Annotated in this window: 232 protein-coding genes, 1 tRNA gene, 1 pseudogene and 2 other annotated features (1 of these 236 cut by a window edge); of the genes and pseudogenes, 218 read left to right on the forward strand and 16 right to left on the reverse strand. The window is 36.1% G+C overall.

All coding sequences use genetic code 11. The features are described from left to right. The first annotated feature begins 235 nt into the window (after nucleotides 1-235). The 7 genes from ABDZ63_RS07395 (at nucleotide 236) to ABDZ63_RS07425 (ending at nucleotide 7539) form a co-directional block, all read left to right on the forward strand. Complete coding sequence (locus tag ABDZ63_RS07395; RefSeq protein WP_343782784.1) at nucleotides 236-1255, forward strand: ABC transporter ATP-binding protein; 1020 nt, start codon at nucleotides 236-238, stop codon at nucleotides 1253-1255. Further along, nucleotides 1230-2198: an ABC transporter ATP-binding protein gene (locus ABDZ63_RS07400; RefSeq protein WP_343782786.1), complete on the forward strand. Its 969-nt coding sequence runs from the start codon at nucleotides 1230-1232 to the stop codon at nucleotides 2196-2198. Before ABDZ63_RS07395 ends, ABDZ63_RS07400 begins: the two co-directional genes overlap by 26 nt. A 55-nt stretch (nucleotides 2199-2253) precedes the next feature. Further along, nucleotides 2254-3933, forward strand: coding sequence for an ABC transporter substrate-binding protein (locus tag ABDZ63_RS07405; protein ID WP_343782787.1), 1680 nt, complete (start codon nucleotides 2254-2256; stop codon nucleotides 3931-3933). A gap of 108 nt (nucleotides 3934-4041) precedes the next feature. Further along, complete coding sequence (locus ABDZ63_RS07410; protein WP_343782788.1) at nucleotides 4042-5043, forward strand: ABC transporter permease; 1002 nt, start codon at nucleotides 4042-4044, stop codon at nucleotides 5041-5043. Between the two features lie 12 nt (nucleotides 5044-5055). Next, on the forward strand, nucleotides 5056-5994 hold the full coding sequence (nikC, locus tag ABDZ63_RS07415; protein ID WP_343782789.1) for a nickel transporter permease: 939 nt from the start codon (nucleotides 5056-5058) through the stop codon (nucleotides 5992-5994). Nucleotides 5995-6158: 164 nt separating this feature from the next. Beyond that, nucleotides 6159-7076 (forward strand): cytochrome c oxidase assembly factor CtaG, encoded by a 918-nt coding sequence (gene ctaG, locus ABDZ63_RS07420; RefSeq protein WP_343782790.1) that lies wholly within the window; start codon nucleotides 6159-6161, stop codon nucleotides 7074-7076. Nucleotides 7077-7083: 7 nt separating this feature from the next. Continuing rightward, nucleotides 7084-7539, forward strand: coding sequence for a DUF420 domain-containing protein (locus ABDZ63_RS07425; protein ID WP_343782792.1), 456 nt, complete (start codon nucleotides 7084-7086; stop codon nucleotides 7537-7539). Nucleotides 7540-7631: 92 nt separating this feature from the next. On the opposite strand, the gene ytvI is transcribed toward ABDZ63_RS07425, so the two are convergent. Beyond that, on the reverse strand, nucleotides 7632-8690 hold the full coding sequence (gene ytvI, locus ABDZ63_RS07430; protein ID WP_343782793.1) for a sporulation integral membrane protein YtvI: 1059 nt from the start codon (nucleotides 8688-8690) through the stop codon (nucleotides 7632-7634). A gap of 205 nt (nucleotides 8691-8895) precedes the next feature. Next, complete coding sequence (locus ABDZ63_RS07435) at nucleotides 8896-9267, reverse strand: YugN family protein (RefSeq protein WP_343782794.1); 372 nt, start codon at nucleotides 9265-9267, stop codon at nucleotides 8896-8898. Between the two features lie 217 nt (nucleotides 9268-9484). Here ABDZ63_RS07435 and ylbD point away from each other — a divergent pair, with 217 nt between their 5' ends. The 3 genes from ylbD to ABDZ63_RS07450 are packed head-to-tail and all read left to right on the forward strand — an operon-like array spanning nucleotide 9485 to nucleotide 10677. After that, nucleotides 9485-9862, forward strand: coding sequence for a spore coat protein YlbD (ylbD, locus tag ABDZ63_RS07440; RefSeq protein ID WP_343782795.1), 378 nt, complete (start codon nucleotides 9485-9487; stop codon nucleotides 9860-9862). Nucleotides 9863-9920: 58 nt separating this feature from the next. Then, nucleotides 9921-10367, forward strand: a complete 447-nt coding sequence (locus tag ABDZ63_RS07445) for a YlbF/YmcA family competence regulator (protein ID WP_343782796.1) — start codon at nucleotides 9921-9923, stop codon at nucleotides 10365-10367. 22 nt (nucleotides 10368-10389) lie between these two features. Then, on the forward strand, nucleotides 10390-10677 hold the full coding sequence (locus ABDZ63_RS07450; RefSeq protein WP_343782797.1) for a YlbG family protein: 288 nt from the start codon (nucleotides 10390-10392) through the stop codon (nucleotides 10675-10677). Between the two features lie 23 nt (nucleotides 10678-10700). Here the strand turns inward: ABDZ63_RS07450 and ABDZ63_RS07455 are convergent, their stop codons facing one another. Next, the gene (locus ABDZ63_RS07455; protein ID WP_343782799.1) at nucleotides 10701-11087 is read right to left on the reverse strand and encodes a DUF7147 family protein; all 387 of its coding nucleotides are present in this window, start codon (nucleotides 11085-11087) and stop codon (nucleotides 10701-10703) included. Between the two features lie 154 nt (nucleotides 11088-11241). Between ABDZ63_RS07455 and ABDZ63_RS07460 the strand changes: the two genes are divergently transcribed. From ABDZ63_RS07460 to coaD, 3 genes are all read left to right on the forward strand, one after another. After that, nucleotides 11242-12615, forward strand: a complete 1374-nt coding sequence (locus tag ABDZ63_RS07460; protein ID WP_343782800.1) for a hypothetical protein — start codon at nucleotides 11242-11244, stop codon at nucleotides 12613-12615. Between the two features lie 284 nt (nucleotides 12616-12899). Further along, nucleotides 12900-13457, forward strand: coding sequence for a 16S rRNA (guanine(966)-N(2))-methyltransferase RsmD (gene rsmD, locus ABDZ63_RS07465; protein ID WP_343782802.1), 558 nt, complete (start codon nucleotides 12900-12902; stop codon nucleotides 13455-13457). A gap of 13 nt (nucleotides 13458-13470) precedes the next feature. Further along, the gene (gene coaD / locus ABDZ63_RS07470; RefSeq protein ID WP_343782804.1) at nucleotides 13471-13962 is read left to right on the forward strand and encodes a pantetheine-phosphate adenylyltransferase; all 492 of its coding nucleotides are present in this window, start codon (nucleotides 13471-13473) and stop codon (nucleotides 13960-13962) included. A gap of 129 nt (nucleotides 13963-14091) precedes the next feature. On the opposite strand, the gene ylbJ is transcribed toward coaD, so the two are convergent. Beyond that, a complete protein-coding gene (gene ylbJ / locus ABDZ63_RS07475) occupies nucleotides 14092-15312 on the reverse strand; it encodes a sporulation integral membrane protein YlbJ (RefSeq protein WP_343782805.1) in 1221 nt (406 codons plus the stop codon). Nucleotides 15313-15451: 139 nt separating this feature from the next. On the opposite strand from ylbJ, the gene ABDZ63_RS07480 reads away from it, so the two are divergent. Together ABDZ63_RS07480 and ABDZ63_RS07485 are read left to right on the forward strand one after the other, a co-directional pair. Next, complete coding sequence (locus ABDZ63_RS07480) at nucleotides 15452-16231, forward strand: patatin-like phospholipase family protein (RefSeq protein ID WP_343782807.1); 780 nt, start codon at nucleotides 15452-15454, stop codon at nucleotides 16229-16231. Nucleotides 16232-16234: 3 nt separating this feature from the next. Beyond that, on the forward strand, nucleotides 16235-17251 hold the full coding sequence (locus ABDZ63_RS07485) for a SepM family pheromone-processing serine protease (protein WP_343782808.1): 1017 nt from the start codon (nucleotides 16235-16237) through the stop codon (nucleotides 17249-17251). Nucleotides 17252-17308: 57 nt separating this feature from the next. On the opposite strand, the gene ABDZ63_RS07490 is transcribed toward ABDZ63_RS07485, so the two are convergent. Then, the gene (locus ABDZ63_RS07490; protein WP_343782809.1) at nucleotides 17309-18529 is read right to left on the reverse strand and encodes a nucleotidyltransferase; all 1221 of its coding nucleotides are present in this window, start codon (nucleotides 18527-18529) and stop codon (nucleotides 17309-17311) included. A gap of 193 nt (nucleotides 18530-18722) precedes the next feature. Between ABDZ63_RS07490 and ABDZ63_RS07495 the strand changes: the two genes are divergently transcribed. The 4 genes from ABDZ63_RS07495 (at nucleotide 18723) to ABDZ63_RS07510 (ending at nucleotide 21206) form a co-directional block, all read left to right on the forward strand. Further along, on the forward strand, nucleotides 18723-19262 hold the full coding sequence (locus ABDZ63_RS07495; protein ID WP_343782811.1) for a YceD family protein: 540 nt from the start codon (nucleotides 18723-18725) through the stop codon (nucleotides 19260-19262). 53 nt (nucleotides 19263-19315) lie between these two features. After that, nucleotides 19316-19489, forward strand: coding sequence for a 50S ribosomal protein L32 (rpmF, locus tag ABDZ63_RS07500; protein ID WP_343782812.1), 174 nt, complete (start codon nucleotides 19316-19318; stop codon nucleotides 19487-19489). Nucleotides 19490-19901: 412 nt separating this feature from the next. Continuing rightward, on the forward strand, nucleotides 19902-20672 hold the full coding sequence (locus tag ABDZ63_RS07505) for an enoyl-CoA hydratase/isomerase family protein (RefSeq protein ID WP_343782813.1): 771 nt from the start codon (nucleotides 19902-19904) through the stop codon (nucleotides 20670-20672). 120 nt (nucleotides 20673-20792) lie between these two features. Continuing rightward, nucleotides 20793-21206, forward strand: a complete 414-nt coding sequence (locus tag ABDZ63_RS07510) for an RsfA family transcriptional regulator (protein WP_425541966.1) — start codon at nucleotides 20793-20795, stop codon at nucleotides 21204-21206. A gap of 49 nt (nucleotides 21207-21255) precedes the next feature. On the opposite strand, the gene ABDZ63_RS07515 is transcribed toward ABDZ63_RS07510, so the two are convergent. Continuing rightward, nucleotides 21256-21732, reverse strand: coding sequence for an N-acetyltransferase (locus ABDZ63_RS07515; protein WP_343782815.1), 477 nt, complete (start codon nucleotides 21730-21732; stop codon nucleotides 21256-21258). A 172-nt stretch (nucleotides 21733-21904) separates the two neighbouring features. On the opposite strand from ABDZ63_RS07515, the gene ABDZ63_RS07520 reads away from it, so the two are divergent. The 39 genes from ABDZ63_RS07520 to pyrE all read left to right on the forward strand — a co-directional run bounded on the left by ABDZ63_RS07520 (nucleotide 21905) and on the right by pyrE (nucleotide 65104). After that, a complete protein-coding gene (locus ABDZ63_RS07520; protein WP_343782816.1) occupies nucleotides 21905-22792 on the forward strand; it encodes a 2-dehydropantoate 2-reductase in 888 nt (295 codons plus the stop codon). After that, entirely contained in the window at nucleotides 22780-23151 is a 372-nt protein-coding gene (locus ABDZ63_RS07525) for a DUF3397 domain-containing protein (protein ID WP_343782818.1), read from the forward strand. Before ABDZ63_RS07520 ends, ABDZ63_RS07525 begins: the two co-directional genes overlap by 13 nt. A gap of 92 nt (nucleotides 23152-23243) precedes the next feature. Further along, a complete protein-coding gene (bshC, locus tag ABDZ63_RS07530) occupies nucleotides 23244-24875 on the forward strand; it encodes a bacillithiol biosynthesis cysteine-adding enzyme BshC (RefSeq protein WP_343782819.1) in 1632 nt (543 codons plus the stop codon). A gap of 173 nt (nucleotides 24876-25048) precedes the next feature. Continuing rightward, complete coding sequence (gene mraZ, locus ABDZ63_RS07535) at nucleotides 25049-25480, forward strand: division/cell wall cluster transcriptional repressor MraZ (RefSeq protein WP_343782820.1); 432 nt, start codon at nucleotides 25049-25051, stop codon at nucleotides 25478-25480. Between the two features lie 21 nt (nucleotides 25481-25501). After that, nucleotides 25502-26470: a 16S rRNA (cytosine(1402)-N(4))-methyltransferase RsmH gene (gene rsmH / locus ABDZ63_RS07540; RefSeq protein WP_343782822.1), complete on the forward strand. Its 969-nt coding sequence runs from the start codon at nucleotides 25502-25504 to the stop codon at nucleotides 26468-26470. A 6-nt stretch (nucleotides 26471-26476) separates the two neighbouring features. After that, the gene (ftsL, locus tag ABDZ63_RS07545) at nucleotides 26477-26857 is read left to right on the forward strand and encodes a cell division protein FtsL (RefSeq protein WP_343782823.1); all 381 of its coding nucleotides are present in this window, start codon (nucleotides 26477-26479) and stop codon (nucleotides 26855-26857) included. Between the two features lie 13 nt (nucleotides 26858-26870). After that, nucleotides 26871-29123 carry a penicillin-binding protein gene (locus tag ABDZ63_RS07550; RefSeq protein ID WP_343782824.1) on the forward strand — a complete coding sequence of 751 codons (2253 nt, stop codon included), beginning with the start codon at nucleotides 26871-26873 and terminating at the stop codon, nucleotides 29121-29123. Between the two features lie 77 nt (nucleotides 29124-29200). After that, complete coding sequence (locus ABDZ63_RS07555; RefSeq protein ID WP_343782825.1) at nucleotides 29201-31135, forward strand: stage V sporulation protein D; 1935 nt, start codon at nucleotides 29201-29203, stop codon at nucleotides 31133-31135. 151 nt (nucleotides 31136-31286) lie between these two features. Next, a complete protein-coding gene (locus tag ABDZ63_RS07560; RefSeq protein ID WP_343783190.1) occupies nucleotides 31287-32759 on the forward strand; it encodes a UDP-N-acetylmuramoyl-L-alanyl-D-glutamate--2,6-diaminopimelate ligase in 1473 nt (490 codons plus the stop codon). A gap of 23 nt (nucleotides 32760-32782) precedes the next feature. Next, a complete protein-coding gene (locus tag ABDZ63_RS07565) occupies nucleotides 32783-34135 on the forward strand; it encodes a UDP-N-acetylmuramoyl-tripeptide--D-alanyl-D-alanine ligase (RefSeq protein ID WP_343782826.1) in 1353 nt (450 codons plus the stop codon). A gap of 27 nt (nucleotides 34136-34162) precedes the next feature. Further along, nucleotides 34163-35146: a phospho-N-acetylmuramoyl-pentapeptide-transferase gene (gene mraY / locus ABDZ63_RS07570; RefSeq protein ID WP_343782828.1), complete on the forward strand. Its 984-nt coding sequence runs from the start codon at nucleotides 34163-34165 to the stop codon at nucleotides 35144-35146. Beyond that, nucleotides 35146-36492, forward strand: coding sequence for a UDP-N-acetylmuramoyl-L-alanine--D-glutamate ligase (murD, locus tag ABDZ63_RS07575; protein ID WP_343782829.1), 1347 nt, complete (start codon nucleotides 35146-35148; stop codon nucleotides 36490-36492). Before mraY ends, murD begins: the two co-directional genes overlap by 1 nt. A gap of 55 nt (nucleotides 36493-36547) precedes the next feature. Then, on the forward strand, nucleotides 36548-37651 hold the full coding sequence (gene spoVE, locus ABDZ63_RS07580) for a stage V sporulation protein E (protein WP_343782830.1): 1104 nt from the start codon (nucleotides 36548-36550) through the stop codon (nucleotides 37649-37651). Between the two features lie 216 nt (nucleotides 37652-37867). Then, on the forward strand, nucleotides 37868-38668 hold the full coding sequence (locus tag ABDZ63_RS07585; RefSeq protein ID WP_343782831.1) for a cell division protein FtsQ/DivIB: 801 nt from the start codon (nucleotides 37868-37870) through the stop codon (nucleotides 38666-38668). 136 nt (nucleotides 38669-38804) lie between these two features. Beyond that, nucleotides 38805-40100: a cell division protein FtsA gene (gene ftsA / locus ABDZ63_RS07590; RefSeq protein ID WP_343782832.1), complete on the forward strand. Its 1296-nt coding sequence runs from the start codon at nucleotides 38805-38807 to the stop codon at nucleotides 40098-40100. Nucleotides 40101-40162: 62 nt separating this feature from the next. Further along, the gene (gene ftsZ, locus ABDZ63_RS07595) at nucleotides 40163-41287 is read left to right on the forward strand and encodes a cell division protein FtsZ (RefSeq protein WP_343782833.1); all 1125 of its coding nucleotides are present in this window, start codon (nucleotides 40163-40165) and stop codon (nucleotides 41285-41287) included. Nucleotides 41288-41823: 536 nt separating this feature from the next. Next, nucleotides 41824-42735: a sigma-E processing peptidase SpoIIGA gene (gene spoIIGA / locus ABDZ63_RS07600; protein WP_343782834.1), complete on the forward strand. Its 912-nt coding sequence runs from the start codon at nucleotides 41824-41826 to the stop codon at nucleotides 42733-42735. Nucleotide 42736: 1 nt separating this feature from the next. Then, nucleotides 42737-43456: an RNA polymerase sporulation sigma factor SigE gene (gene sigE, locus ABDZ63_RS07605; protein ID WP_343782836.1), complete on the forward strand. Its 720-nt coding sequence runs from the start codon at nucleotides 42737-42739 to the stop codon at nucleotides 43454-43456. Between the two features lie 130 nt (nucleotides 43457-43586). Next, entirely contained in the window at nucleotides 43587-44369 is a 783-nt protein-coding gene (gene sigG, locus ABDZ63_RS07610) for an RNA polymerase sporulation sigma factor SigG (RefSeq protein ID WP_343782837.1), read from the forward strand. Nucleotides 44370-44485: 116 nt separating this feature from the next. Then, complete coding sequence (locus ABDZ63_RS07615) at nucleotides 44486-44728, forward strand: YlmC/YmxH family sporulation protein (protein WP_343782839.1); 243 nt, start codon at nucleotides 44486-44488, stop codon at nucleotides 44726-44728. A gap of 66 nt (nucleotides 44729-44794) precedes the next feature. Further along, nucleotides 44795-45595: a peptidoglycan editing factor PgeF gene (pgeF, locus tag ABDZ63_RS07620; protein ID WP_343782841.1), complete on the forward strand. Its 801-nt coding sequence runs from the start codon at nucleotides 44795-44797 to the stop codon at nucleotides 45593-45595. A 17-nt stretch (nucleotides 45596-45612) separates the two neighbouring features. Then, complete coding sequence (locus ABDZ63_RS07625; protein ID WP_343782842.1) at nucleotides 45613-46290, forward strand: YggS family pyridoxal phosphate-dependent enzyme; 678 nt, start codon at nucleotides 45613-45615, stop codon at nucleotides 46288-46290. Between the two features lie 11 nt (nucleotides 46291-46301). Then, on the forward strand, nucleotides 46302-46751 hold the full coding sequence (locus ABDZ63_RS07630; RefSeq protein WP_343782844.1) for a cell division protein SepF: 450 nt from the start codon (nucleotides 46302-46304) through the stop codon (nucleotides 46749-46751). A 17-nt stretch (nucleotides 46752-46768) separates the two neighbouring features. Continuing rightward, nucleotides 46769-47032, forward strand: a complete 264-nt coding sequence (locus ABDZ63_RS07635) for a YggT family protein (RefSeq protein ID WP_343782845.1) — start codon at nucleotides 46769-46771, stop codon at nucleotides 47030-47032. Between the two features lie 25 nt (nucleotides 47033-47057). Continuing rightward, a complete protein-coding gene (locus tag ABDZ63_RS07640) occupies nucleotides 47058-47831 on the forward strand; it encodes a YlmH family RNA-binding protein (protein ID WP_343782846.1) in 774 nt (257 codons plus the stop codon). Nucleotides 47832-47918: 87 nt separating this feature from the next. Beyond that, the gene (locus tag ABDZ63_RS07645; RefSeq protein ID WP_343782847.1) at nucleotides 47919-48449 is read left to right on the forward strand and encodes a DivIVA domain-containing protein; all 531 of its coding nucleotides are present in this window, start codon (nucleotides 47919-47921) and stop codon (nucleotides 48447-48449) included. Between the two features lie 128 nt (nucleotides 48450-48577). Next, nucleotides 48578-48805: a binding site (T-box leader), on the forward strand. An 87-nt stretch (nucleotides 48806-48892) separates the two neighbouring features. Beyond that, a complete protein-coding gene (gene ileS, locus ABDZ63_RS07650; RefSeq protein ID WP_343782848.1) occupies nucleotides 48893-51640 on the forward strand; it encodes an isoleucine--tRNA ligase in 2748 nt (915 codons plus the stop codon). A gap of 397 nt (nucleotides 51641-52037) precedes the next feature. Further along, the gene (gene lspA / locus ABDZ63_RS07655; protein ID WP_343782850.1) at nucleotides 52038-52514 is read left to right on the forward strand and encodes a signal peptidase II; all 477 of its coding nucleotides are present in this window, start codon (nucleotides 52038-52040) and stop codon (nucleotides 52512-52514) included. Next, nucleotides 52504-53418: an RluA family pseudouridine synthase gene (locus tag ABDZ63_RS07660; RefSeq protein ID WP_343782851.1), complete on the forward strand. Its 915-nt coding sequence runs from the start codon at nucleotides 52504-52506 to the stop codon at nucleotides 53416-53418. The genes lspA and ABDZ63_RS07660 overlap by 11 nt, the downstream gene beginning before the upstream one ends. Before the next feature lie 185 nt (nucleotides 53419-53603). Next, a complete protein-coding gene (gene pyrR / locus ABDZ63_RS07665; RefSeq protein WP_343782852.1) occupies nucleotides 53604-54143 on the forward strand; it encodes a bifunctional pyr operon transcriptional regulator/uracil phosphoribosyltransferase PyrR in 540 nt (179 codons plus the stop codon). 198 nt (nucleotides 54144-54341) lie between these two features. Continuing rightward, on the forward strand, nucleotides 54342-55682 hold the full coding sequence (locus ABDZ63_RS07670) for a uracil-xanthine permease family protein (protein WP_343782854.1): 1341 nt from the start codon (nucleotides 54342-54344) through the stop codon (nucleotides 55680-55682). A gap of 23 nt (nucleotides 55683-55705) precedes the next feature. Beyond that, nucleotides 55706-56620: an aspartate carbamoyltransferase catalytic subunit gene (locus tag ABDZ63_RS07675; RefSeq protein ID WP_343782855.1), complete on the forward strand. Its 915-nt coding sequence runs from the start codon at nucleotides 55706-55708 to the stop codon at nucleotides 56618-56620. Continuing rightward, nucleotides 56589-57860 carry a dihydroorotase gene (locus ABDZ63_RS07680; protein WP_343782857.1) on the forward strand — a complete coding sequence of 424 codons (1272 nt, stop codon included), beginning with the start codon at nucleotides 56589-56591 and terminating at the stop codon, nucleotides 57858-57860. Before ABDZ63_RS07675 ends, ABDZ63_RS07680 begins: the two co-directional genes overlap by 32 nt. Next, nucleotides 57853-58977 carry a carbamoyl phosphate synthase small subunit gene (locus tag ABDZ63_RS07685; protein ID WP_343782858.1) on the forward strand — a complete coding sequence of 375 codons (1125 nt, stop codon included), beginning with the start codon at nucleotides 57853-57855 and terminating at the stop codon, nucleotides 58975-58977. Before ABDZ63_RS07680 ends, ABDZ63_RS07685 begins: the two co-directional genes overlap by 8 nt. Continuing rightward, nucleotides 58944-62144: a carbamoyl-phosphate synthase large subunit gene (gene carB, locus ABDZ63_RS07690; protein WP_343782859.1), complete on the forward strand. Its 3201-nt coding sequence runs from the start codon at nucleotides 58944-58946 to the stop codon at nucleotides 62142-62144. Before ABDZ63_RS07685 ends, carB begins: the two co-directional genes overlap by 34 nt. Further along, nucleotides 62141-62902 (forward strand): dihydroorotate dehydrogenase electron transfer subunit, encoded by a 762-nt coding sequence (locus ABDZ63_RS07695; RefSeq protein WP_343782861.1) that lies wholly within the window; start codon nucleotides 62141-62143, stop codon nucleotides 62900-62902. The genes carB and ABDZ63_RS07695 overlap by 4 nt, the downstream gene beginning before the upstream one ends. Beyond that, nucleotides 62899-63825 (forward strand): dihydroorotate dehydrogenase, encoded by a 927-nt coding sequence (locus ABDZ63_RS07700; RefSeq protein WP_343782862.1) that lies wholly within the window; start codon nucleotides 62899-62901, stop codon nucleotides 63823-63825. Before ABDZ63_RS07695 ends, ABDZ63_RS07700 begins: the two co-directional genes overlap by 4 nt. Continuing rightward, a complete protein-coding gene (pyrF, locus tag ABDZ63_RS07705) occupies nucleotides 63798-64508 on the forward strand; it encodes an orotidine-5'-phosphate decarboxylase (RefSeq protein ID WP_343782865.1) in 711 nt (236 codons plus the stop codon). Before ABDZ63_RS07700 ends, pyrF begins: the two co-directional genes overlap by 28 nt. Continuing rightward, entirely contained in the window at nucleotides 64481-65104 is a 624-nt protein-coding gene (gene pyrE / locus ABDZ63_RS07710) for an orotate phosphoribosyltransferase (protein ID WP_343782866.1), read from the forward strand. The genes pyrF and pyrE overlap by 28 nt, the downstream gene beginning before the upstream one ends. 92 nt (nucleotides 65105-65196) lie before the next feature. On the opposite strand, the gene ABDZ63_RS07715 is transcribed toward pyrE, so the two are convergent. Beyond that, entirely contained in the window at nucleotides 65197-66897 is a 1701-nt protein-coding gene (locus tag ABDZ63_RS07715) for an Rqc2 family fibronectin-binding protein (RefSeq protein WP_343782867.1), read from the reverse strand. 266 nt (nucleotides 66898-67163) lie between these two features. Between ABDZ63_RS07715 and ABDZ63_RS07720 the strand changes: the two genes are divergently transcribed. The 14 genes from ABDZ63_RS07720 (at nucleotide 67164) to spoVM (ending at nucleotide 80412) form a co-directional block, all read left to right on the forward strand. Next, nucleotides 67164-68039, forward strand: a complete 876-nt coding sequence (locus ABDZ63_RS07720) for a YicC/YloC family endoribonuclease (RefSeq protein ID WP_343782868.1) — start codon at nucleotides 67164-67166, stop codon at nucleotides 68037-68039. A 73-nt stretch (nucleotides 68040-68112) separates the two neighbouring features. After that, entirely contained in the window at nucleotides 68113-68373 is a 261-nt protein-coding gene (remA, locus tag ABDZ63_RS07725; RefSeq protein ID WP_017186428.1) for an extracellular matrix/biofilm regulator RemA, read from the forward strand. An 11-nt stretch (nucleotides 68374-68384) separates the two neighbouring features. Next, nucleotides 68385-69005: a guanylate kinase gene (gene gmk / locus ABDZ63_RS07730; protein WP_343782871.1), complete on the forward strand. Its 621-nt coding sequence runs from the start codon at nucleotides 68385-68387 to the stop codon at nucleotides 69003-69005. Next, nucleotides 69005-69202: a DNA-directed RNA polymerase subunit omega gene (rpoZ, locus tag ABDZ63_RS07735; RefSeq protein ID WP_343783191.1), complete on the forward strand. Its 198-nt coding sequence runs from the start codon at nucleotides 69005-69007 to the stop codon at nucleotides 69200-69202. Before gmk ends, rpoZ begins: the two co-directional genes overlap by 1 nt. Nucleotides 69203-69355: 153 nt before the next feature. Then, a complete protein-coding gene (gene coaBC / locus ABDZ63_RS07740; protein WP_343782873.1) occupies nucleotides 69356-70561 on the forward strand; it encodes a bifunctional phosphopantothenoylcysteine decarboxylase/phosphopantothenate--cysteine ligase CoaBC in 1206 nt (401 codons plus the stop codon). Beyond that, nucleotides 70558-72966, forward strand: a complete 2409-nt coding sequence (priA, locus tag ABDZ63_RS07745) for a primosomal protein N' (protein WP_343782874.1) — start codon at nucleotides 70558-70560, stop codon at nucleotides 72964-72966. The genes coaBC and priA overlap by 4 nt, the downstream gene beginning before the upstream one ends. 85 nt (nucleotides 72967-73051) lie before the next feature. Then, complete coding sequence (fmt, locus tag ABDZ63_RS07750; RefSeq protein WP_343782875.1) at nucleotides 73052-73993, forward strand: methionyl-tRNA formyltransferase; 942 nt, start codon at nucleotides 73052-73054, stop codon at nucleotides 73991-73993. A 4-nt stretch (nucleotides 73994-73997) separates the two neighbouring features. After that, nucleotides 73998-75341 (forward strand): 16S rRNA (cytosine(967)-C(5))-methyltransferase RsmB, encoded by a 1344-nt coding sequence (gene rsmB / locus ABDZ63_RS07755; protein ID WP_343782876.1) that lies wholly within the window; start codon nucleotides 73998-74000, stop codon nucleotides 75339-75341. A gap of 28 nt (nucleotides 75342-75369) precedes the next feature. Then, complete coding sequence (locus tag ABDZ63_RS07760; RefSeq protein ID WP_343782877.1) at nucleotides 75370-76128, forward strand: Stp1/IreP family PP2C-type Ser/Thr phosphatase; 759 nt, start codon at nucleotides 75370-75372, stop codon at nucleotides 76126-76128. After that, on the forward strand, nucleotides 76122-78089 hold the full coding sequence (gene pknB, locus ABDZ63_RS07765) for a Stk1 family PASTA domain-containing Ser/Thr kinase (protein WP_343782878.1): 1968 nt from the start codon (nucleotides 76122-76124) through the stop codon (nucleotides 78087-78089). The genes ABDZ63_RS07760 and pknB overlap by 7 nt, the downstream gene beginning before the upstream one ends. Nucleotides 78090-78092: 3 nt before the next feature. Continuing rightward, on the forward strand, nucleotides 78093-78974 hold the full coding sequence (gene rsgA / locus ABDZ63_RS07770; protein ID WP_343782879.1) for a ribosome small subunit-dependent GTPase A: 882 nt from the start codon (nucleotides 78093-78095) through the stop codon (nucleotides 78972-78974). Nucleotides 78975-78976: 2 nt separating this feature from the next. Beyond that, nucleotides 78977-79636, forward strand: a complete 660-nt coding sequence (gene rpe / locus ABDZ63_RS07775; protein ID WP_343782880.1) for a ribulose-phosphate 3-epimerase — start codon at nucleotides 78977-78979, stop codon at nucleotides 79634-79636. A 4-nt stretch (nucleotides 79637-79640) separates the two neighbouring features. Further along, nucleotides 79641-80288, forward strand: coding sequence for a thiamine diphosphokinase (locus ABDZ63_RS07780; protein ID WP_343782881.1), 648 nt, complete (start codon nucleotides 79641-79643; stop codon nucleotides 80286-80288). A 43-nt stretch (nucleotides 80289-80331) separates the two neighbouring features. Beyond that, entirely contained in the window at nucleotides 80332-80412 is an 81-nt protein-coding gene (gene spoVM, locus ABDZ63_RS15835; protein WP_425541967.1) for a stage V sporulation protein SpoVM, read from the forward strand. A gap of 75 nt (nucleotides 80413-80487) precedes the next feature. On the opposite strand, the gene rpmB is transcribed toward spoVM, so the two are convergent. Beyond that, a complete protein-coding gene (gene rpmB / locus ABDZ63_RS07785; protein WP_017186334.1) occupies nucleotides 80488-80676 on the reverse strand; it encodes a 50S ribosomal protein L28 in 189 nt (62 codons plus the stop codon). 303 nt (nucleotides 80677-80979) lie between these two features. On the opposite strand from rpmB, the gene ABDZ63_RS07790 reads away from it, so the two are divergent. From ABDZ63_RS07790 to ABDZ63_RS07800, 3 genes are all read left to right on the forward strand, one after another. Beyond that, nucleotides 80980-81339: an Asp23/Gls24 family envelope stress response protein gene (locus ABDZ63_RS07790; protein WP_343782882.1), complete on the forward strand. Its 360-nt coding sequence runs from the start codon at nucleotides 80980-80982 to the stop codon at nucleotides 81337-81339. A 31-nt stretch (nucleotides 81340-81370) separates the two neighbouring features. Further along, complete coding sequence (locus ABDZ63_RS07795) at nucleotides 81371-83035, forward strand: DAK2 domain-containing protein (RefSeq protein ID WP_343782883.1); 1665 nt, start codon at nucleotides 81371-81373, stop codon at nucleotides 83033-83035. Nucleotides 83036-83185: 150 nt separating this feature from the next. Next, nucleotides 83186-83439: a binding site (T-box leader), on the forward strand. 66 nt (nucleotides 83440-83505) lie between these two features. Further along, nucleotides 83506-84741, forward strand: coding sequence for an MFS transporter (locus ABDZ63_RS07800; RefSeq protein ID WP_343782884.1), 1236 nt, complete (start codon nucleotides 83506-83508; stop codon nucleotides 84739-84741). A gap of 103 nt (nucleotides 84742-84844) precedes the next feature. Here ABDZ63_RS07800 and ABDZ63_RS07805 read toward each other — a convergent pair whose 3' ends face one another. After that, complete coding sequence (locus ABDZ63_RS07805; RefSeq protein WP_343782886.1) at nucleotides 84845-86107, reverse strand: NCS2 family permease; 1263 nt, start codon at nucleotides 86105-86107, stop codon at nucleotides 84845-84847. Between the two features lie 186 nt (nucleotides 86108-86293). Here ABDZ63_RS07805 and sdaAB point away from each other — a divergent pair, with 186 nt between their 5' ends. From sdaAB to rnc, 9 genes are all read left to right on the forward strand, one after another. After that, nucleotides 86294-86956 (forward strand): L-serine ammonia-lyase, iron-sulfur-dependent subunit beta, encoded by a 663-nt coding sequence (sdaAB, locus tag ABDZ63_RS07810; RefSeq protein ID WP_343782887.1) that lies wholly within the window; start codon nucleotides 86294-86296, stop codon nucleotides 86954-86956. Nucleotides 86957-86977: 21 nt separating this feature from the next. Continuing rightward, entirely contained in the window at nucleotides 86978-87862 is an 885-nt protein-coding gene (sdaAA, locus tag ABDZ63_RS07815; protein WP_343783192.1) for an L-serine ammonia-lyase, iron-sulfur-dependent, subunit alpha, read from the forward strand. A 6-nt stretch (nucleotides 87863-87868) separates the two neighbouring features. Beyond that, complete coding sequence (gene recG, locus ABDZ63_RS07820; RefSeq protein WP_343782888.1) at nucleotides 87869-89905, forward strand: ATP-dependent DNA helicase RecG; 2037 nt, start codon at nucleotides 87869-87871, stop codon at nucleotides 89903-89905. 70 nt (nucleotides 89906-89975) lie between these two features. Continuing rightward, complete coding sequence (gene fapR, locus ABDZ63_RS07825) at nucleotides 89976-90539, forward strand: transcription factor FapR (RefSeq protein WP_343782889.1); 564 nt, start codon at nucleotides 89976-89978, stop codon at nucleotides 90537-90539. Between the two features lie 15 nt (nucleotides 90540-90554). Then, entirely contained in the window at nucleotides 90555-91568 is a 1014-nt protein-coding gene (gene plsX, locus ABDZ63_RS07830; protein WP_343782890.1) for a phosphate acyltransferase PlsX, read from the forward strand. Continuing rightward, nucleotides 91561-92505, forward strand: coding sequence for an ACP S-malonyltransferase (gene fabD / locus ABDZ63_RS07835; RefSeq protein ID WP_343782891.1), 945 nt, complete (start codon nucleotides 91561-91563; stop codon nucleotides 92503-92505). The genes plsX and fabD overlap by 8 nt, the downstream gene beginning before the upstream one ends. Further along, nucleotides 92505-93245 (forward strand): 3-oxoacyl-[acyl-carrier-protein] reductase, encoded by a 741-nt coding sequence (gene fabG, locus ABDZ63_RS07840; RefSeq protein ID WP_343782892.1) that lies wholly within the window; start codon nucleotides 92505-92507, stop codon nucleotides 93243-93245. The genes fabD and fabG overlap by 1 nt, the downstream gene beginning before the upstream one ends. A gap of 35 nt (nucleotides 93246-93280) precedes the next feature. Further along, nucleotides 93281-93514 carry an acyl carrier protein gene (locus tag ABDZ63_RS07845; RefSeq protein WP_343782893.1) on the forward strand — a complete coding sequence of 78 codons (234 nt, stop codon included), beginning with the start codon at nucleotides 93281-93283 and terminating at the stop codon, nucleotides 93512-93514. 178 nt (nucleotides 93515-93692) lie between these two features. Beyond that, a complete protein-coding gene (gene rnc, locus ABDZ63_RS07850; protein WP_343782894.1) occupies nucleotides 93693-94376 on the forward strand; it encodes a ribonuclease III in 684 nt (227 codons plus the stop codon). Between the two features lie 53 nt (nucleotides 94377-94429). On the opposite strand, the gene ABDZ63_RS07855 is transcribed toward rnc, so the two are convergent. Further along, nucleotides 94430-94654: a DUF1128 domain-containing protein gene (locus tag ABDZ63_RS07855; RefSeq protein WP_343782895.1), complete on the reverse strand. Its 225-nt coding sequence runs from the start codon at nucleotides 94652-94654 to the stop codon at nucleotides 94430-94432. Nucleotides 94655-94827: 173 nt separating this feature from the next. On the opposite strand from ABDZ63_RS07855, the gene smc reads away from it, so the two are divergent. The 116 genes from smc to glnA all read left to right on the forward strand — a co-directional run bounded on the left by smc (nucleotide 94828) and on the right by glnA (nucleotide 212378). Further along, nucleotides 94828-98397, forward strand: a complete 3570-nt coding sequence (smc, locus tag ABDZ63_RS07860) for a chromosome segregation protein SMC (protein ID WP_343782896.1) — start codon at nucleotides 94828-94830, stop codon at nucleotides 98395-98397. A gap of 33 nt (nucleotides 98398-98430) precedes the next feature. Then, nucleotides 98431-99426 (forward strand): signal recognition particle-docking protein FtsY, encoded by a 996-nt coding sequence (ftsY, locus tag ABDZ63_RS07865; RefSeq protein ID WP_343782897.1) that lies wholly within the window; start codon nucleotides 98431-98433, stop codon nucleotides 99424-99426. 47 nt (nucleotides 99427-99473) lie between these two features. Then, nucleotides 99474-99800, forward strand: a complete 327-nt coding sequence (locus ABDZ63_RS07870) for a putative DNA-binding protein (protein WP_343782898.1) — start codon at nucleotides 99474-99476, stop codon at nucleotides 99798-99800. Between the two features lie 14 nt (nucleotides 99801-99814). Next, the gene (gene ffh / locus ABDZ63_RS07875; RefSeq protein ID WP_343782899.1) at nucleotides 99815-101155 is read left to right on the forward strand and encodes a signal recognition particle protein; all 1341 of its coding nucleotides are present in this window, start codon (nucleotides 99815-99817) and stop codon (nucleotides 101153-101155) included. A gap of 730 nt (nucleotides 101156-101885) precedes the next feature. Next, a complete protein-coding gene (locus ABDZ63_RS07880) occupies nucleotides 101886-104423 on the forward strand; it encodes an FtsX-like permease family protein (RefSeq protein ID WP_343782900.1) in 2538 nt (845 codons plus the stop codon). Nucleotides 104424-104448: 25 nt separating this feature from the next. Beyond that, complete coding sequence (locus tag ABDZ63_RS07885; protein WP_343782901.1) at nucleotides 104449-105129, forward strand: ABC transporter ATP-binding protein; 681 nt, start codon at nucleotides 104449-104451, stop codon at nucleotides 105127-105129. Between the two features lie 107 nt (nucleotides 105130-105236). Then, nucleotides 105237-105506, forward strand: a complete 270-nt coding sequence (gene rpsP / locus ABDZ63_RS07890; RefSeq protein ID WP_146814380.1) for a 30S ribosomal protein S16 — start codon at nucleotides 105237-105239, stop codon at nucleotides 105504-105506. Nucleotides 105507-105523: 17 nt separating this feature from the next. Then, nucleotides 105524-105751, forward strand: coding sequence for a KH domain-containing protein (locus ABDZ63_RS07895; protein WP_343782902.1), 228 nt, complete (start codon nucleotides 105524-105526; stop codon nucleotides 105749-105751). A gap of 36 nt (nucleotides 105752-105787) precedes the next feature. Further along, complete coding sequence (locus ABDZ63_RS07900; protein WP_343782903.1) at nucleotides 105788-106231, forward strand: YlqD family protein; 444 nt, start codon at nucleotides 105788-105790, stop codon at nucleotides 106229-106231. Continuing rightward, entirely contained in the window at nucleotides 106228-106749 is a 522-nt protein-coding gene (gene rimM, locus ABDZ63_RS07905; protein ID WP_343782904.1) for a ribosome maturation factor RimM, read from the forward strand. Before ABDZ63_RS07900 ends, rimM begins: the two co-directional genes overlap by 4 nt. Next, complete coding sequence (trmD, locus tag ABDZ63_RS07910) at nucleotides 106749-107495, forward strand: tRNA (guanosine(37)-N1)-methyltransferase TrmD (protein WP_343782906.1); 747 nt, start codon at nucleotides 106749-106751, stop codon at nucleotides 107493-107495. The genes rimM and trmD overlap by 1 nt, the downstream gene beginning before the upstream one ends. A 105-nt stretch (nucleotides 107496-107600) precedes the next feature. Further along, nucleotides 107601-107945 carry a 50S ribosomal protein L19 gene (gene rplS, locus ABDZ63_RS07915; RefSeq protein WP_343782907.1) on the forward strand — a complete coding sequence of 115 codons (345 nt, stop codon included), beginning with the start codon at nucleotides 107601-107603 and terminating at the stop codon, nucleotides 107943-107945. A gap of 125 nt (nucleotides 107946-108070) precedes the next feature. Then, the gene (gene ylqF / locus ABDZ63_RS07920) at nucleotides 108071-108922 is read left to right on the forward strand and encodes a ribosome biogenesis GTPase YlqF (protein ID WP_343782908.1); all 852 of its coding nucleotides are present in this window, start codon (nucleotides 108071-108073) and stop codon (nucleotides 108920-108922) included. A gap of 48 nt (nucleotides 108923-108970) precedes the next feature. Then, nucleotides 108971-109750: a ribonuclease HII gene (locus ABDZ63_RS07925; RefSeq protein ID WP_343782909.1), complete on the forward strand. Its 780-nt coding sequence runs from the start codon at nucleotides 108971-108973 to the stop codon at nucleotides 109748-109750. A gap of 20 nt (nucleotides 109751-109770) precedes the next feature. Further along, nucleotides 109771-111624, forward strand: a complete 1854-nt coding sequence (locus ABDZ63_RS07930; protein WP_343782910.1) for a hypothetical protein — start codon at nucleotides 109771-109773, stop codon at nucleotides 111622-111624. Beyond that, a complete protein-coding gene (locus tag ABDZ63_RS07935) occupies nucleotides 111621-111890 on the forward strand; it encodes an EscU/YscU/HrcU family type III secretion system export apparatus switch protein (RefSeq protein WP_343782912.1) in 270 nt (89 codons plus the stop codon). The genes ABDZ63_RS07930 and ABDZ63_RS07935 overlap by 4 nt, the downstream gene beginning before the upstream one ends. Before the next feature lie 118 nt (nucleotides 111891-112008). Continuing rightward, complete coding sequence (sucC, locus tag ABDZ63_RS07940; protein ID WP_343782914.1) at nucleotides 112009-113169, forward strand: ADP-forming succinate--CoA ligase subunit beta; 1161 nt, start codon at nucleotides 112009-112011, stop codon at nucleotides 113167-113169. A gap of 16 nt (nucleotides 113170-113185) precedes the next feature. Further along, nucleotides 113186-114088 carry a succinate--CoA ligase subunit alpha gene (gene sucD, locus ABDZ63_RS07945; protein WP_343782916.1) on the forward strand — a complete coding sequence of 301 codons (903 nt, stop codon included), beginning with the start codon at nucleotides 113186-113188 and terminating at the stop codon, nucleotides 114086-114088. Nucleotides 114089-114162: 74 nt separating this feature from the next. After that, nucleotides 114163-115050, forward strand: coding sequence for a DNA-processing protein DprA (gene dprA / locus ABDZ63_RS07950; protein ID WP_343782918.1), 888 nt, complete (start codon nucleotides 114163-114165; stop codon nucleotides 115048-115050). A gap of 217 nt (nucleotides 115051-115267) precedes the next feature. Continuing rightward, the gene (gene topA, locus ABDZ63_RS07955) at nucleotides 115268-117343 is read left to right on the forward strand and encodes a type I DNA topoisomerase (RefSeq protein WP_343782920.1); all 2076 of its coding nucleotides are present in this window, start codon (nucleotides 115268-115270) and stop codon (nucleotides 117341-117343) included. A gap of 294 nt (nucleotides 117344-117637) precedes the next feature. Continuing rightward, nucleotides 117638-118540: a tyrosine recombinase XerC gene (xerC, locus tag ABDZ63_RS07960; RefSeq protein ID WP_343782922.1), complete on the forward strand. Its 903-nt coding sequence runs from the start codon at nucleotides 117638-117640 to the stop codon at nucleotides 118538-118540. A gap of 17 nt (nucleotides 118541-118557) precedes the next feature. Further along, nucleotides 118558-119124 (forward strand): ATP-dependent protease subunit HslV, encoded by a 567-nt coding sequence (hslV, locus tag ABDZ63_RS07965; protein WP_343782923.1) that lies wholly within the window; start codon nucleotides 118558-118560, stop codon nucleotides 119122-119124. Then, nucleotides 119121-120509: an ATP-dependent protease ATPase subunit HslU gene (gene hslU / locus ABDZ63_RS07970; protein ID WP_343782924.1), complete on the forward strand. Its 1389-nt coding sequence runs from the start codon at nucleotides 119121-119123 to the stop codon at nucleotides 120507-120509. Before hslV ends, hslU begins: the two co-directional genes overlap by 4 nt. Nucleotides 120510-120529: 20 nt before the next feature. Beyond that, the gene (codY, locus tag ABDZ63_RS07975; RefSeq protein WP_343782925.1) at nucleotides 120530-121309 is read left to right on the forward strand and encodes a GTP-sensing pleiotropic transcriptional regulator CodY; all 780 of its coding nucleotides are present in this window, start codon (nucleotides 120530-120532) and stop codon (nucleotides 121307-121309) included. A gap of 408 nt (nucleotides 121310-121717) precedes the next feature. Continuing rightward, nucleotides 121718-122383, forward strand: coding sequence for an ISL3 family transposase (locus tag ABDZ63_RS07980; protein WP_343783193.1), 666 nt, complete (start codon nucleotides 121718-121720; stop codon nucleotides 122381-122383). Nucleotides 122384-122733: 350 nt separating this feature from the next. After that, nucleotides 122734-123114, forward strand: a complete 381-nt coding sequence (gene flgB, locus ABDZ63_RS07985) for a flagellar basal body rod protein FlgB (protein WP_343782926.1) — start codon at nucleotides 122734-122736, stop codon at nucleotides 123112-123114. A 2-nt stretch (nucleotides 123115-123116) separates the two neighbouring features. After that, a complete protein-coding gene (gene flgC / locus ABDZ63_RS07990) occupies nucleotides 123117-123572 on the forward strand; it encodes a flagellar basal body rod protein FlgC (RefSeq protein ID WP_343782928.1) in 456 nt (151 codons plus the stop codon). Between the two features lie 11 nt (nucleotides 123573-123583). Continuing rightward, nucleotides 123584-123898 carry a flagellar hook-basal body complex protein FliE gene (gene fliE, locus ABDZ63_RS07995; RefSeq protein ID WP_343782930.1) on the forward strand — a complete coding sequence of 105 codons (315 nt, stop codon included), beginning with the start codon at nucleotides 123584-123586 and terminating at the stop codon, nucleotides 123896-123898. A 34-nt stretch (nucleotides 123899-123932) separates the two neighbouring features. After that, on the forward strand, nucleotides 123933-125513 hold the full coding sequence (fliF, locus tag ABDZ63_RS08000) for a flagellar basal-body MS-ring/collar protein FliF (RefSeq protein ID WP_343782931.1): 1581 nt from the start codon (nucleotides 123933-123935) through the stop codon (nucleotides 125511-125513). Between the two features lie 14 nt (nucleotides 125514-125527). Then, entirely contained in the window at nucleotides 125528-126541 is a 1014-nt protein-coding gene (gene fliG, locus ABDZ63_RS08005; RefSeq protein ID WP_343782932.1) for a flagellar motor switch protein FliG, read from the forward strand. Then, the gene (gene fliH / locus ABDZ63_RS08010; protein ID WP_343782935.1) at nucleotides 126534-127283 is read left to right on the forward strand and encodes a flagellar assembly protein FliH; all 750 of its coding nucleotides are present in this window, start codon (nucleotides 126534-126536) and stop codon (nucleotides 127281-127283) included. Before fliG ends, fliH begins: the two co-directional genes overlap by 8 nt. Then, nucleotides 127270-128613: a flagellar protein export ATPase FliI gene (gene fliI / locus ABDZ63_RS08015; protein WP_343782937.1), complete on the forward strand. Its 1344-nt coding sequence runs from the start codon at nucleotides 127270-127272 to the stop codon at nucleotides 128611-128613. The genes fliH and fliI overlap by 14 nt, the downstream gene beginning before the upstream one ends. Then, a complete protein-coding gene (gene fliJ, locus ABDZ63_RS08020) occupies nucleotides 128610-129050 on the forward strand; it encodes a flagellar export protein FliJ (protein ID WP_343782940.1) in 441 nt (146 codons plus the stop codon). The genes fliI and fliJ overlap by 4 nt, the downstream gene beginning before the upstream one ends. Beyond that, entirely contained in the window at nucleotides 129013-129642 is a 630-nt protein-coding gene (locus ABDZ63_RS08025; protein ID WP_343782942.1) for a MotE family protein, read from the forward strand. Before fliJ ends, ABDZ63_RS08025 begins: the two co-directional genes overlap by 38 nt. 34 nt (nucleotides 129643-129676) lie before the next feature. Further along, nucleotides 129677-130960 carry a flagellar hook-length control protein FliK gene (locus ABDZ63_RS08030; protein ID WP_343782944.1) on the forward strand — a complete coding sequence of 428 codons (1284 nt, stop codon included), beginning with the start codon at nucleotides 129677-129679 and terminating at the stop codon, nucleotides 130958-130960. A 3-nt stretch (nucleotides 130961-130963) separates the two neighbouring features. Further along, nucleotides 130964-131431 carry a flagellar hook assembly protein FlgD gene (flgD, locus tag ABDZ63_RS08035; RefSeq protein ID WP_343782946.1) on the forward strand — a complete coding sequence of 156 codons (468 nt, stop codon included), beginning with the start codon at nucleotides 130964-130966 and terminating at the stop codon, nucleotides 131429-131431. Next, on the forward strand, nucleotides 131424-131801 hold the full coding sequence (locus ABDZ63_RS08040; RefSeq protein ID WP_343782947.1) for a TIGR02530 family flagellar biosynthesis protein: 378 nt from the start codon (nucleotides 131424-131426) through the stop codon (nucleotides 131799-131801). The genes flgD and ABDZ63_RS08040 overlap by 8 nt, the downstream gene beginning before the upstream one ends. A gap of 81 nt (nucleotides 131802-131882) precedes the next feature. Beyond that, nucleotides 131883-132773: a flagellar basal body rod protein FlgG gene (gene flgG / locus ABDZ63_RS08045; RefSeq protein WP_343782948.1), complete on the forward strand. Its 891-nt coding sequence runs from the start codon at nucleotides 131883-131885 to the stop codon at nucleotides 132771-132773. Nucleotides 132774-132829: 56 nt separating this feature from the next. Then, complete coding sequence (locus ABDZ63_RS08050) at nucleotides 132830-133048, forward strand: flagellar FlbD family protein (protein WP_343782949.1); 219 nt, start codon at nucleotides 132830-132832, stop codon at nucleotides 133046-133048. Continuing rightward, a complete protein-coding gene (locus tag ABDZ63_RS08055) occupies nucleotides 133041-133463 on the forward strand; it encodes a flagellar basal body-associated FliL family protein (protein WP_343782950.1) in 423 nt (140 codons plus the stop codon). The genes ABDZ63_RS08050 and ABDZ63_RS08055 overlap by 8 nt, the downstream gene beginning before the upstream one ends. Before the next feature lie 33 nt (nucleotides 133464-133496). Then, on the forward strand, nucleotides 133497-134489 hold the full coding sequence (fliM, locus tag ABDZ63_RS08060; RefSeq protein WP_343782951.1) for a flagellar motor switch protein FliM: 993 nt from the start codon (nucleotides 133497-133499) through the stop codon (nucleotides 134487-134489). Next, the gene (gene fliY / locus ABDZ63_RS08065) at nucleotides 134486-135646 is read left to right on the forward strand and encodes a flagellar motor switch phosphatase FliY (protein ID WP_343782952.1); all 1161 of its coding nucleotides are present in this window, start codon (nucleotides 134486-134488) and stop codon (nucleotides 135644-135646) included. Before fliM ends, fliY begins: the two co-directional genes overlap by 4 nt. Nucleotides 135647-135663: 17 nt before the next feature. Next, complete coding sequence (locus tag ABDZ63_RS08070; RefSeq protein ID WP_343782953.1) at nucleotides 135664-136026, forward strand: response regulator; 363 nt, start codon at nucleotides 135664-135666, stop codon at nucleotides 136024-136026. 20 nt (nucleotides 136027-136046) lie between these two features. Then, on the forward strand, nucleotides 136047-136739 hold the full coding sequence (locus tag ABDZ63_RS08075; RefSeq protein ID WP_343782954.1) for a flagellar biosynthetic protein FliO: 693 nt from the start codon (nucleotides 136047-136049) through the stop codon (nucleotides 136737-136739). Next, complete coding sequence (fliP, locus tag ABDZ63_RS08080; RefSeq protein WP_343782955.1) at nucleotides 136732-137400, forward strand: flagellar type III secretion system pore protein FliP; 669 nt, start codon at nucleotides 136732-136734, stop codon at nucleotides 137398-137400. Before ABDZ63_RS08075 ends, fliP begins: the two co-directional genes overlap by 8 nt. Before the next feature lie 21 nt (nucleotides 137401-137421). Continuing rightward, on the forward strand, nucleotides 137422-137691 hold the full coding sequence (gene fliQ / locus ABDZ63_RS08085) for a flagellar biosynthesis protein FliQ (protein WP_343782956.1): 270 nt from the start codon (nucleotides 137422-137424) through the stop codon (nucleotides 137689-137691). A gap of 1 nt (nucleotide 137692) precedes the next feature. Then, complete coding sequence (gene fliR / locus ABDZ63_RS08090) at nucleotides 137693-138472, forward strand: flagellar biosynthetic protein FliR (RefSeq protein ID WP_343782957.1); 780 nt, start codon at nucleotides 137693-137695, stop codon at nucleotides 138470-138472. A gap of 1 nt (nucleotide 138473) precedes the next feature. Further along, a complete protein-coding gene (flhB, locus tag ABDZ63_RS08095; RefSeq protein WP_343782958.1) occupies nucleotides 138474-139559 on the forward strand; it encodes a flagellar biosynthesis protein FlhB in 1086 nt (361 codons plus the stop codon). Between the two features lie 22 nt (nucleotides 139560-139581). After that, nucleotides 139582-141618, forward strand: a complete 2037-nt coding sequence (gene flhA, locus ABDZ63_RS08100) for a flagellar biosynthesis protein FlhA (RefSeq protein WP_343782959.1) — start codon at nucleotides 139582-139584, stop codon at nucleotides 141616-141618. Continuing rightward, complete coding sequence (gene flhF / locus ABDZ63_RS08105; RefSeq protein ID WP_343782960.1) at nucleotides 141615-142748, forward strand: flagellar biosynthesis GTPase FlhF; 1134 nt, start codon at nucleotides 141615-141617, stop codon at nucleotides 142746-142748. Before flhA ends, flhF begins: the two co-directional genes overlap by 4 nt. Continuing rightward, nucleotides 142745-143611, forward strand: a complete 867-nt coding sequence (locus ABDZ63_RS08110) for a MinD/ParA family protein (RefSeq protein ID WP_343782961.1) — start codon at nucleotides 142745-142747, stop codon at nucleotides 143609-143611. Before flhF ends, ABDZ63_RS08110 begins: the two co-directional genes overlap by 4 nt. Nucleotides 143612-143615: 4 nt before the next feature. Beyond that, entirely contained in the window at nucleotides 143616-144671 is a 1056-nt protein-coding gene (locus ABDZ63_RS08115; RefSeq protein ID WP_343782962.1) for a protein-glutamate methylesterase/protein-glutamine glutaminase, read from the forward strand. 217 nt (nucleotides 144672-144888) lie between these two features. After that, complete coding sequence (locus ABDZ63_RS08120) at nucleotides 144889-146898, forward strand: chemotaxis protein CheW (protein WP_343782963.1); 2010 nt, start codon at nucleotides 144889-144891, stop codon at nucleotides 146896-146898. A 12-nt stretch (nucleotides 146899-146910) separates the two neighbouring features. Continuing rightward, on the forward strand, nucleotides 146911-147375 hold the full coding sequence (locus tag ABDZ63_RS08125; protein ID WP_343782964.1) for a chemotaxis protein CheW: 465 nt from the start codon (nucleotides 146911-146913) through the stop codon (nucleotides 147373-147375). Between the two features lie 25 nt (nucleotides 147376-147400). After that, nucleotides 147401-148027 (forward strand): chemotaxis protein CheC, encoded by a 627-nt coding sequence (locus ABDZ63_RS08130; protein WP_343782965.1) that lies wholly within the window; start codon nucleotides 147401-147403, stop codon nucleotides 148025-148027. Beyond that, entirely contained in the window at nucleotides 148027-148524 is a 498-nt protein-coding gene (locus tag ABDZ63_RS08135; protein ID WP_343782966.1) for a chemotaxis protein CheD, read from the forward strand. The genes ABDZ63_RS08130 and ABDZ63_RS08135 overlap by 1 nt, the downstream gene beginning before the upstream one ends. After that, nucleotides 148521-148841, forward strand: coding sequence for a hypothetical protein (locus tag ABDZ63_RS08140; RefSeq protein ID WP_343782967.1), 321 nt, complete (start codon nucleotides 148521-148523; stop codon nucleotides 148839-148841). Before ABDZ63_RS08135 ends, ABDZ63_RS08140 begins: the two co-directional genes overlap by 4 nt. 19 nt (nucleotides 148842-148860) lie before the next feature. After that, complete coding sequence (locus ABDZ63_RS08145) at nucleotides 148861-149622, forward strand: FliA/WhiG family RNA polymerase sigma factor (protein ID WP_343782968.1); 762 nt, start codon at nucleotides 148861-148863, stop codon at nucleotides 149620-149622. 23 nt (nucleotides 149623-149645) lie between these two features. Continuing rightward, complete coding sequence (locus ABDZ63_RS08150; protein ID WP_343782970.1) at nucleotides 149646-151073, forward strand: flagellar assembly protein A; 1428 nt, start codon at nucleotides 149646-149648, stop codon at nucleotides 151071-151073. A gap of 21 nt (nucleotides 151074-151094) precedes the next feature. Continuing rightward, nucleotides 151095-151412 carry a hypothetical protein gene (locus ABDZ63_RS08155; protein ID WP_343782972.1) on the forward strand — a complete coding sequence of 106 codons (318 nt, stop codon included), beginning with the start codon at nucleotides 151095-151097 and terminating at the stop codon, nucleotides 151410-151412. 18 nt (nucleotides 151413-151430) lie between these two features. Further along, on the forward strand, nucleotides 151431-151985 hold the full coding sequence (locus tag ABDZ63_RS08160) for a DUF6115 domain-containing protein (RefSeq protein WP_343782974.1): 555 nt from the start codon (nucleotides 151431-151433) through the stop codon (nucleotides 151983-151985). A 145-nt stretch (nucleotides 151986-152130) separates the two neighbouring features. Further along, nucleotides 152131-152883 carry a 30S ribosomal protein S2 gene (rpsB, locus tag ABDZ63_RS08165; RefSeq protein WP_343782976.1) on the forward strand — a complete coding sequence of 251 codons (753 nt, stop codon included), beginning with the start codon at nucleotides 152131-152133 and terminating at the stop codon, nucleotides 152881-152883. A gap of 171 nt (nucleotides 152884-153054) precedes the next feature. Continuing rightward, on the forward strand, nucleotides 153055-153939 hold the full coding sequence (gene tsf / locus ABDZ63_RS08170) for a translation elongation factor Ts (RefSeq protein ID WP_343782978.1): 885 nt from the start codon (nucleotides 153055-153057) through the stop codon (nucleotides 153937-153939). A 262-nt stretch (nucleotides 153940-154201) separates the two neighbouring features. Next, nucleotides 154202-154930: a UMP kinase gene (gene pyrH, locus ABDZ63_RS08175; RefSeq protein WP_343782980.1), complete on the forward strand. Its 729-nt coding sequence runs from the start codon at nucleotides 154202-154204 to the stop codon at nucleotides 154928-154930. Next, nucleotides 154927-155484, forward strand: coding sequence for a ribosome recycling factor (frr, locus tag ABDZ63_RS08180; RefSeq protein WP_343782981.1), 558 nt, complete (start codon nucleotides 154927-154929; stop codon nucleotides 155482-155484). Before pyrH ends, frr begins: the two co-directional genes overlap by 4 nt. Before the next feature lie 81 nt (nucleotides 155485-155565). Continuing rightward, entirely contained in the window at nucleotides 155566-156312 is a 747-nt protein-coding gene (gene uppS, locus ABDZ63_RS08185) for an undecaprenyl pyrophosphate synthase (RefSeq protein WP_343782983.1), read from the forward strand. A gap of 12 nt (nucleotides 156313-156324) precedes the next feature. Continuing rightward, nucleotides 156325-157113, forward strand: coding sequence for a phosphatidate cytidylyltransferase (locus tag ABDZ63_RS08190; RefSeq protein WP_343782985.1), 789 nt, complete (start codon nucleotides 156325-156327; stop codon nucleotides 157111-157113). A 24-nt stretch (nucleotides 157114-157137) separates the two neighbouring features. Then, on the forward strand, nucleotides 157138-158286 hold the full coding sequence (gene dxr / locus ABDZ63_RS08195; protein ID WP_343782987.1) for a 1-deoxy-D-xylulose-5-phosphate reductoisomerase: 1149 nt from the start codon (nucleotides 157138-157140) through the stop codon (nucleotides 158284-158286). A gap of 15 nt (nucleotides 158287-158301) precedes the next feature. Continuing rightward, entirely contained in the window at nucleotides 158302-159558 is a 1257-nt protein-coding gene (rseP, locus tag ABDZ63_RS08200) for an RIP metalloprotease RseP (RefSeq protein ID WP_343782989.1), read from the forward strand. A gap of 26 nt (nucleotides 159559-159584) precedes the next feature. Beyond that, the gene (locus ABDZ63_RS08205) at nucleotides 159585-161285 is read left to right on the forward strand and encodes a proline--tRNA ligase (protein ID WP_343782991.1); all 1701 of its coding nucleotides are present in this window, start codon (nucleotides 159585-159587) and stop codon (nucleotides 161283-161285) included. Nucleotides 161286-161363: 78 nt separating this feature from the next. Further along, on the forward strand, nucleotides 161364-165662 hold the full coding sequence (locus tag ABDZ63_RS08210; RefSeq protein ID WP_343782993.1) for a PolC-type DNA polymerase III: 4299 nt from the start codon (nucleotides 161364-161366) through the stop codon (nucleotides 165660-165662). Nucleotides 165663-165921: 259 nt separating this feature from the next. Further along, nucleotides 165922-166392 carry a ribosome maturation factor RimP gene (gene rimP, locus ABDZ63_RS08215; RefSeq protein WP_343782995.1) on the forward strand — a complete coding sequence of 157 codons (471 nt, stop codon included), beginning with the start codon at nucleotides 165922-165924 and terminating at the stop codon, nucleotides 166390-166392. Nucleotides 166393-166410: 18 nt separating this feature from the next. After that, entirely contained in the window at nucleotides 166411-167514 is a 1104-nt protein-coding gene (nusA, locus tag ABDZ63_RS08220; protein ID WP_343782997.1) for a transcription termination factor NusA, read from the forward strand. 14 nt (nucleotides 167515-167528) lie between these two features. Then, nucleotides 167529-167795, forward strand: coding sequence for an RNase P modulator RnpM (gene rnpM / locus ABDZ63_RS08225; RefSeq protein ID WP_343782999.1), 267 nt, complete (start codon nucleotides 167529-167531; stop codon nucleotides 167793-167795). Between the two features lie 2 nt (nucleotides 167796-167797). Beyond that, complete coding sequence (locus ABDZ63_RS08230; protein ID WP_343783001.1) at nucleotides 167798-168103, forward strand: YlxQ family RNA-binding protein; 306 nt, start codon at nucleotides 167798-167800, stop codon at nucleotides 168101-168103. Nucleotides 168104-168120: 17 nt separating this feature from the next. Beyond that, on the forward strand, nucleotides 168121-170283 hold the full coding sequence (infB, locus tag ABDZ63_RS08235; protein ID WP_343783003.1) for a translation initiation factor IF-2: 2163 nt from the start codon (nucleotides 168121-168123) through the stop codon (nucleotides 170281-170283). After that, on the forward strand, nucleotides 170280-170558 hold the full coding sequence (locus ABDZ63_RS08240) for a DUF503 domain-containing protein (protein ID WP_343783005.1): 279 nt from the start codon (nucleotides 170280-170282) through the stop codon (nucleotides 170556-170558). The genes infB and ABDZ63_RS08240 overlap by 4 nt, the downstream gene beginning before the upstream one ends. A gap of 14 nt (nucleotides 170559-170572) precedes the next feature. Further along, a complete protein-coding gene (gene rbfA, locus ABDZ63_RS08245) occupies nucleotides 170573-170917 on the forward strand; it encodes a 30S ribosome-binding factor RbfA (RefSeq protein ID WP_343783007.1) in 345 nt (114 codons plus the stop codon). A 146-nt stretch (nucleotides 170918-171063) separates the two neighbouring features. Beyond that, nucleotides 171064-171975 (forward strand): tRNA pseudouridine(55) synthase TruB, encoded by a 912-nt coding sequence (truB, locus tag ABDZ63_RS08250; protein ID WP_343783009.1) that lies wholly within the window; start codon nucleotides 171064-171066, stop codon nucleotides 171973-171975. 15 nt (nucleotides 171976-171990) lie between these two features. After that, nucleotides 171991-172926, forward strand: a complete 936-nt coding sequence (locus ABDZ63_RS08255; protein ID WP_343783011.1) for a bifunctional riboflavin kinase/FAD synthetase — start codon at nucleotides 171991-171993, stop codon at nucleotides 172924-172926. A gap of 132 nt (nucleotides 172927-173058) precedes the next feature. After that, entirely contained in the window at nucleotides 173059-173328 is a 270-nt protein-coding gene (rpsO, locus tag ABDZ63_RS08260) for a 30S ribosomal protein S15 (RefSeq protein WP_343783013.1), read from the forward strand. A gap of 177 nt (nucleotides 173329-173505) precedes the next feature. Next, nucleotides 173506-175620 (forward strand): polyribonucleotide nucleotidyltransferase, encoded by a 2115-nt coding sequence (pnp, locus tag ABDZ63_RS08265; protein WP_343783015.1) that lies wholly within the window; start codon nucleotides 173506-173508, stop codon nucleotides 175618-175620. 164 nt (nucleotides 175621-175784) lie between these two features. Continuing rightward, nucleotides 175785-177014, forward strand: a complete 1230-nt coding sequence (locus ABDZ63_RS08270; protein ID WP_343783017.1) for a M16 family metallopeptidase — start codon at nucleotides 175785-175787, stop codon at nucleotides 177012-177014. A 27-nt stretch (nucleotides 177015-177041) separates the two neighbouring features. Beyond that, a complete protein-coding gene (locus tag ABDZ63_RS08275) occupies nucleotides 177042-177278 on the forward strand; it encodes a YlmC/YmxH family sporulation protein (RefSeq protein WP_343783019.1) in 237 nt (78 codons plus the stop codon). A 100-nt stretch (nucleotides 177279-177378) separates the two neighbouring features. Next, nucleotides 177379-178254, forward strand: coding sequence for a dipicolinic acid synthetase subunit A (gene dpaA, locus ABDZ63_RS08280; protein WP_343783021.1), 876 nt, complete (start codon nucleotides 177379-177381; stop codon nucleotides 178252-178254). Nucleotides 178255-178273: 19 nt separating this feature from the next. Continuing rightward, on the forward strand, nucleotides 178274-178858 hold the full coding sequence (locus ABDZ63_RS08285) for a dipicolinate synthase subunit B (RefSeq protein WP_343783023.1): 585 nt from the start codon (nucleotides 178274-178276) through the stop codon (nucleotides 178856-178858). A 75-nt stretch (nucleotides 178859-178933) separates the two neighbouring features. Continuing rightward, nucleotides 178934-179983, forward strand: coding sequence for an aspartate-semialdehyde dehydrogenase (locus ABDZ63_RS08290; RefSeq protein ID WP_343783025.1), 1050 nt, complete (start codon nucleotides 178934-178936; stop codon nucleotides 179981-179983). A gap of 14 nt (nucleotides 179984-179997) precedes the next feature. Continuing rightward, a complete protein-coding gene (gene dapG / locus ABDZ63_RS08295) occupies nucleotides 179998-181212 on the forward strand; it encodes an aspartate kinase (protein WP_343783027.1) in 1215 nt (404 codons plus the stop codon). 21 nt (nucleotides 181213-181233) lie between these two features. Beyond that, nucleotides 181234-182100, forward strand: a complete 867-nt coding sequence (gene dapA, locus ABDZ63_RS08300; RefSeq protein WP_343783029.1) for a 4-hydroxy-tetrahydrodipicolinate synthase — start codon at nucleotides 181234-181236, stop codon at nucleotides 182098-182100. A gap of 293 nt (nucleotides 182101-182393) precedes the next feature. Beyond that, the gene (locus tag ABDZ63_RS08305; protein WP_343783031.1) at nucleotides 182394-183134 is read left to right on the forward strand and encodes a ClpP family protease; all 741 of its coding nucleotides are present in this window, start codon (nucleotides 182394-182396) and stop codon (nucleotides 183132-183134) included. Then, nucleotides 183131-183340: a YlzJ-like family protein gene (locus tag ABDZ63_RS08310; protein WP_343783033.1), complete on the forward strand. Its 210-nt coding sequence runs from the start codon at nucleotides 183131-183133 to the stop codon at nucleotides 183338-183340. Before ABDZ63_RS08305 ends, ABDZ63_RS08310 begins: the two co-directional genes overlap by 4 nt. Nucleotides 183341-183427: 87 nt before the next feature. Beyond that, nucleotides 183428-185713 (forward strand): DNA translocase FtsK, encoded by a 2286-nt coding sequence (locus tag ABDZ63_RS08315; protein ID WP_343783035.1) that lies wholly within the window; start codon nucleotides 183428-183430, stop codon nucleotides 185711-185713. 127 nt (nucleotides 185714-185840) lie between these two features. Then, a complete protein-coding gene (gene yfmF, locus ABDZ63_RS08320) occupies nucleotides 185841-187130 on the forward strand; it encodes an EF-P 5-aminopentanol modification-associated protein YfmF (RefSeq protein ID WP_343783037.1) in 1290 nt (429 codons plus the stop codon). Further along, nucleotides 187123-188412, forward strand: a complete 1290-nt coding sequence (yfmH, locus tag ABDZ63_RS08325) for an EF-P 5-aminopentanol modification-associated protein YfmH (RefSeq protein ID WP_343783039.1) — start codon at nucleotides 187123-187125, stop codon at nucleotides 188410-188412. The genes yfmF and yfmH overlap by 8 nt, the downstream gene beginning before the upstream one ends. A 4-nt stretch (nucleotides 188413-188416) precedes the next feature. Continuing rightward, the gene (gene ymfI, locus ABDZ63_RS08330) at nucleotides 188417-189145 is read left to right on the forward strand and encodes an elongation factor P 5-aminopentanone reductase (protein WP_343783041.1); all 729 of its coding nucleotides are present in this window, start codon (nucleotides 188417-188419) and stop codon (nucleotides 189143-189145) included. Nucleotides 189146-189209: 64 nt separating this feature from the next. Continuing rightward, on the forward strand, nucleotides 189210-189470 hold the full coding sequence (locus ABDZ63_RS08335) for a DUF3243 domain-containing protein (protein WP_343783043.1): 261 nt from the start codon (nucleotides 189210-189212) through the stop codon (nucleotides 189468-189470). 245 nt (nucleotides 189471-189715) lie between these two features. After that, complete coding sequence (locus ABDZ63_RS08340) at nucleotides 189716-190510, forward strand: YmfK family protein (RefSeq protein WP_343783045.1); 795 nt, start codon at nucleotides 189716-189718, stop codon at nucleotides 190508-190510. 17 nt (nucleotides 190511-190527) lie between these two features. Next, a complete protein-coding gene (locus tag ABDZ63_RS08345) occupies nucleotides 190528-191439 on the forward strand; it encodes a helix-turn-helix domain-containing protein (RefSeq protein WP_343783047.1) in 912 nt (303 codons plus the stop codon). Nucleotides 191440-191526: 87 nt separating this feature from the next. Further along, nucleotides 191527-192105 carry a CDP-diacylglycerol--glycerol-3-phosphate 3-phosphatidyltransferase gene (gene pgsA / locus ABDZ63_RS08350; RefSeq protein ID WP_343783049.1) on the forward strand — a complete coding sequence of 193 codons (579 nt, stop codon included), beginning with the start codon at nucleotides 191527-191529 and terminating at the stop codon, nucleotides 192103-192105. Further along, nucleotides 192105-193358, forward strand: a complete 1254-nt coding sequence (locus ABDZ63_RS08355) for a competence/damage-inducible protein A (RefSeq protein WP_343783051.1) — start codon at nucleotides 192105-192107, stop codon at nucleotides 193356-193358. Before pgsA ends, ABDZ63_RS08355 begins: the two co-directional genes overlap by 1 nt. An 88-nt stretch (nucleotides 193359-193446) precedes the next feature. Further along, nucleotides 193447-194481, forward strand: coding sequence for a recombinase RecA (gene recA / locus ABDZ63_RS08360; protein ID WP_343783053.1), 1035 nt, complete (start codon nucleotides 193447-193449; stop codon nucleotides 194479-194481). Nucleotides 194482-195022: 541 nt separating this feature from the next. Next, nucleotides 195023-196588, forward strand: coding sequence for a ribonuclease Y (rny, locus tag ABDZ63_RS08365; protein ID WP_343783055.1), 1566 nt, complete (start codon nucleotides 195023-195025; stop codon nucleotides 196586-196588). A gap of 103 nt (nucleotides 196589-196691) precedes the next feature. Further along, complete coding sequence (locus ABDZ63_RS08370) at nucleotides 196692-197489, forward strand: TIGR00282 family metallophosphoesterase (RefSeq protein ID WP_343783057.1); 798 nt, start codon at nucleotides 196692-196694, stop codon at nucleotides 197487-197489. Nucleotides 197490-197601: 112 nt separating this feature from the next. Further along, nucleotides 197602-197862, forward strand: a complete 261-nt coding sequence (locus ABDZ63_RS08375; RefSeq protein WP_343783059.1) for a stage V sporulation protein S — start codon at nucleotides 197602-197604, stop codon at nucleotides 197860-197862. Nucleotides 197863-198146: 284 nt separating this feature from the next. Beyond that, a complete protein-coding gene (locus tag ABDZ63_RS08380) occupies nucleotides 198147-199061 on the forward strand; it encodes a dipeptidase (protein WP_343783061.1) in 915 nt (304 codons plus the stop codon). A 156-nt stretch (nucleotides 199062-199217) separates the two neighbouring features. After that, nucleotides 199218-200792, forward strand: a complete 1575-nt coding sequence (gene miaB, locus ABDZ63_RS08385) for a tRNA (N6-isopentenyl adenosine(37)-C2)-methylthiotransferase MiaB (RefSeq protein WP_343783063.1) — start codon at nucleotides 199218-199220, stop codon at nucleotides 200790-200792. A gap of 1 nt (nucleotide 200793) precedes the next feature. After that, complete coding sequence (locus tag ABDZ63_RS08390) at nucleotides 200794-201204, forward strand: YlbF/YmcA family competence regulator (protein WP_343783065.1); 411 nt, start codon at nucleotides 200794-200796, stop codon at nucleotides 201202-201204. 176 nt (nucleotides 201205-201380) lie between these two features. Then, on the forward strand, nucleotides 201381-201911 hold the full coding sequence (gene cotE, locus ABDZ63_RS08395) for an outer spore coat protein CotE (protein WP_343783067.1): 531 nt from the start codon (nucleotides 201381-201383) through the stop codon (nucleotides 201909-201911). 110 nt (nucleotides 201912-202021) lie between these two features. After that, on the forward strand, nucleotides 202022-204565 hold the full coding sequence (gene mutS, locus ABDZ63_RS08400; RefSeq protein ID WP_343783069.1) for a DNA mismatch repair protein MutS: 2544 nt from the start codon (nucleotides 202022-202024) through the stop codon (nucleotides 204563-204565). Nucleotides 204566-204577: 12 nt separating this feature from the next. Then, nucleotides 204578-206422 carry a DNA mismatch repair endonuclease MutL gene (gene mutL, locus ABDZ63_RS08405; protein ID WP_343783071.1) on the forward strand — a complete coding sequence of 615 codons (1845 nt, stop codon included), beginning with the start codon at nucleotides 204578-204580 and terminating at the stop codon, nucleotides 206420-206422. 15 nt (nucleotides 206423-206437) lie between these two features. Continuing rightward, nucleotides 206438-207382, forward strand: a complete 945-nt coding sequence (gene miaA / locus ABDZ63_RS08410) for a tRNA (adenosine(37)-N6)-dimethylallyltransferase MiaA (protein WP_343783073.1) — start codon at nucleotides 206438-206440, stop codon at nucleotides 207380-207382. A 32-nt stretch (nucleotides 207383-207414) separates the two neighbouring features. Further along, nucleotides 207415-207636 carry an RNA chaperone Hfq gene (hfq, locus tag ABDZ63_RS08415; RefSeq protein WP_343783075.1) on the forward strand — a complete coding sequence of 74 codons (222 nt, stop codon included), beginning with the start codon at nucleotides 207415-207417 and terminating at the stop codon, nucleotides 207634-207636. Nucleotides 207637-207786: 150 nt separating this feature from the next. After that, the gene (gene hflX / locus ABDZ63_RS08420; RefSeq protein WP_343783077.1) at nucleotides 207787-209022 is read left to right on the forward strand and encodes a GTPase HflX; all 1236 of its coding nucleotides are present in this window, start codon (nucleotides 207787-207789) and stop codon (nucleotides 209020-209022) included. A gap of 9 nt (nucleotides 209023-209031) precedes the next feature. Beyond that, nucleotides 209032-210276 carry a methionine gamma-lyase family protein gene (locus ABDZ63_RS08425; protein WP_343783079.1) on the forward strand — a complete coding sequence of 415 codons (1245 nt, stop codon included), beginning with the start codon at nucleotides 209032-209034 and terminating at the stop codon, nucleotides 210274-210276. 334 nt (nucleotides 210277-210610) lie between these two features. Then, the gene (locus ABDZ63_RS08430; protein ID WP_343783081.1) at nucleotides 210611-211015 is read left to right on the forward strand and encodes a MerR family transcriptional regulator; all 405 of its coding nucleotides are present in this window, start codon (nucleotides 210611-210613) and stop codon (nucleotides 211013-211015) included. A 28-nt stretch (nucleotides 211016-211043) separates the two neighbouring features. Beyond that, nucleotides 211044-212378 (forward strand): type I glutamate--ammonia ligase, encoded by a 1335-nt coding sequence (glnA, locus tag ABDZ63_RS08435; protein ID WP_425541962.1) that lies wholly within the window; start codon nucleotides 211044-211046, stop codon nucleotides 212376-212378. Between the two features lie 196 nt (nucleotides 212379-212574). On the opposite strand, the gene ABDZ63_RS08440 is transcribed toward glnA, so the two are convergent. Next, on the reverse strand, nucleotides 212575-213324 hold the full coding sequence (locus tag ABDZ63_RS08440) for a 3'-5' exonuclease (protein WP_343783083.1): 750 nt from the start codon (nucleotides 213322-213324) through the stop codon (nucleotides 212575-212577). 142 nt (nucleotides 213325-213466) lie between these two features. Then, a complete protein-coding gene (locus ABDZ63_RS08445) occupies nucleotides 213467-213787 on the reverse strand; it encodes a hypothetical protein (protein ID WP_343783197.1) in 321 nt (106 codons plus the stop codon). Between the two features lie 175 nt (nucleotides 213788-213962). On the opposite strand from ABDZ63_RS08445, the gene ABDZ63_RS08450 reads away from it, so the two are divergent. The 7 genes from ABDZ63_RS08450 to ABDZ63_RS08480 all read left to right on the forward strand — a co-directional run bounded on the left by ABDZ63_RS08450 (nucleotide 213963) and on the right by ABDZ63_RS08480 (nucleotide 217794). Further along, nucleotides 213963-214340 carry a BRO-N domain-containing protein gene (locus ABDZ63_RS08450; protein ID WP_343783085.1) on the forward strand — a complete coding sequence of 126 codons (378 nt, stop codon included), beginning with the start codon at nucleotides 213963-213965 and terminating at the stop codon, nucleotides 214338-214340. Nucleotides 214341-214383: 43 nt separating this feature from the next. Then, nucleotides 214384-214545, forward strand: coding sequence for a hypothetical protein (locus tag ABDZ63_RS08455; protein WP_343783087.1), 162 nt, complete (start codon nucleotides 214384-214386; stop codon nucleotides 214543-214545). 8 nt (nucleotides 214546-214553) lie between these two features. Beyond that, entirely contained in the window at nucleotides 214554-214703 is a 150-nt protein-coding gene (locus ABDZ63_RS08460) for a hypothetical protein (RefSeq protein ID WP_343783089.1), read from the forward strand. 273 nt (nucleotides 214704-214976) lie between these two features. Continuing rightward, nucleotides 214977-215768, forward strand: a complete 792-nt coding sequence (locus ABDZ63_RS08465; RefSeq protein ID WP_343783091.1) for an N-acetylmuramoyl-L-alanine amidase — start codon at nucleotides 214977-214979, stop codon at nucleotides 215766-215768. 179 nt (nucleotides 215769-215947) lie between these two features. Further along, nucleotides 215948-216190 carry a hypothetical protein gene (locus ABDZ63_RS08470; protein ID WP_343783093.1) on the forward strand — a complete coding sequence of 81 codons (243 nt, stop codon included), beginning with the start codon at nucleotides 215948-215950 and terminating at the stop codon, nucleotides 216188-216190. 3 nt (nucleotides 216191-216193) lie between these two features. After that, nucleotides 216194-216523, forward strand: coding sequence for a YolD-like family protein (locus tag ABDZ63_RS08475; protein ID WP_343783095.1), 330 nt, complete (start codon nucleotides 216194-216196; stop codon nucleotides 216521-216523). A 14-nt stretch (nucleotides 216524-216537) separates the two neighbouring features. Next, nucleotides 216538-217794 (forward strand): DNA polymerase IV, encoded by a 1257-nt coding sequence (locus ABDZ63_RS08480; RefSeq protein WP_343783097.1) that lies wholly within the window; start codon nucleotides 216538-216540, stop codon nucleotides 217792-217794. A gap of 40 nt (nucleotides 217795-217834) precedes the next feature. Here the strand turns inward: ABDZ63_RS08480 and lexA are convergent, their stop codons facing one another. Further along, nucleotides 217835-218455 (reverse strand): transcriptional repressor LexA, encoded by a 621-nt coding sequence (gene lexA, locus ABDZ63_RS08485; protein WP_343783099.1) that lies wholly within the window; start codon nucleotides 218453-218455, stop codon nucleotides 217835-217837. A gap of 334 nt (nucleotides 218456-218789) precedes the next feature. Here lexA and ABDZ63_RS08490 point away from each other — a divergent pair, with 334 nt between their 5' ends. From ABDZ63_RS08490 to ABDZ63_RS08520, 7 genes are all read left to right on the forward strand, one after another. Next, nucleotides 218790-219023, forward strand: coding sequence for a DUF896 domain-containing protein (locus ABDZ63_RS08490; RefSeq protein WP_343783101.1), 234 nt, complete (start codon nucleotides 218790-218792; stop codon nucleotides 219021-219023). Between the two features lie 105 nt (nucleotides 219024-219128). After that, the gene (gene tkt, locus ABDZ63_RS08495) at nucleotides 219129-221138 is read left to right on the forward strand and encodes a transketolase (protein WP_343783103.1); all 2010 of its coding nucleotides are present in this window, start codon (nucleotides 219129-219131) and stop codon (nucleotides 221136-221138) included. 115 nt (nucleotides 221139-221253) lie between these two features. Next, a complete protein-coding gene (sirA, locus tag ABDZ63_RS08500; RefSeq protein WP_343783105.1) occupies nucleotides 221254-221694 on the forward strand; it encodes a sporulation inhibitor of replication protein SirA in 441 nt (146 codons plus the stop codon). A 69-nt stretch (nucleotides 221695-221763) separates the two neighbouring features. After that, on the forward strand, nucleotides 221764-222000 hold the full coding sequence (locus ABDZ63_RS08505; RefSeq protein ID WP_343783107.1) for a YneF family protein: 237 nt from the start codon (nucleotides 221764-221766) through the stop codon (nucleotides 221998-222000). Nucleotides 222001-222137: 137 nt separating this feature from the next. Further along, entirely contained in the window at nucleotides 222138-222842 is a 705-nt protein-coding gene (locus ABDZ63_RS08510; protein WP_343783109.1) for a cytochrome c biogenesis CcdA family protein, read from the forward strand. Nucleotides 222843-222912: 70 nt separating this feature from the next. Then, a complete protein-coding gene (locus ABDZ63_RS08515) occupies nucleotides 222913-223371 on the forward strand; it encodes a Na(+)/H(+) antiporter subunit B (RefSeq protein WP_343783111.1) in 459 nt (152 codons plus the stop codon). Continuing rightward, nucleotides 223371-223856 (forward strand): CcdC family protein, encoded by a 486-nt coding sequence (locus ABDZ63_RS08520; RefSeq protein ID WP_343783113.1) that lies wholly within the window; start codon nucleotides 223371-223373, stop codon nucleotides 223854-223856. Before ABDZ63_RS08515 ends, ABDZ63_RS08520 begins: the two co-directional genes overlap by 1 nt. A 24-nt stretch (nucleotides 223857-223880) precedes the next feature. Here the strand turns inward: ABDZ63_RS08520 and ABDZ63_RS08525 are convergent, their stop codons facing one another. Then, on the reverse strand, nucleotides 223881-224300 hold the full coding sequence (locus ABDZ63_RS08525; RefSeq protein ID WP_343783195.1) for a DUF2621 family protein: 420 nt from the start codon (nucleotides 224298-224300) through the stop codon (nucleotides 223881-223883). A 55-nt stretch (nucleotides 224301-224355) separates the two neighbouring features. Further along, nucleotides 224356-224452: transfer RNA gene (locus ABDZ63_RS08530), tRNA-Sec, on the reverse strand. A gap of 248 nt (nucleotides 224453-224700) precedes the next feature. On the opposite strand from ABDZ63_RS08530, the gene ABDZ63_RS08535 reads away from it, so the two are divergent. Both ABDZ63_RS08535 and selB read left to right on the forward strand, forming a co-directional pair. Next, entirely contained in the window at nucleotides 224701-225783 is a 1083-nt protein-coding gene (locus tag ABDZ63_RS08535; RefSeq protein ID WP_343783115.1) for an ATP-binding protein, read from the forward strand. A 17-nt stretch (nucleotides 225784-225800) separates the two neighbouring features. After that, a complete protein-coding gene (selB, locus tag ABDZ63_RS08540) occupies nucleotides 225801-227678 on the forward strand; it encodes a selenocysteine-specific translation elongation factor (RefSeq protein WP_343783117.1) in 1878 nt (625 codons plus the stop codon). Nucleotides 227679-227775: 97 nt separating this feature from the next. On the opposite strand, the gene selD is transcribed toward selB, so the two are convergent. Then, nucleotides 227776-228840, reverse strand: a complete 1065-nt coding sequence (selD, locus tag ABDZ63_RS08545; RefSeq protein ID WP_425541963.1) for a selenide, water dikinase SelD — start codon at nucleotides 228838-228840, stop codon at nucleotides 227776-227778. Nucleotides 228841-229014: 174 nt separating this feature from the next. On the opposite strand from selD, the pseudogene ABDZ63_RS08550 reads away from it, so the two are divergent. Both ABDZ63_RS08550 and selA read left to right on the forward strand, forming a co-directional pair. Beyond that, nucleotides 229015-229197: pseudogene (locus ABDZ63_RS08550) on the forward strand (Rdx family protein); the annotation flags it as partial. A gap of 101 nt (nucleotides 229198-229298) precedes the next feature. Continuing rightward, on the forward strand, nucleotides 229299-230686 hold the 5' portion of the coding sequence (gene selA / locus ABDZ63_RS08555) for an L-seryl-tRNA(Sec) selenium transferase (RefSeq protein WP_343783121.1). It continues 13 nt past the right edge of the window; the window shows 1388 of its 1401 coding nt (coding positions 1-1388); it begins with the start codon at nucleotides 229299-229301; its stop codon lies beyond the right edge, outside the window.

Genomic DNA, 230686 nt, shown 5'->3' on the forward strand with positions numbered 1-230686 from the left:
ACAAGGCCAAATGGCATAAATAAGGAGTGCTCTTAAGAGAGCACCCCAACATTTGACTTAGAACCAAAAAATTATTACTACACTAGAGAACTGATTGAATTTTCAATTTATACTTGATTATTTTGAATTCTTTAAGTATATTTATAAACATAAGAATTAAGAAAATTAGTAATAATTATCTAAATCAGAATTTTCGACATTTTCAGCTTTGTATTTGCTAAAGGGGGAAGTTTACATGTCAGAAGTGATACTAGAATTGGAAGATCTACATACACACTTCTTTACTGATTCGGGTGAGGTACCGGCAGTAGATGGAGTTAGTTTGCAATTACATAAAGGAGAAGTAGTGGGGGTTGTAGGGGAATCAGGATGTGGAAAGAGTGTTACATCACTTTCTATAATGCAGCTCGTACCTAAGCCACCAGGGGAAATCGTTAGCGGAAATATTAATTTTAAGGGTGAAAATTTAGCTCAAGCTACAGAAAAACGAATGAGGCAAATTCGTGGTAATGAAATTGCAATGATTTTTCAAGAACCTATGACATCGCTAGATCCTCTTTATACTATTGGAGATCAATTGATCGAAGCGATTCGAATGCACCGAAAGATGTCAAAGAAAGAAGCGAAAACAAAGGCTATTGACATGTTAAATATTGTAGGCATACCACGAGCATCTGAGGTTGTCGATGAATACCCGCACCAATTATCAGGTGGTATGAGACAGAGAGTCATGATTGCTATGGCCATGTCATGTGACCCAGAGGTTTTAATAGCAGATGAACCTACAACGGCATTAGACGTTACGATTCAAGCTCAAATATTAGACTTAATGCGTGACTTAAATAAAGAGCATAATACTGGGATTTTACTTATTACACATGACTTAGGTGTTGTAGCGGAGATGTGTGATCGTGTTGTAGTAATGTATGCTGGTCAAGTTGTTGAAGAAGGTACAGTGAGAGAAATATTAAAAGATCCGAAACACCCTTATACTAAAGGGTTGATTAAATCATTACCAAAAATTCATGAAAAAGAGCAAAAGCTTTACTCCATACCGGGTACAGTCCCTAAAGTATCGATGGAACAGGTAGGGTGTCGCTTTGCCCCTCGTTGTGAATATGCTTTTGATCGTTGCTATAATGAGAACCCTTCTTTATATGTAACAGATAAAGCTCGCCAAAATCGATGTTTCTTATACGATAACAACGATGAAGAGGGGGTAAATGATCATGTCGAGTCCAATATTAGAAGTTAACAATTTAAAAAAGTACTTTGATGTACGAGGCGGTGTGTTCGGACGAAAAGTTGGAGAGGTAAAAGCAGTTGATGATGTCACATTTACAGTTAATGAGGGAGAAATCTTAGGTATTGTTGGTGAGTCTGGGTGCGGAAAGTCAACAACTGGCAAAGCTTTATTAAGGTTAATTGAGCCAACTGATGGAGAAGTGAAGTTTGAAAATCAAGATATAACACAATTAAGCGCTGAACAGATGCGACAATTGCGTAAAGATATGCAAATTATTTTTCAAGACCCATATGCTTCCTTAAACCCAAGACATACTGTTGAGAAAATTGTGAGTGAACCGTTATTAGTTCACGGAATGAATTCAAATGAAGAACGAAAAAAGCGTGTTCAGGAGTTATTAGAAGTAGTTGGGTTAAGGTCATTTCATGCCTCACGCTATCCCCACCAATTTAGTGGTGGTCAGAGGCAAAGGATTGGTATTGCTCGCGCTTTAGCCAATAACCCTAAATTAATTATTTGTGATGAACCTGTCTCGGCACTAGATGTTTCTGTTCAATCTCAAATTTTAAATTTGATGTCAGATTTAAGGAATGAATTTAATCTAACCTATATCTTTATTGCACATGACTTAAGTGTTGTTAAACATATTAGTGACCGAGTTGGTGTTATGTATTTAGGGAAGATGGTTGAACTAGCTTATAAAGATGAACTTTATGAAAATCCAAAACACCCATATACTCAAGCTTTGTTATCAGCTGTTCCAGTTGCAGACCCTGATGAAATAGGGGAGAGGGTTATTTTAGAAGGTGATGTTCCAAGCCCTTCGAACCCACCATCAGGCTGTCCATTTCACACGAGGTGTCCAAAAGCAATGGATATATGTAGTGAAGTGAAACCTGAATTTAAAGAAGATGGTGATCAACATTATGTTGCATGTCACTTATATGATTAATGAGTGATGTGTTTGTAATGTTATCTATATAAAATATTTTAGGGGGTAAATGACTATGAAGCTTAAGTACTCATTTTTACTTGCCATGTTAATCGCATTGGTCATGTTGTTAGCAGCATGTGGCGATGATGGCGATGACACATCAGATTCTGATCCAGATACTGATGAAGAGTCTAGTGAGGAAGAAGAGGATGATTCTGATCCTGAAGCTGATGTTGAAGGTGATGAAGTTCTCGTTTACGCGCGTGGTGGTGACTCAGAAAGTTTAGACTACTCTAGTACAACTGATGGTGAATCATCCCGTGTAACTAAACAAATTTATGAAAGTTTACTCGATTTTGAAGAAGATTCTTTTGAAATAAAACCAGGATTAGCACATGATTGGGATGTAAGTGATGATGGATTAAGTTATACGTTCTACCTAGAAGAAGGAGTTACATTCCATGATGGTACAGATTTCAATGCTGAGGCTGTAAAGGTAAACTTTGATCGTTGGTCAGGTGCAGATGACACTTACAGCTTTGCAGATGATGGATATGTGTATTCTATGTATTCAACAATGTTTGGTGGATTCGATGGTGATGATGGTCATGTAATTGATGAGATCAACGTTGTGAATGACCACGAAGTTGAGTTTGTTTTAAACGAACCTTTAGGTTATTTCTTACAAAATATGGCGATGAGTTATTTTGCGATTACATCTCCTCAAGCTTTTGAAGACCATGGTGCAGAAATTAATGAAAATCCAGTCGGTACAGGTCCATTTAAATTTGAAAGTTGGAGCCGTGACGATCAAATTGTTTTAGAAGCCTTTGAAGATTATCGTGTAGATGGACTACCAAAATTAGATGGTGTGGTCTTTGAAGTTATTCCAGATAACTCATCACGCCTAATTTCATTAAACTCTGGTGAGATTCACATTATGGATGGTCTAAATCCAGATGATGCAGCTGGTGTAGATACGGATGAAGAAACAACTCTTTATACTCGTGCTGCTAATAACTTTGGTTATCTAGGTTTTCAGCATGAGAAAGAGCCACTTGATGATGTCTTAGTACGTCAAGCGATTAATCATGCGATTGACCGCGAAGCAATTGCGGATGCATTATATGCTGGGTATGCAATTCCAGCAGCAAACCCAGTACCACCTGGTTACTTAGGTTATAACGATGAAATAGAACCATATGAATTTGATTTAGATCGTGCTGCTGAATTGTTAGAAGAAGCTGGTTATGGTGAAGGTTTTGAGATTGAATTATGGACTATGCCTGTTGCACGTCCATATATGCCTGCTCCAGAAACAGTTTCAGAAATTGTTCAAAACGACTTAGCTCAAATCGGTGTTGAAGCAAATATTCACCGTGAAGAGTGGGCGCCATACCTAGAATTAACAGATGCAGGTGAACACGAATTGTTCATGCTTGGTTGGTCTGGTACGAATGGTGACCCTGACTACTTCTTAGGAAGCTTATTACACAGCAGTAACATTGGCTCTAGTAATGCTTCTTATTATAGTAATGAAGAAGTTGACTCTTTAATTGAGCAAGCGCAAACGGCTGTTGACCAAGATGAACGTGCTGAACTTTACGAAGAAGCACAACAAATTATCTATGATGAAGCAGCGATGGTACCACTTGTACACTCTGAGCCTGTATTAGCTTCATTAAGCTCTGTACAAAATTATGTACCGCACCCATCAACAAGTGAATCGTTAGCAGAGGTTGAATTAGATTAATAATTGAATGGAGGGTAGTAGAGCAGCCTCTACTACCCTTCACTATTAATTAGGACCATATTCTAGTTTATTCAACCGAGTTACATACTAAAGAACTGAGGTGAATACATGTTAGCCTACACAATACGTCGTTTACTCATTATAGTACCTGTTCTTCTAGGGATGACATTAATTGTATTTTCAATCGTGCATTTAATTCCAGGTAACCCGGCGCAAGTTATCTTAGGTGAAACAGCAACTGAACAGCAAATTGCGGCATTAGAAGAATCAATGGGAATTAATGATCCATTCTTTGTTCAATATGGTTTGTATTTGGCCGATTTAGCTCAAGGTGATTTGGGAACTTCATTAAGGACAAATAGTAACATTTCATCTGAAATAGTACCAAGGATCGCAGCAACATTTGAATTAACCGTTTTTGCAATGATTTTTGCTATTTTTGTTGGTGTTAATGCCGGTATTATTAGTGCTTGGAAGCAAAATTCTTGGTTTGACTTTTTAGCTATGGTTTTTGCATTAGTCGGTGTATCTATGCCTGTATTCTGGTTAGCCTTAATGGAGCAATGGATTTTTGCACAAGAACTCGGTTGGCTACCGTCTTCAGGACGACAACCGAGTACTGATACAATCGAACCGATCACTCATTTATTTGTCTTAGATTCCATATTGCACATGGATTTTGAAAGAACATTTACGATATTAAAACATTTAGTATTACCGAGTATAGCTTTAGGAACGATCCCAATGGCTATTATTGCGAGAATGACTCGTTCGAGTATGCTTGAAGTGATGAAGTCAGACTATATTCGTACCATTCGCGCAAAAGGTTCTGGTCAATTTTTAGTTATTTATAAACATGCTTTAAGAAATGCGACTATTCCCGTATTAACGGTAATTGGTTTACAGACTGGTGTGTTGTTAGGTGGGGCAATATTAACTGAAACAATCTTTAGTTGGCCTGGAATTGGTCGATATGTTTATGAAGGGATCAACTATCGAGATTACCCAGTTATACAATCTGGTATTTTAGTCATTGCATTCATATTCGTAATGATTAATCTAATTGTAGATTTACTCTACGCATTTATTGACCCAAGGATTAAATATTAGGGGGTTCGAATAATGAATACTAAAAATGAAAAACAACAATTAGAGTCAGTTAAAGTAAACCCTAACAATAACAATCCAGAACCGATATCTGAACCTGAAGAGATAGAAGCGATTTCTCCTTGGAAAGATGCATTTCGTCAATTCCGAAAAAGTAGATTAGCCATTGTCGGAATAATTATGATTAGCTTTTTTGTTGTACTAGCTATTGTTGCACCTTGGCTATCGCCTTATGGTTTTGATGAACAAAATTTAGCAGACAGGTTAGCGCCACCGTCATCAGATTATTGGTTAGGAGCTGATCATTTAGGAAGAGATATATTAACTAGAATCGCTTATGGTGCCAGAATTTCACTTATGGTTGGACTTGTTGCTGTATCAGGTGCATTATTCTTTGGAACCATATTAGGTGTAGTTTCAGGTTACTTTGGTCGATGGGTTGATATGCTAATCTCTAGAATATTTGATATCTTACTTGCTTTTCCGAGTATATTGTTAGCTATAGCAATCGTTGCTATTTTAGGACCATCTTTAACCAATGCTTTAATCGCTATTGCGATCATAAATATTCCGATCTTTGGTAGACTTGTCCGTTCTAAAGTTATTAGCTTAAGAGAAGAAGAATATATTATGGCAGCTAAGGCACAAGGAATGAAAAATGGTAGAATCTTAATTCATCACATTTTACCAAATAGTCTTGCACCAATTATTGTTCAAGCAACACTAGGTTTTGGTACAGCCATACTAGAAGCTGCTGCATTAGGGTTTTTAGGGTTAGGTGCACAACCACCTACACCAGAATGGGGGAAGATGCTATCTGATTCACGTGATTTTATTCAATTAGCACCTTGGACGTTAATATTCCCTGGTGTTTCCATCATGTTGGTAGTATTAGGTTTTAACTTAATTGGTGATGGACTAAGAGATGCGTTAGATCCTAAAATGAAGAATTAAATTAACCCTATAAGTCTAGAGTTTGAAGTTTATTTCAAATTCTAGGCTTTTTTTATTTCAAATTCAACAATTTTTTTAACGTTCTTGTAAATAGTCGAGGATTTGTACATAATCATGTATACTTATGTTTGTAGGAAAAGTTGTGACTTTAGAGGTGAAAGATTATGTGGGATAAAATACAAATTTTTGGATTTCGTGCTTTGTGGAGTCCTGAAATCATCTTAATTACAGCACTATTAATTTTATTGTATTACTTATTTACTGGTCCTTTAAAACATAAGGCTGGTTTAACAGAAGAGCCGAGTAGAAGTCAGAAGATCTCGATGTACTCTGCGTTAATTATTTTTTATATTATCAAAGGCTCTCCAGTTTATTTATTATCACATATTGTGATTATGGCACATATGGCACAAATGGCAGTATTTTACTTACTTGTACCCATATTAGTGATTAAAGGGATCCCTGTTGAATGGTGGAAAAAAGTGTTTAACGCCCCTATACTCAAAAACTTTTTGAAACTATTTACTAAACCGTTATTAGCTGTTTTATTATTCAATGTACTATTCTCATTATATCACGTACCATTTGTACTTGATTTTACTAAAACCAGTAATTTAGTCCACTGGCCAGTTACATTAATCTTATTTATGTTTGCGTTCTTTATGTGGTGGCCGCTATTTACACCCATTAAAGAACAACAAATTATGAAACCCTTGTTTAAGATATTATATATCTTCGGCGCGGGTATGTTATTAACACCTGCATGTGCGTTAATTATTTTTGCTGATACACCATTATATGCTACGTATTCTGAACCAGATGCATTCATGACGGCTATGGCTCTATGTGTACCAACAAGTGTATTAGATGGCATGAGCTTTGGTGGGCCACAAGTATTTTTAAATATGCCGTTAGTGTATGATCAGCAAGCAGGAGGAATTATTATGAAAGTATCTCAAGAGTTACTTTATGGTGGTTTTTTAGCTCGTATTTTCTATAATTGGTTTAAGAGTGAAGACCGTGGAGTGGACCCATTACCACAAGAGATGCAAACTGCAACGGCTAACGTAGAGAGAGGATGACAATTAAATGCCATTTTTACCAACAATAAGTACTTTATTTATTATTATTAGCGCTATACTAGTCGCAATTGGTTGGTATTTCGTAGCAAAGGGGAAGTATGCTGCACATAAGAGGACGATGATAGCTGCAGCGATTTCAGCTTTAACGTTTTTTATTCTATATGTATCTAGAACGATTTTCATCGGAAATACAAGCTTTGGTGGACCAGAAGAAATGCAGTTGTATTATACAATTTTTATGGTTTTCCATATTACTTTAGCTACAACTGGTGGATTATTCGGATTGATTTCGCTATATTTAGCGTTTAAACGTAATATTGATAAGCATAGAAAGATTGGACCTTATACGAGTATTATATGGTTTTTCACTGCAATTACAGGAGTAGTCGTTTACTTACTTCTTTATGTAATCTATGAAGGTGGTCATAGCACGAGTGTGTTTAGAGCAATATTTGGTGGATAATGTTCAATGATTCCCTTTTGAAATAAAACCTCAGTTAGTGGACATACTTTAATGTCCCTAACTGAGGTTTTTGTTTTGTTACATTTTCGTTATTAAAATTTTATCCGCCATTTAATGATCCCAGCTTCTTTAGCAGAGTTGAAAATAATAACGACAATAGGTCCTAAAAAGAAACCTAAGATTCCAATTAATTGTAAACCAATATACATGGCAATCAGCGTAGGAAGAGGCTTTAGCCCAATGTGGTGTCCCATTACTTTGGGTTCGATTGTACGACGTATTGTCAATAAAACAATCGCTAATACACCTAGTTGAACTCCCATTAACATGTCTCCAACTAAAAACATGTAAATTGACCAAGGCGCTAGAACAATAATTGAACCGATAATGGGTATTAAGTCAACAGCCCATATGATGATTGACATTATTAAGGCAACTTCCGGTGTAATGAACAGTAATGATACTAAGGTAACAGTAAAGATGATCAGACTGACCAAAAACTGTGCCTTTAAAAAGCCTAATAACACATAAGCAAGTCTTGCATTCATGAATTTGAATTTCTCTTGTGTTTGATCGGTCATCATGTTGTACATCTTATTACGTAAGTTAGGTAAATCGAGCATAAACAAAAAGAGAGCGATCATATAGACGATGAAGCTAATTAGAAACTCGGGTATTTTTAAAATAAATTGAGCTATATTATCAATTTGGATGTAATCCATTATTTGAGCTTCTAAAGATTCTAGATTCTCTGTTGCTGTCTCTTCAACTTCACGCACAAAATGGGGTGGCCAATCTTCAGTAAATGCATTTATATCATCTTGTAGTTCAACTAAAACAGTCTCTACATTTTTTATATAATCAGGTGCATTTTCGGTGATTTTAACCACTTGACCGATCGCTTTAGTTGTCGTATATGTACCAATTGTTGCGATGATTGAAAGAAATATAAGAAAAACAATTGTTACAGCAATTGTCCGGTTCATCCTAAATCGTCGCATAAACCAACGAATAGCAGGGTTTAAAAACAATGCTGTGAAAAATGCAAGTATTAATGGAACTGATATTGGTAGGATAAAATACCCGACAACGATCAGAATTATAATAGTAAATATGATTGTCCATTGTTTTTTAGTTATATTTTTTAGCAATGCAATTTAATTCCCCTTTCATATTACATACTATAACTATAGCACGGACCATGTAGCTTTGAATAGTTCAGGATCTAAAGCTTTAAGTAACGATTTAAAATTAACTACATTGCTACTATTGTATTAGATTAAGCCCATTAACATGTAGGTGATCTAAAAGGTGACCCCAGTAAAAAACACTGAGGTCACCTTAATTGATTAATTATTATGCATGGTCTTCTTGATACTGTTTTAAATCTTCTTCTACTTTTGCTAACACACGATCAACGCGGTCAAGAACATTGTTAGGGATGTCTTCCTCACCATACTCAACACCATGTGGATAGTAGTGTTTACCTAATAATGGAGTTAACAATTTAATTAATGCTGAACCTCTGTCAACACTTCCTTCAACTGCAATACCACGTAACCTTAAGTAATAAGTAATGTTTTGTTCTGGGGAATTAATTTTTAAATCATATGTGACACGTTCATAGTCCCACTTTTCAGCTAAAACAAAACCATTTTGCTCTAAAGCGTGTGTTAAAGGTTGTTGTTTTACTTGTGTTCCGTCAATTGAGAACTTTGTTATTTCCATCTTGTTCACCTCTTCTAAATTCTTCTTATCAAATTCATCATATTATGAAATCGGTAATTTATCAATTATTTCTCCGCAAATATATAAGATGTGTAACAATTTATTCAAATATTACTTTTAAAGCCGGGATTTCCTAATAATTTTAAATGTCAATGAACTCATTAATAGGTGTGAGCGTATTTTATGATAGAGCATTTATAAAGGGAGGGAACTATCAATGAGTCATATTCGTTTACCAAAAGAAGTGGAAGACTTTAAGCAATTTGTACAAAATCGTCCAGAATTAGTCGAGCAAGTTAAAAACAAACAATATACTTGGCAACAGTTATATGATATTTGGAGTGAAGAGGGACAACAATCAGATTTTTGGGGTCAGTTTGAAAAAAGTCTGGATGAAAAAGCTGGATCTTCTCTTCCGATTAATTCAGATCAAGTACAGGGGATTGTTAAAAAACTTGCGGATTTAGATGTTGATCAAGTCGAAAAAAACATTAGTCAGCTATCAAAAGCACTTGATCAGATTCAACATTTAAGCAATCAATTTCAACAACAGAAAAGAAGACCGCCGCGTGGTGGTAATCGTTTTCCATTTTAAAACAATCATTGGAAATAGACGTAGTAATTTGATATGATACAAGTATGGAGGTGTATTAATGCTAGCTAATATAGAAGTGATTGAAGTATTAGAACAAGCAGAAAAGCTTGGTGAAATGATCAAACAGTCTGAGGACTATGAGGTATATACACAATATAAGGGTAGGTTATATGATGACCCAGAAGCCAATAAGTTAATAACGGACTTTCAAAAAATGAAAGATGATTATGAAGATGTCCAACGCTTTGGGCGTTATCACCCTGATTACAGTAAGATTATGAAGGAGATTCGACAGCATAAACGTGAAGTAGACCTTCATGATACGGTTGCTGACTTTAAACAAACTGAAACACAGCTACAAAAACTTTTGGATGACGTATCAGAAATTGTAGCTAAATCCATTAGTCCTAATATTAAAGCACCTAGAGATGGCATAGCATTAAAAGATACAGGCGACGGATGTGGTTGCGGTAGTGGTGGTCAGTGTGGTTGCCAAGCGTCTTAGTTCTTGAATGGAGGAGTAATCGATGTTTACGAAGCGGCAAGGGATTATTGTGTGGTTTAAACACATTAAACAATTGAAAAAACTACGTCGTTATGGCCATGTTTTATACGCATCAAAACGTCAAAAGTATGCTGTTATCTACGTTAACCAAGATGAAGTTTCTGAACTTGTTAAAGAAATACAGCGTTTACACTTTGTGAAAGGCGTAGACGTTTCTTATAAACCGTTTATCGATACAGCGTACCAAGGCGGAGCTAGTAAGTCTCACGATTTAGATGCAGAAATGGAAAGTTATTATAAAAGTGGATGATGTAAAGACATCATCCACTTTTATTATATTGGTGGTAGTAAGTGATTTAACCGTAAGACAGCGGTTAACTGTTGGAAGAATAGTACTTCTTCGTGATAAGTAGTTGAAGGTTGGACATGGATTTCAATAAGCTCAGTTCCTATTCGTTCACTAAGTTCTTTAAATGCATCATATCTTACATTACTCCTACCTTCCTTCGGTGCTGGAATTCCTTCTAAGCATATATAGATTGGTAGGAAGTGACCCGTTGAAGTTGGGTTAAATATGGCTGCAATTGAAGTAACATCTTGTCCATCTTTACATGTATGAAAAGCTAACAAATGGCGAACGCGGTTTGGCATTGATTCAATTAATGTCAATAATTCATATACATCGCCATATCCTTCACCTAATTTAATAAATCGCTGCATAAGCGGGCCTCCTTTTTCTCGCATCCATTCATACTTTAGCATGTAAACGAAAATTTGTTAATTAAACATAGTAACTTGTTGTCGGATTTGATAAAATAATAACGAAATAATTGAGAAGTTTATAATAAACCAACCTTTAAAGGAGAACTAGTACATGAGGGCTCTGACTAGCATCTTAGTATTCCTTTTTGCAACGAGTACCTTGTTTGGACTTTATCATTGGTGGTTATATCAGAATACTACTGTAGATTCTAATGAAGCGTCAATTGAAGAAACTGTCGTTATAACAGAGGGTGATCAAAGCTTACAAGTAAAGCATGAGATGATGGATGTTAAGCCAGGGGTTTATGACATCATTATTCCTGATTCATTTGATCAGTTTACCTGTGAATCTAATAGAGGGTCATGTGAGATAGAAGGTGAGCAATTAACAATCCATGATACCAATGATCTAAACATTACATATGAACTCTTAGTTGATGAGCTAATTGATGGTGTTGTCTATTTAGAGGAATGGATTGTTGAGTTAAATAAACCAGATACTTCCTTAAAAAGGAACATTCAATTAGCTTTATCGGGGCAAAAAAATGGTAAATGGTTAACATCAATCGAACCTATAATAGCAACAGAGCGTGAGGCAATTGATTATTATGAGTGGCATTTTAATAACGAAGAGGTTGCAGCTTTAGTCAAATTTAAAGAGAGCTTTGATTATACTTCCGAATTTGGTCAAATTAGAGTACTATCTGATTATGAATTAAATGAACAAGAACTAGAACATTCATTAGAGCTTGTCAGTGATTTAAAGAGGCAAATTTTAGTCAAAACGGATCAATTAGATGAATTAGTGACTAATCATTTAGTTATTAATGATGATTTAGAAAATGCAGCTCATGATCTGTTTCAAAACTATTTTAAAACATTGGTGTCAGAAGAGCCTGAAAGTTGGGTTTTAGAGACACTCACAAGTTATTTTTTAAATTCTGAAGCTGATAATAAGTTAGTTCAAGAGCTTGAAAATGATTTAACTGAAGAGCAGAAAGAGTTGTTTTATGAGAAAATAACAACAAAAGGAATAGATGACATCGCTTTTATTCAATTTTTAGACGAAACTCTTTCTGGTTTAGTTGGATATGATACAAGCTTCTTTTCAGACAATAAAGAAGGCCAGTTCATTCCTTTACATGGTAATGATTCAAGAAGTGTATTAGTCGGTGAGAGTGAAGAGGATATTTCTCATAAATTAAAACATGATGAGATATATTTTTCTCTAACTGATTTTATGGACGCATTTGAGTTAAGCGGTTTTAAAATTGAAGGTAGAGATGAATGGTTTATAGATCATCAAGGAGACCATTACCGTTTTTATTTAAACCGTCATGTATATTCTATTAATGATCAACGTTACTCTGTTAATGAAGAATCTTGGTTTTCGTATAGAGAAGATGTATACTTTAAAAGCCATTTGCTCGGAAATTTATTTGAGTTAGAAATCAGTATTAGAGATGACAGGATTGTGATTGAATAAAATGGCCCTTTTTCAACGAACTGAAAAAGAGCCAAAGTCTCTTTGCTCTTGCAAAGAGTACAAAAAGGGAGAGGAGAAACCGGAAGAAGGTCTTATGGGGAATGATAAGACTTCTCCGAATAGAACGGATTTCCTCAATGCCGTTCCTAATAGTCATTGTTGCCAAGTGAATATATTTTATACATTTTAATATTATTTTTTATCCGTTTTTAAGTTAACTTTTTCTTTATAATTGACCAATCTGGAAATAGTATGGATTAGAAGATAAGTGAGTTGGTGATTGGATGAGAGTAATTTCAGGTCGTTTAAAAGGAAGACCATTGAAAGCGGTCCCTAACATGAAGACAAGACCGACAACTGATAAAGTAAAAGAGTCTTTATTTCATCAAATCGGCCCGTATTTTGATGGAGGGCAAGCTTTAGATTTGTTTGCTGGAAGTGGGAATTTAGGAATTGAAGCAATTAGCCGAGGTGTGGATTCAGTTGTTTTTGTTGACTTTCAATATCCAGCAATTCAAACGATCAAAGCCAACGTTCAAAGCTTAAACATTGAACATCAAAGTGAAATATACCGAAATGATGCTTTAAGGGCTGTTAAAGCAGCAGGTAAACATGGAAAACAGTTTGATTATGTTTTCCTAGATCCTCCATACCGAAAAATATCATTTGATAAGATTGTTAACCAATTAATTAATGCAGAAGTACTAAAAGACAATGCTTTAATAATTTGTGAACATGACCCCAAAGACACTTTACCGCATGAAATAAAATCGTTCGAAATCATTAAAGAAGAAACGTATAGTAGTACGATTGCTGTAACGATTTATCGTTTCAATAAATAGGGGGTATTCAATTATGAATAAAGTTGCAATTTGTCCAGGAAGTTTTGATCCGATTACAAATGGACATCTAGATATTGTAAGGCGAGGGGCTGAGGTCTTTGATCACGTCATTGTCGCTGTTTTCAATAATCAGTCAAAATCACCACTCTTTAATGTAGATGAGCGTTTAGAGTTAATTAATGAGGCAACAAAAGATTTACCCAATGTATCTGTTGATGTTAGTCATGGATTGTTAGTTGACTATGCCAAAAAGAAAAATGCTGCTGCTATTTTAAGAGGCTTACGAGCTGTAAGTGACTTTGAATACGAAATGCAAATTACTTCTATGAATCGTCATTTAAATGACGAAATTGAAACGTTATTTATGATGACTAATAATAAGTATTCGTTCTTAAGTTCAAGTATGGTTAAAGAAGCGGCACGTTACCATTCTGATGTTTCTGATTTAGTTCCACAAGCTGTAGAAGAAGCACTTAAACAAAAATATTTACAAAAAAACAAGTAACAGTTTTATTGGTATTAATACACGACCTAGGACTATAAGGTTTGACTCGTTTCGGCTAAGTATCGGATAAGAACTCCCGTTACTTAGCCGAAGTTTTTTATATAGGATGCCCTGTCATAAATTCCTTCTTTAATGAGATTTTTGTTTTAATAAAATCACACACGCGATTAGTATAGTACCCATTGTAATCAATGGTCCAAACTGGTGTAACCACTCTAAAGTAATGGTTGAGAAGTTTTCAGGTTCAGTTTTTGTACTAACTGGAATATCAGATGGTGAAAGAATGGTTCTTTCAACATACAATGGTTTGAATAAAATGCTTACTAATATGACAGCAAAAAATATGTGAAGTAGTCGACCGATGAAGTATGGTGCAAATCGTATGTCAGTACGAGCTAATATGCTTGCTACTTGAGAATGAATGGATAATCCATTAAACGCTAAGATTCCACTAACTAAGATCACTTGAGCTAATAATGTAGCATGGTCTACTTGAGCAATCATTTGTGCACCTAATGTAATCTCAAATACACCACTGAGTAAGGGTAATGCTAATTCTGTAGGTTGAGATAAGGCTTTTAAGATCTTTTCAATAGACGTTGCAAAAAAGGAAGAAACACCAGTTAAAAATAACAATTTATTTAAAACGGAAAATAAAATGATAAATCCACCAATCATAACAAGTGTTTGAATCGATGACATGACAGCATCACCTAATATTTTGCCTAAAGGTTCAGAATTAGATTTACGGTGGTTGTGTAAGGCAGATAATGCTCGTCCGACTGTAGAGCCGCGAAATCCACGTTCTTGTTTTGTTGTAGTTTCTTCTTTCTTTTCTGAATGCTTATAAAATCGCATACATAACCCAACTAAAATACATGCTGAGTAGTGACAGACTGCAATCAGTAATCCTATTTTAGGATCGTGAAAAAAACCAATTGCTATAGCACCAAATATGAACAGTGGATTAGATGCGTTTGTAAATGCAACGAGGCGTTCTGCTTCTGTTTTTGTAATTACATTCTCTTGTCTTAATCGGGCTGATATTTTAGCACCCGAAGGATAACCACTAACTAATCCCATCCCCATGACGACTCCACCAGCTCCTGGTACATTAAAGAGTGGTCGCATTAACGGATCTAATAATACCCCAATGAACTTAACAACTCCAAATGCTAATAATAATTCAGCAACAATAAAAAATGGTAGAAGGGAAGGGAAAACAATTTCTAACCATAAGTTTAAACCTCTAATTGAAGCTTCAAATGATTGATCAGGAAAGATAATAATAGCTAAAGCAAGAAAACTAGCAACAGTTGCATATATAATAGAAGTGATTATTGATAACACAACTTGTCCCCCTAATAACAACAAACTGTACGAATACAATCAAGAGTAGTAAAATAATTATAAATAGATACAAGGAAGTGACTTCCATACTTATATATGAATATGCAAATGCTTCATGGATTAGAAGGGAGTGTTTTAGTTGTCACGACCTAAAATTGGTCTTGCATTAGGTTCTGGTGGAGCGAGAGGTTTTTCCCATTTAGGCATTATTAAAGTCTTAGAAGAACATGATATTCCTATTGATTATATTGCTGGAAGTAGTATGGGAGCTTTAGTTGGAGCATTCTATGGAGCAGGTCAAAGAGTAGAGGACTTATATAATCTTGCGTTATCGTTTAGACGAAAGTTCTTTATGGATATTACAGTTCCAAAGATGGGATTAATTCAAGGGGAGCGGATTAAATCTTATATCCGAATGTTTACATATAATAAAAACCTGGAACAATTTAATATACCCATATCAGTAGTTGCTACAGATATACATAATGGAGAGAGAGTCGTATTTAAAGAAGGCGATGCAGCTGCAGCAGTTCGAGCAAGCATATCAATCCCAGGTATCTTTGTGCCAGAACGGGTTAATGGTCGTTTGTTAGTTGATGGTGGGGTTATAGATCGTGTTCCGATTTCAGTTGTCCGTGAAATGGGAGCAGATCTAATTATTGCGGTTGATTGTTCAAAGTTTGAAGAGAACACAGATATTCTATCGATTTATGATATCATTATGCAAAGCATTGATATTATGCAAGATGATATTACGACCCATCAAATTATGGATGCCGATTTTGTTCTAAGGCCAGAAGTGTATGAATATAGTTCAAGAAACTATTCGAATATTAAAGAGATTATTGAAAAAGGTGAATCTGAAGCTAAAAAGCACGTTGATATCATTAAACAAACGATGGAAGATTGGAAGGAGTAGCATATGTTTTCGAATAAAAAACAAATTATTTTCTTTATTGTAACGATTGGCCTTGCATTGTTTTTATCCTATTATCAATTAGATTATTATATATATCAGCCTGGTGAAACAACATCCTTAACATCAGTAGTTGAAATGGAAGATGGGTTTGAAGGTGAAGGGGAACTGCATTTAGTAACGGTAAGAGGTGGTCAGGCAACACCTTTATACTATTTATGGGCGCAAATAAGACCGCATTACGATATTGTGGATTTAGAACAAGTTAGACCCCATGGCATAAGTCAAGAAGAGTACATGGAGGCGCAACTACAATTTATGGAGAGTTCACAAGAAGCGGCAACCGTTGTAGCTTTTGAAGCTGCTGGAGGCGATATGACGATTAATTATAAGGGAGCCTACATTGCAATGGTCGTTGAAGATATGCCAGCAGATGGTCACTTAGAAATAGGTGATGAAATTATTGCGGTTAATGGTGATCTAGTGGCATCTTCAGAAGAAATTATTAATGTAACAGAAGCAATGGAAGTAGGAGATTCAATTGATATTACGTTTATTCGTGATCATGAAGAAATGACCACGACTTTTGAGCTCGGTCCATTTCCAGATGACCCGGACCGACCAGGAATGGGAGTTTCTCTTGTAACAGACCGTGAAGTTGAGGTAACGCCTGAAGTTAGATATGATAGTGGTCAAATTGGTGGCCCTAGTGCTGGTTTAATGTTTGCTTTGGAGGTCTATAACCGTTTGACGATGGATGATATTACTAAGGGAAGGTCGATTGTAGGTAGTGGTGAAATAGATTATGATGGTAATATCTACCGAATTGGTGGAGTCGATAAGAAAGTCGTATCAGCAGATAGAGAAGGTGCAGATCTATTCTTTGCAGCTAATGAAAATGGTCGTGAAGGTTCGAATTATGAAGAAGCTTTAGCGAAAGCAGAAGAAATCGATACTGATGTAGACGTCATACCGGTCGATACGTTTCAAGACGCAATAGATTATTTGAATGAGCTTGATTAATTGAAATGGATTTTGTGATGCCCCAGTTAAAATTATCCATAACTGGGGCTATTTATTTTATAAAATAATCGGACCTGTTAATTCTTGTTTACGTAGCTCAATCTTTTTTTCAGCAGACAATGGTGCATAATAAGCATCCATCGCACGCTCTTCAATTTTTAAAAGTTGATTAGGGCTTTGTTGGATATTAGAAATAATCGGCACGTCAATTTGATTTTTCTTTTTGTTTAAAAATAAGCGGCCTCGCTCATTCATACCCAATAATCTAATGTATGGTGGTGTTGATAAGTTACTAAAGGTGTTTACCTCGTCTTTAGTTGTATTAGTTAATACATGCACGAACATTCTTTGTAGTCTTGTCCATGTATAACGTTTTGTTTTAAGTGCATTCATCCATTCTTGGAAACTTGTTACTTTGTTAACCGTTTGTTTTAATTTGTATTCTAAACCTTCAACCATTCCGTGTATCGCTCTTAGTTCATCCTTGGACTTAGTTTGAACAAGTAATTGTAAGTAAGGAAAGTACAGTTCCCAATCATGCCATACCTCACTTGTTTTTTGATAAGCTAGTAGCTGTTGAACTGTTTCTTTAGGGAGTGCTTGTATCGCTTGATCTGTCAATTCACCAAATTCATTAAGTTCTTTGCGGATGCTAGTAGCACTTGCTATATTGTGTTCAATTGTAGAATCGTGATAGCCACTTTTGGTTCTTTGGATCGTTTCAGGTTGGATGTGGCTATGTAGGGATCGAATCGCTTTTACATAACTAAAGCCTAAGATATTGTTAGGTTGTCCTAAATCTAACCCTTTAGACCTCAACCCTATTGCTTCATAAGCGTTTGTACTGGATTGAGGGAATGACAACCCTTTTTGTAAGTTTGATTGTAATATAGATTGAAATTGTTCTTCATTTTCTTTAAAATGCGTATAATGGTCATTAAAAGCTTGAATGTCACCAGACTCGCTACCGAAGCATATGTAGTCAACTTCTAAAGCATTAAGGATTGCTATTGCTCCATGGGCGAAGAGGTCTGCGTATTGCGCTGCATAAATAAAGGGTAATTCTAATACGACATCAACATCATGATTCAAAGCAGCCTTCGCTCTAGCAAATTTATCAATGATTGCCGGTTCACCCCTTTGTAGAAAAGAACCGCTCATCACAGCTACAGTGACATTGGCGTTAGTTTTTTGTCGTGAAGCTTCTTGATGATAATAATGGCCATTATGGAAAGGATTGTATTCAACGATCAGTCCACAAGATCTCACATCAATCACGCCTTTGTACATTATTTAATTCTATGTTAGAAATAAATTAGGGAAAAAACAAGTACAACTTTTAATAATTGGGCAAAACTAGGTAGTGTACAGGACTGATTAAGTTTTGGTGTTAAGAAAAAATATTGACAAAAGGGACAATTCCTTTTAAAATAACTCTTGTTGCCTTGAGGTGATTATAATGAAAATACCTTTGCAAAAAGTTAAGGCTAGTGAACCTTATTCATTCTCGGAAACGGTTGATGTATCTGAGTTAGAAACGATGGACAATGATATTAGACAATTACATGAAGTTGATGTAACGGGTGAAGCGTTGTTAGAACAGGGCATTTATACATTTCGTTTTAATGTTAATGGGACAATGGTTTTACCTTGTGCAAGAACTTTAGTAGATGTGTCATTTCCATTTAATGTTGAGGCTTATGAGCAATTTACAACACAAAGCTATAAAGCCTCTGAAGAACATGAAATCCATTTTATTGACCGAGAAGTGCTTGACTTAACGCCTTATATCAAGGAAAATATTCTATTGGAAGTTCCAATTCGCGTTTTTAGTGAAGAAACTAAAATCGAGGATGTTGTTGGTGAGCAAGAAGGATTTACAGTTCTTGGTGAAGACGAATACCATGAACAAGAAGCGATGCAGCAAGAACAGCTGGAAGAAGAAAAGCAACAGAAAGTAGATCCTCGTCTCTCATCATTGAAACAATACTTTGAAGATGATAAAAATTGAATTGTTGATCCTTGATACAGTTGGATCTGATGAGAAAAAGGGAGGTGTAACAGATGGCAGTACCAAAGAGAAAAACATCTAAAAAAGTAAAGCGCCAACGTCGTACTCATAAGAAATTACATTTACCAGGTATGGTAGAATGTCAAAATTGCGGAGAGTACGCTAAACCTCACCACGTTTGTAAGGAATGTGGACATTACAACGGTAAAGAAGTAGTTGAAAAGTAATTCAACAATGCAAAAGGTGTCTCAATAAAAGAGGCATCTTTTTTTATACATTAACAAGGGTATAACTTACTTTAGGTTTTTTAATGGTTTTAATATATATGTTGGAGTATATAAAACAAGGATAACTAATAAGGCGTTAACGTGCTTTTTTGTGGTTATACCAACGGACACGAGCAAACCACCAAAACAAACACTATATGCCATAACATGACATTACCAGGATTGGAATACTTTCATGTGATCGATACAAGGGAAGAACTATCATTTTCATATTTATGTCGAACGCCCACGTGAGATGACATCATGCCCTGTTTGTCATACCCCAATCGGTTAAGGTTCACGATTATCGTTGGCAAAAGGTTAAAAACAAACTTTTCTTATAACAGAATATAGGTAGAGGATGAGGTTAAAAATGAACAATCTTGTTAAAGTTGAAAATAGTAAAATAGAGCAAACGACAATCCTGACGTTAAATCGGCCTGAAAAACGTAATGCGATATCAATTGAATTAATTAACCAGTTAAAAGTCATAATTGAAAAACTACACCAAGATGATGAAACAAAATTAGTCATAATCACTGGTGAGGGGTCAGCCTTTTGCGCCGGTGGTGATTTGAATGATTTTCATGGAGAGATTGATCAAGAAAAAGCACATGAGCTATTAAGTCAGATGCAAGAAGTACTTTGGCAAATAACAACACTACCAATGCCTACAATTGCATGGATGAATGGCTTAGCACGTGGTGGCGGAATGGAATTAGCTTCAGCCTGCGATTTTCGTTACGTTCATGAAAGTGGTAATTATGGCTTTACTCAAGGAAAGCTAGGGATCTCAACTGGTTGGGGCGGTGGAACGTTATTGTATGAACGAATTCATTCACAAGAAGCTTATTATTGGCTAGTAAGTGCTGATATACGAAGTGCCCAAGTGCTTAAATCTATTGGTTTTGCACAAGCTACTTTTAGCACTCATCAACTAGAACTTGAACACGACCTCATTAAACCATTTATATCTCGAAGTTTGACTCAGTTAAAACATTGGAAATCGCAATGGCTTCAAAATCAAGATTTACAAAAATTAAAAACAAAGATGGATGCTGAAGTGGAAGCATGTAGTCACATGTGGGTTAGTGATGAACATAAAGAAGCAGTCTCTAACTTTTTTAAGAGAAACAAAAAATAATGTGTCTATCTCCTCTAATCGTTGCATATGTTGGAAGTAAAGACCATGAGCGAAGGAGGAGGCGACGTGTCAACGCGACAAGATGCATGGACTAGAGATGAAGATTTATTATTAGCCGAAATGGTCATTCGATACATAAGAGAAGGAAAAACACAGATGAAAGCTTTTGAAGATGTCGGTAAAAAACTGTCTAGAACTCCACAAGCATGTGGATTTAGATGGAATGCTAATTTGCGTAAGCAATATAAAAAAGCCATTGAACTAGCGAAAAAAGACCGTAAAAAGTTTAATGATCAATTTACTGTACCTAATAGTTCGAATGATCAACAAAAAGGCCATAGTGTAAAGACGTTTGATGAATTAATTGAGCAACTAGAAAAATTGAAGGTGGAGTATGTACCTTCTCAAAGTTTAAAAGAAAGTCATTCTTTAACAGAGGTAGAAGAGTTAAAAGCGCGACTGAAAACTTATGAAAAGTGTGTAGAAAGGATTTATGAACTAACACGCGAAGTAGTAGAGAAACCTAAGTCTTAATAAGATCAAAAGGACTTCCTAACCTATGTGAGTTAGGAAGTCCTTTTTATTATTCTTCTGATTTCTCTTGAACACCTTTTGGCATCCAAATATAAGGATTTTCTCCAAAGTCGCGCTCCATTTCATAAGTAGCTGGTTGAAAGCCTTGCTTTTCCCAGAAGTCATGTGAGTTAATGCGCGCATTTGTTTTGATTGGCAGATTGAACCCTTTAGCAAAATCCACTAATTGTTTACCGAATCCTTTATGCCGATAATTATCTAATACTTCTAACTTCCATAATTGTAAGTAGTCTTGTTGCGGTTCGAAATAATAGTCGTATTTTGAGCCAACACGGTATAAACTCATTCGTGCAACGAGCTCATCACCGAAATAAATTCCGTAAAAAGGAGATTCGCTATTGTTTTCAATCATGTTGTGCTCTAAGTCTTCTAGCATTGATAATTCTTGAATTCCGTAGGCTTTAAACTTTTTAAACTCTTCTAATGTCTTGAAATTTATTAATAAACGTTCTACTTTAGTAGGCATAAAAATTTTCCCCCTTACGTTTTCTGTAGTTAATTATAGTACAAAAGATTGAACATGAAAACGATTAAGTCTAACAGTAATAAAATTTCATCCCGTAATAAGCTATTTTTCTGATAAAATGTAGTTTGTGAAGAACTAATCCTCCAATCAAAAATGAAGCAGGTGTCATAATATGAATGTTGGCGTAGTTGGTATGGGTGCAGTCGGGATGTTTGTTGCATATCAGTTATCTTATTATGGACATAATGTTACGTGTTATGTTAGGCGCGATCAACAATTAGATCAATTAAAACAATTTGGAATAACTGTCGATAATTGTTCAAGTGTCAGGCCAAATGTGCGTCACTTTAATGATTTAGTTGCACATGAGGTATTAATTGTTTGTACAAAACAGACACAACTGGACTTTGTACTATCAAAGCTTGGTGAAAGTGAACAAATACATAAGTCTTTGTTATTTTTACAAAATGGAATGGGACATATACAAAAGTTAAACGAATTACAGCATAATCAAGTATTTGTAGGGGTTTGTGAGCACGGTGTTAAAAAGGTTTCCGATCAAGAGATACAATTAAACGGTTTAGGCCAAATTAAAGTAACCTCATTAAAAGAATGTGAACAAGTTGAACATCTAAAAGATCTGAGTCATGATCAATTTCCAGTTCATATTGATAAGGATTTGTTCACTGTTTTAAATGAGAAGTTAGTTGTTAATAGTGTCATTAATCCATTAACTGCTCTATTTGAAGTGGAAAATGGGGCTATTTTACAATATAATCATTTAGCTAATTTAGCCTATAGCTTGACGGTCGAAGCATCACAAGCTCTTCAACTAGATGAGGTGAAAATGTGGGAGTTAGTTAAAAGGGTCTGTGCTAAAACACAGCATAACACTTCATCCATGCTATCTGATTTTCAATCAAAGCGCCCTACGGAGATTCAATATATGAATGGTTATTTAATTGAACAGAGCCATTTACCATTACCAAATCATCATGTGATCTATGAGCTAATTAAAGCAAAAGAGGAAGTAAGTGAGGTGAGGAAGTGGACATTTTAACATCTATTATAGCTTTTATGTCTACTGCTCCTTTTATTGTTTTTTTAGTTTTGTTTTTTATTTTAAAGAAAGTGACGAAGCAAGCGACTAGATCGACTAAAATTGCTGCAGATGTCTCTTGTGTATTGTTTTTAATTTCTGTTATAGGCTTAATTGATTATATTTTTAATATATCTTTACTTTGGGAAACAATTATTTTTTATATGCTATTTCTTGCTTTGATGATTACGTTACAGTGGCGTAAAGGTGAAGAAATTTATATCACTCAAGCTATTCGTTTTGTTTGGCGAGCAAGTTTTGTTATGTTATCAGTAGCTTACTTTTTATTAGTACCTATCGCCATCTTGTTATATCTATAATAATTTTCATCGGAGTTACTAATGACACAGCTCTGTTAGACAGTGCGGGTTTTATAAAAAAAGCGAATAGCCGTTAAAGGAAGGTATTACACATGGAAGCTAAACCAATTGAATTAACACAACAAGCTAATCTTATAAAAGACTATAGAGATCGAAAAGAATCAATTTATAAACATTTTCAATATGATCCATTTCAATTAAGAAGTTTTAGAAGTAGGTATGAATACTTAATGGGCCAAACCTACAAGCGTGAAGCTTTAGTGAAAGTGCTAAAGGAACAGAATGAACGTTGGGTTATGACATCGAAAGTTCAACAGAATATTGAAGCACTTCTAGATGAAAAATCAACCGTCGTAATTGGCGGACAGCAAACAGGATTACTAACTGGCCCTTTGTATACTATCCATAAAATTGTATCGATTATCATTCAAGCGAATGAAATGAGTGAGTATTTAAAAAGCCCAGTTATTCCTGTTTTCTGGATGGCTGGTGAAGACCATGACTTTTTGGAGATCGATCATGTTTTTACTTATCAAGACCAAGAGTTAAATAAAGTAAGAATTGATGATGAGACGCCGTTTGATTATAAAAGCCCTATTTCAAAGCGAGAGATCCCAGTTGTTGAAGCGGAGCGATTTATTGATCAAGTATTTGAGACGTTTCAAGAAACAGAGCATACTAAAGAATTATACGAAACTGTTCGACAGTCATTAAACAATAGTAAAACTTATGTTGACTTTTTCGCCTGTTTTCTAAACCAACTGTTTGAAAAAGATGGTTTAGTCTTAGTTGATGCAGATGAGCGCAATTTAAGAATGTTAGAACGTGATTACTTTATACGAATGGTTGAAAATCGTGAAGACATTGCAACGAAAACGGCAGAACGTTTAAAAGCACTAACTGCATCCGGTTACCATATTAACTTAGACGCTAAGTCGACTGATGCGCATTTATTTTATCATCATGATGGTGAACGCTTATTATTAGAGGTGGATACTAACGGGCGGTATCGTTCTAAAGGTGGGGAAGTTTCCTTTTTAGAAGCTGAATTAAAAGAGTTAATTTACCATTCACCTGAACAATTCAGTAATAACGTTGTGACAAGACCGTTAATGCAAGAATTTGTTTTCCCGGTATTATCCTTCGTTGGAGGCCCTGGAGAAATTGGATATTGGTCTAGTTTGAAAGGTGCTTTTGAAGCGGTGAATTTGCAGTTACCAATAGTGACACCAAGACTTTCACTAACATTGATGAAACGTAACCATCAGTCAATTATGAATCAATATCATGTGGATGAAACGGATTTAATAAATAATGGTACTTATCAAGATAAAATGAGCTGGTTAAAACGTCAAAGTAAATATCCTTTAGAGGAAACGGTTCAACAGGTGAAGAAGCAAATGGAAGTCGCTCATCAACCTTTACAAGAAATTGCCCAATCAGTTAGTAATGATATGGCTGCGTTAACCGAAACTAACTTAAAACAGATCGAGGATGAAATTAATTACGTTGAAAAAAAGCTCTATCATGCGATTAAAGGACAACATCAGGATGTCGTTTTACGCTTTGACGATTTAGATTCCTTTTATTATCCATTAGGTGGTTTACAAGAACGTGTTTGGAATGTTGTTTATTGGCTGAATGAATATGGTCTTGACCTACCAGAATCTTTAACTAAAATACCACCGCGCTTTGAACAAGATCATCAAATAGTCATTTTATAACCACCTTCTCACCACCATCCCCCACTAATCTACCACATTGTAAGTATATTGATAAATCAAGGTTTTCTACACGTTTAGTATGAACTGAACGTGTATTTTTTTGTTTTTTTGGGAAATGGTGTGGTAGAAAGTGGGGTGATGTGGTAAACTTATTTTAAAGGTGGGCGAAGTCTATGTTCATGGGAGAATATCAACATAATATAGACACAAAAGGAAGATTGATTGTACCTGCTAAGTTTCGTGAGGGGCTAGGTCAAACTTTTGTGATTACACGAGGGTTGGACAAGTGTCTTTTTGCTTATCCACTTGATGAATGGAAGCAATTAGAAGAGAAGCTTAAAAAACTCCCACTAACGAAAAAAGACGCCCGCGCATTTACACGCTTTTTCTTTTCTGGCGCTGTTGAATGCGAAATAGATAAACAAGGAAGAATAAATGTACCATCACCACTCCTCTCATATGCTTCATTAGATAAAGAGTGTGTCGTCATTGGTGTTTCCAATCGAGTTGAAGTTTGGGCTAAGGACCAATGGGATGAATACGTCGAAGAGTCTGAAGATTCTTTTGGAGAGATTGCGGAGAACTTGATGGATTTTGATATTTAACATAATGAGGTGCCAATACAAATGTTTGAGCATTATAGTGTTTTGAACAACGAAGCAATCAAAGGATTAGACATCAAAGAAGAAGGCACATATGTGGACTGTACCTTAGGTGGGGCAGGCCACTCTAAAGAGATTTTAAAGCAATTAACAAAAGGGAATCTAGTCGCATTCGATCAAGATGAACATGCAATAGAATATGCAAAAGGTATTTTACATCCGTATGAGCATCAGGTCCAATTTATAAAAAGTAACTTTGTAAATTTAGAAAGTGAATTAAACGAGTTAGGATTAAATGAAGTAGACGGGATTATATTTGATTTAGGTGTATCCTCACCACAACTAGACGAGGGGGAAAGAGGATTTAGTTTTCACCAAGACGCACCATTAGATATGAGAATGGATCAGTCTAATCCGGTTAGTGCCTATCATGTCGTAAATGAATGGCCTTATGAAGACTTAGTTAGAATTTTCTTTAAGTATGGTGAAGAGAAGTTTTCTAAACAAATTGCTCGTCAAATTGAAAAGAGACGTGAAGAAAAGCAAATCGAAACAACCTTACAGTTAGTGGACATTATTAAAGAAGCTATACCGGCTTTTGCAAGAAGAAAAGGTGGTCACCCAGCTAAGCGGATTTTCCAAGCTATAAGAATTGCTGTTAATGATGAGCTAAATGTCTTTCAAGATGCCCTACATCAGGCAGCTAGAACATTATCTATAGGCGGGAGATTAGCTGTTATAACCTTCCACTCATTAGAAGATCGAATTTGTAAACAAGCGATGAAAAAGTGGAGCACAGAACCACCAATTCCAAAAGATATACCAGTATTACCTGAGGAAGTACAACCACCATTCAAACTGATTACGAGAAAGCCAATTGTTGCCTCAGATGAAGAACTTGAAGAAAATAGACGATCTCGTTCAGCTAAGCTAAGAATCGTTGAAAAAGTAAAAGAGTGGGAAGAACAATACACGCTTGATGAAAGGAGATAATACTTTATGGCTCTTGAACAAGTTAGATCTTATCAAGTACAACAACCTGTTCAACCAGAACGAAAGAAAGATCCACAACCAAAACCTACCTCACAACCAGCTAAAAAACCTTGGTTTACTAGAGGTGAAAAAGTTTTATATTCAATCGGTATTGTTATGATTGCTGTTATGGCTGTTATTGTTGTGAGTTTTTCATCTTCAGTTGATTCGTTAAATCGTGATGTACAACAATTAAATACGCAAGTACAAGAAGTGCAGTCACAAAACAATTCACTTCAAGCAGAAGTACAAGAGCTTAGCAATCCGAATCGAATCTTAACGATCGCTGAAGAAAATGGCTTAAACATCCGCCATGCAGAAGTAAGACAAGCGAATAATACTCCTTAAGGCGTGGTTAAATATGCGTAAAGTCAATCAAAATGGTGTTATGCTGCTAATTGTCGTCGTAATCTTTTCGATATTCTTCCTAACGATTATCGGCCGATTTATGTATATTCAAGTAACTGGTGAAGTACAATCGGTCGATTTAATTGCTTATTCAGAGAATATGCGTGAAACTCAAACGAACCTACCAGCAGAACGTGGGAAAATTTATGATCGATCAGGTATGGTATTAGCAGACAATAGGCCAGTTTATAATATGTATGCAATATTAGATGAAACTTATACAGGAAATTCTTCAACATCTTTACATGTTGAAGATATTAATTATACCGCTGAACAGCTTGCTTCTGTATTGGATGAAGATCAATCTGAAATAGAAGAACGATTGGCTCATGGTGTAGAGGAAGACCGCTACCAAATCGAGTTTGGTTCAACAGGTCAAAGTATTCCAGAAAGTGTTGTAGAAGAAATAGAGGAATTAGAACTTCCTGGCATTTATTTTGAACAGACATTACAAAGGTATTATCCTAATGATTTGTATGCCTCTCAAATAATCGGTTACACAGGACATACTGGTGATGAAGAGGACAGACAAGTGCGTGGTGCGTATGGAATTGAATTAGAGTTTGATGAATATTTGACAGGAAAAGATGGTTTTATCAGTTATCATCAAGATAGTTATGGTTATCAGTTAAGAAATGCTGATGAAGTTGTTCAATCACCAGAAGATGGTCATGATATTCAACTGACTCTTGATCAAAAAATTCAATCCTTCTTAGAAGATGCGCTCACCACAGTTGAAGAGACTTATGACCCTGAACGTATTATGGCAGGAGTAATGGACCCGGAGACAGGCGAGATTTTAGCGATGGCTAATCGACCGACATTTAATCCAAATACGCGCGATAATATTGAAAATTGGTATAATGACATGGTTTCATCACCATTCGAACCTGGGTCTACTATGAAGATTTTCACCTTAGCTGCAGCAATTGAAGAAGGGGTATACAATGGAAATGACACGTTTCAATCAGGTCAGTTCAAAATTAGTGACCACGGTAGGTCCATACATGACCATGACCCAGACGGTTGGGGTGAGATTACATATGATGAAGGTATATTACGTTCATCAAACGTTGTGATGGCTGAGTTACTTTGGAATCGCATGGGGCCTGAAACTTACTTAGATTACCTTGAAGACTTTCATTTAGACCGTATGACGGGTGTTGATTTAACAGGAGAGCGGATTGGAACCATTTCATATGGTGGGCCATGGGAGCAAATAACAACAGCATATGGCCAAGGCTCGACATTTACTCCAATGCAAATAATGAAAGCAGCGACGGCCTTAGCTAATGATGGTGAAATGGTTCAGCCGTATGTAGTATCAAATGTTCTTGAGCCAGAAACAAATGAAATTGTAGAACAAAAGGAAAGAGAAGTTGTAGGTCAACCGATTAGTCCTGATACGGTTACTCAAGTGGTTGATCTGTTAGGTCAAACGGTAACGGAAGATGAAGGTACAGCCGGTGCATTTGCCCTAGATCAATATACGACTTTTGGTAAAACAGGTACCGCATCAATTCCAGACCCTGAAACAGGCTTATATATGAGTGGAGCATCAAATTATGTCTTTTCATTTGTTGGGATGGCTCCACAAGATGACCCTGAACTACTAATGTTTGTTGCGGTCAAACAACCTGATATTGATTACCGGTATGAAGGTAGTGATACAACATCTTATATCTATCGAACGGTTATGGAAAATAGTTTACATTATTTAGATGTTACACCTGACCAAGAACAAGCTGATGCTATGAATGAAATTGATTTAGGCGATTATAAAGGAGCATCAGTGGATACTGTATTGAATGAATTAGAGGATGCGGGTGTTAGAGTTGAAGTGATTGGAGAAGGTGATCAAGTAGAAGATATATGGCCGTCAAGTGAGAGTCAAGTATTATCGAATCAAAGAGTCTTATTAAAATCAGATGGTGAGATGACGATTCCGGATCTAACTGGTTGGACATTACGAGATGTCATTGCTTTAAGTCGAATAACAGGTATTGAATTAGATTATATCGGAACAGGCTTTGTTAAAGATCAGAACATAGAAGCTGGATCTACTTTAAGTGAAGATCGTAGACTTGTTGTCGAGTTAAGCAATGAACGTAATTCAGATGACGATGATGAAGAAGAAGAAAATGAATCTGACAGTGAAGAATCTGAGGAAGACGCTTTAGAAGATGAAGAAGAACAATTTGAATAATAAATGGACAATGGTCTAAAATATCGCTTTTTCTCATACGTTTAATACAAGCAAAGCTTGTATAAAGGAGAATGAACATGAGACGTGTTTCAATTGTGACAGTGAGAAAGCGGTTGGCCATTGTTTTTTTATGTATTGCGGTTTACTTTGTCATTATGTTTGGAAAATTAGCTTATGTTCAGCTAATTTCCAGTCCAGAAATAGTATCAAAAGCAGAGGAATTGTGGAGTCGTGACATTCCATTCCAACCTGAAAGAGGTAACATATTAGACCGAAATGGGGAGGTATTAGTAGAAAACGAGGTGGCACCAAGCTTATTGATTGTGCCTCGTCAGATTGAAGATGTTGATTATGCAGTTGATCAGTTAAGTCAAATTATTGATATTGATCAAGCTAAGTTACGTGATCATTTGACTCAAAATGTTTCAGTAGAAGCGATCCATCCTGAAGGGAGAAAGCTTAATAAAGATCAAGTTGATGCAATTAGAACATTAAATTTACCTGGACTTTATTTAGCGGAAGATTCAAAAAGGTTCTATCCTCATGATGAAAAATTAGCTCATGTTTTAGGCTTTACAGGTATTGATAATCAAGGTTTAATGGGCCTAGAAGCGAGCTATGATGAAGTGTTAAATGGTGAGGAAGGAGCATTATCCTTTTTCTCAGATGCTAAAGGTCATCGTCTTGAAGATCTATCAAATCGTTATACACCTCCTGAAGACGGGGAGCACCTTTCTTTGACAATAGATGCAGACATACAAGCTATTGTTGAGCGTGAGCTTGACCAGGCGGTAGCTGAATATAATCCGGATGGGGCTATGGCCATAGTGATGGACCCTAATAATGGGGAAGTACTTTCAATGGCAACACGGCCTAGCTTCCATCCTAATGAATATCAGTCTGTATCGCCAGAAATATATAATCGTAATTTACCCGTTTTTAGTACGTATGAACCGGGTTCAACGTTTAAGATTATAACTCTATCAGCAGCTCTTGAAGAGGCGCTTGTTGATTTGGAGGAAGATGACTATCATGACCATGGACATATCGAAGTAGGTGGTGCGCACTTACGCTGTTGGGAGAAAGGCGGACATGGCGATCAATCCTATTTAGAAGTTGTACAAAACTCTTGTAACCCTGGTTTTGTTAATTTAGGTCAAAAGCTTGGTGAAGAAAAATTATTTAGTTATATCGACCAATTTGGCTTTGGCGAAAAGACTGGAATTGATTTAGAAGGCGAAAGTACAGGGATTCTATTTGATGAAGAACAAGTTGGACCTGTGGAGTTAGCAACAACTTCATTCGGCCAAGGGGTGTCTGTTACACCGATTCAGCAAGTAACTGCTGTTGCAGCGGCCATAAACGGTGGGTACCTTTACGAACCATATGTAGTAAATGGTGTTGTTGACCCGATAACAGGTGAGATGTCCCAAGATCGAGAACCTAACATGAAAGCACAAGTGATTTCTAGTGAAACATCTAATGAAGTAAAAAATGCATTAGAACATGTTGTCGCTAAAGGAACAGGTAGAGGGGCTTATGTACAGGGTTACCGTGTTGGTGGGAAAACAGGTACTGCACAAAAAGTAGGCCCAGACGGCCGGTATCTAGAAAATGACCATATCGTTTCTTTTATAGGGTTTGCGCCAGCTGATGACCCGGAAGTACTGGTCTATATCGCAGTTGATAACCCTAAAGACGTATTACAATTTGGTGGTGTTGTTGCCAGTCCAATTGCTGGGAGAATTATTGGTGATTCACTTCGACATTTAGACGTTCCAATGCGTGAAGATGGTCTTGACAAAGAGTTTCAGTGGCCTGATGTCCCAACTGTTGAGGTCCCTGAATTAGAGGGAGAAACAGTCAATGATCTTCAACAATATTTAACGAATATAACAATTGAAGTAGAAGGTGAAGGTGATGTCGTTATATCACAAGCACCATCGAGTGGAACGGTAGTAGAGTCTGGTTCAACCATCAGAGTTTTCTTGGGGGATGAAGAAATCCAGTAACCATTGATTAGTTATGTATTGAAATTTGGCGAGTAGTTAAACAAATTGTTGTATGATATAATTTATCTTTTCCATTCGGTTAAAATAAATATTATAGTCTCGTGTAGAATTTGTTATAATGAATGTAGACTTTTTAAAAGGTAGTGGTGAAATGAAGTTATTAGACTTAGTAAATAAACTTCAATTTATAGAAGGTAATGATCGTAATAGTTTATTAAATATTGATATTACATCAATTGAAATGGATTCTCGTCAAGTTGAGCAGGGCTCGCTGTTTGTTTGTGTTAAAGGCTTAACATTAGATGGCCATCATTTTGTAGGTGAAGCTATAGGTAATGGTGCATCAGCTATTATAGCAGAACAACCTGTAGAAGCTGATGTACCTGTTTTACTTGTCCCTAACAGTTTAAAAGCATTAGCAACTTTAGCCGATACGTTTTACGGAAATCCAAGCCATTCATTAAATGTAGTTGGTGTGACGGGTACAAATGGCAAAACGACGTTAACTTATTTATTAGATGCAATCTTTAGAAAAGCAGAGCACAAAACAGCGTTAATTGGAACAATAGATATGAAAATTGGAGATGAAAGCTTCCCAGTTCAAAATACAACACCTAATGCTATTTTCCTACATAAAAACTTAAAGTTAATGAAAGAAAAAGGCGTTAAAACAGTTATTATGGAGGTCTCTTCGCATGCATTAAAACAAGGTAGAGTGTATGGAGTTGACTTTGATCATGCTGTTTTCACTAATTTATCGCAGGACCATTTAGACTATCACCCTAATATGGAAGATTACGCTTATGCGAAATCATTACTTTTTGCGCAACTTGGTAATACTTATACTAATCAAAAAAAATCAGCAATTATTAACATTGATGATGAGTATCATGATGTTATGTTAAATGCAACAGCTCAGCCAGTTGTTACGTATAGCTTAGAAAAACCAGCTGTTATTCAAGCTCATGACTATGAATTATCGCCGAGTGGTTTAAAGTTCGATGTCTATACACCAGAGGGATCTGTAAACATTACAACAAAATTATCTGGTAAATTTAATATTTACAACATATTGGCTGCAATGGGTGTCGCTTACCGATATGAGATTCCTTTAACTACGATTCAAGATGCTATTAAAGAATTACAAGGTGTTCCAGGAAGGTTTGAGTTAGTCGATGCTAACCAACCATTTTCGATTATTGTAGACTATGCGCATACACCTGATTCATTAGAAAATGTTTTACAAACAATTGATGAGTTAAAGGAACACCGCGTTATAACGGTTGTAGGATGTGGTGGAGACAGAGATCGCTCTAAACGGCCTAAAATGGCAAGTGCAGCTATGAAGTATAGCGATCATGTTATTTTCACTTCTGATAATCCTAGAACAGAAGATCCTCATGTAATATTAGCAGATATGACAAGTCATTTAACAGATGATGATGGATTATTTACGGTAATTGAAAGTAGACGTGAAGCAATCGAACGTGCAATTCATGTTGCTAATGAAGGGGATATTATTTTAATTGCTGGTAAAGGTCATGAAACTTATCAAGAGGTTAACGGTAAACGTCATCATTTTGATGATCGTGAAGTTGCTAAAGAGATGATCTTATCACCTTGAATCGGTAAAGAGGAGTATGACGCATGAATAAATTTACTACAGAGCTTTTAAATAAGTTATTTCCAAACAATCGGAATTTAAATGATCAAGTGGTAAGTATTGATCGTATTTACACAGATAGTAGAGAAGCGGTCAATAATGGTTTGTTCGTGCCTATTGTTGGTGAGAGGTTTAATGGGCACGATTTTATTTTGCAAGCTGTTGATAAAGGTGCTGTTGCAGCTATTTGGTCAACTGAACAAGAAGTGCCTACAGAGCTTTCAGAACAATTCCCATTGTTTTTCGTCGACGATACACTTGATGGTTTACAACAACTAGCAAGTGCTTATAGGGATTATGTTGACCCAACGGTAATAGGTGTTACAGGCTCAAATGGTAAAACAACGACGAAGGAAATAATTGGTTCATCCTTAGCGCATTACTTTGAAGTATCCAAAACGGAAGGTAACTTAAATAATTTAATTGGCATGCCGTTATCGATTCTAAGCATGCCTGTTAATACTGAAGTTCTTGTCTTAGAGATGGGAATGAATAGCTTTGGTGAGATCGAGCATTTATCTGAAATTGCCAAGCCTGATCTAGCTGTTATTACAAATATTGGCGAATCGCATATCGAACATTTAGGTAGTCGTGAAGGAATTGCTAAAGCAAAGCTCGAAATTGTAAAAGGGCTCAACGAAAATGGTGTCCTCATAGTTGATGGTGATGAACCGTTACTTGAGATTAATAACTATAAACAAGTGTTGAGTTGTGGGTTTCACAATGGGTTGGATTATCAAGTGACAGAAGTTTTCCAGTCAGAAGATCAAACGTCATTTAAAGTAAACAATCAGCCATTATCGATTCCTTTATTAGGTAAACATCAAGCAAAAAATGCTGCCTATGCCTTAGCTATTAGTGACTGGTTAAAGGTCGATCAAAATAAAATGGCAGCGTCTCTTGCTAATTTGTCGTTACCAGGGATGCGTTTTGAACAAATCAAAACGGAATCTGGAGCGTTAATGATTAACGATGCATACAATGCTTCTGCTACATCAATGAGAGCCTCTATTGATGTAGTGAAAAAATTGCCATATACAAATAAAGTTCTCGTATTAGGAGATATATTTGAGTTGGGTGAATTTGCAGCAAGCGAACACCGAAAAGTAGGCGAAGTTATCGATCAAGAAATTGATGTTGTTTTCACTATTGGTCAAGATAGTCAATATATTATAGAAGCACTACCAAAACAATTTACCGGCAAATCACAGCATTTTCATGAACGTGATCAATTAATCCGTAGAATTAAAGATTATATGTATGAAGATACTGTTATATTACTTAAAGCTTCACGTGGCATGAAGTTTGAAGAGATTATTCAAAAGCTAGAAGATTAAAGAAGTGAAAGAAAGGAAGAATAGGTTTTGTCACAAACATTAATATTTATAACAATCGCAGTATCATTTTTAATATCAGCCCTGTTATCACCAGTGCTCATACCATTCTTACGCCGATTGAAGTTCGGACAAAGCATTCGTGAAGAAGGTCCTGAATCACACCAAGCCAAATCAGGTACACCTACGATGGGTGGTGTGATGATTATATTTTCAATTGTAGCAACGTCCTTAATTCTCGTGCTAAGAGATGCTACGACGTTATTCTCTACAGAATTGTTTATATTATTATTTGTATTAGTAGGTTATGGCCTTATAGGATTTTTAGATGATTTTATTAAAATCTCCAAAAAACGAAACTTAGGGTTAACGTCTAAACAAAAGATGTTATGCCAAATAGTCATTGCTGTTGTAGTTTATATAATTTTACACAATAGTGGTTTTCCAACAGATATAGCTATTCCAGGTACAGATTTTTCAATTGAACTTGGGTGGTTATATGGCATTTTAATCTTAGTCATGTTAGTTGGTGCTTCAAATGCGGTGAACTTAACAGATGGACTAGATGGCTTAGTTGCAGGAACAGCATCAATTGCTTTTGCTGCGTTTGGTATTATTGGTTGGGCCTTTGGGGTGCCGACTGAAATTGTTATTTTCACCTTTTCAGTAGTGGGTGCATTACTTGGGTTTTTAGTATTTAATAGTCACCCTGCTAAAGTATTCATGGGTGATACAGGTTCTTTAGCCATTGGTGCCGCATTGGCTATTATTGCAATTTTAATGAAACTTGAAATTTTACTCATTATCATAGGTGGAGTATTTGTTATTGAAACGTTATCTGTTATTATTCAAGTGATCTCCTACAAGACAACAGGTAAACGAGTCTTTAAAATGAGCCCGCTACATCACCATTATGAACTAGTTGGATGGTCAGAATGGCGAGTCGTTATAACATTTTGGTTAGTCGGATTCATATGCGCTGCCTTTGGGGTTTACATTGAGGTGTTAATCTAGTGAAAACATTACAAAACTTTCAATATAATCATGTTTTAGTTTTAGGATTAGCCAAAAGTGGAAAGGCCGCTGCTCAGTTATTATATGATAGCGGCGTTTCCTTTTTGATTAATGACCAAAAGCCTTTTTTAGAAAATGAGCCTGCGCAATATTTTAATAATCTCGGTGTGAAAACGGTAACCGGCCACCATCCAGTTGAAGTACTTGAAGGGGTAGATCTTGTTGTTAAAAACCCTGGCATACCATACCATCATAATATTATTCAAGAAGCTGAAAGGCTAAACATTCCAGTAGTGACAGAGGTCGAACTAGCGTATGAATTAATTGATGGACCTTTGATCGCGATTACCGGTACTAATGGTAAAACAACGACGACGTCTCTTATTTATGAAATATTAAAAGAAGCTAATAAAAACCCAATTATAGCCGGTAACATTGGACAAGTTGCTTCTCAGGTGGTTAGACAACAAGAAGGAGAGCAACCTGTTGTGATGGAGTTGTCATCCTTTCAATTAAAAGCAACTCAAAATTTCAAACCCGATCTATCTGTATTATTAAATATTACAGAAGCCCACTTAGATTATCATCAAACTCGTGAAGATTACGTGAATTCTAAATTGAACATGATTAAACGTCAGACGACAGATGACCTCCTCATTTATAACCAAGACGATTCGACGGTTAACCGGTATATAAATGAGGGAGAAGTTAAAACAACACCGTTTACTTTAAAAGGGCTACTAAAAGAAGGTGTGTCTTATGATGGGCAGTGGGTTTATTATAATCAAAAGCCACTCATTAAAAGAAAATCGATCGTATTACCAGGCTTACACAACTTAGAAAATGTATTAGCAAGCATTGCGGTTGCCAAAGCATTTCAAGTAAGTGATGAACATATAAGAAACGTTTTGTCACGCTTTATCGGTGTGAAGCATCGCTTGCAATTTGTTAAAAACAAAGCAGGTCGATCATTTTATAATGATTCAAAGGCTACGAATATATTAGCGACGAGAAAAGCACTTCAATCATTCGACCAACCGATCGTATTAATTGCTGGGGGTCTTGATCGTGGGAATGAGTTTGATGAGCTTTTTGAACAGTTTGAACATGTAAAACACTGTGTTACATACGGGCAGTCAGCAGGGAAAATTGCTAAAGCTGCTCAAAGTAATCAATTTACAGAAGTTAGTATTGTTGATGATTTAGAACAAGCTACAAAACAAGCTTTCGAGGTAAGTGATGAAGGCGATATAATTTTATTGTCACCTGCTTGTGCAAGCTGGGATCAGTTCAAATCTTTTGAAGGCCGTGGTGACATGTTTATCGATGTTGTGCATAAGCTGTAATAGGGGCTTGTACGACTAGAGCCCCAACTTCAATATTGGAGTTAGGGGTGTTTTTTTGGAAAGTAAACAAGGAAAGTTAGATTATGTCTTACTAACGGCTATTGCTATTTTGTTGTTAATTGGTTTAGTGATGGTTTATAGTTCTTCATCAATATGGTCGGAATATAAATTTGACGATTCTGCGTTTTACTTAAAAAGACAAGCATTATTTGCAGTGTTAGGTGTCATCGGTATATTCATCACATTAAAAATTCCATATTACAAGTGGCTAAATTATTCAACTATAGCGTACGTACTCTGTTTCTTGTTATTAATTGCTGTTTTAATTCCTGGCATTGGTATGGTACGAGGCGGAGCTCAAAGTTGGATTGGAGTTGGAGCTTTTAGTATTCAGCCTAGCGAATTTATGAAAATCGGCATGATCTTACTATTTGCAGCCATTCTGCCTAAACTACAACGAGAAATCCGTCAGTTTAACAAAGGGTTTTTACCCATGTTGCTTTTATTGGTCGTTCCTTTTGGTTTAATTATGTTACAGCCAGATTTAGGGACTGGGATTGTATTTGTTGGAACAGGGATGTTAATGCTTTTTATTGCAGGAGCCAAAATAAGCCACTTTGCTTTACTTGGGGGTATCGGTTTAGCTGGACTTATTGCATTAATCGCATCAGCACCTTATAGGATTAGTAGAATTACTGCTTTTTTAAACCCGTGGGAAGACCCATTGGGTGATGGGTTTCAAATTATCCAGTCGTTATACGCTATTGGACCAGGCGGTTTAATGGGACTTGGGTTCGGTAATAGTATGCAGAAATACTTTTATTTGCCTGAACCTCAAACCGACTTCATCTTTGCTGTTATTGCTGAAGAATTAGGATTAATTGGTGGAACGTTCATCTTATTTTTATTTTTAATAATTATTTGGCGCGGAATCATAATAGCTTTAAATATGCAAGATTTATCAGGCTCTCTTTTAGCATTTGGGATCACCGCGATGATTACGATACAAGTTATGATTAATATTAGTGTAGTCATTGGTTTAATACCTGTTACAGGAATCACATTGCCACTTTTGAGTTATGGTGGGTCTTCACTAACGATTACATTATTATCGTTCGGTGTGTTGTTGAATATTAGTAAATATGCGAAAATTAACTAATAGCAGTAAGAGAGTTATTCCTACTCTCTTTACTGTTATTTTATTTTTGTTTTACAAAACATTTAAAAAAGTTAAATTAGAACAAAATACCTTATTATATCAAGTATAATCTGTGCTATAATAGAAAAATAACACGAGTTATTAGATTAATAGTTATTAAGAGTAATTATTCTTACCTATTGGTGAATGTAATTATTATAAGGAGTAGCTTTTTCGATGGCTGATAAGAAAATTGTATCGATAGAAGATCGTATACCTCAACTGAAACAAGCTCGTAAGAAGAAGGCTAATAGAAGATTTATTTTTTATTTAACTTTAATTATTAGTTTAATCCTTATAATTGTTTATATGCAATCACCATTAAGTCACGTTAAATCAGTTGAAGTGACTAATAACGAAGCTGTAAACGAAGAAAACATTATTGATTTAGCAGACATTAACAAAGACCAATCTTTTTGGAATATTAGTGCAGATGATTTAACTGAACGAATAACTGAGCACCCTGAAATCGAACATGCAGAAGTCAAAAGAAGTTGGTATAATACTTTTGTTATATCTGTACAAGAGTTTACCCGGGTTGCTTACCAAAGAGACGGCGATTATTTTTATCCTGTATTACAAAATGGTGATCGTTTAAATGAAGTTCAATTAGATCATCCAAGAGAAGACGCACCATTATTGCATGGTTTTGAAGAAGAGCCTTTAAAAGAATTAGCTGAACAACTTGCTTTGATTCCACAGTCAGTCAGTTTATTAATATCTGAAATATATTGGGAACCTGAAGAGCATAACAGCGAACAAATCCGACTATTTACAACCGATGGACAAGAGGTTATTGGGGCTATATCGAATTTTTCAAGTAAGATGGAAGCCTACCCTTCGATCGCTTCACAACTGAATGATGATATTGAAGGGGTACTTCACCTTGATGTCGGTGCTTATTTTGTTCCTTATGATAATGAAGACCTTGATGAATTGGATGAAGTTGAAGAGTTAGATTATGACGAAGAAGTGTAAAAAAATGTAGAAAAAATGTAGAAAGTTGTAACAATAAGCAGGTATTAAAGTAATTTAAGTTGAATTTTATTAGTGATAGTAGTTAAATAAAGTAAAATAACTGAAAGGAAATGTAGGCCTAGTTGGAGGTGCAAACATGAACCGAAGTGAAATATTAGTTAGCTTGGATATCGGTACTTCTAAGGTTAAAGTCATAATTGGCGAGGTATCCAATGATACGATAAATGTTATTGGTGTAGGAACAGCAGAGTCTGTTGGAATGAAAAAAGGAGCAATAGTAGATATTGACCAAACTGTTCATGCTATTCAAAATGCTATTGATCAAGCAGAACGAATGGTTGATATGGCGATTAAACGTGTGATTGTTGCAATTAATGGTGATCATATACAATTACAAGATTGCCATGGAGTAGTAGCTGTATCGAGTGAGACAAGAGAAATTGATCTCGAAGATGTTACTAGAGTAATAGAAGCTTCCCAAGTCATGCAAATCCCACCAGAAAGGGAAATTGTTGATGTCATTCCAAAACAATTTATTGTAGATGGTCAAGATGAAATTACAGACCCTCGTGGTATGATCGGTGTTCGTCTTGAAATGCAAGGAACTTTAATTACTTGTGGTAAGACAAACTTACATAATATTTTAAAATGTGTTGAACGCGCTGGATTACAAGTTGAAGATATATGCCTACAGCCACTTGCAGCCGGCGAAGTCGCATTATCACAAGATGAAAAAACATTAGGTGTTGGTTTAATTAATATTGGTGCAGGTAGTACGACTGTTTCTTTTTACATAGACGGTCACTTAGCTAACACTTCAGTTATTCCACTTGGTGGTGACAACATCACAAGAGATTTATCAATTGGCTTAAAAACAACTACTGAGGAAGCAGAAGCGATTAAGTTGGACTATGGACATGCTTATCTCAATACAGCAATAGAGGACAATTCATTTACTGTAACAACTATTGGTAGTGACGAACAACAAACATTTAATCAAGTTCAAATAGCCGAGATTATTGAAGCAAGATTAGATGAAATCTATCAATTTGTATTACAAGAATTTAATCGAATGGGTTATGCGCAATTACCAGGTGGTTACGTATTAACAGGTGGTTTAATGCAAATCCCTGGCGTAATAGACTTAGCAAGAGATGTATTCCAAACTAATGTGCGCGTCTCAGTTCCAACACATATTGGCGTTAGAGAACCACAATTTACTGTAAGCCTTGGAACCTTGCAATTCGCTTATCGAAATGCGAGAATACAAGGTAAAGAATATAGTGTTGGTATTGAAGGACAACATTCACAACAACAATCAAAATCAAAACCGGTGTCAAATACGAAAGAAAAGCCTAAACGAAAACCAAAAGAAGAACCAAAGAATAAAGAAGGTTTCATGAAAAAGATTCAAAACTATTTCTTTGATTAATTGCACGTTTCCTTCAAAGGTAGTGTTTAAAAGGAATAATGATCAAGTAGGAGGAACGAGACATGTTAGATTTTGAAGCAAATACGGACCAATTAGCAACAATAAAAGTGATCGGCGTTGGCGGTGGTGGTTCTAACGCTGTTAATCGCATGATTGAACATGGTGTACAAGGTGTAGAATTTATTGCAGTTAATACAGACGCTCAAGCGTTAAATTTGTCTAAAGCTGATACGAAATTACAAATCGGAGAAAAATTAACACGTGGCTTAGGGGCTGGGGCGAATCCAGAAGTCGGAAAAAAAGCTGCAGAAGAAAGTAAAGAAGTTATTGAAGAAGCACTACAAGGTGCTGATATGGTATTTGTAACTGCTGGTATGGGTGGTGGTACTGGTACAGGTGCTGCTCCAGTTATTGCTCATATAGCCAAGGAAATTGGCGCATTAACAGTCGGTGTTGTAACTCGCCCGTTCTTATTTGAAGGACGCAAGCGATCTACACATGCTACATCAGGTGTGGATACGTTAAAAGAAAATGTCGATACACTTATAGTTATTCCAAACGACCGTTTACTTGAACTTGTCGATAAAAATACACCGATGCTTGAAGCGTTCCGAGAAGCAGATAACGTTTTAAGACAAGGTGTACAAGGTATCTCAGACTTAATTGCTGTTCCTGGTTTAATTAATGTTGACTTTGCAGACGTCAAGACAATTATGTCTGATAAAGGGTCTGCATTAATGGGAATTGGTGTTGCAACAGGTGAAAGTCGTGCAGCTGAAGCAGCGAAAAAGGCAATCTCATCACCATTACTCGAAACATCCATTGATGGTGCACATGGTGTTTTAATGAACATCTCTGGTGGTCAGAATTTAAGTCTTTATGAAGTGCAAGAAGCAGCTGAAATTGTAACATCTGCTGCTGATCAAGAAGTAAACGTTATTTTTGGTTCAGTCATTAATGAAACATTAAAAGAAGAAATCGTTGTGACGGTTATTGCTACTGGTTTTGATGAAAACGAACAATCTAACCAAAACCAACAAGCAAGACCAACTCAAACAAGTGCATCTTCAGTTGGTCAACAACAACCAAGAAAAGAACGACCAGCACAAACTAAGCAGCGCACAAGCATTGAAGAAGATACTTTAGACATTCCAACATTTTTACGTAATCGCAATCGTGAACAATAAAGTAAAATGAATGAGGAGAGCTTTTTCAAAAGTCATAAACTTGACTTATTGAAAAAGCTCTTTTTTTATACTTTGGAATAAATTTAGGGTGCCATTTTAAGAGGGTCCTAAGTCAAATGTTGGGCTGTCCATCTGAGGCACTCCAAATATATGCCATGTGTCCTTGTACATGTTTATCCTCGTGATGTGCTAATACTTTTCGTCACAATCGGTCAAATCGTCGAAAGCCAAATCAATCGCTTTTTCGAACTCAGGTATATCCGATTATTTTACGGTATCGTAAAATTTATAATAGTTTGCCTGTGCACGAAAACTACTTTTGTTTTGTTGGTGGTATAAAACAAGGATAACAAATAAGGAATTAACTTTAATAGATTTTCTCTATATAAAACTGATTCGACCTCACTTTTATTAAAACTACCACATTTTTAAGACAAAAGTTCTCAAAAAAAGCTAAACAAGAAGCCGAGAAATTGACATGTTTCTTAGGCTTCTTTTTTTATACTAGCTTTAAGGAAACTAAAAGGATGTGAAACGTGCAATTATATGTAGACTTAATATGGCTATTAAATTTGTTATTTGACTGGATGATCTTATTAGTAGTTGCCTGGGTAACAAGGAGTAAATTTGTACATTGGCGAGTATTTTTAGCGGCACTATTTGCATCACTAATCATTCCATTCACACTACTTTTGGATTGGAGTATATTCGACTCTGCCATTTTTAAACTAATATATTCAGTTTTTATTATTCTAATCGCATTTTCATATCAGTTTTTAAAAGATTTTTTTATTAAGTTTATTAGTTTCTATTTTATAAACTTTTCAATTGGTGGGGCCGTTTTCGGGATCCATTATTTTATTAATACGAATACAGAGATGGTCCTAAGTACCCATGCACCCTTTGGTGATATGGTGAGTTGGATTGTTGTCTTAATCTTGTTCCCTGTAGCTTTGTTTATTACCAAAAGTCAATTACAAAATTTAACGATGTTTCAGATGCGTTTGCAACAGCAATATGATGTATCGATTCGTTATCAAAATAAGAAAATACAAGTTTTAGGTTTTTTAGATACTGGGAACCAACTCAAACATCCTTTAACACAACATCCAGTTATTTTAGTTAATGAAACCATTTTTAAGCATTGGTTTGACGAAACAAAAGTAGAATCATTAAAATTGGCTGATCATTTAGGTTTTCAAAATGTGAATGATGAAATTCAATTAATTCCGTATCAAAAAGCAGGTGGAGAACAAGGATTGTTACCTGCATTTTTAGCAGATGAAGTAAATGTTCTCATTAATAACCAAGTTGTTTCAACGAAGAAAGTGTATGTGGGCATTCATTTTGGTCATTTTTCACGACAAATGAATGTTCAATGTTTATTAAACCCGTTATTAATACAATCGAAACGGATGAGGGTAAAAGATGTAGAGGGGGTATCATAAATTGCGTCGTATTTGGAATTATTTACAGCGAATTTATTTTAAACTAATTGTAAAACTTAAAATTAAACGGGACGAAATTTATTATATTGGTGGTAGTGAAGCATTGCCACCACCTTTATCTAAAGATGAAGAACGTAATGTGTTAGAGCGTATGGTTGCAGGTGATCAAGCGGCTAAATCTATGTTAATTGAACATAACTTAAGGCTAGTTGTTTATATTGCGAAGAAGTTTGAAAATACCGGAATCCACATTGAAGATTTAATTAGTATAGGCTCGATCGGACTTATAAAAGCAGTCAATACTTTTAATCCTGAAAAGAAAATCAAGCTTGCTACCTATGCTTCACGTTGTATAGAAAATGAGATTTTAATGTATTTAAGAAGAAACAATAAGCGAAAAACAGAAGTATCTTTTGATGAACCGTTAAATGTTGATTGGGACGGCAATGAGTTATTATTGTCAGATGTCTTAGGTACGGAGGAAGATATTATTACAAAAGACCTTGAGTCCTATGTAGATAAAACTTTATTAATATCAGCTCTATCAACACTAAATGGGCGAGAAAAGCAAATCATGGAGATGCGCTTTGGTCTAAGTGGTTATGAAGAACAGACACAAAAAGATGTAGCTGATCAGTTAGGGATTTCACAATCGTACATTTCAAGGTTAGAAAAGAAGATTATAAAACGGTTAAAACGAGAATTTAATAAAATGGTGTAACCCCTTATATCCCTTGAACTATTTGTTAGTTTAAGGGATTTTTATTGATTGATTTCATAAGTTCATCGCATAAAAACTCTCATTCTGGAAAAAATGAAATTGACATCATCTCCAGATGGGAGGGGCTAGCATGACAAGAAATAAAGTTGAAATCTGTGGTGTTGACACGTCAAAGTTACCCGTTTTAAAAAATGATGAAATGAGATTTCTCTTTAAAAGGGTACAAGCAGGTGATGAGCCGGCAAGAGAAGAGTTAGTCAATGGTAATCTGAGATTAGTATTAAGCGTTATTAAGCGTTTTAATCATCGTGGAGAGAATGTTGATGACTTATTCCAAGTTGGTTGTATTGGTTTAATGAAGTCAATTGATAACTTTGACCTAAGTCAAAATGTAAAGTTTTCTACCTATGCTGTACCGATGATTATTGGTGAAATTAGGCGTTATCTAAGAGACAATAACCCTATAAGAGTATCACGGTCTTTGCGTGACATTGCTTATAAGGCATTACAGGTAAGAGAAGAATTAATGAGTCAACGCTCAACAGAACCGACGACTCAAGAAATTGCAAAAGAAATGGACATCCCTTATGAAGATATTATTTTTGCCTTAGATGCTATTCAAGACCCGGTATCGCTTTTTGAACCAATTTATAATGATGGAAGTGATCCGATTTTTGTTATGGATCAACTAAAAGATGATAAGCAAAAAGATTCTTCATGGTTAAATGAATTAGCCATTAGAGAAGGGATTAAAAAGTTAAATGAACGGGAGAAGCTCATCATTAATCAACGTTTCTTCGAAGGTAAAACTCAAATGGAAGTTGCTGATGAGATCGGAATTTCACAAGCTCAAGTATCAAGGTTAGAGAAGTCAGCAATAAAGGAAATGAATAAAACGGTTTTAGATCAATAAGTGAACCAAAACCTCCAAAGAATTTTACATCTTACTTTTACGGTGTAGTTCAAGTTGGAGGTTTTTTTATGCTTTTTTCCTTCATATAGTATTAATAGTGGGGAGGCATGGTCATTATGTTATTGTCAGAACTTCAAACAAAAGATATTATTGAGGTTGAGAATGGAGAGAAAGTCGGCTTTATTAGTGATTTAGAATTAGATGTGTCTGTAGGTGTGATTCTTTCGTTAATTGTGACAGTTAAAGGGAAATGGTTTGGTGTGTTCGGGGAGCACGAAGAAATAGCCATTGCGTGGTCACAAATCGAAAAGGTTGGTACGGATGTCATATTAGTGAGAATGATGAAACATTCAAAATAAACAGGTTGAGACGTTAAGAAAATTATATCAAGATGTGGTAAAATAGTAATAAGAGGAGCGTCGTTTATGAGTGAAATTTTAGAATTTGAAACCCCAAGTTTATTAATAAATTCTAGTTGGGAGAAGTATGGTATAAAAGCCGGTTTTACAACTAGAGCTAATGGGTTTAGCTCAAAGCCTTATGATTCATTAAATGTCGGTGTACATGTTGATGACAAGCTCGAATCAGTACTTCAAAATAGACAATACATAAGTGAACAAATTGGTTACCCTTTGGAGAGCTGGAACTGTTTAAACCAAGTTCACAGCACTGATGTCATCAATTTGACTGAGGTGGATCAGTCGAGTACTGATCATGAAAAGCCTAAAATAGATGCTGATGGTATCTTCACCAATGACCCTGATCAATTATTAGTCACATTTTATGCAGACTGTGTGCCGTTATATATTGCAGCACCAAAACAAAAATGGGTCGGCCTTGCACATGCAGGATGGCGAGGAACAGTTGGTGGTATAGGAAAGAAGATGATTCAATCATTAGAACATCAAGGGGCAACTTTAGATAGTATTCGAGTGATGATTGGACCTTCAATTACACAAACCAACTATGAGGTAGACGATCGAGTCGTTACACAAATCCCTCAAAATTACCACGCTCAAGTTTTAAAACCTAGTCCAAATGGTCGTTATTTACTTGACTTAAAAATGTTAAACTATTTATATTTGAAACAAGCAGGGTTAAAAGATTCCCAAATTAGTATGACAAACTATTGTACTTATGAAGAAGAGGAACTGTTTTACTCTTTTCGCCGAGATGAAGGTCAAACCGGCAGGATGATGGCTTTCATATCATTACAAATTTCATAGCAAGGGTGTCTGTTAACATGGTAGTAAGTGAACGATTTAACACAATTCAAACTGAAATTAATCAAGCATGTGAACGAGCTGGTCGTGATTTAAGTGACATTAAAGTTATTGCCGTAACAAAGTATGTTTCTGTTGAACGAGCGAAAGAGGCTGTAGATTCAGGGGTTACTGAATTAGGTGAAAATCGTCTAGAAGGTTTATTAGAAAAATATGAAGCTATTGGACAAGCAGCCAACTGGCATTTTATTGGAACATTACAATCACGCAAAGTAAAAGATGTTATTGATTACGTTGATATGATTCATTCATTAGACCGTAAATCATTGGCTAAAGAAATAAATAAACGTGCTAATCGTCCTGTACAGTGCTTTGTACAAGTTAATACAAGTGGTGAAGAATCTAAACATGGGCTTAAGCCAGAAGCGGTCATTCCTTTTATTGAAAGTTTAGAGAGTTATCCGAATGTCCAAGTGATTGGTTTAATGACGATGGCGCCATTTGTCGAAGATGAAGACTATATTAGACAATGTTTTAAAAAGTTAAGAGAATTAAAAGATCAAGTTAAGAGCCTAAACTTTTCCTATGCACCTTGTGACAATCTTTCTATGGGGATGAGTAATGACTTTCACATTGCCATAGAAGAAGGAGCTACACATTTAAGAATAGGTTCAAAATTAGTTGGAAATGAAAAATAGGAGAGATTCCGATGAGTTTTAAAGACAAGTTCAAGTCATTTTTTGATTTTGATGAACAAGCATCATTTGAAGAAGACCAAGCAACAAAACGCGAGGATCATAAAGTCAATCAAGAACAAGAACCGGCCAAACAGTTCAAAAAACAAAATCAAGACAACGTGGTCAGTCTAACCTCCATTCAAAATGATACGAAAATGGTATTATGTGAACCAACTGATTATGATGAGGCACAAGAAATTGCTGATCATGTCAAAAAGAAAAAGTCAGTCGTCGTTAATTTGCAACGTCTAGATCATCAAACGAGTATGCGTATTGTTGACTTTTTAAGTGGTACGGTCTATGCTTTAGGCGGTAATATCCAAAAGCTTGGTCAACAAACTTTCCTATGCACACCTGAACATGTTGATATTTCAGGCAGTATTTCAGAGATTTTCAATGATTCTAGTTATGATTATAAATAAGAAAGGGTGTAATGTGAGTGGATGCCATATTTAATCTTATATTAATAGGAGTTCAAATATATTCGTTTATGTTAATCGGATATATTTTTATGTCTTGGTTTCCTGGTGCAAGGGAATCTCAATTTGGGCAGTTTTTGTCCAAAGCGTGTGAGCCTTATTTAGAGCCGTTTCGAAAAGTGATTCCACCTTTAGGTATGATTGATATTTCACCTATCGTAGCAATTATCACACTTCATCTAGCATCGAACGGTTTGATCGTTGTGTTTAATATGTTGCTTTAATCATTAGATTAGAAAGAGGAAGTTCATGGATTTATACCAACATTTTCGTCCAGAAGAACAACCATTTATAGATCAAGTGATTGATTGGAGACATCAAGTTGAACGACAGTATATACCGGTTATAAGCGATTTTCTCAACCCAAGAGAACAATTAATCTTTCAATCCATTATTGGTCAAGAAGACAATTTAACATTATCATTCTACGGTGGTTATGAACGAGCGGAACGTAAGCGTGCTATATTAGCCCCTTTTTATGAAACAATTGAACATGAAGACTATAAGTTAAGTATATTACAAGGTACATATGCTTCTAAGTTCGTCTCTCTTTCACATCGAGATTTGTTAGGGACCATGATGTCACTGGGCTTACAAAGGAAAAAGCTGGGAGACTTAATTGTTCTAGATGGAGAATTTCAAATCATATGTGATCAAGATTTAGCACTATATTTAAAGATGAATGTAGAGAAGATCAAAAATACTCGAATTAACTTAACGGAAGTGGATGAACATACTGTTTTAAACCCTGATCATCATTGGCAGGAAAAAGAAGGGACTGTTTCTTCGACAAGACTTGATGTTATGATTAAAGAAATCTATCAAATCTCTCGTCAAAAAGCTCAAACCTTTATTGAAAAAGAAGCAGTTAAAGTTAATCACCGCATTGTTAATCATTCATCTTATCATCTGCAATCTGGTGATTTAATTTCACTCAAATCATATGGTAGAAGTAAAGTAGTAGCAATTCTAGGAGAAACAAGAAAAAGTAAAATTCGCATTAAAACGGCTAAATTGAAATAATATGAAGAACTAAGCAGGAAAAAGATGCTTCTTGTCGAAATAGTACATAAAGACATTGCGAAATAGGACTAGAGGGGGTTCAAGTCAATGGGAATAACGCCGCTTGATATTCATAATAAAGAGTTTACTAGAGGATTTCGTGGATATGATGAAGATGAAGTTAATGAGTTTTTAGACCAAGTTATTAAAGACTTTGAGAAAGTTATTCGCGAGAAAAAAGCATTAGAAGAGCGCGTTAATGATAGTGAAGAGAAGCTAGGTCATTTTAGTAATATTGAAGAAACATTAAACCGCTCTATTCTTGTTGCTCAAGAAACAGCAGATGAAGTGAAGAATAATGCGAATAAAGAATCAAAATTAATTATAAAAGAAGCAGAGAAAAACGCTGATAGAATTGTTAATGATGCACTAGCGAAGTCTCGACAAGTATCAATGGAAATTGAAGAGCTTAAAAAACAAGCTAAAGTATTCCGTACACGTTTAAAAATGTTAGTTGAAGCCCAATTAGATATTATTGATAATGAAGATTGGGAAGATTTATTTGAACTAGATACTGAAGAGCAAGAGGGCCAACAATTGGAATCAGCTTATAGTTCTCATTCACAATCAGATTCATAGTCACGTTTAAAATGTGTCTATAATAGATATAATTAAAATATAGTCCTTGACTTCAAAGTAATAATTATCTATAATTTTTTATCATGAGATGACTGAAGTTTTTACATTAATTATTAAGTAGTATATGGAATAAAGCGTTGATGGGGACAGTACTTGAGTGTTAGTTGTTAAAGCGAGCTAGGGAAGGTGTAAGCCTAGTAGCAACCCTCTTAAGGAAGATCACCCCGGAGTTTCCTTTTCGAACCTTTAAGTCACAGTAGAAAAGGACGTCTTCATTCACGTTACGAATGCTCAAGTGGAATGAATTGTTTTATTCATTCAATGAGGGTGGTACCGCGAGCCTGCTCGTCCCTGTTTTGGGGATGAGCAGGCTTTTTGTATGAACTTTAAATGAAGAGCTTATTAGGGCTAGTGATATTTGAAACAGGTTAAGGAGGATTTTTATGAGTTATAAGGAAACGTTATTAATGCCAAATACTGAGTTTCCGATGCGCGGAAACTTACCAAACCGTGAGCCTGAGATGCAAAAAGCTTGGGATGAAGAAGGAATTTACGAAAAAGTACAAAAGCGTACAGAAGGTAGACCGTTATTTATTTTACACGATGGCCCTCCATACGCGAACGGTGACCTACATATGGGTCATGCGTTAAATAAAATTTTAAAAGACTTTATTGTGCGTTATAAATCAATGGCTGGCTTTCATGCTCCATATGTTCCTGGTTGGGATACGCACGGTTTACCAATTGAAGTAGCATTAACGAAAAAAAAGAAAATTGATCGTAAAAAACTATCAATTGCTGAATTTAGAGAAATGTGTAAAGAGTACGCGCTACAACAAATTGATAATCAACGCGTACAATTTAAGCAACTAGGCATTCGTGGTGATTGGGATAATCCTTACATTACGCTTGATCCTTCTTTTGAAGCTCAGCAAATTAAAGTGTTCGGTGAAATGGCTAAACGTGGCTATATTTACAAAGGTAAGAAGCCTGTATATTGGTCACCATCATCTGAATCAGCATTAGCTGAAGCTGAAATTGAATATCAAGACAAACGCTCTCCATCAATCTATGTATCATTTAATGTAACTGATGGAAATGGCATGTTAGATGGTGATGAGAAGTTTGTTATTTGGACGACAACCCCTTGGACAATTCCAGCAAACTTAGCTATTGCTTTACACCCAGAGGTTGACTATGTGGTTGCTTCAACTGAGGAAGGTAAATTTATTGTAGCAGAGGACCTACTTGAAGAAGTAGCTGAAATGACAGAATGGACCAACCCTTCAGTTGTCAATCGTTATAAAGGTAAGGACCTGGAGCACGTTGTGACAAAGCACCCAATTTATGATCGCGATTCGCTAATCATTTTAGGTGAACATGTAACAACTGAATCTGGTACTGGTTGTGTTCACACTGCGCCAGGACATGGTGAAGATGACTTTTGGATTGGTAAGCAATACGGATTAGATGCATTATGTCCAGTTGATGAAAGAGGTGTGTTCACGAGTGAAGCACCAGGTTTTGAAGGTGAATTTTACGATAAAGCTAACAAAGCTATTACTGAAAAACTAGACGAAGTAGGAGCACTACTAAAGCTTGAATTTATGACACACTCATACCCACATGATTGGCGTACAAAGAAGCCAACGATCTTCCGAGCTACATCACAATGGTTTGCATCTGTTAGTGATTTCCGTGAAGACCTACTTCAAGCGGTCAAAGAGGTTGATTGGCACCCTGAGTGGGGTGAAACGCGCATGTATAACATGGTGAAAGACCGTGAAGATTGGTGTATTTCACGTCAACGTGTTTGGGGTGTACCAATTCCAGTTTTTTATGCTGAAAATGGTGAAGTGATCATTACAGATGAAACAATTGATCATGTATCTAACCTATTCCGTAAGCATGGTTCTAATATTTGGTTTGAACAAGATGCTTTAGAGCTATTACCTGAAGGGTTTACTCACCCTGGTAGTCCTAATGGTAAATTCACAAAAGAAACAGACATTATGGATGTTTGGTTTGACTCAGGTTCGACTCATCAAGGAGTATTAGTTGAACGTAATGAGCTAGAGCGTCCTGCAGATTTATATTTAGAAGGATCAGACCAATATCGTGGTTGGTTTAACTCATCTTTAACAACATCTGTAGCGATTACCGGTCAATCACCATATAAAGGAATTTTAAGCCATGGCTTTACACTAGATGGTGAAGGTCGTAAGATGAGTAAATCCTTAGGTAACGTTATGGTACCATCAAAGGTTATGAAACAATTAGGTGCAGACATTTTACGTTTGTGGGTAGCAAGTACAGACTATGGTGCTGATGTGCGTGTATCGAATGAAATCTTAAAGCAAGTGTCTGAAGTTTATCGTAAAATTAGAAATACGATGCGTTTCTTACTCGGTAACTTACACGACTTTGAGCCTAACACGCATCAGTTAGCAGAAAGTGAATTAGAAGAAGTGGATCGTTACATGCTAATTCGTTTGCAAGAAACAGTAGCAAAAGTACGTCAAGCTTACGACAATTATGATTTCTCAGTGATCTATCATACGATTAATAATTTCTGTACAGTTGACTTAAGTGCCTTTTATTTAGATTTCGCTAAAGATGTATTATACATTGAAGAGCCAAATAGTACGCGTCGCCGTAGCATTCAGACGGTTTATCATGAAATTTTAGTTAGCTTAACGCAATTGTTATCACCAATTCTATCTCACACTGCTGATGAAATTTGGAACTATATCCCTGGTGTAGAAGCAGAAAGTGTACAATTAACAGACCTTAAAGAAGCTAGAACCATTGAAGGTGAAGAGAAAACGAAGGCTAAGTGGCAACAGCTAATGGCCATTCGTGAAGATGTATTAAAAGCGTTAGAAGAAGCGCGAAATGATAAAGTAATTGGTAAGTCATTAGAAGCTAAAGTGACGATTGTTCCAAAAGATGAAGCTACTTTAGAATTATTAGAATCAGTCGAACATCTTCATCAATATTTAATTGTTTCTGATGTTGAATTAGCGACTGAATATAAAACAGCTAAAGCGTTCGAACATGTATCAGTTGCAGTTGAAAAGCATACAGGTGAGAAGTGTCAACGTTGTTGGGTAGCATCCAATACGGTCGGTTCTAATGATTCACACCCAGAATTATGTGAACGTTGTGCAAGTATTGTTGTACAGTTATAATAATTCTTTCTGAGGCTCCTCTTGTTTTAAAGAGGAGCTTCGTTTTATGGCTCTAAAATATTTGTTGGGGTAGAGACACAATTCAGAGTGAGGTTTGGGATGGCGGCCGCCCGGCGTTGGTAAAAAGAAATTATGAACAGAACGATTACAAAGATGGCCTTAATAGTCAAACCTAAGTCATTAAACGACAAGCATTTGGCTTTCGACGCTTTTCCTGATTGTGCCGAAAAGTATTAGTTCACCACCAGTATAAACATGTAGAAGGACAGATGACATAAATAAGGGGTGCTCTTAGAAGGCCAAACTAACATTTGACTTAGAACCGGAAATTAAATCGTTTTTGTTTTATTTTTATGATAAAATGCAAGAGGAAGAATAAAAGGTGGGGGGTAGTCGATTGATCTATTACATCATTGCACTTTTCATTATTGCACTCGACCAAATTACGAAATGGGTTATTATACGGACCATGAACCTACATGAATCAATCGAAGTGATCTCAGGCTTCTTTTATATTACATCTCACCGCAATAGTGGTGCAGCTTGGGGAATGTTACAAGGGCAGATGTGGTTATTTTACCTTGTGACAGTTTTTGTAGTCGGCGTCATCGTATACTATATGAGACAGTATCGAAACGGTTATAAATTATTAAATGTTGGATTTGCGTTGATATTAGGTGGTGCAATAGGGAATTTTATTGATCGAATTGTCATGCAAGAAGTGGTTGACTTTTTAGATTTTATTATTTTTAATTACAACTTTCCGATTTTCAACGTTGCGGATATGGCCTTAACAGTTGGTGTGACTATTATAATTGTTTTAATATTGTATGATGAGTGGAACAGTAAAAGGATGAAAAAAGATGACGAATAAACAGCAATTTACAATTGATGAATCTTTCAAGAAAAAACGAATTGACCAAGTTTTAGCAAATATTAATGACGAGGCATCACGCAATCAAGTTCAATCATGGATTAAAGATGGCTATGTGAAGGTGAATGGTTCTATTGTCAAGAACAATTATAAATGTCAGCTTGGAGATCATTTATCTTGGGAAATTCCAGAGCCAAAAGAAATGACGATTGAACCAGAAAATATTGCGTTAGACATTCGTTATGAAGATGAACATCTACTAGTTGTCAATAAACCAAAAGGAATGGTTGTGCACCCAGCACATGGTCATGAAAGTGGTACGCTTGTCCATGCCTTGTTATACCATTGTCATGATCTATCGGGAATCAATGGCGTCTACCGCCCAGGCATTGTCCATCGAATTGATAAAGATACAAGTGGGTTATTAGTTGTTGCTAAACATGATCAAGCTCACGAAAAATTGTCCGAACAATTATCGAATAAAGAAATAAAAAGACAATATGAAGCACTTGTCCATAAACCTATCTCTCATGAATTAGGCACGATTGATGCCCCAATTGGAAGAGATCCTAATGACCGTCAGAAAATGGCGATTGTTAATGATGGAAAAGAAGCTGTTACACACTTTTCTGTTATTGAAAAGTATGAAAACTTCACACATGTGGTATGTGAGTTAGAAACAGGGAGAACGCACCAAATTCGCGTCCATTTTAAATATATCGAACACCCTTTAGTTGGTGATCCAAAGTATGGACCTAGAAAAACGTTAGATGTTCAAGGACAAGCTCTACATGCAAAAAAATTAGAATTCACTCATCCAATAACCAATGAATCGATTAGTGTTGCTGCTGAATCACCGCAAATCTTTAGAGATACGATTGAGAAAATAAAATTAATGACTTGACTTTTCTTAATTAGAAGATAGAATATATACTAAGGATTAATTAAATAAAACCTTTAAAAATAGTCCAGAGAGGCTAACAAGGTAACGATGATAAAGTATGGGATTAGTATGTCTATCTATACCCTCTTTTGTTACCTTGTGTAGCAAAAGAGGGTTTTTTAATGTTTTTAGTAGGAGGGTTTGGTTTGCAAGAAAAAACACAATTATTAGATCAACCAGCCGTATCAAGAGCAGTAAAGCGAATATCTCATGAAATTATTGAACGAAATAAAGGAACGGATGATTTAGTTCTAGTTGGAATAAAAACGAGAGGGATGCCTTTAGCAAGACGTATTCAAGCTGCTATTGAACAAATCGAAGGCGTAACAGTACCAACTGGCGAACTTGATATTTCATTATATCGTGATGACTTATCCAACATGGATGAACATGATGAAGCTCATGTGAATCAATCTAAAATTGATCATGAATTAAATGGTCAAACAGTTATTCTAGTCGATGATGTCCTTTTTACAGGGCGAACGGTCCGTGCGGCAATGGATGCGGTTATGGATATAGACCGTCCGAAGCAAATTCAACTAGCTGTACTAATTGACCGTGGTCATCGTGAATTACCAATTCGGGCTGACTATGTAGGTAAAAATATTCCTACCTCACTTCAAGAAGTCATTAAAGTTCAACTCAGTGAGGTTGATGATGATGAGCAAGTGAGTATTTACGAATAAATAAATTTTAACAAGTTAATAATGTTCAAATTGATCGAACTGATCAATTTGGCATGGCCTTTAAAATAGTCCAGAGAGGCTAAGAAGGTCGTGAAGTAAGCGTACATTTGGGGAGTAGTATAGATGTGTACGTGTAACTCTTTGCGACCTTTCGCAAAGAGTTTTTTTGTTTTAGTAATTAACAAAGGGGAGTTAAACGTGAATAGAGAGAATAAAGTATTAGATATTCAAGAAGTCCCGAGCCTAAATAAATGGTTTTTACTAAGCTTACAACATTTATTTGCGATGTTTGGTGCGACGATTTTAGTTCCATACTTAATCGAAATGCCACCGAATGTTGCATTAGTTACTAGCGGTATAGGAACATTAGCATACTTACTCATAACGCGCGGACAAATACCAGCTTATCTCGGTTCTAGTTTTGCATTTATAGCCCCGATCATAGCAGCCAGTGCAGCAGACGGACTACCTGGAGCAATGATGGGAGCTTTTATTGCAGGTATTGTGTATGGTGTTGTTGCACTCATGATTCAATTTAGCGGTGTGAATTGGTTACTTAAAATATTGCCTCCAGTCGTAGTTGGGCCAGTCATTATGGTCATAGGTTTAGGGTTAGCACCAACAGCAATTGATATGGCTATGTATGGCCAAAACGGCGAAGTGCAATTAACATACGTCTTTGTTGCGATTATAACATTACTGATTACCGTTATAGCTTCAGCATTTTTTAAAGGGTTTTGGAATGTGATTCCGATCTTACTTGGTATTGTAGGGGGTTATGTCACAGCGCTTTTTACAGGCATTGTTAATACAAATGGTTTAAATGAAAGTTGGGCAAATTTAACGAGCAGTAGTTCAGTTGGAGAATTTATTAGTGCATTGTTTGTAACACCCGACTTTATCATTCCATTCATAGACTATCAACCTCTTGATGTTTTAACATTATCGGTCGTGTTAATTATGGTGCCTGTTGCTTTTGTAACGATAACAGAACATATCGGAGATCAGATGGTCTTATCAAAAGTGACGAACCGTAATTTTATTAAAAAGCCCGGTCTTCATAAATCGCTAATGGGTGATGGTGCGGCAACATTGATTGCCTCTGTCTTAGGTGGACCTCCGAATACGACTTATGGTGAGAATATCGGGGTGTTAGCCATTACGCGAGTGTTTAGTGTGTTTGTCATCGGAGGAGCTGCTTTGTTAGCGATTTTCTTCGGATTTGTGGATCTTATAGCTGTCTTAATTGAGTCAATTCCAGAAGCTGTTATGGGTGGCGTTTCGATTCTACTCTTTGGTGTTATTGCATCAAGCGGCATGCGGATGTTAATTGATAATCAAGTGGATTTAGGGGTGAAAAGAAATTTAATCATTTCTTCAGTTATTTTAGTCATTGGTATTGGAGGAGCAGTCATACCAGTGACCGATTCAATTGAAATCCCTGGACTAGCGCTTGCGACATTTGTTGGTGTCATGTTAAACCTGCTTTTACCAGGACGAGAGCATGCTTTAGGTAACGGCAATATGTTTGACAATTAAACAATTCATTTAAAGGATGTGAAATGATGAATCTATTAAAAATGGATGACCTAACAAATCATGAAATTAACGAATTGTTAAATCAAGCGCAATCTTTTAAAGAAGAAAAACAAAAGGTTAACTTGAATGGGTTAGTCGGAGCGCTTTTATTTTATGAACCATCTACGAGGACAAAATTAAGCTTTGAGATGGCTTGTCATAAATTAGGGATCAAACTGCTGTCTTTCTCTAAAGAAACCTCAAGTGTATCTAAAGGCGAATCATTATATGACACAGTAAAAACCATTGAAGCATTAGGGGCGGATTTTATTGTCATCCGTCACCCTGAAAAGCGGTATTTCGAACAATTAACAGACTTAAATATTCCGATCATCAATGGTGGTGATGGTACAGGAGAACATCCGACTCAATCGTTGCTAGATTTAATGACGATTAAAGAAAGTTTTAACCAATTTGATCAGTTACAAGTTGCGATTTGTGGTGATATAAAACATAGTCGCGTTGCAAAATCTAATGCCTATGCTTTAAGCCGATTAGGAGCTAATATTCGGTTAGTAGCTAAAGAAAAATGGCAAGATGAACAGTTGCCATTTCCCTATATAGACATGGATCAGGCCGCGTTAGATTCAGATGTATTAATGCTACTCCGCGTGCAAAAAGAGCGGCATGGTGGTGTCTCTTATGATCAACAATCTTATCTAGAACAATTTGGTCTTACTATCAAAAGAGAACAAATGATGAAAGATAACAGTATTATTATGCATCCTGCTCCAGTCAACCGAGGAGTTGAAATAGATTCAAGTTTAGTTGAAAGTCCACGGTCAAAGATATTTGAACAAATGAACAATGGTGTCTTTATACGCCAAGCCATTATAACCAATTGTTTGCAAAAAGGGGGAGCTTTTCATGAAAACAGTGATTCAGAATGTCAAGTTTAAAGAAGTTATGGTTAATGTATTAATTGAAAATGGTGTCATTAAAGGAATGAATCAAGACGAGTATTTAGAAGCTGATCACGTGATTGATGGTAAAGGCCAGCATTTATTTCCTGGTTTTGTAGATTTACATGTTCATTTTCGCGAGCCAGGTGGTGAAGCGAAAGAAACGATTTCTACCGGGTCTATGGCTGCCGCTCGAGGTGGATTTACAACTGTATGTGCAATGCCAAATACACGCCCAGTTCCAGATCATGAAGATAATTTAAAGTATGTAAATGATTTGATTGAAAAGAATGCAAACGTCCGTGTATTACCTTATGCATCGATTACAAAGCGTCAATTAGGTCATGATTTAGTAGACTTTCAATCATTAAAACAATTAGATGCTGTTGCGTTTACTGATGATGGTGTAGGTGTACAATCGGCAGGTAAAATGTATGAAGCTATGCAAGAAGCAGCAAAGCTAAATATGCCAGTCGTAGCCCATTGTGAAGATAACACCTTAATTTATAACGGTGTTATGCATGATGGAGATAAAAGTAATGAGATGAACCTTAAAGCTATCCCTTCTGTAAGTGAATCAGTTCACATTGCACGTGACGTACTTTTAGCAGAAGCAACAGGCTGTCACTATCATGTTTGTCACGTCAGTACAAAAGAATCTGTTCGTGTCATTCGTGATGCTAAAAAAGCTGGTATTAAAATATCAGCCGAAGTAACACCGCATCATTTACTTCTAAGTGAAAATGATATTCCTGAAGATGATGCGCGTTATAAAATGAATCCCCCTCTAAGAAGTGAAGCAGACCGTCAAGCCTTAATTGAAGGGTTGATCGAAGGAACCATTGATTGTATTGCAACTGATCACGCACCACATACAAATGATGAAAAATCACAAGGGTTCTTAAAGTCACCTTTTGGTATTGTCGGGTTAGAAACAGCTTTCCCATTATTATATACCCATTTTGTAGAAAACAATTTAATAACGTTACAACAACTAATTGATTGGTTAACCATTAAGCCAGCCAAGCTATTTAACTTATCTTATGGAACATTACAAATTGGTAGCCCTGCTGATCTTGTTTTAATCGACTTTAACCAAGAAGAGAATATTGATGTAAACTCATTTTACTCAAAAGGTCATAATACACCTTTTGATGGATGGAAAGTTAAAGGAGTCCCAACTTTAACAATGGTTAATGGCAAGGTCGTCTGGGAAAAGGAGGAAGCACATGTCTAAACGATACTTATTACTAGAAGATGGAACAGTTTATGAGGGGATGGCGTTTGGTGCTGAGGTGAATAGGTTTATCGGCGAAGTTGTCTTTCAAACAGGAATGACAGGATATCAAGAAACGTTATCAGACCCTTCATATTGTAACCAAATGGTTGTGATGACCTATCCACTGATCGGGAATTACGGCATTAATCGTGATGATTTTGAAACGGTAAGACCAGCCTTACAAGCGTTAATTGTTAAAGAGGCAGCGAAGTTTCCTTCTAACTTTAGAAGTGAGATGTCTTTAGGTCAATATTTAAAGCAGAAAGGAATTCCTGGACTTGAAGGAATTGATACGAGAAGTTTAGTTAAAAAGATAAGACAAACAGGTACGATGAAAGGCGTATTAATTGACGATTTATCTAAATTAGATCAGTTAATTAGTGAAGTGAATCACGCATCACTACAAACTGATCAAGTCAGTCAAGTATCAGCCGTAAAGCCTTACATTGTACCCGGTAGAGGTTCTCGTGTTGTATTAATCGATTACGGTATGAAACATGGGATTTTACGTGAATTAACTGAGCGAGGCTGCCATGTTACAGTCGTCCCTTATGACATTACATCTGATGAGGTCATGCAATTACAACCTGATGGTGTCATGCTCTCTAATGGACCAGGTGACCCGAAAGATGTTACAGAGGGGATTGACTTGGTAAAAGGACTGATTGGGCAAGTGCCAATCTTCGGCATATGCTTAGGCCATCAACTCATCGCTTTAGCTTGTGACGCTAATACAGAAAGGTTAAAGTTTGGACATCGCGGGGCGAACCATCCTGTAAAGTGTATAGAATCAGGTGATGTGTGGATGACTTCACAAAACCACGGATATACGGTATCACGATCATCGATTGAACAAACGTTTTTAAAGGTCACTCATATAGCTATTAACGATGATTCAGTAGAAGGCTTAGAACATGAAAACCTACCTATATTTTCAGTACAGTTTCACCCTGAAAGCTCACCAGGTCCACATGATTCTAATCTACTGTTTGATCAATTTATAGAGTTAATGAATAAGGAAAAATCAGGAGGGGTTCGATCATGCCAAAAAGAACAGACATTCGTAGGATCTTAGTAATCGGATCGGGACCAATCATTATTGGTCAAGCAGCTGAGTTTGATTATTCTGGAACTCAAGCATGCCAAGCTTTAAAAGAAGAAGGGTATGAAGTCATTTTAGCTAATTCAAATCCGGCTACGATTATGACAGATGAAACGATTGCTGATGTTGTCTATATGGAGCCTTTAACACCAGAATTTTTAGCTAAAATTATTCGTAAAGAAAGACCAGATGCTTTATTAGCTACATTAGGTGGTCAAACTGGCCTTAACTTAGCAATTGAGTTAGAAAAAAGAGGTGTATTAAACCAATACGAAGTTGAATTATTAGGGACGAATTTAGAAGCTATTGAAAAAGCAGAAGATCGTGACCTGTTTCGAAAGCTCATGTTAGAACTAGATGAACCTATTCCTGAAAGTACTATTGTTAGTACAGTTGATGAAGCTGTAACGTTTGCTAATAAAATTGGTTATCCGATTATTGTTAGACCAGCCTACACACTAGGAGGTACTGGTGGGGGTATGTGTGATGATGAACAATCATTAATTAATACGGTTCAAAACGGACTATCCGTATCTCCAGCCAATCAGTGTCTTGTTGAACGAAACATCGCAGGGTTTAAAGAAATTGAATATGAAGTGATGAGAGACTCAAGTGATAATGCGATTGTCGTTTGTAATATGGAAAACTTTGATCCGGTTGGAGTCCATACGGGGGATTCGATCGTTGTTGCACCTTCTCAAACATTGAGTGATCGTGAATACCAAATGTTACGCGATGTATCCTTAAACATCATTCGCGCTTTGAATATTGAAGGTGGTTGTAATGTCCAGCTAGCAATAGATCCGAATAGCTTTCAGTACTATGTCATAGAAGTTAACCCACGCGTTAGTCGTTCATCTGCATTAGCATCTAAAGCAACAGGCTATCCAATTGCTAAACTAGCAGCAAAGATCGCAGTTGGACTTACATTAGATGAAATGAAAAACCCAGTAACAGGCCGTACCTACGCTCATTTTGAACCGGCATTGGACTATGTTGTTACGAAGATTCCGCGTTGGCCATTTGATAAATTCCAAGCAGCTAATAGAACGCTTGGGACACAAATGAAAGCAACAGGCGAGGTAATGGCTATTGGGCGTAACTTTGAAGAGTCATTACAAAAAGCTGTTCGTTCCTTAGAAATTGGCACATTTGAACTTTATTTACCGGATTTAAAACAAATCGGAACAACTGAATTGCTGATGAGACTTCAAAAAGCAGATGATGAACGATTGTTTTTAATCGCTGAAGCCGTAAGAAGAGGGTATCAACTTGAAGAATTATTTAATATAACACAAATAGATCGATGGTTCTTACACAAAATTATCGAACTGATTAGCTTTGAAAACCAATTAAAAGAAGAACAATGGAATATAGAAACGATGAAGCAAGCTAAGCGTTTAGGGTTTTCAGATCAAGCTTTAGCACGGTTGTGGCATACTGATGAAAAAGTAGTCTATGACTGGCGAGTCGAGCAGTCTATCGAACCTGTCTACAAAATGGTTGACACTTGTGCTGCAGAGTTCGAATCAGAAACACCTTATTTTTACAGTACGTATGAACAAGAAACTGAATCACTAGCATCTAATCGTAAGAAAGTCTTAGTGTTAGGTTCAGGGCCAATTCGAATTGGGCAAGGAATAGAGTTTGATTATGCAACAGTTCATTCAGTGTTAGCTTTGAAAGAAGCAGGGTATGAAGCCATTATCATTAATAACAACCCTGAGACGGTTTCAACTGATTTTCATATATCAGATAAACTTTATTTCGAACCTTTAACGATTGAAGATGTTATGCATGTGGTTAATTTAGAGCAACCTGAAGGCGTTATCGTACAATTCGGTGGTCAAACAGCAATTTCACTAATCGATCAACTAGTAGAACGCGGAGTTAACATTTTAGGGACATCTAAAGCGTCGATCGACTGCGCTGAAGACCGGGATCGATTTGAACAAATGCTAGAGAAATTAAATATCGCCAGACCAAAAGCGAAAATCGCAACAAGTAAAGAAGAGGCAATCGGTTTAGCTCGAGAAATTGGTTATCCAATTTTAGTAAGACCATCTTATGTGTTAGGTGGGCGAGCGATGGAGATTGTTTATGAGGAAAGTGATCTTAATCGATACATGGAAGAAGCAGTTAATGTCCACCCTAACCGTCCTGTTTTAATCGACCGTTATTTAGTCGGTCAAGAGTTAGAGGTAGATGCGATTAGTGACGGTGAAACAGTTGTGATCCCAGGCATGATGGAGCATATCGAGCGGGCTGGCGTTCACTCAGGTGACTCAATTGCTGTTTACCCAACGCAAAGTATTCCAGAATCAATTAAACAAACATGTAAAGAGATTACAACCGAGATTGCTAGAGAACTAAATATAAAAGGGTTAATTAATATTCAATTCGTTTATCATGAAGGGCAAGTTTATGTATTAGAAGTTAACCCAAGGTCGAGTAGAACAGTACCTTTTCTAAGTAAAGTAACAAGTGTAACGATGGCTAACTTAGCGACTCAAGTGATGCTAGGTAAAAAATTATCCGAATTAGGATTTACTACAGGGTTATTAGAAGAAGACACAGCTATATCTGTGAAGGTTCCTGTCTTTTCATTTGAGAAGTTAAGAAGCGTTGACATTACATTAGGTCCAGAAATGAAATCAACAGGAGAGGTCATTGGTCGTGATCATACATTAGAAAAGGCACTGTATAAAGGAATTATCGCATCAGGATTAAAAATTCCAACTGATGGTGCTGTGTTATTAACGGTTGCTGATGAGGACAAGGAAGAAATGGTTAACTTAGCAACTCGTTTTCACTCATTAGGTTTTCAACTATTAGCAACGGCAGGCTCAGCAAGTGCGATTCAACATGCTGGACTCCCTGTTGAAGAAGTGAACAAAATCGATGACAGTGAGCGTCACATTTTAAATGTCATTGAAGAAGGCCAGGTTCAATTAGTAATTAATACACTATCTCGTGGGAAGCAGACACACACCGATGGGTTTAGAATTCGACGTGAAGCTGTTGAACATGGCATAGCTTGCTTAACTTCCTTAGATACAGCAGAAGCCATGTTAAGTGTCATAGAATCTATGAGTTTCTCTGCAAGCCCAATGCCTAAACAAGAGGTTGTGACAGTATGAAACAAGAACCCTTAACAGTTGTCAGAAACCAATTAATCGCCCTAGATACTTATGAGATGGTGTTAAAAGGTGAGGAAATTCCAAGCTTGGTACAAGTAGGTCAATTCATTCACATTGAAATTGGAGAAGGAGAAGAGTTTATGTTAAGGCGTCCAATCTCAATTGCTGAAGTCAATGATGAAGAAAAGACCATGACGATTATTTACAAAGTAACGGGGAAAGGAACTCATTGGTTAAGTCAGTTAGAACAAGAGGGGCAACTGAATGTATTAGGACCATTAGGAAATGGCTTTAACATAGAACACCATAATCATGATCATATATTAATTGTTGGTGGAGGAGTAGGTGTTCCTCCTCTATACCACCTAGCTAAAAAACTATCACAGCACAATCATGTAACAGCTGTTTTAGGTTTTCAAACAAAAGAAGCTGTTTTCTATGAAACTCAATTTCAGCAATTCGCTAACACAAAGATTACAACAGATGATGGTTCATATGGCTATAAAGGACAGGTGACAAAGGTTATTGAAAAGCTTAATCAACCCTTTACAACTTATTATGCCTGTGGCCCCAGTGGGATGTTAAAGGCCGTACAAAATCAAATGAGTCACTTGAATGGCTATTTATCGTTAGAAGAGCGAATGGGGTGCGGGATTGGTGCTTGCTTTGCATGCGTCTGTGAGCACACTAATGATAAAGGATACGTCAAAATTTGCCAAGATGGTCCTGTATTAAAAGCGAGTGAGGTGATTCTATGAATCTAAACGTTTCTTTAGGAGAGGTGGAATTAAAGAATCCGGTTATGCCTGCTTCTGGTTGTTTTGGCTTTGGTAAAGAATTTAGTCCATTTTATAATTTAAATGAATTAGGTGCAATCGCAATCAAAGCTGCAACAGGAAAAGCACGTTACGGTAATCCGACACCTCGCGTAGCTGAAGCTTCTTCAGGTATGCTCAATGCTATTGGCTTACAAAACCCAGGTGTCGATGGGATTATAAAGGATGAATTACCATACCTACAAAACTATGACACACCGATTATTGCCAATGTCGCTGGTAGTACTTTAGAAGAATATGTTCAAGTTACATCTAAGTTAACTGATGAGCCGGCTATTAAAGCAATAGAACTGAATATATCATGTCCAAATGTAAAAGAAGGCGGAGTGCAATTTGGTACTGACCCACAATTAGCCTATGAGGTGACAAAAGCAGTGAAATCAGTCAGTACAAAGCCAGTTTTTGTCAAGTTATCACCGAATGTAACAGATGTAGTAGCTATTGCAGATGCGGTATATAAAGCTGGTGCAGATGGACTTTCGATGATCAATACTTTAACAGGAATGCGAATTGACTTAAATAAAAAAAAGCCGATTATTGCAAACGGAACTGGTGGCTTGTCAGGCCCTGCTATTAAACCTATTGCCATTAAAATGATTCATGAGGTAAGACAACAGATTGACCTACCAATAATTGGTATGGGCGGTATTACATCCACTGAAGACATTTTAGAGTTTTTATTAGCGGGTGCTGATGCGATTGCAGTTGGAACAGCTAACTTTAAAGATCCGTTTATTTGTAAAAGGTTAATAGATGAATTACCAGAAACGCTTAGACAATATGGCTTTGGTTCATTGCAGGAAGTGAGGGAACAGGGATGTCACAATCAATCTATCTTGCTTTAGATGTTGAAGGGTTTAATGATGCTAAAGCGTTGTTAGAAGGTCATGAATTAAACGGAGTCCCTGTTAAAGTCGGAATGCAATTGTTCTATCGTGAAGGAGAGCGGATTTTAAATTATTTAAAACAAAAAGGACATCCAATCTTCTTAGACTTAAAACTCCATGATATTCCGAATACCGTTAAAGAATCGATGCGAAGCTTAGCGCAGTATGACTTAAATTATGTGAATGTCCATGCAGCTGGAGGAGCAAAAATGATCGAAGCGGCTAAAGAAGGCTTGATTGCAGAAGGAAGTAAAGTGAAATTGCTCGCTGTTACACAATTAACCTCTACTAATCAACAAATGCTAGAAGAAGAGCTTTATATACCCTATTCAATGGAAGAAACAGTCAAACATTACGCTTCAATAAGTAGGCAGAATGGTGCAGATGGTGTTGTTAGTTCTGTATATGAAATCCCAATTATTAAAGAGGTGTGTGGAGCACAATTCCTCACATTAAGCCCTGGCATCAGATTGAATAACAGCAGTCATGATGATCAACAACGTGTTGCTACTCCATCTTTAGCTAAACGATATGGTGGTGACATGATTGTTGTAGGACGTACTGTAACTAAAGCTTCAAATCCTAAAGATGCTTATGAACAAGTGATAAAGGAGTGGTCGAGATCTTACATCCAACAATAGCTGAAAAGTTAATCAATATTCACGCATTAAAAATAAATACACAAGATCCTTTTATATGGTCATCTGGCATTGAATCACCAATTTATTGTGATAATCGTTTAACGATGTCGTATCCTGAGGTGAGACGTTTAATTGCTAAAGCATTTGCTTGGAAAATCGACCGAAATAAAATTGATGTTATAGCAGGCTGTGCAACAGCAGGAATACCTCATGCTGCGTTCGTATCTGAACAATTGAACTTACCAATGATTTATGTTCGCAGTAAGCCAAAAGGTCATGGACTAGAAAACATGATTGAAGGACACGTTAATGAGGGTGGTCGTGTTGTTGTAATTGAAGATCTAATTTCAACAGGACAAAGTGCAATTAAAGCGGCTCAGGCTTTAAGAGATCAAGGTTTTCATGTGGAAAAAGTCTTATCCATTTTTACCTATGGATTAAAAGAAGCTAAAGATAACTTCGAACAAGTAGCCCTCAAGTATGAAAGCCTCGTCACATTTGATGATGTTGTATCTGTCTTAGTTAAGCAAGGTGAATTGACAGAACGCGAACAAGAGGGATTATTAAATTGGAGAAATGCGTTGATTTTGAAGTAAGGAGAATAAGGAATAAGGCGAACACCGAATTAATTCGGTGTTCGCCTTAAAATATGTCGGGATACATTTCCCTTAAAGTAACTTTGGATATCTTATGCTTTTAATTTGTTTATTTCTTTCTCAACTGGAGTTACATAAACGGTTTGCTGGTTTTCGTATGTGACGTAACCTGGTTTTGCTCCATTTGGCTTTCTTACATGCTTGATCTTCGTGTAGTCAACCGGAACAGAAGAAGATAATTTAGCTTTACTGTAATAAGCTGCAATCATGGCTGCTTCTAATATGGTCTTTTCACTTGGATCATTTGAGCGTATTATAACATGCGAACCTGGGATGTCCTTTGTATGAAGCCAAAGATCCTCTTTATTAGCCATCCTGTTGGTGATGAATTCATTTTGTTTATTATTACGTCCTGCGATAATTTCAGTTCCGTCTGATGATTGGTAGTGATCTGGGGTAACCCATTTTTGTTTCTTCTTTTTAGTTTTGCTTTGCCTTTTTTTAATATAGCCTTCTTCTTGTAGCTCTTCACGTATATCCTCAATGTCGTCTTCACGTGCTTGTTCTAATTGTTGAATTAAACGCTCCAGATATTCAATTTCTTTTTTCGCTTTTTCTATTTCAACGTGGACGATTTCTTTTGATTTCTTAAGCTTTTGGTATTGTTTAAAGTAATGTTGAGCATTCTCGCTCGGTGTTTTGTTAGGATTTAATTGAAGTGTTATTTCATTTTGTTCAGGGTCATAATAATCCATTACAGACACCGTTTCATCACCTTGTTTTACGCGGTGTAGGTGTGCTGTTAATAACTCTCCGGATTTTTGGTAATCATCAGCTTTCTCAGCTTTTTTTAACGTTATTTGTTGCTTTTTAATTTTACGCTCGTTTTTAGCTTTTTCATTTTTTAGTAATCGCATTATGTCATGGGTTTGATTTTTAACACGATCACGTTCAGCTTTACCTTCATAATACGTATCTAACATAGCACTAATTGAGTTAAAGGTCTCCACTTCACCTGCTAAGTTAACGCCTTTTAACACGTGAAAGTCTTCTTTTGTCCCTGTAAAAATCTTTGGTTCGTAATCATGTTCAGCAATAGGGTGTTTAAAGGAATCGAATGCTTTAGCATATTGCTCATTTGACCCTAAATAAGCTTGGTTTGCTAATGATTGTGTAATGACTGGTGAAAAGCCCATTAGCAAGTTCATCATTTGTTTGTCAATTTTACCTTGGTTAAAGTCAAGTTTCTTAACAAATTCATTACCATCAAGTGATAATGGGTTGATCTTACCTTGTTCTGGTGGGGCGATATAGGTTTGCCCTGGTAAGATCGTTCTGTGACGGTTTTGCGCTGGGGATATATGTTTCAAACTATCTAAAATTACATGTCGCTCTGGGTCTACTAGTATCGCATTACTATGTTTTCCCATTAATTCAATTATAAGTATTTTATTCTTTTCATCACCAATTTCATCTTTACTTCGAATGGAAATATGAATAATTCTTTCTAAATCGACTTGCTCGATTCGATCAATAAAGCCTGCAGCCAAATATTTCCTTAAAACCATACAAAACATTGGAGGTTCTTTAGGGTTTGTGAACTTTTGATCAGTTAAGTGGGCTCTAGCATAGCTTGAATGAGTTGAGATCAGTAGGCTATGGTTTGTGCCTTTATTTCTAACAGTGAGAATTAGCTCACTACCCGTTGGTTGATAGATCTTTTGGATGCGGCCACCTTCTAAACCTTTTAATTCATTTGTAACAGCTCTTGTTACGACTCCATCAAATGGCATATTTATCACCTCATAATAGTTAAGTATAGCACGAACAATCAATTCATTAATAGCCGTTAACAGTTGAAAATTGGTTCCATTTAATGCGACAATATAAGATGAACTTCAGGTCAGCAAGGGTTCCTCATCCCACTGGTGCTTAGAGTAGCTGCAGTTTAGTAGCGTCCGTTAATCCTAGCTTAATAACTTTAATTGCTTTGAAGATTTGAAACAAAACCCTATGGACGGTTGCAACGTGATAAAAGGTAATAGGAAATGGTGATCTTATGGTAAAAAGTATGACTGGATATGGGCAAGCAATTCAAAAATTAGACGATTTACAACTATCTGTTGAAGTTAAAACTGTTAATCATCGATTCTTAGATTATTCTTTTAAAATGCCACGAGAATTAATGCCATTTGAAGAACAAATGAAAAAGCAAATAAAAAATTTTGTTGTACGTGGCCGTGTCGATATTTTTATACATATTAATGGTCAATCTTTAAAAGACCAAACGATTCGTGTAAACTGGCCAATTTTAAATCAGTATATTCAACGTATTGAGGAAATTAAACAACAGACGAAAATCGAAGGTGAATTTAAGTTAGACCAATTGTTTCAATTAGATGATGTGTTTGTACTCGAAGAACAAGGTGAATTAGGTGCTGAAGTTGAAGAAGCATTATATAGGGCTATGGATGAGGCAATAAACGATGTGTATGCTATGCGTGTTGAAGAAGGAGAAGCTTTAAAGCATGATGTATTAAAATATTGTGAAGAAATTGAACGAATGACAAGTCAATTAGATGAGGAGAAAGATGAAATTAAACAAGCTTACTATGACAAAGTTTCTACTCGTTTAAAAGAGTTTGGTGAGATATCTATTGACGAAAGTCGTTTGTTACAAGAGATCGCGCTTTTAACAGATAAAGGAGATATAACAGAAGAGATCACGCGGATTCTATCACATGTTGAGCAAATTAGAGGGCTAGTCAATAGTGATGAGGCGATTGGTAGACGTTTAGATTTCTTAACACAAGAATTGCACCGAGAAGCGAATACAATTGGTTCTAAATCTAATGATGTTCAACTAAGTAAGATTGCAGTAGCTTTAAAGAGTGTGATTGAGAAAATTAAAGAACAAGTCCAAAATATTGAATAATATTTGAGTTTTTGATTATTTTTAGACTATAATAGTGTTATTATATAAGAATAAAATGTTAGGGGAGAAGAGGATGAATTTAAAATTAATTAATATCGGATTTGGAAATGTTGTTTCTGCTAATCGAATTATTTCGATCGTATCACCCGAATCAGCCCCGATCAAACGTATTATTACGGTTGCACGTGATAATAATAAGCTAGTTGATGCTACATATGGAAGACGAACAAGAGCTGTAATTGTAACAGATAGTGACCACGTTATTTTATCCGCTGTACAACCAGAAACAGTAGGACAACGTGTCGTTAATGAGGATATGAACATCGACAACTAGGAGGAACTGTTGTGAAAGATGAAAAAGGTATTTTATTTATTCTTTCGGGACCATCTGGTGTAGGAAAAGGAACCGTTAGAAAAGCATTATTCGACCAAGACCCTGATTTAGCCTATTCAATATCTGTAACAACAAGGCCATCCCGTGAAGGTGAAAAGGATGGTGTTGATTACTTCTTTAAAGCAAAAGAAGACGTTTTGAAGATGATTGAACAAGGTGAATTAATCGAGTATGCTGAGTATGTAGGGAACTATTATGGAACACCTAAAGCATATGTGGAACAAACATTAGAAGAAGGACGCGATGTCTTTTTAGAAATTGAAGTTCAAGGTGCTATGCAAGTTAAAGAAAACTTCCCAGAAGGTGTGTTCATTTTCTTATTCCCACCAAGTTTAGAAGAATTGAAAAACAGGATTATTAACCGTGGGACTGAAACAGAAGACCTCGTTAGAAATCGTTTATTAGAAGCGAAAAAAGAAATCGACATGATGGACGCATATGATTACGTGGTTGTTAATGATGATATTGAGAACGCTGTCAGTCGAATTGAATCAATAGTCATAAGTGAACATTGCAAACGAGAGCGTATTGCTAGTCAATACAAAAAAGCTATAGGGAGTGTTGAATTGTGATTTTAGAGCCGTCTATTGATAACTTATTAAATAAAATTGACTCTAAGTATGCCATAGTGATTACCTCAGCTAAGCGTGCACGAGAGTTACATGAAGAACAGAATTATATGCTAGACAATCACAGGTCACCTAAGTATGTAGGTCAAGCGTTAGAAGAGATTATGGATGATAAACTAACGGTAGAAGACTATAAATAAACAAGGAAAATTCGCGCATGCAGGTTGGTGTTGGATTAGTGTTTTTGAATTCACCACCTAGCGCACGATATTGACTTATCCGAAAAGAACAACCTGCTATTCAGGTTGTTCTTTTTCGTACATGTTATAAACGATAATCTTGGAGGAGAGACGATGAAACAAGGTCAAAAAGTTTTGCTAGGTGTATCAGGTGGGATCGCAGCCTATAAAGCTTGTGCACTGACAAGTAAATTAGTTCAACGTGGCTATGATGTAAAGGTAATAATGACTGAAGGAGCAACACAATTTGTTAATCCGTTAACGTTTCAGGCGTTATCACGTAACCCGGTTTATACAGATGCTTTTGATGAAAAGAACCCTGAAAAAATCGCTCATATCGATTTAGCCGATTGGGCTGATACGATTATTTTAGCCCCTGCAACAGCCCATTTACTAGGTCGTGTTGCAAGTGGACTTGCTGATGATATGTTAACGACGACTTTACTAGCAACAACTGCTAAAGTTTATGTCGCCCCAGCAATGAATGTCCATATGTATGATCATCCTTCAGTCAAGACGAATTTAAAAACACTAGAAGGTTATGGCTATCACTTTATTGAACCAGGTGATGGTTATTTAGCTTGTGGTTATGTAGGGAAAGGGCGTTTAGAAGAGCCAGAGAGAATTATTGAGGTAATAGAACAACATCAGTCTAAAGAACAACCCTTAGCAGGGAAGAAAGTCTTAGTAACAGCCGGACCGACGATAGAAGTGGTTGATGCGGTTCGTTACTTTACGAACCATTCATCGGGGAAAATGGGCTTTGCGATTGCTGAGGTAGCGAGGCAGTTAGGTGCTGAAGTAACCTTAGTCACAGGACCAGTACAACTAGATGAACCAGTTGGTGTAGAAGTAATTAACGTAACATCAGCTAAAGACATGTATGATGCTGTTACTAAACAGTTTAATGAGCAGCATATTGTTATTAAAGCAGCAGCAGTTGCTGATTATCGCCCTAAAAAACAACATTCTCGCAAAATGAAGAAGCAAGATGATGACTTAATGATTGAGATGGAGAGAACTGATGATATTTTAAAAACGTTAGGTAAGCTTAAAACAGATCAATATTTAGTAGGATTTGCTGCTGAAACGGACAAGCTACTTGAGTATGGTCAAGGTAAGCTTGAACGGAAAAATTTAGACGCGATTGTGATTAATGATATTAGTGAAGAGCAGAATGGGTTTAAATCAGACACGAATGCAGTACATGTTCTAACAAATAAAGGTTTTAATAAAGCGATCCCTTTAAAATCTAAACACGAAATTGCATCTCAATTATTCTCTATTTTCATAGGTGAAATGTCAGGTGATGGTAGTTGAAAGTAGCGAAAGTTGTTGTAGACGTAGCTGTATCCGCGATTGATTCATTATTTGATTATGAAATACCAAAACAATTACAACAAGTTGTAAAACCAGGTGTAAGAGTGATTATTCCATTTGGTCCCCGTAAAGTAATGGGTTTTGTTATTGAGGTAACGGATTTCAGTCACTTTGATAAGCTAAAGAAGATCGATTCAGTCATGGATTATGAACCGGTTTTAACCCGTGAATTACTAGACCTTTCTAAATGGTTACAACAAGAAACGCTTTGCTTTAGAGTGTCAGCACTACAAGCAATGCTACCAGCTGTTTTTAAAGCGAAGTATGAAAAAGAAGTGTGGCTAATCACAGAAGAAGACCAACTGCCGTTTGAGTGGCAAATGTTCACACAAGGTAGAGAGGTTTTTCCATTTGAAGAGTTAGAAAGCGCAGGGATTAAAGCGAAGGAAATATCTAAGTTTGTTGAAGAACAATTAATTGAAATTAAGTATGTTGTAAAAGGGAAAAACAAAGTTAAGACCGATACATATGTTGAGAGAATGGTTGAGGAAGTTAAGTTAATTGAACAATTAGATGAACTTGGTAAACAAGCTAAAAAGCAACGTAATGTTATTGAATATTTACTCGATCATGATAAGCCTCTACGATTGAAGGAATTAATGCAACACGTTGATGTGACTAGAGCGCCTATTAAATCACTTGAGAAAAAAGGTTTAATTAAACTTGTTCAAAAAGAAATTTACCGTGATCCCCATCAAGCCAATCATGAATTAACAAAGCCACTTCCCTTAACAAGTGAACAACAAAACGTGATTAACCCTGTAATAGATCAGATTAATCAAATTAAGCATGAAATGTTTCTATTACACGGTGTAACCGGAAGTGGTAAGACTGAAGTTTACTTACAATCCATTGACCGAGTGTTACAAGATGACAAGGAAGCCATTGTTCTAGTACCAGAAATCGCACTTACCCCTCAAATGGTCACACGATTTAAATCTCGTTTTGGTGATGATGTTGCTGTTTTACATAGTGGTCTATCAACTGGTGAGAAATATGATGAATGGCGCAAGATCCACCGTAAAGAGGTGAAAGTCGTTGTTGGGGCGAGATCGGCAATTTTTGCTCCTTTTGAAAATATCGGAATTATTATAATTGATGAAGAACACGAAACGACTTATAAGCAAGAAGATTATCCGAAATATCATGCTAGAGAAGTCGCGAAATATCGAGGGAAATATCACCAATGTCCTGTTATTTTAGGAAGTGCCACTCCGACATTAGAAAGCTATGCACGAGCACAAAAAGGTGTCTATCAATTATTAGAATTAACTGAACGTGTAAACGAGCAAGCTTTACCGGATATGAAAATCATCGATATGCGAAAAGAACTAGAAAAAGGAAATCGCACGATGTTTTCTGATGCATTAGTTGAAAAAATTAACGACAGAATTAAACGTAAAGAACAAGTTGTTTTAATGTTAAATAGAAGAGGCTACTCCACTTTTGTCATGTGCCGGGAGTGTGGTGAAACTGTACAATGCCAACATTGTGATATTTCAATGACTTACCACCGGACAAATCATAAACTAAAGTGCCATTACTGCAATGAAGAACAAGCAATGCCAAATCAGTGCCCAGAATGTGAAAGCGAAGCCATTCGTTTTTTTGGAACTGGCACTCAGAAAGTTGAAGAAGCTTTAAAGGAGCACTTTGAACAAGCAAGAATCATTCGTATGGATGTTGATACGACAAGCAGAAAAGGTGCACATGAAAGATTATTAAAGAAGTTTGGTAATCAAGAAGCCGATATTTTATTAGGCACACAGATGATCGCTAAAGGGTTAGATTTTGAGAATGTGACATTAGTTGGAGTAATTGCTGCTGATGCGATCCTTCATTTACCAGACTTTAGAGCTTCTGAAAAATCATTTCAATTATTAACACAAGTTAGTGGTCGTGCAGGCAGGCATGAACTACCTGGTGAAGTTATTGTCCAAACTTATACACCTGAGCATTATACAGTAAAATTAGCAGCTCAATATGATTTTGAAGGCTTTTTTAAACGTGAGATGCAAGTTAGAAAAAGGTTTTTATATCCACCCTATTACTTTTTAGTTTTAATTAACATTTCCCATGAGAATCATGTTAAGGCTGTTGAAGTCTCACAAAAAATAGCTAATTTGTTAAGTGAACAGCTTGGAGAGACAGTCCAATTAATGGGCCCGTCTCCTTCACCAATGTTAAGAATTAAAGATCGTTTTCGTTATCAATTGATGATAAAATATAAAAGCCGTACCGACGTTGATAAACCGTTAGAAAATGTATTAAATACTTTTCAAAAAGAAATAAATAGAGAAGACTTACAATTAACTGTCGACTTTGAACCGTATTATTTTATGTAAAAGGCTTTTAAAATATTGTGTTGGTATATTAATTAATTTAAATAACGGACTTTTAAAGAGTTTTGTAGAAAAAAAGGAGTTATATATGACAAAGCGTATTGTATTTATGGGAACACCAGATTTTAGTGTCCCTGTATTAGAGAAAATGATTGAACAAAAAAACCAAGTAGTTGCAGTCGTAACTCAACCAGACCGACCTAAGGGAAGAAAAAAAGTATTAACACCACCGCCTGTTAAAGAGTGTGCAATGAAACACAAGATCCCGGTCATTCAACCCGAAAAAATAAAAACTGACTATCAAGAAATATTAGATTATAAGCCAGATCTAATAGTAACAGCGGCTTACGGTCAAATATTACCTAAAGAAATTTTAGAAGTCCCACCATTTGGATGTATTAATGTTCATGCTTCTTTATTACCGAACTTGCGAGGTGGTGCTCCGATTCACTATGCTATCTTAGAAGGGCATAAGGAGACTGGTGTGACAATAATGTATATGGTTGAAGCGCTAGATGCTGGAGCGATGATTGCAAAAGATCGTGTCAAAATTGAAGAAGATGATCATGTTGGCACATTACATGATAAGTTATCTGAAGTGGGTGCCGATTTATTAGTTGAAACGTTGCCGAAACTGTTTGCGAATGAAATTAAACCTATAGAGCAAAATCATGAAGAAGCAACATTTGCATCTAATATTAAACGTGAACAAGAACGAATTGATTGGAGTCGAACACAACAAGAGGTTTATAACCAGGTTCGAGGATTACACCCATGGCCAGTAGCTTTTACAACTTATCAAAATCAAACACTTAAGATTTGGTGGAGTGAGAAAGTGCACCAAGACACTAACCAAGCTTTTGGAACAATAGTTAAAGTCGATGAACATGAAGGGGTCTTTGTTGCAACTGGTGATGGGAAGTTAATCAAGATTACAGAATTACAACCTGCTGGTAAAAAACGAATGAAGGCAACTGACTTTCTAAGAGGATCAAAAGACTTTTTTGAAACTGGAGAGAAACTAGGGTGATGATATGACTAAACAAAAAACAGTAAGAGATATTGCATTACAGTTATTACAGCGTGTAAGTGAGAGTGGTGGGTTTAGTCATATTTTAATTAATCAGGCAATCTCACAACATCAAGTTAAGCAGGAAGATAAAGGGCTGTTAACAGAAATCGTTTACGGTACATTACAACGTCAAATGACTCTCGATTTTTATTTAGAACCTTTTGTCGGGAAGAAGAAAATGGATCATTGGGTTAGAACCCTTTTAAGAATGTCAGTTTATCAAATGGTCTATTTATCTCGTGTACCTGACCATGCGGTAATTAATGAAGCGGTAACCACCGCTAAGAAAAAAGGACACAAAGGTATTAGCGGTTTTGTCAATGGTGTGTTAAGAAATGTTCAACGAAAAGGTGTACCGTCATTTGATACGATTACAGATGAGCTAGAGCGTTTAGCTATTGAAACAAGTCATCCTGAATGGTTAGTTAGAAGGTGGGAGTCACAGTACGGATTTGATCTGACAAAAGATATGTGTCAATCAAATATTGAGTCGAAACAAGTTTCAGTGCGCATTCAACCTATGAAAATAGAGATCAAACAAGCCATAAGTCAGTTGAGTGAGGAAGGAATTGACGTAGAAAGGTCTCCTCTATCAGAACAAGGGTTAAATGTTGTTAAAGGCAATGTATTACATAGTGAACTTTTTCCTGAATCACTAACAATACAAGATGAAACGTCGATGTTAGTCTCAGAAATGTTAGATGTTAAACCAGATATGAAAGTGTTAGATGCGTGTAGTGCACCAGGTGGTAAGACCACACACATTGCTGAAAAAATGCTCTCACAAGGTGAAATTTACGCTTATGACTTACATCAATCAAAAGTGAAACTTATTAATGAGAAAGCGCGAGTATTAGGTTTAACTAATATTGAAACGAAAGCATATGATAGTCGTGAGTTAGAAGACAATCATGACCCAAACACATTTGATCGAATCTTACTTGATGCACCTTGTACAGGCCTTGGAGTACTAAGGAGTAAGCCTGATATTAAATATCATAAAAAAGAAGATAACATATACCAATTAGCACAAAATCAGTATGATTTATTAAGATCGGTTATTCCATTATTAAAGGAAAATGGTAAACTAGTATATAGTACATGCACCGTAGACCGGCATGAAAATGAAGAACAAATCATTCAGTTATTAAACGATCATTCTGAATTAGAAATTGACCCAACATTTTTTGAAGAATTGCCGACTGTTTGTCATAAATTAGCTGGTATAACAGAGTACGGCATTCAAATATTCCCACAAGACTTTAATGCAGATGGTTTTTTTATAACGCGCTTACGTTATAAGTAAATTGAAATGAAGTGAGGTGCATGGAAGAATGCATGCTGTTTTTAAAACAGACAAGGGGAAAATTCGAGAAGCAAATGAAGATTTTGGTGGTGTCTTCTATAACACTGACCGTCAGCTACTTGCCATTGTTGCTGATGGAATGGGCGGACACCAAGCTGGTGATGTCGCCAGTCGACTTGCTGTAGAAAAGCTTAAAGAGTATTGGGAGGCGGCATTAGCCTTTAAAGATAGTGAAGAGTTAGAAGTTTGGCTAGAGACTGTTATTAAAGAAGCTAATGATGTGTTAAAGGAACATGCACAAAATAACACTGAATGCAAAGGCATGGGAACAACGTTAATTGCTGCTACAATTTTAGGAGAACAAATTGTCGTGGCTCACATTGGTGATAGCCGTTTGTACCATATAACAGAAGAGACTATAGAGCAAAAAACTGAAGACCATTCGTTTGTAAATGAACTTGTTTTACAAGGGCAAATTACCAAGGAAGAAGCAGAATCGCACCCTAGAAAAAATGTATTAACACGTGCATTAGGAACTGAGGATGAAGTGTCAGTTGATACGTTAACCTACCCATGGCAAAGTGGTTCTTACTGTTTGTTATGTACTGATGGTTTAACGAACAAATTATCAGACGGAGACATTCTTGATATTGTGAGTAAAAATGAAACTGAGGAAGAAAAAGTGGATAAACTGTTAAATGAAGCCAACCATCGCGGTGGTGAAGATAATATTACTGTAGCTTTGATTAGTTTTACAGATGTAGAATCGGGTGATGGTACATGGTGATCGGAAATGTATTAAACGAAAGATATAAAATTATACAATTTGTTGGCGGCGGAGGAATGGCCAATGTTTACTTAGGTAAAGACCTAATCCTAGACCGTGATGTAGCGATTAAAATTCTGAAGATGGAGTATTCAAATCATGAAGAATTTAAAGCGAGGTTTAGTCGTGAAGCGGAAGCCGCTATAAGTTTATCGAATGAACATATTGTTAATATTTTTGATGTTGGTCAAGAAGATGATATTCATTACATGGTGATGGAATATATTGATGGCATGACATTGAAAGAATATATCCAACATAAAGGGACTGTTTCAATGCATGAAGCAGTTCGAATCATGGTTCAGTTATCTGATGCAGTAAGACATGCACATGATAATGGCATTATTCACCGCGATATAAAGCCACAAAATATATTAATCGACCACCAAGGTAATGTGAAGATTACAGACTTTGGCATAGCGAGAGCACTTAGTTCGACATCGATAACGAAAACAAATGATGTAATGGGCTCAGTCCATTACCTTTCACCAGAGCAAGCTCGTGGTGGGACTGCAACTGAAAAGTCTGACATTTATTCATTAGGGATCGTCTTGTACGAGCTTTTAACAGGAAGATTACCATTTTCAGGTGAATCGGCTGTTTCGATTGCACTTAAACATATGCAGACAGAACCACCTTTTGTCCGAAGCTTTAATCCTGAAATACCACAAAGTTTAGAAAATGTCGTTTTAAAAGCAACTGTGAAAAATCCAATTCATCGGTTTCTATCAATCGAAGAGTTTCGGGAAAATATCGAAACAGTATTTGATCAATCAAGATTAAATGAAGAAAGATATCTTCCACCAGAAGAAGAAGGTGAAGACACGAAAATCATACCAGCTATTCAATCTCAAGATGTAAATGCTAATGATGACGATACAATCGTTTCTACCAATCATGGTGAAGAAACTAAAAAGAAGAAATCGAAAAAATGGGTTATTATTATAACTTCTGCTTTAGCTCTTTTACTCACTGCATTTCTTTTTGCTTTATTTGTATTACCAGGACTGTTTATGCCTGATGATGTGACGGTGCCAGATTTAGAAGGTTATAGTTATGAAGAAGCGGTGACTGAATTGTCTAATTTGGATTTAGAGGTAGAGCGTGAATCTGTATTTTCTGATGAAGTAGAAGATGGTTATGTGATTCGTTCTCAACCTAGTAGTGGTTCAACTATTAAAGAAGGTTCTACTGTTAGATTATATACTAGTCTTGGACAGGAAAAGGTAGAATTTCCTGACTATGTAGGGAGCGATTTCAACCAAACGAGACGTTATTTAGAAGCTAATGGATATGGTGAAGTGGTTAAGTACGAGCGAGAGTCAGAACAACCAGTAGGTGAAATTATTAATCAAATTCAACCAGAACCTGGAGAAGAAATTATACCTGAAGATACCCGGGTTATTTTTGATGTTAGCCAAGGGCCACCAAGTATTTCAATTCCTTCATTCACTAACTGGACATTAGATGAAGTAGAAGATTATGCACAAGAACATGAGTTAACACTGGATACTGACCAAGAGTACTCAGATGATTTTTCTGAAGGAAGAGTTATCAGACAAGAGCCAAGGTCGAACTCTGAGTTAGAGCGTGGTGATTCCATATTGGTTTATATATCTGAAGGTGCAGAACCTAGACCAATTACAGAAGAGGTTGAATTTACAGTAAGCTATGATGAAGAATTAGATCAAGAAGCTGAGGAAGATGAAGAATTAGAGCCTGAAGGTCAGCAAATATTAATTTATGTTGAAGATCAAAATAATAGTATAAGTAGCGTTTATGAAGAAGATATTATTTTTGAAGATACTACTTATACTATAGAATTGACGATTGAACCAGATGAGACGGGTGAGGTAAGGGTCGAAAAAGAAGGTGAGCTTTATTACGAGGAAACCATTCCTTATGAATCAGGAGAGGATTAATGAATGACCCAAGGTAAAATAATTAAAGCATTAAGTGGTTTTTATGATGTGTTAGTCGGTGAAGAAATCTATCGATGTAAGGGGAGAGGTGTTTTTCGTAATCAGAATATTTCACCTTTAGTTGGTGATTATGTTGATATCTCCTTACAAGAAGATTCTACTGGAACGATCCAAACTGTTCATAAGCGGGATAACGAATTGATTAGACCTCCTATTGCTAATGTCGATCAGGCGATGGTTGTTACATCTATGGTTGAACCTGAATTTAACCCATTATTACTGGACCGGTTTCTCGTACTTGTTGAGAGTAAAGGATTAGATGCTCTGATTTTATTTAGCAAAGAAGATTTAGTGGATAACAAGCTGAATGAACAACTCAATGACTATATACTCACTTATGAAGAAATCGGTTATAACATCGTTAAAATTTCAACTGAAATGAGCGATTTATTTGCGAAAATAAAGCCTTATTTATCAAATCAAACATCCGTCATCGCAGGTCAATCAGGTGTAGGGAAGTCGACGTTATTAAACCATTTAGATGATTCTTTAAACATTGAAACCGGGGAGATTTCTAAAAGTTTAGGTCGAGGCAAACATACAACCCGCCACGTTGAGCTATATTCATTAGGTGGCGGCTTTGTAGCTGATACTCCTGGTTTTAGTGCGTTAGATTTTGATGAGTTAGATTTAGAAGATTTAAGAGTTTGCTTTTTAGAGTTTTTAAAGTTTGAAGATGGGTGTAAATTTAGAGGTTGCAATCATATTAATGAACCTAAATGTGCAGTGAAGCAAGCCGTTGAAGAAAATCGTATTAAAAGTTTTAGATACGAACACTATCAGCAATTCTATGAAGAAATTAAAAACAGAAAGCCGAGGTATTAAATATGGTAAAAATAGCCCCATCAATACTATCTGCTGATTTTTCAAAGTTAGCTGATGAGATCAAATCAGTCGAACAAGATGTAGATTATATCCATGTTGATGTTATGGACGGTCATTTCGTACCGAATATTACGATTGGTCCATTAATAGTTGATGCTATTCGTCCTGTGACTGACTTACCTTTAGATGTGCATTTAATGATTGAAAATCCAGATCGTTATGTTCCACAGTTTGCTCAAGCTGGGGCGGATTTGATTTCAGTTCATGTTGAGGCTTGTTCTCACTTACATCGTGTTATTCAGCAAATTCGTCATGAAGGAGTTAAGCCAGGAGTTGTTATTAATCCGGCAACACCAGTCTCAGCAATTGAACCCATTCTAGAGGATGTCGACCTTGTTTTAGTCATGACTGTAAACCCAGGATTTGGCGGTCAGTCATTTATTGAGTCAACTTTATCTAAAATTGAAAGACTTAAAGAGTTGAAAAATCAATATGGCTATAACTATGAAATTGAGGTTGATGGTGGTGTTAAAGCATCAACAGCTAAAGCTTGTGTTGATGCAGGAGCAGAAGTGTTAGTAGCAGGAAGTGCTATTTTCAACCATGACGATCGCTCTTCTGCTGTTAGAACGATCAAAAAAAGTTATGAACAATCTGTCTAGGGTGATGAAGGTGAAAGTCATTGGTATAGTGGCGGGAGGTCCTCAAGTGGACTTGCCGCCTTTAGATCATTATAAGGATATTAACATGTGGGTTGGTGTTGATTTCGGCGCGTACATCTTAAGCCAAATTTTAGGCAATTTTGATTTGGCGGTTGGTGACTTTGATTCAGTAGATAATAAAGAATTTAAAATGATTGAATCAAAAGCAAGTCAAATTGAAAAACATCCCACTGATAAAGATGATACGGATTTAGAGTTGGCAATCCAAATGGCTATTGAGTTAAATCCAGATCAAGTTTATATATTTGGCGCAACAGGTGGTCGTAAAGATCATGAGTGGATTAATATTATGTTATTAAAGAAATTTAACGAAAGTGGGATAGAAGCGTGGATTTGTAATAACCAAAATGAAATAACGTTAAAAAAACCAGGACATTATCAATTAAAGCGAGATGATCGCTTTCAATATGTATCTTTCCTCCCGATTAGTGAATCAGTACACAATTTATCTTTAAAAGGTTTTCTCTACGAATTAGACGATACGACTGTTATGAGTGGTTCATCTTTAACCGTTTCTAATCAATGGAACGAAAAAATCGGTACTTATTTATTCACTGAAGGCATATTAATAGTTGTAAAGAGTCGTGATTAACTATGATTCATTAATGCAATCGTGTTGGTATAGGAGGGGGAAGATGAAATTTTATACGTTTAAGCTTCCTAGGTTTTTAGGAGGTATCGTTAGAACAATGATGGGACTCATTAAGAAGGATTAGGTTGACGTAAAAAGGGCTGGCTTAAAGTATTCAAAATCTTTAAGCTTCAGCCCTTTTTACGTGTTCTAAAGCGCATTATACGCGTTGAACTTTACCAGATTTTAATGCACGTGCAGAAACATAAACTTTTTGTGGTTTACCATCTACCATGATACGCACCTTTTGTACGTTTGATTTCCATTTACGTTTATTGGCATTCATCGCGTGTGAGCGATGGTTACCAGTTGACGTTTTACGTCCTGTTACTTGGCATTTACGAGCCATTTAAAATCCCTCCTGCATTATCTTCTTTTAAATCACTTTATCTACTTTACCACATGGTTAAACGGATTTCAACGATTGAATGGTCAGTTTGCCATGGTAAGACCCACATGAGCTTAACGGATGCCAATGACCTATTCAGTACCACTAACCATGGGAGAAGGGTGATGAATACTCCTAAGATAGAAGTTTCGCTTTATCAAGTTTATTCACTTGACACATTTTTGATGAATCAGTAACCTTTTAAAATGAAACAGGTTGTAGTAAAATAGCCATAGTCATTGTCACGAACCGAGGAGGATGGATATGTCAATTGAATTTCAAAATAGTTATGGTCAGGTAACAGTTTCCAAGGAAGTTATTTCTACAATTGCTGGTGGCGCAGCTATGGAATGCTATGGTATAGTTGGTATGGCTTCAAAAAAGCAGTTTAAAGACGGCTTATCAGAGATCTTAGGCAAAGAGAACTTCACTAAAGGAGTTGTTGTGAGACAAGATGATGGTGAGCTGAATATTGATATGTACATCATTGTTAGTTACGGAACTAAGGTGTCAGAAGTAGCTCACAATGTCCAAAATCAAGTGAAATATGCCTTAAAACGAATGGTAGGACTAGATGTTGTATCCGTAAATATTTATATTCACGGTGTTCGAGTGACTACATAGATGATTGTTGTGGACGAAGGAGGAAAATAGTGTGTCTAATCATACATTAAATGGTGAGAAATTCGCACAGATGATATTATTAGGTGCTAATCATTTATCAAACCAATCTCAAATGATTGATTCTTTAAATGTATTCCCTGTTCCAGATGGTGATACGGGTACGAATATGAATTTAACGATGACTTCTGGTGCAACAGAAGTTGAGAAAGTTACAGACAATCATGTTGGAGAAGTTGCAAGTGCATTAGCGAAAGGTTTGTTAATGGGAGCAAGGGGTAATTCAGGTGTGATTTTGTCCCAATTATTTCGAGGCTTTTCAAAAAGCGTTAAAGACAAAGAAACTCTAACGACCCGTGACTTAGCAGACGCTTTAGAGGCAGGTGTCGAAACGGCTTATAAGGCAGTTATGAAGCCAGTAGAAGGTACTGTTTTAACCGTTGCGAAGGATGCAGCTAAAAAGAGTGTAGAAGTAGCGGAGTCAGAAGAAGATTTAATATCATTTTTTGAACAAGTGTTAAAAGAGTCGAAAGCTTCATTGGAACGTACACCAGACTTACTTCCTGTTTTAAAAGAAGTAGGTGTAGTTGATAGTGGTGGACAAGGTTTAGTTACAGTTTATGAAGGATTTTTAGCTTCATTAAAAGGTGAAGAAGTACCTGAAGCTAGCTCTCTACCTTCATTAGATGAGTTAGTAAATGCTGAGCACCATAAAATGCACCAAGATTTTATGGAGACTGCAGAAATTGAATTTGGTTACTGTACTGAATTTATGGTTCGGTTTGAAGAAGATAAAATAAATGACAATCCATTTGATGAAGAACAATACCGTCAAGACTTAAGCGAGCACGGTGACTCATTGCTTGTTGTAGCTGATGATGAAGTAGTAAAAGTGCACATCCATGCTGAATATCCTGGTGAAGTAATGACATTAGGCCAAAAGTACGGTAGCCTAATTAATATTAAAATTGAAAACATGCGTGAACAACACACATCAATTGTTGGCGAACAGAAGAAAGAAGAAGCTCCAACTAAACGTCAATCATTAGCTGTAGTAACAGTTGGTATGGGTGATGGTATTAAAGAGATGTTTGAAAGTCTAGGTGCATCAATTGTAATCGAAGGCGGTCAAACAATGAATCCAAGCACACAGGATATTGTAGAGGCTGTTAATAAGGCAAATGCTGACAATGTTTTAGTATTACCAAATAATAAAAACATTGTTATGGCAGCTGAACAAGCTGGAGATTTAACAGATGCGAAAGTGAAAGTGGTTCCGACAAAGACTGTTCCTCAAGGTATGAGCGCTATGTTGGCATTGAATTTTGATGCTTCACTAGAAGATAACCAAGAAGCAATGTCTGAAGCGATGCAGTTTGTTAAAACAGGACAAGTAACGTATGCAGTTCGTGATACTCAAATTGATGGCCGTGAAATTGAAGAAGGTAACTTTATGGGTATTTTAGATGGTGCTATTAAAGCGGTTAATCCTGATAAGATGGATGCGATTAACGAATTATTAAACAACCTAGTTGAAGATGAAGAAGATGAAATTGTAACGATCCTTCAAGGAGAAGAAGGCACTGATGAAGAAGTAGAACAAATTGAAAAATATATCGAAGAACATTTTGAAGAGATTGAAGTAGAAGTTCATAAAGGGAATCAACCAATCTATTCTTATATCTTTTCTGTAGAGTAATTATTTATATATCATAACCATTAAGGAAGAACTCAGGGAGTCTGGGTTCTTCTTTTTATGACATAAAAAGAGGCTCTACAATATTTGTTAACGTAAAATTGTGCCGCTTGCTTTAATTTCAGAATAATGGTAATATAATTAAAATTATATAATTATACGATGATGAGAGAAAGTAAATGAAATCAATTCATTACAGAGAACTCTGGTTTGCTGAAAAAGGAGTATGTATATTTCCATTGAAAACAAGTCTCGGAGTTTCATGCTGGATTTGAATAAATGATAGTGTGACAGGTGCTCCTGTTATAGAGCCGAAGTATGCTTGTACTTTTTTAGGTTAATATGGTGACATATTAACAAACTGAGGTGGCACCACGACTTATGGTATCGATAATCTCGTCCTCAAGACTTAAGGTCTTGAGGGCGAGATTTTTTTATTTATATAAGTGATTACTGGAGAGGGAGTGTCAGCATTGAAAAACCGTTTTGCTACTTGGAAGTACCCTTCAATTTTATTAATAGGAGTCGGTGTGTCAAATGTAGGTGAATGGATATATTTTATTGCTCTAAATTTAATTGTTTTAGAAATGACGGGTTCACCTTTAGCGGTATCCGCTTTGTATATGATAAAACCATTGGCCACATTATTTACGAATTTCTGGGCTGGAACGTTTGTAGACCGCTTAAACAAAAAATATTTGATGATTTTCCTAGATATATTTAGAGCAATTATTATTTTCATATTACCTTTAGTGACTTCTCTAGTATTGATTTATTTAATTGTATTTTTAATAAATATGGCTAGTTCTATATTTGAACCTACTTCCATGACTTATGTAACAAAATTAATTCCAAAACAAAAAAGGAAAAGGTTTAATTCTCTGTATAGTCTAATTACTTCAGGCGCATTTTTAACTGGACCTGCGATAAGTGGGACTTTGTTTCTTATTGGCTCACCTATGTTAGCGATTTACACAAATGCAATTGCTTTGTTAGTTTCAGGGTTAATTACATTCTTTATGCCCAATGTTGAGAAGAAATCTTCAACATTTCAACCATTGAATAAACTATCGTTTAAAGTTATTAAAGCTGATTGGGAAAGTGTGATTCATTTTGCGCGGGTACAGACTTCAGTGATGGTCATTTATTTATTGTTTAGTTGTATTATGGTCATAATGGCAAGTGCGGTTGATTCTCTTGAAGCTGCTTTTGCGACGGAGGTTTTGTCACTAAGAGATAGTGAATATGGCTTTTTAGTATCTATTGCTGGTGCAGGCATCGTGGTGGGGGCATTCATAAATTATATAACCGTCAATAGTGTAAAGATTTCATATTTAATAGGTTTAGGCACTTTGTTTGTATCAATAGGTTATATGATCTACGCATTTTCAAATACATTTATTTTTGCAGCCATTGGATTTTTCACATTAGCATTTTTCATTGCTTTTGCTAATACAGGGTTTCTTACATTTTATCAAAATAATATACCAGTTGAAATGATGGGGAGAATAAGGAGTATATTTAGCTTGGTAGAGGCATTACTTATTATCATCTTAACTGGTATTTTAGGGTTGGTTGCTCAATTAGTTTCTGTTGAGAGTGCTGTCCAATTAGGTGTTATATTCATGTTAATAATATCTGTGTTTTTATTAGTTGTAAGTTTACTTCCTTCTAAAGAAATTATATTCCAGTCATCTGTTAACCCTTAAATATAAGCTCTAATAAAGCTTAGTGTAATTCTGGTGTGATGGATTGGATATAATAAAACCTCTCCAGACAGGGTGTGTTGACCCTTAACTGGAGAGGTTTTATTTAAACGAAACCTTTAATTAAGAATTCGAGTAAAAATAAGCTAGAAATGATGATTAATAGTGGTGTTACTTCATCTTTTCTACCTGCTACAATTTTAACAATTGGATAGGCTATGAAACCAAACGCCATTCCATCAGCAATGCTGTACGTAAAAGGAATCATAAACATAATCAAAAATGTTGGAAATGCTTCTGTTAGATCGTCCACTTTAATGTGCTTAATGTTTTGCATCATTAAGACACCCACTATGATTAGAATAGGGCTAATAGCGTTTGCTGGTATAAGTGAAATATAAGGAATTAAGAAAAAGGTTCCTAAAAACAATATACCAATTACAACGCTTGTGAGCCCAGTTCGTGCCTTTGCAGCAATAACAGCAGCGGTTTCTGCTGCAGGAATTGTCGGTGAAGTACCGAAAAAGCCACTAAAAGTTGCAGCAAGAGCACTACTTTTGTTCGCTTTGTGGAAAGCTTGGTGGCGATTAAGCATGTCCAATTGTCCATGTAATAAACCCATGCTTTCAAAGATGAGTACGATGGATAATGGTAAGACAGCGATCCAAAATGTTAAACCAAATATATGGTCAAATGTTGGTAATACCATGAAGTTAGCTATACTTTCAGCTGTAATTGTTGTTTGGTCAGTGTCTAATACACCAAATCCATAAGCAATTAACGTTCCAATCACCATTGTGATCAAAAAGTTAGCGGGGACATTTTTAACAAATAAAATGACACCGACTAGTAAAGAAAGTAAGCTTACGACTACATAAGGAGAAGAGAAATCTCCTAAAGAAATAATGGAATAGTCACCACTGACAATTAACCCACCATTTTCTAAGCCGATTAATACGAGGAATAAACCTAAACCGATCGTAATGCCATGCTTTAAAGCATCGGGAATCGCTTTTTTGAACTGGTCACCAAGTGGAGTGATAGCCGTAATTAAAAAGATTAAACTGGCTACAACAACAACACCTAATCCTTGTTCATAAGTGAAATCGTACTGTAGTACAATTGAGTATGCGAATAATGCATTGACTCCCATTCCTGGTATGATAATGATTGGTACCCTAGCCCAAATACCGACTAGAATACAACCTACTGTACTTGCTAGGATCGTTGCAATCATAGCATCTTCAGGGCTTATACCAGCATCACTTAATATCGCACTATTAACAACGACGATATAAACGGTTGTTAAATAACCAATTAAACCGGCAATGACCTCGCTTAACCAACGATTGTTAGGCCAATTTTTCATGATTACTCCTTCTTTAATTGTAAGCCCTCGCCCACCCGAGTTCTTAAAACCCAAAGCATATTATAATCACAATCGTTCAGATAATCAAACAAAACTAAACAGTAAACGTTGAATAAGTGTTGGAATTTTAAGCGTTTAACGATAAAATAGTGATAGACTTAAGGATAACAAAGGAGTGTGTCCGTTATGAAATTTAGATCGGTTTTTGATATTATTGGTCCAGTTATGATTGGCCCTTCAAGTTCACATACAGCTGGTGCTGCACGCATTGGTAAGATGGCGCGTGAATTGTTTGGGCGTCAACCAGACTGGGCGAAAATTCATTTATATGGCTCTTTCGCTAAAACTTATCAAGGCCATGGTACAGATGTCGCTTTAGTTGGTGGCATTTTAGGTTTTGATACCTATGATGAACGAATAAAAGATGCGTTAAATTTAGCAGAGGAAGCAAATGTTAATATAGAATTTATTGAAGAGGATGGCGCTTCTGAACACCCTAATACAGCGCGTATTGAAATGGGAGATGAAGATGGCGAGTTTGAATTAGTAGGTATTTCGATTGGCGGAGGTAAGGCAGAAATTACAGAATTAAATGGCTTTGAACTTCGTCTTTCCGGCCAGTCTCCAGCTATTTTAGTTATGCACAATGACCGTTTTGGTGCAATAGCTTCTGTAACAAGTGTTCTAGCAGGTAATGAGATTAATATTGGACATATGGAAGTTGCTAGAAAAGAAGAAGGAAAAGAAGCGATGATGATTATCGAAACGGATGAAAGAATACCAGATTATGTGATGGATGAATTGAATAACTGTGAAAATATATTGCAAGTAGTGACAATCTCGGAGTAAGGGAAGGAGTGAAAGCATATGATGTTTAAACATGTGAGTGAACTAGTTAAACAGGCAGAGACATTAGAGGTTCCAATTTCAGAAGTGATGATCAGACAAGAAGTAGAAGAGACAGGTAAACCGCGTGAAGAAATCGTAGCTGAAATGGGACGTAATTTAGATATTATGGAGAAATCTGTTGAGGATGGATTGGAAGGTGTTAAATCTCGCTCAGGATTAACAGGTGGAGATGCTGTATTGGTTCAAAAGTATATGGCTGAACAAGAGACACTATCAGGTAACCTATTATTAGATGTTGTTAGTAAAGCAGTTGCTACAAACGAAGTAAATGCAGCGATGGGAACGATTTGTGCAACACCAACTGCTGGTAGTGCAGGGTGTGTTCCGGGTGTTTTATTTGGACTTAAACCTCGTTTAAATCCAACTAGAGATCAGATGATTCGCTTTTTATTTACATCTGGTGCATTCGGTCAAGTAGTCGCCAATAACGCATCAATCTCTGGTGCTGCAGGAGGCTGTCAAGCAGAGGTTGGTTCAGCTGCTGGTATGGCAAGTGCTGCTGCAGTTGAATTAGCTGGGGGTACACCGCAACAATCAGCTGAGGCGATGTCGATTACACTTAAGAACATGTTAGGTTTAGTATGCGACCCAGTAGCTGGTTTAGTAGAAGTCCCTTGTGTAAAACGTAATGCAATGGGTTCTTCTCAAGCTATTGTTTCTGCTGATTTAGCATTGGCAGGCGTAACGAGTACGATTCCAACTGATGAAGTAATCGGTGCGATGTTTAGAATTGGTGAAAGTATGTCACCAGCACTTAAAGAAACAGCAGAAGGCGGATTAGCCGCAACACCTACTGGAAGGGAATTGGCTAAGAAAGTATTCGGACCTGCTATGGGAAGTGAGTGATCGCTTGTGTTAAACGAACCGGTTAATCAGATACCTAGTGTCGGTGACAAAACTGAGGAACAGCTAGCTATGCTAGACATTACGAAAGTGGGAGATTTACTCTTCCACTTTCCTTTTCGTTATGACTTTTTAGAATTAAAACCGTTAGAAGAAATTGCCCATGAAGAAGTCGCTACAATCCAAGGGGAAGTAGTGTCCGAGCCGAATGTATCGTTTTACGGCAAGAAAAAATCACGTTTAAATTGCACGATTCAAGTTGGTGTTGTTGCAGTAAAAGCAGTTTTTTTTAATCAAGCCTTTTTAAAAGATCAATTACAAGTCGGACAAACTGTGACCTTAACTGGTAAGTGGGATATGCATAGGTTACAAATGACGGTTCATAAATTTCATCGTCAGTCATTTGAAGAGGCGAATTCAATTGAGCCTGTCTACCATACAAAGGGCAAGTTGACACTTGGTCAAGTTAAAAAGTTAATCAACTACGCCCTAAAATCCTCTTTAGAAGAAGTTGATGAGATATTACCGGAGAAATACCTACATAATTACAAAATTCCACAAAGACAGACCGCTATTAAAGAGCTCCATCAACCTTCATCGAAAGCTCGCTTGAAGCATGCTAGAAGGCGATTTATTTACGAAGAGTTGTTTTTATTTCAATTAAAAATGCAATATATTAGGCGAGAAAATAAAGCGCAATCGATTGGTACACATAAAGAATATGACCAAGATCAACTGAAAGATTTCGTTAGTCGACTTCCGTTTGAACTGACAAGTAGTCAAAAACGTGTATTAAAAGAGATTATGGATGATTTGAAAAGTGCTAGTCGTATGAACCGCCTCCTGCAAGGTGATGTAGGATCTGGTAAAACGGTTATTGCTGCTATTGCTTTATATACAACAGCTTTATCAGGACAACAAGGTGCTTTAATGGTGCCTACGGAAATACTAGCAGAACAACATGAAGAATCTTTAAACGAATTACTGGGTGATAAGCTTAAGGTCGCATTGTTAACCGGGTCTATTAAGGGTAAGAAACGTCAGGATATATTAACGCGTTTAGAAAATGGTGAGATTGACTTGCTAGTAGGAACACATGCATTAATTCAAGATGATACACTGTTTAACCAATTAGGCTTAGTCATTATTGATGAGCAACATCGCTTTGGTGTCTCGCAACGAAAAACGTTACGTGACAAAGGACTAACACCGGATGTACTGTTTATGACGGCCACTCCGATTCCACGAACTTTATCAATCACTTCTTTCGGTGATATGGATGTATCGGTTATTGACGAAATGCCAAAGGGGCGTTTACCTGTTGAAACGTATTGGGTGAAAGAAAATATGATCGAACGGATTCATCAGTTTCTAATTGAACAAATAAACAAAGGTCATCAGGCATATGTGATTTGTCCTTTAATTGAAGAATCTGACCAACTAGATATTCAAAATGCAGTTGATGTCTTTGAAGAATTAAATGACATAATGCCCGAATCGATTAAAGTAGGGTTAATGCACGGTCGTCTGTCAGCTCAAGAAAAAGAGGAATTAATGCGTCAATTTGCTGAAAATGAAGTTCAATTACTTGTTTCAACTACGGTAATTGAAGTGGGTGTTAACGTCCCTAATGCAACAACAATGGTTATTTATGATGCTGAACGGTTTGGGCTAGCTCAACTTCACCAATTGCGAGGTCGAGTTGGACGTGGTAGTGAGCAAAGTTATTGCATCTTACTCGCTGATCCTAAAAGTGAAAATGGAAAAGAACGAATGCGCGTTATGACTGAAACGACAGATGGCTTTGAATTATCAGAACATGATCTTCAAATAAGAGGACCAGGTGACTTCTTTGGTAAACGTCAAAGTGGCTTACCAGAGTTTAAGGTGGCAAACATTGTCGATGATTACAGAGCATTAGAAGTCGCTCGCCAAGATGCAGTTAATGTGATGAATGATAGAAAGCTAGAAGAGGACTCAGAATATGCTCGAATTAAGTCATTGATTGAATCAGACCCATTAATTCAAGAGCGAATTTTTGATTAATGATTGCATATTAGGGCAACGTATTATATATTACTATTAGGACCTAGTCATAAAACGGATGGTGGACTGAATGAAAAGAAAAAAGAAGGAAAGACAAGAACAACTCGTGAAACTAATAGAAGATACCCCTTTTATAACAGATGAAGATTTAGCAACGAAATTTGGTGTAAGTATTCAAACCATTCGTCTGGACCGACTAGAGCGATCGATTCCAGAATTACGTGAACGGATTAAAGATGTAGCACAAAAACAATGGGACGAAACAGTTAAAGCCCTTCCGTTAGAAGAAGTAATTGGCGAAGTGATTAACCTTGAACTAGATCATTCAGCCATCTCAATACTTGATATTAGTGAAGAACACGTCTTTTCACGAAATCAAATCGCAAGGGGTCATCATTTATTTGCACAAGCTAACTCTCTTGCAGTAGCTGTTATTGATGATGAATTAGCCTTAACAGCAAATTCTGAAATCCGTTTTACAAGACCTGTAAAGTTACATGAACGTGTTATAGCTAAGGCTTATGTTAAAGGTGTTGATGATAAGGAGCGTACCATTGTTGAGGTGTCAAGCTATGTTGGAAACGAACTTGTCTTTTTCGGGCGCTTTCATATGTTTAGATCAACAGATGAATAAAAGGAGCTTAAGTTTATGAGAATTGCAATAGATGCTATGGGCGGAGATCACGCCCCTGATGCAGTAGTTGAAGGGGCTAAACTAGCTATTGACCACTTTAAAGATTTAACAATTACGTTATTTGGTGATGAGGAGCAAATTAAGCCTTTATTAGGGGATTATGATGAAAGGGTTAGTATTCATCACACAACTGAACAAATTGAAAATGATGATGAGCCAGTTAAAGTCGTTCGTAAAAAGAAGAACGCGTCTATGGTTTTAATGGCAGAAGCTGTTAAAAATAAAGATGCTGATGCGTGTATTTCAGCTGGAAACACAGGTGCTCTAATGAGTACTGGATTGTTTAAAGTTGGTCGTATTAAAGGAATAGAAAGACCAGCCTTAAGCCCAACTTTACCAACTATTGATGGCAAAGGGTTTCTACTATTAGATGTCGGTGCTAACGTTGAAGCAAAACCGCAACATTTATTACAATATGCCATTATGGGTTCAGTTTACGTTGAAAATGTACGAAATATTGAAAACCCTAAAGTTGGACTCCTCAATGTAGGAACAGAGAGTCAAAAAGGTACAGAATTAACGAAAAAAGCATACGAACTAATGTCTGATGCTCCAATTAATTTTATTGGTAATGTAGAAGCACGTGATTTATTAGATGGTGTAGCAGATGTCGTCGTGACTGATGGCTTCTCAGGTAACATTGCTTTAAAGTCAATTGAGGGAACAGCTTTATCAATGTTTTCAATGATAAAAGATACATTTACACAAAATATGAAAACAAAACTAGCTGCCGCAGTAGTTAAGTCAGATATGCGTGGAATTAAAAACCAATTAGATTATTCCGAGTACGGCGGGGCGGGGTTGTTTGGTTTAGCTGCACCTGTCATTAAAGCTCATGGTTCTTCAAATGGTCGTGCCATTTTTAGTGCGATCAAACAAACATATGATTTCGTTGAAAAAGACGTTGTGAAATTAATCCAAAAAGACGTCGAAAAGATGGAAAACGGAAAGGAGTCCAATGATGAGTAAGTTTGCTTTTCTATTTCCAGGACAAGGTTCTCAAGCAGTTGGCATGGGCCAAACGTTTTTTGATGAGCATCAAGAAGTACGCGATTTGTTTGAGAAAGCGAATGATGTATTAGGTTATTCATTATCTGATTTAATGTTAAATGGCCCAGAAGAAGACTTAACAAAAACTGAAAATGCACAACCTGCCTTGTTATTAAATAGTGTCGCTATTTTTGAGCAGATTAAAAAAGCAGGTATAGAGCCATCAATGGTTGCTGGGCATAGCTTAGGAGAATATAGTGCACTCTATGCAGCAGGGGCGTTATCTTTTGAAGATGCCATTAAAGCAGTTCACGAACGTGGAAAGTTAATGGAAGAAGCGGTCCCAGCTAATCAAGGGACGATGGCTGCTGTATTAGGTTTGGACGATGAAACAATTATAAACATTACACAAGAAATAACGAGTAATGGTTCAACTGTAAATGTTGCTAATTATAATTGCCCAGGGCAGACTGTAATTTCAGGAACTGTTGAAGGGGTTAATGAAGCAGTTGAGAAGCTTAAAGAATCCGGTGCTAAACGCGCCTTACCTTTAAATGTGAGCGGGCCATTCCATTCTCAATTAATGAAACCGGCAAGCGCTCAGTTTGAAACAGTATTAAATGACATGAATATTAATAAGGCACAAGTACCTGTTTATGCTAACGTTACTGCTAAGCCAGTACATACAGAAGATCAAATTAAACAATTATTAGTAGAGCAACTATATTCACCTGTTCAATTTACAAAAACGTTAGAAAATATGGTTGAAGAGGGTGTTGATGCATTTGTAGAAATCGGGCATGGGAAAGTATTAGCTGGACTTGTAAAGAAAGTACACCGCCCGGCAAAAGTATTCAACATACAAGATGTTGAGCAATTAAATGAGTTTATTAAATGGGCTAAGGAGGAATCATAATGTTAGAAGGGAAAGCAGCTCTTGTAACAGGCGCATCACGTGGTATAGGTAAAGCCATTGCCCTTGAATTAGCAAAACAAGGTGCCAATGTCGTTGTTAACTATGCAGGTAGTAAAAATAAGGCTTTAGCAGTTGTGGATGAAATTAAACAATTAGGGCAAGATGCGATTGCTATTCAAGCTAACGTATCTGAAGCTGATGAAGTTAAAGATTTAATTAAACAGACCATTGATCAATTTGGTTCATTAGACATTTTAGTGAATAACGCTGGAATTACGCGTGATAATTTGTTAATGCGTATGAAAGAAGATGAATTTGACGAAGTAATTGATACGAATTTAAAAGGTGTGTTTAATTGTGTTAAAGGGGTCACGCGTCAAATGATGAAGCAGCGCAAGGGTAAAATTATTAACGTTGCTTCCATTGTCGGTGTAACAGGTAATCCTGGACAAGTAAACTATGTAGCTGCTAAAGCAGGTGTAATTGGTATGACGAAAACCGTTGCGAAAGAATTAGCACCACGTCATGTCAATGTTAATGCTGTTGCTCCTGGTTTTATTGCAACAGACATGACAGATGAACTATCAGATGAAGCTAAACAACAAATGTATGATTTAATACCATTAGATCGTCTAGGTGAGCCAGAAGATGTCGCTAAAGTTGTCCGCTTCTTAGCCTCAGATGATGCTAATTACATGACAGGACAAACGATTCATGTAGACGGCGGTATGGTAATGTAATATAATTAATATCGCTTTGAAAGGAGGTGAACGACATGGCAGACGTTTTAGATCGTGTTAAAAACATTATCGTTGAACGTTTAGATGTTGATGAATCAAAAGTAACAGAAGGTGCATCATTTAAAGATGACCTTGAGGCAGACTCATTGGATGTTGTTGAACTAGTTATGGAACTTGAAGATGAGTTTGATATGGAAATTTCTGATGAAGATGCAGAGAAAATTAATACAGTAGGTGATGCTGTTAATTACATAAACAGCAACCAGTAAATAATTAAAAGGGGATGACAGCATAAAGTCATCCTCGTTTTCTATGATCTTATAGTGAGGGTGTTTGTAGAAGCCTCTGTTAAGATGTATGGTGAGTTAAGTAATTAATTAACTGCGCTGTTCAATTGTGATGACCAACAACAGACTTTAACAGAGATATGTAGAAAAGGTGGGAGTTATGGATTTTAAACAGTTTCAACAAAAATATAATATTCAATTTAATAATGACCAATTATTAAAGCAAGCTTTTATGCATACATCATATGTGAATGAGCATCGGGATGCTGGACTTGAAGATAATGAACGTTTAGAGTTCTTAGGTGATGCGGTGTTAGAACTAGCTGTTTCTCAACATTTATTTCGACACTATCCTGATATGAGTGAAGGTGAATTGACTAAATTTCGGGCAAATATAGTATGTGAACCTTCACTAGAACAATTTAGTCGAACTCTGAACTTAGGTGAGTATCTGTTATTAGGAAAAGGAGAAGAAGCCTCAGGAGGCCGAGAACGTCCAGCTATTTTAGCTGATGCATTTGAGGGACTCATGGGAGCAATTTACTTAGACCAAGGTTTCAAGAAAGCATTAGCATTTCTTCAAGAGTATGTATTCCCTAGTATCGAACCAGGTGCTTTTTCGCATGTGATGGATTATAAAAGTAAGCTACAAGAGTTAGTTCAAAAAGACCATCAATCCGTTAGTTATAAAATTATTGATGAGATTGGACCAGATCATAACAGGCAGTTTGTTGCCTCAGTTTCGTTAAACGGAACAAAAATTGGTACTGGCATTGGTAAGTCCAAAAAAGAAGCTGAACAAGAAGCAGCTAAAGAAGGGTTAAAAGAAGTGTCAAAACCATAGTGTGTTATAGAATCCCCAGTTAGTAAGCATTCCTTTTCTAACTGGGGTATTTCCTATTGTTTACGGTATTTTTTCAACTCGGAAATAATGGCGTTAATTTCAGCAACACTAACCTGTCCTTGGGCATTTAACATGTCATAAATGTCTTTAATATCATGATAATGGTCTAAGTCATAATCTTCAGGTTTTAAAACGGACGCGTTTAATATTTGCAATTGCTTAGCTAGTTCTTCAATAATATATTCTAAATTCTCATAACTTGGTTCGTTCAAATTCATGAATCTCACTCCTATTCCTATTTTGAATCCTTCTGTGAACTCTTATTTTATGATAAAATATATAGGTTGAAATGTTAAGTTTATTATTACATATTAGCGTTAAATTGTCATTGAACAACAGAAATTTTGCTTAGAAATAAATTGTAGCATTTAATAAGTAGGTGTTTAAAGATATGTTTCTAAAAAAGCTAGAGACGGTAGGGTTTAAGTCGTTTGCTGAACGAGTCTCTGTAGATTTCGTTCCTGGTGTAACGGCTGTAGTAGGCCCTAATGGAAGTGGAAAATCAAATATAACAGATGCTATTCGTTGGGTTTTAGGTGAGCAATCCGCTAAATCTCTAAGAGGGGCAAAGATGGAAGACGTTATTTTTTCTGGTAGTGACACACGTAAAGGGTTAAATGTTGCAGATGTTACATTAGTGCTAGATAATCGTGATCAAAAGCTGCCAATTGAATATGATGAGGTAGCCGTAACAAGGCGAGTATATCGTTCTGGAGATAGTGATTATCTCATTAATAAACAACCTTGCCGATTAAAAGATATTACAGATCTATTTATGGATTCAGGCTTAGGGAAAGAAGCGTTTTCCATTATTAGCCAAGGTAAAGTCGAAGAAATTTTATCATCAAAATCAGAAGAACGCCGCAGTATTTTTGAAGAAGCGGCTGGAGTATTAAAATATAAAAAACGTAAGCTCAATGCGCAAAAGAAATTAAATGAAACGAAAGATAATTTAAGTCGTGTTGAAGACATTATTCATGAGATAGAAGGTCAGATTGAACCTTTAGAGAAACAAGCAGAAACAGCAAAGCAATACTTAGAAATGCGAAAGCAACTTGAAGAAGAAGAAGTCTCTTTACTTGTTGCTGAAATTGAAGCGATCTATGCTGATTGGGACCAACTATTAAAATCGATAGATCAATTAAATAAAGAGTTAACAGCTGAGAAGACAATCATCCAGCAAGATGAAGCCAATTTAGAGGAAAAACGTCAGATCATTTATTCCTTAGAGCAACAAATTAGTAAATGGCAGGATGAGAAGCTTTATTTAACGAAAGAAATTGAACAATTAGAAGGGCAAAAAAATGTCCTTGCTGAACGACTAAAGCATTACGATGAAAGTAAAGATAAACTGGAAAATAGCATTCAGACTCATCAAGACCAAGTTGATCAACAAAAATTAGATATTGAAGATTATGAAGCGCGTCTATCTGTACTTCAATCTGCTCGTGATGAAACAAAGCAACAAATTCAATCAAGTAAGGATAAAATGGCCTCAAGTGAAGGCAATATTGAAGAAACGATCGAACAAAATAAAGCCGAATATATAGACTTACTTAATGAACAAGCAGCTAGTCGTAATGAAAAGCACTCGATCCAAAAGCAAATTGAACAAATTACTGATCGTAAAAAGCGACTGGATGAACGATTTGAACAAATGCTTAAAGAACGTGAAGAATTACAAAGCTCTTATGATCAGAATCAAGAGCAAAAAACTAAAATTAATGAGCAGTTGGATGCAATTAAGCAATCATATGAACAACTTGAAGCGACTTTAACAGAACATCAGTCTACGATTTCTAGCGATGAAGAAAAGCTAAATCAGGCTTACCGAATCATTGAACAATTACGCTCAAAGAAAGAAATGCTTGAAGACATGAAAGAGTCTTACAGTGGCTTTTATTATGGCGTTAAAGCTATTTTGCAAGCAAAAGAAAGTGGTCAATTAAATGGGATTCATGGTGCAGTAGCCCAAATCATTCAAGTTCCACAAGACTATGTTACAGCAATGGAAACAGCATTAGGAGCTCAAGCGCAGCATTTAGTTGTCTCAACTGAGAAAGACGCCCGTCATGCCATTCAATTTCTAAAACAATCTAAAAGTGGTCGCGCTACTTTATTACCGCAATCGACGATAAAATCTAGGTTACTTGATGAGCGTTTTTATACAACACTCCAGCAGTTAGAAGGATTTGTTGGCCTTGGTTCAGAGCTAGTAGAATTTGATGAATCATATCGTAACATTGCTGAGAATTTATTAGGTAATGTGATCGTTTCGAAAACATTAGAACATGCCAATGTCATAGCAAAGAAAGTCAATCATCGCTACCGAATCGTTACATTAGAGGGTGATGTTGTTAACCCAGGTGGTTCTATGAGTGGTGGAGCTAAAAAGAATAGTAACCAAGTCTCTCTCTTTACAAGAGAACAAGAACTAGAAGATGTAAATGAGAAGTTGTCAAACTATGAAATGAAAACAAGTCAATTCAAAAAAGATTTAGATACTAAACGCGTTGAGTTAGAAGATTTACAAACACAGCTTTATTCCTTGGAGCAACAGTTGTCTGAAGTTCAATCACAGAATTATAAAGTTGATCAAGAAATGCAATCGTTAGAAATACAGTTTTCTAATATAAATAAACAACTAGAAGTTTATGACCAAGAGAATAAACAATTTGAACAAGACGGTGACATGCTTAATCATCAATTAACACAATTAGAAGAAACATTAGCTAAACAGAGTGAACAGTCTAATGATTTAAAACAAAAAATTGATGATTTAACTCAAAACCAATCGACTTATAAAGCTCGACAAGAAGAACAACAAGAACAGCTTAATCACTTACAAATTAGATTAGCAGAACAAGAAAGTGATGTTAGAAATCAAGAAGAGCGACTAACTCAGCTAAAAGAAGATTTAAATGAAGAAACTAAAGTCAAAGAACAATTGGAAACTGAGTTAAAAGATTTAAATGAATCACATGAAAAATCGCATACGGTAGAAGGTCTTTCAGAAACATTACAAAATCACCGGAATCAGTTAGTTAAAGTGAACACACAATTAGAAGAAGCTCGTGAAAAACGAGAAAGCGAAATGCAACTTCAAGAAGACCTAGAGCGTGAAGTGAAAGAAAAGAATCGACTATATGAAGAGAAGAATAGTCAATTACAAAAACAAGAAGTACAAGCTAACAGATTAGATGTAGACCTTGAAAATAGACTCAAGCAGTTAAGTGATGAATATTCGATGACGTTTGAAAGAGCTAAGGAGCTTTATGGCCCAGCTGAAGATCTTAGCCAAGCCAAAGACCAAGTAGCTAAAATTAAACATGAAATTAAAGCATTAGGGCATGTTAATTTAGGTTCTATAGAAGAATATGAACGTGTACAAGAACGTTATACATTCTTAACAGAGCAGCGTAATGATCTATTAGAAGCGAAAGAAACACTCCATTCAATTATAGATGAAATGGATGAGGAAATGATTCGTAAGTTTAGCGAAACATTTTATAAGATCCAAGAAGAATTCTCAAAAGTGTTTGTAGAACTCTTTGGTGGTGGACATGCTGAATTAAAGTTAACCAATCCAGATGACCTACTTGAAACAGGTGTCGATATTATTGCACAACCACCAGGTAAAAAGCTACAACAGTTAGGATTATTATCAGGTGGAGAGCGTGCTTTAACAGCGATTGCGCTTTTATTTGCCATTTTACGTGTAAGGCCAGTACCTTTTTGTGTATTAGATGAAGTAGAAGCGGCCTTAGACGAAGCGAATGTCGTCAGGTTTGCTGGTTACTTAAAGCATTTTTCAGCTCAAACACAATTCATTGTAATTACACACCGTAAAGGGACAATGGAATATGCTGATGTCTTATATGGTGTTACGATGCAAGAATCAGGTGTATCGAAGTTAGTATCAGTTAGATTAGAAGAAACAGAAGAGATGATATACAATTAACTTAAGATTTAATCTAGGAAAGGAAGACGATTTATGAGTTTCTTTAAAAAGCTTAAAGATAAAGTCAGTAAACAAACAGACCAAGTAACAGATAAATTTAAAGACGGATTAACTAAAACGCGTGATTCCTTTACTTCTAAAGTAAATGATTTAGTAGCAAAATACCGTAAAGTTGATGAAGAATTCTTTGAAGAACTTGAGGAGATTTTAATTTCTGCTGATGTTGGTGTAGAGACGGTCATGAAATTAATTGAAGAGTTAGAAATGGAAGTGAAGCGTCGAAATATCCAAGATACAGAAGAAGTTAAAGAAGTGATTTCTGAGAAGTTAGTTGAAATATACTACGGTGATGATGAAGAGTCTGTAGAGGCTTTAAACTTACAAAAAGACGGGCTTTCTGTCATCTTGATCGTTGGAGTTAATGGTGTTGGTAAAACAACGACAATCGGAAAGTTAGCTCACCAATTCAAACAAGATGGTCAATCAGTTGTACTAGCTGCTGGGGATACGTTTAGAGCAGGTGCTATTAATCAGTTAGATGTATGGGGTGAACGTGCAGGTGTAGATGTTATTAAGCATAGTGAAGGAAGTGACCCTGCAGCGGTGATCTATGATGGCATTCAAGCGGCGAAGTCACGTGGGGCTGATGTATTACTATGTGATACAGCAGGGCGACTACAAAATAAGGTCAACTTAATGAAAGAACTAACAAAGGTTCGAAAAGTAATTGAGCGAGAAATACCAGAAGCCCCTCACGAAACATTACTTGTCTTAGATGCAACAACTGGACAAAATGCCCTAAGTCAGGCTAAAACTTTTAAGGAAGCAACTGATGTTTCAGGTATCGTGCTAACTAAATTGGATGGTACAGCACGTGGAGGAATAGTTTTAGCTATTCGTAATGAAATGAACATTCCTGTTAAATATGTTGGTTTAGGAGAGCAAATAACGGATTTACAACCATTTAATGCTCACCAATTTGTGTATGGTTTGTTTGGTGATTTAATGAATCGAACAGAGCAAGAATAAGAGTAAATACTCACATTGTTTTCACATGTGGTAAGGAGTTTTAAGCCATGCTTGAAAAAACAACGCGAATTAATTATTTATTTGATTTTTATCAAGAGCTATTAACCGATAAACAAAAAAGTTACATGGAATTATATTACTTAGAAGATTATTCCTTAGGTGAAATTTCCGAAACTTATGATGTTAGTCGGCAGGCCGTTTATGATAATATTAGACGTACAGAGGCAATGCTTGAGGAATATGAATCTCAGCTAGGACTCTATGAACGTTTTGACAAGCGAAACAAGATCATTCAAGACATGAAGCAAAAACTGTCAAACCATCAATTAGAAGACACAAAGGTATTATTAGAACAATTGGAAAACCTAGATTAGGGGGACGGTCCATTATGGCATTTGAAGGATTAGCCGACCGATTGCAAGGTACAATTAAAAAAATTACAGGAAAAGGTAAAGTTAGTGAAGCTGACGTAAAAGAAATGACAAGAGAAGTTAGGTTAGCTTTATTAGAAGCTGACGTTAACTATAAAGTCGTAAAAGATTTGATCAAGCGTATTAAAGAACGTGCAGTTGGCCAAGAAGTAATGGAGAGCTTAACACCAGGTCAACAAGTAATTAAAGTCGTAAAAGAAGAGTTAACAGAATTAATGGGTGGTGAGCAAAGTAAGATTGCTGTAGCCAATAAATCACCGACAGTCATTATGATGGTTGGTCTTCAAGGTGCGGGTAAAACAACAACTACCGGCAAACTAGCCACCCATTTACGTAAAAAGTTTAACCGTAATCCGTTATTAGTAGCAGCAGACGTTTATCGCCCAGCCGCCATTGATCAGTTAGAAACGTTAGGTGAGCAGTTGGATTTGCCAGTTTATTCAAAAGGCACAGAGGCAAACCCAGTTGATATTGCCAATGAGGCGATTGCTAAGGCTAAAGAAGAACATCACGATTATGTTTTAATCGATACAGCAGGGCGCCTACATGTTGATGAAGAACTCATGGGTGAATTATCACAAATTAAAGAAGACACATCACCAGATGAAATCTTTTTAGTTGTCGACTCCATGACAGGTCAAGATGCCGTTAATGTGGCTGAAAGCTTTGATGAACAATTAGCTATTAGTGGTGTTGTATTAACCAAATTAGACGGTGACACACGTGGTGGTGCTGCTTTATCTATAAGAGCTGTTACAGGTAAGCCGATTAAATTTGCCGGTATGGGTGAAAAGCTAGACCAACTAGAAGCATTCCACCCAGATCGTATGGCTTCTCGTATTTTAGGTATGGGCGATGTCTTTAGTTTAATTGAAAAGGCTGAAACCGAAGTCGATGAGAAAAAAGCTAAAGAAATGCAAGATAAAATGCGTTCAATGTCCTTTACATTTGAAGATTTCTTAGAGCAAATGGATCAAGTAAAGAACATGGGACCATTAGATGAGTTAATTAATATGATGCCTGGGGCTAATAAGATGAAAGGTATGAAAAATCTTCAGGTTGATGACAAACAATTATCTCATATTGAAGCCATCATTCAGTCCATGACAAAAACTGAACGAGTGGACCCTAGTGTAATCAACGCGAGTCGCAAAAAGCGTATCGCAAAAGGGTCTGGTACTTCAGTTGCACAAGTCAATCGCTTGCTAAAACAATTTGAAGAAATGAAGAAAATGATGAAACAAATGACGAACCAAAAGAAAGGGAAAAAAGGCGGCATGAATCTCCCTTTTATGTAATGTAAAATAATCTATATTTCATTAAAGCGCTTTTCCTTTTGTAGGAGAAGCGCTTTAATTTTGGCTCTAAAATATTTGCTGAGGTAGCGGCAAATTTTACATTACTTTATAAGGTTACTGTCTTTTGGTCGTATATTTTGGCATCATGTGATCCGCTTTTAGTGGATGCTTTAAGGCGACTAAGACTCCTTTAGTTTCGATGTTGTCAACAAACATATTTCAACAGCGGCGTCTTTTCGCATAGGATACAGGAAGTTGGCGGAAGAACCAATATGTTAGTCGACTTAGAGCTGCACCCCTTGTTTTTCACCTGAAAAAACCAAAATATCAACTATTCAAAATAGTCATAAAATTAATTGTTATTTAGTGGGAAATGAGTTAATATATTACCAAAGCCAATATTCTATATAATTCAGGAGGTTGTTAACTTTGAAGAAAATGGGGAAAGTTCTTAGTACTATACTCGTTTTTAGTATGTTGATTACATCTCCGTTAGTCATAAGTGCTCGATCACAGTGGTAGTAATTGGGTAACTCATTATACCTACTACCAATGTATAGATGGTTCTGGTTATCATAAGTTTGAAGAACAACATAGACATATAGGTGATAGACAAGAATTTCGTACTATTAATGAACGTGTTAATACAGCTTGTCCAATGTAATATTAATGAATAGCCTAGTTATATTGAAAGAGTATGGGCTTTTTAGAATGAAAGGGGTCTATCACTATGTTTTCATACTTAAAAGTCACATTTAGAGAACGTTGGAAGATATTTTTAACAATAGGACTTATTTTAGGTTGTTTAGGACTAGCGTACATAGGTACACAAACAATGACTGGTCAAATTGCGATTGAAGCAAGGGGTGAATTGGAAGATGATTGGCGTTATCAATATGATCTTTTAGTTTTACCTCAGTTAGATGATGAAGTCGAGGGGTTGGAAGATGGATGGGTTGCACCACAAAGTAGTATTGCTAGCTATGGGGGAATTTCATTAGAGGATTGGGAAAAAATCAAGGGTATTGAAGGTGTGGAAGTTGCTGCGCCAATTGCGTTAATGGGTTATTTTGAATTTATTGGAATGAATGCAAATGCCTCTAATGCTACACCCGGAAATTGGTATGAAACAACCAAAGAAGTTACTGCTTTTGATGGGATGAAAACACATACGTTGACAGAAACTAGCTCTATTAGTGAGTATTATGATGAATCAATGGAAGATTCTATTTTATATCAAAGACATTTGGAGGAAAGAGGATACCCTTCCAATGTAGCTCCAGGAACTTCTGTAAGGTATCCTAATGAAATGTTGCTTGTTGCTATTGACCCTGAAGCTGAAGACCAATTATATAATGTGTCTGATAGCATGATTTCTGGAAGTTACCTTGATGAATCGTATTCTTCAGAGGGAGCTACTATGCCTGTTGTCCCTGTTGTTGCCCTTAAAGAACCAGAATATGTGATGGAAGAAACGGTAACAGTACATGAAATTAATGTACCAGATAATCTCTCTGAAGACGATATTGTTGGAGGAACAACAAGTTATTTACGTGGATTACCTAAAGAAGAAATTGCCCAATTAGACATTTCATCACTGACTTCTGATTTAAGGTTTAAAAATGTTAATCTAGAATTCGATGATGAAGGTTTTAATGAAGTGGAATACGACCTAATAAATGCCCCTACTGAAATAATTCAATTTTCCCCAATCAATTACAGTCTAATAGAAAATAATGATGGAGATATACCATTGTTAGAAGCTCAAGAGTATCCTAATGCCAGTGATTTTTATACTGAGATCAACATTCCTTTTTACCGTTATTCAGAAGGTGTTAGACAGACACATGATTTTACAGTGGACATAGTTGGATATTATGACTCTTCTGAAATTAGACCGAAATTTGCTGGGTCATGGCAAGAAGAAGACCCTGTCGATGTTTATACCCCGCATCACAGTATGATTATTAAAAATGGACTCGGTGAAGAAATTGAGCCAACACCGCTACTACCACTGCCAGTTAAAGCAAGTTATTATCCTGGTGCGCCTGATATGTTAACGAGTTTAAATGCACTACATCACGTCTATGATGAGGAACCACCATTATCTTCTATTCGTGTTGTAGTGGATGGGGTAGCTGAAAGGTCAGAATCTAGTCAAAGTAAAATTGAAGCAGTTGCAACCGAAATAAAAGAACAAACAGGTCACCACGTTGACATCATGCTAGGGTCTTCTGCAAGTAGAGTACATGTCAATCTAGCTGGAACTGAAGTTGATGAAGTTGGAACAGTAGAAGAAGGCTGGCAGCAAAAAGGAGTCAACTGGTCGATTGAGAATCAAGTCAACCAGACAAATATTTTATTGTTTATTTATCTACTAGCCATTAGTGTGATCTTTTGTTATACGATTATTACTCATAGTCTCTTTAATCGTTCGATTGATTTTGCCATGCAACGAGCGATCGGTTGGACCAGGGGGAAAATTGTTCGAACACTTTCTATAGAAGTTTTCATCATTAGCACAATTCCTTTACTTGTCATTTGGATTACGAACAATTGGTTGGAGGCCGTTTCTTTTATAGACTACTTATATATATGGTTAATTACAATCGCTATTATTTCAATAGGATATGTAACGGGAAGTTATAAAGCACTAAAGCTTTCACCACGAGAAGGGCTAGAAGGTGAAGGAGCCGAGTGGAAGATGCAACGCATGGTAAGAATTCGAGGGATTATGTCTTATTGTCTTCACCAATTATTACGCCGTCCACTGCGATTTGGTTTACTAACGATCGTCATTGCGATTACAACGTTTATGCTTTTACTATCTATTGTGACCCAGCAAATTCTTTCTGATTTTCTATATTTAAGCTTTATCGGTGAATCAATCAACTTAAAGCTAGCGGGCTATCAAACAGCAACACTAATCTTGAGCTTCATTTTAGCTGTTGCACTTACGTTTTTGCTTTTATATTTAAACCTCACCGAACGGAAGAAGGAATTCTTAATCTTTAGTTCAATCGGCTGGCCGATGAGGAGAATTCAGTTTTACATTAGTCTGGAGTCTTTTATTGTTTCGGTTATTGGTGCAGGAATTGGTACAATCGTAGCTAGTCTTTTTATCAATATATATACAGATAGTGTGATTCCTAGCTGGTTGATTTCACTTTCTATTTTATCTCCAGTGGCGTTAATCACCTTGTTCACCATTGTTATTATTGCAGGTTTCAAGGTGAAGGGTGTGACAAAGAATCATCACGCAGCTTAATCTTAAAAAAGAAAGGTGTTTCGGAATGATACAAATAAATGGATTGGCTAAGAGTTATACAAATGATTCTGAAAAGATAGAAGTCTTAAAGGACCTTTCACTTACAATTGAAGATCATAGTTATGTATCGATTGTTGGCCCTTCTGGATCAGGTAAATCAACATTGCTCCATACAATTGGCGGGTTAGAGCCAATTGACCGAGGGGAAATCTGGGTTAACGATCAAGCCGTACACAAACTAAAAGATAAACAATTAGCAAAATTACGCTTAAAGGAAATCGGGTATGTATTTCAACAATTTCAGCTCCTACCAACAGCAACAGCCTTAGAAAATGTTATGATGCCATTATTGAATGTTTTTTCTTCTAAAGAGATCAAAGAGAAAGCAAAGGTCGCTTTAGAACGAGTAGGTTTAGAGCATCGAATTAACCACCTTCCATCTCGCCTGTCTGGTGGAGAGCAACAACGAGTGGCTATTGCTAGAGCAATAGTAACTAATCCATCGATTATCCTTGCTGATGAGCCAACTGGAAATCTAGACTCCGAGACAGGTGAGAAAATTATTGGGTTATTAGAAGAAATCCATGCTAATGATGATGTGATTGTAGTGTTGATCACACACGATCAAGCCATTGCAGAACGAACGGATCAACAAATTAGTTTGTTGGATGGCAAGGTTAAAGTAGCAACATTAAGTGAATTGTAGTAGTTTAATTTGCTAATAAATAATGTAATGTAAAAATCCTTTACACACTTTTGATTCTCTGATACAATCTAAACTTGTGAAAAGCAATTTTGATGGAGGTGTAAGACATGGCAGTAAAAATCCGCTTAAAAAGAATGGGTTCTAAAAGAAATCCTTTTTATCGTGTAGTAGTAGCAGATTCACGTTCACCTCGTGATGGACGTATTATTGAGCAAATCGGCACATATAATCCAGTTTCTGAAACACCAGAGGTTTCTATTGATGAGGATAAAGCATTAGACTGGATGACTAAAGGTGCTAAGCCAAGTGACACGGTACGCAACCTATTCTCAGACCAGGGCATCATGACTAAGTTTCACGAGTCAAAAAATAACTAGTAAGGATTTGTGATATCATGAAACCCTTAATTGAAACGATTGTGAGTCCATTAGTCGATTATCCTGACGATGTTGAGGTGACAGTTGAAGAAACGGATCGTAAAGTCCGTTACCATTTAACTGTTCATGAAGATGATGTTGGTAAAGTAATTGGCAAAAATGGACGGATCGCAAAAGCAGTTCGTACAGTTGTACATGCAGCTAATTCGAACACGAATAAAAAGGTTTATGTTGATATTATGTAAAAAAGGGAGGGGGGTAAACCTTTCCCTTTTTTTGCAATGTTCTATGAAGTAATTCGTACGTCAGATCATTCGGGTGGTTTTATGCAAATTATACGAAAAACAAAAGTCAAACAAGTCATCACAGAATCTAGTAAACAACAACTTAAAGAGCACTTTGAAAGGCAGAAGGCTAGTCAACATAAAGAACTCGAACAATTACAGTTTGAGAAGAAAAAACTGATATATAATAACAAATTTGACCAACATAAGGTTGAAGAGAAATTTTCTAAAGAAGAATTAAAAAGAAAACAATCAATCGAGTGGTATGAATTTCAAATCGAACAGTTAAATCAATTGCCACTAGGTAGTGAAATTACAGAACGTGAAGTTGATGAAGTAGTCGAAGTATCTGTTGGTGATGATTGGGACCAAATAGTAGGCCCACGTAAAATGGTTATTAAAGATGGAAAAATAGTTCAAATAACAGGTGATGCTAAATGAATAGAGATTATTTAAAAGTAGGTAAAATTGTTAATACCCATGGTGTTCGAGGTGAAGTTCGTGTCATGGCGGTGACTGATTTTGAAGAGCGGTTTGATGCCGGCAGTCGTTTATTTATTGAAAATAATAACAGCGAACATATAGAAGTAGAAGTAAGCTCCAATCGAAAGCATAAACAATTTGATTTACTCACTTTAAAAGGGTATGAATCGCTTGAGGAAGTTGAGGGTTTTAAAGATTGTCTGTTAAAGGTCGCGTTTGAAGACTTATATGAACTCGATGAAGGTGAATTTTACTATTTTGAAATTATTGGATGTGAGGTTTACTTAACGACGGGAGAATACCTCGGTAAAGTTAAAGAGATTTTAGCGCCAGGTGCTAATGATGTTTGGGTTGTTAAACGCACTGAACCTGGAGATAAAGATGTTTTAATCCCTTATATTGATGATGTGGTAAAAGAAATTGATATTGAAGAACAAAGAATTGTAATTGAAGAAATGGAAGGATTGCTTTCGTAATGAGGCTAGATATTTTAACACTTTTTCCTGAGATGTTTGAAGGTGTATTCGAGTCGTCTATATTAAAAAAAGCGAAAGAGAAAAAAGCTTATGATTATCAGTTAATAGACTTTAGAGAATATACCGAGAATAAGCATAAGAAAGTTGATGATTATCCTTATGGCGGTGGTGCAGGCATGGTCTTATCGCCACAGCCTATTTTTGATGCTGTAGAAGATTTGAAGAATCAAGAGTCCAATCCTCGCGTCATTTTAATGTGTCCCCAAGGCGAACCCTATACACAACAAAAAGCAGAACAATTAGCAAAGGAAGATCACTTAATTTTAGTTTGTGGACATTATGAAGGGTTTGATGAAAGAATCCGTACTGAATTAGCAACAGATGAGATCTCTATTGGTGATTATGTTTTAACAGGTGGAGAGTTAGGGGCGATGGTTGTGACTGATAGTGTTGTTCGTTTATTACCAGAGGCTTTAGGGAATGAGCAATCAGCTAAAGCAGACTCATTTAGCCATAATTTATTAGAGCATCCACATTACACTAGACCAAGTGATTTTAGAGGACATAAAGTTCCTGAGGTTCTACTATCAGGAAACCATCAAAAGATTGAAGAGTGGAGAGAATACGAGTCTTTAAAACGAACCTTAATACGGCGACCAGATTTAATTAATGAAAATGATTTATCAGAACGTCAATTAAAACTATTAAATGATATTAAAACTAAGATTGATATTGCATCGAATTAAACTGTATGATATATTAATTTAGTGCTTAAGTGTTCACTTAAGCTTGATAACGATGTTCCGCTACTTGGATTAGTAAGAGCATTAGTTTGGAAGGAGTGAACGAACATGCAACAGATTTTAGAGCAAGTCGCACAAGATCAATTACGTACTGATGTGCCTGAATTTCGTGCTGGTGACTCTGTAAAAGTACACGTTAAAGTTGTCGAGGGTAACCGTGAGCGTATTCAGGTTTTCGAAGGTGTTGTTATTAAGCGACGTGGCGGTGGAATCAGCGAAACGTTTACTGTACGTAAGATTTCTTACGGCGTTGGCGTTGAGCGTACATTCCCAGTACATTCTCCACGTGTTGACAAAATTGAAGTATCTCGTCGTGGTCGAGTACGTCGTGCGAAGCTTTATTACCTACGTAACCTACGTGGTAAAGCTGCGCGTATTCCTGAAAGACGATAAGTACATGTTGAAGCAAAGAAAAGAGCTTGACGTCCAGTCAAGCTCTTTTTTTAGGTTATAATGATTACATAATACTTTATCTAAAAGGCATGAAATGGTTAAGATAGTCTAAAGAGGTGATATAGATGACAATCCAATGGTTTCCAGGGCATATGGCAAAAGCCAAAAGAGAAGTCGAAGAAAACTTAAAGCTAGTCGATTTAATTGTAGAGTTAGTTGATGCACGAGCGCCATTCTCTAGTCAAAACCCAATGCTACAAGAAGTGACAGATGATAAACAAAAACTTGTTTTACTGATGAAGAGTGACTTAGCTGACCCAATCCTAACTAAACAATGGGCAGATTACTTTGAAAGTGAAGGTAAATATGTATTAGCTGTTAATGTAAACAATAAGGATGATATAAAGAAGATTATTAAACAAGCAAACGTGATTAGCGAAAAAATTAACGAAAAACGGAAAGCAAAAGGAATAAACCCAAGATCGTTAAGGGCGATGATTTTAGGAATTCCTAACGTTGGGAAGTCTACATTGATTAACCGTTTAGCTAATAAAAAACAAGCCAAAACAGGAGACAAACCAGGTGTTACAAGACAACAACAGTGGATTCGAGTTCACGGAGAGTTTGAACTACTTGATACACCAGGTATTTTATGGCCGAAATTTGAGGATGAAGAAGTAGGTTATAAGCTAGCTACAATCGGAACAATTAAAGACCAAATATTACATTTAGACGACATAGCAGTCTTCATATTAAGGTATTTTAAAGAGCATTATGCTGAATCTTTACTAAAGCGATATCCAACTTTAAATTTCGAAAGTGAAGATATTGTAGAATGGTTTGATGCTATAGGTAAAAAGAGAGGCTGCTTAATGTCTGGTGGAATGATTGATTATGACCAAGTGGCTGATGTGATTGTTCGTGATTTAAGACAAGGTCATTTAGGTAGAGTTACTTTTGATCGAGTAAGTCTTTAGTTTTTTCTATAGATTGTCGATATAAGAGGTAGAAGGGGAATAGACATAGTGAAAAACACACGAGGTACTATAAATGAAATAAAACAACAGCTAAAAGACGATGAACTAACAACTGAAGGAATAGCCATATTACGACAAGATGAACGAGCTGGTGTTCAAAAGTTATTGCAGCAGTATGATCAAAAACTAGAGGAAAAACGCCAATTAAAAGTGCAATATGAACAAATGAAAGTTTATGAATACCAATTAAAGTCAAAAGGCTATTTTTCTGTAGCTGGAATAGACGAAGTTGGTAGAGGTCCATTAGCGGGTCCGGTTGTGGCAGCATCGGTTATAATAGACCCACATGATGAATCCTTAGTCGGGATTAATGATTCAAAAAAGTTGTCTGAAGTGAAACGAAATCAATTTTACGAGACAGTTTTAACGCATGCTAGGGCTTTAGGGGTTGGTATAGTCGATCGTCAGACAATTGATGAGATTAATATATATGAAGCTTCTAAAAAAGCGATGAAGCTAGCAATAGATGATATGGATATTAATGCTGATTATTATTTATTAGATGCAATGAAACTAGAAGGTCTTAATGCGCCTCAACAATCATTGATTAAAGGTGATCAAAAGAGTGTTTCCATTGCGGCAGCTAGTGTAGTAGCGAAAGTGATTCGAGATCGTCTAATGGTTGAAGCGGGTAAAGAATATCCTGCATTTGAGTTTGATCGTAACATGGGGTATGGCACAAAGAATCATTTGAAGGCTTTAGAAGAGCATGGACCTACTGTTTACCATAGAATGTCGTTTAACCCTGTATCATTATATAAAATTTAAGTTTAAAAGGCGTGGATGGTATGACGGAATTAAACAAAGTGTTTCAATCGATCAGAGTGAGAGAATCGAATTTCTCAAATTTATCGTTACGAGATGGACAAGTCGTTTCCGGTCGTATCATGAAATTTTTCCCCGACCAAAAGGCGATGGTACGCATTGGCCAGCAACAAGTAGTGGCTCAATTGAGTGCGAACCTTCAAGCCAATCAAAATTACTTAATGCAAGTGAATCAAACAAGTCCATACATACATTTACAAATTGTTAGTGATGAAGTCGTCCGAACACCACAAGATGCAGCTCGAGCTCTACTTGAAGCGACTGGGCAACAAGCTAATAACCAACAGCAATTGATGTTAGCTTTACTCATCCGCGATCAGTTACCTGTTACACAACAAAATATCGCAAATTTATTACAGCTTGCACAATTAGGTTCGACTAATAGTGATGCGGTTTTAAGGGAAATGGTGTCTAGAAACTTCCCATTAAATGAACAAACGTTTAGAGCGGTTGACCAACGCATCAATCAACCAATCTCATTTAATCAAACAGTTAGTCAAATCCAATCTCAATTAGCTCAAAGCCCAACTCTTACAAACGAACAAGTACAGTTAAGTTTATATTTAAATGCAATCAGTGGAAGAGGACAGTCTAACCAACAAATGATGGCCCATTTAACGCATCAAATTCTTACTGAAATTGGTCGTGGAAGTGAAACCACTTTCAAGCTTTTACAAAAAGCAGGCGTTGTTAGCTTTCAAGTTAGTTATAGTCAATGGGCTAACACCTGGAGCTCATGGGCAAAGACGAATCAAGTGAGCTTTCAATTAGGCACTAATGGCCTCCAGACACAAAATTTAAACTTACCATTTAACTTGACATCTGACGGGCTACAAGCAGGCTTAGGTAACTTGGCCAACAATCAACTAGCAGGTGGGGAGCGTTCTCAAAAGTTATTAAGTCGTTTTATGAATCAGTTAAGTAGTTTACAAGGTGGAAAAGCTGATAGGGTGAACTTTTTATCGAACTTCACTCAATTACCCATTTTTAACCATGTACAAAATAGTCTCCCACCATCACATCAACAAATGATGCTACAAGTAGCACAGATGCTACAACAAAACCAAGTCGGAGCATTACAGCAACTGTTAAGTTCTGAACAGGGTGAACAATTAATTCGAAGTTTGACACAAACCCTATCAACTCAAGTCGACCAACAACAATTTAGAGCTTTAAACATTTGGCAAAGTTTGTTCAATCAGCCTCAAACACAATCAAATATGGCTCAAGTGATGCAACAACTTCAAAGTTTTATGAATCTCACTCAACATGAAGTCATGGTTCGTTCTCAAGATTATCCTACGATGCAATCGCTATTAAGTACGACTAGTAGTCAAATAGCCAATCCTGAGGTTTTTCAACAGATGAATCAAATGCTACAAGGCATTCATTTATCATTACAAGACAGTAGTCGAGAATGGATGCAATTTTCGGCCCATCTTCCAAAAGAAATGTTTGGTTTAAATGAAGACTTATGGATGGATTTTGAAGGCCAAAAGCAATCTGATGGATCCATTCACCCGAAAAACTGTCGTGTTATGTTTTATTTAAACTTACCAAATTTGCATGAGGCGATTATCGACATGCACATCAAGTATGGAGATGTATCACTTTCGATATTTCATGAAAAACCGGAAGTCTTATCACCACTTGTAAGTCGTATGGAGTCAATGTTAAAAGTTAACCTGGATAAAAAAGGTTACGATTTGAAGGCTGTTGATGTAAAACCATTAAAAGAAGAGCACCATCAAGTGACTCAAACCAATCAAACTGATTACGCTGAAGCATCTTATAAAGGAGTTGATTTTCGTATATGAATGAACGTTATAAACGAAAAGAAGCGTTAGCTCTCCGGTATGATCAAGAGCGTGATGATGCTCCTGAAATAATAGCTAAAGGAAAAGGTTTGATTGCTGAAGAAATTCTAGCGAGAGCTGATGATTATGATGTACCTATATATGAAGATCCAGCCTTAATGGAATTAATGAGTGAATTGAACATAAATGAAAGAATTCCAGAAGATTTATACCAAGCAGTAGCCGAAATCTTTGCTTTTATCTATCAATTAGACAAAAATTACTAAAAAATATCATAAAACAATCCAAGGTTCTTTTGATTGTGACAAATTTCATGTATAATATACAAGGTGTGGTTTTAATTAATTAGTATAATGCAGTGACTTTTTGATGGGAGGATGTAACATGAACATTCATGAGTACCAAGCGAAGGAAATTTTCCGTTCTTACAACGTTGCTGTACCTAATAGTAAAGTAGCTTTCTCTGTCGATGAAGCAGTAGAAGCAGCTAAAGAATTAGGTTCAAGTGTATCAGTTGTAAAAGCACAGATTCACGCTGGTGGGCGTGGTAATGCAGGCGGTGTCAAAATCGCTAAAAACTTAGATGATGTACGTGAGTATGCTACTGAGATCTTAGGGAAAACATTAGTAACTCACCAAACAGGCCCTGAAGGTAAAGAGGTTAAACGCCTTTTAATCGAAGAGGGTTGTGACATTCAAAACGAATACTACTTAGGTGTTGTTTTAGATCGTGCAACTTCTCGTGTTGTGATGATGGGATCTGAAGAAGGTGGTACTGAGATTGAGGAAGTAGCTGAAAAAACACCTGAAAAGATCTTTAAAGAAGTGATTGATCCAGTTACAGGACTTACTCCATTCCAAGCTAGACGAATGGCATTTAACTTAAACATACCTGAAGAGTTATTAGGTAAAGCAGTTAAGTTTATGATGAGCTTATATCAACTATTTGCTGAAAAAGATTGCTCAATTGCAGAGATTAACCCATTAGTAACGACTGGTGACGGCGAAGTATTAGCACTAGATGCAAAGCTAAACTTTGATGATAACGCATTATTCCGTCATAAAGATATCGTAGAATTCCGTGACTTAGATGAAGAAGATGAGAAAGAAATCGAAGCATCAAGGCATGACTTAAGCTATATCGCATTAGATGGTAATATCGGTTGTATGGTTAACGGTGCAGGCCTTGCTATGGCAACAATGGATATTATTAAGCATTATGGTGGCGAACCGGCGAACTTCTTAGACGTTGGTGGCGGTGCGACTGCTGAAAAAGTTACTGAAGCATTTAAGATCATTTTGTCCGATGACAATGTACAAGGAATTTTAGTCAATATCTTCGGTGGTATTATGAAGTGTGATGTGATCGCTGAAGGTGTTGTTGAAGCTACGAAGCAAGTAGGCTTAGAAATTCCGCTTGTAGTTCGTTTAGAAGGTACAAATGTTGAATTAGGTAAGAAGATTCTAGACGAATCAGGCTTAAACATCACATCAGCAGACTCTATGGCTGATGGTGCTGAGAAAATTGTATCTCTAGTAAAATAAGAAAGGACGGACGAAAATGAGCGTTTTTATTAATAAAGACACAAAAGTTATTGTTCAAGGTATTACAGGTGGAACAGCTCTTTTCCACACGAAACAAATGCTAGAATACGGTACACAAATCGTCGGTGGTGTAACACCTAAAAAAGGCGGTACAGAAGTAGAAGGTGTGCCTGTATTTAACACGGTAGATGATGCAGTTCAAGAGACAGGCGCAAACGCTTCTGTAGTATATGTACCTGCACCATTTGCTGCAGATGCAATTATGGAAGCAGTAGATGCTGAATTAGACTTAGTTATTTGTATTACAGAGCATATTCCAGTTATGGACATGGTTAAAGTTAAGCGTTATATGGAAGGTAAGAAGACTCGTTTAGTAGGTCCTAACTGCCCAGGAGTTATTACTCCAGAAGAATGTAAGATTGGTATTATGCCAGGATATATCCATAAGAAAGGTCACATTGGCGTTGTTTCGCGTTCTGGTACATTAACTTACGAAGCTGTACATCAACTTTCTGAACAAGGTTTCGGACAGTCTACAGCAGTAGGTATTGGTGGAGACCCTGTTAATGGTACAGATTTCATTGACTCATTAAAAGCATTCAATGAAGACCCAGAAACTCATGCTGTAATCATGATCGGTGAGATTGGTGGTACAGCTGAGGAAGAAGCTGCTGAATGGGTTAAAGAAAATATGGATAAGCCAGTAGTTGGCTTCATTGGTGGTGCTACAGCTCCCCCAGGAAAACGTATGGGGCACGCTGGTGCTATTATTTCAGGTGGTAAAGGTACAGCAGATGAAAAGATCCGTGTTATGAACGAATGCGGAATTAATGTTGCTCCTACACCATCAGATATGGGCGATACAATGATTGAAACACTTAAAGAAAACGGAATATACGACAAGTGTAAAACACATTAATCAACATAAAACAGTTGGGTTTAGTTAAACTAAACCCAACTTAATTTATATCAATAGACAGGAGTGAAGGGTTATTGAGTGTTAAACATTCATTTATTCTTTATGTATTAAAGCAAATAAAAGGACTTAAGCGGCGGTCTATTTTTCATTATCTTGATCAATACGGCGACTTCGAGTATTTATTACATGCTTCACCAAATGAAATCCCTCAATTAATTCATACTTCCATGGAAGATTCCCAAACAATTTACTCTCTTTTACGTAATGACTCAAAAAAACGCATTTTATGGCAACAATTTAACAATTCTAAGCTTTTCACTTGGTTTGACGACCATTATCCTCAAAGTTTTAGAATGATCCCAGACCCACCATTAATTCTTTACTACCAGGGCGATTTATCATTACTTAAAACAAACATGATCAGTGTAATTGGAACGAGAACCCCTTCTAAGAAAGCTAACGAAAAAGTCCAACACTTATTAGAACCATTAATTGAAAATTCATTTACAATTGTAAGCGGCTTAGCTAAAGGTGTTGATGGAATGAGCCATCAATATGCCCTAGATTGTGGCGGTAAGACGATTGCTATATTAGGCTTTGGTTTTAACCATGTATACCCTTCTAGTAATCAAGCATTATTTAAATCCATCGCTCAATATGGTTTATTACTTTCAGAGCATGACCCTCAAACAAAACCTCAAAAATGGCATTTCCCAGAACGAAATCGATTAATTAGTGGCCTTTCCTATGCGACGTTAATAATTGAAGCTTCCGAAAAAAGCGGGACAATCATTACAGCAGACCAAGCCTTAGAACAAGGTAAAGAAGTATTTGTCATTCCAGACTCCATTTTTTTAACCCAAGCTAAAGGTTGCCATAAATTATTAAAAGAAGGAGCAACACCTGTTACTAACGGTGAAGAAATTATATTTTCGTTAGCTTCAACTGTTATTCAAGCTTAGTATTTCTAAGTAAAATTATTTGCAAGTTAGCGATTTTGGTGTAGTCTATAATATACCATTTATTGAACTGAGATGTAATTTGTCGAACAATTTTTCGTATGTGTGTTTGACAAATCGTATAAAGTTATTTAATAATGAATGAGATTAATGATTAACAATAAATTGTATCGAATCATAATAAAAGATGAGAAATAAACCTCGTAGGAGGAATAGGTTAATGTCGGATTATTTAGTTATAGTAGAATCTCCAGCAAAAGCAAAGACAATTGAACGTTATTTAGGTAAAAAATATAAAGTTAAAGCGTCGATGGGCCATGTGATTGACCTCCCAAAAAGTCAGATGGGTGTTGATGTTGAGAACGACTTTGAGCCACGCTATATTACAATTCGTGGTAAAGGTCCAGTCCTTAACGATTTGAAAAAGTCAGCAAAAAAAGCTAAAAAGGTCTATCTCGCAGCCGACCCCGACCGTGAAGGTGAAGCAATTGCATGGCATCTAGCATATAGTCTTGGGATTGAAGAGGGATCTAAGTGTCGCGTAGTGTTTAACGAAATTACTAAAGATGCGATTAAAGATTCGTTCAAAGAACCACGTGAAGTGGATATGGATTTAGTGAATGCTCAACAAGGAAGGCGAGTTTTAGACCGATTAGTTGGGTATAACATTAGCCCATTATTATGGAAAAAAGTTAAGAAAGGTCTAAGTGCAGGACGTGTACAATCTGTTGCTGTAAAACTCATCATTGACCGCGAAAATGAAATTAAAAACTTTGTACCAGAAGAATATTGGTCAATAACAGGTAACTTCATGCACAAACGCAGGAAGTTTGAAGCAAAGTTTTACGGTATAGATGGTGAAAAAGTAGACTTAAAAAATGAACAAGAAGTCCAAAACATTTTAGACCGTTTAGATGGTGACTCGTTTGATATTCAAAAAGTGAACAAACGTGAGCGTAAGAGAAACCCTGCAGCACCTTTTATTACGTCTTCCCTGCAGCAAGAAGCTTTTCGTAAATTAAACTTCCGAGCTAAGAAGACTATGATGATTGCTCAGCAGTTATATGAAGGTATTGATTTAGGTGGGAAAGATGGGACAACTGGTTTAATTACTTATATGAGAACAGACTCAACTCGAATATCTGACACTGCGAAGAAAGAAGCAGCTGAATTAATAGAAGCCAAGTTCGGCAATAATCATCTAGGAAAGTCAAGTAAAAAGAAAAAAGACGAACGGTCACAAGATGCTCACGAAGCTATTCGACCAACTGTCATTCATAAAGACCCAGCAACAATTAAACCTAAGCTGTCTAACGATCAATACAAATTATACAAACTGATTTGGGACCGTTTTATAGCAAGTCAAATGGCTCCGGCTGTCCTAGATACCGTTACAGCCCATTTAATCAACCAAGGTGTTGAATTTAGAGCTACTGGTTCACAAATCAAGTTTAAAGGTTTTATGGAGTTATATATTGAAGGTAATGATGATCAAAAGAAAGATGAACAAAAGGTACTACCACCTTTAGAAGAAGGTGAGCAAGTAAAAACGAAAGAAATTACACCTAACCAACACTTTACTCAGCCACCACCGCGTTATACAGAAGCAAGGTTAGTTAGGACGCTTGAAGAAAAAGGGATCGGTCGCCCATCAACATATGCACCGACTTTGGACACCGTTCAACGAAGAGGTTATGTTGCTTTAGACAATAAGCGTTTTGTCCCGACTGAATTAGGTACGATTGTCATTGAACTATTAGAAGAATACTTTCCAGAAATTATTAATGTTCAATTTACCGTTGATATGGAAAGTAACTTAGACCGTGTTGAAGACGGAGATAAACAATGGCGTAACATTATTGACAATTTCTATAAAGACTTTCAGAAGCGCTTAGATAAGGCGGAAGAAGAGATCGAGAAAATCGAAGTGAAAGATGAACCAGCAGGTGAAGATTGTGAGAAATGTGGCCATGAAATGGTTTATAAAATGGGACGTTACGGTAAATTTTTAGCTTGTTCAAACTTTCCAGACTGCCGTAACACAAAGCCGATTTTAAAAGAAATTGGTGTTAAATGTCCTAGTTGTAAAGACGGGAATATTGTAGAAAGAAAGAGTAAGAAGCGTCGTACATTCTATGGTTGTGATCAGTATCCACAATGTGAATTCGTATCATGGGATAAACCAATTGAACGTCCTTGTCCTAAATGCTCTTCTTTGTTAGTTGAGAAAAAGCAGAAAAAAGGTGTTCAAGTAAAATGTACTGAATGTGATTACTCCGAAAATGTCCAACAATAATACTGATTAAAAGATGAGTTAACAAATGTTGGCTCATCTTTTTAATTATTACAAATTTTTTAACTAAAATTGAATATTATGTATACAATTTGTGAAACATGTAAGTAGTTGAGTTGTTAAAATTGACACACAATTTTTATTCATATAGAATTTACGATTGGTAAGATGAATTTTTAGCTTTAAAAGGCGACTGAAGCTCCTTTCAAAACTTTTTTATGACATATAAGTGAAAATTGTTGTATTATTCCGAAAAGTTTGATAAAATTTAAATCGTTTTGTGGGGAGTGATTGTGAATGACTAATGAGCAATTGATCAACCAATATAAACAGTTTTTAATTGTCGAGAGAAATGCCGCTTCTTATACAGTTGATCATTACATAGCAGATGTTCGTCAATTTAACCAGTTTCTAACACAGCAAGTTATTAATAATTTTAACGATGTCTCTTATTCAGAGGTTAGGTTATTTTTAACTGAATTATACAAAACCGGTTTATCACGTATTTCAGCTTCTAGAAAGCTCTCCAGTCTCAGAACGTTTTATCATTACTTAGAAAAAGAAGGAATCGTTGAACACAACCCAATTCAATATGTTTCAATGCCTAAAAAAGATAAAAAAATTCCTCAATTTTTTTACGCAGAGGAATTAGAGCAATTGTTTACTATAGAAGATTGCTCTACGCCTTTTGGGCAAAGAAACCAAGCTATTATTGAATTACTTTATGCAACAGGAGTTCGAGTAAGTGAACTTGTGAAAATCAATGTTTCTCAAGTTGATTTTTCTTTAGGGACCATCTTAGTCCATGGTAAAGGAAATAAAGAGCGCTTTGTCCCTTTTGGTGTATATGCTCAGGATGCTGTGAAGTTATATTTAGAGGAAAGTCGCCCACAACTGTTACAAAAGGGCGGTGAGATAACAACGGACCGGTTGTTAATCAATCATCGCGGGGCTCCATTAACAGATGAGGGTGTTAGATACATATTAAACGATATGATGAATAGGGCCTCTTTAACCAGTTCTATACACCCACACAAGTTGCGTCATACATTCGCAACTCATTTGCTTAATGCAGGTGCAGATATGCGTTCTGTCCAAGAAATGTTAGGTCATGAAAGTCTGTCTTCGACTCAAATTTATACACATGTCACAAAAGATTACTTACAAAACATATATAAAAACGCTCACCCTAGAGCTTAAATGGAAGAGGGATTTTAATGGAACAATCGTTTCATGCAACAACAATATTTGCCGTGAGACATAATGGGAAAGCGGCTATGACAGGTGATGGGCAAGTCACTTTCGGTAATGCGGTTGTAATGAAGCATAAAGCAAAAAAGGTTAGAAAGTTATTTAACAACCAAGTAGTTGCCGGATTTGCCGGTTCAGTTGCCGATGCCTTTACACTATTTGAAAAATTTGAAGCAAATTTAGAAAAGTATAATGGTAATTTAAGTCGTTCTGCTGTTGAATTAGCGAAAGAATGGCGTAGTGACAAAGTGTTAAGACGTCTTGAGGCTATGTTAATTGTGATGAACAACGATCAAATTTTACTTGTTTCAGGTACTGGAGAAGTGATTGAACCGGATGATGACATTTTAGCAATAGGTTCAGGTGGTCATTATGCCTTGAGTGCAGGGCGCGCTCTTAAACGTTATAGTGAAAATCAAACAGCCGAAAGCATAGCGAAAGCTGCTTTAGAAATTGCTGGTGAAGTTTGTGTTTACACAAATAATGAAATTGTATTAGAGACTTTGGATGAAAAAGGAGATTCTCATTCATGAGTACAAAAGCGACACCAAAACAAATCGTAGAGCAGTTAGATCAATATATTATTGGTCAATCAGAAGCTAAAAAAGCATTAGCAGTTGCTCTTAGAAATCGTTTTCGAAGAATGATGTTATCTGAAGACATGCGTGATGAAATTGTACCTAAAAATATTCTAATGATCGGTCCAACAGGTGTAGGTAAAACAGAGTTGGCTAGGCGTCTTGCGAGGTTAGTAGGAGCCCCATTTACAAAAGTAGAAGCTACGAAGTTTACAGAAGTTGGTTATGTTGGGCGAGATGTAGAGTCAATGGTGAGAGATTTAGTTGATACAAGTGTCAGGATGGTTCGTGAAGAAAAAATGCTCGAAGTACAAACTCAAGCGCGTGAGGCGGCGAATCAACGAATTGTCCAACTACTCGTACCGGGTAAGAAAAAACAAAACCAAATGAAAAACCCTTTAGAAATGCTTTTTAACCAACCAGATGATACAAGTGATGAGGAATCAAGTGAAGAAAAAGAGCAAGCAGATCGAATGCGACAAATAAAACAACAGCTAGATCAAGGGCAACTAGAAGAACGCATGGTAACAATCGAAGTTGAAGAACAACAATCTTCAATGTTTGACATGCTGCAAGGTTCGGGTATGGAACAAATGGGTATGAACATGCAAGATGCTTTTAGTCAACTAATGCCTAAGAAAACCAAAAAAAGAAAGTTACCTGTTAAAGAAGCTCGTGAAGTATTAACGCAAACAGAAGCTGAAAAATTAATTGATATGGATGAAGTTCATCAACTAGCCATTGAACAAGCTGAACAATCAGGTATTATATTCATTGATGAAATTGATAAAGTTTGTGGCAAGGATGATAAACAAGCGAATGTATCAAGAGAAGGTGTTCAACGCGATATCCTACCAATCGTGGAAGGTTCAACCATTGTAACAAAATACGGGTCAGTAAAGACGGATTATATGCTGTTTATTGCTGCAGGGGCCTTTCACATGGCAAAACCTTCAGATCTAATCCCAGAATTGCAAGGTCGTTTTCCAATCCGCGTTGAGTTAAATAAACTCATTGTTAAAGACTTTATCAATATTTTAACTGAACCTTCAAATGCCATAATTAAACAGTACACAGCATTATTAGAAACTGAAGGTATTGAAGTGAAGTTCACAGAAGAAGCAATTCATCGTTTAGCGGAAATTGCATTTGATGTTAACCAAGAAACTGACAATATTGGTGCGAGAAGATTGCATACGATTATGGAAAAACTTTTAGAGGATTTATCGTTTGAAGCACCAGACATTACAATGGAAACGATCGAGATCACTAAGGGCTATGTTGATGAAAAACTATCAACGATCGTTAAAAATAAAGATTTATCTGAATATATCTTATAAAATAGTAGGAGGAATTTAAAATGAATTTATTAGAAAAAACACGCGTCATTAACGCTATGCTACAAAAAACACAAGGTAAAGCAGTTAACTTTAATGACATGTCAGGTACTTTAAGAGATGTGATTGGAGCTAATATCTTTGTATTAAGTCGTAAAGGTAAGTTATTAGGTTTTGCAATTAAACAAGAAATTGAAAATGAACGCATGAAAAATATGCTTGAAGAAAGGCAGTTCCCTGAAGAGTATACAAATAATCTATTTGGGATTACTGAAACAACGCCAAATATTCCTGTTGATAGCAATTACACAGCCTTTCCTGTCGAAAACAAAGAATTATTCAACGATGGTCTAACAACCATTACCCCTATTATTGGTGGTGGCGAACGTCTCGGTACATTAATTCTAAGTCGTATTGAAGAATCTTTTGATAATGACGATTTACTGTTAGCGGAATATGGTGCAACAGTAGTAGGTATGGAGATTTTACATCAAAAGACAGAACAGATTGAAGAGGAAGCTAGAAGTAAAGCGGTTGTACAAATGGCAATCAACTCATTATCATATAGTGAATTAGAAGCAATTGAACACATTTTTAACGAGTTAGATGGTAATGAAGGTCTATTAGTTGCAAGTAAAGTAGCTGACCGTGTAGGTATTACACGATCTGTCATTGTAAATGCATTACGTAAATTAGAAAGTGCTGGTGTTATTGAATCACGCTCATTAGGTATGAAAGGTACTTATATTAAAGTGTTAAATGATAAGTTCCTTGTAGAATTAGAAAAGATCAATGTTATGTAATAATGTTAAGTAAAAAGCTTGTAGAGAAACAGCTGTTTCTCTACAAGCTTTTTTTGATTTGGGTGGCTCTAAAATATTTGTTGGGGTAGAGACACAATTTAGGATGTGGTTATGATAGCGGCCGTTGGCGTCAGGTGATCCGCTTACGGTGGATGCTTGCCGCGGGCACGGCTCGAGCCTCCTCGGCCGAAAAGCGTGGCCTGCGGGGTCTCGAGACGCGTGCTGTTCCCGCAGGCGTCACCACCTACGCTTCTCACCTGAGGCCAACTCAGCGGTTTGATAAGACAAAAAAAGCACACAAACTCCTTATTTGTTATCCTTGTTTTATACCACTAAAACAAAACAAAGGAGCTGCGTGCATATGCATCATAACATGACTTTACCAGGCTTGGAAAGCTTTCACGTACCATCATCACAGATCCCATCAAACGAGAGCCGATTGATATCTTAAAAGATCGTAAGAAATCCACGGTCTATCATTATCTCAAAGACCACGCAGATACCGTCGATGTCGTCGTCATGGACATGAGTCCATCCTATAAGGCCGCTGTGGATCAGGCCTTAAACCAACCGATTATTGTGGCGGATCGCTTTCATTTTGTCCGTTATATGTATTGGGCATTGGATCGTGTCAGACGGCGTGTTCAGAACGAATTCGATGACTATGACCGTAAGAAGTGCAAAAACATGCGTCATGTTTTCATGAAACGACGTAGCACGTTAAGTGCTAAACAAGATTGGTATCCTCATCACTATTGTGATAAATCGGATGTATTGACCAGTGCTTACTTACTGAAAGAATGGTTTTGCGATTGGTTTGACAACGCTAAACGTTTAGGATCTGATGCCTTAAGTACCATTAAAACGGATTTATATGATTTTTATGATACCGTAAGGACATCAGCGATACCCGAGTTCGAGAAGGCGATTGAAACGCTTCAGAATTGGCAAAAAGAAATCATGAACAGCTTTGGTTATAACTTACACAATGGTTACATTGAAGGGATTAATAATCAAACCAAAGTGATTAAACGCCAAGCGTTTGGTTTTCGACGGTTTGATCGCCTGCGTTGAAAAGTTTTATTGCATCATAAATATAAGAATATACAAGGCCAAATGGCATAAATAAGGAGTGCTCTTAAGAGAGCACCCCAACATTTGACTTAGAACCTAAATAAAACCTTATCGAATAGGTCCTTTTCCTGTGTGGGTTTTACTTTATAACAGGATTATTACCAAATACTGATTGTATAATAGACACAATGAACTAGTACAAAAGTACAATTTTAATCATATATCGACAAAATTCTTAAAAGTTTAATAGTTGCTGTGTCATTTCTTGTGAAAATATGCCATAATATAATGGAATTATAGCAGTTCATTTATACAGATTTCGACATTGATGATTGAAAGGTGGGGGTCGAATGCAATTATTTGACCAAACAATTCATAATTTGCAAAGAGGTTTAGATTACTCATCAGTGAAAAACCAAACAATTGCTCATAATATTTCTAATGTTAATACACCAAATTATAAAGCAAAACAAGTTTCTTTTAAGGATGAATTCGAATCGGCAAAATTAGAAGCTCTAAGAACTGATGAAAGACATATTCCTTTTTCAAATAATCATTCGCCTTTTTCAATTTCTGCTAGACAAGATGTTACATACAACAACAACGGAAACAGTGTAGACATTGACAAAGAAATGAATGAACTAGCTCAAAACCAATTATACTATGAAGCATTAACTGAGCGAATTAATGGTAAATTTAATTCTATTAAATCGGTTGTAGGAGGTAGATAGACGTGAGTATTTTCCATGGAATGAATACAAGTGGTAGTGCGTTAACAGCTAACCGCTTTAAGATGGATGTTGTATCTTCTAACCTAGCAAATGCCAATACAACTAGAGCACAAATGAATGAAGATGGAGAATTTGAACCATACAGACGAAAGTTAGTATCTCAAGAGCCACGTGATGCTAGTTTTAACTCTTTTTTACAAAAATCTATGAATCGCTCTAGTAACCCTGGTACGGGTGTAAGGGTGCAGTCGATTGAAGAAGATCAATCACCATTTGAACAAGTTTATAACCCATCACACCCAGATGCTAATGAAGATGGTTATGTTCAAATGCCGAATGTTGACCCACTTAAAGAGATGTTAGATTTAATGTCTACTTCAAGGTCATACGAAGCAAATGTTACAGCTTTAAACGCTTCTAAAGGGTTATTAATGAAATCGCTTGAAATTGGAAGGTAAGGTGATCTAGTGTGAAGCCGATTGAATCAAACTTATTTACTCAAGGTATAGGTAAAGTGAATCAAAATATTCAACAAAATAATCCAGTAACAGCTAGTGAAGTACAAGAGAGTTTTGCAAATGAATTAAAAAATGCGATCAATTCAGTTAATAGTACGCAACAAGAATCAAATGCCCAAACTAACGCTTTAATTAATGGTGAGGCTGATGATTTACATAATGTTATGATTTCAGCTGAAAAAGCAAGTGTAACACTTCAAACTGCAACTGAAATTCAAAACAAAGCAATAGAAGCCTATCAAAAAATTATGAGAATGCAACTTTAATATATAAAGATTTACTTTGAGTCGGAGGACTACAATGAATGAAACAATACAACAATATCGCAATCAAATAACCGAATTTTGGAAGTCTAGGACAAACCCACAGAAGTCTCTAATAGTTGGTGGGGCACTAGGTGTATTAGTTATTTTAATCGCCTTAACGGTATTTGCTACTTCACCTAAAATGGTCCCTTTATATAGTAACTTGACATTAGAAGAAGCAGGTGACCTGCGTGAAGAGTTACAAAGTAGAGGTGTGCCTCACGAGATTGAAGAAGGAGGAACAACAATATTAGTTCCTGAAAATCAATCTGATGAACTGTTAGTAGAATTAGCAGCACAAGGCATTCCAAATAGTGGGAATATCGATTATTCGTTTTTTAGTGAAAATGTATCTTGGGGAATGACTGATGAAGAAAGACAGATCATTGAATTAGATGCACTTCAAACAGAGCTATCTAACCTTATTAGTAATATCTCAGGAATCTCTGATGCGAATGTGTTAATTAATCGAGCCCAAGAATCAGTTTTTGTAGCTGATGATATTGGAGAATCATCAGCATCTATTGTTATTAACACAGATTACGGCCAAACGTTTGATGATAGCCAAGTCCAAGGTTTATACCATTTAGTATCAAGAGCTGTACCTAACTTAGACCCTGAAGATATCGTCATTATGAATCAACATTTTGAGTATTACGACTTAGAAAATAGTGGCGGTGGTGCGAACAATACATATGCACAACATAAGGAAATCAGAAGTGATATCGAACGTGATATCCAAAGAAGAGTACAGCAATTATTAGGGACTATGATGGGCCAAGATAAAGTGGTCGTTTCTGTTACAACAGATATTGATTTTGCTCAAGAGAACAGGTTAGAAGAACTAGTTGAACCTGTTGATATGGATACGATGGAAGGTTTACCTGTTAGCGTTGATCGTGTGACAGAAACTTATACTGGCTATGACGGGTCAGGATTAGTTGAAGGTGAGGCTGATGTTCCTAACCTTCCTGCAGTTATTGAAGATGGAGAAGAGGTAACAGAGTATGAAAATGTTCGTGAAACGATTAACAATGAATTTAATCGTGTAAGAAGCGAAATTGTAGAAAGCCCATATGAAGTAAGAGATTTAGGTATTCAAGTAGCTGTAGATAATACTGTTGAGGAAGATGGTGAAATCGTACAATTATCTGAAGCAGAACAAGTAGCGGTTGAAGAAGACATTCAATCGATCTTAGCCTCTATTATTCAAACATCAGTACCTGGAGAGGCTGAAGCAGTAACGCCTGCAGATAATGTATCGATTGTATTCCAAGAGTTTTCAGGAGCACCTGATTTTGATACACCATCTTCACCAATACCAACATGGCTTTACATTTTAAGTGCATTACTCATATTAATTATCGCAATTTTATTATTTTTATTAATGCGCCGCAACAAAGATGAGGTACAAGTAGAAGAAACAGTTTCAACAGAAATTACTGAAGATGAACCAGATTACACGTTAGAACAAGTTGAATCTGAATCAGATGTAAGAAGAAAACAGTTAGAACAAATGGCTAAAGATAAGCCAGAAGACTTCGCAAAGTTATTGCGTTCTTGGATCGATGAATAAAGGAGGGAGATTTCATGACTGCACAAAGAAAAGAATTAACAGGACGACAGAAGGCAGCTGCTCTCCTTATTTCATTAGGGCCAGATGTATCAGCAGAGGTATATAAACATTTGACAGAGGAAGAAATTGAGGATTTAACTTTAGAAATCTCATCTGTCAAAAAAGTAGACTCACAACAAAAAAATGACATAATGGATGAATTTCATCAAATTGCTATTGCACAAGATTACATCGCACAAGGCGGGATTAGTTATGCTAAGACCGTACTTGAAAAGGCGCTAGGAGACGATCAAGCGGGGAAGATTATTGATCGCTTAACCACATCCCTTCAAGTTCGCCCTTTTGATTTTGCAAGAAAAGCTGATCCGAATCAAATTTATAATTTCATTCAAAATGAGCATCCGCAAACGATTGCATTAGTTTTATCATACTTAGACCCTGAACAAGCATCACAAATATTATCTGAGCTATCAGAAGAATACCAGTCTGATATAGCTAGAAGAATAGCGGTGATGGATTCCACTTCACCAGAAATTGTGAATGAAGTCGAACATTTACTAGAAAAGAAACTATCCACTACTGTCACAGAAGATTACACAGAAACTGGTGGGATTGAATCAATAGTCAATATATTAAACAGTGTAGACAGAACGACAGAGCGAACCATATTAGATGACCTTGAAATACAAGACCCTGAATTAGCAGAAGAAATTAAGAAGCGTATGTTCGTATTCGAAGATATAGTGACTTTAGATAATCGAGCTATACAACGAATTATACGTGATACAGAAAATGAAGACTTAATGTTAGCGATAAAAGTAGCAAGTGATGAAGTAAAAGATATTTTGTATAATAATATGTCTTCACGAATGGCTGAAAATATGAAAGAAGAAATAGAATTCATGGGACCAGTTAGGTTGAAAGATGTTGAAGAGGCACAAACACGAATTGTTGGTACAATACGCCGATTAGAAGAAATGGGTGAAATTGTAATAGCACGTGGTGGAGGTGATGACATCATTGTCTAACCTATATCGATCATCAAAAATAGTAAAACCTAAAAAGATTCAAGTAAAGCCAATTGACAAACCATCAAATGAGAATCAATCAAATGATTTGACGCATGAGGAACTCGATCAATTAGCGAAAGAAAAGGTCGCACAAGCAGAAGAACAACTAAATCAGGCAAAACAGCAAGCAAACCAATTGATAGAAGAAGCTAACCAACGAATCACTGAAGAGAGAGAACATTTTGAAAAAGAGAAAGAACAAGCCTATAACGACGCTTCAAAACAAGGGTATGAAGATGGCTATAAAAATGGTGAAATCAGTGGTAAAGCAAGTTATGAACAATTGGTTGAGCAAGCACAAGATATGGTTACTATAGCTAAACAAGATTATGAAGAAAAAGTTCAATCTTCAGAACAAACGATCATTAGAATTGCCTTAAACGCTGCTGAAAAAATTGTTAGTAAGAAATTAGAAGAAGAACCTCATATATTTATAGATTTAGTGACAGAAACCTTAGAAGAAGTATTTGACCAACCAGAGATTAAAATTTACGTGCATGTGAAACAGTATAATGAACTCATTAATCATAAAGAACAACTACAATCCCATTTAAATCACCAGACTAATTTAGTAATTTATCCCAAAAAAGACTTGTCTGAATATGATTGTATTGTTGAAACTGAACTAGGGCAAATTGACACATCAATTGATACTAGGCTAAATCAATTGAAACAAGTGTTACAGGATGAAATGGGGTAATTTACAAGTGATAATTGACCGTGTGTTAGAGCGAATTAATGACGTAGATGTTGTGAAACGTTATGGACGTGTCAATAGAAGTGTTGGACTTTTAATCGAATCGAAAGGCCCTGAAACGAACATTGGTGAGGTATGTTATATATATACTGACCGGCAAAAAAAGACCTTTGTTAAAGCCGAAGTCGTTGGTTTTCAGGACCAACACGTTTTATTAATGCCTTATGAACAAACAAATATGATTGGCCCAGATAGTCTAGTAGAATCAACTAACCACTCATTAACTGTTAAAGTTGGAAAAGACTTAATCGGTAGAGTATTAGATGGTTTAGGCGAGCCGATTGATGAACAAAAACTATCAACGAATCTACAGAGCTTTGATATTGTAAGGCGCCCTCCCAACCCATTATCTCGCCCGCCAATTGACCAAGCTGTATCGACTGGTATTAAAGCAATAGATAATTGTGTGACAGTTGGTAGAGGGCAACGGATCGGTATATTCGCTGGAAGCGGTGTTGGGAAAAGTACTCTATTAGGTATGTTAGCTAAAAACAGTGATGCAGAAATAAATGTATTTGCCTTATTAGGTGAGCGTGGTCGTGAAGTTAGAGAATTTATTGAACATGAATTAGGAGAAGAAGGGCTGAAAAGGTCGATTATAATCGTCGCAACATCAGATCAACCAGCCCTTCAACGAATTAAAGGTGCTTATACAGCAACTGCAATCAGTGAATATTTTCGCGATGAAGGATACCATGTCAATTTGATGATGGATTCACTTACACGGATTGCCATGGCTCAAAGAGAGCTTGGATTAGCAAGTGGAGAACCACCAACAACTAAAGGATATACGCCAAGTGTATTTGCTTTACTCCCTCAATTATTAGAAAGAACCGGACCAGGAGAGAAAGGGAGCATTACAGCGTTCTATACGGTTTTAGTTGATGGTGATGATTTAGATGAACCGATATCAGATGCAGTGAGAGGTTTGTTAGATGGGCATTTAGTATTAGATCGTCAATTAGCTGAACAAGGTCAATATCCTGCAATTAATGTAATGAAATCGGTCAGTCGTCTGATGCAAAAAATTGTAAGCCAAGAACACTTACAATTAAGCCATAGGTTAAGGTCACTGCTCTCGACTTATGAGGAAAATAAAGAATTGATTCAAATTGGTGCTTATAAGAAAGGCTCATCATCTCAAGTTGATGAAGCAATTTATTATTACCCTAAAATTATGCAGTTTTTAGCGCAATCTATGAATAAATCAATAACAGCTGAAGAGAGTTTTATTCAATTAAAGAAAATCTTTCAAAGTGGTGATCAGTCATGAGCGATATGAAAGCTTTTATAAAACTATATCAAGTAAAAGAGAAAGAATTAGACCAAGTTCAAAAGCAGTATAATCGCGCTGTAGACCATTTTGAAAACGAAGCGACTTCGTTATATGACTTATTGAAAGAAAGAGAAAACTTAGAACAGAATTTAAGTCAACAAGTTACACAAGGTATCAAAGTAGGAAGTATAGCTGATTTTTATAACTACTTTGAATCAGTTAAGTCTAAAGAATTAAATCAACAGAAAAAAGTGCACCAAGCAAGAGTTAATATGTATAAAAAACAAGAACAGTTACAAGAAGAACACGGAGAACTTAAGAAAATTGATAAAATAATTGAAAATAAAAAAGAACAGCAAAAACGATTAAATCAACAGTTAGAAGCTTCCTTTTTAGATGAAATTGCTGTTCAGCAATATTCAAGAGTTAGATAAAGGTGATGAAATGACTAAAGAACAAATTAATAAAGAAGGTACAAGTAAATGGCAATGGTTTTTATATGTAATAATCATTCCAATTGTGTTTGCGATCACTTTAGTTTTAATTGTGACGACAATTGCTGGAGTAAACCCTTTTCAAGCAGCACAAGAATATGGTAATAAAATACCGGTCGTTTCATCATTGATTCCTGACCCTGAAGAGGAACGTTTCGAAGAAGAGCTTTCTGAATATGAAGCGACAGTAAATGACCAACAAGCAACAATTCAAGATTTAGAATCAAGAATAACATCTAGAGACCAAGAGATTGAGGAGCTCACTGATGAGATTAATTCCTTACATGAAGAATTAAATCAACAAGAAGAGTCTCGTTACTCTCAAGAGGAGTCTGTTGAAAGGCTTACGCGTTCTTTTTCAGAGATGAGTCCAGAACGTGCGGCAGATATTATGATCGAAATGGAGCAAGTTATAGCGTTAGATATTTTAGAAGCGTTAAGTGATGACCAGCGTGGTGAAATATTAAGTGAAATGGAATCAGAGATTGCTGCTAACTTTTCAAATTCTTTAATTGAACGAACGAGTAATTAAATTTACAGTCTTATTTTGAAAGGGGGTGAACGTGGTGAACGGGATTATAGCGATGATGCCAATGCTACAAGATCAAGTCACATTAAAGGAAAGCTCATCTAAAAGTACAAGGAATGATCTATTTAGTAACCTACTAAGTAACTTATCAGAAGGATCAGAAGCTGAAGAAGATCTTATAGTTTTAAAAGAGAATCTATTATCTGAAACAGAGGTTAAAGAGCTGTTAAGTAATATAGTAGAGAGCTTAATAGAGGGGCACGATGCACTAGAACAAATGATTAGTGAACTGTCATTTGAAGATGTTGAGCAACTACTTAACAGCTTGGAGCAATTGTTTAATGAAGATTCAAGTTTCTTTGAAGAGTTGGGTGAGGAAAAACTAAATGCTTTGGGCCAGTTTCTCTTTGAGTTGCACAACCAGTTAAGTGAAGAAGATTTGATTGATTTTGAGTCTGGGAATGTTTCAGAACAATTGGCCTACTTAGGAATTCCAATGAATCAAATTGCTAGAACAGATGACAATCAATCGAATGGAAGAAACCCAAGTTTATTAAACCAAACTGAACAGAATTTAGCTAGAGTGATCGCATCACTGTTGAATCAACATCAGCCTACTACACAACAAAACAATCAATCAAATGAACGTTGGCAGAATTTATTAAAACAGATAAAAAGCCAGTTAAATAGTCCAAACTTAAATCAGCCAGCTTATCAACATACTAAAGATGTCACAGCAATTAAACAGGCTTTATCTAAAATATTAAATCAACAGCCAGCTAACATTTCAACAAGTCGTGTAAGTGAAGGTTTAGTAGAGCAAAACCCACAAATGTCTAAACTCGAACAATATACGATTCATTTATCTAGAGCAAATGGTAATCAAACGAGTAATAATTTAAGTAATCAACAACAAATAATTGAACAATTACAGAAGATTATTCAGTCGAGCCAATTTGGTCGAACAAATGGTACAAACAATTTAACGATTCAACTAAAACCAGCAAACTTAGGCCAAATGACGCTGCAGTTTACACAAATTGATGGGCAAATGGCAGTGAAAATATCAGTGATGTCGAATGCAGCTAGAGAAATGCTTGAAAGTAACATGAATCAATTAAGGCACATTTTCCATCCAAACCAAGTTGTAGTTGAGAGACAGGTTGACCAAACCAACACAGATCATACGAAAGAACAACTGAGTGAACACCATGAACAGTCTAGTGAAGAACAAGCTTTTGAAGAAGGGCAACAAGAAGAAAAACAAGACGAACAACCATCTAGTCAATTTAAAGACTATTTATTCGAAGAGGAGGTGTAATTAGTGAGAATTGATGACTCATTAATGTTATCAGATAGAAATCAAGTTCAAGAAGGAAACCAAAATGATGAACTTGGTCGTGATGCATTTTTAAAAATATTAATGACTCAATTAACTAACCAAGACCCTTTAGACCCGATGGATGATAAAGATTTCATTGCTCAAATGGCAACATTTTCACAGTTAGAACAAACAATGAATATGGCGAATGGTTTTGAACAGTTTATGGAGAATCAAAGTTATTCGAACTTCCTCCAATATTCTAATTTAATTGGGCAAGCCGTTAACTATGGCGATTTTAATGAAGATGGTGACTTGGAAGATGAACTTAGCGCAATTGTTGAATCTGTTAGAAAAGATGGAGAAGGAATTATCATTTCATTAGATAACGGGAAGGAAATTAGTGCTGAGGATGTCACACAAATTGGCCAAGTGAATGTCGATGAAGGTGATGGTGAATCAGATGAATAAAATCAACCCGATCTACCATCAGCAACCTTTACCGGTAACAAAACCTAAAGAAAAAGTAGATCCACCTACAAAAGATTCGTTTAAATCAGTTCTTCAACAAGTGACAAACGATAATGTAAAGGTTAGTAAACATGCAATAAAAAGAATGGAAGAACGAAATATCGAGATTTCTGAGGATCAATGGTCAAAGATTGAAGATAAAATGGTAGAAGCAAAACAAAAAGGTATTACAGATTCAGCTGTTATTTTACCAGACGCTGTACTAGTTGCTAGTACTAAAAACCAAACGATTATTACAGCGATGAGTGGTGAAGAAGCATCTGATCAACTTTTAACAAATATTAATGGAACTATTATTTTACGAGATTAATCTAGGCTGGACCTTAACGGAAGCCTATGAACTGCTGAATGACTGATGCAGTAAATTTAAAAATGAGAGGACGAATTTATAATGTTACGTTCAATGTACACAGGAATTTCAGGGATGAATGGATTCCAAAATAAATTAGATGTCGTTTCAAACAACATTGCTAATGTTAATACGTTTGGTTATAAGAAAGGGCGCCAAACATTTTCTGACTTGATGAGTCAAACAACACAAGGCGCGACAGGACCTGTTGGAGATGGACAACTTGGTGGTCGTAATCCAATGCAAGTTGGACTCGGTTCAAACACTGGAAGCATTGATAACATCCATACTCAAGGTAACCGTCAAACGACTGATCGTCCATTAGATTTAGCAATTGAAGGCGATGGCATGTTCGTCGTGGCAGAAAGAACAGTTAGTGCTGATGGTGACGTAGAAAACACTGCCATTGACTTAGATTTAGATGGTGGTGACCAAATTAATTTCACGCGTGCGGGTAATTTCTATTTAGATGAAGAAGGCTACATTGTTAATAGTAATGGACAATATTTAGTTGGAGACGTTGAAGGTGACCCAGGAAGAATTCAAATACCTGAAGGCGCTCAAAGTTTTAGTATAGGTGCAGATGGAACAGTGAACTATGTATCAGAAGACGGTAACGCTGAAGAAGCCGGTCAAGTCATGCTTGCAAACTTCTCAAATCCAGAAGGGCTTGAAAAAGTTGGCGGCAATAACTTTGCATTGACGGGTAATGCTGGTTTAATGGAAGGTTTAGATGATCAAATTGAATTTCTTAATGTGCCAGGCCAAGGCGGTACAGGTAACCTTTATGCAGGCGCGCTTGAAATGTCTAACGTTGACTTAGCAGAAGAATTTACAGAAATGATTACTTCACAAAGAGGTTTCCAAGCCAATACAAGGGTGATCACAACATCAGATGAAATCCTTCAAGAGTTAGTTAACCTAAAACGATAAGGAGGAAAGAGACTGGGGCATAGCTAAAGTTATTTTGTCCCAGTCTCATCCATCATATGATTAATGTGACAAGATTAGACGGAGAAGTGTTTGTGATCAATGCTTTATACATAGAAAAAATACAAGCATTACCAGATACAACGGTTACTCTATCAAATGGGAAGGTATACTTTGTGAAAGAAACTGTTGAGGAAGTTATGAACTTAACAACACATTATTATAAACAAGTTGGTTTAATAGATCTCCAAGCGAAGGTAGTTGATAAAGATGAGTAGACCAATTAAGATCATGCTCACCACATTGATATCTCTAACGATTATAGGCATTGTTGCTATTATATTATTAATCTATGTTGATTTTAATAGTGAAGTAGACGGTGAAAGATCGATTCAAGATATGGCAGAAAACTCTTTCGTCACAGACGAAATAACGACAGATTTAGCCGATGGAAGCTTTGTTAGAATACAGTTTCGTGTTGTAACTGATGAGAGTAACACAAGCGAAGAGCTTCAAGAAGGAGAGTTTTTCATTATCAATGATGCGATTATTCAAGAGTTAACAGTACTAGAAAGAGATGATTTTAGAAATAATCTAGATTCAGTACGTAACAAAGTCAGCTCAGCATTAAATGATCGATTAAATGACGGTGAAGTAACTGATATATTTATAACAGAAAAAACAGTCCAGTAAGAATAAAGCACTCCAAGGTGGAGGTGAATTGATGTGTCAGAAGATGTATTATCGCAAGGAGAAATAGATGCACTATTATCTGCTATTTCAAGTGGAGAAATGGATGCAGACGAATTGAAAGAGCAGAAGCAAGAAGAACGTAAAGTACGTGATTACGACTTTAAGCGAGCCCTTCGTTTTTCAAAAGATCAAATAAGAGGCTTAACTAGAATACATGAAAATTTTGCGAGATTACTAACATCATTCTTTGCAGGACAATTAAGGTCTTTTTCAGAGGTTTCAGTTGCCTCTGTAGACCAAGTTCCATATGAAGAATTTGTTCGTTCAATGCCACAACGAACAGTACTTAACATTTTTTCAGTAGAACCGCTTGAAGGGCGAATTATGTATGAAGTGAATCCGAATATTGCTTATGCCATATTAGATCGTACACTCGGTGGAGAAGGTAAAAGTTCAAACAAGGTTGATAGTTTAACTGAAATTGAAAGCCGTATAATGTCACGGCTATTTGAAAAGGCATTTGAAAGTTTAGAAGAAGCTTGGGGTTCATTAGTTGAGATTGACCTTACGTTAGAAGAATTTGAAGTTAACCCACAATTTATTCAAATGGTATCTCCTAACGAAACGGTAGTCATTGTGTCATTGAACGCACAAATTGGTGAGACGTCAGGTATGATGAATATTTGTATACCACATATGGTATTGGAGCCAATTATATCAAAGCTCTCTGTCCATTACTGGATGCAAAAAGAAAAAACGAAAAGCAGTCCAGAAGATGCCGAGCACTTATCTAAAAGCCTAAATAACGTTGATGTAGAAGCGAAAGTTCTCTTAGGTGAATCAGGTGTTTCAATTGAAGAATTTTTAAAGTTAAACCAAGAAGATGTTATTATGCTTAACCAGTCCATTGAAGAACCTTTAGTCATGCATATTAATAATGAACCGAAATTCTATGTGCAGCCTGGTAAACAAAAGCGCCATATGGCTGTACAAATCTTAGGAGAAACGAGGGGTGAAGAAGAATGAGTAACAATGGTGATATGCTTTCGCAAGAAGAAATTGATGCGTTATTGAATGGTGCAGGAGGCAATGAGACAACTGAAGATGAGCAAAACGTAGAATTAAATGATATCTTAAGCGATATTGAAGTTGATGCGATCGGAGAGATTGGAAATATCTCATTTGGTAGTTCAGCTACAGCTCTATCTTCTTTGTTAAATCAAAAAGTAGAAATTACTACACCCACTGTATCAACGATTGATAGCAGTACGTTGAGTGAAACATTTCCAACACCACATGTAGCTGTCAAAGTTGATTATACAGATGGATTTATAGGGACTAACTTATTTGTGATTAAAAACAAGGATGCGGCTATTATTGCTGACTTAATGTTAGGCGGTGATGGGTTATCACCTTCTTTAGAATTAGGAGAGATTCAATTAAGCGCTGTACAAGAAGCGATGAACCAAATGATGGGATCAGCTGCTACTAGTATGTCCTCGGTATTTGAAAAACGTGTTGATATAACACCACCAGATACAACCATATTAGATGTTGAATCGGGTGAAGGTGTCGATTATATACCAAATGAAGACACATTCGTGAGAGTGTCATTTCAACTTAAAGTCGGCGAATTAATTGATTCTAAGATTATGCAATTGTTACCAGTTAATTTTGCCAAAGAATTTGTTGATGGCTTATTAAATGTAGATGAGCATGAACAAAGCACAAAGGAACCAGAAGCTCAAGAACAACCTTCAGAGGTAGAACAACAAAACAATGCTCAAACAGAAGGACCGACTCAAACAACCAATCCACAACAGTTGGGTGGAAAGTCTTTTCAACAACAGGCAGATGATTATAGTGTTGAAAAAGCTGAGTTTGAAGACTTTGGAAAACCACCAAAGCTAGAAGCTGAAGAGAAAAGAAATCTTAATCTATTAATGGATATACCATTAAATGTGTCTGTAGAATTAGGTCGGTCAAGTAAAAGTATTAGAGAAATATTGGAATTAAGCACAGGTTCAATCGTTGAGCTTGATAAGTTAGCCGGAGAGCCAGTTGATATTTTAGTTAATAATAAACTCATAGCCAAAGGTGAAGTTGTCGTTATTGATGAAAACTTTGGTGTTAGAGTGTCAGACATTTTAAGTCAATCAGAAAGAATCCAAAAATTAAGGTAATGTAGGGGGACTTTGCGATGGGACAGAAAATTTTAATTGTAGATGATGCAGCGTTTATGAGAATGATGATTAAGGATATTTTAGAGAAAAATGGTTATGAGGTTGTTGGTGAAGCAGAAAATGGACAAGAAGCCGTTGAGCAATATAATGAGTTAAAGCCAGATTTAGTAACATTAGATATCACGATGCCTGAAAAAGATGGAATTGAAGCATTAAAAGAAATTATTAGCCATAATGGTGAAGCTAAAGTCGTGATGTGTTCTGCAATGGGGCAACAAGCGATGGTTATTGATGCCATCCAAGCAGGCGCTAAAGATTTCATTGTAAAACCATTTCAAGCAGATCGTGTGTTAGAAGCAATTGGGAAAGCTTTAAGTTAAATATTTAAGGGTAGATCGACATGAAACTTAAAAAAACGTTAGTAACTGTTTTACTATTAATCATATCTTTGTATTATTTTTCAATCGATACCATCGCAGAAGATGATTGTGATGGAAGTGTATCTGATTGTTTACAAATTGATGCTAGTGACTCTGAAGAAGAAGCACCTCATCAAGAGAGTGAACTAGAAACAGAAGAGCAGCCTGCTTTTAATACTGATGATGAGAATGAAGAACAGATTGGTCAATCAAATCGCTCACTGTTTCTAGATTTTTTAAGGATGATTGCAGCATTAGTACTCGTATTAGCTTTAATTTTTGTAGTACTTAAATTCGTCCAAAAGAGAACGAGAATCTATCAGCAAACACAATCGTTAGAAAATGTAGGTGGAGTAGCTTTAGGTAATAATAAGTCGGCACAAATTGTAAGAGTAGGTAACGAATACTTCTTACTCGGTGTTGGTGAAGATGTACAAATGCTATCTAAAATTGAAGATTCTGAAACAATTGAGCAGCTTTCTGAAGCGAATGAAACGAATTCAGAAGGAGCTAGCTTTCAATCATTACTGCAAAATTTTCAAAATAAAAACCGTAATCCTTATCAAGAACAAGAAACAAAAAACCAGTTTAAAACAGAGCTGGAGACGATGAAAAACTCAAGGCAACGAATGATGAAACGCTATCAACATAAGGGTGACTCGAACGATGAATGAATTTGTAAATATTTTTTCAGATAATGACCCCGGAGCAATTTCAACAGCAGTTCAGTTACTCCTTCTATTAACTGTTCTAGCTCTTGCTCCGAGTATATTAATTTTAATGACGTGCTTCACTCGAATTGTGATTGTTTTATCATTTGTTCGTACATCGTTAGCAACTCAACAAATGCCACCTAACCAAGTGTTAATTGGTTTAGCATTATTCTTAACTTTTTTTATAATGGCTCCTACTTTTTATGAAGTAAATGACCAAGCTTTACAGCCATTGTTTAATGAAGAAATCACCTTAGAAGAAGCTTATGATGAGGCGAGTATTCCGTTTAAAGAGTTTATGGCGCAACATACTAGGCAGCAAGATTTGGCGTTATTCTTAGACTATTCTGGAGCTGAAAGGCCAGAGTCAATTGAGGATATACCTTTAACTGCCTTAGTGCCTGCTTTTGCAATTAGTGAATTAAAGACAGCGTTTCAAATGGGTTTTATGATCTTTATCCCGTTTTTAGTTATTGATATGGCTGTTGCCAGTGTATTAATGTCAATGGGGATGATGATGCTCCCACCAGTAATGATTTCATTACCATTTAAAGTATTACTTTTTGTCATAGTAGATGGTTGGTATTTAATCACCCATTCGATTTTAGAAAGTTATATATAGCGATAGGAAGAAGGAATTAGGATGACTCCAGATATGGTTGTGGCATTAGCTGAGCGCGGTGTTTACACAATATTGATTGTTGTTGGTCCACTACTTTTAATTGCATTGTTCGTTGGACTTACAGTAGCAATCTTCCAAGCAACAACACAAATTCAAGAACAAACGTTAGCATTCATTCCTAAAATTGTAGCTGTATTTGTAGGAATTGTAATATTAGGTCCGTGGATGCTGCAACGAATGATTGAATTTACAGTAAGTATCTTTAATAATATTTCACAAGTAGTTGGTTAAAATGCTAGAAATTATCGATTTCACAAGACTACCAGCATTTTTTCTTATTCTAGCAAGGCTCGGGGGATTTTTCTTTTTAGCGCCATTATTTTCATATCATACAATCCCTATGATGCATCGAATAGGACTTGTGGTGGTGTTAGCTTGGATCATGTACTTATCGCTTGATGTACCTGCAATGCTTTTTGACGGTCAATACGTTCTTCTGTTGTTAAAAGAAGTGACAATTGGCATCCTACTCGCATTAGTTGCTTATATAATTTTAGCGGGTGTACAAATCGCTGGTGGTTTTATTGATTTCCAAATGGGATTTGCAATTGCAAACGTTGTTGACCCACAAACTGGAGTCCAAAGCCCGATTATTGGTCAATACTATTATATTTTTGCTTTATTATTATTAGTTGCTACTAATGCACACCACCTTTTAATAGATGGTATTTTTTACAGTTATCAATTTATTGGTTTTCAAGAAATGATTCCAATTCATAGTGAATCATTTGTTCAGTTCATTATTGTTACGATGTCAGGGATGTTTTTACTAGCATTTCAAATAGCAATCCCGATCGTTGGTACTTTGTTTTTAGTTGATGTTGCATTAGGTATGATTGCTAGAACTGTTCCACAAATGAATGTGTTTGTAGTTGGTCTACCTTTAAAAATACTGACAAGCTTTATTGTTATATTTATATCATTTAGCTTTTTTGGTTTATTAGTAAGTGGTTTATTTGAATATATGTTCCAAACGATGCGTCAGCTGTTGGAAGTCTTGGGAGGGGCGTAATATGAAACTATTACGCTTAGATTTACAATATTTTAATCAAGAAAAAACAGAAAAGGCTACATCGAAGAAGAAACAAGATACAAGGAAGAAAGGTCAAGTTGCTAAAAGTCAAGATGTGAATACGTCGATCTTACTTTTTTGTGTGTTTGTTTTTCTATTAGTCTTCGGTTCTTTTATGGGAGAAACCTTAACTGGTATTTATACTCATAGTTTCACAGAATTTATTCATTGGGAAGTAACGCCTTCAAATGTGGAACAGGTCTTTTTTCAATCGACGGTAGAAGGCGTTAAAGTTGTTTTACCTGTTATGATTATTGCTATCATCGGAGCTTTAATTGCTAACTATATGCAAATTGGCTTCCTATTTACAGGTGAACCACTTAAATTTGATTTAAAAAAGATAGATCCTTTAAAAGGCTTGAAACGTATCTTCTCAGCAAGAGCTTTAGTTGAATTTTTAAAGTCATTATTAAAGATTTCATCCGTAGGGTCTGTATGTTTTACAATTATTTGGATGAATAAAGATGATCTAATGATGTTGTCTCAAAAGTCGATCAATGAATCGATCGCGTTCTTTGGACAATTAACGATTATTATTGGCATTGCAGCTGCTATCATGTTAATGATCATAGCTATTATTGATTATTTATACCAGCGTTATGATCATGAAAAAAATATCAAAATGTCTAAACAAGATGTTAAAGATGAGCACAAAAACATTGAAGGTGACCCTCTAATCAAATCACGCATGAAAGAGCGGCAAAGGCAAATGGCTCAGCAACGAATGATGAGTGAAGTGCCTTCTGCAGATGTCGTGATAACAAACCCAACGCACTACTCAATTGCATTAAGGTATGATGAAGACCAGAGAGACGCACCATACGTTGTTGCTAAAGGTGTCGATTATGTTGCGTTAAAAATTAGAGAAGTAGCAAAAGCCAATGATGTTGTTCGTGTAGAGAATCGCACTTTAGCAAGAGGTCTTTATAATTCAGTTGAAATTGGAGAAACAATTCCAGAAGATTTTTTCCAGCAAGTTGCTGAAGTATTAGCTTATGTATACAAACTAGAGAAAAAAGTTAAGTAGTAATGGAGAGAGGATTTTTAGCATGTCAGCAAGAGATTTGTCGGTATTATTAGGTGTAATATTAATCATCATTATGTTAGTCATCCCTTTACCTGGATGGCTGTTAAGCATATTAATTTTAACAAACATCTCTTTAGCATTAATCGTTATTCTTGTCACCATGAATACGCAAGAAGCTTTAGATTTTGCGATCTTCCCTTCATTACTCTTGTTATTAACATTATTTCGTTTAGGGTTAAACGTATCAACGACGCGTTCAATCTTATCAGAAGCTGACGCTGGTAATGTTGTCGATACGTTTGGAGATTTTGTAACTGGTGGTAATCCGTTTGTCGGTTTTGTCGTCTTTTTGATTCTAGTTATTATACAATTTATCGTTATAACAAAAGGTGCAGAACGTGTATCGGAAGTTTCCGCTCGTTTTACTTTGGATGCTATGCCGGGTAAACAAATGAGTATTGATGCTGATTTAAATGCTGGTATGATTACAGAACAACAAGCAAAAGATCGACGCGAAAAAATTGAGAACGAAGCTGATTTCTATGGAGCCATGGATGGTGCTAGTAAATTCGTTAAAGGTGACGCTATTGCAGGTATTGTGATTGTGTTAGTAAACATCATTTTTGGTTTTATTATCGGGATGACTCAGTTTGGGTTAACGGCTGGTGAAACAGTCGATGTCTTCTTACGACTGACAGTAGGTGATGGATTAGTTTCACAAATACCAGCCATATTAATCGCAACAGCTACTGGAATTATCGTTACCCGTGTTGCAGCAGAAGGTAACTTATCACATGATGTAACTGGCCAACTGTTCCGTTATCCAAAACTATTGTACGTAGCAGCTGGTACCATCTTTTTATTAGGGTTTACTCCTATTCACTTTATGTTAACAACTTTAATAGCTGCTATCTTAGGTGTAGGTGGATTTTATTTAGACCGAGCCCAAGAAAAACAACAAGCTCAAGAAGAAGAGTCTTCTTTAGAGGAAACAGAACAACAAGAAGTTCAGACACCTGATAATGTAGTAGATCTATTAAACATGGACCCAATCGAGTTTGAGTTTGGTTATGCTTTGATACCTATTGCAGATGCAAATCAGGGTGGTGACTTACTCGACCGAGTAGTCATGATTAGAAGGCAATTAGCTTTAGAACTTGGTGTTGTTATACCTGTAGTAAGAATTAGAGATAATATACAGCTAAATCCAAATGAATATCAACTGAAAATTAAAGGTAATGAAGTGGCTAAAGGTGAATTGTACTTAAATCACTATTTAGCAATGAGCCCAGGAATGGAAGATGAAACAATTGAAGGGATTGATACGGTAGAACCAGCATTTGGTTTACCTGCTAAATGGATCACCGAAGATATGAAAGATGAAGCAGAGTTATCTGGTTATACAGTAGTCGACCCGCCATCAGTGGTTTCAACCCATATTACAGAAATCATTAAAAAATATGCAAATCAATTATTAGGAAGAGAAGAAACACAACAATTAATTGATCATTTAAAGCAAAGTTATCCAACACTTGTAGAAGAAGTAACACCAGAGCATTTATCTGTTGGAGAAATTCAAAAAGTGTTAGCTAAACTATTAGAAGAGCAAGTTTCGGTTCGAAATCTGCCTATTATTTTTGAAACTTTAGCTGATTACGGGAAGATGACGAATGACACAGATTTACTCGCTGAATATTGTAGACAATCATTATCAGTACAAATTACGAAAATGTATGCATCACCAGATTATAAAATGAAAGTCATTACTTTATCACCGCAAGTGGAGAAACAAATCGCAGAGCATATACAACAGACAGAGCACGGGAACTTTTTATCAATGGACCCAGAAACACAACAAAAAGTTATCGAGTCGATCCATAATCAAGCAAGCCAGGCATTTATGGATGATGCCTCACCTGTTTTATTATGTTCGCCAGCAATTAGAAGGTATGTGAAACAAATGATTGGGCGTTATTTAACGGACGTTGTCGTGTTATCTTATAACGAACTAGAACCTGACCTTGAAGTAGAAAGCGCTGGGGTGGTGAATATCGCATGAAAGTAAAAAAATATACAGCTCCTACGATGCCTGACGCTATGAAACAAGTCAGAAAGGAACTAGGAGAGGCTGCTGTCATATTAAATTCAAAAGAAAAGAATTCTAGAGGGCTTTTAGGCTTATTTAAAAAAAAGAGCATTGAAGTGATTGCGGCGGTAGACCCCCAGCCAATCAAGCAAAGCCCAAAGACTTCTTTACAAAAAGAGAAAGAGTTTAAACGATCAAGCTTTGCTATAAAAGATAGTCAGCCTGATAAATCTGTAAAAACAGATCAAGAGCTCTTAAACGAAATTAGAGAACTAAAAGCCGAGCTTAATCAAACAGAAGGAAAGAAAAATTATCCATCACCACTAGATTCCATCTATTTAAAACTTGAGAAGCAAGGGATTTCTCATAAACTTATTAACGAAATGATGGATGACTTACTTACGGAATACTACTCGAATGGGAAAATAAATGATTCATCACATTATATGAAAATGATCAAAAATATTTTATATGAAAAGTTGCAAGATGCGACTGATTTTAAATTGAGTGAACATATTAAAACGGTGTACTTGTTTGGGCCCACAGGAGTAGGAAAGACGACAACAGTGGCGAAATTAGCGGCAGATCAGGCGATTAATCAAGGGAAAAATGTTGGTTTAATTACATTAGACACTTATCGAATCGCAGCTGTTGAACAACTAAAAACATATGCAAAGATTTTAGGCTTACCCGTTGAAGTTGCTTATAACAAAGATGACTTCGAACGTGCAAGAGAAAAGTTTAGCGATCAAGACTTAATATTAGTTGATACAGCTGGTCGAAACTTTAAAAAAGATGAGTATATCAATCAAATGAAACAGTTTGTTAACTTTACAGAAGAAGATGCTTTATTTTGCGTATTGTCACTAACGACAAAGGAACAAGATTTAAAAGAAATTTATAGTCGTTTTCATGATTTGTCTGTAAATAATGTGATATTAACGAAAATAGATGAAACATCACAATATGGTCCAATTATTAATCTTTGGGACCAATATCAATTTAAAATAGCTTACTTAACCACTGGTCAAGATGTCCCTAATGATATTGAAAGGCCAACTTCTAAGCGCTTAACAGATATGATAGCAGGTGAAACTCGATGAGGGACCAAGCATATAACTTACGGCAAAGGATGAAACTTCAAGAGAAACAGTCTAAAACGATTGCGATCTTTAGTGGGAAAGGTGGAGTTGGGAAATCTAACTTCGCCTTAAATTTCAGCATGGAATTAATTGAAAAAGGTAACAAAGTATTAATTTTTGATTTAGATATTGGTATGGGCAATATTGATATTTTACTAGGATTACAATCTAGAAAAAGCATAATGACAATGTTAGAGAAAAAGTTACAAATTTCTGATATTATTGAAGTAGGTCCTAATAACCTCTCTTATGTTGCAGCTGGAACTGGCTTGTCTGATTTTTTTCATTTAGATGAACAAGGTCATACTTATTTTATGGAACAATTACAAAGCATTATTAATTCATACGATTATATTATTTTTGATTTAGGTGCTGGTATGAATGAAGAACATTTAGCCTTTATTGAGGCGGCAGATGAAAGTATTGTCGTAACAACACCGGAGCCAACATCAATTACAGATGCCTATGCTGCAATTAAACGAGTGATTGTTCATACTCAACGTCAAAAGCTCAAACTATCTTTAATGGTTAATCGTGTCTCTAATCAAGAAGAAGGGCAATTTACGTATAATAAATTGCATGCTGTCGTATCAAAGTTTTTACAACATGAACTGCACTTATTTGGGATGCTTCCTGAAGATTCGAATATTAGAGAGGCTGTAAAAGAACAAAAACCTTTTACCTTATTTAATAAGAAGACAAAGGCAAGTAAAGCAATTAAGAAATTGGTCGAAAATTATCCATCAGTTGAAACAGATTTTAACAAGAGTGAACATAAGTTTGTAGACCGTTTGAAATCCATTTTTACTAGAAAGGTAGATTAACATAATGAGCATAAAAAAAGTAATAATCATCGATGATTCTGCCTTTATGCGCAAAGTTATTTCGGACATCATCAATCAAGACCCGCATTTAGAAGTAGTAGCTACTGCGAGAAATGGTCAAGATGGATTGAAAAAAGTTCAAGAGTATAAACCTGATGTTATTACACTTGATATTGAAATGCCAGTAATGGATGGGCTTAAAGCTTTAAAGGAAATAATGGCTGAACATCCAACTCCAGTTATTATGCTATCAAGCTTAACTTATGAAGGTGCAGAAGCTACAATAGAGGCTTTAGAATTAGGTGCGGTAGATTTTATAAATAAAACATCAGGCTCAATTTCACTTGATATAAACGATATAAGTGAAGAGATTTGCAGGAAAGTAAAAGACGCAACAAGTGCAATGGTCGAAAAACCTAAAAGCCATAATCATACTGTCAGCTCACAAAAGAGAAGCCCCAACTTCGTAAGTGACCAAACGATTATTACAATTGGAGTATCTACTGGTGGCCCAAAAGCATTACAACAGCTTTTGAGTAAATTACCGGGTGATTTCAAAGCACCAATCTTAATCGTACAACATATGCCAGCTGCATTTACTAAGTCTTTAGCCGAACGATTAGATCGTTTATCAGAAATAAATGTAAAAGAAGCAGTTAATGGTGAATTGATTAAACCTGGTACAGCTTATATAGCACCCGGGGATTATCACCTGTCGATCAAGTCAGTCGGTCGTGCTTATGCTACCGTTATTGACCAAACTGAACCTATTCGTGGTCATCGTCCATCAGTCAATAAGTTGTTTGAGTCAGTGGCGGATTTAAATAGAGTTAATAAGGTTGGTGTTATATTAACCGGGATGGGGAATGATGGTACACTTGGCGCACAAATGATGAGAGAGAAAGATAGAAATACATATTTAATCGCTGAGTCTGAACAATCGGCAGTCATTTACGGTATGCCTAAATCTATTATCGAAAATGTCGACCCCGACCTAATAGAGCCAATTGATTCCATCCCTAGTTCATTGATTAAACTTTTTAATCATTGGCTCTGTTAAAGCTTAGTGTTGATTATTTAAAAGGTTGCTCTAAGTTGTTGTATTGTGATGAGCGAAGGTGGCGACTCCTGCGGGAATAGCACGAGTCTCGAGACCCCACAGGCAGTGTTTTCCTGCCGAGGAGGCTCGAGCCGTGCCCGCGGAAAGCGTCCACCGAAAGCGAATCACAATAACAACAACGGACTTTAACAGAGCGAAATCATTAAGGAGGCTAAACATGGATTCGAACCAATATTTAGATGTTTTTATCGACGAAAGTAATGAAAATTTACAAGTAGTAAATGATCAATTACTCAATTTAGAAAAGGATCCAACTAACTTATCGCTTGTAGATGAGATTTTCCGTGCCGCCCATACACTAAAAGGCATGGCAGCTACTATGGGATTTGAAGATTTATCAGACTTAACTCATAAGATGGAAAATCTATTAGATGCCATAAGACATGAGAAGCTTAGTGCTACTTCTAATGTGTTGGATGTCTTGTTAGATTCAGTTGAATATCTAGAGAATATGATTAGTGATATATCTGAAGGTGGCACTGGTAAAAGCGATGTTACTGAGATTGTTGCACAATTAAAAGCAATTGAATCAGGTGAAGATCTATCAAAAGCACAAGAGGCGACACTTGAACAACATACGTCTACAGAAACAATTGAGATTGACCAATTCGAACAAACTGTCTTGCAACAAGCTAAGTCAGATGGCCAAAATGTTTTTCATGTTCAAGTTCACCTGTCTTTGGATTGCATGTTAAAAGTGGCTAGAGTTTATATGGTGTTTGAAGTGTTAGAACAAAGCGGTGAAGTTATTAAATCCGTTCCTACAGTTGACGAACTTGAAAATGAAGAGTTTGAGAATAGTTTCGATGTCTTATTGGTGTCGAATGAATCTGAAGATGAAATAAAAGCGAAAATATTGAAAGTGTCTGAAATTTCAGAAGTTAACATAACTCATTTTGATCATGATGCTTCAAATCAATCAAAGGTTAAAGAAGAGGTCGCTGCAACAGTAGTTGAACAACCTAAGTCTGAAAAACAAGAAGAACAAAATACTCAACAAACTAAATCTTCTGCTGGTAATAAAACAATCCGAGTTAATATCGAACGATTAGATGCTTTAATGAATCTATTTGAAGAGATGGTTATTGATCGTGGTCGCTTAGAACAGATCTCTGAAGAATTGAATCATAGTGATCTTAAGGGAACAGTAGAGAGAATGTCTAGAATTTCCGGAGATTTACAAAACATTATTTTAACGATGCGTATGGTACCAATTGATCAAGTGTTTAACCGTTTCCCAAGAATGGTCCGTCAATTAACTAGAGACTTAGGTAAGAAGATTGATATGCAAATTGAAGGTGCTGAAACAGAACTAGATCGAACTGTTATTGATGAAATTGGAGACCCCTTAGTACACTTAATTCGTAATGCAGTAGACCATGGGATCGAATCACCCGAAATTAGACAACATAACGGAAAACCAGAAGAAGGTAAGTTAGTCTTAAAGGCTTACCACAGTGGTAACCATGTATTCGTTGAAATTAAAGATGACGGTCAAGGAATAAACCAAGAAAAAGTATTAAATAAGGCAATTGAAAATGATGTTGTCACACAAGAGCAGTCTAGCAATTTAACAGAAAAACAAATTAATGAACTCATATTAGCAAGTGGATTCTCAACAGCCCAAGAAGTTTCAGATATTTCTGGACGTGGTGTTGGCTTAGATGTTGTAAAAAATACAATTGAATCACTTGGTGGTTCGATTGAGATTGATTCTGTTTATGGAGAGGGCACTACTTTCTCAATTCAACTACCTTTAACACTATCAATTATTTCAGTTATGTTAGTTGTGATTGAGAAGGAGACTTATGCGATTCCGCTATCGTCAATTATTGAAACAGCAGTCATTAAAAAGTCTGAAATTATGAAAGCACATAACAAGGAAGTGATTGACTTTAGAGGTAATATTGTACCGTTAGTTAATCTTAAGGAAGTATTCGAGGTACCTTCTTTACAAACAGATGATGAAGACTATTATTCAGTAGTAGTGGTCCGTAAAGGAGACCAAATGGCTGGATTAGTCGTAGATTCCTTCATTGGTCAACAGGAGATTGTCTTAAAAGGTTTAGGTGATTATTTATCTAATATATTTGCAATTTCTGGCGCAACTATATTAGGTAATGGTGAAGTAGCATTGATTATTGATAGTAATGCTCTTATAAAATAGGAGGTCTTATTGATGAGTGATGTATTACAAGATGAAAAGGTAATTGTTTTTCAGTTGAAAGATGAAGAGTATGGTGTACCAGTTAACGCTGTCGGTTCAATTGAACGGATGCAAGAAATTACACGTGTACCTAGAGCACCTCACTTTGTTAAAGGGGTTATGAATTTAAGAGGCATCGTAACGCCTGTTATTGATTTAAGAGAAAGGTTCGATATTGAGGATACTCGGTATACAGAGAGTACTAGAATTATCATTATTAGTATTGACTCACAACAAATTGGCATGATTGTTGATGGTGCTAATGATGTTGTTGATGTTCCACATGATCACATCGAGCCATCACCAGAGGTTGTTGGGTCTGTTAATGCAGATTATATTAAAGGTGTCGCTAAAATTGAGCAAAGACTTCTCATCCTTTTGAATCTTGAACTTGTACTATCTGAAGAAGAATTCAAACAGGTTAATGATCTTGATTAATGACAACAGATGAGAGGTTTAATTTATGAACAATTTCACGAATTTAAGTCAAATTCATTTAGATGTGTTAAAGGAAATTGGCAACATTGGGGCTGGAAATGCAGCAACTTCATTATCGAACTTAATCAACCGCTCTGTTTCAATGAGTGTCCCAATCGTTAATATTGTTTCATTTGATGAAATGATGTTAGAAGTCGGCGGAAAAGATGAGGTTCAAGCTGCTGTTTTTGTCCGAGCTACAGGTGATATTCCAGGAAATATGTTCTTTATGATATCACCAGAAGAAGCGGATTTGTTCGCTCAACTAATGATTGGTGATGAAAGTCAAACAGTCTCCAATGATGACCCAATGGCCGTATCTGCATTTTTAGAATTAGGTAATATTCTTACAGGTTCTTATTTAAGGGCACTATCAGATTTCACAAACTTAGAAGTCGTTCAATCAGTCCCTAATGTGGCGATTGATATGGTTGGTGCAATGCTCACTCAAGGATTAATTGAAATATCTACTGTCTCAGACCAAGCGATTATGATTGAAACGATCCTGCATGACCTTGATGGTATTGAACGGGAGATTAAAGGTCACTTTTTTCTATTACCGAATCCAGAATCATATGAGATTATTTTTAACGCATTAGGGGTAAGTGAATAATGAATCAGACATTAGATGTAGTAAAAGTAGGCATAGCAGATTTGAACATTGCTAGGCATCCACATACGATTATGACAGCAGGATTAGGTTCATGTGTCGGGTTGATTTTATATGATGACCTTAAAGAAGTAGCGGGGTTAGTACACGTTATGCTACCGGATTCATCAATGGCAAGAGGGAAGTCATATAAACAGGGTAAGTTTGCAGATACTGGAATCAAATCATTAATCGATCTACTAGAAGCTGAGGGAATTAGGAGTAGTCGTTTAAAAGCTAAGATGGCTGGTGGAGCACAGATGTTTAATTTAAGCAATGGGAGTGACATGATGAAGATTGGCCAACGAAACATAGAAGCCGTTAAAGAACAGTTAAAAAAATATCGAATACCAATCGTCGCAGAAGATGTTGGTGGTCATAAAGGAAGAACGATTGAATTTCTGATTGATCAATCTTTATTAAACGTCAGAACAGTCAAAGAAGGTGTGACACAAATTTGATGGTCGGTTCGTATTGGCATAATTTCTTAGGAGCTACAATTTTAAGTGTCTATGTATTTCTATTATCTTTACTAAACAATACACCTCAAGCTTCAATTGAAAGAGCACTTTTAACTTTTATTATAAGTCTTATATTGATTCAACTAATGAGGTGGGGTGTAACGTATATAACAAAAAAGAACCACCAACAGAACATAAATAAACACAATTCTTCAAACGAAAATCCTGATTATAATGAATCAGATGTTGAGCTAGACGTTGAAGAAACAGCAAATCATGTGCGCACTATGATGAATGAAGAGCAGCTAGAAAGATAACTTTTTGGGGGGCGTCAAGATGAAAACTACATCATCCTCTTTACAACAACTTTGGAGTAGTTGGCAAAATACAAGAGAACAAGAAGCTGGTAATCTATTAGTTGAACACTATATGCCATTAGTAGATTATCAAGTTAATCGCATCCACACACACCTTCCTAAAAGTGTCGACAAACAAGATGTTAAAAGCTTAGCTTTAATGGGATTAGTAGATGCTTTGGAAAAGTTTGATACTAAGCGTGATTTAAAGTTTGATACTTATGCGACATTTCGTATTAGAGGTGCGATTATTGATGGTTTACGTAAAGAGGATTGGCTGCCTCGTTCTGTTCGTGAAAAGTCTAAAGAAATAGAACAAGCGCATGAGTTACTAGAGCAGAAATTACAACGTGAACCGACAGTAGATGATGTCGCAAAATATTTAAAAACCCCCCCAGAAGACGTAGCTGAAATTATGAAAGATACACTCTATGCAAATGTTTTATCAATTGAAGAAAAAACGAGTGAACAGTTAGATGAACAACGAGAAAGTTTAAGAAATACAATTCCAGATACCCAAGCAATACTTCCTGATGAGCACTTAGTAAAACGTGAACATGTTGAAGAGTTAGTGAAAGAGATGGAAAAACTTAATGATAATGAGCAATTAGTGTTAAGTTTGTTTTATAAAGAAGAGTTAACTTTAACTGAAATAGGGGAAGTTTTAGACTTATCAACATCAAGAATCTCACAAATTCATTCGAAAGCGATTGCTAAGCTTAAAAAAATGCTTACAACATGATGTTATAAAGGGGGTAGCTGTTTGTGGATTTAACCCGTTTATTTAACTTGAGCGTGACGAAAGATGAGATGGAAGCAACATTAGGCATAAACAGTGCTTATTTAACCGAATTACATGAAAATGATGAGATTGACATTGAAACGCAAATAGTTTCATCTACAATATATGACCACTTATTAAATCAACAAATTCAATACAATTTAAATAAAGAAGCTGTTAAAGAATTATGTGATTTCATTAAGCAAGGGATTAGTGATGAAGAGAAATCAGTAGTGGTTTCTAAAGGAAACCCACCTATAGATGGTGAAGATGGGTATATTCAATATCATGTAAACTTAGCGACACAAACAAATGTTCAAAGTGGACAAGATATTGACTTTAAAGAAATGATGAAAATCCCAATTGTAGAAGCGGGAGACCCACTTGTTACGTTTGTTGCTCCAACAACAGGTGATGAAGGAATCAATGTTTATAATCAACTAGTAGAGTCAAAACCAGGGAAGAAGGTTAGTCTAAAAGCAAGTGAAAACACGAAGCTAAATTATGAAAAGGCTACGATTTATGCTACTGAGAGTGGACAAGTTACACTAACTGAAAAAGAGATTAAAGTGTTACCTACTTATGAAGTGAATAACCATTTAGATTTAACTGTAGGAAACATTGATTTTAATGGCTCGATTGTGATCAACGGTGATGTACCTGAAGGCTTTTCATTAAAAGCAAGAGGTGATATTACTATAAAAGGTATTGTAGAAGGGGCTTTTCTGGATTCTGGAGGTTCTATTTTTATTAGTGAAGGGATCTCTGCGATCGGAAAAGGACAGCTTCGTGCAACTTTGGATATTAACGTGGGTAATGTAAACCAAGCTATTCTTGAAGCAGGTCGAAATATTTATGTGAAACAGTCTATTTTGCATAGTGAAGTAACGGCAAGAGAATCTATCAAATGCCAAAACGGACACATTATAGGTGGTTCTGTTTCAGGTGGTAAACGAGTTGAAGCAAACGAAATAGGAAATCGAATGGGTTCTAAAACAGTGATTTATTTAGGTGATAATAAAAAAGTAATTGAAAAGCGCATTTATATCGAAGAACGAATGAAAGAATTAATGGATCAGTTAAAGAAACTTAAGGCAATTGGAGAAAAGTTTGAACAACTTAAAAAGACAAGAGAATTAACGAATAAAGAACGCGTAACCCTTTTAAGACAAAAGCGTTCTTATGAAAAGGCGCGCCTAGAATTAAGTGAGTTAAATGATGAATATGAAGTATTTCGTCAACAAAATCAACCCCAAGAGGTGGAAAAACATTTACCTAAAGTTATAGTCAATGGTACAATTTATCCAAATGTAGAAATCAATTTCGGTAAATATGCTAAGTTAATTGAAAAGGAAACGAGTAAGGTTTCAGTTGTCTATCAGGACAATGACTTCTCGATTAACCCGTTGTAAACCAAAGGAGAGGTGAAGCATATGAGTTGGAAAGCAGTAGAAATGCAAGTAGCGCTTCCTAGAACTCAAGATGCTGGACAACTTCAAGATCAGTTACAACAAAGAGGGCAAATCATGCAAGACAATATTGCCCAACAACAATTACGAGAATTGGAACGTAAAAGAAAATCTGTATTAGAATCAGAACATGCTGAAAGTGTACACAACGAAGGTGATGAACAACATGAAGAGTCTGATTCTTATTCAGATGAAGAGCATCAAAGATCAGAACAAAAAAACGGAGAGAAATATCGAATCCCACACCCTTATTTAGGAAATCGTGTAGACTTTTCCCGCTAATGACAGGTGGTATTTATAGTGGAAATCTTTAATTTAATCTTACATGGGTTAACATTTATCGTGATTTTTTGGTTGTATCAAAAATGGCGACAATCAACTGAATTAGAGCATCAATCTGAACAACGCGTACAAGAAATAGAAGATTTGTTCAACTCATACTTATTAGAGATCAAAGATGAAAATAAGAAATTAATTGAAGAACTCTCAAAAGTAGATCAATATCCAAAACAACGAAATAAAGTAAACGAAAAAGAACCTTCTATTAAAACTAAAGAAAATCCATACAAAGAGCCTTTACAAATGGCCCAATCAGACAAACAGCCTGAAGAAAATTTACCAAACTATAGTTTAGATTTAATGGTAGAACAACAACAAGATCAATTGGAAATTAACCATTCGCAAAAACGTGAAACAAAACATGAACAACCTATAAAAGAAGAGCAAACTACACAAAGCAATATTCTTAGTTTATATAAGGAAGGGCATTCAATTGAAACAATTGCAAGGGATTTAAACATGGGTGTAACTGAAGTCGAACTTATTGTAAAATTTAATCATAAAATGACTATTTAATACTTGCTTGGTGTATACAGTTGTGATATATTTACTTTTGGTGTTAATACACACGTTTGTGGAAGTGAATAAAGGTGCTCTGTATATGAGTTTTGTTTACTGATGAAGCAGGCGGAGGGAAAAACCATTTAGGAGGAAATTTATTATGTCAGCTATTTCAATGAAACAATTATTGGAAGCTGGTGTTCATTTCGGACACCAAACTCGCCGTTGGAACCCAAAGATGAAAAGATACATCTTTACTGAGCGTAACGGCATTTACATCATCGACCTACAAAAAACTGTTAAGAAGGTAGATGAAGCGTTCAACTTCATTAAGGAAGTTGCTCAAGATGGAGGTACAGTACTATTTGTTGGTACGAAAAAGCAAGCTCAAGATACGGTGAAGGAAGAAGCGATCCGTTCGGGTATGCATTACATTAACCAACGTTGGTTAGGTGGAACATTAACAAACTTCCAAACAATCGAAAAGCGTGTTAATCGCTTAAAAGATATCGAAACAATGGAAGAAGACGGTACATTTGATGTACTTCCTAAAAAAGAAGTTGTTATGATTCTTAAAGAAAAAGAACGCCTTGAGAAATTCCTTGGCGGGATTAAAAATATGGAAGATTTACCTGATGCTCTATTTATTGTTGACCCAAGAAAAGAGCGTATTGCAGTTAAAGAAGCTCAGAACTTAGATATCCCAATCGTAGCTATGGTCGATACTAACTGCGATCCAGACGAAATTGATTATGTCATCCCTGCAAACGATGACGCAATCCGTGCGGTTAAGTTAATCACCTCTAGAATGGCGGATGCGATCCTTGAAGTAAAACAAGGGGAAGCAACAGAAGATGCTTCTGAAGATGTTACTTCAGAGGAGCAAGAAGAAAAACAAGCGGTTCAAGAGTAAAAGGTTGTAGGTGATAAGAGGTAGGACCTTTTATCACCTTTTTTAAACTAAGGGTTTTATAAACATAATGATGTAAATCCTAGTAATGGATGATCACAAATAGAGATCACAAATACATGTTATAAATTGACTTAGAAAACATAAACATAAAGTGCTCAAGGAGGAAGTAATATGGCGATTAGTGCGAAGTTAGTAAAAGAACTGCGCGAAAAGACTGGCGCAGGTATGATGGATTGTAAGAAAGCTTTACAAGAAACAGATGGTGACTTAGACCAAGCAGTTGAATACTTACGTGAGAAAGGTATGTCAAAAGCAGCTAAGAAAGCTGACCGTATTGCAGCTGAAGGTTCAACTCATATTGTAACTGAAGGTAGCACAGCAGTTATGATCGAAGTTAACGCTGAGACGGACTTCGTTGCGAAAAATGACGAATTCAAAAACTTATTAGATGTACTTGCAAACCATATTCTTACACATAAACCTGCTTCATTAGAAGAAGCTTTAGAACAAAAGCTAAATGGTACTGAGGAAACAGTTAGTGAATACATTACCTCTGCTATTGCAAAAATTGGAGAGAAACTTTCATTACGTCGTTTTGAAATCTTTGAAAGTGACGACAATTCTGCAATTGGTGCTTACATCCATATGGGTGGAAAAATCGGTGTACTATCACTTGTAGAAGGTACTACTGATGAAGATGTTGCAAAAGATGTGTCAATGCACGTTGCAGCAATCAACCCTCAATATTTATCTCGTGATGAAGTTGACCAGGAAGTAGTAGACCAAGAACGTGAACGTCTAAAGCAGCAAGCACTTGAAGAGGGTAAGCCTGAAAATATTGTTGAGAAAATGGTAGAAGGCCGTTTAGGTAAGTTTTTTGAAGAAATCTGCTTATTAGATCAATCTTTCGTAAAAGACCCAGATCAAACAGTTAAGAAGTATGTTGAGTCAAAAGGTGCTTCTGTTAAATCTTTCATTCGTTTTGAAGTTGGCGAAGGTATGGAGAAGCGTGAAGAAAATTTCGCTGATGAAGTAATGAACCAAGTTAAGAAATAACTTTGTATGAAAGTAGGGGACACTTGGTGTGTTCCCTATTTTGTAAGAAGAGGTTGGGACTAATCATGAACAGTCACTTGGTTTTGCTAAGTATAATCATAAATTGCGATTAGCAGCATGGAAATTATTAGCTGTTTAGACTTTTTAATGATTGTTTTGTCCGTCCTCTATTACCATAGACAAGTTTCACAAAGCCTTATTTAGGCTTTGATTAAAGTAAACGTATAAAGAAACTATTTCTTACATAATGACGGAGGTAAATATGTCAACACCAGATTTCAAACGAATCGTATTAAAATTAAGTGGCGAAGCGCTAAGTGGAGAGCAAGGGAATGGTATTGACCCAAAATTTATTAAGTCAATTGCTGAACAAGTTAAGGCTGTTCATGACTTAGGCGTTGAAATTGCTATTGTAGTTGGTGGAGGAAATATTTGGAGAGGGAAAGTCGGCAGCGAAGTTGGGATGGACCGCGCAAATGCTGATTATATGGGAATGCTTGCAACAGTGATGAACTCTCTTGCTTTACAAGATAGTTTAGAAAACTTGGGTGTACAAACGCGTGTACAAACCTCAATTGAAATGAGACAAGTTGCAGAGCCATACATTCGTCGTAAAGCCATGAGACATTTAGAAAAACAACGTGTTGTTATATTTGCTGGTGGTACTGGTAATCCATATTTTTCTACTGATACAACTGCGGCACTAAGAGCAGCTGAAATAGAGGCCGATGTAATATTAATGGCTAAAAACAACGTAGATGGTGTTTATTCAGATGACCCTAAATTAAATACTAATGCATATAAATACGATGAACTAAGCTTTATGGAAGTATTAAATGAAGGTTTAGGCGTTATGGATTCAACTGCCTCATCTTTATGTATGGACAACGACATTGCATTAATAGTATTCTCTATTATGGAGGAAGGTAACATTAAACGAGTTGTTACCGGTCAAGAAATTGGAACTATTATTAGGAGGAAATCAGAATGAGTGATGCAGTAATTAAAGATTGTCGAGAAAAAATGTCAAATGCCATTCAAGCTTTCTCAAAGCAACTGGCATCTGTAAGGGCAGGTCGTGCGAACCCAGCAATACTAGACAGTGTTTATGTTGATTATTATGGTGCGAGCACGCCATTAAACCAACTATCAACTGTATCAGCACCTGAGGCAAGATTGCTAGTTATTACGCCATTTGATAAATCAGCAATGGGTAATATTGAAAAAGCAATTCAGAAAGCTGATCTTGGTTTAACACCTAACAATGATGGTAACGTCATTCGAATCAATATTCCTGCCTTGACTGAAGAACGTCGTAAAGATCTAGTGAAAGTGACTCGTAAATACGCAGAAGAAGCGCGTGTTCAAGTAAGGAATATTCGCAGAGATGCAAATGATCAGTTAAAAAAGCTAGAAAAAGATAGCGAAATCACAGAAGACGAATCACGTGCTTTCCAAGAAGATGTTCAAAAAGAAACAGATCAACATATTAAAGAAATTGACAAACTATTAGAAAATAAAGAAAAAGAAATGACAGAAGTTTAACTTCTATTTTAATATACAACAGCTTTCGCCTGACTAAGCGAAAGCTGAATTTTTCTTAATGCTATTTAAAGAGGGATTATTATGCTTTTTCGTTCAAACTCTAAAGAAGATCATCAAGAAATAAGTACTGAAAACACTCCAAAACATATTGCAATTATCATGGATGGTAATGGGCGTTGGGCTAAAAAAAGGGCTCTCCCACGTGTAGCGGGCCATCGCGAAGGCATGAAATCAATTGAAAAAGTTGTCACAAGAGCTTCTAATTTAGGTGTGGAGGCATTAACTTTATATGCTTTTTCCACTGAAAATTGGAAGAGACCTAAAACAGAAGTCGAGTTTATTATGAAATTACCGTCACAATTTCTAGATACATATTTGCCCGGCTTAAAACAAAACAATGTTAAAATAACAACAATAGGTGATTTTGATTCATTGCCTACCTTTACAAAGCAAGCTGTAACCAAAGCGATCGAAGAAACGAAGGGTAATGATGGTCTAACTTTGAATTTAGCACTTAATTATGGCAGTCGTAAAGAATTATTAGATTCTGTGAAGGCTATTAGTGAGTCAGTAGCAAATGGTGAAGTATCTATAGATGAAATAGATGAAACATTAATTGAAAGCCATTTGTATACGCATGGCTTGCCTGACCCAGATTTATTAATTAGAACAAGTGGCGAACAAAGGTTAAGTAATTACTTACTATGGCAGTTAGCCTATGCTGAGTTTTATTTTACTGAAAAATATTGGCCTGAATTTGGTGAAGAGGCTTTAGATGAAGCAATAAAAGAATACCAACATCGAAAAAGAAGGTTCGGTGGTTTATAGGGAAGTGATTTAATGAAACAACGAGTCATTACAGCCATAATTGGATTAGTTATTTTCATACCCTTTGTTGTCTATGGGGGATGGCCATTCGCGTTATTAATTTCATTGTTGGCAACTATGGGATTAAACGAGTTGTTTCGTATGAATAATATATCAACTTTTAGTTTCCCTGCAATGATTACCTTTGTATTATTATGGGGCATATTTATTGATTTATTTATTACTTCAATATTCAGTTACATACCTGTTAATCAGTATGAAGCGCTCTTTATATATATTTTTATTCTTTTAATTTATAGTGTTTTAGTCAAAAACAAAAAGACGTACCATGATCTATCATTTATCTTACTTTCCGTTTTTTATGTCGGGATTGGTTTTGGCTATGTTGTAGAAACAAGGTTTGCTGGTTTAGAATACATTTTATTTGTTTTATTAATCATTTGGTTAACTGATACAGGTGCCTATTTCTTTGGAAAATACATTGGCAAAAGAAAATTGTGGCCTGAAATTAGCCCTAAGAAAACGATTGCTGGTTTTGTAGGTGGTATAATAAGTGCAATTGTAGTGTCTGTCATTTTCCAATTAATATATCCAATGTACGACCAAGTATGGTTGGTCATAGCGATCGCAATTATTGCTTCAATCCTTGCTCAAATAGGCGACCTTGTAGAGTCAGCATTAAAAAGAACTTATGAAGTTAAAGATTCAGGCACCTTATTACCAGGACATGGTGGCGTTTTAGATCGTTTTGATAGCCTGATATTTATGTTACCATTTCTTCACTTTCTACAATTTATTTAATCATGTAACGAATGAGGGTTATTTATGAAAAATATTGTCTTATTAGGTGGAACGGGTTCAATTGGCTTACAAACTATTGATATAATAAAAGAACATCCTAACTCTTTTAAATTATATGGTTTTGCGTTTGGTACCCAGGTAGATGTAGCCAAACCAATAGTCGAAGAGCTTAAACCTGAGGTGATCATTGTTAAAGATGAACAAACAAAAAGTCTTCTTCAATCATCTCTTACATATGATGTTAAAGTGTACGCTGGTGTAGAAGCATTGAGTGACGTTGTAACACACCCTCAGGTAGATGTAGTTGTTAATGCTTTGTTAGGTAGTGTGGGTTTAGAGCCTACTTTACAAGCGATTCGTTCACAAAAACAAATTGCGTTTGCAAACAAAGAAACATTAGTGACAGCAGGGCATTTAGTAATGGATGAAGCTAATAAATACGGTGTAGATTTACTTCCAGTAGATAGTGAACATGCAGCTATTCACCAATGTTTACGAGGTGAGAGTTTAAAAGAATTAAAACGCATGGTAATAACAGCATCAGGTGGTAGCTTTAGAGATCGAAATCGTAATGAACTCATAGATGTAACTAAAGAAGATGCTTTAAAACATCCCAATTGGAGTATGGGGGCCAAAATTACAATTGACTCTGCTACTATGATGAATAAAGGCTTGGAAGTTATTGAAGCTCATTGGTTATTTGATGTTCCATATAATCAAATTGATGTTATTATGCATAAAGAAAGTGTCATACATAGTATGGTTGAGTTTGTAGATCAAAGTGTTATGGCGCAATTAGGTACACCGGATATGCGTATTCCAATTCAATATGCTTTAACCTATCCTGATCGCTACCCATATAGCTTATCTAAAGGGTTAGACTTACTTTCTTTTGCTACACTAAACTTTCAAGAGATGAGTTTTGAACGATTTCCGTGTTTAAAAATGGCATATGACGCTGGTCGTGAAGGTGGTTCAATGCCAACGGTTTTAAATGCCGCTAATGAGGAAGCAGTAGCTTTATTTCTAAATGATAAAATAGATTTTTTAGGAATTGAGACTTTAATTCAAAAGCAATTAGAACAGCATACAAAAATTAATTCTCCAGATTTAGAAACAATTATAAGTATTGACCAAGAAATTCGAGAGCGAGTACGTCGTGAAGGATCTTAAAGGAAGGTGCTAGTATTGAATACCGTTATAGCCTTTATATTCATGTTTGGACTATTAGTGTTTATCCACGAATTAGGCCATCTTATATTTGCTAAAAGAGCTGGAATGTTAGCTCGAGAGTTTGCGATCGGCTTTGGACCCAAAATATTTTCATATCGAAAAGATGAAACGCTATACACCGTCCGACTATTACCAATTGGTGGATATGTACGGGTTGCGGGTGAAGACCCTGAAATTATCGAATTAAAACCTGGTCACCACATTGGACTTGAGTTTAACGACTACGGTGAAGTAGACAAGATTATTGTTAATAATAAGTCGAATTATCCTAACTCAAAAATTGTTGAAGTTGAAGAGATCGACCTAGATCATAATTTGACAGTTGATTGTTATGATCTAGATTCTGATGAGCGTCATCAATTTGATGTTAACCGTAAAGCTTTATTCATTATGGATGATAAAGAAACATTAATAGCACCTTATGACAGACAGTTTTCATCAAAAACTGCTAGTCAAAAAGGAATTCAAGTTTTTGCCGGTCCAATGATGAATTTCTTACTAGCAATTGTCTTTTTTATTGGACTTGGTTTTGTTCAAGGTGTACCTGTTGATGAAGCTAAGATAGGCGGTATTCAAGAAGGTAGCCCTGCTGAAGATGCTGAATTAATTGAAGGTGATGAGGTCGTATCTATTGATGGTGAAAATATTGATACATGGATGGATTTTGTTCTTTATGTTCAAGAACGCCCAGATGAGCAATTAGAAGTTACAATAGACCGAGAAGGAGATCTCATTACCAAATCTATTACACCTGAAGCTTTCACAGAACAAGGAGAAACCATCGGACGACTCGGAGTCATGCGGATGTTTGAGGAATCACCGGGAGATGTCATTTTGCACGGGTTTACACAAACCTATGATATTACCGTTCTAATTATTGAAGCAGTCGGACAATTAGTTACTGGACAACTATCGATTGATGCACTAGCTGGACCTGTTGGAATTTATTCAGCTACAGATGATGTAGTACAAACTGGGTTCACAAACTTTTTAACTTGGACTGCTATGTTAAGTATAAATCTAGGGATTATAAATTTATTACCGTTGCCAGCTTTAGATGGTGGTCGATTGATGTTTATTGGCTTAGAAGCTATAAGAGGAAAACCAGTTGACCCACAAAAAGAAGGTGTAGTGCATTTTATTGGTTTTGCGTTGTTAATGTTACTGATGATTGTAGTGACCTGGAATGATATAGAGCGATTATTTATGTAAATTTCGTAATATGAGGTGAATCTAATATGAGACAAAGTAATATGTTGATTCCAACTTTGCGAGAAGTACCAAAAGAAGCTGAAATTGCTAGCCATCAGCTACTATTAAAGGCTGGTTATATTAGAAAGCTAGCTTCTGGTGTTTATAATTTTTTACCATTAGGTAAGAAAGTTATGCGTAAGTTAGAAAGTATAATTCGAGAAGAGATGGACCGTGCAGGCGCACAAGAGATTCAGATGCCAAGCTTACAACCTGCTGAATTATGGCAGACATCTGGTCGTTGGAATACAATGGGTCTAGAGTTAATGCGTCTTAATGACCGCCATGAAAGGCAGTTTGCATTAGGTGCGACTCATGAAGAAGTTGTTACATCACTAATTCGTGATGAGATTAATTCTTATAAAAAATTGCCATTAACGCTGTATCAGATTCAAGCGAAATATCGTGATGAAAAACGTCCACGCTTCGGTTTATTACGCGGTCGAGAATTCTTAATGAAAGATGCTTATTCTTTTCATGAAGACTTTGATTCTTTAGACGTTACTTATGATCGTCTATTTGATGCTTATAAACGAATCTTTGAACGTTGTGGCTTAAATTTTAGAGCAGTTATTGCAGATTCTGGAGCTATGGGTGGTAAAGATACACATGAATTCATGGTGTTATCAGACGTTGGTGAGGACACGATTGCTTATTCGGATACATCTGATTATGCCGCTAACGTAGAAATGGCACCAGTTGTCACTCAATACAAAACTCCTCAAGGCGAAAAGAAGTCACTTGAAAAAGTAGAAACGCCTAACGCTAAAACGATGCAAGAAGTTGCTGATTATTTAGGACATACACTTCAAGAAGGCATGAAGGCTATTATGTTTAAAGTTGATGAACGCCTTGTTTTAGTTGTAACTAGAGGCGATCATGAGGTAAACGATATTAAAGTGAAGAATTTACTTAATGCTGATATTGTTGAGTTAGCAACTGAAAATGAAACAATCAACGCTGTTGGTGCTGGCTTCGGTTCTTTAGGTCCGATTAATGTACCTGAAGAGGTTGATGTGATCGCAGACAACGCTGTTCAATCACTCATAAATGCAACTTGTGGTGCAAATGAAAATGGTTACCATTATAAAAATGTTACCCCAGAACGTGATTTCGCAGTTAACCAATATGCTGATATACGTTTTATTGAAGAGGGAGACCCTTCTCCAGATGGTCAAGGTACCATACAATTTGCTAAAGGGATTGAAGTAGGACATGTATTTAAATTAGGCTCTCTATATGCCGATAAACTTGGTGCTTCGTTTTTAAATAAAGAAGGGCGTGCACAAAGTTATGTCATGGGTTGTTATGGTATTGGTGTCACGAGAACTTTAGCAGCTGTTGTAGAACAATATCACGATGAAAATGGCATGTTCTGGCCAGATTCTTTAGTTCCTTACGATGTTCATATCATTAACCTAAATGCGAAGAAAGAAGAACAAGTTGAGGTTTCTGAAAAAGTTTATGACCAATTGCAAGCTAAAGGTTATGAAGCACTATATGATGACCGTCAAGAACGAGCTGGTGTTAAATTTAACGATAGTGATTTAATTGGCATTACACATCGTATTACGATTGGTAAACGAGCTCATGAAGGGTATGTAGAATATAAACATCGACAAACGGGTGAACAACAAGATGTTCATATTGATGAACTAGTTGGTTTTCTTCAATCGATTAATTCATAATTAGAATAAAAACCCTTGTCTTTAAGGTTAAGACAAGGGTTTAATAAAATTATTTAACCTTTAAGAGAGGGTAATAAGATGGACTTAAACAAAAAAGAAAAAATGTCTCTTTTACTTCAACAAGTTAATGTTCCTGAAGAACTTGTCGACAATCATTTTAGTGAGACATTGCTTGATAAATTAACCGTTTATAAAGAAACGAAAACCTGGGAGTTTCATTTACACAATCCTCATCCCTTTGTATTTGAAGCTCTTTCATTGTTTAAAGCGAATTTAACAACGGCTTTTCATCATATAGCAGAAGTTGACGTTGTCGTTTCAACTGACCAACAAGAACTATCTCAAGATGAATTCCAGGCCTATTGGCACAACTTTATACATTCAATCCATGATTTGTTTCCAGCTTATAAAGACTTCATCTGTTCTCAAGTTCCTAAATTAGAAGGACCCAATGTAACATTACAAGCTCGTAATGACACAGAGGCTAATATTATTAAGAAGAAACTAGACCCATTGTTTAGTGATTTTTGTAAGAAGAACGGTTTGAGATCGTATTACATACAACTTGAAGTCTCTCAAAACGAAGAAGAAATTAAAGAATTTCAAAGACAAAAACAAGAAGAAGAGCGAACTTTGATTCAAAAGGCCATTCAAGATCAAGCTGAAAAAGAAAAATCAAAAGAAAATGAAGCACAAGCTGATCAAGGTCCGCTTCAGGTTGGTTATGATATTAAAGATGATCCTATTGAAATGCATAACATTCTAGAAGAAGAAAAGCGAATGGTCATTCAAGGATACGTCTTTGATGTCGATATCCGCAATTTAAGGTCTGGTCGTGATCTTTTAATTGTTAGCATTACAGATTATACGGATTCAATTCAAATTAAAATGTTTTCAAAAGGTGATGAACAAAAAGAGCTATTCAAACGTGTACAGGCTGGTATGTGGTTAAAAGCTCGTGGAAGCATTCAAACGGATACCTACACGAATGAATTGATGATGATGGGTAATGATTTAAGTGAAATTAAAGTTTTAACGCGCCAAGATGAAGGAATTGATGGTGAGAAGCGAGTTGAATTACATGCCCATACAACGATGAGTCAAATGGATGCCACGGTTTCAGCAGAGGCGCTTGTTAATCAGGCGGCTAAATGGGGGCATAAAGCTGTTGCTATTACAGACCACGGTGGTGTACAAGCTTTCCCAGAAGCCTATAATGCGAGTGAAAAGCATGACATAAAAGTACTTTACGGACTTGAGGCTAATCTTGTAGATGATGGTGTACCAATTGCTTATAATGAAACGGATTTATGGTTAGAAGATGCCTCATATATTGTATTTGACGTTGAAACGACTGGTCTTTCAGCGACATACGACAAAATAATTGAGTTGGCTGCCGTTAGAATCCATCAAGGTGAAATAGTCGATCGTTTTGAACGATTTGCAAATCCACATCAAAAGTTAAGTCAAACAACAATTGATCTAACAGGTATCACAGATGATATGGTTAAAGATGCGCCTGAGATAGAAGATGTTATGCGTGATTTTTATGAGTGGTGTGGCAGTGACGTTTTAGTAGCGCACAATGCGAGCTTTGACATTGGATTCATTAATGCTGCCTATCAACGAATCGATTTACCAAAAGTGAAAAACCCTGTAATAGATACATTAGAATTAGCAAGACTACTTCACCCAGAATTAAAGAATCACCGTTTAAACACACTATGTAAACATTTAAACATTGAGTTAACTCAGCACCACCGTGCGATTTATGACGCGGAAGCAACAGGGTATTTAATGTGGAGCCTAGTTAAGAAGGCTAAAGAAAAAGAAATAGATAACCATCAAGATTTAAATCAATATGTTGGTCAGGGTGATGCCTATAAACGATCTCGACCTATGCACGCTATTTTAATTGCTCAAACAGAAGAAGGGTTAAAAAACTTATTTAAACTTGTCTCACTTGCTCATCTTAATTATTTTTACCGTGTCCCAAGAATCCCGCGGTCAAAGTTAATCAAACATAGAGAGGGTATTCTAGTTGGTTCTGGCTGTGATCAAGGTGAGTTATTCGATACGATTGCATTAAAGTCGGAAGAAGAAGCTGAAAAAGTCGCTGAATTTTATGATTATATCGAAGTACAACCACCTATGAACTATTATCATCTAATAGAAAAAGAAAATGTTCATTCTGTTGAGCATATTAAGCAGTTAATTAAGAAGTTGGTTGAGATGGGTGATAAACTTGGTAAACCAGTTGTCGCAACAGGTAATACTCACTACTTGCATCACCATGAAAAAATATATCGTCAAATCTTAATCGCTTCACAAAGCGGTAACCCATTAAACAGACAAACTTTACCTGATGTCCCTTTTAAAACAACCAATGAAATGCTAGAGGAATTTAAATTCTTAGGTGATGAAAAATCAAAAGAAATTGTTATTACAAACTCGAATTGGGTTGCTGGGCAAGTTGAGGTTTTAAAACCAATTAAAGATGATTTATACACACCGAACATTGAAGGTGCTGATGAAGAAATTCGTGATATGTGTTATAACAGAGCTAAAAGCATATACGGTGAACAACTTCCTAGCATCGTAACAGATCGTTTAGAAGTGGAATTAACAAGCATTATAGAAAATGGATTCTCTGTTATTTATTTAATATCACAAAAAATCGTTAAGAAGTCATTAGATGATGGGTACTTAGTGGGTTCTAGGGGGTCTGTTGGGTCTTCATTTGTTGCAACAATGATGGAAATTACTGAAGTTAACCCATTAGCTCCACACTATGTATGCCCTAATTGCCAACACTATGAGTTTTTCACAGATGGAAGTGTAGGTTCTGGATATGACCTCTTAGAGAAGGAATGCGTTGAATGCGGTACTGAATATAAACGGGATGGTCAGGATATTCCGTTTGAAACATTCTTAGGATTCAAAGGAGATAAGGTCCCTGATATCGATTTAAACTTTTCAGGTGAATATCAACCGGTTGCTCACCATTATACGAAAGTATTATTTGGTGAGGATAAAGTATATCGTGCAGGTACAATTGGTACTGTCGCTGAAAAAACGGCATATGGCTTTGTGAAAGGGTACGCACAAGATCATCAAATGATGTATCGACAAGCAGAAGTCGATCGCCTTGTTAAAGGTTGTACAGGTGTTAAGCGTACTACAGGACAGCACCCAGGCGGTATTATTGTTGTTCCTGATGAATATGAGATTTATGACTTTTCACCAATCCAATATCCAGCTGATGACCAAAGTTCAGAATGGTTAACGACTCATTTTGACTTCCATTCCATTCACGATAACTTATTAAAACTTGATATATTAGGGCATGATGATCCAACTGTGATCCGCATGCTTCAAGATTTAACTGGGATTGACCCAGAGTTTGTGCCGGTTAATGACCCTGAAGTGATGAAAATATTTAGCGGACCAGAAGTATTAGGTGTTAACGCCGATGATATACTATGTAAGACAGGTACGCTTGGAGTACCGGAGTTTGGTACACGCTTTGTAAGGCAAATGCTAGAAGACACTAAACCATCTACATTTAATGAATTGATCATTATTTCCGGTTTATCTCACGGCACGGATGTTTGGTTAGGTAATGCTCAAGAATTAATTAATGATGGCATTTGTGAGATTGGAGATGTTATCGGTTGTCGTGATGACATTATGGTTTATTTAATGCATAAAGGGCTTGAATCCTCATTAGCATTTACCATTATGGAATTCGTTCGTAAGGGTAAAGGGCTAAAAGATGAATGGATTGAAGAAATGAAAAAACACGGCGTTCCGGATTGGTATATTGAATCTTGTAAAAAAATCAAATATATGTTCCCGAAAGCACACGCTGCTGCTTATGTTTTAATGGCTATTCGAATTGCCTACTTTAAGGTGCATTATCCGATTGAATTTTACGCAGCATACTTTACAGTTAGAGCGGATGACTTTGAAATGGATACGATGGTGCGTGGTCGAGATCCGATTAAAAATCGTGTTGAAGAAATATTAGAAAAAGGAAATGACGCCGCACCAAAAGAGAAAAGTTTATTAACTGTATTAGAGTTAGCTTTAGAGATGAGTATGAGAGGTTTATCTTTTCAGAAAGTTGATTTATATAAATCGGATGCCAAACAATTTATTGTAGATGGGGATACATTAATTCCTCCTTTTAACTCAGTTGATGGTCTAGGTACCAACGCAGCCATAAATATCGTAAAAGCACGAGACGATGGAGAATTTCTATCAAAAGAAGATTTACGAGAACGCTCTCGTATTTCAAAAACAGTATTAGAGTATCTTGATCAACATGGCACTTTAGAAGGATTACCAGACCAAAATCAGCTATCATTGTTTTAAGGAAAGCTATAGGGTTGCAAATATTCAAGCAGTATGGTATATTTCATATTGGATAAGCAAAAGATACAGTTACGTTAAAAGAGTGGGGAAACCCACTCTTTCGTTTTTCTCACCCTGCTGAACGTTTGAAAACAACAGCAGGGCAATTTATTGTCTTAAAACAGGGTTAAAATGAAGAATCGGATAAATTCAAAGCTATAAAAGTGTTTAGAATAATCAACTTTTTAAGTATACAACACCTTTTTAAGGAGGGTATAATTTGAGTAAAAAGATTGTGACGTTAACAGAGGAGCTAGCACACCCCATTGTAGACACGATGGATTTAGAATTAGTTGACGTAGAGTTTACTAAGGAAGGTAAAAACCACTTTCTTCGTGTTTACGTAGATAAAGAAGGTGGCGTTGATATTGAAGACTGTGAGAAAGTTAGTGAACAATTAAGTGAACAGCTAGATGAAAGAGATCCCATTGAAAGTGCCTACTTTTTGGAAGTATCATCACCTGGTGTTGAACGTAAATTGAAAAAGCGTGAAGACTTCGAGCGCTTTGTAGGTTCTTATGTTTACATAAAAACGTTCGAACCCATTGATGGTGACAAAGAATTTTTTGGTGATATTAAAAGCTTTGAAGATGGTGAAGTCACACTCGTTGTGAAAGTAAAAACACAAACCAAAGAAGTAGTGATTCCTTATAACAAAATTGCGAATGCTCACTTAGCTGTGTCATTTTAATAAAGGGAGGTTTAACTGGTGAATACAGATCTTTTTGAAGCGATGGAAAACTTAGCAGATGAGAAAGGCATTGATCGTGAAGTGTTATATGAGGCGTTGGATGCGGCGTTAGTATCTGCTTATAAGAAAAACTTCAACTCTAAGACTAATGTTAGAGTTGAATTAGACCCAAGTGATGGTGAATTAAAAGTCTATTCACGACTTAAAATTGTAGAGGAAGTAGAAGACCGAGATTTAGAGATTGCTTTAGAGGAAGCTCAAGGGATTGACCCTAGCTATGAAGTTGATGATGTTGTTGAGAACGAAGTAACACCGCGTAACTTTGGCCGTATAGCAGCTCAAGCAGCGAAGCAAGTCGTTACTCAACGTGTACGTGAAGCTGAGCGGGGCGTTATTTATAACGATTTTGTCGACCGTTTAGATGATATTTTAATTGGTACTGTTCAAAGAATGGACCCACGCTATTTATATATTCATCTTGGTAAGATTGAAGGGAAGCTACCAATAAACGAAGTGATGCCTGCTGAGACCTACAATGTACACGACAGAATTAAAGTGTATGTTACTAAGGTGGAAAATACGAGTAAAGGACCACAAGTATACGTATCTCGTACCCATCCTGGTTTATTAAAACGTTTATTTGAAATTGAAGTTCCTGAAATTTATGAAGGAATCGTTGAAATTATGTCAGTATCACGTGAAGCGGGTGATCGTTCTAAGATTAGTGTGCATGCTGAAGACCCAGAAATCGATCCAGTTGGTTCTTGTGTTGGTCAACGCGGCCAGCGTGTCCAAACTGTAGTAGATGAATTAAATGGTGAGAAGATTGACATTGTTCACTATTCAGAAGACCCAGTTGTGTATATATCCAATGCTTTGAGTCCATCGAAAGTCATTGATGTTTTAGTAGATGAAGACGAGCATGCAACGACTGTGATCGTTCCTGACAATCAATTATCACTTGCTATTGGTAAGAGAGGACAGAATGCCAGGTTAGCAGCTAAATTGACAGGATGGAAGATTGATATTAAAAGTGAATCAGAAGCAGAGGAAGATGGGCTTCTAAGTAGTAACACTGCCTCTCGAAATGATGACGATCTTGTTCATGACGACGAACAGTAAAGGGGGAGTTTAAAATGGCTACCAAAAAGAAAGAACCTTTACGCAAGTGTGTTGTGACACAAGAGATGTTTCCTAAGAAGGATTTAATAAGAGTGGTTCGTAATAAAGAGGGTGAGGTCTTTATTGATGAGACCGGTAAGAAGAACGGTCGTGGTGCCTATTTAAGTAAAGATCCGTCAACTATCGAAAAAGCGAAAAAATCTAACATCCTACAAAAACACTTAAATGCAACAATTAGTGATGATATATATGACGAACTGATGCAAAGAGTGAGTGAATAACAATGGGACAAAGTTATCTAAACTTACTTGGTCTAGCATTTCGAGCAAGGAAGTTAACATTAGGAGAAGAAGCTATTGTAGAAAGCGTTCGTACAAACGAAGCTAAATTGGTGTTACTTTCAAAAGATGCATCAAATAATACTGTTAAAAAGCTTACGGATAAATGTAAAAGCTTTAATGTATCGTATTACATTGTTGACGATGATCGCCAAACGTTATCTAAAGCCATAGGCAAGCAAGGACGAGTGGCAGTAGCGGTTAATGATGAAGGTTTCGCTAACAAACTTAAGCAGTTGTTATCGGAATAATACTCGGGGGTGAATGTATGAAAAAAATGCGCGTATATGAATATGCCAAAAAACAAAACGTTTCTAGTAAAGATGTTATCAATAAATTAAAGGAATTAGACGTTGAAATTTCAAACCACATGTCTACGATTACTGAAAATACAATTAGGCAGTTAGATAAAATATATCAACCAAAGACTGAAGCAAAATCAAAACAAGAATCAAAACAAGAACCGAAACAAGAATCAAAACAAGAACCGAAACAAGAACCAAAACAAGAAAGTCAAAAACAACAAAAGCAACCAAATAAAAAGCAAAACCACCATAACAAAAATGAACCTAATAAAAACCAAGGTAATCAACATAAAAAGAATAAAGGCCAACAGAAAAAGCAAAATCACAATAAACAAAACAAACGTCCAAAAAACCAACAGAATGCGCAATCAACACCAGACAAAATTACGTATCAAGGCTCATTAACGGTTGGAGAACTTGCTGAGAAATTAAACAAAGATTCTTCTGAAATTATTAAGAAGTTAATGATAATCGGTGTTATGGCAACGATCAACCAGCAATTAGACGCAGAATCAATTGAGCTTATTTGTGATGATTTCGGTGTAGAAGTTGAAGAGGAAGTCGTTGTAGACCAAACAGATTTAAATAATTTTATTCAAGAAGACCAAGACAATGATTTAGAAATTCGTCCAGCGATCGTTACGATCATGGGACACGTTGACCATGGTAAGACAACACTATTAGATTCAATCCGTCACACCAAGGTAACAGAAGGTGAAGCTGGTGGTATTACTCAACATATTGGTGCTTACCAAATTGAAGATGATGATAAGAAAATCACTTTCTTAGACACGCCAGGTCACGCAGCGTTCACAAGCATGCGCTCACGCGGTGCTCAAGTAACTGATATTGCTATCTTAGTTGTTGCAGCTGATGATGGGGTGATGCCTCAAACAGTTGAAGCGATCAATCATGCTAAAGCAGCAGAAGTTCCAATTATCGTCGCAGTAAACAAGGTAGATAAAGAAGGCGCAGACTCAAGTCGTGTTATGCAGGAATTAACAGAATACGAATTAGTTCCTGAAGACTGGGGTGGCGATACAATCTTTGTACCATTATCTGCTTTAAAAGGTGAAGGGATCGATGACCTCGTTGAAATGATTAATTTAGTAGCAGAAGTAGAAGAGCTTAAAGCTAATCCTTTAAAGCTTGCAAATGGTACAGTGATTGAAGCACAGCTAGAAAAAGGTCGTGGAAGTGTAGCTACTTTATTAGTACAAAATGGAACCTTAAAGATGGGTGATTCCTTAGTAATTGGGAATACTTATGGTAAGGTTCGTGCTATGAGCGATGATTTAGGTAAACGTGTAGAATCTGCATCTCCATCAACACCTGTTGAAGTAATTGGCTTGAATTCAGTTCCTAAAGCCGGAGATCAGTTCTTAGTATTTGAAAATGAGAAAAAAGCTAAACAAATCGCTTCATTGCGCGAACAAAAAGACCTAGAAGAACAAAGAGAATCAACTGGTAAAGTTAGTTTAGATGAATTGTTTGACCAAATTAAACAAGGTGAGATAAAAGAAATTAATGCCATTGTAAAAGCTGATGTGCAAGGATCAGTTGAAGCAGTTGCATCATCACTACGTAAAATTGAAGTGGAAGGCGCTAAAATTAACATTATCCACACAGGTGTTGGTGCTATTACAGAATCAGATATTATTTTAGCATCTGCTTCTAATGCAATTGTTATAGGCTTTAACGTTCGTCCAGATAACAATGCTAAGCGATCAGCTGAATCTGAAGGAATTGAAATTCGTTTACACAGAATCATCTATAAAGTAATTGAAGAAATGGAAGCAGCAATGAAGGGTATGCTAGACCCTGAATATGAAGAGAAAGTAATCGGCCAAATTGAAGTGCGAGAAACATTTAAAGTTTCTAAAATTGGTACAATTGCTGGTTCTTATGTAACAGATGGTAAGATTACACGTAATTCTGGTATTCGTGTCATTCGTGATGGAGTTGTACAGTTTGAAGGTGAAATTGATTCTTTAAAACGTTTCAAAGATGATGTTAAAGAAGTACAACAAAACTATGAGTGCGGAATTACGATTAAAAACTTCAACGATATTAAAGAAGGCGACATCATTGAAGCCTATGTTATGGAGGAAATCAAACGTTCATGATCGGTTATGTCTATATAGAATGTTTTTTATACGATGTTCATTCATTAAAAGAAAAGCGTTCGATTATTAAACAAGTGACAAATCAAGTCACGAAAAAGTTTAATGTTAGTATGACTGAAATTGAATATCATGATACTTGGCAGCGTGCAGCTTTTGGGGTCGCTGTTGTCTCTAGGGAAAAAGTAAAGGCTGAGCAGATTTTACAACAAGCTGTTCGCTTAATTGATTCAAGTACAGATTTGGACACAACTATTATTGAATATGAATGGTTGTAAACTGAGGTGATCAAATGAGTAATCTACGAGCTAATCGAGTATCTGAACAAATGAAAAAAGAGCTCGGCGATATTCTTTCTAGAAAAATTAAAGATCCACGAGTTGGATTTGTGACAGTTACAGATGTTCAAGTCAGTGGAGATTTACAACAGGCTAAAGTGTTTATTTCCATTTTTGGTGAAGATCAACAAAAAGAAGACACTTTAGTTGGCTTAGCAAAATCTAAAGGGTTTATACGTACTGAAATCGGTAAACGCATTAGATTACGCAAAACGCCCGAAATATCTTTTGAAATCGATGAAGCGATTCAATATGGCAATAAGATTGAACGGATTTTAAGTGATTTAAATAAAGAATAACCATTATTAACATGTTAAGGATAGACATTCGTCTATCCTTTTAGCATGTAATACGTCAAGGGCCGGGGAATATAAAGACTTAATTGACTTTAAAAGTTAAATCTTCATCATTTGCGTGTTACAGAATAATAAAGAGGTGCTAGTATATGAATGGTATTATACCGTTATGGAAGCCAAAAGGTATGACTTCACATGATTGTGTTATGCAACTAAGAGGAATACTTAAAACGAAAAAGATTGGTCATACAGGAACTTTAGACCCTGAAGTAGAAGGTGTATTGCCAATTACTGTTGGAAAGTCTACTAAACTAACAACATTAATTACAGATCGACCTAAAACTTATCTAGCTGAAATTTCACTAGGTAAACAAACAAAAACTGAAGATCATACGGGTGATGTAGTTGATGAAAAAGAAGTTCCTCAGTCATTAACAATCACCAAATGCCAAGAAACATTAAAAAGATTTGAAGGAACGATCACTCAAATTCCACCTATGTATTCAGCAGTTAAGGTCAACGGTATGAAATTGTATGAATACGCAAGAGAAGGATTAGAAGTTGAACGCCCAAGAAGAGATGTGACCATTCATTCTAATGAGTTAGTTAGTGATCAATTAGTGCGAAAAGCACCAAATGATGTTCGGTTTTCATTTCGTGTAACTTGCTCAAGTGGAACTTATATTAGAACGCTTTGTGTTGATATAGGAAAGGAAATCGGGTTTCCAGCTTACATGTCACACCTAATTAGAGAAGAAGCTGGCTCATTTACTAGCGATGATGCAGTCACGATTTCAGAATTAGAAAAAGCTAAAGAACATGGTGATTTCTCAAAGTATTTAGTTAATCCTTCTAAAGCTTTATCGTTTTTACCATTATACACGGCGAATTTTGATGAAATTATTCGATTTAAGCATGGACAAGTACTACCTGTTCCATCTAAACTAAAAGAAGTTGAACTTTTTCGAGTAGAAGATGAAAACTCCGAACTAATTGCGTTATATCAAAAACATCCAAATAAAGAAAGTTTAGTTAAGCCGTTTAAGGTATTGCAAGTATAAAGAAGGTGAAGAGTAATGAAAGTAATTGAACTTAATTTAAAAGATCAATTAACAGCATTAGATGATGTCAGTATTGCTGTTGGTTATTTTGATGGGGTACATAAAGGGCATCAGGCCGTCATTCAAGAGGCTGTTAACCAAGCGAATCATCGAGGCTTAAAATCTGGGGTTATGACATTTAACCCACATCCATTAACTGTTATAAAAAATCAACCTTTAACAGATTACTTAATCACATCACTAGAAGAGAAATTAGCGCTTTTTAAACAGATGAATTTGGATTATGTCATCATCGTTACTTTTGATTATGATTTAGCTCAATTATCGCCTCAAAATTTTGTGAATCAGTTTTTTATTGGTTTAAATGTTAAACATGTAGTAGGTGGTTTTGACTTTTCATTTGGACATAAAGGTGCTGGTAAGATTCAAAATATGGACTCTTATGCAAATGGTGCATTCACTCATTCTGTAGTTGGCCAAGTATCGTTAAAAGACGAAAAGATTAGCTCTACTTTAATTAGAGAACAATTATCATTAGGCCATTTACAGTATACAGAAAAGTTATTAGGGCGTCCTTTTTCGATTCATGCGAAAGTAAAAGAAGGCTATAAAAGAGGTAGAGAAATTGGATTTCCGACTGCTAACTTAGAAGTTAGCACTGATCATAAAGTACCTAAGCTGGGTGTTTATGCTGTTTACGTTAAGATAAACGGTAAGAATTACGAAGGGATGGCAAGTGTGGGTTATAACCCGACATTTGATGATCAGCATGAAAAACCAATTGTAGAAGTGAATATATTTGACTTTGATGATGATATATACGGTGAATTAATTGAAGTAGCATTTCTAAAATACATTCGAAATGAAGAAAAATTTGATGGTGTTGATCAATTAATTGACCGAATAAAAAAAGATGAAGTTGAAGTTAAAAATTTTCTTTCCTTAAGGTAGTTAACCCTTGCATTTATAGCATATAACGTGTATTGTATTTAATGTATCGAATATAACCTTGTTCTTGGCATAACGTCTCTCCGCCGAATGCTAGGAAGAAGGGGATTACAATAATTTTAGGAGGTGAATAGGATGGCAATTACACAAGAGCGTAAAAGCGAACTTATTAAAGAATTTAAACAACATGAGAACGATACTGGTTCTACTGAGGTTCAAGTAGCTATCCTAACAGAACAGATTACTACTTTAAATGATCACTTACGTGAGCACAAAAATGACCACCATTCTCGTCGTGGTTTAATGAAAATGGTCGGTAGACGTCGTCATTTGTTAAACTATTTACGTAACAATGACATTCATCGTTACCGTGATTTGATCAATAAACTTGGTCTACGTCGATAGGATTGTCACAAAAAGCGGGGTAATACCCGCTTTTTCTTTATCCATAAGCCTTTTATTAGCCTTTTCGAGTATCTATAAAAGGAGCTTTTACAAGCATAACTTAACGTATTAAAATTAATAATAAATAGTGTTCTTGTGATTACATAAGCAACAAATTTGGAAGGAGTAGTAAAATTTATGGCGAATGACATGAAAACATATTCAATTGATATCGCAGGTAGACAGTTAACGTTTGAAATAGGAGAAGTGGCTAAACAAGCTAATGGGGCAACAATGGTTCGGTATGGTGATACAGCAGTACTAGTAGCTGCTACTGCATCAAGTGAACCCAAAGACCTACCCTTCTTCCCGCTAACTATTAATTATGAAGAGAAGTTATATGCAGTAGGTAAAATTCCAGGTGGATTTATTAAACGAGAAGGAAGGCCGAGTGATAAGGCTGTTTTAACTTCCCGTTTAATTGACCGACCAATTCGCCCATTATTTGCTGATGGATTTAGAAATGAAGTACAAGTGATGAGCACAGTCATGAGTGTTGAGCAAGACTGTTCTTCTGAAATTGCCGCTATGATTGGTTCTTCCCTCGCATTATGCATTTCTGACATTCCTTTTGATGGCCCAATTGCAGGTGTTCATGTTGGAAGAATAAATGGTGAATTTATTATAAACCCAACAATTGAACAAATGAAAGAAAGTGATATTGAACTGACTGTCGCTGGTACAAAAGATGCCATTAATATGGTTGAAGCAGGTGCATCTGAAGTTCCTGAGGATGTGATGTTAGAGGCTATTATGTTTGGGCATGAAGAAATTAAGCGAATTGTTGCATTTCAAGAAGAGATTGTAGCAGAAGTTGGTAAAGAGAAAATGGAAGTTAAACTGTTTACACCAGAAGGATCTATAGCTCAGGAAGTGGAAAGTTTAGCTAAAGACCAACTTGTTTCTGCTATCAAAACTGAAGAGAAGCTTGCTCGAGAAGAAGCAATTGATGCTGTTAAAAAACAAGTAGTTGAACAGTATGAAGAGAAAGAAGCTGAAAGTGAAGTCATTAACCAAGTCAAGTCAGTATTGGACTCCATCGTTAAAGAAGAAGTTCGTCGATTGATTACTGTAGATAAGATCCGTCCTGATGGAAGGGGTGTTGATGTAATCCGTCAACTAACTTCCAGAACTAAAGTCTTACCTAGAACTCATGGTTCTGCCATGTTTACAAGAGGTCAAACACAGGCACTGAGTGTGTGTACATTAGGACCTTTAGGAGATGTACAAGTTTTAGATGGCCTTGATTTAGAGGAAGAAAAGCGTTTTATGCACCACTATAACTTTCCGCAGTATAGTGTTGGTGAAACAGGACCAGTTAGAGGGCCAGGTCGTCGTGAAATTGGACATGGTGCTTTAGGTGAACGAGCTTTAGAAGCCGTAATTCCAGATGAAAATGAATTCCCTTACACTATTCGTGTTGTTTCTGAAATTTTAGAATCCAATGGTTCGACATCTCAAGCTAGTATTTGTGCTGGGACGATGGCGATGATGGATGCTGGTGTACCACTTAAGAAACCAGTAGCTGGTATTGCAATGGGCTTAGTAAAATCTGGTGAGAATTATACAGTGCTGACCGATATACAAGGTATGGAAGACGCTTTAGGTGACATGGATTTTAAAGTAGCTGGAACAAGTGAAGGTGTAACAGCATTACAAATGGACATTAAGGTCGATGGATTATCTAGAGACATTTTAGAAGAAGCTTTAAATCAAGCGAAGAAAGGCCGTATGGAGATATTAGACCATATGTTAGAAACAATTCCAGAACCTCGTGAAGAATTATCTGAATATGCTCCAAAGATTGAGTCAATGACGATTAATCCAGATAAAATTCGTGATGTGATCGGTCCAAGCGGTAAGCAAATTAATAAAATTATTGAAGAAACAGATGTTAAAATCGATATTGAACAAGATGGACGCATTTACATTTCTTCACCTAACCGTGACAAAATCAATCACGCTAAAGGAATTATAGAAGATTTAGTGCGAGAAGTTGAAGTTGGCCAGATTTACTTAGGTAAAGTAAAGCGAATTGAAAAGTTCGGCGCATTTGTTGAATTATTCAAAGGTAAAGATGGCTTAGTACACATTAGTGAGTTAGATGAAAAACATATTAAAAACGTGACTGACGTTGCTGATATTGGGGATGAAATGTTAGTGAAAGTCAAAGAAATTGACCAACAAGGACGCGTTAATTTATCACGTAAAGCAGCTTTAAAAGAGCAAGAATCAGAACAACAATCTATGTAAAGAACACCAAATAAAAATGGAGCTGGTTACTTACCAGTTCTTTTTTTGGTAGAAAGATAATTAAACTTAGATTAAGTAAGTATAAGCTTGGACACTTAGATACTTCACTTTTTTCGTTTGTCCAAGACTTAGAATTTTTAAGAACTTATAGGAGAGGTTTAACCGTGTTACAAAAATATAGTCTCGAAAATGGGTTAAAAGTTGTAGAAGAACAAATGGATGGGGTACGTTCAATATCAATCGGTGTTTGGATTTTAACAGGTTCGAGAAATGAATCTGAATATATTAACGGCGTTTCACACTTGATTGAGCATATGTTGTTTAAAGGAACAAAAAATCGTTCAGCCAAAGATATAGCAGAAGCATTTGACCGAATTGGTGGACAAGTAAATGCCTTTACTTCAAAAGAGTATACTTGTTTATATGCTAGGGTTATGGACCAACATGCTGAAGAAGCATTAGAGGTGCTATCTGATATGATCTTAAATTCTGTTTTTGACGAAGAGGAGTTAGAAAGGGAGAAAAAAGTAGTTCTTGAAGAAATATTAATGACTGAAGATACACCAGATGATATTATTCATGATTATTTACATGAAGTTAGTTTTAAAAACCACCCTTTATCTCAAACAATATTAGGTACTCGAGAGGTTTTACATAATTTAACAAGAGAGCAAATATTAAAATATATGAATCACTACTACACGGCTAAGCGAATGGTTGTTTCCATTGCTGGTAATGTGCCACAGGACTTTGATCGTAAAGTTTCAGTGTATTTTGGAGGACTAAAGACATCAACAGACTACGATGATCAACTTACCTTTTCTTTTTCTCCTGGTACTACTGTAAAAACAGATGATATTAGTCAATCTCATTTATGTCTTGGATATAATGGATATCCGATTGGCAGTGATTCAGTGTACAGTGTTTCTATTTTAAACAGTGTGTTAGGTGGAAGTATGAGTTCAAGGATGTTTCAACAAGTAAGAGAGGATAAAGGGTTATCTTATTCAATATTCTCATATCATAATCCTTTTAGAGATAATGGTATATTAACAATTTATAGTGCAACAGCTCCTGATCAATTAGAGGAAATGGAAGGTATTATTAATACGATCATTGACGATGTTAAAGAAAATGGTATTACTGATGAAGAATTAACCAATACAATCCAACAATTAAAAGGCCAATTAGTGTTAGGTTTAGAGAACCCCAGCAGTCGGATGAACCGAAACGGTAGAAATGAGTTATTAAATCAAACACATTTATCGTTGAATGAATTAATGAATAATCTTGATACGGTTTCACATGAACAAATTATAAACTCAGCGAAAGAACTTTTTAATAGTCAGCCAGCTCGTGCATTGATTTCACCTAAAAAGCATATAGTGGTATAAAAACTGATGTTGGAAAGGTAGATGCAGATGCGTTATAAAGACTTATCAGGTAAAGAGTTAATTGATGCTGACCGTGGCGAACGTCTAGGTGTATTAGGCCAAACTGATTTGCAAATTAACGAAACAACAGGTCAAATTGAACAAATCGTTGTCCAGGATTATTCCATGTTAGGGTTTAAGAAGGGAGAATCAAGTGCAACGATTAAGTGGACCGATATAGAAGTAATTGGTGATGATATGATTGTCATAAAACGCGTAACGTAATAAGAAACTGACTTCCAAAATTGTAGGAAGTCAGTTTTCACTTTTTTTAGACGTTTACATAGTATATATTGGATTGAATGATAATGGGTGGGTGAATTGAATGTTAACAGGAAAGTCGGTTTTAATAGTAGGTGGAGATGCACGTTATATAGAGTTGATAAACCAATTGTCTTTATTTGATGCAACAGTCTATGCAATTGGTTTTGAAGAGGCTGAGGAGAATTTAGATAATGTAATCTTAACGAATCAAAAAAGGTTAGTTAAAGATCATATTGATGCAATCATCTTACCAATTACTGGTTTAGATCAAGATGGGTATGCTGATGCGCACTTTAATGATTCTTCTATTCATTTAACAGAAGAATGGTTAAATGAATTTCCAGACCATTGCTTACTATTTACAGGAATCATGACTCCATACTTAAGCGAATTAAGTGAATTTACAGGACGTATTATTGCATTTATGGACCGAGATGATGTGGCAATCTATAATTCGATCCCCACAGTTGAAGGTGCCATTATGCTAGCAATACAACATACGGACTTCACTATCCATAGTTCCAATGTAACAATTTTAGGTTTTGGTCGGGTTGGTAAGACACTAGTTAGACCGTTTCAAGGTTTAGGAGCTAAGGTGTCAGTTTATGCTAGGCGAAACGATGACTTGGCAAGAATATACGAATCACATGCAACTACAATCGAAGAAGGTCAATTAATAGAAGCAGTTAAAGGCTGCAATATATTAATTAACACGGTACCAGATTTGATCGTAACACCTAATGTTATTAGAGCATTACCAGAAGATTGTTTAATTATTGACCTTGCTTCAAAACCTGGTGGTGTCGATTTCCGTTATGCAAAAAAGCGTGGCGTCGATGCTATGTTAGCACCTAGTTTACCTGGCATGGTAGCGCCCAAAACAGCAGGTAAAATTTTAGCCCATGTCATTCAAACCGTTATGCATAATCATGAATAGCGGAAGGAGTTCGGTTTAATTGGATTTAAAAGGTAAAAGAATAGGGTTTGGTCTAACAGGATCACATTGTACGTATGATGAGACCTTTCCAGTTTTACAAGAATTAGTTGATCGTGGTGCAGAAGTGGTACCGATTGTGTCTTATACGGTACAATCAACGGACACAAAATTCGGTGAAGCAGAGAAACATATAGCTAAGATCAAAGAAATTACAAATAAACCTTTAGTCAATGCAATTCCATTAGCAGAGCCTTTAGGACCTAAAGAGCCACTAGATTGTATGGTCATTGCACCAATGACAGGTGCATCTTTAAGCAAGTTTGCTAACGCTTTAACAGATAGTCCTGTCTTAATGGCTGCAAAAGCTACTTTACGTAATCGTAAGCCTGTCGTATTAGCGATTTCAACAAATGATGCATTAGGGTTAAATGCTGCAAATATCGCAAAACTATTACCAGCAAAGCATGTCTATTTTGTGCCATATGGTCAAGATGATCCGGTTAAAAAGCCAACATCACTTGTTGCACATATGTCGTTATTAACAGAAACAGTTGAAAATGCAATGGACGGTGAACAATTACAGCCAATGTTAAAGCAATACTAACAGGTGGTGTTATTCACAGAAAAATATGATAGACTATTAATAGAAAATATAAACGTAGTTATGGAGGGAATAAAAATGGAAGCAAAAAGTAGATACAATGTAGCAATTGTAGGAGTAACAGGAGCAGTAGGAGAAAAAATGCTAGAGATGCTAGAAAAAGTTGAGTTCCCTATTGATGAACTACGACCGTTAGCATCAAAGCGTTCAGTTGGAAAGATGATCCAATATAAAGGCGCTGATTTACCAATTCAAGAAGCAACCCCAGAAGCCTTTGAAGGTATTGATATTGCGCTATTTTCAGCTGGTGGTTCGGTGTCAAAACAGTTAGCACAAGAAGCTGTTGATCGTGGTGCAGTTGTTATCGATAATACGAGTGCCTTCAGAATGTATGAAGATGTACCATTAATAGTACCAGAGGTCAATAAAGAAGATATTAAAAATCATAAAGGTATCATTGCAAACCCGAATTGCTCAACAATCCAAATGGTTGCAGCTTTAGAACCTGTACGTGAGAAGTATGGCTTAAATCGTATAATCGTTTCAACTTATCAATCTGTCTCTGGTTCAGGTAATGATGCAGTAGAAGAGCTTAAACATCAAACTAAGGCAATGTTAGAAGGCGAAACAGTATATACAGAAATCATGCCAGTTAAATCTGAGGCAAAGCATTTTCCAATTGCATTTAATGCTTTACCGCAAATTGATACATTTGAAGAGAATCATTATACATTTGAAGAGATGAAAATGATTAATGAAACGAAAAAAATTATGAACTTACCTGAATTAAATGTTGCTGCGACTTGTGTTCGTTTACCATTCTTTTATTCACACGCTGAAAGCATTTATATTGAAATTGATGATGAAAATATTACCGTACCACAATTACAAGGTGTTATTAAAGATGCACCGGGTGTCGTGTTAGAAGATGATATCGTGAATCAAGGTTATCCGACACCACTTTCAGCAGAAGGTAAATTAGACATTTTTGTAGGCCGTATTCGTAAAGACTTAGATGTAGAAAATGGATTCCATCTATGGGTAGTTGCAGATAATGTATTAAAAGGTGCAGCTTGGAACTCTGTACAAATAGCTCAAGCATTAATCGAAATGAATTCCGAAGCATAAGTCGAGGTGCAAAGATGAAAACGTTAGTTCAAAAGTTTGGAGGGACCTCTGTTCGTAATCCGGAAGCCAGAGGTCGTGCAATTCAACATATAAAAGATGCTCTTAATGAAGGTTTCCAAGTAGTAGTAGTTGTCTCAGCTATGGGGCGTAAAGGGGAACCTTATGCAACAGATTCTTTACTAGGTTTAATTGACTATCCAGACACGAATGTAACTAAAAGAGAAATCGATTTAATTATGTCATGTGGCGAAACGATCTCCTCTGTCGTTTTCGCTCATGAATTAAAAAAACAAGGTGTTACGGCAACAGCTCTGACAGGACCTAGTGCTGGATTTTTAACGACAAATGATCATATGGATTCAAAAATTAACAAAGTTGATCCGACAGAAATTCATAAGTACTTAAAAACAAATGATGTCATTGTCGTAGCGGGTTTCCAAGGTCAAGATGAAGATGGCGATGTTACAACGCTTGGCCGTGGTGGTTCTGATACCTCAGCAGTTGCATTAGGTGCTGCTTTACATTCAGATTATGTAGATATTTTTACTGATGTTGATGGAATAAAAACAGCAGACCCTGCAATTGTAGAAAATGCAAGAACACTTAAAGTGATGACTTATAACGAAATTGTTCACCTAGCTTATCAAGGCTCTAAAGTAATTCATCCTAGAGCTGTCGAAATTGCTATGCAAGAGAAAATCCCAATTCGAGTTCGTTCTACGTACTCTGATGATGCTGGAACATTAGTAACAGCCAAAAAAGATCATACGATTGACCAAGGATTTAAGGATCGCCTCGTGACTGGCATTGCTCATGTTTCTGGCATAACCCAAATAAAAGTCGTAACGAGTGAAGAGTCAATACGTTTGCATAATGATGTTTTAACGAAGCTTGCAAGTGAACATATTTCAGTTGATTTCTTCAATATTTCAACAGATGGCATAACATTCACTGTCCCTACAGATAAACTAAAATTAACAACATCCATTATTGAATCTTTAAATTACCAATATGACATCGTTGAAAAGTGTGCAAAAGTATCTACTGTTGGTGCAGGGATTCAAGGTGTTCCAGGAGTTGCTTCAAAAGTCGTTTCTGCTTTATCCAAATATAATATACAAATATTACAGTCGGCAGATAGCCATACTACTATTTGGGTATTAGTTAAAGAGCAGGATTTAGAAAATGCGGTTAACGCATTACACCAAGAATTTCTTGAAGATCGTTAATCTTTGGAAGGGGTTTTGACAGTGGATTTTGGTAAAGTTTTGACAGCGATGGTAACGCCCTTTGACTCTGAAGGAAAACTCGATTTAAACAAGACTGAAATGTTAGTTGAACATCTCATTGCAAACGGATCAGATGGGTTAGTTTTAGGTGGTACTACCGGAGAATCACCAACGCTCTCTGATGATGAGAAGCTCAAGTTGTTTAAGTTTGTAAGTGAAGTAGTGAACGATCGTATTCCAGTACTTGCAGGGGCTGGGAGTAACAATACAGAAGCTACTATTCAATTAACTAAAGAAGCTGAGTTAACGGGTGTTAACGGAATTATGCTTGTCACCCCGTATTATAATAAACCGAATGAAGCAGGCTTATATCAGCATTTTAAATCAATTGCTGAAAATACTAAGTTGCCAATTATGCTCTATAATGTGCCAGGACGCTCTGTTGTGAATATGTCAGTTGATACAACAGTTGAGCTTTCAAAGGTTCCGAATATTGTATCGACTAAAGATGCTAGTGGTGACATTGATATGATGAGTGAAATTATTGAAAGGACAGATGAGTCATTTAGCTTATATGTTGGTGATGACAGCATGACTTTACCATCACTAGCTGTTGGTTCTCATGGTGTTGTTTCGGTTTCTTCTCATGTGATTGGTAATGAAATGCAAGATATGGTTCAATCATTTATTAATGGTGAATCGAAAAAAGCAGCAAAAATCCATCGCTCAATATTACCGAAAATGAAGGCATGCTTTATGGCGCCTTCACCAGCTCCAGTAAAAGCAGCTTTAAATTATTATGGAGTTGATGTAGGGTCAGTTCGCTTACCCTTAGTTGATTTAACTTTAGATGAATTTAATACATTAAAAGGTATACTTGATCAATAATTTTTGATCATGCTGTATCGAATTATAAAAATCCGAATGAGTTCATTCATGATGAATTCGTTCGGATTTTTGTTATTACAACTATCTTCGTTCCAAGCTTCGTCTTTGTGAGAGGCTATTATTTGTCTCATCTTTTTGGTAAGTAAGCCTTTATAGATAATCAACTACCTCCTTTATCGCGTATAAAACTACCACTTTGTTAAGAAATCGTTTTATTATGAACTTTTTCATGAGTATGGGTATGAACACCCTTAAAACGTTAACAATATCGAGTAAAGGTAGGTGTTAGTTATATGAATCAAGATCAACCAAATAATGATGAGAAAAAGCAAGGTGACCAAGGTCAAGGTCAACAAGACTCTTTAATGGAAAAGATTAAGCAATTAGGATCAACCAATATCCCACAAGCGCCAGATTCTAATATTCACGTATTGCCTATTATTGGACAAGTTGAAGGCCACCTGCAATTACCAGCTAAAAACAAAACGACTAAGTACGAACATCTCATTCCACAAATTATTGCCATTGAGCAAAACCCTAATATTGAGGGGGTTATTATTTTGTTAAATACAGTTGGAGGAGATGTTGAAGCAGGATTAGCGATTTCTGAAATGATTTCTTCACTCTCTAAACCAAGTGTGTCAATCGTTTTAGGTGGCGGTCATTCAATTGGTGTTCCAATTGCTGTTGCAGCGAGTCATTCTTTCATAACAGAAACAGCAACGATGACCATACACCCAATTCGTTTGACTGGACTTGTTGTCGGTGTTCCTCAAACGTTTGAATACTTGGATAAAATGCAAGAGCGGGTCATTAATTTCGTAACGCATCATTCTAATATTGAAGAAGAACAGTTTAAGGATTTAATGTTTGCTAAAGGGAATTTAACAAGGGATATCGGAACTAATGTAGTCGGCCAAGATGCAGTTGACTATGGATTAATTGACTCAATTGGTGGAGTTAAAGAAGCAATGGCTAAGTTAAATGAATTGACTGGTAATAATGGTGATGATGATCACCAGGTGATTCAATGATTATTTATACACCCTTACTGGAGCAGGAGATTTTTGATGAAGAACAACAGCATGATAACTTTTATTGGTTAAATGTAGATCATGCAACAGTTAAAATGAGGCGTGATGAGGAATCTAATGGATATGAAATTGTTCACATGACCTCTACAAATCCAGCTGATTACTTAAAAAAACACCTTCAACCAGGCTCAATTTATTACTTATAATCATCCAAAATGAGGTAAGTCTATGATATAATGAACGTTAGAAGCAGCCAATTATAGGCTGCTTCACTCATTTTTGAGGTGATTATAATGGCAAAAAAGAAACGAAAAACAAAAAAACGAAATAATAAACGCAAACCATTATTGAAGTTTGAATTAATTGGGCTGTTATTAATTTTAGCAGCTATTTTTTCTAGTGGGATCACACCGATCTCTGAAGGTGTTATCCCTAACTTATTGACTACATTATTACAATGGTCATTTGGTTTTTGGTATGCCATTGCTAGTGGGTTTATGTTCGCTCTAGGGATTTACTTGCTAATTAAGCGTACTTGGCCAACATTTACATCAATGAGGTGGATTGGATTTTATGTATTAGTGAGTTCGATTTTCCTTTATACACATGTACAAGCTTTTGAACAAGTTGTACTTGCTAGTAGCGATCAATCTATTTTTACTTTAACTTGGGATTATTTTGATGCTTATCAAAATGGCCTTATTGATTATGCGGAAATAGGTGGAGGGATGGTTGGTGCATTACTATTTTTCTTAAGTTTTTATCTATTATCATCAGCTGGTGCTAAAGTGTTAGCTTTATTCGGTGTTATTATTGGAATTATGTTGCTTTCTGAGAAGTCTTTAACTGATGTCGTTAATCAAGTCATTACATACATTAAGACGAAGTTAGAAAATTGGAAAGAGAAAAGACAAACAGAAAAAGAACGAAAACAAAAAGACAAGCCTGTCCAAGAAGAGCCTGACACCGTTACAGTTGAAATACAAGATTCAACACCACAGGACGAACCTGTTATAGAAAGTTTTGATGAATACGTCCCTGAACCTGAAATGTCAGATATTGAAACTAATGAGTGGACTGAAAATATCGGCAATGAAACAGACGAATACACAGAAAATGATGGGACTTTACCTTTAACAGAGGTGGAGAATGAAGATTATAAATTACCATCTTTAAATTTACTAGCTAATCCAATTACGCACTCTCAACAACATGAAAAGTCGCAAATTCAATCAACAGTTAAAAAGTTAGAACAAACTTTTCATAGCTTTGGTGTAAAAGCAAAAGTCACTAAAGTACACGTTGGACCTGCCGTAACGAAGTATGAAGTTTATCCAGATGTAGGGGTTAAAGTTAGTAAAATTGTTAACTTACACGATGATTTAGCGCTAGCTTTAGCTGCAAGGGACATTAGAATTGAAGCACCAATCCCAGGTAAATCTGCAATTGGAATAGAAGTACCGAATACTGAAGTTGCCCAAGTATCAATGAGAGAAGTTATGCAACCTATTTTGCAAAACTCTTCTAGGTTATTATTCGGTTTAGGCAGGGATATCGCAGGTGACGCCATTACTGCTGAGTTAAATAAGATGCCTCACATGCTTATTGCCGGTGCAACTGGTAGTGGTAAAAGTGTATGTGTAAATGGGATTATTACGAGTATTTTATTACGTGCAAAACCACATGAAGTAAAAATGATGATGATTGACCCTAAAAAAGTAGAGTTAAATGTTTATAATGGGATCCCTCATTTATTGGCGCCTGTCGTAACCGATCCGAAAAAAGCCTCACAAGCTTTAAAGAAAATTGTTTCGGAAATGGAGAGGCGATATGAATTATTTTCAGATACAGGAACGCGTAATATCGAAGGTTACAATGAGTATATCAATCGTGTCAATGAACAAGAAGGTGAGAATCATCCTCATTTACCTTTTATTGTTGTATTAATTGATGAGCTTGCAGACTTAATGATGGTAGCCTCTAATGAAGTTGAAGATGCGATTACACGGTTAGCACAAATGGCTCGTGCAGCAGGTATACATCTAATCATCGCAACACAAAGGCCATCAGTCGATGTTATTACTGGCGTTATTAAAGCCAATATTCCATCGAGAATTGCATTTAGCGTATCATCACAAACAGATTCTAGAACCATTTTAGATAGTGGCGGTGCTGAAAAATTACTAGGTAAAGGGGATATGCTTTTCTTACCAGTTGGCGCATCAAAACCAACAAGAATTCAAGGTGCTTTTTTATCTGATGAAGAAGTTGAATCAGTTGTTGACTTCTGTATAGAGCAACAAAAAGCACAGTATCAAGAAGAGATGATTCCAAGTGAATCTAACGAACAACACGAAGAAGTCGATGATGAATTATACGAAGATGCTGTTCAATTAATTGTAGAAATGCAAAGTGCTAGTGTATCCATGCTTCAACGTAAATTTAGAATTGGTTATACAAGAGCAGCCCGATTAATAGATGCCATGGAAGAAAGAGGAATTGTTGGACCATATGAGGGCAGTAAACCAAGAAAAGTTTTAGCATCTCCTAATAGTCAGCAAGAAGAACAATCTTCTTAAAGTTCATGTAAACTTCTTAATGTAAACTGAACTCAAGTTGGATTATTTAAACCAGCCTTTAGTTAAATAGTATGTTTTATAGTATAAAGGTAAAATATATAGTAAGAAAAAACTAAGGAGGACTGACATGCAGACGTTAATTGATCACAAAGTCGATTACGATGACTATCAACTACATGTAATTCAATCTAAAAAATTTAAAACAAATACGATTTCACTTAAGTTCGCACGACCAATTAATCGTGAAGAAGTGACTGGCAGGGCATTAATTCCATTTATATTACAAAAAGGATCTGCCAAGTACCCGAAAGAAAGAGATTTAAGATTAGAACTTGATGAATTGTATGGAGCGAAATTTTCGATTAACAGTGCCAAAAAAGGCGAAAACCATATTATAAGCTTTACTTTAGATTTACCTAATGAAAAGTTTATTGAAGGTGAAAGTGACCTATTCCGTAAAGGGCTTAGTTTTTTATATGAAATAGCCAATAACCCTAAGTTAGATGGGAATGGATTTGATTCGGATATTGTTACAAAAGAAAAAGAAACGTTAGAAAATAAAATTAAATCTATAATCGATGAGAAAATGCAGTACGCTAATATGCGCTTAATAGACGAAATGTGTGCTGATGAGTTGTTTGGAATTCGTTCTCATGGGTATTTAGAAGATTTAGAAAAAATTGATGCTCAAGGTTTATACCATACTTACAAAAAGATGATTAATGAAGACAGACTAGATATTTATATTGTTGGTGATGTAGATGAAGAAAAAGTAAAGAGTGAATTGGAATCAACATTTCAAATTAATCGTCAGCCAAATGTAACAATCAATCGACCTGAAGTGATCAAGCCAAGTGAAATAAAAGATCTTACCGAAGCACAAAAAATTCAACAAGGAAAGCTTCATTTAGGATATCGTACTGGTATTACTTATCGTGATGAACAATATCCAGCCTTACAAGTATTTAATGGAATTTTTGGTGGCTTTCCTCATTCTAAACTGTTTTTAAACGTACGTGAAAAACATTCATTAGCTTACTATGCAGCTTCTCGTTTTGAAAGTCACAAAGGCTTATTATTTGTCTTTAGTGGAATTGCACCAGAAAAATATGAACAAGCAAAAGAAATTATTATAGAGCAACATGAAACAATTCAAAACGGAGAAGTATCTGATGAAGAACTAGAACAAACAAAAAGGACTGTTATTCATTCTCTCAAAGAAACAGTTGATCGTTCACGTGGAATTATTGATTGGTATTATCAACAAGTAATCGGTGATAGAGAACTCACAAACCAAGAGATGGTTGATGAAATCCAGGCTGTCACAAAAGAACAAGTCATAGCCGTTTCTAAACAAGTACAATTAGATACTGTATATTTCCTAACTGCAGAAGATGGAGGTGCTAATCATGAATGAATTAAAAATACCTCGTATCAATGAATCAATCTATCATGAAACGTTAAATAATGGACTTGATGTCTTTTTATACCCTAAGTTAGAAATGGAAAAGACTTTCGCGATTTTTTCTACAAAGTACGGTTCAATTGATCAAAAATTCACCCCTTTAGACGAACAAGACATGGTCACTGTGCCGGATGGTATTGCACACTTTTTAGAGCATAAAATGTTCGAAAAAGAGGATGGAGATGTCTTTCAGCACTTCTCTGAGCGCGGGGCATCTGCTAATGCTTTTACATCTTTCACGCAAACCGCTTATTTATTTTCTAGTACAAGCGATGTGAAAGAAAATGTTGAAACGTTGTTAGATTTTGTACAAGACCCTTACTTTACTGAAGAAAGTGTCGAGAAAGAAAAGGGAATAATTGAGCAAGAAATTCGTATGTACGATGATCAAGCAGACTGGCGCTTATTTTTCGGAACTCTAGGTGCGATGTTTGAAAACCACCCTGTAAGAATTGATATTGCAGGGACTGTTGAATCAATTAATGAGATTACACATGAAGACCTCTACACATGTTACGAAACGTTTTATCACCCTTCAAATATGCAAATGTTTGTGATTGGTAACTTTGAACTTGATGAAATAAGTGAATTAATACGTCAAAACCAAGAAAATAAGTCATTTGAAGCCCAAAATGAAATCGAACGTGACTTTGGAGTAGAGCCTGTTGAAGTATACAAACAAGAAGAAGTCATAAATATGCCAATTAGTACACCTAAATGTATGGTGGGTATTAAAGAGAAGCCAGAAGCATTAGAGAAAGATGTCATGTTAGAAAATGACTTAGTACGTGATATTGCCTTAGACTTGTATTTCTCTAAAAGTGGCCGTTTTTATGAACAATTATATCAAGAAGGTTTAATGATTGATGCATTACGCTTGGAATTTGTCTTAGAAGAATCATTTGGTTTTACTGCAGTTGGGGCTAGCACTATGAAACCAGAGGAGTTTGGTAAAAGAATTAAAGAAATGCTCCTTCAAATAAAGGATGAGACTATTAGTGAAGAAGAGTTTAACCGCGCAAAGAAGAAAAAATATGGTGAACTAATTCGCGAATTCAATAACCTTGAAGGTACTGCTAATAACTTCATGCAATATAACCAAATGGGAATTGACTTTAGAGAGATATTTGAAACATTAGAAAGCTTAACTTTAGAGCGGTTTAAGAATAATGTTTCTGATTGGGTAAGTGAAGAGCAAATAGCTGTTTGTATGGTTTTGCCTGAAGGAGAGTAGAGTCGTGGAAGAGGAGATTGTATTAGTTGTTGGATCAAGTGGGGAAACTGGTAAGGCAACCGTTGAATTATTAGCAAAAACGAATTTAAACAAACGATTTATTTTACATTATAGTCAAAATAAACAAATTGTAGAAAAACTCGTGCAAACTTTACATGAAGATCAAGTGTTAATGACGGTTCAGGCCGACTTAAACGATTCTGAACAAATTTATTCGTTAATTGACTCCATTCCATTTGATGTTGATACGATTATATTCACGCAAGGACAAGCTCTATCACAGCTATTGATTGAAACTAAAGAGCAATCAATGGATGAATTATATAACGTGCACGTGAAATCAACAACTCTCATTACACAAGCCTTACTTCCGGCAATGCTTAAAAAACAATATGGAACGATTGTTGTCGTATCGTCTATATGGGGGGAGGAAGGAGCTAGTTGTGAAGTATGGTACTCGATGATGAAAAGCGCTCAAATCAACTTTGTAAAATCGTTAGCTAAAGAAATTGGGCCTTCAGGAATTCGAGTGAATGGAGTCACACCCGGTCTTATAAAAACGAAAATGAATCACGCTCTAACGGAAGAGGAATTAGCTCTTTGGGTCAATGAAGTCCCCCTTAACCGCGTTGGTGACGTTAATGAAGTAGCTAGTTGTATCCAGTTTCTTGTTTCGAAGCAGGCAAGTTATGTAAATGGTCATATTTTAAAAGTAAACGGTGGAATAACCTAACTTATGTATAAAGTTCATCTTTCAGTTTAAAATATAACTGACTTTACAAAAAGGAGGATGAACGATGTCCGTTTTAGATAACTTCGAGCAGTGGAAAGACTTTCTTGGAGACCGGTTACACCAAGCTCAAGACCAAGGTGTTGACCAAGAAGCGATAAATAATTTAGCTTATCAAGTAGGTGAACATCTTGCAACCAAGGTAGATGCTAAAAATGATGAAGAAGCCATTTTAAGAGATCTATGGAATGTTGCTTCCGAACAAGAGCGTCATACCATTTCAAGCATGATGGTTAAACTGGTTCAAAATGAAGGTACTGACAGATAGTAGGGATTAAATCCGTGAAGTGCAACAACCACTTTGCGGATTTTTTGTTTTATGTTTAGCTCTGTTAAGGTTTAGTAACAGATAATTTAAAAGAGTCTTCACGTTTGTCCACAAAGTTTATATTACGATTGGATTAAAATTTATAAATTATTCCTTTATACCTTTTCATTAATATTAAAATAATTTATCATAGATATAACACATTGAATTATATGGGATTATAGCGAGGCGAAAGGCTGATTGTAATGGATGATCGAAAAGATTGGTATTTAGAATATGAAATAAAGTATAATCGGCCAGGTCTATTAGGTGATATTTCATCTTTACTCGGCATGTTATCGATTAATATCATCATGATTAACGGGGTAGAAGACCACCGTCGTGGAATGTTGTTACTTAGTAAAGATGACCGTCAAATTGAACGGCTAATTAGTATCCTTAATACAATGGACCCTATTCGTGTCACTAAGATTAGAAGGCCTAAGTTAAGAGATAAATTAGCTGTTATGCATGGTCGTTACATAAAGAGTGATTCGGATGATAAGAAGACGTTCCGATTTGTGCGTGATGAGCTAGGGCTGCTTGTTGATTTTATGGCTGAACTATATAAAAAAGAAGGTCATGTACTGATTGGCATTAGAGGTATGCCTAGAGTTGGTAAAACAGAATCAATTGTAGCTGCAAGCGTTTGCGCGAATAAACGTTGGTTATTTTTATCAAGCACTTTGCTAAAACAAACAGTTCGTAGTCAGTTGATAAAAGATGAATATAGTGCAGATAATTTATTTATAATTGATGGTGTTGTTTCAATGAAACGTTCAACTGAAAAACATTGGCAACTTATTCGTGAAGTGATGAGTGTTCCAGCTGTAAAAGTAGTTGAACATCCAGATGTTTTTGTGCAGCAGTCAGAATATTCACTAGATGATTTCGATTATTTTATTGAACTTAGAAATAGCGTTGATGAAGAGATTAAGTATGAAAAAATTCAACGGCCACAATTTGATGAACAGGATGGATTTTCTATGTTTGACTTTTAAATGGACGGTGTTAATTAATGGAACTAGGACAAAGACTTAAGGAAGAAAGAGAATCAAGAAGCTTTTCGATTGAAGAAATATCAGAACAAACTAAAATCCAAAAGCGTTACTTAATCGCGATCGAGGAACATGACTGGTCAAAAATTCCTGGTAACTTTTATGTTAGAGCTTTTATTAGGGAGTATGCAGAAGCTGTCGGGTTAAATGGTGAAGAATTAATAGATGAATACGCTAATGATCTACCATCTGGTGATGATCGGTCTTATGAGTATATGACGCCATCTCGTAAAAACAGCAAAGCCTCAAGAACAGGTAATAAAATCTTTGCGTTTTTACCTAAATTATTAGTATTTCTACTAGTCATTGGAATTGGATTTGCTATTTGGTATTCTGTTGTTAATTTTATTCAACCAGCCATGAGTGGAAACGGTGAAGAAGACACACAAGAAATTATCAGTGCACCTGAACAAGAAGAGGAAGAAGACGATGAGGCGACTGATGAAGACGAGGACAACGGGGCTTCAGAAGAGGAAGAGAACGAGAATGAAGAAGAGGTTGAAGAAATTAACCCGAGCTTAGTTGTACAAGATGTTAATGAAGATGGTACACCAAGAACGGTTTATGAGCTGATTGATGCTGATTCGTTTGAACTTACATTAGATACAACTGATGAAACGTATTTAGAAGTAACTACAATAGAAAATGGTGGTGAACCCAATCAGCCTTTTACAGGGATGTTTAGCACTAGTGATGCACCATTAGAAATCGAGCTTGAAGGTGAATCTTTTGAGGTGGAATTAAATATTGGTCTAGCAAGCAATTTTGACATAGAAGTCAATGGAATCGAACTTGAGTATGAACTAGACCCGGATGAAAATGTCCACCAAAGAGTAATCATTGAATGGGAAAATGAAATGGAAGAAGATTAATCCTTTGCCTTTTAATCGCAAAGGATTTCTTTTTCGGGTAAAATATATAACAGTAAACATTGTACAGGTTTAATTGGAGGATACAGTATGAACATACCAAATAAAATAACAATATCGAGATTGTTTTTGATTCCGATTTTCATTATTTTGTTAGTTGCACCGTTAAATTGGGGAACAGTTGATATTGGTGCTTATGAATTGCCAGTAGCGCACTTAATAGCGGGTATTATTTTTATTATTGCTTCATTAACGGATTGGTTAGATGGGTATTATGCGCGTAAGTATAATTTAGTAACCAATCTAGGGAAGTTTTTAGACCCTTTAGCAGATAAATTATTAGTTTCTGCCGCCTTAATTTGCTTAGTTGAATTAGGGATGGCACCTGCTTGGGTCGTCATCATTATTATTAGTAGGGAGTTTGCTGTTACAGGCTTACGATTAGTTGCAGCAGGTGAAGGAATCGTGTTGGCAGCTAGTCAAATGGGGAAATTAAAAACGATTTTACAGATTGGAGCGGCTGCATTTCTCCTACTACACCACTTTCCGTTCTCATATATCGGCTTACCGATCGGTACGATTCTATTATACTTAGCAGCCCTTGTAACAGTTATATCTGGTATTGACTACTTTAAAAAGAATTGGCACGTGATGAGGGATTCGAAGTAATGACAAGTAAATGTGAAATCATATCAGTTGGAACAGAGTTGTTGTTAGGACAAATTGTTGATACGAATGTAAGCTGGTTATCTGAAAAATTGAATGATGTAGGAATGAATGTTTACTATCATCAAACAGTTGGAGATAATTACAATCGTTTGCTAAATGTGTTTAACCAAGCACAAAACCGTTCAAATATTATATTTGTTACAGGGGGATTAGGTCCTACTGAGGATGACTTGACTAAAGAAGTCGCTGCACAGCTATTTCAAACGTCATTATCACTAGATGAACATACTTATAATAAAGTTCAAAATTTCTTTGAATTGCGAAATATTCATATGACTGAAAACAACCGAAAACAAGCGTTATATTTTGAAGGTGGGTATATTTTTCATAATGAAGTTGGTATGGCTCCTGGTCTTCACTTTGAACATGAAGGTGTTTTATGGTTTTTCTTACCAGGGGTAGCAAAAGAAATGAAGTGGTTAGTGAGTGAAAAAGTTTTACCCTTTCTAAATAATAAAGGACTGACTGAAGGAAAATTGTTTCATCGAACTTTAACCTTTCAAGGTATTGGAGAATCTACTTTAGAAACAAAGTTAATTGATTTAATTCAAAAGCAAACTAATCCCACTATTGCCCCTTTAGCAGGGAATGGTTATGTGACGATTCGGTTAACGGCTAAAGCCAACGAAGAGTTAGAAGCGAATGGTTTACTGGAAAGAACAGAGGAAGAAATTAAATCGCGAGTGGGAGATTTTTTCTTTGGTTATGGTGACCAACCACTAGACCGACAATTAATTCAATTACTAAAAGAACACAGGTTATCCATTTCTGCATGTGAAAGTATTACTGGTGGTGCTTTTGCTTCAACCCTTGTAGCAAACGAAGGCGTCTCAGAGATATTTAAAGGGAGTCTTGTTTCTTACACTAATGATATGAAATCTAATGTTGTAGGCATTTCAGAATCGGTGTTAAAAGAAGAAGGGGCAGTCAGTCAGGATTGTGCTGTCTTTATGGCAGAGCATGCATTACACATGATGGGTTCTGATTTAGCTATTAGTTTTACAGGAGTAGCAGGACCAGAGAGTGTTGGCCTTCATCAGCCTGGGACAGTATTTATTGCGGTAAGTCATCAAACTAATACAGTTTGTAATAAATTTCATCTCTCTGGAGGTCGTAATCAAATTAGAGAAGAAGCTGTACAGTCAGGCTTTAAAATGCTGATTGAGTTTATTAGTGGGCTAAGTAATAAATAAAATAACAGAACAAATATTCGCTTTTTTCTTGGCAAATAAAGATTTTCATAGTATGATAGATATAGATGAAAGAAAGGGGAATGAATTTATGAGCGACCGAAAACAAGCATTAGATATGGCATTAAAACAAATAGAAAAACAATTTGGTAAAGGATCTATCATGAAACTAGGTGAACAGGAAGGTCAAGCTATTTCAACTGTATCAAGTGGCTCTATAGGACTTGATGTAGCATTAGGTGTTGGTGGGTATCCAAGAGGGCGAATTGTTGAAATCTATGGACCGGAATCATCAGGTAAAACCACTGTAGCACTTCATGCAATTGCTGAGGCGCAACGTCAAGGGGGACAAGCAGCATTTATTGACGCGGAACATGCTTTAGACCCTGTATACGCTAGAAATTTAGGCGTTAATATAGAAGAATTATTACTTTCACAACCCGACACAGGTGAACAAGCATTAGAGATAGCTGAGGCATTAGTTCGTAGTGGTGCGGTCGATATTATTATCGTTGACTCTGTAGCTGCATTGGTACCAAAAGCAGAAATAGAAGGTGAGATGGGTGATGCTCACGTTGGTTTACAAGCTCGATTAATGTCACAAGCACTAAGGAAATTATCTGGTGCTATTAATAAATCGAATACAACTGCAGTATTTATTAACCAAATCCGTGAAAAAGTGGGAGTAATGTTTGGTAATCCTGAAACGACTCCTGGTGGACGAGCATTAAAATTCTACTCTTCTGTTCGTTTAGAAGTTCGCCGTGCTGAAACGTTAAAGCAAGGTAATGATATGGTGGGTAATAAAACGCGCTTAAAAGTTGTTAAAAATAAGGTAGCACCACCATTTAAGCAGGCAGAAGTTGATATCATGTATGGTGAAGGTATTTCTAAAGAAGGTGAAATTTTAGATATCGGGGCTAACCTTGATGTTGTTCAAAAGAGTGGCGCGTGGTTCTCTTATAATGGTGAAAAGCTAGGACAAGGTAGAGAAAATGCCAAACAATTCTTAAAAGATAACCTTGATGTTCATGAACAGATCCACAACCAAATCCGCGCTCATTATAATATTGATGATGAAGCTTCGGATGAATCAGAAAATCAGGAAAAACTTGAATTAGAGTAAAAACATTGACATTAGTACAAAAGATCCAAAGAGTTATGGATAAAGACAGTAGCTTGTGTTATTTGAGAGCTACCCAAGCTGAATCAAAATGCATAGACTCCTAACGGTTAGTGTTAAGGTATACAAAATCCGAACAAATTCATTCATACTGATGATTTGTTCGGATTTTTATTTACACCACTTACTCATCTAGTTATATCAGACCAGGTAGGCACGTTAATTAACCGATTGTAACGCTTTAGGCCAACTATTATTTTAGAGTCTTTTTCATTCGGTTAGTGGTTATATCGTTGAATACCTATAATGGATATCAGATTCATAGAAAAAAATAAACACTTTCAAAACAGCGTATAAAAAGGGAATTTTTTAGTGACAAATACGTAAATAGTTTGACAATTCCTTGACATGAACAATAGACAAGCTTAAAATTAATATGTATAATTTTCATTTTATACTATGAGCTTATGATGAATGATTGTACATTACCGACTGAAATGAAAATGAATGTTGAAACAAATGAATAGCAAGAGGAGGTGAATGTATGGATAGTATGGCAATTTTAATCATCTCCATTTTGCTAGCTTTAGTTGTCGGTACTGTTGTTGGTTATCTGATTCGTCGTTCGATTGCAGAAGCTAAAATTTCTAGTGCTGAAGATTTTGCTCGTAAAATAGAAGAGGAAGGCAGACGAAATGCTGATGCTGCCAAAAAGGAAGCTCTTTTAGAAGCTCAAGATGAGAACCATCGTTTACGACAAGAACAAGAAAAAGAGTTACGTGAGCGCCGAAATGAGATTCAAAAACAAGAGAATCGTCTCATGCAAAAAGAAGAAACGCTCGATCGTAAAAGTGAAACGTTGGATAAACGTGAGCTAACATTAGAAAACAAAGAGGAGTCATTAAACGAAAAACAACAACAACTTAATAAAGCTGAAAGCAAAGTGGAAGAATTGTTATCGACACAGCAGGCAGAACTAGAGAAAATTTCAGGCTATACAGAAGAACAAGCTAGACAAGTTATTCTTGAACGCGTAGAGAATGAAATGTCACATGAAACTGCGATGATTATAAAACGTGAAGAATCTCGTGCGAAAGAAGAAGCTGATAAGAAAGCTAAAAACATCTTATCCCTAGCCATTCAACGTTTAGCAGCTGAACACGTATCTGAAACAACTGTATCTGTTGTTAACTTACCAAACGATGAAATGAAAGGTCGTATTATTGGTAGAGAAGGTCGTAATATCCGTACTTTAGAGACATTAACAGGAATTGATTTAATTATCGATGACACACCAGAAGCAGTCATTCTTTCTGGCTTTGATCCGATACGTCGTGAAATTGCTCGTATTGCATTAGAGAACCTAGTTCAAGACGGTAGAATTCACCCAGCTCGCATTGAAGAAATGGTCGAAAAATCTCGTCGCGAAGTTGATGAGTACATTCGAGAAGTTGGGGAAGAAGCGACCTTTGATATCGGTGCACATGGCATCCATCCTGATTTAGTTAAAATTATTGGACGCCTAAAGTATCGTACAAGCTATGGTCAAAATGTGTTAAAACACTCATTAGAAGTTGCTTACTTATCAGGGCTTTTAGCTGGTGAATTAGGTGAAGATGAGCAGTTAGCAAGACGAGCTGGCTTACTACATGATATCGGAAAAGCCGTTGACCACGAAGTTGAGGGCAGTCACGTTGAGATCGGTAAAGAGTTAGGTCAAAAATATAAAGAGAATAAAACTGTTGTTAATGCTATTGCTTCACACCATGGTGATGAAGAAGCAACTAGTATTATATCTGTTATTGTAGCTGCTGCCGATGCTCTATCAGCTGCAAGACCTGGTGCTAGAAGTGAGTCATTAGAGAATTATATTAAACGACTCGAAAAGCTTGAAGAAATAGCGGATGCATATGAAGGTGTTGAAAAATCATTTGCTATTCAAGCGGGACGTGAAGTTCGTATTATGGTGCGACCAGATGATATTGATGACTCGACTGCTGTCACTCTATCACGCGATATTCGACAAAAGATTGAAGAAGGTTTAGAATATCCGGGCCACATTAAAGTAACAGTCATTCGAGAAACAAGAGCAGTAGAATATGCTAAGTAATAAAAGACGGCGAATAGCCGTCTTTTATTTTGACGACAAATAATAATTATGTAAGGATAAAAGAAAAATATAAAAGAAAATAGGTTTTAGAAAGGAATTAGTTATGAATATTCTATTTATTGGCGATATTGTAGGTAGGCCTGGTCGAACAGCACTCGAAAGCCAACTATCTAATCTAAAAAAACAACACAATGCAGACTTAACCATTGTAAACGGTGAAAATGCTGCACATGGTAAAGGCATAACTAAAAAAATCTATCAGCAAATTCTTGATTGGGGCGCAGATATGGTTACATTAGGTAATCATGCTTGGGATAAAAGAGAGATCTTTGATTTTATTGACGAAGTCTCAAATTTAGTAAGACCAGCAAACTACCCAGAAGGCACGCCTGGAACAGGTTTGCAATTCATAAAAATCGGGAATAAGAAAGTAGCTGTTATTAATATTCAAGGAAGAACGTTTATGACCCCAATTGATGACCCTTTTACGATCGTGGATGGTTTAATTGAGCGAGCCAAAAAGGAAACAGATATCATATTTGTCGATTTTCATGCGGAGGCTACAAGTGAAAAGCAAGCAATGGGGTGGTACTTGGACGGTAAAGCTTCCGTTGTCGTTGGGACACATACACATATTCAAACTTCAGATGAACGAATTTTACCGAATAAAACTGCATATATTACAGATGTAGGGATGACTGGCCCATACAATAGTATATTAGGTGTTGAGAAAGAAGCTGTTATTCGTAAGTTTAAAACAGGCTTGCCTGTTCGCTTCGATATTCCAGAAACTGATCAAACAGTATTAAGCGGAGTTGTCGTTAAAGTAGATTCTAAAACTGGAGAAGCAAAACAGATTAAAAGAATTTTAATAAATGATGACCATCTTAACTTCGAATAGACAAATTATTTGAATTTTTCCGATAATTAGTTCATAATAATAGGAATAGGTCGTAGATATGCTGAATAGATTATTTATGAAATCACTATAGTAATTGAAGGAGGAACTAGGGATGGAAATACTAAAGGTATCATCAAAATCAAACCCAAATTCAGTGGCAGGTGCGTTAGCAAATGTTTTAAGAGAGCGTGGTTCTGCCGAAATTCAAGCGATTGGTGCAGGTGCACTTAACCAAGCTGTTAAGGCAGTAGCCATTGCACGAGGTTTTGTTGCTCCTAGTGGTGTTGACTTGATTTGTATTCCAGCATTTACAGACATTATGATCGAGCAAGAAGAACGTACGGCGATTAAATTAATCGTTGAGCCAAGATAACAGTAAAGTAAAGAAACTTGGCGGGCATTCCTTTTATTTAAAATCAAAAAACGAGTTGGATTTATGTAGGTAAGACAAAATTAATACATTCTTATCTATCAAAAAGTGCAAAGCAAAATTGCTTTGTACTTTTTTGTTCGGATTAAGTCGCAAGTGTTATTTGTTTATGGAAATCATTCTCATCGTCTTTTTTTCGAATAATTCATTGTATTATCCGATATTATTTGTAAAATGGAATTATACGGGCCTATAAATTTAGGAAAGTTGGGAGAGGGGGATACGTTATGGTTATAGATATTCACTGTGACGTTCTATTAAAACTATGGGAAGACAGATCAAAGTCTTTTGATGATGAGGATTTACATATTTCTTATTCAAAATGGGTAGATAGCCCAGTTAAAGTTCAATGTTTTGCGATCTTTGTGCCACCAGAGGCTGAGGTTGATTATTTCAATGCTTCTTTAGAAATGATAGACCTATTCCATGAGAGAGTTATAAAACCTTATGAAAATATTAAATGGGTACAATCAAAGGAAGACATTGAAGCCTTACAGCCTCATGAAAAAGGGGCGATGTTAACGTTAGAAGGTTGTCATGTGATTGGTGATGATATTCATAAACTGAGAACATTATTAAGACTAGGCATTAAAGCAGTAGGGTTAACTTGGAATAATGTGAATGCTGTGTCCGCTGGTACATGTGTTGAAGCACCAGAAAAAGGATTAACAAATTTCGGGAAACAAGTTGTTGAAGTCTTAAATGAGTTTAAAGTATTTACAGACTGCTCTCACTTATCACCTAAAGGGATTGATGATGTATTAGAGCATGCTGATTATCCAATGTTATCGCATTCTAACGTTAAAGCCGTATATGACCATGCCAGAAACATCTCAGATGACCAATTAACTCAGTTTTTTGCGAAGAAAGCACCAGTAGGTTTAACGTTTGTTCCTTATTTCACAGCTGACAAGGACTCTGTTGCCATAGAGGATCTAATCAAACATTTAGATCATTTATATCATTTAGGTGGAGAAGATTCGATTGCGTTCGGTTCAGATTTTGATGGGATTTCTAAAACAATTAAAAACTTAGAGCATATAGGCCATTATAACAATCTAATTGACCAGATTAAAAAGCGTTATTCTGAAGAAGACGTTTATAAGTTTAGTTATGATAATTTCGTTAGACATTTAGACTAATTTTAGAAAAACCCAAAAGTTTGTCTTATTTATGACAACTTTTGGGTTTAAATTTGTATTTTTATTAAGTTTATTGTTAAAATCATGCTTAGCAATTATACTGTTAAGAGGTATCTGTATGTCGTATATTTGAGACCTAAGGAAAGGAGCTTTGTCATGAACGAAGAGCAAAAGAAAGAGCAAAATCAAATAAAACAATCTAATCCATCGGACATAAAATCCGATACGGATAATTTAACACGCCTAAAAGACAAAACGTCAGACGACTTTGTGAAATATTTTGAAGCAACGTATGAACCACCTAACCTTAGAAAAGCACAAAAACGTGGTAAACAAGAAGTTAAATACCATGATGACTTCAAAATTGAGGAACAGTTTAAAGGGATTGGTGTAGGTAAAAAATATTTAATTCGTACGTACGGATGTCAAATGAATGAACATGATACAGAAGTCATGTCTGGATTACTAGAAGAGATGGGATATGAAGCAACAACAGATACTAAAGAGGCAGATTTTATTTTGCTTAACACTTGTGCGATTCGCGAAAACGCAGAAAATAAAGTGTTTGGTGAAATTGGTCACTTAAAACCGTTAAAAGTGGAGAATCCTGACTTAATCATTGGTGTTTGTGGTTGTATGTCTCAAGAAGAGGCTGTTGTTAACCGTATTTTAGAAAAGCATCATCAAGTTGATTTAATCTTTGGAACGCATAATATTCATCGCCTACCTCAATTAGTACAAAACGCACACTTAAGTAAAGAGCGTGTTGTTGAAGTATGGTCTAAAGAAGGAGACGTTATTGAAAACCTTCCAAAGCGCCGTCAAGGTAAAATCAAAGCTTGGGTTAACATTATGTACGGATGCGACAAGTTCTGTACTTACTGTATTGTTCCATATACACGTGGTAAAGAGCGCAGCCGCCTTCCAGAAGATATTATCCAAGAAGTTCGTCATTTAGCAGCACAAGGCTATAAAGAAGTGACATTATTAGGTCAAAATGTTAACGCTTATGGTAAAGATTTAGAAGGTATTGATTATGGTCTTGGTGATTTAATGGACGAAATCCGTAAAATTGACATTCCACGAGTACGTTTTACGACTTCACATCCTAGAGACTTTGATGATCGCTTAATCGAAGTTTTAGCAAAAGGTGGCAACTTAATGCCATACATTCACTTACCCGTTCAATCAGGTAATTCAAATGTATTGAAGTTAATGGGGCGTAAGTATACGCGTGAGCAATATTTAGAATTAGTACGAAAAATTAATGAAGCTATTCCACATGCTTCATTCTCAACCGACATTATAGTTGGTTTCCCAAATGAAACAGAAGAGCAATTTGAAGATACATTATCGTTATACGATGAGGTAGGATTCGAGGGTGCCTATACATTTATTTTCTCACCAAGAGATGGTACGCCAGCAGCGAAATTTAACGACAAAATTTCAATGGATGAGAAAAAGGAACGTTTACAACGGTTAAACCAAAAAGTAAATGCATACTCTAAAGCAGCAATGAAGAAGTACGAAGGTGAGACTGTTAAGGTACTAGTAGAAGGCGAAAGTAAAAATAATCCTGAAGTATTAGCTGGTTATACTGAACACAGTAAATTAGTTAACTTTATCGGACCAAAGTCAGCAGTTGGTCAAATTGTTGATGTGAAAATAACAGAAGCTAAAACATGGACGTTAGATGGCGTCATGGTTGAAGAGTCAGTTGAGGTGAGTTAATATGGAAAATTATACAAGACAAGAAGTCATTAAAGAAGCAAATGAGTTAGCGCAAAAGCTTGCAAACATTGAAGAGATTGATCGTTTTAAACAATTAGAAGTGAAAATTAATCAAAGTAATAAAGTTCAAAGCTATATTAAGAAGATCAAAGCTTTACAAAAGCAGGCAGTTAATTTACAGCACTATGATAAGCATGAGGCACAAAAACGTGTTGAAGAAGAATTAGACCGCTTACAGCAAGAATTAGATGAAATTCCAATCGTTCAAGAATTCAAAGACTCTCAAATCGTTGTTAATGACATTTTACAACGTGTCACTCAAACGATCGCAGAAGAAGTCACAAACGAAATAATTCGTGCAACAGGCGGAAATGTTCTAAAAGGTGAAACAGGTAAAGAATTAAAAGAATAACATCAATTAAAAGCGTTCTTCAAAATGAAGGACGCTTTTATCGTTCCTGCCATATGAACGTTTTTATAGGCATCAGCATATGAATGAGTATACATCTATTAAGCTATAGATTTGAATCACAATAAATGCCTAACTGCCATAATATACAGTGGCTAATTAAAGAGGAGGAAAGTTATATGGCGGGTCGAGATTATCGTGAAATAATTACGAAAGCAGTTTGTGGTAAGGGTAAGAAGTTCACAGAAACCTCTCACACTGTTTCACCTAACTATAAACCGACAAGTATACTAGGTTGTTGGATTATTAATCATCAATATCAAGCAAAAAAGCGCGATCATGTTGTTGAAGTTTCAGGTGCATATGACATTAATGTATGGTATTCCTATGCAGACAACACTAAAACAGAAGTGATTACAGAGCGAAAACAATACGTTGATAAAGTGCCTATTGCTATGAAAGATAATAAGTGCTTATCAACTAAATTTGATGTAGTCGCAAGATCAACACAACAGCCGAACACGTTAGAGTGTGTGATTGATGAAGCGAATAAAAACATTAAAGTAGAACTTGAGCGTGAATTTGTTGTAGACTTAATTGGTGAAACAAAGGTTTGGGCCAAAATTGAACCAGATGGCTTCGATGAGGATGAAGTTGATTTAGATGAATTAGAATCTGAATTAGCCGAAATTGAAATTGATCGTGAATAATGTGATATGCGATAACCATACAGCTTTTTTCAGCTGTATGGTTATATTAATTGATTAGACAATCTATGCTATAATGGCGATTAGAGATTGACTATTGGGGGATACATAACATGGCTAAATATACGCCGATGATTGAACAATATTTAAAAATAAAAGATGCAAACAAAGATGCTTTTCTGTTCTTTCGATTAGGTGACTTTTATGAGTTGTTTTTTGATGATGCTCTAAAAGCAGCTAAAGTATTGGAGATCACATTGACACAAAGAGATGCCGGGGGAGAAAAAATCCCTATGTGTGGTGTTCCTTTCCATTCAGCTGAAAACTATATCAAAACATTAATCGATAAAGGCTACAAAGTGGCAATATGTGAACAAGTAGAGGACCCACAAGCTTCAAAAGGTGTTGTAAAACGTGAAGTTGTCCAGATCGTAACACCTGGAACAATTATGGAAGGCAATATGTTAGATGAAGCACAAAACAACTTTATCGCTTCAATTACAGCTTATACAGATTATTATGTTATAGCATACATTGATTTATCAACGGGTGAATGCTTTGTTAGTTCAATCAATAGTTTTAAAGATGTGTTGAGTGAATTATATAATCGCCCGGTGAAAGAAGTCGTCATACCTTCAAATTTTTCTAAAGAAGATGAACAGTCAACGGTGGCTTATCTTAATGTCACGATTTCATATCAAGATACGTTTGACATTCCAGAGGAGTTTCATTACCTAATCGATGATCTAAACGATTCGAAATTGGCTGAAGCATTCGGACGCTTATTTCAGTATATTTATCATTCACAAAAGCGCTTTTTAACTCATCTACAACAAGTTGAATATGTTCCTGTTGAACAATATATGAAGCTTGATTTATATTCAAAGCGGAATTTGGAGTTAATGGAATCGATTCGTGATCAAAGTCAAAAAGGTACTTTATTATCAGTTTTAGATCAAACCACGACTGCAATGGGTGCAAGACGTTTAAAAAAGTGGCTTGACCGCCCATTGCTATCAAAAGCTACGATTGACAAGCGTCACGATCAAGTTCAAACTTTCCTAGATTACTTTTTTGAACGAGGGGAATTACGAGAGTATTTAAAACAAGTGTATGATTTAGAACGCTTGGCTGGAAGAGTTTCATACGGGAATGTGAATGCTAGAGATTTACTTCAGTTGAAGAAATCACTAGGTGCTGTTCCCCATTTAAAACAAGTACTAAGTCAATTTGATTCTGATTTGATTACACAACTATTAGGTGACATTGATGTTTATCGTGACATTTATGACCTATTAGACCAAAGCATTCATGATGAACCCCCAATTTCCATTACTGAGGGGGATATTATTATAGATGGTTATGACTCAAAGCTTGATGAGTATCGTGAAGCCTCAAGGAATGGTAAAGCATGGGTAGCACAACTTGAGGCAAAAGAGAGAGAAAATACTGGGATAAAGTCATTAAAAGTTGGTTTTAATAAAGTGTTCGGTTACTACATTGAAGTAACAAAAGCTAATCTTCCACAAGTTGATTTAGATCGGTTTGAACGAAAACAAACATTAGCTAATGCTGAGCGTTTTATAACCCCTGAGTTGAAAGAAAAAGAGCGTTTAATTTTAGAAGCTAAAGATAAGAGTGTTGCTTTAGAGTATGAATTATTTGTTGGCATTCGTGAACAAATGAAACAATATATCCCGCTATTACAAAAGTTAGCTGAACAAGTAAGTGAAATCGACGTACTCGTTAGCTTTGCGAATGTCAGTGAGGAAAATAACTACGTAAAGCCCACCTTAAATGAAAACTATACTTTAGATGTCCAAGAAGGAAGACATCCAGTTGTAGAGCAAGTCATGCAAGAGGAGTTCGTTCCAAATAACTTTAAAATGAAATCAGATACGAGTATTTTACTTATTACGGGTCCGAACATGGCGGGTAAAAGCACATACATGCGCCAACTCGGTTTAATGGCGGTTATGGCTCAGATTGGTTGTTTTATTCCGGCTACACAAGCTGAGTTACCTGTCTTTGATCAAATTTTTACACGTATCGGTGCAGCTGATGACCTTGTTTCAGGTCAAAGTACGTTTATGGTTGAAATGTTAGAAGCGCAACATGCTGTCAGTCACGCAACGGAAAATAGTTTAATATTATTCGATGAGATTGGTAGAGGTACAAGCACTTACGACGGAATGGCTCTAGCTCAATCAATTGTCGAACATTTACATGACCAAGTAGGGGCTAAAACGTTATTTGCTACACACTATCATGAATTAACCTCTTTAGAAGAATCATTAGAGCAATTGCAAAATGTTCATGTCGAGGTTGTTGAACAAGATGGAGAAGTCGTCTTTTTACACCACATTAAACCTGGTAAAGCTGATAAAAGTTATGGTGTTCATGTTGCCAAGTTAGCTGATTTACCTAATGAAATTATTGAGAGGGCTCATTACTTACTAGAAACATATGAAAGTACACAGTCTATTAAAGATGAATACGTCAAAGAACAACAGTTAACATTGTTTAAAGAACAATCAGAAGCACCTGCAACTAAAGAGGTTGAAGTAGCCAAAACTTTACGCGATTTAAACCTTTTGAATATGACACCGATGGATGCTATGAATAAATTGTATGAACTACAAAAGAAACTGAACTAAAGGAGGACGCTTATGGGGAAGATTATTGAATTACCAGAATCCTTATCAAATAAAATTGCTGCAGGAGAAGTAGTCGAAAGGCCTGCATCTGTTATAAAAGAGTTAATAGAAAATAGTATTGATGCTAATAGTACATGGATTAAAGTTGAACTTAAAGAAGCAGGTCTTCGTTCAATTAAAGTCATTGATAATGGAGACGGAATCAACAACGAAGATGCCCCAAAAGCTTTCGGCCGTCATGCAACGAGTAAGATTTCTAATGAACAAGATTTATTTCGTGTCCATTCATTAGGTTTTAGAGGAGAAGCGTTAGCCAGTATCGCCTCTGTAAGCCAACTAACATTAAGAACTTCTACAGGTGAGAGTGCTGGTGCAGAAATTATAATTCATGGTGGTTCGCTAGTTGAGCATAACAAGCATACAAAGCGTAAGGGTACGGAAATAGTGGTTGAGAACTTATTTTTCAATACACCTGCAAGATTAAAATATTTAAAGACTGTTCATACAGAGCTTGGTCATTTAACTGATGTGATCAATCGTATGGCTCTATCACATCCTGATATTCGCTTTGAATGTGAACATAATAAGAAAAAGATCTTTTTCACACCTGGTGATGGTCAACTTCTACATGCAGTCCAACAAATTTATGGAAATCATATCGCTAAAAATATGTTAGAGGTCAATACAAGCTCTCTAGATTACAAGGTTAAAGGCTATATCGGAAAACCTGAAATAACACGGTCAAACCGCAATTATATCTCTTTAATTGTGAATGGTCGCTTTGTCAAAAACTATATGATTAATAAAGCAATTTTAGATGGATACCACACATTTTTACCGATCGGACGTTATCCGATTATCGCCCTACAGATCGAAATGGATCCATATTTAGTTGATGTAAACGTGCACCCAGCTAAAACAGAAGTCAGATTTAGTAAGGAAAAAGAATTATTTGATGTCATTAAACAAGCCGTCTATGAAGTCCTGCACCACGAAAGATTGATTCCATCTGGTACGAAGAAAGATAAGCCAAAATCTGAACAAACAAAACTTGATTTTACATCAGCAACTAAAAAAGAAAATGAATTCATACCGGCTCATTCAAAATCAGTAACTAAACCTGTTTTTAAAGAAACGGCTTCAGTTGTGCGAGAAGAAGTGAAAGAGGAGGGGGCAATTCATCAAGAAACACCCATCAATACCAGTGACTTAGAAAGTATAGAGTATGAACCTGAAATAAATGAAGAGAAAGTAAGTGAACCAACATCAGAAGAGAGAATGCCTTTTCTAAGTCCGATTGGCCAATTACATGGGACATATATTTTAGCTCAAAACGAAAAAGGGTTATATATGATCGATCAACATGCGGCGCAAGAGCGTATTAAATACGAGTTATACAAAAAGAAACTTGGAAACCCAATTAAAGAAGTGCAAGAATTATCAATCCCACTCACTTTTGAATTTACTCAACAAGAAGTGATTACGATTGAAGAGAACCAGGAACAATTTGAAAAAGTAGGTTTATTTTTAGAACATTTTGGTGATAATAGCTTTTTAGTTCGATCTTATCCGAGTTGGTTTCCGAATGGTGAAGAAGAATCGATCATAAGAGATATGGTAGAAGAATTAATAAATGGTAAAATAATTGATCTTGAAAAAATCCGTGAAGAAGCGGCAATCCTAATGTCATGTAAACGTTCAATTAAAGCAAATCATTATTTAAACCATCAAGAGATGTCATATTTAATTGATGAATTAAGAACGTGCCATGACCCATTTACGTGCCCACATGGAAGACCCATTGTTGTCCATTTTAGTGAATACGAATTACAAAAAATGTTTAAACGAATTATGTAAAGCGAGGAGATGGTCTTGAAACCAACCTTAGTGAGTGTTGTTGGTCCTACAGCAGTCGGGAAAACCAAACTAGGTATAGAGATTAGTAAACGGTTTAGTGGTGAAGTAATTAACGGTGATTCTATGCAGGTCTATGAACACTTTGACATAGGTTCAGCAAAAGTTACAGAAGAAGAAGCTGAAGGTGTACCACATCATTTAATCGACCTTTTATCACCGCTTGATCGTTATTCAGCTGCTAGATTTAAAGAAGATCTAGCTCAACAAGTAGAGAGAATCACAAGTAGAGGAAACCTACCTGTACTAGTTGGAGGTACAGGGTTTTATATTCAGTCAGCTATATATAATTTTAACTTTTCAAGTGCCAAACGCGATGATGACTTTGTAAAAAAAGCTATAGAAGATATTGAAGTAAATGGTGTAGAATCTTATTATAGCAAGCTTCAACAAGTCGACCCTAAGCAAGCAAACAAGATCCACCCTAATAATATTAGAAGGGTCGTTAGAGCTTTAGAAGTTTATGAACGAACTAAAACGCCAATGTCTGAATATGAAGCAAGTCAATCAAGTGAATCTCCTTACTCTCCATTTATCATAGCTCTTGATATGAAACGCGATGTGCTTTATGATCGTATTAATAAGCGAGTTGACCAAATGTTGGAAGAAGGTTTGTTAGATGAAGTAAATAAGCTTTATCTAACTTACGGTGCATCATCACAAGCAATGCAAGGGATTGGTTATAAGGAATGGATTCCATACTTAAATAACGAGCTATCTTTTGATCAGGCAGTGGAACAAATCAAGCAAAACACTAGGAAATTCGCGAAAAGGCAATTAACCTATTATCGCAATAAATTCCAAGGTGTTCATTGGTACATGATTGACCCTGATGATTATTTTGAAACTTTTGAAACAATTTTCTCAGATTTAGCAGGATTTTTAGAAAATACAAACGAATAGTTATAGTATTAGATAGATAGAGGAGGATTTGTATGGCGAATTCAGCAAATGTACAAGATGCCTATTTAAACAAATTAAGAAAAGAGAAAGTTCAATTAACTGTGTTTCTTACTAATGGGTTCCAATTAAGAGGGATTATCAAGTCTTTTGATAATTTTACGATCTTAATTGAAACAGAAGGTCGCCAGCAATTGATCTTTAAGCATGCGATTTCAACTTTTGCACCTGTCAAAAATATTGATTTGGATTCATAGTCACTTATTATAATTATTTAAGCCTATCACAATAAGAGGTGATAGGCTTATTTAATTTGTTCATTCCTTTAAGTTGACTTCATTAAATTTTTAGTCAACAATAACACTACATATCACCATTAATTTACAAATTTATAAAGGAGCGACTTCATGAAAGAACAAGCTATATTAGTCGGATGCCATCAAGGTGGGCAAGACGATTTTACATTTGAATCTTCAATTGAAGAATTACAATCACTTGCTTTAACTGTAGATGTAGATGTGAATGAGATATTTGTTCAAAAGCGGGATAAAGTCCATTCTTCACTTTATATCGGGAAAGGTAAAGTAGAAGAAATTAAAGAATATATTGATCATCATGATATAAGTGTAGCGATTATGAATCATGAATTATCACCATCTCAAGCGCGAAACTTAGAAGAACACTGGGATGTTAAAGTATTAGATCGAACCCAGCTCATTCTCGATATCTTTGCGATGCGCGCAAGTACGAAAGAAGGTAAGTTACAAGTAGAATTAGCACAATTGCAATATTTATTACCAAGATTACACGGACAAGGTCTGGCCCTTTCAAGGCTTGGTGGTGGAATTGGTACTCGTGGTCCTGGTGAAACGAAACTTGAAACAGACCAACGCCACATTAGACGACGCATTACTGAGATAAAACGTTCATTAGACCAAGTTGTCAAACAGCGTAATCAATATCGTGAACGTCGGAAAAAGAATGCAGCTTTTCAAATTTCAATTGTAGGTTATACCAATGCTGGAAAATCGACAATCTTTAACTATTTGAGTAATACACAATCATTAGCTGAGGATAAGCTGTTTGCAACATTGGATCCTATGACACGTAAAATTACGCTACCTAGTGGATTTCAACCTTTAATTTCAGACACGGTTGGATTTATTCAAGAACTACCGACAACATTGATTGCTGCATTCCGTTCAACTTTAGAAGAGGTTGTAGAAGCGGATTTTATTTTGCATGTTGTTGATGCATTAAATGAGCAATCTGTTGAACAAGAGAAAACAGTATATAAAATCCTGGATGAACTTGGTGCTGTAGACATTCCGACTTTAACCGTTTATAACAAATCTGATTTATTAACTGATGAAGTTATTCCTTATTCAACACCACATATTTTTATGAGCGCTTTAAGAGAATTAGATTATACACGCCTACAAGATTCTATAGAACAATCACTAAAGTCAGAATGGGAACCTTATGATATTAGATTATCAAGTGATGAGGGAAAACTTATTAACCAATTAAAACAAGATACGATCTTAGTAGAAGAACAATTTATTGAAGAAGAAGAGCTGTATTTAGTAAAGGGGTATGTATCAGAACACTCCCCATTCTACTTAAGATTAACTAAAAGGTGAGGGAACAACATGGAGCAACAACAACTAAACATGATTCATGAGACAGAAAAAGAATTAGAAACACGCTTTAAACAAATTCTGGACTTAGTGATGATTAATCAAAATAAAGTGTTAAAATCCTTTCAAAATCAACAAATAAGCGATGTTCACTTTAGTCCGACTACTGGTTATGGTTACGATGATCTAGGTCGCGAAAAGCTTGAAGCTTTATATGCTGATGTTTTTAATACAGAAGACGCTTTAGTCAGACCACAAATTGTATCAGGTACGCATGCAATCTCAACAGCCTTGTTTGGTTTACTAAGACCTAACGATCAGCTATTGAGTATTACAGGAACACCCTATGATACATTGGAAAGTGTGATTGGCTTTAAAGAACATGTTGATGGCTCATTGGTTGACTTTGGTGTTTCTTATGATGAGGCTGATTTGAATGATGAAGGTCATATTCAATATCAAGAAATTGAAAATAAGATAAATGAAAGCACTAAAGTTATTGCAATCCAACGATCTAAAGGATATGCTAATCGCCCTTCTTTTACCGTTAATGAAATTAAAGAAATGATTGAATTCGTTAAATCAATCAAACCTGATGTAACGGTTTTTGTTGATAATTGCTATGGTGAATTTGTTGAGTCATTAGAGCCTACTGATGTTGGTTGTGATGTTATGGCTGGTTCTTTAATTAAGAATCCTGGTGCTGGTATTGTCAGAACTGGTGGCTACATCGTTGGGAAGAAAGATCTAATAGAAAAATGCGCCAATCGTTTAACAGCACCTGGATTAGGCAAGGAAACCGGTGCAACATTAAATAGCTTACAAGAAATGTTTCAAGGCTTATTTTTAGCTCCTCATACAGTGGGAGAAGCATTAAAAGGCTCTTACTTTACCGCAACATTATTATGTAAACTTGGTTTTCAGACAACACCTTCACCTCGTGAGGAGCGAACAGATTTAATTCAATCGATTACTTTTTCTACAAAAGAGGAGATGGTCCGGTTTGCTCAAATCATCCAACAACAATCACCTGTTAACGCTTATGTAACGCCAGAGCCGAGTTATATGCCAGGTTACGATCATGATGTGATTATGGCAGCAGGTACATTTGTTCAAGGGGCAAGCTTAGAATTAACGGCTGATGGACCAATCAGAGAGCCTTATACGTTATATGTTCAAGGTGGCCTAACTTATGAGCATGTCAAAATTGCGATTGTAGAGGCCTTGGCGTCATTAAAATTAGAAAAATTAGTTTAATAAGCTTAGAGGTTGGGGCAAAAGGATTGATGTGGTGAAAACCCGAACGTTTAGTATTTTACCTTAGTTAACCAGTTACTTAGCGGAATCAAAATGTGTAGGCTCCTGCGGGTGCAAAGGCAAGGGGTCTCACCCGCCGCCTGAGGAAAGCGAAGCATTTTGATGGAGCGATGATTAGAAAATAAAACCCGAACGAAATTATAATTTCGTTCGGGTTTTATGTATTAATGCTTAGTTTTGTCTCAGCTTTTTATTTTATGTTAACTTTCCTTACATCAGTTGACAGCTAACGTTACATACCATATAATTAATGACATATTAGGAGGTGTTGGTTATGACAAATCGCGATCGTAAAGCCTTACCCTTATTTCCGATTAGCGTTGTAACAGAATTAACTGAGTTAACTGCTCGCCAAGTTCGTTACTATGAGGAGAAAGATCTCGTTATGCCTGTCCGATCAAAAGGAAATCGGCGGTTATTTTCCTTTTATGATGTTGATCGTTTATTAGAGATCAAGGAATTAATCGATCAAGGCGTTAACTTAGCCGGCATCAAACAAGTATTAAAAGTCAAAACTGAACAACAAGAGAAGGTATCACATAAAGAAGAAGCTCAAGAAGTAAAAGAAGACTTATCAGAAAAACAACTTCACAAAATGCTTCGACGCGAACTGATGGAATCAGGTTACTTAAACAGCTCATCTATCGTTAAAGGAGAGCTTTCAAGGTTCTACCATTAATGATCATAAATTTTTAGGAGGAATTATTTTGCCAAAGTTCACTAAAGAAGAAATTTACAAACGTATTGAGGAAGAAAATGTTAGATTCATCCGACTACAGTTTACCGATCTTTTAGGAACAATCAAAAACGTTGAAATCCCACTTAGCCAGCTCAATAAAGCATTAGATAACCAAATGATGTTTGATGGTTCTTCAATTGAAGGGTTCGTTCGTATTGAAGAATCTGATATGTTATTACACCCAGACCTAGAGTCATTTGTAGTGTTTCCATGGACTTCAGAAAAAGGTAAAGTAGCCCGTTTTATTTGTGATATTTACAATCCAGATGGAACACCATTTGAAGGGTGCCCTCGTTATAACTTGAAGCGTAACTTAGAGCGAATGGAGAAGTTAGGCTTTACTGACTTTAACATCGGAACAGAACCTGAGTTTTTCTTATTCAAGTTAGATGAGCGTGGCGAACCAACTATGGAGCTCAATGATAAAGGTGGCTATTTTGACCTAGCTCCAACAGACCTAGGTGAGAATTGCCGCCGCGACATTGTATTAGAATTAGAGGAAATGGGCTTTGAAATCGAAGCATCTCACCACGAAGTAGCACCTGGTCAGCATGAGATTGACTTTAAATATTCTGATGCCATTAAGCATTGTGATGATATTCAAACTTTCAAACTTGTCGTAAAAACGATTGCCCGTAAACACGGCTTACACGCAACGTTCATGCCAAAGCCATTATTCGGCGTAAACGGTTCTGGAATGCACGCTAATATGTCATTATTCTCAAATGGTGTTAATGCATTCTTTGATGAAAAAGCCGATGAACAATTAAGTGAAGTAGCACATCAGTTTACAGCTGGTATTATTAAGCATGCTGTGAATTTCACAGCCGTAACAAACCCAACTGTTAACTCATATAAACGTTTAGTTCCTGGTTATGAAGCGCCTTGTTATGTCGCTTGGTCTGGTCAAAACCGTAGCCCATTAGTACGTGTCCCTTCTTCAAGAGGATTAAGTACACGTATTGAGGTGCGCAGTGTTGACCCAGCAGCTAACCCATACATGGCAATGTCTGTCATGCTTGCTGCTGGACTAGATGGAATTGAGAATGAATTAACCGCTCCAGAACCAGTTGATCGTAATATTTATGTCATGGACAAAGAAGAACGTGAAGCAAATGGCGTCCAAGACTTACCAGCAACTTTATATGATGCATTACAACACCTTAAAAAAGATGACGTGATTAAAGAAGCATTAGGTGAACACTTATTAGAACACTTCCTAGAAGCAAAAGAAATCGAATGGGACATGTTCAGAACGCAAGTACACCCGTGGGAGCGCGAGCAGTATTTAAGCTCTTATTAAAATGTTTAACCCCTTGAACCTCAATGGTTTAAGGGGTTTTGTGATTTATTGATAACCTCTCAAAATTAATGGCTCTACAATATTTGTTGGGGTAGAGACACATTTTAATTTTTTCGTAATAGGGTCGTGATACCTTATCCGATACTCCCATTTACCATTGTGTTTTCGGTAGTTTATAGCCATTAATCAAACCTCCTTAATTTGTTACTAAAGATTTCTCGTAACAGTGCTTGTACAGCGCTCCTGTCACATAGCAATCATCAAGAGCATTGTGAGAGTCGTAGTGATTTAAGTCGAGATAACTTTTTAATGTTTCTAGTTTATGGTTTTCAGAATCGAGGATATTTTTCCGTGCTAATGATAAAGTGCAAATGACACGAAAACGTTTATAGTCCATGTTATGTAAGTTCATGTTGTGAAGTAAAAATTTCATATCGAAAGGTGCATTATGGGCTATGACTGTATCATTACCAATGAATGAAACTAATTCAGGCAACACTTCTTCTATTAACGGGGCGTCTTTTACATCGTCGTCAGTTAAACCTGTTATCTTTTTAATCCGTGGTGATAATTTCTTTTGTGGGTTGACGTTCGTGGTGTATCGGTCGGTTATTTCATGATTACGGTATTTGACCGCCGCAACTTGGATGACTTTTGCCTCTTTTGCTTTAAAGCCAGATGTTTCAAAGTCTAGTACTGTGTAATCTTCCGATAGCTTCCTCGCTTTGGTGTATTTTAAATGCTCTGGTTTTTCATTAGCTCTATGTCTTTTAGGTTGATGGCGTGTAGTTTCGAATCTAATAGACATTTCAGGGGCTTTTGTTCCTTTGTATGAGTTTCTCTTTTGATTCTCTGCTTCTTTTAACCTCTTCTTTATGAGAGTAAATGCTTTGACAAAACAAAAGATAGAAAAGGCAAATAACAGCAGGATAAAAATAAGTTCCATGACAACTCCTCCTATTTTAGTATTTTCATAAAATCATCTTCTGTAACAATCTCTATGTCCAATCCCTCTGTAGAATATTTCTCTGCTTTTTTCATTTTGCTGCTCTTTTTACCCCCTTTAAACCTTGAGTAATCCTGGACCCCTATAACAAGATAATTCGTGTTTTTGTTACGTTGTTTTCACAACTTCCTCCATGATCAACAACTTTTTGCATCGCACCTCTTCTAACCATAGATTCTAAAGTTCCAGTAAAAACAAAAGAGCTGTTAAAACATAAATGATCCTCATCGAACCCTGATAATTCTGTTGTTATATCTGTAGCGTTTAGGCTTTTACCCCCACTGTGAGCTCGGTGTTTTCGTTTTTTAGAGAATGGCTTATAAGTGTTATCTAACTTCAGTTGACAGATTCGATAATCATGGTTTAACGCTAAAGAATAAATGTCGTCTTGATCATGTAGCATCTTTAGTATCTTATAAAGGGAGGAGTTCATTAAAGTAAGCGTTGATTGAATTTTTCGCCTATCAATACGCTCTTTATCGCCTTTAAAGTAAAGCTTGATTAGATATGTCACTTCCTTCCTAATTATGCAATTCGACAGGAAAGAGGAAATTCCTATAAAGGAGGATAAAAAAACAATGGAACAATTAACAGAAAAAATGTTTAAAGGGGACCAGTTAAGGATTATTGAGAAGGACAGTGAACCTTGGTTCGTTGCCAAAGATGTTTGCAACATACTGGGGTTAACAAAAGTAAATCGATCATTGGAAAGGTTAAGCGACAAACAAAAGGGTCTTCATACTATGAGCACCCCTGGTGGAATGCAAGAAATGAATGTGATCAATGAAGCTGGTCTTTACAAATTAGTATTCACTTCTCGTAAAGAAGAAGCGGCAAAGTTTACAGATTGGATTGCAGAAGATGTGGTTCCATCTATAAGAAAAACAGGATCTTTTAACGGAATTGATAACCTCATATCATGGATCGCATGGTTAAATCATTGGCTTATCAAATGAATTAGAGACGACTAATCAAAAAGTTGACAGCATTACATACATCATGAAGCTTAATCCTAAAGACTGGCGACAAGAAGTTAATAAAATCATTAAGAAGATCACGTTAGAAACAACTGGTAAGGACTTTAAAGATATACGTAATGAAAGCTATAAAGCATTAGAGTCACCTGGTAGATGTGACTTGAACATTCGGTTAAAAATTTGAAGCGGAACATGACTTATGAAGGAGCTTCAAAGAGCAAAGTACAAAAAGCTAACAAAATGGACGTTATTCAATCGGACAAGAGTTTAACTGAAATCTATTTATCTATCATCAAAGAAATGGCGATTAAGTATGATGTGAGCATTGGTGATGCTTCGTGATAACGTAGCAGAACTTCTTCAGTCCAATTTAGGGAGGGGCAATATTACTCATATTTTCCTCCTTTGATTATTAATAGGTTTATAGTAAAAGAAGCGGCTTGCAATGAGGCTAAGCATTCATTTAATCGAGGGAGGTTGATTAATATTCATAAACATCTGGCAAGAGGACAAATATTGAAAAAAGATTATGCTAGTTCAAACGCCAAAACAATTATTCTAGTTTTTGCATTAGCTAATATTGTAGAAAAATAATAGGAAATGGAGAGGTTCATGATGACTAGGATTTATATCGATGCAGGTCATGGTGGTAACGACTCTGGAGCAGTTGGTAATGGGTTAATGGAGAAAGATTTAACACTAGATATCGCTTTAAAAACAAGAGATATTTTAAACAATGAGTATGAAGGTCATGAAATTATGATGTCAAGAACAACAGATGTCACAAAGTCGTTATCTGCTAGAACAAATGAAGCAAATAATTGGGGAGCTGATTATTTCTTATCCATTCACGTTAATGCAGGTGGAGGTACAGGTTTTGAGTCGTTTATTTACAATGGTTCAACCTTACCTGATACACCAAGTTTACGTAATATCCTACACGATACTATTATGATTCATGTAGACTGGTTTGACCGAGGTAAGAAATCAGCAAACTTCCATGTTTTAAGAGAATCGAACACGTCAGCATCATTAACTGAAAATGGATTTATCGACAATGCAGCTGATGCTGAAAAGTTAAAATCAGATGATTATTTGAATCGTATTGCAAGAGGACACGCTGAAGGATTAGCGGAAGCTTTTCATTTAGATAGAAAAGACGGTGGAAATGGTGTATATTACCGTGTTATTGCAGGTTCGTTTACTTCAAGAAGGAATGCTGAAAACTTACTAGATAGTTTAAGTGAATATGGTTACGATGGCTTTATAGGCATATTCACTCATAATGATCAAACTTTTTACCGTGTGATTGTTGGTTCATTCCAAACTAGAGAGAATGCTAAGAATCGTGTAGATGAGCTTAAAGCTGATGGGTTTGATGCTTTTATTGCTGTTTATGAATATTAATTAACAATAGAATATAAAAATATGTGATCATTTGTTCTAAAGGTCTAACGAAATAATGGAACTCTATCCTATAGTCAAAGATTTGGCTTAGGGTATTTTTTTGGTTTATTTAACCATTTTAAACAACCTTGTTATTTTTCTTCTTTTTGTGGTATAATACGAACAAATGTTCTTTTTAAATGGAAGGGCTGATTGATATGAACCACATGTTGCAAAAGTCGTTAAGTAACAGATGTAAACTTGAGATGGTTTATATAGATTCGAAAAACAATATGACGCAGCGCACCGTACGTATTGTGAAGATCTACGATGACCGAATGCTCGGCTTTTGTTACCTGAAAAAGAAGGTAAGGTCATTTAAAAAAGAAAATATTTTAGCGATTTATCCTGTTCAACAAAATCACTTTGAAATGGAGGCTTAATAAATGCATCATGATCGCGGAAGTGTTAAATGGGCATCACTTATGCTCCCTGAACACGTCGAAGCTCTACAACATATCTGGCAAGAAAGTGAACGTGAACAACCGCCAACACTTGATGAACAACAATTAGAAGAACACCTTTTTTATTTATCTCAAGCCTACGAAGAACAATTAACAGTTAAAATTAATTACTTTAAAAACAGACAATATAAAGAAGTAACGGGGAACGTAATGTATTGGAGTCATGAGCAGCAATCTATTCGTTTACAAACCGATCATGATGATGAGCGTGAATGGATCAAATTAAAACATATTAAACAAATAACATTATAAAAGGAGTGAATTAAATGGACTACACTCCTTACCCAAGACACGATGTTCTCTGTATTGACATGCGTTCGTTTTATGCGAGTGTTGAATGTATGAAAAGAGGGCTCGATCCACACACTGCATTACTCGCTGTCGTTGGAGATCCAAATCGTAGCGGAAGTATTGTATTAGCAGCTTCTCCTGCTTTAAAAAGAAAGCATGGTATTAGTAATGTCAGCCGTTACTTTGAGCTTCCAAATGATGCGAATTTAATTATTGCAAGTGCACATATGGGAAACTACTTATCCATTTCACTTGAGATCACCAAGCTAATGATGCGCTTTGTACCAAAGGAAGCGATTCATATTTATTCGGTTGATGAATTGTGGTTAACTATCGATGGCTTAGAGCGTTTATACGGTTCTGTAAAGCAAATTGCTAAAAAAGTTCAAGCCAGCATTCGCGAACAATTTGGTATTGAATCTGTAATTGGGATTGGTGATAATAAATTTTTAGCTAAAGTTGTCATGGATATTCATGCTAAAAAAGCTTCTGATGGCATTAGTGAATGTCGGTATGAAAATGTGAGTGATTTATTGTGGCCAATCCCAGTTGAAAAAATATGGGGGATCGGCTCGCGAATGAAACACCATTTAAACCGAATGGGTATTAGAACCTTAGGGGATTTAGCGCGTTATTCAAAACCCTATTTAAAAAAGCGTTTCGGTGTGATAGGAGAACAATTATACTGGCACGCTTGGGGGATTGATTTAAGCCCTGTTATTGGAAACTTCACAAAAATGGAACAAAAAGGCTATGGGCACGGGGTTACACTTTTACGTGACTATACAAAAGGTGAGATTAATGCTTGCTTATTAGATTTATGCGAAGAAGCATGCCAAAGAGCAAGGAAAGATGGGAAAGAAGGAAGGACGATCCACCTTTCCATTGGGTATTCAAGTGAACATGGAACAGGATTTAGCCGATCAACTTCTATTGATACTCCAACAAATGATACATGGGAGATGTATCAAGTGTGTTTACAACTCTTCCAGCAATTTTATACAGAAAAATGCCATATTCGTAAAGCTTCAGTCACACTAACGAATTTAGAAGATGAGGTAGGAACTCAGTTAAGTCTTTTTGACCAACGAGTACAACAAAAGCAACTCGCCTACGCTGTTGACCACATACGAGAACGATTCGGTTCAACGGCCATTCTAAGAGCTAGTAGCTATACACCTGGCGGGATTGCGGTCGACCGTGGCAAGAAAATTGGCGGGCATTATGAATGAAAAAAGATTGTCCCTTCAAGGTAGAAGGAACAATCTTTTTTTAATGAATATCACGATATAGACCGATTACTTTGCCTAAAACAGTTACGTGGTCTAAAACAATCGGCTCCATTGTAGAGTTTTCAGGTTCTAAACGATACTGATTAGCATCTTTAAAGAAGCGTTTAACAGTGGCTTCGTCTTCATCAGTCATAGCGACTACAATATCTCCATTTGAAGCAGTAGACTGCTTTCTTACGATCACTAAATCTTGGTCTAAAATGCCAGCTTCAACCATACTATCTCCTTCAATAGATAAGACAAAAACATCTTCTTCAATAGCGGAGAATGTATTAGGAACTGGTATATATTCCTCAACATTTTCAACCGCTGTAATCGGTTCACCAGCTGTTACTTTACCAATTAATGGCGCATACATAGCAGTACGCTCGTGAACAGTTTGATTATCCTCATACGTAATTTCGATCGCACGTGGTTTCGTAGGATCACGACGAATATAGCCTTTTTCCTCAAGACGAGATAAATGGCCGTGAACAGTCGAGCTAGAAGCTAATCCAACCGCTTCAGCTATTTCCCGAACTGATGGTGGATATCCTTTCGCTTTAACCTCACCAATAATGAATTCATAGATTTCTTTTTGTCTCTTTGATAATTTTGTCACTCTTCTCACCTCATGGAATTAATAACCTTTATAAATATTATAGCAAGAATTGCCACAAAAAACAAACGTTCGTTCGTATTTCAAACACGATTCTTGTTTTTCTACTACATAGATTATAGAATATAGTTTGGACTTAGCGTATAAGGGTATTTTATATAGTGGGTATTTAAATATTTGTACTAAGTTGTTGTATTATGATGAACGAAGGATCTGACCCTCTCTCGGCAGATTTTTATCTCCTTCTGTTAGAGAGTCTAGGCAACCTTAAAGCACCCACAATAACAACAACGAGCTTTAACAAAACCAACAGTATAGAATTTAAAGGAGTTTTAAAATGCTATCGCAAGACAAAATTGACCGTATTAATGAACTGGCAAACAAAAAGAAAACAAAAAGTTTAACGAAAAAAGAGGAAAAAGAGCAAAAAGATTTAAGAGAAGAATACTTAGCTTCATTTCGTAACTCATTCAAAAACCAACTACACTCAATGAAGGTTGTTGACCCAGAAGGAGAAGATGTAACACCACAAAAACTTAAAGATGAACAAGAAAAAAATAAAAAACATTAAATAAACATCAATATTCATTGTCGGTTTTTGTTAAAATAGAAACGAGTTTAATTAAAGCCTGAAATATTAACAATGACAAGTGGAAGTTGAAGGGAGATTTATTCAATGAATAAAACAACAGAAGAACTATCTATTAATACCATTCGAACACTTACAATCGATGCGGTAGAAAAAGCTAACTCTGGTCACCCAGGCATGCCGATGGGTGCTGCGCCAATGGCTTACACACTTTGGTCTAAAGTGATGAACCATAACCCTAGTAATTCCTCATGGTTTAACCGTGATCGCTTTGTACTTTCAGCAGGTCATGGATCAATGCTTTTATATGCTTTATTACACTTATCTGGCTATAATGTTAGTCTTGATGACATTAAAAACTTCCGTCAATGGGGATCTAATACACCTGGACACCCAGAATTCGGACATACAGATGGTGTAGAGGCGACAACTGGACCATTAGGCCAAGGCTTAGCAATGGCAACTGGTAAGGCTATGGCAGAACGCTTCTTAGCATCAAAATATAATACTGATGACTATCAGCTAGTTGACCATTATACTTACTCTATTTGTGGTGATGGTGACTTGATGGAAGGTGTATCACAGGAATCAGCATCTTTAGCAGGTCACTTAAAACTTGGAAAGCTAATTGTATTATATGACTCTAATGATATTTCATTAGATGGTGATTTAAACCGTTCATTTTCTGAAAGTATAGAGGATCGTTATAAGTCATACGGTTGGCAAGTCATCCGTATTGAAGATGGAAATGATACTGCAGCAATCGAACGTGCTTTAGAGGAAGCAAAAGCTAATACTGAACAGCCAACGATGATTGAAGTTAAAACAGTTATTGGTTATGGTTCACCAAACAAATCAGGTAAAGCAGATTCTCATGGTGCACCACTTGGTGAAGATGAGCTTAAATTAGCTAAAGAACACTACGGTTGGGATTATGAAGACGATTTCTTCATTCCAGAAGAAGTTAAAGAAGACTTTAAGACTAAAGTACAACAACGTGGTGAAGCAACTGAAAACAAGTGGAAAGAACTTTTCGCTCAATATAAAGAAGCTAATCCTGAATTAGCAGATGAATTCGAAAAAGCAATCAATGGGGAATTACCTGTTGAATGGAACGCTGATTTACCAACATATGACGAGCATTCTAAAGCATTAGCAACACGCGCTGCTTCTGGTGAGGTTCTAAATGCAATCGCTCATAATCTCCCAAACTTAATTGGCGGAAGTGCAGACTTAGCCGGTTCAAATAAAACGACACTTAAAGGCGAAGACGATTTCAAACCGACTGATTACAGTGGAAGAAACGTTTGGTTTGGAGTACGTGAATTTGCCATGGCCTCTGCTTTAAATGGTATGTCACTTCACGGTGGAGTTAAAGTGTTCGGTGGTACGTTCTTCGTATTTAGTGATTACTTACGCCCAGCATTAAGGCTTTCTGCATTAATGGGAACGCCAGTAACTTATGTTTTAACACACGACTCTGTTGCTGTAGGTGAAGATGGCCCAACACACGAACCAATTGAGCAATTGCCTTCTTTACGTGCTATGCCACATCTAGATTTAATCAGACCAGCTGATGCAAATGAAACAAAAGCGGCTTGGGAGTTAGCTGTACAAGCAACTGACCACCCAACAGCATTAGTGTTAACACGCCAAGGTTTACCGGTACTACCTAACACTGATTCCATCGCTCATGATGGTGTTAAAAAAGGTGCTTATGTATTAAAGCAAGCTGAAAAAAAGCAACCTGATCTTATTCTCTTAGCAACAGGTTCTGAAGTCCACTTAGTTCACCAGGCAAGTGAGGCGTTAAAGGTAGAAGGAATCGATGCACAAGTTGTAAGCATGCCTTCTTGGTACCGTTTTGAACAACAGTCAGATGCCTATAAAGAATCTGTATTACCATCAGCAGTCAAAAATCGTTTAGCAGTTGAAATGGCATCTCCATTTGGTTGGGAACGTTATGTCGGCTTAGATGGTGATGTATTAGGTATTGATACTTTTGGTGCATCAGCTCCTGGTGATGAAGTCATCGAAAAATATGGCTTTACAGTAGACAATGTCATTGCACGAGCTAAGGCTCTGTTAAATAAGTAATACGAAATAACAAAGAAATGCAGGAATTGACATTGTTTTCACTTGATTGTATTTAAAATATGACAAACTTTTTTGCGGAATATTGATACGCTTGTCCTAAAGGGAGGGCTAAGACATGTATCAATATTCCTTATATTTTTTCAAACCAATCTATGCGATTCATTTTTACTATAAAGTTGATGTAATTTATCGTTTCTTATGGCAATACCATAACGGTAATAACACAGATACATCGACGTTAAAACAAGTTAATTCTGTCTTAGAAGAATTCCATATTGAAGACATACACAAACACTTATCTAATCCGAAATTTATAAATGATTTAGATATTAGAGTGGAAAATAAAGAGCTTCTGATTGATAGTGAAAAATTGAATATGAAAGTAGTTCAAAACGGGTTTGCCGTTGATATATATACAGATTCATTAATCGATGCTGATGAATTATTTTTCCAGTACATTAAGGAATACCATCCATATGTCTTTGTTGTAAACTTTGCCTCAAGGGAATGTGGTTGGATTCTACCTTTAGCAAAAAAAGCTAATTATCATATATAAGACTATTGTCATTATTCGAATGTTTTACTATACTGTATAAAGACAACGAGATAGGAGGATATAGAAGCAATGGACATACTATGGGTTGTATTAATTGCTTTTGGTACGTTGGTGGCAGGTTTACTTTTAGGATTCCTCATTGCTCGTAAAACAATGATGAGTTACTTAAAGAAGAACCCACCAATTAATGAGCAAATGTTACGTACAATGATGATGCAAATGGGACAAAAGCCTTCACAAAAGAAGATCAATCAAATGATGAAGTCTATGTCTCAACAAATGGACAATGACAAGAAGAAAAAATAAAACAAGAAGGGGGGAGCTATTTATAAAGCTTGCCCCTTTTTCATTTTTCATAAAACCGTCAATGATAAGACCTATTACTTAACAGACTTTCTGATACCATGGTAATATAAACATTGATTATAGTTAGGAGTGTAATAATGGCTGATGTTAATCTATTTTTAGCCTTTGGAGCTGGCTTTTTATCTTTTATCTCACCATGTGTATTACCATTGTATCCAGTTTTTCTTTCATATGTAACAGGAATGAGTGTAGAAGAGCTGAAAAATGACAATGCTATGTTAAGAAAAAGAAGTTTATTACATACTTTATTTTTCCTGATCGGGTTTTCATCCATCTTTATTATGTTAGGTTTCTCAACCTATTATATTGGCGAAACGCTTTATGCATATAGAGACCTTATTAGACAGCTCGGTGCAATATTAATCGTATTCTTTGGCTTAGTTATGGTTGGAGTTTTAAACTTTGAATTCCTCATGAAAGAACGAAAAGTGACTTTTAAAAATCGCCCAGCTGGTTATTTAGGTACATTATTTATTGGTGCTGCTTTCTCGATGAGTTGGACACCTTGTACTGGCCCAATATTAGCTGCTGTCCTAGCTTTAGCCGCAACGAACCCAGAGTCAGGTGTCATTATGATGACAGCTTACTCATTAGGATTTTCAGTCCCATTCTTTGCCATGTCATTTTTCATTGGTAAAATGGATTGGATCAAGCGTAATTCACAGAAAATTGTCCGAATCGGTGGTTATATCCTGATCTTCTTAGGTATTGCGCTATTCTTTGACTGGCTTCGAATAATCACAGCATATTTAGCTAATTTAATTGGTTTTCAAGGGTTTTAAACATTGAACGAAAAAGCATAATAGCATATAATAATATTGATTTAGCAAACAAAGAAAAAGGGGATTTTATATGGCACACACAAATGACATAATCCTTAAAACAATGACTCAGTTAATTGCATTTATTTTATTAGGGTTTTCTATTTACTTATTCTTTGCTGGGCATAACGCTCCTGGTGGTGGTTTTATTGGTGGGTTAATGACAGCAGCAGCCATTATTTTAATGTATATTACTTATGGTTATGAAAAAATTGAAAAAATCTTGCCGATTAACTTTACTACGATGTTTGTAGTTGGTCTTGGTATTGCGACATTGGCTGGTCTTGGGTCAATGGTTTTCGGAGCTCCATTTTTATCACAAACATTTGAATACTATAACTTACCGATCTTAGGAGAAACAGAATTAGCGACGGCGTTAATTTTTGATCTCGGTGTTTATTTAGGTGTTGTCGGTGTTACTATGACCATCATATTAACGATTGCAACGGATTCATCTGATGAAAAGGACGAAGAAAAGGCAGAGGCGTAATGTTTTCAATATTAGACCATCCATTAGTGGCAGGTTTTATCACAGTCATGGCAGTATTAATGGCTACAAGTATGATTATTGTTAGGCTCCGTGCTTCAAAGAAACCTGCATCCGTAAAAAAAATTATATTACCGCCACTATTTATGAGTACAGGAGCGTTAATGTTTTTCGTTCCATACTTCCAAATTGAATGGATCCTAGTAGTAGAGGCTGTTATAGTTGGTTTACTGTTTTCTATTCTTTTAATCTATACATCGAATTTTGAGGTTAAAGAAAATGAAATATATTTAAAACCATCGAAGGCGCTTGGATTTATTTTAATAGGACTCTTGTTAGTTAGGATTGTATGGAAGTCGATTATAGGCGAAGACATTTCTGTAGGAGAAACGAGTGCGATGTTTTACTTACTAGCATTCGCGATGCTTGTGACATGGCGAATAGCTATGCTTATGAAATTTTTAAAGCTTAAAGAACGTTTAAACTAAAAAGAAAGTGGAAGTTAGTTCACACTAGCTTCCACTTTCTTTTTCTCTTTCTAATAAATGCTCATACTGCGAAAAACCAATTTCTTTTTCATTCAGTCTTTTAATTAAAAATTTATGGTCTCTTTTTGGAGTGGCTAATATATAACCTTCAATCAGCAAATCCAACGTGATCGTCTTAGCCTTTCGCTCTAACGCTAATTGACCAATCTTAGAACCAATCTTTTGTTTAGCAACGTCTCTAAACAACTCAGGAACTGGCTCTACCAATTCATTAAGTAACGCCTTTTTCTCTTCACTCCATAAATCAATCGTTTCATTTACATAATATTCTTCCCAGTCAATGATTGATTTACCATCTTCTTTTGGCAGCTTTTTAAGGAATTTACGAAACATAAAATAGCCACCTATAGATAGTAAGCCTAACATAATAAAAGACCAAATCATTAATAATATACCAACAATTGTCGACATAAGTTCTCACTCTCTTTTAGTTGTACATTGGCGGGACTGTGTGGGAATCGAACCCACCGGAGACGACACGCGCCTCCCATGCGGTTTTGAAGACCGTGACATGCACCAGCGTTGTAACCAGCCCCAAATGATCCAGAAAAACCTCAAAAGTTATTATACAAGTTAATATTGACTCAAGCAACTTAAAGATTTCGTGAGGTCTATTTTCATAGGTAAAAAAATCTAGTATAATTGTTCTAAATATAGAATGTTTGTTTAATATTTTTTAGACAATTACAATTAATTTAGTTAAAATGAATATAACTGTTATATTTTGTTATCTCGCATCATACTTTGTAATAAATTCGCCTTTTTAGGGAGGGTTAATCCGTCTATGAGAGAACCTTTAACTTCTACAGATGTTGATGAACTTAGAAACAATGATAAATTCCAAGGTATTATAGAAGCGGCTAATTTATGGGTTGACCAAAATTCTATGACTGTCAAAACAATCTATGACGACTCATTTAATATTGTTTACACTAGCAAAACAGTTAAGGATGTATTTGGGTACACTCAAGAAGAGATGATCAATCAAACCATTTTAGATTTTATTCACCCAGAGCACCGTCAAGCTGTACAAGATTGTTTAATCGATTTAGATGTCAACAGTAAAAAAGCTCATGAATTTCGTGTATTGCATCATGATGGAAGGTATATTGATTGCCAAGCTCACTCTGGAAAAATCATTGATCATAAGACGAAGGAAATTTACTATATTAGCGTAACGCAAGATATTATGGCACATAAACAAGCTCAACAAATGTTAGTAAGCTCTGAAAAATTATCAACTGCAGGGCAATTAGCAGCTAGTGTAGCACATGAAATACGTAACCCGATCACTTCTTTAAAAGGTTTTTTACAATTACTAGAGACAGGAATTGAAGGAAAAGAAGCGTACTTAAAAATAATGAAAGATGAAATTGAAAAAATAGAATCCATTTCTTCAGAGCTATTATATATTGCAAAACCTTCTCCTAATGAATTTGAAGAAGCTAATATTATAGAGATGTTAGAAGATGTATGTTTGTTAATGCGGTCTCAAGCAAGACTAGATGATGTTGAAGTGGTATTAGAGTCAGACCTTGATCATCATATGGTTTTATGTGACAGGTCACAGATCAAGCAAGTTTTTATAAATTTGATCAAAAATGCGATTGAAGCGATGCGTGAAGCTGGAACTATTACAGTTAAAATTACATATGACGAGACATTATCAATCGAGGTCATGGATGAAGGAGAAGGGGTGCCTGATTCGTTAAAAGAAAGATTAGGCCAACCTTTCTTAACTACTAAAGATAAAGGGACAGGTTTAGGGTTAATGGTCACAATGGACATTTTAAAAAATCATGAAGCCGAATTACTTATTAAAGACCGAGAACCTAAAGGTAGTATTTTTCAAGTTGAATTTTTATAAATTTAGTTGGTGACAATATGACAAATAAAAATTACACAATTGGTATGGCTGGACATATTGATCATGGTAAAACTGAACTAACAAAAGCTCTTACTGGTGTTGACACTGACCGATTAAAAGAAGAAAAAGAAAGAAACATTTCAATCGAACTAGGCTATGCACCCTTATATGTAGGAGAAGGTTTATCTTTATCTATAATTGACGTTCCTGGCCATGAACGATTCATTCGTCAAATGATTGCTGGTGTTTCAGGTGTTGATGCTACTTTACTAGTGATTGCAGCAGATGAAGGAGTTATGCCACAAACGATTGAGCATATCGAGATTTTAAATTACTTAGAGATTAAAAACGCTTTTATAGTTATAACCAAAGTTGAATTACTAGAAGAAGAACTCTTACAACTTGTTTTAGATGATATAAAAGCTCACACAAACAATACTATTTTTAAAAAAGCTCCAACCTACCAAGTTGATTCACTAAGTGGTAAAGGGATAGAAAAACTAAAATATGACTTAATTGAAACCTTAAAATCTATGCCTGTAAAAGATGATAAAGGATATTTTAGGATGCCTGTCGATCAGTCTTTTCATGTTCATGGAATTGGAACGATTGTTCGTGGAACGATTACAGAAGGTGTTGTTAAAGAAGGGGATAAACTTCTCTTACAACCTGAAATGAGAGAAACAGAAGTCAAGAGCTTACAACAATTTGGTGAACCTGTTACTCAATCTTACATAGGAAACAGAACAGCAATAGCATTAAAAGGAATGAATCAAGCTTTGATCAGAAGAGGAGATGTATTGACTAATAACGGCCAATATAATTCATCCGAGAGAGTTGATGTAAAGTTAAACGTAAGCCCTCATATAAAACAGCCGATTAAACAAAGAACTCCTATTAAACTTCACACAGGAACGAGTGAGATTTATGGTCGGTTAATTTTATTTGACCGGAATGAATTAGACCAACCAGGTGAAGATGTCTATGTACAAATAGAACTTACTGAACCCGCCTATGTCATAAGGCATGATTATTTCATATTAAGAAGAGCGACACCAGTCGAAACAATTGGTGGAGGACAAGTTATTAATGCCCCCGCCAAGAAGCATCGATTTGGAATGGATACTGTCAATCAATTAAAACAGCAAGCTGAATTCACAGTGGAAGAGATCATTTTAGATTTTATCAACCAGCAATATGTGACAAGAGAAGAAGAAATAACAAACCAATTGAATATCGACCCAAAGTTTGTAAAAGCGACCTTAAATCAATTATATGATAACCAATCGATTATCTTTATAAATCGACTAGTTATGACTCGTGAATGGTTCAATCAGCAAATCGATTCACTATCAATAACTTTGAAGGATTACCATGATACCCGTCCATTAATAGTAGGGTATGACAAATCTGAGCTCATCCAACAAATACCTGTAAAGCCCAAGGTCACTAAAGTTATATTAGATCATTTAATAGAGCAAGGATACTTTAAGCAAAATGCACATTTCATTTCAATACCTGACTTCACCCCTTATATTCCAAATCGAATTAAAGGAGAAGTTGAAGAAGGGGTTGACAACCTAAGGAAAGATCATTTGAAAGTTGACCCATTTTCAGCTTACTTTACGGATTTAGATACAGAGACGATTTCTGATTTGAAAAATTATTTGTTATATGAGAACAAGTTAGTCAGTATAACAGACGATTTATTCATTCATCGCGTTCAGTTTGATGAAGCTGTTAAAACACTTAAGTCTCATACTGGAAGACAATTTTCATTGAAGGATGCGAAGGAGTGCCTAGATTTATCACGGAAATATTTAATCCCTTTCCTAGATAAATTAGATGAAATGAAAATAACCATAAGAGAAGAAGAGTACAGGTGTTGGCTTTAAGAAGCTGGTTTTAAAATAGTCACGCTTAAAATAATCTAAAGATAAAAACTGCACTTCCAAATGATAGACAGTGACTCTAAGCATTTGGCGGTGCAGTTTATTTTACATTAATATGTGACTCTTGCCCTTCAACTTCGACAACTTCTCCGATTATATGTGCTTTATAACCATTCAATTGGTTGACGCGATTAACATAATGCACAGCTTCATCTGTATTCATAGATATTAATAAACCACCTGAGGTAATTGCATCAGCCAAAATTAATTGGGATTCTTCGTTAACATTTTCTTCAAACGATACAACATCTTTTAACCAATTTAAGTTAGCTTTTGTACCACCAGGGACAGCACCTTGTTCTACAAGGGGGCTTATTCCATCCATAACAGGAACTTGCTCATTATAGATCGTTAGTGATTGTTGACTTCCTTTTGCTAGTTCATATGCATGACCTAAAAGGCCAAAACCAGTTACATCAGTCACAGCATTCGGTTTATAATTGCGTAATTGTTCAGCGGTTTCTTTGTTTAATTGTGTCATCCATTTAATCGCTTCTTCTACAATTTTAGGCGAAGCTAAGTCTTTTTTAATCGCTGTTGTCGCAATACCAATGCCTATAGGCTTCGTTAACACTAATGCATCACCTAATTGCGCTCCGATATTAGTCCATAGATTATCAGGGTGTACAAAACCTGTAACAGAAAGTCCGAATTTCGGTTCATCATCATCAATCGAATGCCCACCTACAATAGAACCTCCTGCTTGATGAACCTGATCCTCAGCACCTTGAAGAATTCGCGCTAGGACATCAGAACCGTATTTTTTGACGGAAAAACCAACAATATTTAATGCCGTTTTGACATCTGCTCCCATAGCGTATACATCACTTAAAGCATTAGCTGCAGCAATTTGCCCAAAGGTATAAGCATCATCAACCACAGGTGTAAAATAATCAACGGTTTGAACCATCGCTAAATCATCACTTATTTGATATACACCGGCATCATCGGAGCTATTTTGACTATACAAGACCTTGTCATCATTAGATTGACGTTCTACTTGACTCAACACTTGAGCCAGCTCGCTTGGTGCGAGTTTACAACCTCAACCTGCTTTAGAGGAAAGAGAAGTTAAACGTAATATTTCATCTCGCTCTCGACTCATCATAATCACCTCCAATTTTAAGGATATTACACTAAAACAAAATTTTCTAGAAATTAAGTATTAATTGTTGAAATAGATCAAATACTTTTATAGGCTAGTAATTGAAAAGAAGGGGGCATTTAGATGAGTTACAAAGTTTCAATTGAATTTTGTATGCAGTGAAACTATGCACCAAAAGCTGCGAGTTTCGCAGATGAGTTATTTACTGAATTCCGACATGACATTAAAGAAATGAAACTAATACCAGCATCTGGTGGCGCGTTTGAAGTTACGGTAAATGATGAGTTGGTTTACTCGAAACTAGATACAGGCGTCTTTCCAGAAGCTCAACAAGTGATTAAGCACATGAACTCGTAAAACCCATAACCCGCCTGTGTCCCTTCACGGTGGGTTTCTTTATGACTTTGCAATAGTTAGGTTATAATGGATAAATAAATGATTTAAAATGAGGCGGTCATATGCAATTGTTAAGACAAATCCCCCCAATCCACGAGTTATTAAAAGACGAACGAATTCAAGCTAGCTTCCAAAATGGACAGATTTCATATGAACAAACGAAAAAGCTAATACACGAAGGTATAGAGCAAATAAGAGAACAAATTCTTAATAACAATCAAGCACACTCCTTTACTCGAGATGAGATACGGAATCAAATAGTTGAAACCACTATACTCCTAGTTGCACAATATAAAATGTACAACCTTCAACCTGTAATTAATGGTACAGGCACCATTTTACATACTAACTTAGGTCGTGCTCGCATCGCACCTAAGGCAGTAAAGAGAGTCGTTGACATGGCTAAGTCATATTCTACTTTAGAATATGACCTTCATACAGGAAGGAGAGGGTCAAGACAGGACTTAATCGAAAGCTATATTACCGAGTTAACAGGAGCTGAAGCAGCTATTGTTGTTAATAATAATGCTGCAGCTGTTTATATGGTACTTTCTGCTTTTACCCAAAATACTGAAACTATTGTTTCTAGAGGAGAACTAGTAGAAATAGGTGGAAGCTTTCGAGTGTCTTCGATCATGGAAGAAAGTGGAACAAAATTAAAAGAAGTAGGAACAACAAATAAGACGCATTTATTCGATTACGAACAAGCTATTAATGAAAACACTAAAATGATCATGAAAGTGCATACTAGTAATTTTTATATTAGTGGCTTTACTTCCTCTGTTGAACGGAATGCTTTAGCACACTTAGCTCAACAAAATAATTTAATATACTATGAGGATTTAGGAAGCGGGCTTTTATACGATTTACAACAAACGGGCATAAGTGATGAGCCTGTAGTGAGAACTGTTTTAGACGAAGGTGCAGGCCTAGTCTCGTTTAGTGTTGATAAACTTTTAGGAGGGCCACAAGCTGGCATCATTGCAGGAAAAAAGAAATATATTGATCAACTTAAAAAACACCAACTTGCTAGAGTTCTGCGAGTAGATAAAATGACTTATGCAGCATTAGAAGAAACGTTAAGGTTAACACGTATGGGTGAAGTTGATGAAATCCCAACATTACACGATTTACTTAAAAGCCAAAAGCAAATAATAGAAGACGTGCAGTCACTTTTAGAATCTAGTAGGAATGTGCAAAATTTAAAAATTGAACAGTGTGAAACCGAATCAAAAGTTGGTGGTGGAACGTTACCGGAAGTGAAATTAAAATCATATGGTATTAAAGTAAGTTCAAGGTTATTAACAGCTAGATCCTTGAGTGAGTTATTCCGAAAACATATTAAACCAATCATCGTTAGAATTGAACAGGGGAAGGTATTAGTAGATTTTAGAACCGTACAGACAGAAGAACAAGAAGAAATTCTAAAAGCTATTAAAGCTATTGACAC

The sequence above is a fragment of the Alkalibacillus silvisoli genome, from assembly GCF_039521975.1.
Taxonomy (GTDB): Bacteria; Bacillota; Bacilli; order Bacillales; family Alkalibacillaceae; genus Alkalibacillus; species Alkalibacillus silvisoli.

Excerpts from the sequence above, each read along its gene's own strand:
- fabG (WP_343782892.1), top strand. The coding sequence starts at position 92,505 with ATGTTAGAAGGGAAAGCAGCTCTTGTAACAGGCGCATCACGTGGTATA.
- sigG (WP_343782837.1), top strand. The coding sequence starts at position 43,587 with ATGACAAGAAATAAAGTTGAAATCTGTGGTGTTGACACGTCAAAGTTA.
- nikC (WP_343782789.1), top strand. The coding sequence starts at position 5,056 with ATGAATACTAAAAATGAAAAACAACAATTAGAGTCAGTTAAAGTAAAC.
- ABDZ63_RS08075 (WP_343782954.1), top strand. The coding sequence starts at position 136,047 with ATGAAACTTAAAAAAACGTTAGTAACTGTTTTACTATTAATCATATCT.
- truB (WP_343783009.1), top strand. The coding sequence starts at position 171,064 with ATGAATGGTATTATACCGTTATGGAAGCCAAAAGGTATGACTTCACAT.
- flhA (WP_343782959.1), top strand. The coding sequence starts at position 139,582 with ATGTCAGCAAGAGATTTGTCGGTATTATTAGGTGTAATATTAATCATC.
- mraZ (WP_343782820.1), top strand. The coding sequence starts at position 25,049 with ATGTTCATGGGAGAATATCAACATAATATAGACACAAAAGGAAGATTG.
- rny (WP_343783055.1), top strand. The coding sequence starts at position 195,023 with ATGGATAGTATGGCAATTTTAATCATCTCCATTTTGCTAGCTTTAGTT.
- ABDZ63_RS08535 (WP_343783115.1), top strand. The coding sequence starts at position 224,701 with ATGAGAGAACCTTTAACTTCTACAGATGTTGATGAACTTAGAAACAAT.
- ABDZ63_RS07930 (WP_343782910.1), top strand. The coding sequence starts at position 109,771 with ATGACGGAATTAAACAAAGTGTTTCAATCGATCAGAGTGAGAGAATCG.
- carB (WP_343782859.1), top strand. The coding sequence starts at position 58,944 with ATGCCAAAAAGAACAGACATTCGTAGGATCTTAGTAATCGGATCGGGA.
- sucC (WP_343782914.1), top strand. The coding sequence starts at position 112,009 with ATGAACATTCATGAGTACCAAGCGAAGGAAATTTTCCGTTCTTACAAC.
- ABDZ63_RS08335 (WP_343783043.1), top strand. The coding sequence starts at position 189,210 with ATGTCCGTTTTAGATAACTTCGAGCAGTGGAAAGACTTTCTTGGAGAC.
- fliP (WP_343782955.1), top strand. The coding sequence starts at position 136,732 with ATGAATGAATTTGTAAATATTTTTTCAGATAATGACCCCGGAGCAATT.
- hflX (WP_343783077.1), top strand. The coding sequence starts at position 207,787 with ATGAAAGAACAAGCTATATTAGTCGGATGCCATCAAGGTGGGCAAGAC.
- rsmH (WP_343782822.1), top strand. The coding sequence starts at position 25,502 with ATGTTTGAGCATTATAGTGTTTTGAACAACGAAGCAATCAAAGGATTA.
- sdaAB (WP_343782887.1), top strand. The coding sequence starts at position 86,294 with ATGAAATTTAGATCGGTTTTTGATATTATTGGTCCAGTTATGATTGGC.
- ABDZ63_RS08515 (WP_343783111.1), top strand. The coding sequence starts at position 222,913 with ATGGCACACACAAATGACATAATCCTTAAAACAATGACTCAGTTAATT.
- ABDZ63_RS08120 (WP_343782963.1), top strand. The coding sequence starts at position 144,889 with ATGGATTCGAACCAATATTTAGATGTTTTTATCGACGAAAGTAATGAA.
- ABDZ63_RS08255 (WP_343783011.1), top strand. The coding sequence starts at position 171,991 with ATGAAAGTAATTGAACTTAATTTAAAAGATCAATTAACAGCATTAGAT.
- smc (WP_343782896.1), top strand. The coding sequence starts at position 94,828 with ATGTTTCTAAAAAAGCTAGAGACGGTAGGGTTTAAGTCGTTTGCTGAA.
- ABDZ63_RS08505 (WP_343783107.1), top strand. The coding sequence starts at position 221,764 with ATGGACATACTATGGGTTGTATTAATTGCTTTTGGTACGTTGGTGGCA.
- ABDZ63_RS07880 (WP_343782900.1), top strand. The coding sequence starts at position 101,886 with ATGTTTTCATACTTAAAAGTCACATTTAGAGAACGTTGGAAGATATTT.
- ABDZ63_RS07460 (WP_343782800.1), top strand. The coding sequence starts at position 11,242 with ATGAGGGCTCTGACTAGCATCTTAGTATTCCTTTTTGCAACGAGTACC.
- fliF (WP_343782931.1), top strand. The coding sequence starts at position 123,933 with ATGAATGAAACAATACAACAATATCGCAATCAAATAACCGAATTTTGG.
- ABDZ63_RS08460 (WP_343783089.1), top strand. The coding sequence starts at position 214,554 with ATGACTTATGAAGGAGCTTCAAAGAGCAAAGTACAAAAAGCTAACAAA.
- miaB (WP_343783063.1), top strand. The coding sequence starts at position 199,218 with ATGAACGAAGAGCAAAAGAAAGAGCAAAATCAAATAAAACAATCTAAT.
- sirA (WP_343783105.1), top strand. The coding sequence starts at position 221,254 with ATGTATCAATATTCCTTATATTTTTTCAAACCAATCTATGCGATTCAT.
- sdaAA (WP_343783192.1), top strand. The coding sequence starts at position 86,978 with ATGTTTAAACATGTGAGTGAACTAGTTAAACAGGCAGAGACATTAGAG.
- dxr (WP_343782987.1), top strand. The coding sequence starts at position 157,138 with ATGAAAAATATTGTCTTATTAGGTGGAACGGGTTCAATTGGCTTACAA.
- ABDZ63_RS08475 (WP_343783095.1), top strand. The coding sequence starts at position 216,194 with ATGCATCATGATCGCGGAAGTGTTAAATGGGCATCACTTATGCTCCCT.
- ABDZ63_RS07405 (WP_343782787.1), top strand. The coding sequence starts at position 2,254 with ATGAAGCTTAAGTACTCATTTTTACTTGCCATGTTAATCGCATTGGTC.
- ABDZ63_RS08210 (WP_343782993.1), top strand. The coding sequence starts at position 161,364 with ATGGACTTAAACAAAAAAGAAAAAATGTCTCTTTTACTTCAACAAGTT.
- tsf (WP_343782978.1), top strand. The coding sequence starts at position 153,055 with ATGGCGATTAGTGCGAAGTTAGTAAAAGAACTGCGCGAAAAGACTGGC.
- sucD (WP_343782916.1), top strand. The coding sequence starts at position 113,186 with ATGAGCGTTTTTATTAATAAAGACACAAAAGTTATTGTTCAAGGTATT.
- fmt (WP_343782875.1), top strand. The coding sequence starts at position 73,052 with ATGACAAAGCGTATTGTATTTATGGGAACACCAGATTTTAGTGTCCCT.
- ABDZ63_RS07510 (WP_425541966.1), top strand. The coding sequence starts at position 20,793 with ATGGTCATTCGATACATAAGAGAAGGAAAAACACAGATGAAAGCTTTT.
- ABDZ63_RS07455 (WP_343782799.1), bottom strand. The coding sequence starts at position 11,087 with ATGCAGCGATTTATTAAATTAGGTGAAGGATATGGCGATGTATATGAA.
- ABDZ63_RS08380 (WP_343783061.1), top strand. The coding sequence starts at position 198,147 with ATGGTTATAGATATTCACTGTGACGTTCTATTAAAACTATGGGAAGAC.
- fliI (WP_343782937.1), top strand. The coding sequence starts at position 127,270 with ATGAAATGGGGTAATTTACAAGTGATAATTGACCGTGTGTTAGAGCGA.
- ABDZ63_RS08340 (WP_343783045.1), top strand. The coding sequence starts at position 189,716 with ATGGATGATCGAAAAGATTGGTATTTAGAATATGAAATAAAGTATAAT.
- ABDZ63_RS07625 (WP_343782842.1), top strand. The coding sequence starts at position 45,613 with ATGGTAGTAAGTGAACGATTTAACACAATTCAAACTGAAATTAATCAA.
- ABDZ63_RS07435 (WP_343782794.1), bottom strand. The coding sequence starts at position 9,267 with ATGGAAATAACAAAGTTCTCAATTGACGGAACACAAGTAAAACAACAA.
- ABDZ63_RS07395 (WP_343782784.1), top strand. The coding sequence starts at position 236 with ATGTCAGAAGTGATACTAGAATTGGAAGATCTACATACACACTTCTTT.
- ABDZ63_RS07450 (WP_343782797.1), top strand. The coding sequence starts at position 10,390 with ATGTTTACGAAGCGGCAAGGGATTATTGTGTGGTTTAAACACATTAAA.
- ABDZ63_RS07845 (WP_343782893.1), top strand. The coding sequence starts at position 93,281 with ATGGCAGACGTTTTAGATCGTGTTAAAAACATTATCGTTGAACGTTTA.
- ABDZ63_RS07900 (WP_343782903.1), top strand. The coding sequence starts at position 105,788 with ATGTTCTATGAAGTAATTCGTACGTCAGATCATTCGGGTGGTTTTATG.
- ABDZ63_RS08290 (WP_343783025.1), top strand. The coding sequence starts at position 178,934 with ATGGAAGCAAAAAGTAGATACAATGTAGCAATTGTAGGAGTAACAGGA.
- coaBC (WP_343782873.1), top strand. The coding sequence starts at position 69,356 with ATGAAACAAGGTCAAAAAGTTTTGCTAGGTGTATCAGGTGGGATCGCA.
- ABDZ63_RS08355 (WP_343783051.1), top strand. The coding sequence starts at position 192,105 with ATGACAAGTAAATGTGAAATCATATCAGTTGGAACAGAGTTGTTGTTA.
- ABDZ63_RS07585 (WP_343782831.1), top strand. The coding sequence starts at position 37,868 with ATGGCTGATAAGAAAATTGTATCGATAGAAGATCGTATACCTCAACTG.
- ABDZ63_RS07645 (WP_343782847.1), top strand. The coding sequence starts at position 47,919 with ATGGGAATAACGCCGCTTGATATTCATAATAAAGAGTTTACTAGAGGA.
- rnc (WP_343782894.1), top strand. The coding sequence starts at position 93,693 with ATGGATTTTAAACAGTTTCAACAAAAATATAATATTCAATTTAATAAT.
- ABDZ63_RS07565 (WP_343782826.1), top strand. The coding sequence starts at position 32,783 with ATGAATAAATTTACTACAGAGCTTTTAAATAAGTTATTTCCAAACAAT.
- ABDZ63_RS07675 (WP_343782855.1), top strand. The coding sequence starts at position 55,706 with ATGATGAATCTATTAAAAATGGATGACCTAACAAATCATGAAATTAAC.
- rpe (WP_343782880.1), top strand. The coding sequence starts at position 78,977 with ATGGTAAAAATAGCCCCATCAATACTATCTGCTGATTTTTCAAAGTTA.
- ABDZ63_RS07685 (WP_343782858.1), top strand. The coding sequence starts at position 57,853 with ATGTCTAAACGATACTTATTACTAGAAGATGGAACAGTTTATGAGGGG.
- ABDZ63_RS08525 (WP_343783195.1), bottom strand. The coding sequence starts at position 224,300 with ATGATTTGGTCTTTTATTATGTTAGGCTTACTATCTATAGGTGGCTAT.
- ABDZ63_RS07935 (WP_343782912.1), top strand. The coding sequence starts at position 111,621 with ATGAATGAACGTTATAAACGAAAAGAAGCGTTAGCTCTCCGGTATGAT.
- ABDZ63_RS08040 (WP_343782947.1), top strand. The coding sequence starts at position 131,424 with ATGAATAAAATCAACCCGATCTACCATCAGCAACCTTTACCGGTAACA.
- dpaA (WP_343783021.1), top strand. The coding sequence starts at position 177,379 with ATGTTAACAGGAAAGTCGGTTTTAATAGTAGGTGGAGATGCACGTTAT.
- ABDZ63_RS07715 (WP_343782867.1), bottom strand. The coding sequence starts at position 66,897 with ATGCCATTTGATGGAGTCGTAACAAGAGCTGTTACAAATGAATTAAAA.
- ABDZ63_RS08055 (WP_343782950.1), top strand. The coding sequence starts at position 133,041 with ATGAGTAGACCAATTAAGATCATGCTCACCACATTGATATCTCTAACG.
- cotE (WP_343783067.1), top strand. The coding sequence starts at position 201,381 with ATGGCGGGTCGAGATTATCGTGAAATAATTACGAAAGCAGTTTGTGGT.
- ABDZ63_RS08050 (WP_343782949.1), top strand. The coding sequence starts at position 132,830 with ATGATTAATGTGACAAGATTAGACGGAGAAGTGTTTGTGATCAATGCT.
- ABDZ63_RS07630 (WP_343782844.1), top strand. The coding sequence starts at position 46,302 with ATGAGTTTTAAAGACAAGTTCAAGTCATTTTTTGATTTTGATGAACAA.
- fliG (WP_343782932.1), top strand. The coding sequence starts at position 125,528 with ATGACTGCACAAAGAAAAGAATTAACAGGACGACAGAAGGCAGCTGCT.
- ABDZ63_RS08190 (WP_343782985.1), top strand. The coding sequence starts at position 156,325 with ATGAAACAACGAGTCATTACAGCCATAATTGGATTAGTTATTTTCATA.
- fabD (WP_343782891.1), top strand. The coding sequence starts at position 91,561 with ATGAGTAAGTTTGCTTTTCTATTTCCAGGACAAGGTTCTCAAGCAGTT.
- frr (WP_343782981.1), top strand. The coding sequence starts at position 154,927 with ATGAGTGATGCAGTAATTAAAGATTGTCGAGAAAAAATGTCAAATGCC.
- ABDZ63_RS07680 (WP_343782857.1), top strand. The coding sequence starts at position 56,589 with ATGAAAACAGTGATTCAGAATGTCAAGTTTAAAGAAGTTATGGTTAAT.
- rpmF (WP_343782812.1), top strand. The coding sequence starts at position 19,316 with ATGGCAGTACCAAAGAGAAAAACATCTAAAAAAGTAAAGCGCCAACGT.
- ABDZ63_RS07700 (WP_343782862.1), top strand. The coding sequence starts at position 62,899 with ATGAATCTAAACGTTTCTTTAGGAGAGGTGGAATTAAAGAATCCGGTT.
- ABDZ63_RS07885 (WP_343782901.1), top strand. The coding sequence starts at position 104,449 with ATGATACAAATAAATGGATTGGCTAAGAGTTATACAAATGATTCTGAA.
- ABDZ63_RS08305 (WP_343783031.1), top strand. The coding sequence starts at position 182,394 with ATGAATCAAGATCAACCAAATAATGATGAGAAAAAGCAAGGTGACCAA.
- flhB (WP_343782958.1), top strand. The coding sequence starts at position 138,474 with ATGAAACTATTACGCTTAGATTTACAATATTTTAATCAAGAAAAAACA.
- ABDZ63_RS07855 (WP_343782895.1), bottom strand. The coding sequence starts at position 94,654 with ATGAATTTGAACGAACCAAGTTATGAGAATTTAGAATATATTATTGAA.
- ABDZ63_RS08025 (WP_343782942.1), top strand. The coding sequence starts at position 129,013 with ATGAAATTGCTGTTCAGCAATATTCAAGAGTTAGATAAAGGTGATGAA.
- selB (WP_343783117.1), top strand. The coding sequence starts at position 225,801 with ATGACAAATAAAAATTACACAATTGGTATGGCTGGACATATTGATCAT.
- hslU (WP_343782924.1), top strand. The coding sequence starts at position 119,121 with ATGAGTACAAAAGCGACACCAAAACAAATCGTAGAGCAGTTAGATCAA.
- dapG (WP_343783027.1), top strand. The coding sequence starts at position 179,998 with ATGAAAACGTTAGTTCAAAAGTTTGGAGGGACCTCTGTTCGTAATCCG.
- rpmB (WP_017186334.1), bottom strand. The coding sequence starts at position 80,676 with ATGGCTCGTAAATGCCAAGTAACAGGACGTAAAACGTCAACTGGTAAC.
- ABDZ63_RS08520 (WP_343783113.1), top strand. The coding sequence starts at position 223,371 with ATGTTTTCAATATTAGACCATCCATTAGTGGCAGGTTTTATCACAGTC.
- ABDZ63_RS08275 (WP_343783019.1), top strand. The coding sequence starts at position 177,042 with ATGCGTTATAAAGACTTATCAGGTAAAGAGTTAATTGATGCTGACCGT.
- rsmB (WP_343782876.1), top strand. The coding sequence starts at position 73,998 with ATGACTAAACAAAAAACAGTAAGAGATATTGCATTACAGTTATTACAG.
- ctaG (WP_343782790.1), top strand. The coding sequence starts at position 6,159 with ATGTGGGATAAAATACAAATTTTTGGATTTCGTGCTTTGTGGAGTCCT.
- ABDZ63_RS07445 (WP_343782796.1), top strand. The coding sequence starts at position 9,921 with ATGCTAGCTAATATAGAAGTGATTGAAGTATTAGAACAAGCAGAAAAG.
- ABDZ63_RS07505 (WP_343782813.1), top strand. The coding sequence starts at position 19,902 with ATGAACAATCTTGTTAAAGTTGAAAATAGTAAAATAGAGCAAACGACA.
- spoVM (WP_425541967.1), top strand. The coding sequence starts at position 80,332 with ATGAAATTTTATACGTTTAAGCTTCCTAGGTTTTTAGGAGGTATCGTT.
- ABDZ63_RS08510 (WP_343783109.1), top strand. The coding sequence starts at position 222,138 with ATGGCTGATGTTAATCTATTTTTAGCCTTTGGAGCTGGCTTTTTATCT.
- rpsO (WP_343783013.1), top strand. The coding sequence starts at position 173,059 with ATGGCAATTACACAAGAGCGTAAAAGCGAACTTATTAAAGAATTTAAA.
- ABDZ63_RS07895 (WP_343782902.1), top strand. The coding sequence starts at position 105,524 with ATGAAACCCTTAATTGAAACGATTGTGAGTCCATTAGTCGATTATCCT.
- rplS (WP_343782907.1), top strand. The coding sequence starts at position 107,601 with ATGCAACAGATTTTAGAGCAAGTCGCACAAGATCAATTACGTACTGAT.
- ftsZ (WP_343782833.1), top strand. The coding sequence starts at position 40,163 with ATGTTAGATTTTGAAGCAAATACGGACCAATTAGCAACAATAAAAGTG.
- ABDZ63_RS07790 (WP_343782882.1), top strand. The coding sequence starts at position 80,980 with ATGTCAATTGAATTTCAAAATAGTTATGGTCAGGTAACAGTTTCCAAG.
- uppS (WP_343782983.1), top strand. The coding sequence starts at position 155,566 with ATGCTTTTTCGTTCAAACTCTAAAGAAGATCATCAAGAAATAAGTACT.
- yfmF (WP_343783037.1), top strand. The coding sequence starts at position 185,841 with ATGCAGACGTTAATTGATCACAAAGTCGATTACGATGACTATCAACTA.
- xerC (WP_343782922.1), top strand. The coding sequence starts at position 117,638 with ATGACTAATGAGCAATTGATCAACCAATATAAACAGTTTTTAATTGTC.
- infB (WP_343783003.1), top strand. The coding sequence starts at position 168,121 with ATGAAAAAAATGCGCGTATATGAATATGCCAAAAAACAAAACGTTTCT.
- rsgA (WP_343782879.1), top strand. The coding sequence starts at position 78,093 with ATGACCCAAGGTAAAATAATTAAAGCATTAAGTGGTTTTTATGATGTG.
- pyrF (WP_343782865.1), top strand. The coding sequence starts at position 63,798 with ATGTCACAATCAATCTATCTTGCTTTAGATGTTGAAGGGTTTAATGAT.
- yfmH (WP_343783039.1), top strand. The coding sequence starts at position 187,123 with ATGAATGAATTAAAAATACCTCGTATCAATGAATCAATCTATCATGAA.
- rpsP (WP_146814380.1), top strand. The coding sequence starts at position 105,237 with ATGGCAGTAAAAATCCGCTTAAAAAGAATGGGTTCTAAAAGAAATCCT.
- pnp (WP_343783015.1), top strand. The coding sequence starts at position 173,506 with ATGGCGAATGACATGAAAACATATTCAATTGATATCGCAGGTAGACAG.
- ABDZ63_RS07550 (WP_343782824.1), top strand. The coding sequence starts at position 26,871 with ATGCGTAAAGTCAATCAAAATGGTGTTATGCTGCTAATTGTCGTCGTA.
- ABDZ63_RS08440 (WP_343783083.1), bottom strand. The coding sequence starts at position 213,324 with ATGGAACTTATTTTTATCCTGCTGTTATTTGCCTTTTCTATCTTTTGT.
- ABDZ63_RS08375 (WP_343783059.1), top strand. The coding sequence starts at position 197,602 with ATGGAAATACTAAAGGTATCATCAAAATCAAACCCAAATTCAGTGGCA.
- ABDZ63_RS08240 (WP_343783005.1), top strand. The coding sequence starts at position 170,280 with ATGATCGGTTATGTCTATATAGAATGTTTTTTATACGATGTTCATTCA.
- pyrH (WP_343782980.1), top strand. The coding sequence starts at position 154,202 with ATGTCAACACCAGATTTCAAACGAATCGTATTAAAATTAAGTGGCGAA.
- ABDZ63_RS07485 (WP_343782808.1), top strand. The coding sequence starts at position 16,235 with ATGTTTTCGAATAAAAAACAAATTATTTTCTTTATTGTAACGATTGGC.
- ileS (WP_343782848.1), top strand. The coding sequence starts at position 48,893 with ATGAGTTATAAGGAAACGTTATTAATGCCAAATACTGAGTTTCCGATG.
- ABDZ63_RS08430 (WP_343783081.1), top strand. The coding sequence starts at position 210,611 with ATGACAAATCGCGATCGTAAAGCCTTACCCTTATTTCCGATTAGCGTT.
- ABDZ63_RS07615 (WP_343782839.1), top strand. The coding sequence starts at position 44,486 with ATGTTATTGTCAGAACTTCAAACAAAAGATATTATTGAGGTTGAGAAT.
- pgeF (WP_343782841.1), top strand. The coding sequence starts at position 44,795 with ATGAGTGAAATTTTAGAATTTGAAACCCCAAGTTTATTAATAAATTCT.
- ABDZ63_RS08125 (WP_343782964.1), top strand. The coding sequence starts at position 146,911 with ATGAGTGATGTATTACAAGATGAAAAGGTAATTGTTTTTCAGTTGAAA.
- ABDZ63_RS08205 (WP_343782991.1), top strand. The coding sequence starts at position 159,585 with ATGAGACAAAGTAATATGTTGATTCCAACTTTGCGAGAAGTACCAAAA.
- rnpM (WP_343782999.1), top strand. The coding sequence starts at position 167,529 with ATGGCTACCAAAAAGAAAGAACCTTTACGCAAGTGTGTTGTGACACAA.
- hfq (WP_343783075.1), top strand. The coding sequence starts at position 207,415 with ATGGCGAATTCAGCAAATGTACAAGATGCCTATTTAAACAAATTAAGA.
- ABDZ63_RS08345 (WP_343783047.1), top strand. The coding sequence starts at position 190,528 with ATGGAACTAGGACAAAGACTTAAGGAAGAAAGAGAATCAAGAAGCTTT.
- ylqF (WP_343782908.1), top strand. The coding sequence starts at position 108,071 with ATGACAATCCAATGGTTTCCAGGGCATATGGCAAAAGCCAAAAGAGAA.
- ABDZ63_RS07410 (WP_343782788.1), top strand. The coding sequence starts at position 4,042 with ATGTTAGCCTACACAATACGTCGTTTACTCATTATAGTACCTGTTCTT.
- plsX (WP_343782890.1), top strand. The coding sequence starts at position 90,555 with ATGAGAATTGCAATAGATGCTATGGGCGGAGATCACGCCCCTGATGCA.
- fapR (WP_343782889.1), top strand. The coding sequence starts at position 89,976 with ATGAAAAGAAAAAAGAAGGAAAGACAAGAACAACTCGTGAAACTAATA.
- ABDZ63_RS07425 (WP_343782792.1), top strand. The coding sequence starts at position 7,084 with ATGCCATTTTTACCAACAATAAGTACTTTATTTATTATTATTAGCGCT.
- trmD (WP_343782906.1), top strand. The coding sequence starts at position 106,749 with ATGAGGCTAGATATTTTAACACTTTTTCCTGAGATGTTTGAAGGTGTA.
- bshC (WP_343782819.1), top strand. The coding sequence starts at position 23,244 with ATGGAAGCTAAACCAATTGAATTAACACAACAAGCTAATCTTATAAAA.
- rimM (WP_343782904.1), top strand. The coding sequence starts at position 106,228 with ATGAATAGAGATTATTTAAAAGTAGGTAAAATTGTTAATACCCATGGT.
- ABDZ63_RS08480 (WP_343783097.1), top strand. The coding sequence starts at position 216,538 with ATGGACTACACTCCTTACCCAAGACACGATGTTCTCTGTATTGACATG.
- ABDZ63_RS08490 (WP_343783101.1), top strand. The coding sequence starts at position 218,790 with ATGCTATCGCAAGACAAAATTGACCGTATTAATGAACTGGCAAACAAA.
- flhF (WP_343782960.1), top strand. The coding sequence starts at position 141,615 with ATGAAAGTAAAAAAATATACAGCTCCTACGATGCCTGACGCTATGAAA.
- topA (WP_343782920.1), top strand. The coding sequence starts at position 115,268 with ATGTCGGATTATTTAGTTATAGTAGAATCTCCAGCAAAAGCAAAGACA.
- ylbD (WP_343782795.1), top strand. The coding sequence starts at position 9,485 with ATGAGTCATATTCGTTTACCAAAAGAAGTGGAAGACTTTAAGCAATTT.
- ABDZ63_RS07780 (WP_343782881.1), top strand. The coding sequence starts at position 79,641 with ATGAAGGTGAAAGTCATTGGTATAGTGGCGGGAGGTCCTCAAGTGGAC.
- rpsB (WP_343782976.1), top strand. The coding sequence starts at position 152,131 with ATGTCAGCTATTTCAATGAAACAATTATTGGAAGCTGGTGTTCATTTC.
- recA (WP_343783053.1), top strand. The coding sequence starts at position 193,447 with ATGAGCGACCGAAAACAAGCATTAGATATGGCATTAAAACAAATAGAA.
- flgG (WP_343782948.1), top strand. The coding sequence starts at position 131,883 with ATGTTACGTTCAATGTACACAGGAATTTCAGGGATGAATGGATTCCAA.
- ABDZ63_RS08315 (WP_343783035.1), top strand. The coding sequence starts at position 183,428 with ATGGCAAAAAAGAAACGAAAAACAAAAAAACGAAATAATAAACGCAAA.
- ABDZ63_RS08465 (WP_343783091.1), top strand. The coding sequence starts at position 214,977 with ATGACTAGGATTTATATCGATGCAGGTCATGGTGGTAACGACTCTGGA.
- mutS (WP_343783069.1), top strand. The coding sequence starts at position 202,022 with ATGGCTAAATATACGCCGATGATTGAACAATATTTAAAAATAAAAGAT.
- fliJ (WP_343782940.1), top strand. The coding sequence starts at position 128,610 with ATGAGCGATATGAAAGCTTTTATAAAACTATATCAAGTAAAAGAGAAA.
- ABDZ63_RS07720 (WP_343782868.1), top strand. The coding sequence starts at position 67,164 with ATGGTAAAAAGTATGACTGGATATGGGCAAGCAATTCAAAAATTAGAC.
- ABDZ63_RS08230 (WP_343783001.1), top strand. The coding sequence starts at position 167,798 with ATGGGACAAAGTTATCTAAACTTACTTGGTCTAGCATTTCGAGCAAGG.
- ABDZ63_RS07400 (WP_343782786.1), top strand. The coding sequence starts at position 1,230 with ATGTCGAGTCCAATATTAGAAGTTAACAATTTAAAAAAGTACTTTGAT.
- ABDZ63_RS07805 (WP_343782886.1), bottom strand. The coding sequence starts at position 86,107 with ATGAAAAATTGGCCTAACAATCGTTGGTTAAGCGAGGTCATTGCCGGT.
- ABDZ63_RS08450 (WP_343783085.1), top strand. The coding sequence starts at position 213,963 with ATGGAACAATTAACAGAAAAAATGTTTAAAGGGGACCAGTTAAGGATT.
- coaD (WP_343782804.1), top strand. The coding sequence starts at position 13,471 with ATGAATAAAGTTGCAATTTGTCCAGGAAGTTTTGATCCGATTACAAAT.
- ABDZ63_RS08425 (WP_343783079.1), top strand. The coding sequence starts at position 209,032 with ATGGAGCAACAACAACTAAACATGATTCATGAGACAGAAAAAGAATTA.
- ABDZ63_RS08155 (WP_343782972.1), top strand. The coding sequence starts at position 151,095 with ATGAGTTGGAAAGCAGTAGAAATGCAAGTAGCGCTTCCTAGAACTCAA.
- ABDZ63_RS07660 (WP_343782851.1), top strand. The coding sequence starts at position 52,504 with ATGACGAATAAACAGCAATTTACAATTGATGAATCTTTCAAGAAAAAA.
- tkt (WP_343783103.1), top strand. The coding sequence starts at position 219,129 with ATGAATAAAACAACAGAAGAACTATCTATTAATACCATTCGAACACTT.
- fliY (WP_343782952.1), top strand. The coding sequence starts at position 134,486 with ATGAGTAACAATGGTGATATGCTTTCGCAAGAAGAAATTGATGCGTTA.
- fliQ (WP_343782956.1), top strand. The coding sequence starts at position 137,422 with ATGACTCCAGATATGGTTGTGGCATTAGCTGAGCGCGGTGTTTACACA.
- ABDZ63_RS07760 (WP_343782877.1), top strand. The coding sequence starts at position 75,370 with ATGCATGCTGTTTTTAAAACAGACAAGGGGAAAATTCGAGAAGCAAAT.
- ABDZ63_RS08115 (WP_343782962.1), top strand. The coding sequence starts at position 143,616 with ATGAGCATAAAAAAAGTAATAATCATCGATGATTCTGCCTTTATGCGC.
- ffh (WP_343782899.1), top strand. The coding sequence starts at position 99,815 with ATGGCATTTGAAGGATTAGCCGACCGATTGCAAGGTACAATTAAAAAA.
- ABDZ63_RS08135 (WP_343782966.1), top strand. The coding sequence starts at position 148,027 with ATGAATCAGACATTAGATGTAGTAAAAGTAGGCATAGCAGATTTGAAC.
- ABDZ63_RS07560 (WP_343783190.1), top strand. The coding sequence starts at position 31,287 with ATGAAGTTATTAGACTTAGTAAATAAACTTCAATTTATAGAAGGTAAT.
- ABDZ63_RS07640 (WP_343782846.1), top strand. The coding sequence starts at position 47,058 with ATGGATTTATACCAACATTTTCGTCCAGAAGAACAACCATTTATAGAT.
- rsmD (WP_343782802.1), top strand. The coding sequence starts at position 12,900 with ATGAGAGTAATTTCAGGTCGTTTAAAAGGAAGACCATTGAAAGCGGTC.
- ABDZ63_RS08145 (WP_343782968.1), top strand. The coding sequence starts at position 148,861 with ATGAAAACTACATCATCCTCTTTACAACAACTTTGGAGTAGTTGGCAA.
- rbfA (WP_343783007.1), top strand. The coding sequence starts at position 170,573 with ATGAGTAATCTACGAGCTAATCGAGTATCTGAACAAATGAAAAAAGAG.
- ABDZ63_RS08455 (WP_343783087.1), top strand. The coding sequence starts at position 214,384 with ATGAAGCTTAATCCTAAAGACTGGCGACAAGAAGTTAATAAAATCATT.
- hslV (WP_343782923.1), top strand. The coding sequence starts at position 118,558 with ATGGAACAATCGTTTCATGCAACAACAATATTTGCCGTGAGACATAAT.
- ftsY (WP_343782897.1), top strand. The coding sequence starts at position 98,431 with ATGAGTTTCTTTAAAAAGCTTAAAGATAAAGTCAGTAAACAAACAGAC.
- ABDZ63_RS07520 (WP_343782816.1), top strand. The coding sequence starts at position 21,905 with ATGAATGTTGGCGTAGTTGGTATGGGTGCAGTCGGGATGTTTGTTGCA.
- ABDZ63_RS07870 (WP_343782898.1), top strand. The coding sequence starts at position 99,474 with ATGCTTGAAAAAACAACGCGAATTAATTATTTATTTGATTTTTATCAA.
- ABDZ63_RS07515 (WP_343782815.1), bottom strand. The coding sequence starts at position 21,732 with ATGCCTACTAAAGTAGAACGTTTATTAATAAATTTCAAGACATTAGAA.
- ABDZ63_RS08130 (WP_343782965.1), top strand. The coding sequence starts at position 147,401 with ATGAACAATTTCACGAATTTAAGTCAAATTCATTTAGATGTGTTAAAG.
- ABDZ63_RS08070 (WP_343782953.1), top strand. The coding sequence starts at position 135,664 with ATGGGACAGAAAATTTTAATTGTAGATGATGCAGCGTTTATGAGAATG.
- remA (WP_017186428.1), top strand. The coding sequence starts at position 68,113 with ATGAATTTAAAATTAATTAATATCGGATTTGGAAATGTTGTTTCTGCT.
- ABDZ63_RS08110 (WP_343782961.1), top strand. The coding sequence starts at position 142,745 with ATGAGGGACCAAGCATATAACTTACGGCAAAGGATGAAACTTCAAGAG.
- ABDZ63_RS08370 (WP_343783057.1), top strand. The coding sequence starts at position 196,692 with ATGAATATTCTATTTATTGGCGATATTGTAGGTAGGCCTGGTCGAACA.
- codY (WP_343782925.1), top strand. The coding sequence starts at position 120,530 with ATGAATTTATTAGAAAAAACACGCGTCATTAACGCTATGCTACAAAAA.
- ftsL (WP_343782823.1), top strand. The coding sequence starts at position 26,477 with ATGGCTCTTGAACAAGTTAGATCTTATCAAGTACAACAACCTGTTCAA.
- ftsA (WP_343782832.1), top strand. The coding sequence starts at position 38,805 with ATGAACCGAAGTGAAATATTAGTTAGCTTGGATATCGGTACTTCTAAG.
- ABDZ63_RS08445 (WP_343783197.1), bottom strand. The coding sequence starts at position 213,787 with ATGCTACATGATCAAGACGACATTTATTCTTTAGCGTTAAACCATGAT.
- pknB (WP_343782878.1), top strand. The coding sequence starts at position 76,122 with ATGGTGATCGGAAATGTATTAAACGAAAGATATAAAATTATACAATTT.
- ABDZ63_RS08470 (WP_343783093.1), top strand. The coding sequence starts at position 215,948 with ATGGAAGGGCTGATTGATATGAACCACATGTTGCAAAAGTCGTTAAGT.
- fliR (WP_343782957.1), top strand. The coding sequence starts at position 137,693 with ATGCTAGAAATTATCGATTTCACAAGACTACCAGCATTTTTTCTTATT.
- pgsA (WP_343783049.1), top strand. The coding sequence starts at position 191,527 with ATGAACATACCAAATAAAATAACAATATCGAGATTGTTTTTGATTCCG.
- mutL (WP_343783071.1), top strand. The coding sequence starts at position 204,578 with ATGGGGAAGATTATTGAATTACCAGAATCCTTATCAAATAAAATTGCT.
- ABDZ63_RS08390 (WP_343783065.1), top strand. The coding sequence starts at position 200,794 with ATGGAAAATTATACAAGACAAGAAGTCATTAAAGAAGCAAATGAGTTA.
- ABDZ63_RS08310 (WP_343783033.1), top strand. The coding sequence starts at position 183,131 with ATGATTATTTATACACCCTTACTGGAGCAGGAGATTTTTGATGAAGAA.
- ABDZ63_RS07695 (WP_343782861.1), top strand. The coding sequence starts at position 62,141 with ATGAAACAAGAACCCTTAACAGTTGTCAGAAACCAATTAATCGCCCTA.
- flgB (WP_343782926.1), top strand. The coding sequence starts at position 122,734 with ATGCAATTATTTGACCAAACAATTCATAATTTGCAAAGAGGTTTAGAT.
- ABDZ63_RS07555 (WP_343782825.1), top strand. The coding sequence starts at position 29,201 with ATGAGACGTGTTTCAATTGTGACAGTGAGAAAGCGGTTGGCCATTGTT.